Origin of the sequence: Tritonibacter sp. AK171 (assembly GCF_030127025.1) — a bacterium.
GTDB lineage: Bacteria > Pseudomonadota > Alphaproteobacteria > Rhodobacterales > Rhodobacteraceae > Epibacterium > Epibacterium mobile.
In genome coordinates this window covers 1,527,408-1,754,663 of record NZ_CP126134.1, presented here as the reverse complement: position 1 = coordinate 1,754,663, position 227,256 = coordinate 1,527,408, and the positions used below count along the sequence as shown (strand labels likewise).

Below are 227,256 nucleotides of genomic sequence, written 5' to 3'. Positions count from 1 at the left end.
GAGCACGCGGACAATCCGATCGACATTCAGGAATTCATGATCATGCCGGTGGCTGCGGAAAACATCCGCGACGCGGTCCGCATGGGCTCCGAGGTGTTCCACACCCTGAAAAAAGAGCTGTCGGCGGCGGGTCTGTCGACCGGCATCGGCGATGAGGGTGGCTTTGCCCCCAACATTGCCTCCACCCGTGAAGCGCTTGATTTCATTCTGAAGTCCATCGAGAAGGCGGGTTACAAGCCCGGCGAGGAGATCTACCTCGCGCTCGATTGTGCAGCGACTGAGTACTACAAAGACGGCAAATACGTCCTGTCCGGCGAGGGCAAGACCCTGACCTCGGAAGAAAACGCCGCCTATCTGGCCGCTCTGGTCAATGACTACCCGATCATCTCGATCGAAGACGGCATGTCCGAGGATGACTGGGACGGCTGGAAGGCGTTGACCGACCAGATTGGCGATAAGGTGCAGCTGGTGGGCGACGATTTGTTCGTGACCAACCCGGTGCGTCTGGCAGAAGGCATCGAGCGCGGCTGTGCCAACTCCATGCTGGTGAAAGTGAACCAGATCGGCTCGCTCACCGAGACCCTGCAGGCGGTCGATATGGCGCATCGCGCGCGCTATACCAATGTGATGTCGCACCGCTCTGGCGAGACCGAGGATGCCACCATCGCTGACCTCGCCGTGGCAACCAACTGCGGTCAGATCAAAACCGGCTCGCTGGCGCGTTCCGACCGGCTCGCGAAATACAACCAGCTGATCCGTATCGAGGAAACCCTCGGCGAGATCGCGGAATACGCCGGTCGTTCGATCCTCAAGGGCTGATTTTTACGCACTTCTTTGATGGCAGGCGCCCCGGAGCGATCCGGGGCGTTTTGCGTTTGGCGCAGGGGTTGTGCAAGCGAAGGCAGCGCCTTAGTCATAGAGTGATTGGATACAAAATACCCGGATGCGCGCTATGACATTTGCCCCAACCTTGCCGGATGGCATCACCGATCTGCCTGCGGGAAAGCTGGCCTCTGTTGTGACCTATCTGGAGATGAAAGCGCGCCCAACGCCGCGTAAGTGCGCGCCGCAGCCAGAACTGACATTGGCGTTGCATGATGCGCCTTCTGTGGCGTGGTATCGTGGTCTCTACCGTCTTGTGGGCGAGGATTACCTGTGGTTTTCACGCCTGCTTTGGGAAGACGCGGACCTTGCGGCGCATCTGAAATCGGATGCGGTCGAGGTTTGGTCGGTGCAAAAACAGGGCGAGGATCTGGGCCTGTTGGAACTGGAGTGGATGGCGAACGGGGATTGCGAATTGTCGTTCTTTGGCCTGTCCGCAGATCTGATCGGTGGCGGCGTGGGGCGCTGGCTGATGGAACATGCCATTGCGCGTGCATTTTCCCGCGATATCAACCGCTTCTTTGTGCATACCTGTACGCTCGACAGTCCGCAGGCGCTGGGGTTTTATACGCGCTCGGGGTTTGTGCCTTACGGGCGCGCTGTTGAAATTGCGGATGATCCACGGATTTCAGGTCTGATCCCAGAGGCGCGCGCCACGCATATCCCTCTGATCAAGGGGTGAGGTGAGGGGGCGAGGGGCCAGCCCCTCGCGCTCCCCGAGATATTTATAAGAAGCTGAAAAGGCGGCGGCGCTGATCAGAGCGCGCGGCTCATGAGAATGTACCGCTCGCGGGCGCTGAAGCGGGCGCGGGTGTAGAGTTTGATTGCGGGTTCATTGTCGCGATCAACCTCAAGGTGCAGGGCGCGCACGCCCGCCTCTGCAAGGGTGCGGGGCAGGGCGTGAAGCACCTCGGTGGCGATGCCGCGTCCGCGCACGGCGGGGCGAATGAAGAACTCATCAATCATCCCATCGAGGCCGCCAAACTCCACCGACCATGTGAAGGTCACAATGATGTAGCCGATAGGCGCACGCACCGGGCCGATCAGGTAGATTGCGCCATAGGGGATCCCTTCGAGGAGCGGCAGCAGCGCGCCGCGCCGTTGCTCATCCGTGCTGTCGATGCCTTCTTCGGCGTGAAACCCCTGCACCAAGGTGAGCAGTTTTTCCAGATCTTCGGGGCGGGCGAGATGCAGAGAGGCACTCATAGTCGGCCCAGCCGTTCGGTCAGCAGGGCAAAAAAGCCGTCTGCATCGACATCGCCGATGAACAGTGCGTTGGCTGGGCGGTCCGTGACGCCCCACCAGTCGGCAACTGTCATCCCGAGGGTCAGGGGAGAGGTGGTCTCAATCTCGACGTTGATGTGGCGGCCGGAGAACAGCTCTGGTTGGATCAGGTAGGCGATCACACAAGGGTCATGCAGCGGACCACCTTCGGAGCCGTATTTCTCAACGTCAAATCGTTCAAAGAAATCAAGCATATCTGCGGTGAAGTTGCCGACGCGGCTGCCAAGGTCGCGAAAGGCCTGAACCCGTGCCCGCGAGGTCAGCGCCTTGTGAGTGACATCAAGCGGCATCATGGTGATCTTGACGCCCGAGGCGAGGACGTCCCGGGCCGCTTCGGGATCGACGTAGATGTTGAATTCTGCAGCCGGGGTTATATTGCCGACCTCGAAATAAGCGCCTCCCATCAGGACGATTTCCTGAACGCGATCAATGATATCGGGAGCTTTGCGGAACGCCGCGCCAATATTGGTGAGCGGGCCGAGAGGACAGAGGGTCACAGTGCCGGGGGCCTCTGCACGCAGGGTGTCGATGATAAACTCGACGCCGTGCTGGTCCTGCAACGCCATGGTGGGCTCAAACAGATCCGGCCCGTCGAGGCCAGTGCTGCCGTGGACATGTTCGGCCGTGACGAGGGGGCGCTCCAGCGGGGCATCACAGCCAGCGTAAACTTTGACCTCTGGCCGTCCTGCAACTTCGCAGGTGATGCGGGCGTTCTTTTGCGTCAGGGCCAGCGGCACATTTCCGGCGACCGTGGTGATCCCGAGCAGATCAATGTCTTCGGGAGAGCCCAAAGCCAGCAGGATTGCGACCGCATCGTCCTGTCCCGGGTCCGTGTCGATGATAATTTTGCGGGGGGGCATTGGGGGCTCCATCGGGGTAAGTGGGCGGTGACAAACCGGGGTCTGTGCATTGCACGGCTAGGCGTTTTGAGCGCAAGCGCACAACAGATTTTCAAAGCTCCGGCGTCAAAGGCCGGGCGGGCGGGTTAGCTGCGGGCTTTTTCCTCAGCTTTTACGTCGTTCCAAAGCGCGTCCATTTCAGCCAACTCACTGTCCTCTGCGCGCTTGCCGAGGGCGGCAAGTTTGGCTTCTACGCCCTTGAAACGGCGTGTGAATTTGGCGTTGGTGCGGCGCAGGGCGGCTTCGGGTTCAACGCCGAGATGACGGCCCAGATTGGCCATCACGAACAGAAGGTCGCCAAACTCTTCTTCGACTTCATCCTGAGTGAGGCGCTCTTGAGCTTCGACCAACTCGGCAGATTCTTCGGCGATCTTGGCCAGCACGTTGTGGGCGGACGGCCAGTCAAACCCGACCCGCGCGGCCCGTTTTTGCAGCTTGTAGGCCCGCAGCAGGGCGGGCAGCCCCACGGCAACACCATCCAGCGCGCCGGTTTCTGCCTTGGCGGCCCGTTCGGCGGCCTTGATCGTCTCCCAATCCTGCGTTTGCTGGTCGGCGGATTTATCGCGGCTCTCGTCGCCGAACACATGTGGATGGCGCGAGACCATCTTGTTGGACATGGTGGTGACCACGTCCTGAAAGGTGAAATGCCCGGCTTCCTCGGCCATCTGCGCATGAAAGACCGATTGGAACAGAAGATCGCCCAACTCGCCTCTCAACTCGTCCCATTTTTCGCGCTCAATGGCGTCGGCGACCTCATAGGCCTCTTCGATGGTGTAGGGCGCGATACTGGCAAAGCTTTGTTCGATATCCCATGGGCAGCCGGTTTTGGGATCGCGCAGGCGACGCATGATTTCCAAGAGCCGTTCGATTCCTGCATTTTCATCGTGGATCAACCTGTCGTCGCTCATTGCACCTGCCCGGGATTTCGTGTTCTGCTGCATCATCCCGACTATTTGACAGGAGTCCACCCCATGCCGGTCGTGAACCGCATCGCCGATTATGCCGAAGACATGAAGACCTGGCGACGCCATCTTCACCAGATCCCTGAACTGGGATTGGACACCGTAAAGACCGCCGCATATGTGACTGAAATACTGGAAACATTGGGCGTTGACGAGATCCATGGCGGGATCGCGCAAAACGGGATTGTAGCCATCATTAAGGGTCAGGGCGAGGGGCCGACCCTTGGTCTGCGCGCGGATATGGACGCGCTGCCGATCACCGAGGTGCGCGATCTGGACTACAAGTCCCGCGAACCGGGGAAAATGCATGCCTGTGGCCATGACGGGCACACCACGATGCTGCTCGGCGCGGCGAAATACCTGGCTGAAACGCGCAATTTCAAGGGCCGGGTGGCGCTGTTGTTCCAGCCCGCCGAAGAGGTGATCGGCGGCGCGCAGATCATGGTTGAGGAAGGCGTAATGGAGCGCTTTGATATCAAGGAAGTCTACGCGCTGCACAATGCGCCGGGGCTGCCGGTTGGCCATTTTGTCACCACGCCGGGCGCGCTGATGGCGGCGGTGGATGAGTTTACCATCAACATCAAAGGGCTGGGCGGTCATGGCGCAATGCCGCATGAGACCCGTGATCCGGTGATGGCGGCCTGTGGCATGGCGCAAGCGATCCAGACCATCGTCAGCCGCAACCATCATGCGACCGAGGATCTGGTGATTTCCGTCACTCAGATCCACACCGGCACCGTCGACAATGTGATCCCGGAAACCGCCTATATCAACGGCACGGTGCGCACCTTTAATCCGGAGGTGCAGCGCATGGTGATGGCGCGCTTTGACGAGATCGTGAAGGGCTGTGCAGTGGCTTACGGTGTGGACGCAGAGCTTGATTACGCGGTTGGGTATCCCGCCACCATCAACGATGCGGAAAAGGCAGCCTTTGCCACCGATATTGCGCGCGAAATCTCGGGCGATGCCAATGTGCAGGGGGATGCGGGCCGCGAGATGGGGGCGGAGGATTTCTCATATATGCTGCAAGCCCGCCCCGGCGCTTATCTGTTCCTTGGTCAAGGCGACACCGCCGGGCTGCATCACCCGGAATATGATTTCAACGATGAGATTTCTCCGGTCGGGGCGTCGTTCTTTGCCCGTCTGGTGGAGAAAGCACAGCCTTTGGCGTGAAATCGCGATCGGCGGCGGGCTTTCGGATGACAAGCCCGCCTGCATTGGCTAGGACGTGAGCATAACCCGAGAACAGGGAGCAGTCCGACATGGCGCTGGAAGACGCAAAAACACAGGTCGATCAAGCCTTTACCCGCGAGGATCTTAAGGGTCTCAGCTTTGAGAATACCTTTGGCGGGGCAACATCGTTTCTGCGACGGCGCTACAGCAAGGATCTGACCCATGCGGATATCGCGGTCACCGGCATCCCCTTTGATCAGGCGGTGACCAACCGCCCCGGCACCCGGCTTGGGCCGCGTGCGGTGCGTGAGGCATCTGCCCTGCAAAGCCCGGATGCGCCTTATGGGTGGGACATATGTCCTGCAAGCGAACTGGCGATTGTGGATTACGGCGACATGGCATTTGATTATGCCAATGTCCCGGCCTTTCCCGACACGCTGACGGACCATATCCGGGGCATTCTGGCGACAGAGACCGCTTCGGTTGCGATTGGCGGCGATCACTACGTGAGCTTTCCGATCCTCAAGGCCTATGCCGAGAAATACGGGCCGATCTCGCTGTTGCATTTCGATGCCCACAGCGACACCTGGGCCGATGATGATTTCAGCCGCGTCGATCATGGCACCATGTTCTACAAGGCGGTGAAATCCGGCATCATTGATCCGGCGACCTCGGTGCAGGTGGGCATTCGCACCACCAATGAGGACAATCTCGGCGTGCCGACCATCGACGCACCCACCGTGCATGAGATCGGCCCCTTTGAGACCGCGCGCCGCATCCGCGAGGTTCTGGGCGACCGGCCGGTCTATCTGACTTTCGATATCGATTGCCTTGATCCGGCCTATGCGCCGGGCACCGGCACACCGGTCTGGGGCGGTCTGACCACGGCGCAGGCAGAGGCGATCCTGAAGGGCCTGCGCGGCATCAACATTGTGGGCGGCGATATCGTCGAGGTCTCTCCGCCCTTTGACACCACCGGCGCCACCGCGATCGCGGGCGCCCATGTGGCCATGAGTATTATCTGCCTTCTGGGCTGGAGGATGACAGGACGATGAGCGAGTTCAATCAACCCATCAGCGGCAATGATCTGGCACGGTTTTCCGGACCGGGGACGTTTATGCGACTGCCGCAGGCCACCTCGCTGGAGGGGCTGGATGTGGCCATTCTGGGCGTGCCAATGGATATTGGCACATCCTGGCGGTCCGGCACCCGGTTTGGTCCCAAGCAGATCCGCGCCGAGAGCGCGATGATCCGCCCCTATAACATGACCACAGGTGCTGCACCGTTTGAGACCCTCAATATCGCCGATATTGGCGATCTGGCGATCAACACCTTCAACCTTGCGGACTCCTTGCGCATCATTGAGGACAGCTATGATGCGATCCTTGCCTCCGGGGTGATGCCGCTGGCGATGGGGGGAGATCATTCGATCACCCTGCCGATCCTGCGGGCGATTGCGCGCAAACACGGCCCCGTCGCGGTGATCCATGTGGATGCCCACGCAGACGTCAATGACGAGATGTTCGGCGAGAAGGAAACCCATGGCACGGTATTCCGCCGCGCCTATGAGGAGGGCTTGCTGGAGGCCGACAAGGTCTATCAGATCGGTTTGCGGGGCACCGGCTATGGGCCGGATGATTTCAAGGAACCACAGGGCTGGGGCTTTCAGCATTTCCTGGCGTCCGAGCTGTGGAATCGTTCGCTGCACAATATGGGGGCGGAAATTCGCCGCGATATTGGCGCGCGTCCGGTCTATATTTCCTATGATATCGACAGTCTTGATCCGGCCTTTGCGCCGGGCACCGGCACGCCGGAAATCGGCGGGCTGACCACCATGCAAGCGCTGGAGCTGATCCGGGCCTTTAAGGGGCTGAATGTGGTGGGCTGCGATCTGGTGGAAGTGTCGCCGCCCTATGACCCGTCCGGCAATACTGCATTGGTGGCGGCCAACCTGATTTACGAACTGCTCTGCATCCTGCCGGAGCGTGCATCCGAGTAAAGACAAACCCAAGCGGGGGGAAGCTCCCGCCCGTCGCCAGATCAGCAACGCTGATCCGCTCCCGTTGGGCCGGGCGCCGGGCTATCGCCCGGCGATCAGCACCCTAAAGGCGCGGGAGTGTTTGGGGCCGCGGGCTGAAACGGTTTGCCGCTGAGAGGCAGCCATCCTCGATCTTGCGCCACATCGGCACATTCAGCGACATCTGGCACTGCGCCATGAACATGCGCCCATCCACCTGCAGGCAGATGGTTTCGCCCAGCTCAATACGCCCGCCTTGGGTGTCGGTGCAGTAGCAATCAATGGTCTTGCCGCCAGGGCCGGTGACATCGGCCCGCGCAAATGACGCAAAAGCAGCTCCGCCCGCAAGAGCGGTGCAGGCTGCAAACCGGACAAGACCACTGGCATGTTTCATGGCTCTAGCCTATCACAGGTGAAGCCCCGCGCCAAAGCAAGAGGCGCACCCAACAGCGAGACACGCCACGACATGATCCCCGAAGACCGGCTGGAACAGATCCTGCAACGCTATCAGTACCTTGAGGCCGCAATGGCCGATGGGGCAGGCGGCGACATTGCAAAACTCGCCAAGGAATATTCCGACCTGCGCCCGGTTGCAGAGCAAATTAGCGCCTATCGCCAGTTGCTGAGCGATCTGGCCGAGGCTGAGGAAATGCTGGCCGATCCGGATATGAAGGCGCTGGCAGAAGAAGAAATTCCCACCCTGAAGGCGGCGCTGCCAGAGGCGGAACATGCGCTGCAACTGGCGCTCTTGCCCAAGGATGAAGCCGACAGCCGTGCGGCGATCCTGGAGATCCGCCCCGGAACCGGGGGCGATGAGGCGGCGCTGTTTGCCGGTGATCTCTACCGCATGTACAGCCGCTACGCCGAGGCGCAGGGCTGGAAGATCGACGTGATCGAAGAGCAGGTCTCGGAACTGGGCGGCCTCAAGGAACTGGTGGCGCGGATCAATGGCGATGGGGTCTTTGCCCGGCTCAAGTATGAGAGCGGTGTGCACCGTGTCCAGCGCGTACCAGTCACCGAGAGTGGTGGGCGCATTCACACCTCTGCGGCCACGGTGGCGGTGCTGCCCGAGGCCGAGGACGTGGATATCAAGATCGACGCCAATGACCTGCGCATTGATACCATGCGCTCTTCCGGTGCGGGCGGGCAGCACGTGAACACCACCGACTCGGCGGTGCGGATCACGCACCTGCCCACCGGACTGGTGGTGACGAGTTCCGAGAAATCCCAGCACCGCAACCGCGAGATCGCCATGCAGGTGCTGAAAACCCGGCTATATGATCTGGAGCGGCAGCGCATCGACAGCGAACGCTCGGCGGATCGTGCCTCTCAGGTGGGATCGGGGGATCGCTCGGAACGCATCCGAACCTATAATTTCCCACAGGGGCGCATGTCGGATCACCGGATCAACCTCACGCTTTACAAGCTGGAGCAGATCATGGGGGGAGATCTGGATGAGATCATCGATGCGCTGATTTCCGAACATCAGGCGAAACTGCTGGCGGAGATGGGGCAATGACCACCACCGCCGCGCAGGCCATGGTTGCTGCGACCGCACGTCTTCGGGCGGCGGGGGTGGACGATCCGGCGCGCGATGCGCGGGTGCTGTTGGCCCATGCGGCGCGGATCGAGGCAGCACGGGTGACGCTGATTGCACCCGAGGAGCTCTCGCACGAGGTGGCAGAGCGCTACGACCAGCTGATTTCCCTGCGGGCGATCCGGGTGCCGGTGTCGCATCTGATCGGCGAGCGGGATTTCTACGGGCGCCGCTTCAAGGTCTCGGCGGATGTGCTGGATCCGCGCCCCGAAACTGAGACCCTGATCGAAGCTGCCCTCTCAGAACCATTCGAACGTGTGCTGGACCTCGGCGTGGGTTCGGGCTGCATTCTGGTGACGCTTTTGGCGGAACAACAGGGCGCGCTGGGCCTCGGTGTGGACTTGAGCGAGGCTGCCTGCCTGCAGGCCAGCGCCAATGCGGTGTTGCACCGGGTCGAGGCACGGGCAGACATTCGCCAGTCGGATTGGTTCTCTGCCGTCAAAGGTCAGTTTGACCTGATCGTCTCCAACCCGCCCTATATCGCGCTGGACGAGATGGATGATCTCTCGGAAGAGGTGCGCGAACATGAGCCGCAAATGGCGCTGACGGATGGGGCTGATGGGCTAAGCGCTTATCGGCTGATTTGCGCGGGGCTTGGGCGTCATCTGGCGCAAGGGGGCCGTGTGCTGGTTGAGATCGGTCCAACCCAAGGGGCAGCTGTGGCCGAAATGATGCGGGCTGCGGGCCTAGTTGAGGTGACGGTGCTGCCCGATCTCGATGGTCGGGATCGTGTCGTTTTGGGCCGAAATCCGTGACTTTAGGGCCCAATTGCGCTATATTTTGAAGTCTCCATGCAAAAAGAGACAAAAAACCGACGTTCCCCCCTTGTTTGTGACGGAGGAACGTGGTTACTCAAGGTGTCGCTGTTGCAAGAGGACGTCAACGGACCTCTCGGCGACGCCAAGCCCAAAAACGTTCGCAGGCCCATGCGCAGGAAGCGCGGTACGCGGTCTTCGACAATTAGAACCAAGGCTGACGTTAGGCATATGAGATCGTCAAAATCACGTTCGCGTTCGAAGTCGAACCGTAATCGCCCGAATGGGGCCAATGTTGTCAACCGCGTGTTCGACAGCTCTGGACCCGAGGGTAAGGTTCGCGGAACGCCGCAACAAATCATCGATAAATACAACCAGCTGGCGCGCGACGCGCAGCTTGGAAATGACCGTGTGGCAACCGAGAATTTTCAGCAGCACGCGGAACATTACCTGCGTATGCTGAACGAGGCGCAGCGCGAGATCGAAGCCAAGCGCGAAGAGCAGGAACGCCAGAACCGCGAACGCCAAGCTGAGCGTGACCGCGAGCGCGCCGAGCGTCTGGAGCGTCAGGAGCGCGAAGCGGCCGATGTTGCTGCAGGTGATGGGCCACAGCCCGAGATCGCCGACCCGCGCGAGGCAGCGCCTCAGGTGCCGCAGGATGACATCGGTTTGGTGGAGACACCAGAAGGCAAGACTGCCGATCCCGAGGCTGCACCCGCCAAGAAAGCGCCGGCGCGCAAACCACGCAGCCGCAAACCGGCAGCCCCCAAAGATGGAGAGACCGGCGAGGCAAAACCGGAGGCTGAGTCCAAGCCAAAGCGCAGCCGCGCAAAGCCCAAACCAAAGCCGGATGAGCCTCAGGAAGCCGCCGAATAAGGTTGCTTTGCATGAGATGAAAGAAAACCCCGTAGCGTTTGCTGCGGGGTTTTTTACGTTGTTGGTTGTCTTTTTGATCGCTCGGGGAGATCAGGTCTGCGCGAGGCTGCGGGCGAGGGCACAGAACCCCTCAAGGCTGACTTGCTCTGCGCGTTCTGTAGGCGGGATGCCTGCGGCGTTCAGGTGATCCTCGATTTGGGGCGAGACGCCTTTGAGCGAGGCGCGCAGCATCTTGCGGCGCTGGTTGAAGGCGGCAGCCACCACGCGGCTGAGGATGGCCGCATCGGCCGGGAAACGCGGCTCTGGCAGGGCGGTCAGATGCACCACGGCGCTGGACACTTTGGGTGGCGGCGTAAAGGCCCCCGGCGGCAGCGACAGGGCGATCTTCGCCTCCGCGCGCCACTGCGCAAGGATCGCAAGCCGCCCATATGCTTTGGAGCCGGGTTGCGCCACGATACGCTCGGCCACTTCGCGCTGGAACATCAAGGTGAGGCTTTGCCAGAAAGGCGGCCAGTCCTTGGGCGTCAGCCAGCGCACCAGAAGCTCGGTGCCGACGTTATAGGGCAGGTTGGCGGCGACGCGGATCGGGGGCGTCAGATGCGCCAGCGGGTCGATCTCCAGCGCATCGCCATTGATCACCTCCAGGCGGCCCGGATGGGCATTGGCGATCTCTGCTAGCGCGGGCAGGCAGCGCTGGTCTTTTTCAATGGCGAGCACCTTGCGGGCGCCTTCGCTCAGCAAACCCCGGGTGAGGCCGCCGGGGCCGGGGCCGATTTCCAGCACGTCACAGCCGGTCAGGTCTCCGGCCTGACGCGCGATTTTCGCAGTCAGGTTCAGATCCAGAAGGAAGTTCTGGCCCAGTGATTTGCGGGCCGAGAGCTGATGGGTCGCGATGACCTCGCGCAGCGGGGGGAGATTGTCGATGGCGCTCATGATGCGTCTTCATAAGGGGCCGATACCGATCTGGAAAGCGGCTTTTGTTGTCAAACGGAGCACAGGGCAAATGCCCTGCGCACAGGCCTGTTCAGGTGAGGGGCGCAGCCCCTCACACTCCCCGGGATATTTCGGGTTAGAAGAGGCAGGTCAGCCCGCGTGCGTGGCCGCCATGGATTGTGCAAGACGCAGTGCCTCAATGAGGCTTGAAGGGGTAGCGAGGCCTTGGCCTGCGATGTCAAAAGCGGTGCCGTGATCCGGAGAGGTACGGATAAAAGGCAGACCAAGGGTCACATTGACGCCTTTGTCAAAATCCAGCGTCTTGATCGGGATCAGCGCTTGGTCGTGATACATTGCGATCGCTGCGTCATAGCGTTGCCGGGCCGCTGCATGAAACAATGTATCGGCGGGGTGGGGGCCGGTGAGAGCATGGCCTTCGTGTTGCATGTCAGCGATCAGATCCGCGATCCAGTCGAGTTCTTCCTGTCCCATGGCGCCGCCTTCGCCCGCATGGGGGTTCAGGCCCGTGACGGCGATGCGCGGGGATGTGAGGCCAAACTGATCGCGCAGGCCGTTTGCGGTGATGGTAATGACTTGACGCAGGAGGGCGGGTGTGAGGGCCATTGGGACGGCGCTCAGGGGGATATGGATGGTCGCCGGTACCACGCGCAGCTGCGCGCTGGCGAGCATCATCACCACATGATCCACGCCTGCGAGCGCGGCGAGGAACTCGGTATGGCCGGGATAAGAGAAACCCGCCCCATCAATCAGCGCTTTTTTGTGAATCGGAGCGGTACAGACCGCAGAGGCCTGCCCGGAGGTGACCAAGCCAACCGCGGTTTCAATGGACTGGATCACCCCGGCGGCATTCTTAGGATCAGCCCGGCCTTTGGCGGCATCGCCTGCAAATGCGAGCGGAATGACGGGCAGGGCGGTTGCGCAGACATCACGTGCGTCCGCAGGCGCATCTACCTGCTGCCATTGCGTGTGCTCAGGCAGGTGGCGTGGATCACCGATCCAGACAAAAGGACAGTCGGCGCGCAGATGATCCCATGCGGCGACGGCAATTTCCGGTCCGATCCCCGCAGGCTCGCCGCAGGAGAGCGCAATCACCTGCGGCGTTGGTGTCATTGGATCTCGATCCGAGCGTCGGCTTTCAGCTGTTCCACATGGCTTTCGGCAAGATCGTTGAGGCGCTGCTGCACCAATGCGTTTGCCACCGATGCGCGGGCGTTTTCCTGTGCGGCAACCAATTCGCTGGTGCGACCGCAGAGCATGACGAACAGCAGGGTCTGGCCATTGTCGCGGGTGAGGGTTGCCGAGGATTCATTGGCGTCCAGCCGTGCCAGTTCCAGCGCAATATCCTGTGGGATGTCATTAGGCGCTTTGCTGCCACGGAATAGGATGTCCGGGTTTTGATCTTTGTTGATGCCATAAAGATCATCACAGGTGTCGATCTCATTGCGAAGCTCTGTGGCGCGTGCCAGAGCCTCGGCGCTGCGCCCGCCGGGAATGCGATAGGTGGCGTAATCAATCGCCGCAAAGCTGGCGCTGCGCCCGTCGACCTCGCGCAGACCGCGCATGCGGAAAATTGCAATCGCGCCCTGCATGGGCAGAGGTTGGGTAATCTGGCCGGGTTCCAGCCCAAGCACAACCTCTTGCAGCTGTGGCGGCAGTCGGCTGAGCGACATCCACGGCAGACGCCCGCCATTGGCGCTACTGTCGGAGGCGGAGAATTGCGCGGCAGATGCGGTAAAGGCTGCCTCGTTCTTCAGTTCGGAAATCTGAGTGGCAAGTTCCTGAATTTGCGCCGCGTTTTCCTGGGTGAGTGGCAGGATGATTTCCGACAGAAGCACCTGCACACTACCGGTGCCCGCCGTTCCCATGGCGCGGTCAATTTCGGCCTCGGACGGGCGGGCCTGCGCAAGGAAGCGGCCGCGAATGTATTCGCGCCAGCCAAGTCCGGCAGAGGTGAAATCTCGCACGGTTTCCGGGTCCACACCTGCCTGACGCAGGCCAGAAAGGAATTCCTCGAGCGACAGATTGGCACGCTGCGCCAGCTCACGCATGCCTTCGGTGATTTCGTCTTCGCTCAGCGTCAGCCCGACTTCGCGCATGACCTGACGTTTCAGGCGATCCTCGATCAAATCGTTGCGGGCGGTTTCCAGCGGATCACCCTGAACAGAGCCCAGCACTGTGAGGAAACGGGCGCGCTGTTGCAGCTCGTAGGTGGTGATCACATCCTCATTGACGGTGATAACGGGCGAAAACAGCCCCTGCGCCCCGACATCGGCGGCGGGGAGCGTCAATGCAACCGCAAGTGCCAGCCCGCCTGCGCAGGTTGCCTGACGGGTCCAGTTGATCAGGGCCAGCGGAATCTGGCGGAAGTTTACGTATTGCTGCATGATCGCCTGCTTGTTGTATTGCCACTCTTTACGGAAAAGCCGTTGAGCGACAGTGTAAATCCGAAATCTGTTGATGGCTCAACACTTGTCGTCGAGGTATAGCGACGGCTGAGCGATAGGTCGAGGGTCACGCATTCATTGCGATAGGTGAGACCAAGGCCTGCACGGGTCGCGCGCCCATCGGTAATGTCATAGCGCATATTGGCGCTTGCACGCCAAATCTGGTTGAGGTCATAGGCGCCGTCAAACCACAGTTCCGAGGTTTCCTGCACGCGGTTTTCCGCAGGATCGGCCTGCAGCCACAAGTAGCTGCCCGCAAGCGAGACCCGATCGCGCTCCAGATCGCCGCGAAACTCTGCCTTTGTTACCGACCATTCTTCGTCAAATAGGGTGCGCGCCGTGAGGGTCAGATCGTTGCGCAGACCCAGTTGACCGGCCACAAGCACGTTGGAGTTTCGTCCGTCCAATCCCGAAGAAGAGGTAAAGCCTGACTGCGCTTGGTCGCGATGAATCTGGGCGATGGTGCCAGTTGCAAACCAGCCGGTGGTGTCGAAATGCGCGAAATTCACGCCGTAAATCAGGGTATCGCCGTCTTCGCGCACATCGGTTTCCGGGAAACGTGAGAGAGCAAGCAGGTTGCCTTGGTCGTATTCCGAGATATTGCTGGCCTCATTTGGCGTGTCGTCGCCGTTCACATTGGTCCAGCCAAATTGCACGATCGGTTCCAGCACCTGCACCGCACCGGAGGCGGTCTGGCGGGTCATCGGGCGACGCAGGGTCAATGCGGCCTTTGGGGTCACGCGGGTGGCGTCATTGTCAAAGGCTGCATCATCAGAGAGCGCAAAACTGTCGATACCGATGCCTGCAGTCCAGATGGATTCGACGCCCCAAGGCAAAATCCAGCTGCGCAGCCATGTGGCATCGGCGGAGACGCGGCTCATATCGCGTCCGTTGGCATCCGCAAGCGTGGCATCCAGCGAGGACTTTCGCGTGAATTGCGCTGCATTCAGCCGCAGACGTAATTCGCCGCCGACATATTTGGGAAACAGGCGCTGTTCAAATGTACCGGTCAGGATCGTAGAGGGGATGAAATCCTGATTTTCGGCATCGCGCAGAGTTTTGTAATTGTAGATCTTCCCTTCGATCAACTGATCACGCCGGACCCGGTTCAGGGACAATTCGGACCGGATGCGGTCTGTATCCGAGATATCGTAATCCGCGTAATAGGCATCATCCGAGACAGTCTTGAGATCAAATCCCAGTTTGAAATCATACGGGATATCAAAATCACCACGTACCGATAGATAACCCCGGCTGTCATCGGGCTGAATATCGTCGCGGCTGAAAGCACCGGAGATTTCGATATCGCCATTGCGGAAGGCCTGCCTGTAGCGCAGATCAAGCGTGGTGGTTTTTTCAGAGAGATAAGGGGTGATGGTCAGGTCTTTGTGCGGCCCGATAGTCACAAAATACGGCAGCTTCAGTCCAAGCCCAAGCGTTGAGGAACTGGAGAGCGACGGTACAAGGAAACCGTCCGCGCGCTCTAGTGTTGGATCGGGCAGGCGCAGGGCCGGAAAATAGAACACCGGCACATCTTTGATCAGCAGTTGAGCGCCTTCGAAATAGAGTTGACGTTCGGCTTCATCATGGGTGATGCGCTCTGCGCGGATCTGCCATAGGGGCGGGCTTCCGTCCTCGCAGACATGGCAGGAGGTGACGGCGGTTTTGTAGAGCTGAGAATACCGCCCCTCAACGCGGGTCATCTGCAGGGCGGCCAGTTGCACCTGCTGGTCAAATACCATGCGCGCGCCGCGCAAAATCCCATTGCGCAAGCCGCTGTCGAGTTCCGCCGCATTGGCCAGCACCGTGATGGAGCCGCTTTGGTCGATGCGGATCGGTCCTTCCATATTGAGGACACCGGTTTGACGATCATAGGTGATGCGATTGGCTTGCAGGCGAATATCGCCCTGAAACGCTTCGACATTGCCCTCGGCCACGAGCTTGCGGTCGGGGGATACAAAAACCCGATCCGCCACCAGCATCGCCGGGGCTGCGCCGACGGCTTCTGATGCCAGAGCCGAGGTCTGCGCCAGCGCAGGCGCGGCCAAAAGCCCCAGCCACAAAGGTACAACCGTGGACAGCAGCGCTCCTCGCCGCTTTTTTATGAAATCAACCGTCTTCGGCATGCAGGAGCAATCCCATCGTCAATAGTATCGAGGCCACTGGCGGCGCCCACGCGGCCAGCAAAATCGGAATCTGCCCGTTTTCGCCAAGTATCCGCGCGAAATTATGGACAAAGTAAAGTGCAAAACCCAGCAGGACCGACGTCAGCACGGCAATGCCGGTTCCCCCAAGGCGGGTGTGGCGCATGGTAAAGGCCGCGCCCACCAGCACCATCGCCACCAAGAACAAGGGCCGTGCCAGTTCCACCTGAAGCCAGACCTGAAACCGGGTGGTCGAAAACCCCGCCTCAGAGAGCGACTTGATGGTCTGGGGCAGCTCATAGATCGAAATCCCCTCCGCATAGCCAAGAGTGTCGCGAATGCGCTCATTGGTCAGCGTGGTGGGCAGGCGCAATTCGTCATAGCTTTTGGCGCTGCGTTCCGGGTTGACGCCAACGATCAGCTGCCAGACCTTTGCGTCACGCAGTACCCAGTCTTCACCATCAAGCCGGGCCTCAGCCGCAATGGTGCGCCGCGTCGGGCCACCGTCCGGAGTATAGGTCAGGATCGAGACATCATAGAGAAACAGGTTTTCCGCATCCCCGCGATAGTTGGCAGCGTGGATGACCGATTGCCCGTTCTGGCCGCCCTGACGCAACCATAGCCCTTCGCCACTCAGCGACACAGCCGCCGGGCCGCCAGTTTGCCGGTAGCTTTCCGACAGCGAGTCAAAGCGGTTTGTGGTGGCCGCAACAATCGGGTTCAGCGTGCTCACCGCCAGCCCACCGAGGATCAGCGCAACCACTACAGGCGGCAACAAAGCCCGGATGCCAGAACGCCCCAGCGCGCGCGTGACCACGAGTTCGCTGCTGCGCGCCATTCCCACGTAAAGAACAATGGTGGTGAGGATCATGATCAGCGGCAGGAATTCATTCAGGGCTGCGGGGGTGTTGAGAAGCGTCAGCTCCAGCAATTGCCCGAATTGCAGATCCTGCCCATCGAAACGGCGGAACTGCTCGCTCAGGTCAATCAGCATAACAAGGCTCATCAACACAGCGGCAATCACCAAAAACCACTGAAAAAAGCGTTTAGCGTAGTAGAGATCTAGGATCATGTGGCCGTCTCCTGCTTGCGGCGCGGCCTCAAGCGGGCCAGAGCCTGCGGACGTGTCGCCAGATGCAGGAAAATCATGGATATCAGCACACCAATCGCTGCGGGCAGATAGATCAATGGCCACATTTGCGCATTGTCTCTGACCGGTTCAGAGACCACGCCACGCATGCCCTCAATCAGGATCAGCAGCACAAAGGCCACCAGAACCTGCTTCCAGATACCAAAGCGACTAAAGCCACCAAGCAGCAGGGTAGAGACGCCAATCATCACCACCGCAAAGGTCACGGCAGCGCGGGCAAAGCGCAGATGGAGCTCTTCTGCTTGCGCACCGGCGCTGTGGCCCTCGTTTTGTGTGATCTCATCGCGATCCCTGAGCAGATCGAGCGTAGGGATATTGCGCAGCGGCCGCGCGCCCATGGTGCGTGCAGGCGAAAGGTCGCCCAATGGATATGAGAAATCGGCAAAGGCCGTGGTCGACAGCCGATCATTATGCGCCTCTTTGCGCTGTGCAAGACCATCCACGAGGATCAGATGCGCCATGTCGTCTTCGCGGACCAGATAGGCGCGGTCACTGGTGTAGGTGATTTCCACCGATGGATCGCGTTGATCTGTCAGGAATACATTGTTGAGCGTCCCATCGGGATCAATGCTGCCAATAAAGAATGTAATGCCCGCGCTGGGGTGCAAGAAATTACCTGCATTCAACAGCTTGGCGCTGACACTTCGCGAAAGTTCCGCCTCGCGCAGTTGCATCTGGGCCAAGGACGCAGGTAGCAAGAACAGGCTGAGCGCCGACATCATCGCCGCGCTCAACACGCCAAAGGCCATGGCGGGGCGCGCCAATTGCCAGGGGCTAGACCCTGTCGCGCGCAATACCGTCAGTTCGCTCTCTGAATTCAACCGGTTGGTGACCCAGACCGTTGCGGCAAAGGCTGCCAGCGGCAACACCATACGCACAAGGTTCGGCAGGCTCAGCGCGGAGATCTCAAGGAACGCCAACACGCTCTGCCCGTCGCCAATGAGCCAGTCAAACAGGCTCACGGCCCGGTTGATCCAGAACACGGCCACCAGAATCAAGGCAAAAAAGCCAAAGAACAAAAGATATTGCGACAGCACATATCTGTCGTATCGTGACACCCGATCCCCCCATAGATCTTGCGCTCGGACTGTTCGCCGGACCTTAGAGGAATTGTGCGGGGGGGAAAACTGCAATCTTCCCCGGCAGATGCCTGATCGGCAAGGATTGTAATTCGCGCACTGCCTGCTCTGGTATTCAGCATTGCCAACAGCTACCTGTTACGGGACTGTCAGCCAGATGCGTAAGCGGCGACAAGAGCAGATCAACCACAGGAGATTTGAATGAGCGCGCTCACCCCGATCCGTTTTTCCACCTTTGATCCGAAATCGCTGGCCGAGATCGAAGGCCATCTGGCCGTGGTGGTCACGCCCGAAGGCACAATGGATCAGGCTGCCCGCAGCGCCAACCGTCTGAGCAAGGGCGCGGTGGCGCGTCTGATCGCCTCCGATGGTTTTGCCAAGGCCAAAACCGGTCAGGTGATCACGCTGGCATGGCCTGCGGGTCTGGCTGCTGAGGCCTTGCATGTTGTTGTACTGCCCCGTCGCATCACCGCGATCGAGGCGCGCAAGGCAGGCGCAAAACTGGCCGAAGCGCGTGGCAACAAAGCGCTGACGGTGAAGGCGGGGAACATGTCCCGCGCCGCCGATCTGGCTTTGGGGCTGGCGCTGCGCAGCTACAGCTTTGATGCGCATAAATCCGCGGATGCGGAAACGCCCGGTGCCGTGACCATCGGCCACAACAAGCCCGAGGAGATCGAAGCCGCCTTTGCGCCGCTTCTGGCGGTGGCCGAAGGCGTGCATATGACCCGCGATCTGGTCAACGAACCCGCAAATGTGCTCACCACCACCGAATTTGCCGCGCGGCTGGAGGACATGACCTCGCTCGGTCTCGAGGTGGAGGTTCTGGAGGAAGCCGAGCTGGAGAAGCTCGGCATGCGCACGCTCCTGTGTGTCGGCCAAGGGTCTGCCAGCCCCTCCAAGGTTGTTGTGATGAAATGGAACGGCGGCGACAAGGATGCAGCCCCGCTAGCGCTGGTCGGCAAGGGCGTTGTGTTTGACACCGGTGGTATCTCGCTGAAACCGGCGACGGGTATGGAAGACATGACTATGGACATGGGTGGTGCGGGCGTTGTTGCGGGCACCATGCGGGCGCTGGCGCTGCGCAAGGCAAAGGCCAATGTGGTGGGGCTTGTGGGGCTTGTGGAAAACATGCCCTCCGGCACGGCGATCCGTCCCGGTGATGTGGTGAAATCCATGAAGGGCGACACGGTCGAGATCATCAACACCGACGCCGAGGGGCGTTTGGTGCTCTGTGATGTGCTCTGGTATGCGCAGGAGCGGTTCAAACCGGCCGGTGTCATCGATCTGGCCACCCTCACAGGCGCGATCATCATCGGTCTGGGGCATGACAATGCGGGCGTGTTCTCCAATGACGACAAGCTCTGTTCTGCATTCCTCAAGGCCGCTGAGGCCGAAGGCGAAGGCGCGTGGCGGATGCCCTTGGGGCAGGCCTATGACGATCAACTCAAATCCAATGTGGCGGATATGAAAAACGTCGGTGGTCGCCCGGCGGGTTCGATCACGGCGGCGCAATTCCTGCAACGCTTCATTAAGGACGGCACGCCCTGGATTCATTTGGATATCGCCGGTGTGGCCTCAGTGAAATCCAATACAGCCTATGCGCCCAAAGGAGCGACCGGTTGGGGCGTGATGGCGCTGAGCCGTCTGGTACAAGATCAGTTCGAGGCAGAGTAAGACTGCAATGGGGGCCGCCTATTTCTATCACCTGACCCGCAAGCCCTTGCAGGAAACGCTGCCTGTGTTGCTCGACAAGGCGCGGGGCGCGGGCTGGCGTATCGCCGTGCGTGGACGCGACCCCGAGCGGTTGGCGTGGCTGGATGATACGCTTTGGTTGGGCGGAGATGCGACATTCCTGCCGCACGGGCTTGCAGGTGGCCCCCATGATAAACTGCAACCAATCCTGCTGACCACCTCTGCTGACGCACCAAACGATGCCACCTGTGTGATGAGCGTGGATGGGGCGGAGGTGACGCCCGAGGAAGTCTCCACGCTGGAGCGGGTCTGCATATTGTTTGACGGAACCGATCCGGATGCGGTTCAGCAGGCGCGCGGCCAGTGGAAGGCGCTGACGGCGGCAGGCTGTGCGGCGCAATACTGGTCCGAAGAAGGCGGGCGCTGGGAGAAAAAGGCCGAAAGCGGGGCATGAGGGGGCGCTGCCCCTCTTGGCCGAGCGGCCAATTCACCCCGGGATATTTAGCCTTAGAAGAGCGTCAGTTGTGCCATGCAGAAAGGTTTCGGTAACCAGTTTGCGCACTGATAGGATTGCGGAACAGGCTGGGAAGCCGATGGCCGTGTTAGGAGAGGACCTGCTGCACGCACGCGCGCCGTTTGTGTGGCAGGTTCTAGTTTCTTCTAACTCCAAATGTCCCCGCCCGAGGCCCCCGCCGTGAGGCGCGATTTCAACGGGTGAGGATCAGTTCATTGTTGCGAATTTCTATGCCAGAGAAACGCTGAAGATAACCCATGCCCAGCAGGGATTGCTCCAATGCGCCCTCATTGACCCAAGCCGAGACATTTTGATCGCTGATCGGCCCTAATGTGACGCTCTCGAGTGTCACGCGCGCGGTGCGGACTTCGCCATTGGCCGTCATCGCACGCCCCAGATAAACGAGAGACCCCGTGTCGATCCCGAGTTGTTGTGCCGTTTCGGCATTTAAGACCATGTCGCTGGCACCAGTATCGACAAGGAACTCCACCGGCTTATCGTTGATCTTGAGCGTCAGATAATAGTGCCCGTCACGGGCGCGTGGCACTGAGATCTGGCCTTCTTCAGAGAGCACGGCCTGTTGCGGCATGACCGTTGCGCGAATATCGTCCCAGAGGCCGTAGGCGGCAATCACACCGAGGAAAATCAAAACCCAGACCAGCAATTGCTGCGCGGTTTTACCAAGGGTCTGACGGTTTTGCACAAAGACCCATGATCCCACTGCCAGTAGCAGCAGGACCAGATAGATCAGCTGTCCGATATCGTCTGAATTCATCGGTCTTCGTCCTCCATATCAGGGAGGTAGGTGTTCACCGCACCTATGTCTAGCTGGCAAAGCCAAAGGCGCGCAGACCTTCCAGCACGAATTGCACCGAAAGCGCGGCGAGAAGCATGCCCAGCAACCGGGTTGCCACATTGATGCCGACGGGACCCAAGAGGCGCTCCAGCAGGCCCGAAATCGAAAACATCCCCAGCATCAGCGCAATCACCGCCACCACAATGGCCATCACCGAGGCAAAGCCCTCGATGCCCGGATGCTGCCCGGTCAGAAGGATGACCGTGGCGATGGAACCGGGCCCCGCGATCAGTGGGATGGCCATGGGAAAGACCGACGGATCATCCTCGGGGGCGATCTCGTCGCCCTGGTGCTGACGACGCGCGGTGCGGCGCTCAAACAGCATATCGAGCGCGGTGAGGAACAAGAGAATACCGCCTGCGACGCGGAAGGCCGGCATGGAAATCCCGATAAAGCCCAGAACGCTTTCGCCAAACAGCGCAAAGACCGCGAGGATGCCGACCCCTGTGATGGAGGCACGAATGGCGATGGCGCGGCGTTGCTTGCTGGTCATGCCCTGGGTCAACGCCAGAAACACCGGCATCAACCCGATCGGGTCAATGATCACAAAGAGCGTCACAAATGAGGTGATCAGGAACGCGGTGTCGATCATTGCGCCTCGGCGACCTCCAGTTTCTCGAGTGCCTTCATCCACAGTTCCTCCGCGCGGTCCAGCGCGTCCATGCATTCGGCGTGTTTTTTCTGCCAGACCGCCCGGTCACCGGCACGGCTCGACTCGTAGATCTCCGGATCGGCGAGCTTTTCGTCCAGCTTGTCCTGCATCTCGGTCAGCTTCTCGATGCGGGCCTCGGCCTTGCGGACCTCGTTGCGCAGGGCAAGGATCTGATCGCGGCTGGCGCGCTTGGGCTTTGGCTTGGACGCGGCTTTTGCCTCCGCTTTGCGGGCGGGTTTGTCGCGCATCAGCAGCATTTCGCGATAGCTGTCGAGATCGCCGTCATAGGGCGCAACGGTGCCGTCGGACACCAGCCAGAGCCGATCCGCCACCATGCTCAGCAAATGCATATCGTGGCTGACCAGAATGACCGCGCCGCTATAGGCGGTGAGTGCCTCGACCAGCGCCTCGCGGCTTTCGATATCGAGGTGGTTGGTCGGCTCATCGAGGATCAGCATATGGGGCGCATCGAGCGTCGCCAAAAGCAGGCTGAGGCGGGCCTTTTGACCACCGGACAGCCGCCCGACTGCGGTTTCGACCTGCGCGGCCAGCAGGCCAAAGCCCGCCAGACGCGTGCGCCATTTTGCGGGTGCCTCATGGGGACGTAGGCGACGCAGGTGATCGATCGGGGTCTCGTCCACATAAAGCTCGTCCACCTGATGCTGGGCGAAATAGCCAATGCGCAGCTTGGAGGAGCGCACCATCTCGCCCGCCATCAGCGGCAGCCGGTCCGAGAGCAGCTTGGACAGGGTGGATTTGCCCTGACCGTTCTTGCCCAGAAGCGCGATGCGGTCATCTTGGTCGATGCGCAGGTCGAGGCGTCTCAGAATCTCCACGTCGCCATAGCCGGTGACACCGCCCTCGATCTGGATGATCGGTGGTGACATCTCTTCGGGTTCCGGGAAGGTGAACGCCCGCAGCGCGGCCTCTTGCGGGGTCGAGATCGGCTTCATCTTCTCGATCATCTTCAGGCGGGACTGGGCCTGTTTCGCCTTGGAGGCTTTGGCGCGGAAGCGGTCCACGAAGCTTTGCAGATGGGCGCGGCGGGTTTCCTGCTTGCGCGCCTCGGATTGTGCCACGGCGATGCGTGCGGCGCGGGTTTCGGCAAAGGTGTCGTAGGTGCCCTGATAGAGCGTCAGCTTGCGATCCTCCAGATGCAGGATTGCCCCCACCGCCCGGTTCAAAAGCCCGCGGTCGTGAGAGACGATCAGCACCGTATGCGGATAGCGCGCGATATAGCTTTCGAGCCAAAGCGCACCTTCAAGGTCGAGGTAGTTGGTCGGCTCGTCCAGCAGCAGCAGGTCGGGCTGTGCAAAGAGCACCGCAGCAAGCGCCACACGCATCCGCCAGCCGCCGGAAAAATCGGAACAGGGGCGCAGCTGGTCCTGATCGTCAAAGCCAAGCCCCTTGAGGATCGAGGCGGCGCGGGCCTCGGCGGACCATGCGTCAATATCCACAAGCCGCGTCTGGATTTCCGCAATGCGGGTGCCATCGGTTGCTGTGTTGGCCTCGGCCATCAGCGCCGCACGTTCGGTATCGGCTGCCAGCACCGTATCGATCAGGGATGTGTCCGACGAGGGGACTTCTTGTGCCACTCCGCCAATCCGCGCCTGAGAGGGCAGGGTGATGGAACCGGTCTCCAGCGCAAGCTCTCCGCGGATCAGGCGGAACAGGGTGGATTTGCCGGTGCCATTGCGGCCCACGACACCGACCTTGTGACCGGTTGGGATAGTGGCAGAGGCCTCCTCCATAAGGGGGCGGCCTTCGACGGAATAGGTAATGTTATCGATCCTAAGCATGAGGTCTCTCATGTCGAAAGGGACCGGGGCGGTCAATCACTATCCGTCACCAGGCAGTCATGAGTTATGCGCGAGAACAGCGGATTTCTCACATTGGCGAGGATCGCGTCCATGTTACGCTAGACATAATTTGAGGCAGCCTCGGGGTCGTGATGAGTGCGCGGCACTTGGGGCGAGATTGAACCATAGGGGGATTTTATCATGCGCCGATTGATTATTTGCTGTGATGGCACATGGAACACCGCAGATCAGCACACCGGAGGCGTGCCGACACCGACCAATGTGGCGAAGCTGCATTCGCTGGTGGCCCGAACCGGTCATGATGGGATCGAACAGATCGATTACTACCGGCGCGGGGTCGGCACATCCGGCGGACTATTGCGACGCATGCTGGGAGGGGCCATTGGGCTCCGGCTCGAAGATGACATCATGAGTGCTTACAAATTCCTCGCCGAGACCTATGAGCCGGGCGATCAGATCTATCTGTTTGGGTTCAGCCGGGGGGCCTACACGGTACGGAGCCTTGCGGGGATGGTCTCAAAAGTGGGACTTGCTGATTTACGCCCCGCGCATCTGTCGCCTTATGAGGACAGCTGGGAGGTGGTGAAGCGTTTGATGCGGACCTATCAGGCGCGCAAAGCAGGAAACGAGAAGGCAGGGCTTCAGAAGCAGTTTCTGGAAGAGCGCCCGGTGTCCGTCCGGTTCCACAACGAGACAGCAGATATCGGTTTTCGGTTCATCGGCGTTTGGGACACGGTCGGTGCGCTGGGCATTCCGGATGACAAGGGGCTGTTGCGGCTGCTCTTTGGGGATGTGCTCAAACATGAGTTTGGCGACACCACATTGGGCCGCAATGTGGAATGCGCGCGCCATGCGCTGGCCATGGATGAGCGGCGCAAGGATTTTACCCCGACGCTCTGGACAGATTGGGCGCGGGGGCAGGATGTCGAACAGCGTTGGTTTCCCGGGGTTCACGGCGATGTCGGCGGCAGCTACGCCGATAGCGGCCTTGGGGATCTGACGCTGGAATGGATGCTGCAAGAGGCGCAGGCCAATGGACTTGCTCTGCGCGAGATCTCACCGGGGCGTATGAACCCGGATGCGTTCGCGCGGCGGCACAATTCCTATCTGGGCTGGTTTCGTTTGCGTCCCACCCGGCCGCGTGCTGTCCCCGAGGTGTCGGAGGCCGCAGCCGATGTGGCCGATTGGACCAGCCGTACCCGTTTTGATGCCTCGGTGATTGCGCGGCACATGACACCCCCACCGGGAGAAAAGAGTTATTGGCCCACCCATGTGTTGGGCGTCGCCCAAAGTACTAAGACCATCGCGGCGGCGCGCAAGCGTTGGAACACCACTGGGGTATATTTGGAGCGTGGGGCCCGATACCGGATAAAGGCCAAAGGGCAATGGCAGGATGCATCGATCCCTGCCACTGCAGACGGAGCAAATCCGGGGATATATTTGGGCAAGATCGGATACGCGCTGGCGGCGGTTCCCGAATTGCTGCGCAAAGCGATCCGGATGCGCAAGGGATTTGCCAGCGCTGATGTGCCGTTCTCGCGCCGCATTGATGGCGCGCCTTGGTTTGCGCTTATCGGAGCAATCGCCAACGGGCAGGTGACTCAAACCAGCGAGGACGAGGTCTCTGATCACGAATACCACTGCCTTGGTCAGGAAGCAGAGATCGCGCCGAGCCAAAGCGGGTATCTCTATCTCTTTGCCAATGACGCATGGCAAATGTACGGCAACAACGCTGGGGTGCTGCGCGTTGAGGTGACGCGGCTCAGCTAGGGCAGGCATCTGGGAATAGCGCACTTGTATCGGAACCAAGAGCACTGTTTAACATATGCAGGACCCAAGGTATCCGCCGGCAGAGGCCATTGCTGTCACGCGCGGAGAGAACGGATAGGCAGATGCTGCGCGCAGCCCAAACACCCCCAACGCTGATGACACTGATCGTTGGCACCGCACTGTCGGTGCTGTCGCTCAATATGTTCCTGCCCTCGCTGCCCGGCATCGCCAAAGAGTTTCAGGTCGACTACGGGCTCGCCAATCTTTCGGTTGCTGGCTACCTTGCGATCTCTGCGGCGCTTCAGATTGTCATGGGGCCGATGTCGGACCTCTATGGTCGGCGCAAGGTGATGCTGTTGTGTTGTGCGATGTTCGTGCTGGCCTCTGTGGGCTGTGCATTGGCAAGCAACATTTGGGTGTTTCTCGGCTTTCGCCTGCTGCAAGGTGTGATCATCAGCGGGCAGGTGATCTCGCGCGCGGTTATTCGCGATATGTACCCGCCCAGCGAAGCGGCGAGTAAACTCGGCTATATGGGAATGATCATGGCGTTGGCCCCGATGACCGGGCCAATGATCGGAGGCGCGCTTGATATGGCTTTTGGCTGGCGGGCGGGGTTCTGGCTCTATACGGGGCTCGGGCTGTTGGTGCTCTGGCTCACGTGGGGCGATATGGGAGAGACCAATACCAATCGTTCCGCCACGTTCCGGGCGCAGATGCGCCTTTATCCGCATCTCTTTGCCTCGCGCCGTTTCTGGGGCTATTCCGCCTGCGTCGCCTTTTCGATCGGAGGGTTCTACTCCTTTGTTACTGGCGCGCCGATGGTGGCGGCGGCTTGGTTTGATCTCAGCCCGGCAATGGTGGGGCTGGGGATCGGCATCATCACCTGTGGTTTCATGGTGGGGAACTTTGTCACCGGGCAAATGGCTCTGCGGCTTCCCCTCATGACGCTTATTGTGATCGGTCGGGTGATCTCCTGTGTGGGGCCTGCGCTGGGCCTTGGTCTGTTCTGGATTGGGCAGGGGAGTGAGCTGGTCTTTTTCGGCTCTGCCATTTGTGTCGGGCTGGGCAACGGGCTGACCATCGCCAATGCCAGTGCAGGTTTGATGTCCGTACGTCCAGAACTCGCGGGCAGCGCTGCGGGGCTTTCGGGGGCAATGACGGTGGCGCTGGGCGCGGCATTGACCACCGTGACGGGGATCGCGGTACAGCCGGAGACCGCGCCCTATGCCGTGCTGGGGATCATGCTGGGCGCAAGCCTTCTGGCGCTGATCTCGGCGATTTACGTGTTGATCGTCGACCTTCAGGATCCATTGGAAACGGCGCATGGCTGATCCAGCCGCTGCTTTCGCCTCAGCGCTGGGCACAAGCCTCTTCCCATGGGCGGGCTGTCGTGCTACCCGGCGCCAGAATGTTGCGGCGACCGCCATCGCGGCCACCGTGACCTAATCGACCTCAGAATGTCTCAAGGAGATCGCCCGATGGCACTGGAACGCACTTTTTCGATCATCAAGCCCGACGCAACCCGCCGCAACCTGACTGGCGCAATCAACGCCAAGTTCGAAGAAGCAGGCCTGCGCATTGTTGCACAAAAGCGCATCCACATGACCAAAGCACAGGCTGGCAAGTTCTATGAAGTGCACGCCGAGCGTCCCTTCTATGACGAGCTGTGCGAATTCATGTGCTCCGCTCCGGTGGTCGTGCAGGTTCTCGAAGGCGAAGGCGCTATCGCAAAGAACCGCGAAATCATGGGCGCAACCAACCCCGCAGACGCAGCCCCCGGCACCATCCGCGCCGAGTTTGCAGAATCCGTGGGTGAAAACTCTGTGCACGGCTCCGACGCTCCGGAAACCGCAGCTGTAGAAATCGCCTACTTCTTTTCCGGTCTCGAGCTGGTTGGCTAATAGTTTAGCCGTTGAGCAATCGACGGCGAACTTTGTTCAATCATTGAACCGCTGAGTATTTTGGCCGTCACGCTCCACGCGTGGCGGCTTTTTTGTGGGTGAAATATGGTCTGCAATTCAGCCGGGGCGACGTTCCACCACACCGATTTCATTCAGGATCGCATCAAATGCCGAGCGGTCGCTGTCAAAGCTCTGGGCCTTGATCGCATCAAAGCGTTTGCGCAGCGCTTTCTTCTCCTCGCCCTTGCAGTCGTTCCACGGGCGGCCCTGCAACGCCATCACCAACACGTAGTAGCCGATGAAGTGCGGCTTGCCGCCACTTTCGAGTAACTTGCCATAGGCCGCATCGGCGCCAAGGGCGCGCAATTCTTCGGCCGAGTGAATGCCCGCACGGGTGCAGGCGGCCTCAAAAGCGGGGCCGAGGTTCTTAATGGAGGAAACGGGTGTGCTCATGAGGCGACCATACTCTGGCGCTGCGCTGACGTCAGCCCTGAATGGATCGCCTCTGCGTATAAGGCAGGAGCACCAGCGGCTGTGCTGGCAGTGATTCTCGAGTTCATGGTTAATGATTCCAATGTGTTAGCCAGATCATGGTTAACGGGCGTTAGTGTGTGGGCGGCGAAATAATGTTACCTGAAAATTCTGTGATTTTGTGACCCTCGGCGTGGGTAAACCCTATCCCGAAGGCGTGGTCCTATCCTTTGGGGAGGGCCGCAGAAACCGATGGATAGGACGTACGAACATGCAAACTCGATTAGATTTGTACACATCGGAATACAAACACCAAGAGGTTCCAATGTTACATCCCATCATTCTCGCAGGCAGCGTACACCAGTCAAGTGAACGGGCGAGCGGGGTGTGCCCAATGCCTCTGGAAGCCGCGCCCGGCGCACCCAGCCGGTTTGAACGGCTCTTGTCCGCCCTGTCTGGCGACGTCTTCTCAGCGCCGGTTGTTGTCACCACCCAAGACTGCGCGCCGCTGGTCGACCGCCAATCCGCACATCGCGAAGCCCGCTTGATCGTAGAACCCGACACCCACAAGCCCGCCGCAGCCCTCCTGAGTGCGGTTCTCTCCCTGCGTCACATGCCCGGCGCACTCGTGGTCGTAGCTCCGGCCTCTGCCGATTTGGAAGATGCGCGTAAGCTCGATCTGGCGCTCTGCAACGCCATCCCTGCCGCGCAGCGCGGCGAGATTGTGATGCTTGGTCAGCGCACCACACGGGCCTATGCTGGCTATGGCATTATGGAAGTGGTGTCTCAGCCGCATGAGAACGTGCCGGTGGCCGTAAGTCGCGTCTTGGCCTCTGGCCGCCAAACCACGCTTTCACATCTTTTGCAGGGCAATCATCAACTCTGGGGCATGGGGATCTATGTCGCCCGCGTTGACGTGTTGCTGGCGGCGTTCAAGAGCCATGCAAGCCGTCTTTTCCTGCCGGTCAAGAATGCGTTGCAGCGGGCCGAGGCCGTCGATGGAACAAAGATGTTGGATGCGGCAACCTACCGCCGCGTCAAAGCGATCACCTTTGAAAAAGCGGTTGCAGAAAAGATCGATAACGTTTGCGCCATTCAGCTTGATCCGGCTTGGAGCGAAGTACAGCAATGGGAGCAGGATGCAGCGGCCGATCGCGCGATATCTGCTTGGGATCAGGATCTTGCAGAAGAGCTTTCAGGCGCTGCACGTGCCGCTTCCTCTGATCTGCACCCGCATGCTGCCGATATGATGGCAGTCTACGCAAGCCTTGCTCAGGCCACCGAAGACGACGCATTGACAGCGCGCAGCACCGACCACAAATGGGGCCGTCACGAAACCCTCGCGATGGGGCCTGGTTTTACCTTGCAGCGTATGGCCATCGCGCCCGGAGCCGCGTTGGAACTCAGCGCCGGTGCGGGGGGCGCGGAGCATTGGGTTGTCGCGCAGGGATCGGTGTTGGTGACGCTTGGCGATCATGTTCGACTTGTTTGGGAAGGGCAGAGCGCCCGTATCCCCTGTGGTCGCTCGCGCCGCATCGAAAACCCTGGATCGGGCACGCTTGTCTTGATCCAGCTACAAGTTACCCCGCTGACGGGCACCAAGGATCACAGCCCGCTGCACAGCCTTCCCCCCGCCGGAGTTGCCTAACCCCCCCCTCTTGTCCCGCAACCCGGCTTACTGACGTCCCGCGCGCCCACGCGGGGCGTCTTTTTATGGACCTCGCCCTATTTTTGAGAGCCGAGTGAAACCGCATGATATCAGGAGGCTGTGCGCCATAGGACTATGTGCGAGGAGGAAGGGCCCCGCTGATACTGTCACGGTGGGAGGGGGCACGCGAGAAGGTCGCGTCTCAACTCTGGAAGGGACACAGCCGTTGAGAAAGGCAATCGAACTGCCAGTTTGCATCGAAGCGTGATGATATGCTGCTGGGTTGAGCGAAGTCTGAAAACGATCCATCGCGACACGCTGTCTGATATCCAATGCGGTAGGTGCGACAGGGGCGTGCGGAAATCATCCTGCGGGGCGCAAGCAGCGCCACAAGCGAGCAACGGGTCTGCTCAATCCGACGGGTGTGCCGGAGGTCGCCGCATTATTGTGGCCTTCAAAGGTCCGGTGGTGACCAAGTCGCCCAACTCCGGCACCCAAATCTGGTCCGAAGATGCGCTGAGGCCGTCAGTCTAGAACAAACCCGCTTCTTTGGCGGTCATCGCGGCTTGGGTGCGGTTCTTTGCATCGAGTTTACGGCACAGGGTACGCACGTGCAGTTTGATGGTGACTTCCTGCAAATTGAGGTCGCGTGCGATTTCCTTGTTGGATTGACCGCGGCAGAGACCACTTAGAACCTCGACCTCGCGTGGGCTGAGTTGTGCAAGCAGCGGGTGGGCGGGGGCAGAGGCCTCTTCGCGCATCAATTCCACCGGCACGTAGATTTCACCTGCACTCATGAAGCGCACCGCATTCAGCAGCGATTGTGCCCCCATGGTTTTTGGAATGAAGCCAATCGCGCCAGCATCGAGAGCATCCTGCGCAGTGCGTGTTGGGGCGCTGCCCGACAGGATCGCGACGCCGCGTCCGCCGTTGGCCTTAAGCGCGCGCTGCAGACCATCCAACCCGTTCATACCGGGCATGTTGTAGTCCAGAAGCACCAAATCAAACGGACCATTATCTTCGAGCTCTTTCATAGCTCGGGGCAGGTCCGTGGTTGCTGTAATCTGCGCGCCACCCTCTGACGAGAGATAGGCAGAAATGGTGTCGCGCACCATGTCATGATCATCTGCGAGTAGAATACGCATATCGCCGTTTAACCCGTTTTCACTGTTCATCTAAGATCCTAGCGTCGAAAACCTTTATAATCCATCAACTTCTAAGACCTTTCGATCTGCTGTTTACTTAACTTGATTATCTGATACGAAAATTGCGTTCAATTTATGGCAAATACCACTCTTTTGCCATAGGTCTTTCCAAACCATGAAAATCGTAAAAATACAGAAAACGGAACATGAATTCGAAATGCCAGATCTGAAGATTTACCGATCTTATACGAAAGTCTAGGAGACTATACACAGGCGTTCATGCCCGCTGGCGCAGGATGTGTCATGGTCTTGGCGAACCCACTGTGGGGTTGACCGTGTTTTGGAGGTACATCATGAGATCACTGCTGGTTGCCGTGGTGGCGCTGTTTGCAACATTCTGTTCTGCGATCGCATCTGAGGGTGAGGTTGTGCTGACATTGCGAAATGGCGATCAAACCCATGAATTCACGATCGAAGATCTGCGCAATCTCGGTGAGCGCGAGGTGGTGACCGAGACCATCTGGAGCGACGGTGAACAGCGATTTGTCGGCGTCTCACTGGATCGGCTGATGGCCGAAGCAGGTGTGAGTGAAGGTACGCTGGAGGCGGCTGCGGTGAACGATTACGCGGTAGAAATCCCGATGTCGGACGCGCGGCCAGATGGTCCCATCGTCGCTTACATGCGCAATGGCAAGCAGATGTCGCTGCGGGACAAGGGACCTCTCTGGGTGATTTACCCCTATGACAGCGCCTTGGAATTCCGTACCGAGGAAGTCTATTCCCGCAGTATCTGGCAATTGAACAGGATAACGGTGAAGTAATCCGCCTTTTCGGAAGGCCCAAAATTCAGGAGGTATCCGGCCGTTGGTGCGCCCAAAGATACCGAATACGCATCGCTGGATTATTTCTATTGCCGCCGTAGTTCTTATACTACTGGCGGCACAAGCCTTTCGTTTGGGAAAAGATGTGCAAACCCGGATCGAGGCGCTTTCGAGCGCGGCGACCGACAACCTACAATGGACTTTGTCACAGGCTGAGGTTGACTATCTGAAATATCGGTTTGCCGCGATGCAGGTGCGTCAGCGCCAGGATCTTCCTCGCTTGCGGCGCCAGTTCGACATCTACTACAGCCGCATCGCCACATTCCGCGAAAGCTCCTCTTACTCCGGTGTGCGTGCCACGCCCGAGGGGGGAGAGACGTTGGAGCGGCTGCATAAAGGGCTGCTTGAACAGGCGGAGCTGATCGATTCTTCTGACGACACATTGCTGGCGCGATCGGACGAATTGCTGCGGATGATCGTAAGCGAAGGGGACGACGTGCGCGATCTGGCCCTTTTTGGTGTTGTGTTGCAGGCCGAAACCGCCGGGGAAGAGCGGGTCTTGTTGCACGAACTGTTCTCGCGTCTTGCGATCGTTGTTCTTGCTTTGATGGGAACGCTGGCGCTCACCGCCTTGGTCATTTTGCGCTTGTTCCGGCGCGGTCAGCGGTTGTCGATGTTGCAAGCGCAGGAAGCGGCGCGCACCGAGGCAATGGTGACCTCCTCTCTGGATGCAATCCTGATGGCGGATGCCGCAGGCCGGATCACAGCGATCAACGGCGCTGCCGAAGAGATTTTTGGCTATAGCGAAGAGGAGGCGATTGGGCTGAGCTTTGACGCCTTGGTCCTGAACTCGCCCGATAACTCCGGCCCAAACAAACTCGACGATATTTTGCGCGAAAGTGACGGCCGCATAGAGATGACCGCACAGCGTAAGAACGGAGAAATCCTGCCTGTCGAAGTGTCTCTGACCCTCAGCAAATCTAACGGAAATCAGGTGCTTGTGAGCTATGTGCGCGATATTTCGCGTCGCCTGCAAGCCGAAGAAGAACTGCGTCGCGCCCGAGACGATGCGCTCGCCGGCGAGCAGGCCAAGGACCGATTGCTCACCGTGATGAGCCACGAGATGCGCACGCCGCTCACCGGTATTCTCGGATCGCTTGATGTGCTCGAAGATCTGGGACCAACCGCAGATCAACAGCGCTATATGCAGGCGATGCGTGTGTCAGGGGAGTTGCTTTTGCATCACGTCAATGACGTGTTGCAACTGTCGCGCCTTGAGGCCGGAGCCGACCCAGACCCGCCGCATCCCTTTGATCTGGATGAGCTTGTGAGCGGCATAGGAGAAAGCCAGCAAGCGATTGCGCGGCGCAACAATAATGAGCTGACGGTGTTTTGTAGTTTGGGTGGGTCCTCCGGGGTTGAGGGGCGATGCCGCTACGTCCAGCAGGTTTTGCTCAATCTGATCGGAAATGCGTTGAAGTTCACCCATGATGGCGCGGTGTCCGTCGATGTGATGCGCACCGAGGGGGATCTGGTTGAATTCAGTGTTGCAGATACCGGAAAAGGCATCGCCGCTGAGGATCTGGACCGTATCTTCGATGATTTCACCATGCTGGACCCCAGCTATAAACGGGGAAGCGAGGGGACTGGCCTGGGGCTGGCCATTTCTCGCCGGTTGGTCCGGCTGATGGGGGGCGAAATCACCTGCGAAAGCGAGCCGGACGAAGGCAGCCTCTTTACTTTCACCATCCCGCTCCCGCCTGTGACGCTGGATGAGACGGCGCAGGACGTAAAACCCTTGGGTATGCCGACCGGTCGGCGACTTTTGGTGATCGAAGACAATGACATCAACCGATTGTTGCTGGAGAAGATGCTGGGAGATCTGGGGCATGACGTGATCTCAGCCGATGGTGGTGCCGCTGGAATTGAGATGATCCGGGCGGAGCGTTTCGACCTCGTCATTTCCGACATCAGTATGCCCGATGTGGACGGGATGGAGGTCTTGCGCCGTGTTCGAACTGAAGGCTTGGCTGATGACATCGATATCGTCGCCTTGACCGCCCATGCAGCGCGGGACGATCATGAGCGCATTCTGGATGCGGGATTTGCTGAGGTTCTCACCAAGCCCATTGATCGCGCAGCCTTGGCCGAGATGGTGTCGCGTCGCTGCGCAGGCAACGACCAGCCGCCACAGCAGAACACGCCTCAGCAAGATGAGTCGGACATAACCCAATTTGTCGAGGCGGTGGGCACAGAGAAAGCCCGCCATTTCCTTGCAGAATTTCGCAGTGATGTTCAGGCTTTGCGAGATGCGCTGAGCGAAAGCGGCGAACTCACAGAAAGCCACAGGCAGGAGGCCCATCGACTTGCCGGATCGGCAGCTGTGCTTGGGTTTGGAGCATTGCGGGCGTCCATGCTGCAGATTGAGCAAGCCAATACCAATGCCGTACCAGAATTGGCGCATCTTCAAGATGCATGGGGCAGCGCAGAGGAGGTTCTCGCGCGTCACGTAGGCGCGTGATTGCGCGCTGTACCGGACTGTAAGGGATAAGACTTGGCCGGTCACACTGACGGCGGGACACTCTCACTTCAACTGGTGATTTTATACGCCAAGCCTATTCGCCTGAGCCGAAGGAGCGGTCGAAGCGTGAGGCATATCTGCGCCTCGTTTGTTGCAGGTCACTGTCCTGCGCAAAGAGTTATGCTAAACCCAAGCATGTCAGAATCAAAAACGTCCACACCCCGATTACATCGCCAGAATCTCTGGCAGAGCCGGTGACATGATCTAGCTGAGGAATGGGAGCTAACGCCATGAAAAATAACACACAAAAGGCAGCGCGTTTGAGCGTAACGCCTATGATGGATAGTTGCGGTATTAAATTTTACACCACTTAAACAACGCGTTATGTTTAGTGCTTATGTTGAGTTGGGGATTGAACCCTATTTTTGACTGCTGAATGATATCAAGACAGCGCTTTGAGAGGGGCTTCTGAGCGGGTGTAATTAGCTTCGATTGGTTTCTTTCAAGTGTACGTAGTGGCCTTGGCTTCATCGCCCAAATTTATGGGTTAGGAGTGTTGCGACCGGCTCGAGCAGGGACGCATTGATAGAACAACGGGTACGAGCGGCCCATTACCGCCATTCGTCCCAAGCGCTGCGGATGGCCGGGCCCAACCCGAAGTGGAAGTTTAGCGAACCGACACCTTTAGTCTGTCGCGAGTCTACCTCAGATTATCTGACACCGAAGTTTTCAGCGAGGCCGAATCAACATCGCACGAGAGATAACAGATTTGTTTTCTCGCCCCTTGCCAATTGATGCTGTCTGCATCAAAAGTTGGTACGGAGAGTAGACATCAATATTCGGGGCACTGGTTGCGGTCGACAGAACCCCGCCTCAACGTGCTGACTGTTGTTGAGTCTGAAATGCAGCGCTGAACCATTTCTGGCACCACCAAGACCTCACGGACAACCGAAATACTTGCTGAGTTAGAGTGCGTCATTAAAATGCGATCAAGATTCCACCTGATGAATGCAGGACTCTACCCAGAAACACTACCACCTTGTTTCGTGTCCAGCGACGCAAAGCACGCTTTCCACGGACTATCGGGAAAACTTGATGACGCAAAATTCAGTGTAAAGAAGACAAATTACATTCGCTACAGCGGGACGAAACATGATGGAAGTCGCCGCTTCTTTGCCACTCCAAATATTGTTTCCTACTTTCAGACGTCTAGCTTCATTTGGCGGAATTGGCGGAAATTCGAGAACAACTACGCTCTGTCCAAGTATTCCATAGGTGCCCCAAAGATTATGGATGAAGGGGATGAGCGAGCAGTGAAGGTTCCTTCACTGTCAGAGCTTTCCAAGCGCACGTCCGCCAATCTTGGATATGCTCCATTTATTCTTAAGGCCGATATAGCGCAATGCTTTCCAAGCATCTACACCCACTCAATCGCTTGGGCAGCTCATGGCATTAATGAATCAAAGGCAGATACCGAACCCAACTCTACAACCAATAAGTTTAACGCCCTAGATTTTTTTGTCAGAAATTCTCAACGCGGCAATACGCGCGGGGTGTTGGTCGGTCCGGATGGATATAGGTTAATAGCGGAGTTTGTCCTTTCCAAAATTGACAGCGAGCTTGAAGAAATTGTTGGAGACACCATAGTCGGCGCCGTTCGGCACGTTGATGACTACTACATTGGCCTCCGTACCGAGCACGAGGCCCAGTCCGTTTTATCCCATCTCCGCGAAGTCTTGGCTACTTATGAACTCAACCTGAATGATCAGAAAACAAAAATTCACTCTAGCCTTGACCCGATTAATGACCTTTGGGCGCAACGCCTACGAGATCACGTCGAGTTGAGTTGGTTCGGATTGTCTCATGAGAAGATTGAAAGGGCAATTTCTGAAGCGGTGGATTCGGCGAAAAAAATCGGATCGGACAGTCCCATCAAGATACTCATTAGAGCCTTCGACGAATGGCAACTTTACTCATCCAAGTATTGGGATTTTGTAGAGCAGAATCTGTTACGTATCGTGCAAAAGCATCCGCACGCGCTAGACTACGCCTGCCTAATTGTGGCTAAGAGAGCTGCTCTCGGGCTTCAGGTTGATAAAGATGGATGGCTATCGGTTGCGGAGATTGTTGTAGGGCGAAGCTTGGCTCTCAACCATCACCATGAGACGCTATGGCTGGTGTGGCTACTGATTGTTTGCGGCATTCGCATGCCAATGAGTATGGAAGACGAGCTTGCTAAATCGCGAAATGCACATATTCGCGCGCTGGTTGTGCAGGCTCATATTGATGGTGTTATAACTAGAAAGCCAAAGCTGGCGCTTGGCTCTGGGCTGAGTTCAGCAGATGAAAACTGGCTTGTGAACTTGGTGGCTCGCTCTCAAGGTTTTTCAAAAGCCAGGTTTTCCGATTGTTACGCAGAGGAATTTGAGTTCCTTGCCGGTAGAAACATAAACTTAATAGACTTCAATCAACACATTGAGAATGTCCAAGAAGAGGGCAGACGAGCTATTAGCCGTACACGATATGGGTATGACGACGATGAGGATGAGGATGGTCTTTGGTGAGATTAATTTCGCTTGAGGTCGATTTATTGGAAATAATTTATACCCCCTATTGCCGCTATTGCCACCCTTTGGAAGCATTGCAATGGAGGTGATGCATGCTTTACTAAACCTTTGCACCAGCGGGAAGAAGTCTTGAATCTATTAAGAACCCGAGGATGGATGGTGCCAGCACGTATGCCGCGATAATGGAAAATTCCGGTTTCGCGCCAGCATGTCATGAGGTTGGAACTTTGTATGGTCGCCTCGTTTTCATGTAAGGGACTGTCCCTACGTGACCATCTCTGCAGCCAAGTTGATTTTCCGCTTGCTGCGCAGAGCCGCCGTTCGTTCAGGGCGCAGCGAATGACGGCTCCCCGCCCCCTCCTGCTGGAGCATTACCCCATCCTGCATCCAGCCTACATGTCAGCGAAGCGCAGTAAGCGGGCTTTGCAAATTAGGGGCCGCCGGGCACGACTTCCGGCCTGACAAGCCAATAGCGGTCATCGCCTTTCCTGGTCTTCGTGGCATTGTAGCAATTCAGTGATCCGATAATCAGCTGATCGAACTTTGGGGCAGCTACTGATAGACTGGCCCAAAGTTCTTCTTGTTATCTATTCTTCCACCCTAGAGGCCAGATCGTCAAAGCTGGCAAGAAGACCGACTGATCTCAGCTTTTCGACATACTGACTGACCGCATTATAAAACCCGGCTGTGTTCGGATTGCCGAAGAGTTCTCCGCGCAAGTCTCTCCACATAGATTCATTCTCGTGGCGCTCCATACATGTGAAGCGTCCTGACGGGTGATAAGTGGTCTTGATATGATACATATCTTTCTCCTTTTTTCTCGGCCCCTTACCCGGAGCCCTGTGGGCTGCCGGCTAAGTCATCCGAAAGGAGACCGCGGGACTTCGGTTGCTCTTGCACCGAAGCTAGACCGCCGAAACGATCTATGCAGAAGCGAACGCTAGCAAGGTTTGGATGAAGTCGTCAATAGCCCAAAGCGGACATAGTGTTCCTCCACCTAGGGCGGAAACAAGTCATTCGCTGCGGTTGGCGCGAATGGCTCGATTTTCCTTGCTCAGGGCTCAACACTCCAAAGGTCGATACTCCAACAGTATTGGTGACCTGCCCCCGCGAAATCCCTCACCATGATGTAGAGTCTGCCCAACCCTTAAGGAGCAGACGAATGCGGAAGAGCCGTTTTACCGAGGCGCAGATCATCGGGATGATCAAGGAGCAAGAGGCAGGCATACCAACGACGGAGGTGTGCCGCAGGCACGGGCTCAGCCCTGCAACGTTCTACAAGCTGAAGTCCAAGTACGGCGGCATGGAGGTGTCGGAGGCCGCGAGGCTGAAGGCGCTGGAGGACGAGAACGCCAAGCTGAAGCGGTTGCTGGCCGATACGATGCTGGACAATGTGGTTCTGAAGGATCTTCTGGGAAAGAACTGACGACGCTGACCAAGCGGCGAGAGGCAGCGCTCAGGGCGATGCGGGATCACGGCATCTCGCAGCGCCGGGCCTGCCGGCTTGTCGGTGTCGACCCAAAGACAGTCCGGCGCGAACGCCCGCCGGACTGCCCTGAGATCCGCAATGAGATGCAGCAGATCGCCGGAAAGCGGCGCCGGTTCGGCTACCGCCGGATTGGCGTGTTGCTTGAGCGCAAGGGCATGAGAATGAACCACAAAAAACTGTATCGGCTCTACCGGGAAGAAGGGCTGTCAGTGAAGCGGCGGCGCGGCCGCAAGCGGTCCCGTGGAACGCGCTCCCCGATGCCGGAGGCTGCGTATCCCAATGCGCGCTGGTCTCTGGACTTCCTGGCTGACAGCTTCGGGGCATCCCGGAAATTCCGCATCCTGGCAGTGATAGACGATTGCAGCCGCGAAAACCTGTGCCTGATTGCTGACACCAGCATCTCCGGCGCGCGTGTTGCGCGTGAGCTGGATGCGCTGGTGCGGATCTACGGTAAACCCGGATGCATAGTCAGCGACAACGGGACAGAGTTCACGAGCCGGGCCATTCTGAGGTGGGCCGATCAGAACGCAATTCCGTGGCACTATATCGACCCAGGGAAGCCGCAGCAGAACGCCTTTATCGAGTCATTCAACGGCAGCCTGCGCGACGAACTGCTGAACGAGGAGATATTTGACACCCTGGACGACGCCCGCCGGACGCTTGAGCAATTTGAGGGCTCCGCGCCCGGCGCGCTTGCCAAGCCCGAAACCGACGACTACCAAAATCAAACCCGCAGACTCTCGTCATGAACGAGGGACCAGTGGGGGGCAGGTCACGTGGAGGGAGATCGTCCACCGTTGGAGAGTTCTTGTGCTAAGGCAACGACCTCCCGACTGCCGATGTCGCTGCAGTGCCGATTAGCGATGTCGAAATCGTTAAGTATCGTGTTCAGTACCTGGCGTTTTGTTGCCCCCATCTCTCGTTTGTGGTTGTCGAGGTAGACTTGTATCGCGTCAGAGAGTTTCCGCCCTTTCGTTTTGAGCTCATGACCCTGACCATTCTCGATAAGCTCTCTAATGTCTTTGGATCTGGTTTTGATCCATTGCTCGGCATGTCGTTTCTTGTCGAAAGTACGGTTCTCCCGATAGCGCTCTCCCTTTCGTACAATGTCAATTTGTGCCAGATAGGCTTTCGAGCCATCGGCTCTCACACGTTCAACGACTGGCATGCCCCAACATTCCTTCAAAAATCCCCAACCTTGTTAGGAGAACGTGCCAGAACGTGCAAAAATATGCAATAATCGGTCAGTTTGACGGTCAAGGAAATCTCGCGATGACTAAGAAAGATGCAGCAAAAACAAAGATTTGGAACTCTGCACGCCTTTCCGTAGCGCCTATGATGGACTGGACCACGCGCGAGTGCCGGTATTTGCACCGTTTGCTGTCAAAAGAGACGTTACTTTACACTGAAATGGTGACGGCACCGGCTCTGGTCAGAGGGCACGCGCTTCATTTGCTCGACCATGATGTGAGCGAACACCCGGTCGCATTGCAGCTCGGTGGGTCTGATCCGGATGAGCTGGCGGAGGCCGCGAGGCTGGGGGCTGAGGCGGGCTATGATGAGATCAACCTGAACTGCGGTTGCCCGAGTGATCGCGTGCAATCCGGGGCCTTCGGAGCAATCTTGATGCAATCGCCTGAGTTGGTCGCCGATTGCATGGCGGCGATGGCGCAGGCCGTGGACGTCGAGGTCACCGTAAAATGCCGCATCGGCGTTGACGATCAAAACCCGCAGGACGTCCTGCCAGAATTTCTCGAGAAAATCCGCGCCGCGGGCGTTAATCGCGTCACCATTCACGCCCGCAAAGCCTGGCTCAAAGGGTTGTCTCCAAAGGAAAATCGCGACATCCCGCCGCTTGATTATGAGCTTGTTCACCAGATGAAAGCCAGTTTTCCTGACATGCATATCTCGATCAACGGGGGCATTGCGACGCTGGAGGATGCACAGGCACAGCTGGCGCGCGGACTTGATGGCGTGATGATTGGGCGGGCTGCATACCACCAGCCAGCAGACGTCCTTAGCGCTGCAGATCCGCGCATCTTTGGCACTGGTGAGGTCACAGACCCGGTCAGCGTGGTGCAAGACATGCTCCCTTATATCGAGCGCGAGATGCAACAGGGGGCACGGCTTCATCAGATCAGCCGCCACATGCTGGGCCTTTTTGCAGGGCGCCCCGGCGCGCGGCAATGGCGTCGTCATCTCTCCGAAGGTGCAAGCCGCAAAGGGGCCGGGCCTGAGCTGGTTGAGGAGGCGCTCAATCTTGTGATCGCGCGCGCCGCGTAGGGTCTGGGATGCTCGATCATTTCCGGCAATTCGGCTGGCTGCGTTTTCCGATGGATCCGCGCGTCAGATCTTGGGCAGAGCAGGCGCGAGACGCCGCAGCAGATGCAATCTCAGACCCGGCTCACGCTCAATGGCTCGACTGTGAGGGGACGTGGTTCATCGGTGTGGACGCGCTGCCCAATGATCCCGACGGCCGCCTTCCATCAGGCGCGCCGTTGGAGGGACCTGCGGTTGATTTTATCAGCAAACATCTCGGCGCTCTTCCACCGCTGCACCGCGCACAACTATCCGTAATATACCCCGGCTACCCACGTCCCAGACGGGGTGAAAGCGACGCGGCCTTCGGCTATCGCCGAAATCGCGATGCAGCCCATGTGGATGGGATCAAGATGTTCGGTGAGGCCCGCCGCCGACGCGTTGAGGAGCCGCATGCCTGGGTTCTGGGGTTGCCGCTGAACGCGACCAGTCCCGATGCCGCTCCACTGGTGGTCTGGGAAGGAAGCCATGAAATCATGCGCAAGGCCTTTGCCAGCGCATTCAAAGGGGTGCCAGCGCAGGAATGGCACCTTGTTGATGTGACCGACGCCTATACCGCAGCGCGCCGTGAAGTGTTTGAGACTTGTAAACGCGTCACTGTTCATGCCGCACCAGGGGAGGCGTATCTGATGCACAGGCTCTGCCTGCATGGTGTGGCGCCTTGGTCAGATGCGGCGACCGCCCCTGAGGGAGAAGGCCGTATGATTGCCTACTTCCGTCCCGAAATGTCGCAGTGGCAGGCCCATTGGCTCGCGGATCTCTGATCCCTGTCTCTATCCATTTCTGCAGTACTAGCGGAGAGTGCCGCGGCCAAATACTGGACACGGGGCCTCTCTTCTAACACCAAATATCCCCGCCGGAGGCCGTGGGCGTCAGTCCGCTACCTATTGCGCTGCAAACGCGCGGCACGTCCACCCCGACGCGCTTTAGGGGCCGCAGATCGGGTCGGCAATGCGGCCATAATTTCGGAGCGTTCCACATCGCTCATTTTGGACCAACGGGTGATTTCGTCGATGGAGCGCGCGCAGCCGGTACAGAGCCGCGTTTCCGGATGGATCACGCAGAGCTTTACGCAAGGGCTCTCAATTTCCTGTCGCTTCCAGACGTCGTCGGTCATGACTTACCCGCTCTTGATGTGGCGCAACCGGTCCAGCGCCCCTTGCAGGATATACGAAGCCGCCACATGGTCGATCACCTCTGCGCGACGTTTTCGAGACGTATCAGCCTCCAGCAGCGCTCTTTCGGCGGCCACCGTCGACAGCCGTTCGTCCCAAAACCCGATGGGCAGGTCCGTCACACGCGACAGGTTGCGTGCGAAAGCGCGGGTGGACTGACAGCGCGGCCCCTCAGAGCCATCCATATTGCGAGGCAGCCCCAGAATAATGCCGTTGATGTCGCGCCCGGAAATGATCTCCAGCAGGCGATTGCTGTCGAGCGTGAATTTCTTACGCCGAATGGTCTCTAGTGGGGTGGCCACCGCGCCGATCCGGTCAGAGACCGCAACCCCGATGGTTTTTTCGCCAAAATCCAAACCGACAAGGGCTGTCATCTGTGGCAGGGTGGCTGCGAAATCCTCGAATGCGTCATGGATCATTTGTTGGACTCCACCTGCGCCATAGCGGCGTTCAGGATCTCTAGCGCGGCATCATTGTCAGCAAACTGCTGCGTGGCCTCGGTAAATATCTCGCGTGCTTGCGCGTCGCGCCCCAGCACCCCCAAGGCGGAGATCAGCCGCGCCCATTCCGCCGGGGTGCCGCCTTCGCTCGCCAGACGCTCCGCAAGGCCCGAGACCATTCCCTCAATCACCTGCTGGCGTTCATCAGGAGACAAGTTTTGCATTGCTTCAACCTGTTCAGCACTGGGGCCGGGCAGGGGGACTGCGGACCCTCCACCGGGGGCAATCGGCTCATATTCCACCCCGGCGAGACCTGCCATATCCGGGATTTGCGCCTCAATCGCACGGATCCAGGGCGCGCCAGCAGGACCGTCTTTCAGAGTCTCAGCCCAAATGCGATAGCCCCGGTCCGGTCGCCCGTTCTGCCCCATCATCAGGCCAAAGTAATAGCGTGCCCGCCCATCTTCTGGTGTCACGGAAAGCGCCTGCAGCAGCAAATCTTCGCTCTCGGGCGAGACATAGCCGCCTGCGGCCATCACCTGCAGTTCTGCCTGATCAATCAGATCCCGCATGTCGATATCGCCCGACTGCAATTCTATATAGCGGGCCTTGGCCTCATATGCGGCTTTGAAGTTCCCAAGTCGTGCCTCATGCTGGGCAAGCAGCGCCTGACCTTGTGGATCCTCCGGGCGCTGAGCCGTTGCGCTGCGCAACTGCTCCACAAGTTTCAGATAGTTTGGATCTGCCTGTGGCTCAGTTGCGGCAGGCATGCGGGCTTCGGCTTCGGCCTGCGTAGGGCGATTTTCGGCACGTTCTTTTGCCAGTGCCAGACGCTCGGCAAGGCTGTAGTCCCCAAAACCGGGCGCGCCAAGCTGCCAATAAAGCCCGCCGGTCCCAAGCGCGATGACCAGCACCATTGCCACCGCCGCGATCCGGCTGGGGCCATTGTCCTGCTCTTTGCCGGCCTCAGCCGCCTGAACCTGTGCATCGGCGGACAGAATGCGGCGCGAGATTTCGGTGCGCAGCCGTTCCGCATCCCCCGTGCTGACGATGCCTCTGGCCACGTCACGGTCCAGATCTTTGAGTTGCTGGCGATAGACACGCAAATCATAGGCGGCAGCGGGTTCGCTCGTACCATTGCGATTGCGCAGCACCACCATTGCCAGCATTGCCGCAAGCATCAGGGTCACAACACCGGTCAAAATCCAAAAAGCCATCGTCTCTCCGCCGTTTGGTTCCATCTATAGGCGCGAGCGCGCGGAAAAAAGCCCTATTGCTGCGACCCGCTGTCCCGCCCCCGACAGGATGTGCAAGACTGCGGCAAGATGCGAACCGGTAGAGCCGTGGTGCAAACCTGCGCCTCATGTCGCAAACCTGACGAAACGCGACGATTAACGGCGCGGTGCCGCGGGCGATCCCGGTCATATCTTGAGGTCAGACACGAAGCATTGGATTCGCTCATGAAACGCTATTCAGCCTTTGCAGTGGCGCGAGAAGGCCTCCGCTACCACAGCGGATGGGAACGCGCCTGGCGCTCGCCCGAACCCAAACGCCATTACGATGTCATCATCGTTGGCGCAGGTGGCCACGGTCTTGCCACCGCCTATTATCTGGGAAAGAACTTTGGCATCACCAATGTTGCGGTGATCGAAAAGGGCTGGCTCGGTGGCGGCAACACGGGCCGGAACACCACCATTATCCGGTCGAACTACCTGCAGGACCCCTCCGCCGCGATCTATGAAAAAGCGCGCAGCCTTTACGAGGATCTGTCTCAGGACTTCAACTATAACATCATGTTCAGCCCCCGTGGCGTGATCATGCTGGCCCAGACCGAACATGAGGTGCGCGGCTACAAGCGCACCGCCCATGCCAATGCCCTGCAGGGCGTCTCCACCGAGTGGATCGAGCCCGCACGTGTCAAGGAACTGGTGCCGATCATCAACCTCGAAGGTCCGCGCTACCCGGTTCTTGGTGGCCTTTGGCAGGAACGCGGCGGCACCGCCCGTCACGATGCGGTCGCTTGGGGCTATGCGCGGGCGTGCTCCGACATGGGCATGGACATCATCCAGCAATGCGAAGTCACCAATGTGCGCACCGAAAACGGGCGTGTTGTGGGCGTCGACACCACCAAGGGGGCGATCGATTGCGATAAACTCGGCATGGTGGTTGCGGGCAATTGTTCTGTGCTGTCTGAAATGGCGGGCTTCCGTCTTCCGGTGGAATCCGTGGCCTTGCAGGCACTGGTCTCCGAGCCAATCAAACCCTGCATGGATGTGGTGGTGATGGCCAACACCGTGCACGGCTACATGTCGCAATCCGACAAGGGCGAGATGGTGATCGGCGGCGGTACTGACGGCTATAACAACTACACCCAGCGCGGCTCTTTCCATCATATCGAGGAAACCGTGCGCGCGCTGGTCGAGACCTTCCCGATGGTGAGCCGCCTGAAGATGCTGCGCCAATGGGGCGGGATCGTGGATGTGACCGGTGACCGCTCGCCGTTGATTTCCAAAACCCCGGTGCAGAATTGCTTTGTCAACGCAGGCTGGGGAACGGGGGGCTTTAAGGCGATCCCCGGCTCCGGCTGGGCGATGGCAGAGCTGATGGCGACGGGGCATTCGAACCTCGCCGAAGAATTCTCCATGATGCGCTTCAAAGAAGGCAAATTCATCGACGAAAGCGTCGCGGCAGGGGTGGCACACTGATGCAGTGCGTCCGCTCTCAATTCGACACAGGCTCGCCTGCCGCAATGTCAGCAGGGAACTTCTGCGTGGGTTCGGGCGTTAAGCCCCCGAATGCACAGAGACGCAGGAGGCAACCATGTCTGATCAAACGCAACATTCGTCCGGTTCCGGCAACGGCGCACTCGCCTTCATCCTTGGTGGTGTGGTCGTCGCCCTCGCAGTCATTGGCTGGATGGTCCTTGGTGGCGAAAACCCGATGGACGAGCCCGATGTCAGCATCGAGCTGCCCGGTGGCGGCGTCGTCGAAGGCGAAGTCGACGGCAACTAACCAGTTGGGGCACGCCGCCTCTATTGGTGGCGTGTCCCGCATCTGCGACACGCGTTTGCCCCGACGTGTGACCATCGCTGCAGCAACTCGCAATTGCAGTGCTGCGACAGGGGCAGCTCCCCGAACTTATGATCCCGCGACGCTGCCTGCCATCTGCGCAGGGCAGGGCGCTGCTGTAACTCTTTCGACGGAGCACGCACAATGCTGATCCTTGAATGTCCTTATTGTGGCGTACGCGCCGAGGAAACCGAACTCCATGGCGGTGGCGAAGCGCATCTGAAGCGTTTCGGTCCCGGCTCCACGGATGACGAATTCCATGACTATCTGTTCATGAAGGAAAACCCGCGCGGGGTGCACCTGGAACGGTGGCGTCACGTCAACGGCTGCGGCAAGTGGTTCCACGCCGCCCGTTGCACCCAGACGCTCGAGGTCTTCGCCACCTACAGCGCCCAGACCACCGAGCCGCCGCAGGAGGTCAAGGACAAGATCTCCGCCAAACGTCCGGGCTGGACCTGGCGCGAATTCGAAGGTTGATCGCCATGTTTCATCTTTTCCCAAATACCTCCGCCGGAGGCTTCCAGACCTCCTGCCGCGAAAGGGTCGCATCATGAGCACGCGTCTCGCCAAACAGGGTCGTCTCATCGACCGCTCCAAACAGATCGAGTTTTCCTTCAACGGCAAAAAGCTCAAGGGCTATGCCGGGGACACGCTCGCCTCTGCGCTTCTTGCCAATGACCAGATGCTGGTCGGGCGCTCGTTCAAATATCACCGCCCGCGCGGCCTCGTTGCCTCTGGATCTGAGGAGCCGAACGCGCTGGTGGGCCTCGGGTCCGGCGACCGCTTTGAACCGAACCAGCGCGCCACCACCACCGAGCTGTTCTCGGGTCTTGCGGCCCAGTCGCAGAACCATTGGCCGAGCCTCGAATATGACGTGGGCGAGCTGAACTCGAAGTTCTTCTCCCGCTTCCTCACCGCCGGCTTTTACTACAAGATGTTCATCCACCCGCGCCCCTTCTGGAAGCATGTGTATGAGCCCTTCATTCGCCAGTCCGCAGGTCTGGGCAAAGCGCCCGACAAGGAGCTGAAGGACGCCGACACCTACGAGCACTTCTACTATTTCTGCGACGTGCTGGTGATCGGGGGCGGCGTGGCCGGTTTGCAGGCAGCGAAATCTGCCGCAGCAACGGGCGCCAAGGTTTTGGTTCTGGAAGAAAAATCCCATTGGGGTGGTCGCACGCCGGTCGACGGCGGCACCATCGAAGGGCTGGACGCCGAGGCCTGGATCGCCAAGACCGTTGATGAGCTTGAGGCGATGGAGAATGTCACCCTGCGCACGCGCACCATGGGCGCCGGTGTCTATGATCACGGCTATATCCTCGGCTACGAGCGTCTGACGGATCATGCGCCGGGGCAGGGTGGCCCGCGCCACCGCCTGTGGCGCATCCGCGCGACGCAAACCGTGACTGCAACCGGTGCGATTGAACGTCCGCTGTCCTTTGCGGGCAATGATGTACCGGGCGTGATGCTGGCGGCCTCGATGCGCGACTACGTGGTGAACTGGGGCGTGACCCCGGGCCAAAAGGTCGTCGTCGCCACCAACAACGATGACGCTTATCGTACTGCCATCACGCTGCATGAAGCGGGCGTCGAGGTTGTCCGTGTGCTGGACACCCGCGAAAGCGGCGGCGGCGATCTGGCCGACAAGGTCCGCGCGCTTGGCATCCGCGTTGAGTGCGGTCGAGCGATCGCCAAGGTCAAGGACGGCAAGCGCGTCACCAAGGTGGCGATCTGCGCTCAGAACGGCGAAGGCGGTGCCCGCGAGGAAATCGAGGCCGATGCGGTGGCGATGTCCGGCGGCTGGTCGCCGGTGGTGCACCTGTGGTCCCACTGTGGTGGCAAACTGACCTGGGATGACGCCCAGGCGCATTTCCGCCCCGATCCAGAGCGCGCGCCCACTGGTCACGATGGCAAACCTTTTGTGGTGACTGCTGGCTGTGCCTCCGGTCCGCTCACACTCTCTGCCGTGATGGCGGATGCAGCGGCAGCCGGGGCCAAGGCGGCAGAGGCGGCGGGACGTCCGGCACAATCGGTGGCTGAGGTTGCGACCTCTGATCTCACTGAGGCGCCGATGGAAGCGGTGTGGATGATGCCCGCCAAGGCCGACATCAAACTGCGCATGAAAACTTGGCTCGACTACCAGAACGACGTCAAGGTCTCTGACGTGCAGCTGGCTGCGCGCGAGGGCTATGAAAGCGTCGAGCACACCAAGCGCTACACCACGCTGGGCATGGCGACAGATCAAGGGAAACTCTCCAACATCAACGGCTTGGCGATCCTTGCGGATAGCTTGGGCGCAGAGATCCCGAAGGTCGGTACCACCACCTTCCGCCCGCCTTACCACCCGATTTCCATGGGTGCGATTGGCGGTGAGGCTCGTGGCGATATCTTCCAGCCGCTTCGCAAAACGCCGATGTATGACTGGCACGACAGCCACGGCGCCCATTGGGAGCCGGTCGGCCACTGGCGGCGCCCCTATGCCTATGTGCGTTCGGGCGAAACTGTTCACGATGCGGTCAACCGCGAGGTCAAGAACACCCGCGACAACCTCGGCCTCTTGGATGCCTCCACCCTTGGTAAGCTGATCGTCAAAGGACCGGACGCGGGCAAGTTTCTCGACATGCTCTACACCAATATGATGAGCACGCTGAAGCCCGGCAAATGTCGCTACGGTCTGATGTGCTCGGAAAACGGCTTCCTCGTGGATGACGGCGTGGTTGCGCGCATCAATGAGGACACATGGCTCTGCCACACCACCACCGGCGGCGCGGATCGCATCCACGCCCATATGGAGGAATGGCTGCAGACCGAATGGTGGGACTGGAAGGTCTATGTCACCAATGCCACCGAACAGCTGGCGCAGGTCGCCGTGGTCGGCCCCAACGCGCGCAAAGTCTTGGAAAAGCTGAATGCGCAGGCGGGCGGCGGTATGGACCTCTCGAAAGAGGCGCTGGCCTTTATGGAGTGGAAAGACGGCGAGATCGGCGGCTTCAAGGCGCGCGCTTACCGGATCTCCTTCTCGGGCGAATTGTCCTACGAGATCGCGGTCGCGGCCTCTGAGGGGCAGGCCTTCTGGAATGCCCTCATGGAGGCAGGCAAGGAATTTGGCGTCATGCCCTATGGCACCGAATGCTTGCACATCCTGCGCGCCGAAAAGGGCTTTATCATGATCGGCGATGAGACCGATGGGACCGTGATCCCGCAGGACCTTGGTCTGCATTGGGCGCTGTCGAAAAAGAAAGAGGACTACCTTGGCAAACGGGCGCAGACGCGCAGCCACATGGCCGATCCTGACCGCTGGCAGTTGGTGGGTCTGGAGACTGTCGATGGCTCGGTGCTGCCAGATGGGGCTTACGCGGTGGGCAATGGCACCAACGCCAATGGTCAGAAGAACACCATTGGTCGGGTGACCTCCACCTACTACTCCGCCAACCTTGATCGCGGTATCGCGATGGGGCTGGTCAAACATGGCCCCAAACGCATGGGCGAAGTGATCGACTTCCCCGGCCTTGATGGGAAAATCTACCAAGCCAAGATCGTCGACCCGATCTTCTATGATAAAGAAGGGGAAAAGCAGAATGTCTAAGGCTGTAAGCGCCATGAATGGGGCCAGCTTTGCTGGTCTGGCTAAGGTCACGGAAACCGGTCTTGGCGGCATGATCACACTGCGCGGCGATTTCGCCTCTGCCAAGTTCCAGACGGCGGTCAAGGCCGCCACCGGAACGCAGGTGCCTGCAACGCGCAAGATCGCTTTTGGTGATCGCGGTGCGGCGGCGTGGATGTCACCGGATGAGTTGCTCCTGCTGGTAGATTACGACAACGCGGATGCGGTCGTCGCAAAGCTGAGCGAAGATCTCGCCGCAGAGCACCACATGGCGGTGAACGTGTCAGATGCGCGGGCGTGTTTTGCGGTCAGCGGCGATGCCGCCCGCGAGGTAATTGCCAAAGTTGCGCCAGTGGATCTGGAGGCGGGTCAATTTGAGGCAGGAGATTTCCGCCGCACACGTTTTGCCCAGGTCGCCGGTGCTTTCTGGCTGGATGAAGCGGGGGCGTTCCACATCGTCTGCTTCCGCTCCGTTGCGGTCTATATGTACGACCTGCTGTGCACCGCAGCGCACCCGCAATCAAAGGTCGGCATTTACGCCTAAGTTGACGCTTTTGCGCAACAACATAGCAAATCTCTTATGGCGGCCTTCGCAAAGGCCGCCATTGTTTTTAGAAAAACCCAATAGAAGCATTTATTGGAGCCTTTTTATGCTCAAGTTCAAAAGCCGGATCGCATCGGCGTGTTTATCACTCGTATTTACTGCGTCATTCGCGTCTGCGGAGACATGGGTTTGCGAATTTAACGATTCCACGCGTCGTGGAACGATCCCCCAGAAGGTGGTCTTTGAACTGCGCCCCGATGGCAGTGCGTTGGTGATGGACCCTTATCTTGTGCATACAGATCAGGCGCCTAAACTTGCGAAATTCGTAAAGAACACGTCAAGCAAACTGCGTGTGCGTTGGCGCGTCGACGATATGCCGTTCAACGGCGGGCTAGCCTCGGACATGGATTTCTCGCTGGTGCACGACAAAGCACGCAACAAGGCTTTTATCACGTTGAATTTGCCGAGTTTCGACAACAGAGACAGTGGCACCGGAAGTTGTGAAGTCGCGAAGTAACCTCCTCTTCAGGTTGGATGTTCTCGCTGACGGGCTGGCGCAGGATCACTGTGCCGGTCCTGATAGTTGCACGAAATACAGTTCGGATTAAATTATTGAAATATAGGATATTTTCGACCATTGTGGCTGTGCTCTGTCTAGGCACAGGCGCATCGGCGGTACAGTTTGAATGTAAGCTGACAAAAGTTTGGTTTGCTCACCCATATCTGCCGACATCGCTGGTCCTTGAGGCGGATGAGCATTTCTTGAACGTGAAGCTGCGTGACGTTCAGATTAAGAACGTAGCAACCAATGACACGGTGGCGAAGGTAGTATATCGCGGCCAAAATCGGTTGCGCATGGAGTGGCCCACTGCGGATTACAAACGTACAGGGCCAGCAGTATTTCCAAATCGTAATACCTTCCGAAATGAGCCAGAGCTTTTCCGCGCGACCTTGTCCCTCGATCTGCGGAATTTCGAATTTAAGGTTGAGATGGAAGATAAGCGACTGGCGGCTCAGTACGGCCAAGCGATTGGAACCTGTAAAAAGTTGCGCTAACGCAATCGATGCAGGGGGGCTGTGCTAACTTAAGTGCGCTCTTACAACGCGCCCATTGATAAAATTAGTTTGTAGAAAAATGAAACAAAGTTACAAAAGAATACTCCAGATCGCAGCTATATTGGGCCTTTCTCTTTCGCCTCAGGGAGCGCTTGCGTCGACGTTCGATTGCAAGTTGAGTAATATCGGGGTCAAGCACCCCTATCTCGCCGATAGGGTCACTTTTACCGCAGACGCCCGGTTTCAGAACATCACTATAACCAACATCGACATCAAGGATGTAACGACGTCGATTGTGCCCGGTGAACTCGCCAATCGAACAAAAAAACGCGTGCGCATCCGATTTCCGGCCCACAGTTTTGTGATGAACGGGGTGCTCCCCAAACAACCCGGAGCTTATGGTCGTATGAAACCGTCTGAATATCTCTATGAACTCTCAATCTCGCTTTCCGATCAGCGTTACACGATGCGGGTTGTGGATGCGCGATTTGGAATCAGCGATGGGGCGGGGTCAGGGCGTTGTAAGGTAAGCAATTGACTCGGGTTTTCCTGCACTAGCTCTTGACCAAAGCGGTGCTGAGACGCATGTATCCCTCAGGAACGCAACATTAAATGACAGGGGGCCACTATGGCTTTTGAACTTCCCGACCTTCCCTATGCACATGATGCGCTGGCGTCCAAAGGCATGTCCGCCGAGACGCTGGAATACCACCATGACCTGCACCACAAAGCCTATGTCGACAACGGCAACAAGCTGATCGCGGGTACCGAGTGGGAAGGCAAGTCGCTCGAAGACATCATCACCGGCACCTACAACAAAGATGCCGTTGCCCAAAACGGCATCTTCAACAACATCTCGCAGCTCTGGAACCACAACCAGTTCTGGGAAATGATGGGCCCGAACGGCAGCGCGATGCCGACCGAGCTGGAAAAGGCTCTGGTTGAATCCTTCGGCTCCGTCGACAAATTCAAAGAAGAGTTCTCCGCCGCTGGCGCAGGCCAGTTCGGCTCCGGCTGGGCGTGGCTGGTGAAAGACACCGATGGTGGCCTCAAGGTGACCAAGACCGAGAATGGCGTGAACCCGCTGTGCTTCGGTCAGACCGCGCTTCTGGGCTGTGACGTGTGGGAGCACTCCTACTACATCGATTTCCGCAACAAGCGCCCGGCATACCTGTCGAACTTCCTCGACAACCTGGTGAACTGGGAAAACGTCGCCTCCCGTATGTAATTGCGGTTTGAAGACTTACGAAGGGAGGCTCCGCCCGGCTTGGGCGGGGCCTTTTTCTATCTAAGCCCCTCTATTTCAGTTGCTTGGCCCATGTTTTGGCCATGGAGCCTGGAACATTCGAAGGCATTGGGACGTTGAACGACTGAACGGCAATAGAATGGAGGCTCAACATGGCAGAGCGTTTGCGATCCAAGGACGGCCATCAGGAAACCAAGGATATTCTGGGCGAAGAGGGCGAGATCTCTCACGGGGGGCGCAGCGGTGGTCGGCTGGCCCGAGAGATTGCCAGCACAGACGAGAAGAAGCGGGCAATCGAACGTCCAGCCGGGGCAACCCGTGTCACCAAGGCCAATGAACAGGAGGATCAGTCATGAACATTCTGGATCAGGGGACATTCATCCTTGTGACCGATAGTGAAAAGGCGCTGCTTCTGGAAAACATCACGGATGCACAGGACCCGCATTTTGAGGTGCGCAGGAAGGAAGAGCAGGAGAACCCGTCCGACCGCGAACAATCCGCCAACCGTCCGGGGCGGAAGCAGGACACGGGCGTAGGTCAGCGGTCCGCGCTGGACGACACTGACTGGCATGAACTGGCCAAGGAGCGCTTTGCAGATGATATCGCGGATTTGCTCTATGAGCGGGCACACCGCGGCAAGCTTGGTCCGGTGATCATTGTTGCCTCGCCTCAGCTGCTCGGTGATTTGCGCCCCAAATTGCACAAAGAGGTGCAGGACCTGATCCAAGGTGAGATCCCCAAAACACTGACCAATCATCCGATCACAGAGATCGAACGCATCGTGAAGGATGAACTGGCGGCCTGAGGGCAGATCGCCGATCGTCTGGACTGACGTCTCAGTGGACTGTTTCGCCCCCGCAGGAATGTCGGGGGCGAACATGTATCTGGATCAGCTTTGCAGGGCCTTCAGGGCTGCGTCAGGCGTATCGGCCCATTGCAGATGCTCAGCATGATCGGCACCGGCAAAGCCCTCGCTGACCACGTGTTCCACCAAGGCGCGCAGGGGCTCCCAGTAGCCGTCGGTGTTGAGCACGACGATAGGTTTATTGTGCAGCCCCAACTGTCGCCAAGTGATTGCCTCAAAAAGTTCATCGAGTGAGCCCATGCCACCGGGCAGCAAAACCATCGCATCGGCGTTGTAAAGCATGACTTTTTTGCGCTCGTGCATGGTTTCGGTCACCACATAGGTGGTGAGATCGCGTTTGCCGATCTCGCGGTTGACCAGATGTTCTGGGATCACGCCAAAGGTCTCGCCACCCGCGGCTTGCGCTGCCCGCGCCACCGTGCCCATCAAACCCACATCGCCTGCACCGTAAACCAGTCGCAAACCGGCATTCGCCAACCCGGTGCCAAAGTCACGGGCGGCAGCCTCGTAGGCTGGTTTTGCTCCCATACGAGAGCCGCAATAGACGCAGACGGATGTGACAGCCATGGCGCACCTTTTTCATTTTCAACGGGATTTTCGCGATGTTGCGGAAACATCGTGCTTTGACCCCTCATAGCGGTATTGCTAGGTTTGCTCAACCGAGAGCGCGGCAACAGTGCTCCGGGGCAAAGGGATCTAAAGGAAATAGTCGCAAGATGACGAAGACAAGCGGGATAGGCGCGGGGGCCGGGCTGGCCATCGGCACCGTGGCCACGGTGGTGGTCGTTGGGGGCGGGTTCTTTCTCGCGCGGGGGGGTATGCTGGGCGAAGGCGCCAAGGCAATGGTCGAGCGGCAACTGGTGGCTTTGGGCCTTGCTGTGCCGCCTGCGCCCCTGACGTTGCCCGCTGACCCTGCGGTTTCCGATGCGCCTGTGGATGCGGCCTCCGCAGATGGGCTGGTGGACGCCGCGCCTTCGACGGAGCCTGCGTTTGAACTGAAAGCCCCCAAGCTGGAGGTTGCGCGCTTTGAACCCGATGGCTCTGGAATCGTTGCGGCATCAGCGCAGGTCGGGGTTGAGGTGCAGGTGCTGCTGGATGGTGCGGTGTTGGACACGCAGACGGTGCCGGACGCTGGGGAATTTGTATCCTTTGTCACCATCGACTTGAGTGATCAGCCGCGCATGTTGACACTCCTCGCGCGGCACAATGGTCAGGAACTGGCCTCTGAGGATAGTTTCATCCTTGCACCGATGACGGCGCCAGCAGCCCTAGCGGATGAGATCGCCTCACCAGAGGTGGGGACCGACCGCGATGCACCGCCGCCGCCGATTGACGGCCAAGAGGTTGAGACTGCTCAAGCACCGGACCCTGTGCCAGCCCCATCGACCGACACCAGCCCAAGTTTGAGCGACAGCTCTGCATCAGAGCACGTGTCGCAGCCTGAAGAAAACCCGCAAGAGGTCGCGCGCGCTGAAGCCGCTGATGTGGTCTCTGAAGCGACTGCTGTATCAAAAGAGGCTGAAACAGTGACCGCCGAGGATACGTCGACTGTCGCAAGTGCCCCTGAGGAAGAGGTGCTCGCCCCCGCACCAGCCCCCGCGCAGGGGGGTGAAACCATCGCATCGGATGAGCCTGCACTGGGATCGGGTACCGTTGCACAGGCAGATGACGAACAGGTCTCTGCGCCGCACTCTTCTGATGTGGTAGAAACGTCTGACACAGTGCAAGCGGTGCAGGAAACGAATGCCACTGAGACGCAAGCACCAGACATCGCACAATCCGAGTCTGCGGTTGCACTCAACACGCCGCAACCTGCGCCACAGACCGGGGCGACAAATACGCGCCGTGCGCCCCAATCTGACGCATCGGTCGCCGTGCTGCGCGCGGGGCGTGATGGCGTCACTTTGGTGCAACCTGCGCGTCCCACTGTGCCGGAATTGGTAGGCAAGGTCGCATTGGATACCATCAGCTACACAGATGCCGGTGACGTTCAATTGGCCGGGCGGGCCAAGCCTGACGCCATGGTGCGTATCTATCTGGACAACAGCCCCGTCGCCGATCTGGAGACCGCAGCAGACGGGCAGTGGAGCGGCAATCTGACCGCGATTTCACCGGGGATCTACACTTTGCGGCTGGATGAGATTGATCCAACCGACGGCATGGTGCTGAGCCGCCTGGAAACGCCTTTTAAACGTGAGGCCCCAGAGGTCCTGAAGCCAGCACTGGCCGCCGATGCAGAGCCGGGTGCGGCGCGTCCTTCTATCCGGGCGGTGACCGTGCAGAAAGGCGATACGCTCTGGGCGATTTCACAGCAGCGCTACGGCAGCGGGTATCTCTATGTGCGGGTGTTTGAGGCAAACCAATCCGACATCCGCAATCCAGACCTGATCTACCCCGGTCAGATCTTCACTCTGCCCGAGTGAAGGCTTAGATGAATTCATGATGTGGCGCGCTCCCGTCGTGGGGCGCGCTTTCTTGTGCCGGGTCTTGCGCTAGACATGTGCCGGGCCGAATTGACAGAGGAGCTGTAATGCCCCCGATGGATGATCCCAGCGCCGCAGACGAACGTCGTTCCGGCCTGCGCACCCTGCGTAAGGTCTGGCCCTATGTCTGGCCTGCCACAGAACGCTCAGTGAAAATCCGGGTCCTGCTGGCAATCTTGGTGCTGGTCGCTGCCAAGGGGATCGCAGTGGTGACACCGGTGTTTTACAAGGGTGCTGTGGACGCGCTGGCAGGAGAGGGGGTGCCGGTTCTGGCGCTCGGCGCAGTTGGTCTCACGGTCGCCTATGGCATGGCGCGGGTGATGAACACCGGGTTTCAGCAGCTGCGCGATGTGATCTTTGCCCCTGTTACCCAGCGCGCGCTGCGGCGACTGGCGCTCACCACCTTTCGCCACATCCACGCGATGTCCATGCGGTACCACATCACCCGCAAGACCGGTGGGCTGAGCCGTATTATCGAGCGCGGCGTCAAAGGTGTTGAATTCCTGTTGCGTTTTTTGGTGCTCTCGATCGGTCCGCTCTTGCTGGAGCTGACATTGGTCGCGGTGGTGCTCGCATGGTGGTTCGACATTTGGTATCTGGTCGCCGTCGCGGTGACTGTGGTGCTTTATGTGTGGTTTACCTTTGCGGTGACCGAATGGCGGGTGAAGCTGCGCCGCGAAATGAACCGCCAAGACACCGATGCCAATCAAAAAGCCATCGACAGCCTGTTAAATTACGAGACAGTCAAATACTTCGGTACCGAAGACCGCGAAGCCGCACGCTATGACGTCGCCATGAAGGGCTACGCCGAGGCGGCCTTAAAAACGGCCTATTCACTGGGCGCGCTCAATTTCGGGCAGGCGGTGATTATCACCGCCGGGCTGGTCAGCGTGATGGTGATGGCGGCCATTGGCGTCGAGAGCGGCAAGATGACTGTGGGCGATTTTGTCATGGTCAACGCCTATATGATCCAGATCACGGGCCCTCTGGGTTTTCTTGGCACGGTCTATCGCGAAATCCGGCAGAGCCTTGTGGACATGGGCGAGATGTTCGACCTGCTGGAGCAGCCCCCGGATGTGCAGGATGCCCCGGATGCGCGTGACCTCAATGTCAGCGGTGGCCAGATCCGTCTGGAAAATGTCCGTTTCGGCTATGAGGCAGAGCGCGAAATCCTGAAAGGTGTCTCGCTTACCGTCGAGGCCGGGCAGACCGTGGCGATTGTCGGCTCCACCGGGTCTGGCAAATCCACCATCGGGCGGCTTTTGTTCCGCTTTTATGATGTAAGCGCCGGGCAATTGCTGATCGACGGGCAGGATGTGCGCGAGGTCACACAAAAGAGCCTGCATGCCGCCATTGGCGTGGTGCCGCAGGATACTGTGCTCTTTAATGATACCATTCGCTACAACATCGCCTATGGCCGCGACGGAGCAACCGAGGATGATATCGTCGAAGCCGCCCGCGCCGCGCAAATCCACGATTTCATCGCAAGCCTGCCCGAAGGATATGACACTCCGGTCGGTGAACGGGGTCTGAAACTCTCAGGTGGTGAAAAACAGCGGGTGGGCATCGCGCGCAGCCTGCTGAAGAACCCGCCGATCTTGCTCTTGGACGAGGCCACATCCGCCTTGGACACCGACACAGAGCAAGAAATCAAGGGGGCATTGGCGCGCGCCGGGCAGGGGCGGACTGTAATAACCATCGCGCACCGCCTCTCGACCATTGCCGAGGCGGATCGCATTGTGGTGCTGGAGCAGGGCGACGTGGTTGAGACCGGAACCCATGATGCGCTGATCGCGCAGGGCGGCCGCTACGCGCAATTGTGGCAGCGCCAGCAGGCAGATCGGGACGTCGCCTGACCCATCGCTTGGGGTGTGTGGCGGCGCATGTTTGTAAAACCGCCACCAATCGCGGGTACGACAGGAAACGACATGAAAGAGGCCGAGCGGTTTTTTTGACCGACTCGGCCTCTTCATTGATGGGATTCGGGCAAAACCTGAGCGGAGATCATCGCGCAATTGCGCTGCGGGAGATGATTTCCGTCTGGCGATTTTGTTCCCGTAAAAGTTGCGAGTTCTGGATATCGCCCATTTTGGGCGGTGCTTTGCCAGATCCGGTAATTTTGGGTGGCGGGGAAAGGTCCACAGAACTGCGACGCGCGCCAAGTCGCCGGTGTGAAAGGGAAAATCAGGCCGAACATTGCCCGAAATCCCGCAAGACCTCTGACCCTCTGGCGAGGCACCGAGACCCTCACTACCTTCATTCTTGTCACGAGGCGCACCGACGCCGAGCGACATAAACAAACCAAAGAGTGGAGTATAACGATGAAGACTTTTGCCCTGACCGCCGCCGCTATCGCAACTCTGGCCGCAGCACCTGCAATGGCCAGCAACTTTGCCGCCGAGGTCGATGCTGACGGCAGCGGCACCCTGTCTCTCGAAGAGCTTCAGGTGGCTTACCCGGCGCTGACGGCAGAAACCTTCGCGCAGATCGACGTGGACGCAAATGGCGAGGCCGACATGGAAGAGGTTGCCGCCGCGCAAGAAGCAGGCCTGTTGGTCAACAACGGCTGATCCACCCCCCAAGGCGGGACGGCTCAGCAATGCGCCGCCCCGCTGACCGGGCACCCGTCCATGTGACTGGTCTGCGCGTATCTTGTTACGGGCTGCCTGGACAGTCGCACGCCCTGTCGTGATCCGGCCCCTGGCTCATCCACCCCGGACCCGATGACCTACCTTCCCCAAGGCGAGGGCTGACCTCCCAGATTGGGCATTGCGACTGGAAAAGACCTCGCCTCCTAGCGGCGGGGTCTTTTTCATGTCTCATTTGTACCGATGTATGCGTGCGAGTTTGCGGATTGCACCTCCGGGCCTATAGTTCCCTCGCGCGCCTATGCGCTGCAATTTCCTAAAAAGGGCAGGCACAATGAGCGATGATATTTATTTGGTCCCAGCGGCTGAGATTGCTGCGATGGAGGGCTTGGCAAAAACCCATTTTCTCAATCCCGACGCACAGCGCATCAACAAGAGCCTTGGCGATCTTGCGGGGCTCACTGGAATTGGCGTGCATCTGATCGAGGTTGCACCGGGCCATGACACGGCGGAGCATCATGTGCACCACCATGAGGACGAATGCGTCTACGTGCTTGAAGGCACGGCAACCGCGTACATCGGCGACCGCGAATACCAGATCGCTCCGGGTGACTTCATCGGCTACCGCAAAGGCGGGCTTGCACATTCCATTCGCAACACGGGCTCAGAGACGTTTCGATGTCTGGTGATCGGGCAGAGGCTGGCCCATGACGTGGCGGATTATCCCCACAAGGCCAAACGTATCTATCGAAACACTGGTCTGGCGTGGAATTTGGTAGATCACGACGCCATCGCGGAGCCGGTTGCCGGCGCAAAGGCATAAGGCGCAGCTTTGGCTGAAAGAACTCTCACCGCATAAGCGCGAATACACCCATTCCACTAGGGGAACGGAGCGAGCGGATCTTGATTTTGAGTAAATTGGCTCCGGCGGTAGGGATCGAACCTACGACCAATTGATTAACAGTCAACTGCTCTACCGCTGAGCTACGCCGGAGTGTGAGCGTTCGTATAGCGATGCAGTTTAGGGGCGTCCAGCAGAAATTTGAGGGAAAAGGCAAATTTCTCGTCAGACCGAACCGTACCGTCCTTTGTTACGCCGCTGCTGAGCAGCGGTTGGGCGAGGGGGATCGTTCGTATGTATCGAAAATTGGAGGTTTTATGCTGTTTTCGCGTAGCGCCTCCGGCAAAGGCTTAACTGAAAAAAAATGCATTTGCGCGAGAGTGACCCCAATTAATTTGGAGGGACACCATGTTCTTAACGTCTTGGTTCCGGAACATGCCAGTGAAGCGCAAAATCCTGCTTCCCGGGATGGCGGGCTTACTGATGATGATCGGTGTGATCACGACTTTCTGGGCTCAACGCCTGTCTACGGCGCTCTATACCGGCTTTGAAGAGCAGGTATCGCTGACGGAGTCCTACATTGCCGCACCTCTTGCGACGGCGGCGTGGAACTATGATGGCGATCTGGCGAATACCACATTGGCCTCGCTGGCTGAGCGCGAGACATTTGTTTTTGCGCGTGTCGTCAGCAGCGGTGATGTGCTGGCAGAGGCCTTTAAGGGCGATCAGATGCAGGAGGCGTGGACTGATCGCGCGAATGGTCTGCTCGAGTCTGATCAAATGCGGCTCGAGGATGGGGATTTTACCTATTTCAAGACGCCACTGATGTTTGAAGGCGAGGAAGCTGGCAATATGGTCTGGGCGCTGGATACTTCCATCATCGCCAATCAGATCATGCATGCGAACATGGTCGCAGCGGGCCTTGGTTTTGCGATCTTCGCCGCGTTTTCGGTGATTTTTTATATGATTGCGGTTGCGGTGTCGCGTCCGATCCAGGACGTGGTCACGCATATTGATGCCTTGCAACATGGGGACACGACGCGCGACATTCCTGAGGCCAATCGCCGTGATGAGATCGGCGCGCTTGGCAAGGCGCTGGTGGATTTCCGTGACACCACTGCTGAGCAGAAGCGGATGGAAGAAGAAAAGCGCAAACAGGATGCCGTGCAAGAGCATGTGGTGAGCGTTCTGTCCGACGCACTTGGCAAGCTGTCTACTGGCGATCTGACCGTAAACATCAAGGAAGATTTCCCCGCTGATTACGAAAAACTCAGCACGGATTTCAATGCCTTGGTCAATCGTCTGTTCGATACGGTTTCGGCCGTTGTGGATGCAGCCGATAGTATTCAGAACGGCTCGACCGAGATCAGCTCTGCCTCTGACGATCTGGCGCGCCGCACAGAAAGCCAGGCCGCAACTCTGGAGGAGACGGCAGCTGCACTGGATGAGCTGACCGCATCTGTGCGTCAGGCCGCCGAAGGTGCTGGCAGCGTTGCCAACACCATGGAAGAGGCAAAATCCGAAGCGGTCAACAGCGGTACCATCGTCAATAATGCCGTGTCCGCAATGACGGAGATTGAGCAATCCTCCAACCATATTTCGCAGATCATTGGCGTGATCGACGATATCGCGTTCCAGACCAATCTTCTGGCGCTGAATGCGGGTGTTGAGGCTGCACGAGCGGGTGAAGCTGGCCGTGGGTTTGCAGTGGTGGCGTCCGAGGTGCGCGCACTTGCACAACGCTCGTCTGGCGCAGCAATGGAGATCAAAACGCTGATCGGTGACAGTTCCAAACAGGTGGAGCGCGGCGTCGATCTGGTTGGCAAAGCGGGAGAAGCGCTGCACAATATCGTAGAGCGTGTTACGCAAATCTCCGGTTTGATTTCCGACATTGCGCAGGGTGCAAGCGAGCAATCCGCCGGGCTTGGCGATATCAACAGCGGCATGGTTGAACTGGATCAGGTCACGCAGCAAAACGCTGCGATGGTCGAAGAGGCCACCGCTGCGAGCCATATGCTCAAGGCCAACGCGGTGAACCTTGCGGAAATGGTTGCACATTTCAAACTTGGCGCAGGGACACGCAATGTGGCGCCCATCGCACCCGCAGCGGCTGAAGAGCCTCAGACGGTTGCTCCGTCCGCACATGGGGACGATTGGGATTACACGCCCGAACCCAGCAATGTAGCGGTTGCAAGCAGCAAGAGCAGCAGCAATGCCGCCGCTAAATTGTGGGAAGATTTCTGATTAACGTCAGCATTTCTTGAGATCTGTGCGGACGATCCGCAGATCCGATAAAAGATCCCGGCGCTGCGAGGTGCCGGGATTTTCTTTTGAAATGTTCCGAGGCTGCCCTGATACGAAGCCCGGAGCAAAAGCACATCACTTGCAACGTAATTTAGAGATCTTTGAGTGACGCAATCGTTGCATCGCACCAATCCACCGCTGCACTGGCCATGCGATAACCGTAATCCAGTGTTGATATCATAAAGGCGGCGTTTGCCAATTCTCCCGCGGCTTCTTCGGCTTGGCGCTGTCGGATGATTTCTTCGAAAAAGGCGATGCGATCTTGCAGACTGTGGCGGTGGTCTTCCAACATCTTGATTATGACCTCTGGCGCGACGCTTGCGCCAAAAAACATCTTCAGGAGCATCTCATTGCGCACGATGACATCACTGTTTGGGCCCGCGATCCAGTTCTGCAACGCCGCCTGACCACGATCGGTAATCTGATACATTTGCCGCTGGCGTTTGCCTGTAGACGTCGGGGAGGTTGTGTCACGTTCTATCAGCCCCTCGTCTTCAAGAGCACGCAGGATGGGGTAGATCTGGCCGGCGCTTTCATTCCAGAAAAATGACGTACTGCGTGAGATCGCCTGCTTGATGTCATAGCCAGATTTTGGACCCATCATAACAAAACCCAAAACCGCATATGCGGTGCGTTTGCGCCCAATTCTGGCTGCGGCGGACTTAGGCATCTCGTAGAACTCTGTACTCGTCATCGACACAGGGCGGTTGTCGCGCTGTGTATAGGGGATTTTGATATTTGCATGTGTTTTGGCGGTGACGCAAGTTGAGGCGGACAGAGCGAAGCCACATAGCTGCCGAAAGCGTCTTTAAAAAGACATTTAATATCAATGTGGTGTAGCTCGATCTGAAAGTTTGTTCCATCACGCATAGGTGATTATTTGCCAAAGCAGACGTCTGTGCGACACCTTGCTTGTGATGGAACGCGATCTCGGCAGTCGCGCGCCGATCCGGACAGGTGAGGGCGTATGACACTGGAGATCACAGGGATGGTTCTTAGGTGATGTGGTGTCACGAGGGCAAACCCCTCAAATTCACGAGTAAGACCTCAAAGGAGGACATCATGAAACGCATTGCACTGACCACCGCAGCCCTGAGCGCCCTGATCGCAGCCCCCGCCATGGCAGAAGTTGAGCAGGCAGGCGCGCTGACCTTCAAGGAGCTTCAGCAGGAGTATCCTACGCTGACCCAGAAGGAGTTCGAGATGGTTGATGTCAACAAAGACGGCGTGGCCGATATGGAAGAGATCGATCAGGCCGAGCAATCTGACGTGCTGGAACAGGCACCGATGAACGACAAGAGCTGATCGTCTCTGCGCCCGAGGCTTTGATCATCATATCAGCCGTCAATCGGGAATAAAAAAACGCCCCCTCTGAGATTTCAGAGGGGGCGTTTTGTCAGTGCCGGATTACTCAGCGGCCCTAAGGGGAGAGCTTCCTGTCGGGGTGTCGGCATCTTCGGCCGTGTCGTTTGAGGTAGACACATCATCCGTGTCCTTCGCCGCAGGTTCGCCCAGCCAATCGATTTCGGTCGAGGGCAGGCGGCGCGCTTTGCGTTGCAGCTCTGTATCACGCACCACTTGGCTGCCGCTGCCACCGCTTATGCGTGCAATGACACGTCCCATCCACGCCATATAGGTCGAGAGCCACACCCGGATCGCCAGCAGCGACGGTGTGACCACCAGCGTCAGCACAGTCGCGACCCCAAGGCCAAAGACCACGGCAGTTGCCAACTGCTTCCACCACAGCGCGGTTGGGCTGTCGATGGAATAGCCACCGTTGATGAAATCCAGACTGATGCCGAACATCATCGGTGCCAGACCCGCCATCGTGGTGATGGTGGTCAGCAGCACCGGACGGATGCGGGCCTCTGCTGTGCGGATGATGGCTTCGAGCCGTGGCATGTGCTGGCTGAATTCTTGATAGGTATCAATGAGAACGATGTTATTGTTCACAACGATCCCCGCCAGCGCCACGATGCCCGTTCCAGTCATGATGATGGAAAACGGCTGTTGCATAACCATCATGCCGATCAGCACGCCGGTGGTGGACAGAACAACCGCCAACAGCACGAGCACCGAATTGTAAAAGCTGTTGAACTGCGCCAGCAAGATCACAAACATCAGCCCAAGTGCGCCGAGGAAGGCCTTGGCAAGGAAGGCACCGGACTCGGCTTGCTCTTCTTGATCGCCCGTCCATTCCCAATCAATCGAGGCGTCAAATGGCGAGGTTTCCAGCCATTTGGTCAGCTCCGCGATGCGCTCGTTGGCATTGATTGGGGTGATCAGGGTGTCGCCATCTGCAATCGCCTCACGCAGCGCATCAACAGAGCCGGACCCGGTCAGTGTCTTGACCTCGGCTGTTGCACCATTGGGGAGCGTTACTGTGTCGCCAGTCGCACTTGCGCCCTCGGTAAGGGTTTTTACGATTGCAAGAGGCACGGTTTCACCATCGCCGTCCTGCATGGTGATGCTGCTGAGACCCGGCTCAACATCTGCTTTCACATCGAAGTAACGCTGCTGTTCGATGCGCGAAATCTCGGCGAGTTTCGGCACTGGCTTGCGCGTGACAAAGTTCGACAGCGGCACCAGACCTTCTTCGGTGCGCAGTTTGAGCGTATCGAGTGTGGACAGCACACGTTGCTCTTCGGGAAGGCGCAGGCGGATTTCGATTTCTTCGTCCGAACTGTCCACCCGCATGGTGTCGAGCAAGATGCCACGTGTCACCAATTGCACCATCGCGCCGACGGTGGCCACATCGGCGCCATACCGACCCGCCTTTGCCACATCCACGTCGATTTCCCAATCGATGCCGGGCAGGGGTAGGCTGTCTTCGATCAGTGTCAGTCCCGGTGTCTCTTCGAAATGCGTGCGAGCGATATTTGTGGCCGCGCGCAGCGGTTCCCAATCGTCCCCTTTGATGCGCAGGTGCACCGGCTTGCCTGACGCGGGTCCACCTTCGAGCGCTTTGATTTCAACTTTGAAACCGGGAAGCGTGTCGGTGAGTTTGCTCAGCTCTTCGAGCACCGTGTCGCCGTCAAATTCGTCGGCGGTCACTTCGCGCTCAAAGAGGCCACCGAGGATTGGTTCGGTCTTGGTCGGGCGGTCCTCCCATGGGATGATCTCAAACTGCACCTGCCCGATGGTGTCGGGCGGGGTGCTGGCACCAGAAGCATCCGTGTTGAGACCGCCTTCGCCTGCAAAGGAGAACACATTGATTACAGCCGGGTGCTGCATGATCAAATTCTCGGTGGCGCGTACCATCTCGTCTTTTTCATGGAGCGAGATATTGCCGCGTGCCCGCACATAGGCGGTGGCCTGTTCGGGTTCGCTTTCGACAAAGAACTCGACCCCGCGATTGTTGGTCTGGAACAGACCGAACACTGTCATGATGCCAAAGCCCACCACCAAGAGCGTGACCACTGGCATCACAGGGTTGCCGACGATCATCTTGATAAACCAGCCAAACCCGCGCAGGCGGTTGCCTGCGACGACGCCACGCTGGCGGCGCTGCAGTTCTGCTGCGCCAAGGGTGATAGAAGCTGCTACAGCGGACAACAAAAAGATGGCAGCCCCAAGGAGCGCCGCCGGCATACCGGTGGCCCCCGAGATCAGATAGCCCGGGTTGAGCAGTTGCATCGCCCCCACGAACATCCCCCACAGCGCCACCGGCACCAAGGCTGCGCGCACCGCCCAAGGAAGCGTGCGGCGCAAAACGTCGGAGGCATTGCCAAACGTGCGGCTCAACCGACCTGTGACACCGCCCATGACTGGCAGATAGATCAGCGCAACCACGAGCGAGGCCGAAAGAACGAAGATCAGAGTTACCGGCAACATCCCCATGAATTCGCCCGGCACACCCGGCCAGAATAGCATCGGCAAGAAGGCACAGAGCGTTGTCGCGGTGGAGGAAACCACCGGCCAGAACATCCGCTGAGCGGCCTCCACATAGGCGTGCATGGGGCCGGTACCTTCGGCGATGCGTTTGTCGGCGTATTCCACCACCACAATCGCACCATCCACCAGCATCCCCACCGCAAGGATCAGGCCGAACATCACGATGTTGGAGACCGAAATCCCCATCAACGCAAGGAACGCAAAGCACAACAGGAACGACGTTGGGATCGCAAAGCCCACCAGAAGCGCGGCGCGGCTGCCAAGTGCTGCGAGGATCACAATCATCACCAGCGCCACAGCCGTCAGGACAGAGCCTTCAAGCTGGCTGACCATGGATCCCACAACGCGGCTTTGGTCGTTGGATGTGCCAAGGGTAACAGCGGCCTTGAGCTCGGGCGGCCATTTGTCTTGCGCTTCTGCAAGCGTCGCCTTCACCTGATCTACGGTGTCGATCAGGTTGAACCCTTTGCGCTTTACCACCTGAAGCGCCACCGTGTCGCGACCATCAAATCGCGCGGTGCCTTGGCGGTCCTCAAACGTGAAATTGATCTGTGCCAATTCCCCCAGCGTGACGACGCGATCGCCATTGGTTTTGACGGGAAGGCCGTAGATGTCCTCGACGCTGTCAAACGACGATGGGATTTTGACCGAGAAGGTACCTTGATTGCTCTCAACCTCACCGGCGGCAATCAGTTGGTTGTTGTTTTGCACAACATTAATCAGCTCGACCGCAGTGACGTTATAAGATTCCAGACGCAGCGGGTCGATCAGGACTTCGACCATTTCGTCGCGATTGCCTGCAATCCCGGCCTCAAGCACGGAATCCAGCGCCTCAAGGTCATCCTGCAAGTCCTTGGCCAGCCGCGCCATTGTCCGTTCCGGCACCGGGCCGGACATACTCACGATGACAATGGGAAACTCAGAGAAGTTAATCTCGTGGATGGCGTATTTTTCCGCGCCCTCTGGAAACTCCGCCTCGGCGGCATCCATTGCATCGCGCACATCCGCCATGACGGCGGTTTTATCCCAGCCAAAGTCGAATTCCAGCGCCACACCGGCGTAACCTTCGGCAGCGGTGGCAGACATTTTGTCGAGCCCGTCCAGATCGGCAAGCTCGGTTTCCATCACCTTCACAAGCAGCGTCTCGGAGTCCTCGGCCGAGATGCCGGGGAAGGGTACGGAGATGAACAGGGCGGGGATTTCGATATCGGGCTCGCCCTCTTTGGGCAGGCTCACATAGGCAAAGCCTCCCACCAGCAAGGAGATGGCGATAAAGGCGAGGACCATCCTCGCACGATCTGCGGCCCAGTTGACGAGACCGATCATTCACTCATCTCCCGATAGGTAGGGTCAAGGGCGACGCCTTCGGTGACGAAGTCCTGACCCACTGTGATGACATCTGCTTCTTCGGGCAGGCCATCAATCCAGACGCCGGTAGATTCGTCGCGTAGCAATGTGACGGGCACAAAACCTGCGGTTTTATCTTCGCGCACCACGCGCACGCCCAGTTGGCCTTCATTATTCAGTGTCAGCGCCGATTGCGGCAGACGGTGGGCCTTGGTGCCTTCGGCGGCGATCACGATCTCTGCGGTCTGGCCGTCGCGAATGGCCAGATCTGGGTTAGCAACGGTGATTTCCACCTCAAAGGTGCGGGTTGTCTCATCCGCCGATCGGCTGATGAAAGAGACGGTCCCTGCCACCTGTTTCCCGGTCGCCAGCCGCGCGCCCGCTTTGGACCCCAGCGAGACATGGTTGATCGACGTTTCCGGCACGTAGCCCACCAGCTTGATGGTATCGAGTTGAATGACGGTGGCGCAGAGGCTCCCGGCTTGCAACAGGCTGCCAAGTTCGGCGGTGTCTGATTCCAAGATACCATTGAACGGGGCATGAAGCACCAAGCGATCCATTTCCTTTTCCGCAGCATCAACAGCGGCGACAGCGGACTCGATCCCGGCATGGGTCGACGTTAGCCCCCCTTCGGCGGTGGCGATTGCAGCTTGCGCGGTGCGCTCAGCGGCCTTGGCCGATGCAAGACGAGTTTCCGAAGCATAGCCGCCTTCAGAGAGCTTCTGGGCTGCGGTGAGATTGATGCGCGCTTCTTCAAGGACGGCCTTGGCCTCCTCAAGGCGGGCCTCAGCGGCAGGAACATTTGCGCGCGCTTCGGCCAATCGGGCTCGGGCTTCGAGGAGTGAGGCGGGCCGTGTCCCTGGGTCGAGTTCGCAGAGCACATCGCCTTTCTCGACCGATGCGCCTTTGCGCAGGGGCTCAGAGATCACGGTGGAGGCGGTCTCCGCCATGACATTGACCTGTCGCATGGCGCGGGTCTGGCCACGCAAGACCACCGCATTGTCGATGGCGCGCGCTTTGCTGTGCACTGCAACCACTGCCACGTGAACGCCGGTGTCGCCAGCATCGGCCAATTCGGTGCGCGCGTCTGCCTCTGGGGCGGTGTCTTCAAATTCGTTGGTATCTTCGCCGCGGGCGAAAGCCAGCAGGCTGTCGCGCTCCATGACCAAGGCGTAAAGGCCAAGCGTCACGACCAGGGCGGTCAGAAGAGGGATTATGCGCATCGTAAAAATCGACTCCAAAATTGGACACTTTTCTGTGAGGTCTACCGTGTTCCGTCGCGTCACACTGTGAAGAAGGTCACATTCAGCTGTTGCAATAAAGCAGGCAGGGTTGGGATCTGCCACGATGACAGACCTAGGTGTTTTCGCGCGTTAAGAAAATGGTTCTGATTGCTCTTGTCACGCAAAATGACGCGAATCGTCCAAGATTCTGACCCGCTGGCGCAGGTTCAGCCGTGATTCTCGGCATTTTCTGACGGAGTGGACGGGACTTGGCTTGTCCCGCAGCACAGGCTATGTCACATCGACACTAAGACAATCCGTGCCCGTATATGGGTGTGGAGATTTGAGCGACAAGGGCCGTTTCATGAGCGATACCGACAGTTTCATCGATGAGGTCACAGAAGAGGTCCGCCGCGACCGCCTGTTCCTAATGCTAAAGCGTTATGGCTGGATCGGTGCTGTGGCAGTGCTGCTGATCGTCGGTGGTGCGACATGGCGTGAATACAGCCGCGCCAAGGCCGTCAGCGCCGCGCAGGACGTCGGAGACCAGATTTCGGCAGCGCTCACCGCAAATGACGCGGCAGATCGCGCGGCGGCATTGGCGGATATTTCCGCCAGTGAGGTGGGTGCGAAAGCTGTTGTGGATTTTGCGCAAGCGGCTGCATTGGCGGACGCAGGCGAACTCGAGAGAGCGGCGAGCCTGTTGGAAGCCGTGGCACAGCAAAGCGAGCTACCGCAGGTCTACCGTGACATTGCAGCTTTCAAATCTGTGATCCTTCAGGCGGATACCCTGCCTGTCGAGGACCGTAGATTGCGCTTGGAAACGCTCGCTGCAGCAGGCGGCTCACTGCAATTTCTGGCAAGCGAGCAGCTGGCGCTTCTCGATATCGAGGCAGGCGACACGGACGCCGCGCTGGCGCGTCTCAAAGAGATCGCAGCCTCGGCTGGCGTGTCGCGGGACTTGCAAGAGCGCGTCTCTCAAGTGATTGTAGCCCTTGGCGGATCGCCGGAGGCGGAAGCTCAGGAAGGCTGAGGTCTGCGCGACAGCAGATCCGGCGGGACCAGTGATAATGACCCATGAATAATGACAGGGGCAGGGTGATGACGGCAATTCCAGGTGGTTTCGGCCTGCGTGCAAGCGTGATGGCAACGGCGATGGCGGCTCTTCTGTTGGGCTGCACTGAGCCGGAGGAAATCCTGCGCGGTGCACGTGAGGATATCCACGCGGATCGCCGGGGTGGCGTTGTTGAAAATCGCTCGGTTGCGATCTCGCTGCCGCGTGCGGTCACCAACAGCTCGTGGCAACAAAGCCCCGGCCAGCCCACTACACGGACCACCCATGCGGCACTTTCTGTCGCGCCCTCATTGATCTGGTCGACGAATATTGGTGCAGGTGACAGCCGCAAGCAGCGCATCACAGCCGCCCCCGTTGTGGGCGGGGGGCAGATCTACACGCTGGATGCGGCATCCAAGGTTTCTGCGGTTTCCCCTTCGGGCGCGGTCCTGTGGCAGCGCAATATTGAGCCTGCAAGCGACGAAGAGGGCGACGCCACAGGTGGCGGCATCGCTTATGCGGATGGCGTGGTCTATGTGTCTTCGGGCTTTGGTGTTCTGAGTGCGCTTAATGCCAAGACAGGCCAACCCGTATGGCGGCAAGAGCTCGATGCGACAGGCTCCGGCAGCCCGACGATTCGCGACGGACTCCTCTATCTTGTGGCCGGAGACGACACGGCTTGGGTGATCGACACCAAAGATGGCCGGATCGCATGGCAAATGGAAGCGAGCCCCAGCGCGTCCAACATCCTCGGAGCTCCGGCACCCGTTGTGGGATCTGAGATTTCCATCTTTGCCTTTGGCTCTGGTGATTTGATCGGCACGTTCCGCCGCGGGGGCTTCCGCCGCTGGATCGCTTCGGTTGCGGGTGCGCGAACCGGCAGCGCGATTTCGCAGATCAGCGACGTGACGGGCGCGCCCTTTATGGACGGAAATCGTGTTTACGTCGGCAACCATTCGGGCCGCACGGCAGCCTTTGATGTGGCTTCGGGCGAACGTCTGTGGACCGCGTTTGAGGGCACCTTTGGCCCGGTCTGGGCCGCGGGCGGCAGCCTGTTTTTGGTCAACGATCGCAGCCGCCTGATGCGTCTCAACGCCAATGACGGCAGCCCCATCTGGTCGGTAGACCTGCCGGGGTACCTCAAGGATAAGCCGCGCAAGCGGGCAGAGATTGTGGCCCATCACGGTCCCATTCTTGCAGGCGGTCAACTGGTGGTTGCGTCCAACGACGGGCTTTTGCGGTTCTTTGACCCGGTTGATGGTCGTCAAACCCGCACAGTGGAGATCAAGGGCGGTGCCACAACCGAGCCCGTGGTGGCCAATGGCACCCTTTATGTGGTGACGCGAGACGGCAATTTGGCGGCGTTTCGCTAACAGCTACGGATTGCCCCATTGAGGTTTTGCGCTGCGCTTTGCGCATCGCGAGGGGGCGGGGCCGCGCCTTCGGCGCGGCCCCGCCCGGCCCAACGCTTCTTGTGATGCAGCCACAGGCTGCGTTGCAAAGGGGCGGGAGGACCCCGCTGTTTGTCGACCAGATCAAGGCGACAGGGTGGTTCAGGGCGCTGAAGCTGTGAAAAATCACCCGGACAGCCCTCGCGTGTTTTGGTCGCGCCAAATCGCCGGGGCATATTATTTACTGGCGCGTGCGGCAAAGATAGGCTATGCGCGCGGTTCACCAATCACGGAAAGTCCGGATCCATGTCCTTTACGCTCGCCATCGTGGGGCGCCCAAATGTGGGCAAGTCCACTTTGTTCAACCGTCTCGTCGGCAAGAAACTGGCGCTGGTCGATGACCAGCCCGGTGTCACGCGCGACCTGCGCGAGGGTGAGGCGCGGCTGGGTGATCTGCGCTTTACTGTCATCGACAGCGCCGGTCTGGAAGATGCCACCGACAACAGCCTGGAGGGACGCATGCGTCGCCTGACGGAGCGGGCGGTGGAAATGGCGGATGTCTGCCTGTTCATCATTGATGCGCGCGCTGGCGTGACCCCCACGGACGAGATGTTTGCCGAGATCCTGCGCAAAAAATCCGCGCATGTCATTCTCGCGGCCAATAAATCCGAAGGCTCCGCCGCCGATGCGGGGGTGATTGAGGCCTACGGTCTGGGGCTTGGTGAGCCGATCCGCATGTCGGGCGAACACGGCGAAGGCCTGAACGATCTTTATTCCGAACTTCTGCCTGTGTCAGAGAAATTCGAAAAACTCGCTGAAGAGACCGCTCCTGCCACCGACGTGGTGCTGGATGAAGACGAGAATGAGGCGTTCAACGAAGGCGAAGAGATCGCCGCAACACCTGTTCCGACCATGGAAAAACCGCTTCAGGTGGCCGTAGTGGGCCGTCCCAACGCCGGTAAGTCCACGCTGATCAATAAGATCCTTGGCGAAGACCGTCTGCTGACAGGTCCAGAGGCCGGGATCACCCGCGATGCCATCAGTCTCAAGATCGATTGGTCCGGAACACCGATGCGGATCTTTGATACCGCTGGCATGCGCAAAAAAGCCAAGGTGCAGGAAAAGCTGGAAAAGCTCTCGGTCTCTGACGGTCTGCGCGCAGTAAAATTTGCCGAGGTCGTGGTGGTGCTGCTGGATGCAGCCATTCCGTTCGAGCAGCAGGATTTGCGTATCGCGGATCTGGCTGAACGCGAGGGCCGGGCGGTGGTTGTCGCCGTCAACAAATGGGACATTGAGGACGAAAAGCAGGAAAAGCTCAAGGCGCTCAAAGAAGCCTTTGAGCGGCTGCTGCCACAGTTGCGTGGCGCACCTCTGGTCACGGTCTCCGCAAAAACCGGCCGTGGTCTGGACCGATTGCATGCGGCGATTATGAAAGCCCATGATGTCTGGAACCGCCGTGTGCCGACCGCCGCGCTCAACCGCTGGCTTGCGGGTATGCTTGAACAGCACCCGCCGCCGGCACCGCAAGGCAAACGCATCAAACTGCGCTACATGACCCAAGCCAAGACCCGTCCGCCGGGCTTTGTGGTGATGTGCTCGCATCCTGATAAGATGCCTGCGAGCTACAATCGCTACCTTGTGAATGGCTTGCGCGAAGATTTTGATATGCCGGGCACCCCCATTCGCTTGACGCTGCGGGGGCAGGGCGACAAGAACCCCTACAAGGGGAAAAAGAAATCGACCCCATCGCGCCTGCGTAAACACATTGAGGGCCGTAAAAGCTGATCCCAGCTAGCGCGGCCCCACAGACAGGAGACCGCGCCACATGACATGGCCCTTTGTCTTTCAAGACCTCGTGCGGGAGTTCATCACGCTTTTTGTGGTGATCGACCCGGTTGGGACCATTCCTGTATTCTTGTTTGCCACGGCTGCAGTCCCCCAGCGGCTGCATCGCTCATTTGCACTGCGGGCGGTTTTGGTATCGGCGCTGGTCTTGGGGCTGTTTCTGGTCTTGGGGCAGATCATTCTCGAAGGCATCGGGCTGCGCCTTGGTGCGTTTCAGATTGCGGGCGGGATCATCTTGTTCCTCTTTGCGCTCAGCATGATTTTTGGTGAAACCAAAGCCGCAAGCGAGATCAAAGAAGCCGAAAACGAGGATCTCTCTGGCGCTGTGTTTCCACTGGCGATCCCTTCGATTGCCTCACCCGGTGCAATCCTCGCCGTGGTGATCCTGACCGACAATCACTCCACCGGCGTGGTGGAGCAGGCGATGACGGCGGTTGTATTGCTCTTTGTACTGGCGATTACCTTTGTTTTGCTGTTGCTCGCCAGTAAGATACAAAAGCTGATCGGCCAGACTGGTGTCAGCGTGATCAGCCGGGTTATGGGGTTGATCCTCGCCACTGTGGCGGTGGATGCGGTACTGCAAGGGCTGGAGCAAATGGGCGTTCTTGCGCTGTCCACCCCTCCGGTCTGAGGAAACGACCCTGCCGCGCATACAGCGGGTGAGGCGCAGGCGAGCTTTTGCACAGCTGGTATTTATAGCTGTTCAAATACTTGTCATAGGGCGTATGCATATTAACTGATTGAAAGAGAATTTAATCCGATCCCGCCGTCACGCGGGCGTCACAGAGCGTATTTATGGGGTCAGGCATGGATCTGAGAGCCTACACACGCCAGTACACCGAGAAAGACAACCGGCTTGCCGCGTTGAGCTATTTCGGAACATTCGCCGTTTATTTTGCGGCCCTTTATCTGGCGATTTCCTATTCACATCTTTGGTATGTGATGTGGCCTGCGGGCATTGTTTTTGCGTTCAGCGCAGTGCGTCTTTATGTGCTGCAGCATGACACCGGGCACCACTCGCTGTTTGAAACCCGTCGGCAGAATGAATGGGCGGGGCATGGGTTGTCGCCTTTCACATTCGCCCCGTTTGAGGTGATGAAGCAGAACCACAACCTGCATCACGCCAATGTTGGCAACCTTGAACACCGCGAGACGGGTGAAATTCACACTATGACGGTTGGAGAATGGCAGCGCGCCAGTGTCTGGCAGCGGCTGCAATACCGTCTCTATCGCAACCCGTTTGTGCTGGTGCCGCTTGGGGCTGCCTTCACCTATTTTATCCGCTATCGCTGGCCGAAGAACACGCTTGAATTCGGCGTGATGCAGGTGGTTTTACATAACCTCGCCATCATCGCGTGGCTCTACGCGCTCTATGCGATTGCGGGGGGCGAGGGGTTGTTGATTTGGCTCGGGTTTTCCTTCCTTGGCGGGATGATCGGGGTGTTTCTGGTCTATCTGCAGCATAATTTCGAGGACACCTACTGGGACCGCCGCCCGGACCTCAACCCGCGTGTTGCGGCGCTGCAGGGTTCATCGTGTCTGGATTTTGGCTGGTTCTTTGATTTCGCCGTCGCCAATATCACGCTGCATGACATCCACCACTTTAACGCGCGCATCCCCAGCTATCGGCTACGCCAGTGCCATTACAACATGCCTGAGGAGATGGCGCCGCGTCGGATCAAATTCGGCGAAGCGATACGCGCGCTTGGGCTGAAACTCTGGGACGAGGATCAAAAGCGGTTGGTTCCTTTCCCGAGTTGAAGGGCGCGCGCCGCCTCGCAAGAGATGTTGGACATATCGCAAAAACGAGTGCTAACCTCTGAAATTGATATTACTCAGGATGTTGCGAGGAATTACGAACGTATGACCCCAATTGTAAAACTCCCAGGCGTAGGACCTGCACTGGCAAAGGCGATGCAGGATCACGGTATTCGCTCTGTCGAAGATGTGGCTGCGCGATCCGAAGCAGAGTTGACGCAAGTGCCACGGTTGGGCGTTGCCCGCGCGGCGAGCCTCAAGGCGGCAGCGCAGAAGATGGCAAAAGAGGGCGCGGCACCTGCGTCTGCGGCATCCCAACCTGCAGCCTCTCCAAGGCGCCAAACCACAGCCGCGAGAAAGCCACGCACAGCGCGTGCAAAACCCGCACCGGCCAAAGCCGTTGCTGCCGCCAAAGAGGCCGCACAATCCGCCGCCAAAGCCGTCAAAGCAGGTACAAGTGCTGCCGCAGAGGATACGCGTGAAAGCGTGCACAGCGCTGTTGCCGCTGCCGAGGCTGCGCGCCTAGCGGCAGAAGAAAAAGCCGCCAAAGCCGAGGCCAAGGCCGCCAAAGCTGCCAAAAAGGCCAAAGCCTTGATGGCTGAATTTGCAGCCGCCAAGGAGAAAGCCTCCTCTAAAGCCGTAAAAGAGAAGGGCAAGGCGAAAAAGGAAATCGCCAAAGAAAAGGCGAAAGAGGAAAAGATCCTCTCTGAGAAGTCTGACGGTAAAAAGAAAAAGAGCAAAAGCAAAAAGAACAAAAAGAAGAAAGACAAGTGATCGTCTCAGGTTCGGGCCTGATCCACGTGTTCTAAAAAGAAAAACCGGCGCTGTATGAGCGCCGGTTTTCTTGTTTGATGTATGCGTTGCCGCGCGAAGGTCAGGCCAGCGTGCCCTCAGTGGTGAGGGTCGATTTGCCCCCAAGGTAGGGCGCAAGTGCTGCGGGCAGTTTGACCGAGCCATCCGCCTGCTGGCCGTTTTCCAGCACCGCAATGAGACAACGCCCGACCGCAAGGCCAGAGCCATTGAGCGTGTGCAAAAACTCAGGCTTGCCGCCATCGGCGGGTTTGAACCGGGCATTCATGCGGCGAGCTTGGAAATCACCGGTGGTGGAGACCGACGAAATCTCACGGTAAGTGTTCTGGCCGGGTACCCAGGCTTCGATGTCGAATGTGCGGCGCGCGCCAAAGCCCATATCGCCAGTGCAGAGCACCACGGTGCGATAGGGAATGCCGAGTTTCTCAAGGATGCCTTCGGCGCAGCCCAACATGCGCTTTTGCTCGTCATCCGACGTCTCGGGATGCACGATCGACACCATCTCGACCTTCTCGAACTGGTGTTGGCGCAGCATGCCGGAGGTGTCTTTGCCAGCCGACCCGGCTTCCGACCGGAAGCACAGCGTATGGGCGGTATAGCGGATTGGCAGCGTGCTTTCGTCGATGACGTCACCGGCGACCGAATAGGTCAACGGCACCTCGGAGGTCGGCACCAGCCACCAGCCGTTGGTGGTCTGATAGCTGTCGTCACCGAATTTCGGCAGTTTATCTGTGCCGTACATCGCCTCGTCACGCACCAATACGGGCGAATTCACCTCGGTGAGGCCGTTTTCGTCCACATGGGTGTCGACCATGAACTGTGCCAATGCGCGGTGGATGCGGGCGACAGCGCCTTTCAGCACCACAAAGCGCGCGCCAGAGATCTTGGCGGCTGTCTCGAAATCCATCGCCTTGGCGACGCCTGCGATCTCGAAATGCTCCTTGGGTTCAAAGTCGAACGCAGGCACATCGCCCCAGCGCTTCACCTCGACATTGTCGTCCTCGTCTGCGCCCTCGGGCACGTCCTCGGCCGGGCTGTTGGGGATGCGCGCCAGCATATCGGTGAGCTTTGCGTCCAGTTCCTTGGCCTCGGCCTGCATGGTGGTAACTTCGGCCTTTTTGTCGGCGACCTCGGCCCGCAAGCGTTCGAACTCCGCCTCATCGCCTTTGGCCTTTGCGGCGCCGATGGCTTTGGCAGCTTTGTTCTGATCGGCCTGCGCGGTTTCTGCCGCGAGGATCTTGGCGCGACGAGCTTCGTCCAGCTCCAGCACCTGAGAGGACAGGGCAGACTCTCCACGGCGGGCCAGGGCGGCGTCAAATGCGGCCGGGTTCTCGCGGATTGCACGGATGTCATGCATGGGTCTGCTCCTATGATGCAGTTTGAATCAGTGCCGTTAGCTATGCCCGAGCGGGGGGCGAAGGGGAAGGGGGCAGCACCGGCCCACGGTGATCTTGTGGCGGTTGCTGTGGCATAGAAGAGCGAAAAGCGCCCTGTGAGCAGTGAAAGCCTACCTGATCACGTCCGCCCCGCCTTGCAAAGCCCTGTGGCTGCGCATAGGTTCCACGCAAAATCCGGGGCCAAGATGGCCCCCAAAGACAGAAGGAAATACCCTATGGATGGTGGCGCAATCGCCCAGTTTCTCCCGCTGATCCTAATCTTTGCGATCATGTACTTCCTGCTCATTCGTCCGCAGCAGAAAAAGATGAAGCAGCACCAAAACATGGTTGAGGCCCTGCGCCGTGGCGATCAGGTGATCACCCAAGGCGGTGTGATCGGTAAGGTCTCCAAGGTCAAAGAAGACGGCGAGCTTGAAGTAGAGATCGCTGAGGGTGTGAAAGTTCGTGTGGTTAAATCCACCATTGCTCAGGTGCTGAACAAGACCGAGCCCGCATCCTGAGCCTCGCCTCGCACGCTACTGAAAAGGCAGGGTAATGCTGCAAATTGATACCTGGAAGAGGGTGCTCATCTGGCTGGTCTGCGTGGCCGGCCTTTTGGCTGCCCTGCCCAATGCGTTCTACACCCGTGTGGAACAATCCAATGACGCCTGGGCCCAAATTGAGGTTGAGGGCGAAACCCCTGAGCGTCTGACGGTGGCCGAGCAATGGCCCGAGTGGATGCCCTCGGGGCTTGTGAACCTCGGTCTTGACCTGCGCGGTGGCGCGCATCTTCTGGCCGAAGTTCAGGTCAGCGATGTCTACACCGCACGGATGGATGCGCTCTGGCCCGAGGTGCGCAACGTTTTGCGTGATGAGCGCGGCACCATCGGCACGTTTCGCCGCATCCCCGAGGCACCCGCGGATCAGATTCGTCTGCGCCTGTCGGATGCTGCGGGCATGAGCCGCGCCCTTGAACTGGTGCGCGGTCTGGCCAATCCGGTGACCTCGCTCACCGGGGCGGGGGCCACCGACATTACTGTCAGCGGGCAGGGGGATGTGATCACCATTGCGCTCTCGGATGAGGAAAAACTCGCCTCTGACGATCGCACCGTGCGCCAGTCGCTTGAAATCATCCGCCGCCGGATCGACGAGGTTGGCACCCGTGAGCCCACCATCCAGCGTCAGGGCAGCGACCGGATTCTCATTCAGGTGCCGGGGATTGGGTCCGCGGCCGAGCTGAAAGACATTATCGGCACCACCGCGCAACTGACGTTTAATCCGGTGGTGAGCCGTGGCTCTGACGCTGATGCCAGCGCGGGGATCGGCAATAAGGTGATCCCGTCGATTGATGAGCCGGGCACTTACTACACGGTAGAATCCGCGCCTGTGGTCACCGGCGAGGAACTGGTCGACGCGCAGCCTGCCTTTGATCAGAATGGCCAGCCTGCGGTGAACTTCCGCTTTAATACAGCGGGGGCCCGTAAATTTGGCGACTATACGGCCCAAAACATCGGCGCACCCTTTGCCATCGTGCTCGATGACGAGGTGATCTCCGCTCCGGTGATCCGCTCGCATATCCCCGGTGGCTCCGGCATTATCACCGGGAACTTCAGCGTTGAGGACAGTACCCAGCTTGCGGTGCTGCTGCGCGCTGGCGCGCTGCCTGCGGAGTTGCAATTCCTCGAAGAGCGCACCATCGGCCCCGAGCTTGGTCAGGACAGTATCGATGCGGGTAAGGTGGCGACTGTTGTCGCCTTTGCCGCGGTGCTGGTCTTTATGGTGCTGAGTTACGGTCTGTTTGGCTTCTTTGCCAATATCGCGCTGATTTTGAACATCGCGCTGATTTTTGGCGCACTGAGCCTGATTGGCGGCACGCTGACCCTTCCGGGCATCGCCGGTATCGTTCTGACAGTGGGTATGGCAGTGGACGCCAATGTGCTGATCTTTGAACGCATCCGCGAAGAACTAAAAGCAGGGCGGGGTCCGGCGCGTGCGATTGACGAGGGCTATGCCAAGGCGCTCTCGGCGATCGTGGATGCCAATATCACCACCTTCATCACCGCCGTGATCCTCTTCGCAATCGGCTCCGGCCCGGTGCGTGGCTTCGCCATTACCCTTGGCCTCGGCATTCTGACCTCGGTCTTCACCGCGATTTTCGTCACCCGGCTGATCATCGTGATGTGGTTCGAACGTCGCCGTCCCAAAACCATCGAGGTGTAACTGATGCGCTTGAAACTGGTACCCGAAGGAACCTCCTTCGACTTCTTCAGGCTCTGGAAGCTCTGGCTCGGCATCTCTGCCATGATGGTCGTGATCGGCTTTGCCTCCTTTGCGCTGCAGGGGCTGAACTTTGGCATCGACTTCCGGGGTGGCACCACCATCCGCACCGAGGCCACGCAGGATCTTGATATCGGGGTTTACCGCGATGCCATCGCGCCGCTGGAACTGGGCGACATCACCATCACCGAGGTGTTTGATCCGACGTTTGACGAAGATCAGCATGTCGCGATGATCCGCATTGAGGCGCAGGAGGATGGCGAAGCACTGTCCAGTACCGTTATCGCCGATGTGCAAGGCGCGCTGGATGCGGTTGCGCCGGGGATCAAGTTCATTTCGGTCGAAAGCGTCGGCCCGAAGGTTTCGGGCGAATTGGTACAGACGGCGATCATGGCGGTGGCTTTGGCCATCGGCGCGGTGCTCGTCTATATCTGGTTGCGGTTTGAGTGGCAGTTTGCCCTTGGTGCAGTGGCGGCACTTGTGCACGATGTGATCCTGACCATCGGCGTGTTCTCCGAGCTTCAGATCAAGTTCGACCTTGCGATCATCGCGGCCCTTCTGACCATTGTGGGCTATTCGTTGAACGATACCGTGGTGGTGTTTGACCGGGTGCGGGAAAACCTGCGTCGCTACAAGCAAAAGCCACTGGCCGAGGTCCTGAACATCTCGATCAACGAGACACTGAGCCGGACAATGATGACCTCTGTGACAACATTGCTGGCGCTGATCTCGCTCTATGTTCTGGGCGGCGACGTGATCCGCGGGTTTGTCTTTGCGATGATCTGGGGCGTTGTAGTCGGGACCTATTCGTCGATCTTCGTGGCCTCTACCATCTTGCTGTGGCTGGGCGTGAAGCGCGACTGGACCAAGAACAACGACACCACAGGCAATCAGTTCGCCAATATCGACGCCTGATTGGCGCGCTATGACCCTGAGACAGCCGCGGCGTGATGCTGCGGCTGTTTGCATTTCAGCAAGGTTCTATGTGCGGCGATGCGTGCTGGGGGCGCTGCCCCCAGACCCCCGGGATATTTGGGGTTAGAAGAAGCAGGGTTTCATCTTTTTCTAAATGCCTCGGAGCGCGAGGCAGAGCCGCGCTTGTTCAGTTGTTGGTTTCGAAGGTGGTATTGGCGTGATATTCAGAGGGGCGAACATGCTGACAGGAGATCCGCTATGCGCCTCAATGAAGTGGTCTATTCCGATGCCGTACGAATTGATGGATATGGTGCGGGATTCTTTCGTGTCGGTGGTGAGGTCAAGGACGGCGCTATCCTGACCGGGGCGAAGGGGACATCCACGTGGGGTGGGTATACCGATCAGGCGTCTTTGTTGGCGCTGGCTGGAGACGTGGATGTTCTGTTCATCGGCACCGGTGCTGAGATTGCGCATATTCCAAGTGAACTACGTCAGGTGCTGGAAGAGGCGGGATTGGGGGTTGAGGTGATGAACTCTCCCGCTGCCTGCCGTACTTATAATGTGCTTTTGTCCGAAGGCCGGCGTATTGCACTGGCAGCACTGCCGGTTTGATCTGGCGCAAGGCGGTGCGGGGCTATCGCTGCTTTTGCTGAGCCGTGATAAGGCGTTGGGCCAGAAGAGCGACAAATCGGAACAAACATGATTGAGGTCAGGGATCTTGGGGTGAGCCGGGGCGGGATGCCGGTACTGGCAGGGGTGCAATTTGCGCTCTCGCCGGGCGAGGCGCTGGTGTTGCGCGGTCCTAACGGGATTGGCAAGACCACGCTGTTGCGCACGCTCGCGCGCCTGCAGCCGCCGCTCGGTGGTGAAATCCTCGGGGACGTTGATGACATCGTTTATGCGGCCCATGCGGATGGGTTGAAGTTGACGCTGACGGTGGACGAAAACCTCGCCTTCTGGGCGCGGGTGTTTGGGGGCGGCGACCCTGAAGCTGCGATTAGGGCGTTTGATCTGGCCGCGCTGCGGAACCGTCCGGCTGGGGGGCTGTCTGCGGGGCAAAAGCGCCGCCTGTCCTTGGCGCGGCTGATGGTCACGGGGCGGCGGCTCTGGATTTTGGATGAGCCCACCGTCAGTTTGGATGCAGCCTCCGTTCAATTATTTGCCTCGACCATTCGCACCCATCTGAGGGCAGGCGGAGCGGCGATCATGGCGACCCATATCGACCTCGGGATCGAGGGGCGTGTTCTGGACCTTGCCCCATTCAAGGCAAAGCTTCCGGCCTTTGATGCGGATGACACGGGGGGCTTCTTGTGATCGCGCTGCTGGTTCGGGATTTGCGGCTGGCCTTTCGCGCCGGGGGCGGCTTTGGCTTAGGCCTTGCGTTCTTTTTGATCGTGACGGTGATGGTGCCGTTCTCGGTTGGGCCGAACTCCGACACGCTGTCGCTGATTGCGCCGGGGATTCTGTGGCTCGGAGCCTTGTTGGCGTGCCTGTTGTCGCTGGATCGCCTCCTGGCACTGGATTGGGAGGATGGCTCGCTCGATTTGCTGGCCACGGCCCCTTTGCCGCTCGAAGGCGTGTTGAGCGTCAAGGCCCTGGCACATTGGCTGACCACCGGGCTGCCGCTGGTTCTGGCCGCGCCTGTGCTGGGGGTGCTGTTGAACTTGCCTGCTGGCGGATACCTCTGGATCACGCTGTCGCTTTTGATTGGCACCCCGGCACTGTCGGTGGTTGGCACCTTTGGCGCGGCGCTGACCGTGGGGCTGAAACGTGGCGGCTTGCTGTTGTCGCTTCTGGTTATGCCGCTTTATGTGCCGACCTTGATTTTTGGTGCCGAAGTCGCCCGCCGGGGGGCCTCAGGTATGAGCGTGGAAACACCCCTGTTGATGCTGGCTGGGATTACCCTTGGCACCATCGCCCTACTGCCCTTTGCCTCCGCTGCTGTGCTGCGCGTCAATTTGCGCTGATGGCGGTGATTGTGATGACCGGAAACAAGAGCTAGATAGCCACCATGTCGATCTGGGAATATGCCAATCCGAAGAAGTTCCTGCGCACCAGCGAGCGCGTGTTGCCAGCCCTCTGGGTGGCAGCAGGCGCATGTATTGTGGGCGGGTTGATCTGGGGGTTCTTCTTCACGCCGGATGATTACCGGCAGGGCTCTACCGTGAAGATCATCTACCTGCATGTGCCCGCCGCGCTGATGGCGATCAATGCATGGTTCATGATGCTGGTGGCCTCGCTGATCTGGGTGATCCGCCGCCATCACGTGAGCGCGCTGGCCGCCAAGGCCGCCGCGCCCGTGGGGGTGGTGATGACGCTGATTGCGCTGATCACCGGCGCGATCTGGGGGCAACCGATGTGGGGCACGTGGTGGGCGTGGGATCCGCGACTTACCTCGTTCCTCGTGCTGTTCCTGTTCTACCTTGGCTATATCGCGCTGTGGGAGGCGATTGATAATCCCGACACCGCCGCGGATCTGACCTCGATCCTCTGCTTGGTGGGGTCGGTTTTTGCTGTCCTGTCGCGTTATGCGGTCAATTTCTGGAATCAGGGCCTGCATCAGGGGGCATCGCTGTCGCTTGATAAGGAAGAGAATGTCGCGGATGTTTTTGCCTTTCCGCTTTATGCCTGCATGGCCGGGTTCGGCTTGTTGTTTATTGCGCTGGTGCTCTATCGCACCGGCACCGAAATTCGTGCGCGCCGGATGTCTGCACTGATCGCGCGGGAAAGGATGATGGATGCCTGATCTGGGGAAATATGCCGACACCGTGCTGTCCGCTTATGGGGTGTCGCTGCTGCTGTTGCTGGCGCTCTTGGTGACGACCTTGATGCGCGGCGCAAAAGTACGGGCAGACTTGAAACAGGTTGAGGAAAGGATGCGCCGCAATGGCTAAGATCTCGCCGATGATGGCTATTCCTGTCGTGGTGTTTGCGGCGTTTGTGGGCCTCGCCCTCGTGGGGATGGGACGTGAAGACCCCGAAAGCCTGCCCTCGGCGCGCGAAGGCAAAACCGCCCCGCCAGTGGCGCTGAGCGCGTTCCCTGGCAAAGAGAATTTTGACGATGCCACACTGCGCGATGGTGAGGTCAAGCTGGTGAACTATTGGGCCAGCTGGTGCGGCCCTTGCCGCGCCGAACACCCCAGCCTCACGGCGCTCTCGGAAGAGGGCGTTCCGATCTATGGGGTGAACTACAAGGATCAACTGGGCAACGCGCAGAGCTTTCTTGAGGAACTGGGCGACCCTTACGCCGCAGTCGGCCGGGATGAGCAGGGCCGCATGGCGCTGGACTGGGGGCTGTACGGTGTGCCGGAAACCTATGTGATTGACGGCGAGGGCACCATCGTGCTGCGCTTTGCCGGGCCGATCACCAGCCGGGTACTGGAAGAGACCATTCGCCCGGCGATGGAAAAGGCGGCGCAATAGGCGCGGCCTCTCCTTCACAGTTCGAGATCAAGAGTTCACGGTTTCTCGCGCGTCATAAGAGGCGCGCGAATTGCGGATTCCAGGCTGATTGTGTTCGGCCCATTGCGCCAACTGGCCAATGGCGGCGTGCAGGGAGTGGCCGCGCGCGGTCAGGCTGTATTCCACCTGCGGCGGGGACAGGTCCAGAACCTGACGCGCGACCAGCCCGTCGCGTTCCAGATTGCGCAGCGTCACCGACAGCATACGTTGCGAGATCGCATCAATAACCCTTCGCAAGGCATTGAAACGACAGGGGCCTTTGGACAGTTCAAGGATGACCAGAACAGACCATGCATCTCCGATGCGGTCCAGCACATCTCGGATGGCGCAGTCGTGGTCCACAGCGCGGCGACGTCCCATGGCGGTTCCTTTCAGGTAACTATGTGCCCAAAACATGCGTATTCCGGGCGCGGTTCTCTGCACTTAGGTAGTTCTTATCAGTAACTATCAATTTGGAGAGACCAGATGAAGCTCTTTGTTCTAGGCGGCACCGGCATGATTGGCAGTCGGATCGTAACCGAAGCTCTGTCGCGCGGTCACGATGTCACCATTGGCAGCCGCAGCCCCGAGACCTCAGCGCCCCAAGACGGTGTCACCGCCGTGCGGGTGGCGCTCGATGATACCGCCGCGCTTGCGGCGCAGGCCGAGGCCGCGGATGTGACCATCACCGCCGTCAGCCCGCGCAGCACCGGCGATGCGATCGCAGAGTCCAACGCCTATGCGGATGCTTTGATTGCGGCGCTGGGGCAGAACCGCGTCGTGGTCGTGGGCGGAGCCGGATCGCTCAACCTGCCCGACGGCAGCCCGGTGGCGGATGTGGTGCCAGAGGCCTACCGCAGCGAAGCGCAGGGCATGCGCCAGGCCTATGAAAAGATCGCCGCCAGCGATCTGAATTACACGGTGATGGCTCCGGCCGGGCTGATCGAACCCGGAGAACGCACCGGCACGTTCCGCCTTGGTGGCCGTCAGTTCATGACGGACGAAGAGGGCAACAGCCGCATTTCGGCAGAGGATTTTGCCGTGGCCCTGCTGGATGAGGTCGAAACCCCACAGCACAGCCGCCAGATCTTCCACGCGGCCTACTGATGGTCCGTCAGAGCCGGTAGCCGCCTGCGACGGTCAGGATCTCACCGGTGATGAAGCTGGCCTCGTCTGAGGCCAGAAAACGCACCGCCTTTGCGATGTCCTCTGGCGTGCCGGGGCGTCCGAGGGCGGTGTCCTTGACAAACAATTGCGTTAAATCGTCGGAACGGGGCGCTTCGGGGACGTTGATCGCCCCCGGCGCCACCGCGTTGACACGGATGCCCTGCGGGCCGAGTTCTTTTGCCATCGCCTTGGTCCAGAGATTGAGCGCAGCCTTGCTGGCCCCATAGGTCGCAGCCCCGCGCGGTGGCAGATCCGCATTCATCGAGGAAATATTGACGATCGCAGCACCCGCACTCAGATGCGGCAATGCTGCGGTCAACAGTGCTTGGGGGGCGATGGCGTTTAACTCAAACACCTGCCGGTGTGCCTCGGCGTCAAAGCTCTCTATTGGGGTGCTACGAACAAGCCCTGCATTGTTCACAATGACATCAATGCGCCCGAAATGATCCATCGCTCGGGCGACCAGATTTTTGGCACTGCCATCCTGCAATAAATCACAAGAATAAGAGACCACATTGCTCTGGGCCTCAAGATCGTCAGAGGGTTTTGTTTTTTGATAGGAACGCAGAACATTGTGGTCAGCGGCAAATTTTTCGGCAATTGCGCGCCCAATGCCATAGGTGCCACCCGTAATAAGGACCGTTCGTGTCATGAGGTTCTCCTGCGTTGGGATAGACGCAGTGAACCCTCTACCGCTCAGCGATGCAAGCGGCCAACCGTGATGATGCGTCAGGTGCCGAAGCGGCGCTGAAGTTCGGTGTCATGGGGCAACTGCCCGATGACCCCCATATCAACCGTATCATAGGACTGGGTGTCGATTTCACGACGCAGATAGCGGGACTGGAACTCCATCAAGGAGCCATCCGCGATAACCACATCCACATAGGCGTCAAAGATCTTTTTGTTTGCCCAGAGGCTTACAGATTTTATTTCACCACCTTCCCGGTCGCAAAACAGCCGGGTCTCAAAGCAGCCCACGCGCTGGCGCTTCTCATCGCGCGCCAGAGCGGCTGCAAGTTCTAGAACTTCGTCGAAATTTTCCCGGTGCGGGTAATATCTGGTGAAGACAGCGATCATTTTGCGCCTCGCGTTTTGTCGCCTTAACTGACGGCATCCTAATACAATTTTCGTTATTCTTACATTACCAACGTAAAGATAACGGAAAAGGGCGGCATCCTGTGCCGCCCTTTCAACATATCGCAAAGTCTGGATGCGTAGGTCAGCTCTTTGCGAGTTTACGCAGCACGTAATGCAGCACGCCACCGTTCTCGATGTACTCAATCTCGGGTGCGGTATCGATGCGGCACTTGAGGGTGATCGTGGTCTTGGTGCCATCGCCATAGGTGATATCGCAGTCGACCTCTTGCAGCGGTTTGACCGTTTTCAGACCGCGAATATCGACCGTTTCATCGCCCGTGAGTTTGAGCGATTTGCGTGTGTCACCGCCGGTAAACTCGAACGGAATAACGCCCATCCCGACGAGGTTAGAGCGGTGAATACGCTCAAAGCTCTCTGCGATCACAGCCTTAACCCCCAAGAGCGCGGTGCCCTTGGCCGCCCAGTCGCGCGAGGAGCCCGCGCCGTATTGCTCGCCACCAAAGACCACCAGCGGGGTGCCTGCCTCCTGATGCGCCATCGACGCCTCATAGACCGAGGTCTGCGCGCCATCGGGTCCTTTGGTATAGCCGCCTTCGACACCGTCGAGCATCTCGTTCTTGATGCGGATATTGGCGAAAGTGCCGCGCATCATGATCTCGTGGTTGCCGCGACGCGAGCCATAGGAGTTGAACTCACGCGGCTGCACCTGACGGTCCAGCAGGTATTTGCCCGCCGGTGTCGTGGTCGCAAAAGAGCCCGCCGGAGAGATGTGGTCGGTGGTGACCATATCGCCAAGGATCAACAAAGGCTTGGCACCGACGACGTCCTGAATGGTGCCCGGCTCCGTGCCCATGCCCTGAAAATAGGGCGGGTTTTGGATATAGGTCGAGGCGGCGGGCCAGTCGTAGGTTTCGGCCTCGGTGGTCTCCACGCTCTGCCATTTCTCGTCGCCCTTAAACACATCGGCGTATTTGGACTGGAACGCCTCGCGGGTTACGGTGGCCTCGACCAGATCGGCGATCTCTTTCTGTGTGGGCCAGATGTCTTTCAGGTAAACGTCATTGCCGTCCTTGCCCTGTCCCAGCGGATCACGCGCAAGATCGACATTCATGTCACCCGCCAGCGCGTAGGCCACCACAAGCGGTGGCGAGGCGAGGTAGTTGGCGCGCACATCCGGGCTGATGCGACCCTCAAAGTTGCGGTTGCCGGACAGAACCGAGGTGGCGACCAGATCGCCCTCGGCAATCGCCTCGGAGAACTCTTTCTGGATCGGGCCGGAGTTGCCGATACAGGTGGTGCAGCCATAACCCACAAGGTTGAACCCGATCGCATCCAGATGCTTTTGCAGCCCTGCGGCCTCCAGATAGTGAGAGACCACCTGCGAGCCCGGCGCCAGCGAGGTTTTTACCCAAGGTTTGCGGTTCAGGCCCAGTTCATGCGCCTTTTTCGCCACCAGACCGGCCCCGATCATCACATAGGGGTTCGAGGTGTTGGTGCAGGAGGTGATCGAGGCGATCACAACCGAGCCGTCACGCAGCGCGAACTCTTCGCCCTTAACGGGGTGGGACTTGCAGGGATCAATCGGCGCGGTCGGGGCAGGGCCCTCAGATGCCATGTCAACGGCATCCGCCGAGGCATCGACGCCGCGATAATCCGACACCACTTTTTTGAAGGCCCCCGCTGCCGCATCAAGTGCGACATAATCCTGCGGGCGTTTCGGGCCAGAGATCGCAGGCACGATGGTGCCCATGTCGAGGCTCAGCGTGTCGGTATAAATCGGCGCATAGTTTTCATCGCGCCAGAAGCCGTTTTCCTTGGCATAGGCCTCGACCAGCGCGATGCGGTCCTCGTCGCGGCCGGTGTTACGCAGGTAGCGAATGGTCTCATTGTCGATCGGGAAGAAGCCGCAGGTGGCGCCATATTCGGGTGCCATATTGGCAATGGTCGCACGATCCGCCAGCGGCAGATTGTCGAGACCCGAGCCGTAGAATTCCACGAATTTACCCACCACGCCCAGCTCGCGCAGCATTTCAACCACTTTCAGCACAAGGTCGGTGCCGGTGGTGCCTTCGACCATCTCTCCGGTCAGCTCAAAACCAACAACCTCGGGAATCAGCATGGAGATCGGCTGGCCCAGCATGGCGGCCTCGGCCTCAATACCGCCCACGCCCCAGCCAAGCACGGCAGCACCATTGACCATGGTGGTGTGGCTGTCTGTGCCCACCAGAGTATCCGGATACGCCACTTCCTCGCCGTTTTGATCCACATCTGACCACACGGTCTGGGCCAGATATTCAAGGTTCACCTGATGGCAGATGCCGGTGCCGGGTGGCACCACGCGGAAGTTGTTGAACGCGCCTTGGCCCCATTTCAGGAACTGGTAGCGCTCCATGTTGCGCTCATATTCGCGGTCCACGTTCATCTGGAAGGCGCGCGCATTGCCGAATTCGTCAATCATCACCGAGTGGTCGATCACCAGATCAACGGGCACCAAGGGGTTGATTTTATTGGCATCACCGCCGAGGTTTTTGATCCCGTCACGCATCGCGGCCAGATCGACCACCGCGGGCACGCCGGTGAAATCCTGCATCAAAACACGGGCCGGGCGATAGGCGATCTCGCGCGGGTTCTTACCGCCATTTTTCGCCCACTCCCCAAAGGCCTTGATGTCATCGGTGGAGACTGAAAAGCCGCCGTCTTCAAATCGAAGCAGGTTTTCCAGCACCACCTTCAGTGCTGCGGGCAGTTTGGTAAAATCACCATATCCCGCATCTGTTGCTGCCGGGATGGAGTAGTATGAAATGGATTTTCCGTTCACGCTCAGTGTTTTGCGTGTCTTGGCTGTGTCCTGTCCGACGGTGATGGGCATGTTGGCCTCCCTCGTGAGTGCAATTAGGGACTTCGCTGCTGCTTGTCTGCATCATGCAGACATGTCGTTCAATAGTAATGACATGGGTGGATATAGTATTGCATACCTCTGTATACAATAGGGGGGGGGTGGATTTGGTGACACCTCTTTCAAGAATGATTGATTGGCCTTTGAGGCGGTCCGGGCGTACACCCGTAACCCTAACAATCTGATGGGCGACTCATGCGGCTTATTTCGCTTTCCTCTCTGATTTTCTCTGCAATTTGCGCAGTTTCCAGTCCTGTGGCTGCAGAACCGACGCCTGTGGTGGTGGAACTCTTTACCTCGCAGGGTTGTTCCTCGTGCCCGCCTGCGGATGAATTGGTCAAACGCTTGTCCGAACGTGAGGACATTCTGCCCTTGGCGTTTCATGTGGACTACTGGGATTATATCGGCTGGGCCGATATTTTTGCAGACCCGGCCCACACCGACCGTCAGCGCGGTTATGCTCAGATGGGGGGGCGCAACATGATCTACACGCCACAAATGATTGTTATGGGGCGCGAAGATGTTGTTGGGGCCGATGTGATGGAGGTCTCAGAGGTGCTGGGCAGCTATGTGGGTCAGAAGCCCAAGATGCACCTGACGGTCGCGCGCGACTCCGAAACACTGGCAGTGCGCGCGCCAGAACTCCCTGATGGGATGAGCGGGCAGTTTCGGGTACAGTTGGTGCGTTACATGCCGCTCAAGCGGGTCGAGATCAAACGGGGGGAATTGGCAGGTAACACGGTTGATTATGCCAATATCGTAGAGAGCGTGCAGGTCCTTACGGATTGGACCGGAGCCGAGCCACTGGAGCTGTCCGTCGCATTGCCCGGAGATCTGCCAGCCGCGATCTTGGTTCAGGAATGGCCATTTGGCCCGATCCTTGCCGCAGCGCGGGCCGATTAACGCCTGTCGCATTCACGCGACCGGCGCTGCCCGGTTGTTTTCGAATATCCCAAACGCGCGAACTGGTTCGCTCTTTCGCGAAATGCTTTTGGCCGGTTTAGTCCTGATAGTCAGGGTGGGGCGTGTCATGCATGGGTTTCCAGCGCCGATGTAGCCAGAACCACTGCCCCATGTGATCGCGAATGCGCCGTTCCAGATCGTCGCAGACGGCTTGCGTCATGGTGATGGGGTCGGAATGTGCGATTTCCTCGGCCACAACCACATCGAAATCCATCCCGTTCTCGCGACGGATGCCATAAATCGGGATAAAGGCGGCCTTATATTTCAGCGCCAGTTCCGCAGGAACTGTGGAGGTCAGCGCGGGGCGGCCGAAAAATGGCAGATATTGTCCGCCCATCGCGTGCATATCGGCGACAATTGCAATGTTTCCACCCGCTTTCAGATGCCGCACCATCTCGACCATGCCGCGTTTTCCCTGCTCAAACATTGGCTTGCCGGTGGCGGATATCGCTTTGACATAATGGTCGTTGAAATAGGGGTTGGCCATGCGGCGATAGAGCGACCCCATGTTGAAGCCCATCTGCACCAGCTTTGAACGCGCGGCGTCATAATTGCCAAAATGACCGGTGACCAGAACCACCGGACGCCCCTCAGCACGGGCAGTTTCGAGCGCGGCAAGGCCGGGTCCGCTGATATCAGCGGCCTTTGCCCGCGCCCAAAATGGGGCCCCTGCATAAAGCTCGGCCAATGTGCGCCCGACATTGTCCGCGACCTCATGGCAGAGACGATCAACCTCCTGGCTGCTCAGATCGGGGCGGGTGTATTGCAGATTGCGGCGCACCCGTTTGTGAAACCCCACTATTGGTGCAAGTTTGCGCAGGGTCCAGCCCATGGCGGGCACCCGCCAGCGATAGGGGATGAGCTTGAGCGTGCCGATCAGCCCGCGCAACACCACATTACTGGCAAAGTACTTTGCACGCTGGGAAAAAGTCAGCTCTGACTGAGCTACAGGCATGGGGGTTGGTGCTCCTGCTGGCGATATCGCAACGCCGGATCATAGTAGCCTCAGACTGGATGCACAAGAAACCGCAAATGAGAAACCCGCACCTAGAGGGCGCGGGTTTCAGGTAATCCGACCGAGGGAACAGACAGATTACTCTTCTTCTTCGTCCGACTTTAGCTCGATATCGCCGTTGACGACCATCTCGCGCAGCAGGTTGACGATGATGCCAAAGGCGGCCTCGCCATCGGCGCGTTTCACGCGGCCCAGCTGATTTGCTTCTTCGCGCAGGTTGTTGGCCATGCGAGTCGACATGTTTTCCAACAGGAAGGTGACGGAGGCCACATCGTCTTCTTCGGTGGCAAAGGCGATGGCGGTGGTCAATTCCTGCGGTCCCAGCGCGCGTACCAGTTTCGGCACATCCATGGCCTCGACCTTTTGGGCGATGAGCGCGAAGGTGAAGATAGATTTGCGCACGTCGGTTGCAAATTCTTCATCCTCCTCATCGAGTGCGGTCAGCACCTCCTCGCGTTTGGCGGCGGCGGATTGCGTCAGGATCGCACCAACACGTTGGCCGGGCGTTTGCTCAAACGCCACCTGCGGCCGGGCCTCGATTTGAGAGGCCAGCGACAGACCGATGCGATCCACCGTGTCGGGGGTTACGTTGCTGGTCTGGCTGACCGCATAGGTAATGCGGCGCGCAAGGGGGCCGGGTAGGTGCTGTAGCATCTGAGCGGCCTTGGCGGTGTCGATCTTCGACAGCAGCACGGCCGCGACCTCGGTGCTTTCGGCCTTGGCCAGATCGGCGAGTTCCTCCGGAGGCAGCTTGCGCAGCCGCTCCCAAGGATCGCCAAACTGACGCACGCCGGCTTCTTTGCGCAGGCGGCTGTGGGTATGGCGGCTGATCTTACCTTCCATTGCGGTCAACGCGCCGGCGAGACCGTTAGGGAAGGAAAGCCCAATGTTTTCCAACTGTTCTGCAAATTCTGCGGCCACCGCATGCAACGTCTGGCGATCCACCAGACGCATTTTGCCCATCTGCTGCGTCAGTTCGAGCTGCAGATCGTCTGGCAATTCTTCAAGCGGTACGTCTGCGCCTTCGTTGAGAAGAAGGCGCACGACGATTGCGGCTTTGGCTTTGCCGCTCAAACCAGGGAGACCCCCGGAAAGAGCAGGTGCCGGTGCGGCTGGCGCGAAATCGCCAAGCCCCATATCCGGAGATGCCATGGGGAGCGCTAAGGCTGATGATTGTTCCATTCTTGAACCTTGACCCGAAAAGATTCTCTTTCTGTCAGATCACAAGATAGACCGTTAGCCGTAAAGAAAGCCTGAAGCTTAGTAGTTAACGGTGACTCCTGTTTGAATTGCTTGTCTCAGCGAGGTCTCAGCCCATGTTCCCTCGCCCCCGCGGGCCTTGATTTCTTTCCACTGAGCCAGCGCTTGCGCATATTGTCCTGTCTCAACAAAGCCTTGCGCCATATAGCTGCGAGCAAGGATATTGTCGGGGTCCTGCGCAATTGCGCGGGTGTAATATGCCGAAGCAAGGTCACTGCGACCCAATTTGCGATTTGTGAACCCCCAATAGGTCAGGACGCGGCTATCCGTCTGCTCTGGGTGAGCGGCCAGCACCGCCTGTGCGTCCTCAAAGCGGTCGAGATAGGCCAACTCGCGTGCGGTCTCCAGAAGTTGCTGACCGTTCAGGGATGATTCTTCGGGGTTCACACATTTCTTGGCCTCATCGTCCCAGACCCGCTTGCCCCAGCATTTCTTTGTGGTTTCCGAGGGTGTCGGCGGTGTGGTCGTGTCCCCGCCAGCGGCGAACCCAGCGATCGGCATGGAAAAGGGCAGGGCGAGAGCAAGGGCAATAGCAGTAAAGCGCATGAGGACCTCCTGTGGTTTCTATCAATGACTACGTCGAAAACCCGGATGCTGCGCAAAATAAGTGATCACGATGGCGTGAAAACTCAGCGACGATTGTCACGGTGGCATCATGCGCAGTCTGAAAGATCGACAGAAGGAAATTTTTGATCAAATTATAGTGCCGGGAGGGGTGCTGAATGGATTTATCAATAGTGCGGGCGTCACCGCAGGATTTCAGAACTGTTGCGGGCCTTGTTCATGCGTTGCTGCAAGAACTCTCTGGAGGCAAGGCGACACCTATTGGCGAGCTTGAAGAGACCGCACAGGTCGTCCTGAGTAAATACGGGGTTTTCGCGCTTTTGGCATTGTCCGAGGGGCAGCCGCTTGGGGTTGTGGTGCTAAATGAATGCGCGGCGATCTACGCGGGTGGAGAATTTGGCGAGATCACGGAGCTTTATGTACGCCCCGAGGCGCGCTCGCTCGGGGTGGCTGCGCGATTGGTAGAGGCGGCAATCGTGGAGGCAACGCGCCATGGCTGGCACCGGATTGAGGTCGGCGCGCCGCCGCAGCCTGAGTGGGCGCGCACGATGCGGTTCTATTTGCGCAACGGATTTGAAGAGGTCGGCCCGCGCCTGCGCCGCCGTCTGTAAGCCAATGAAAAACCCCGCCGGTGAGGGCGGGGTTTCAGATGCGCACGGGAGGGTGGGGTTATTCGCCAAACACCCGCTTAAAGATCGTGTCGACATGTTTGGTGTGATAGCCCATGTCGAATTTCTCGTTGATGCCGTCCTCGCCCAAGGCTGCAACCACCTCAGCATCGGCCAGCAGCAATTCGCGGAAATCGACGCGATCTTCCCAGACCTTGAGCGCGTTGCGCTGCACCATGGAATAGGCATCCTCGCGGCTGACACCGGCCTGTGTCAGGGCCAGCAGCACACGCTGGGACATCACCAGACCCGGGAATTTGTTCATATTGTCGAGCATGTTTTCCGGGAACACCAGCATCTTGTCGATGACGCCCGCCAAACGGTGCAGCGCGAAATCGAGCGTCACGGTGGCGTCAGGGCCGATGCCGCGCTCCACCGAGGAGTGCGAGATGTCACGCTCGTGCCAGAGCGCCACGTTTTCCATCGCCGGGATCACCGACATGCGCACCAGACGGGCGAGACCGGTGAGGTTTTCGGTGAGAACCGGGTTCTTCTTGTGCGGCATCGCCGAGGACCCCTTTTGGCCCATGGAGAAGAACTCGGCCCCTTCGAGCACCTCAGTCCGCTGCATGTGGCGGATCTCGATCGCGATGTTTTCAATCGAGGATGCAATCACACCGAGGGTGGCAAAGAACATGGCGTGGCGGTCGCGCGGGATCACCTGAGTGGAGATCGGCTCCGGGTTCAGGCCCAGTTGTTCGCAGACGTGTTCTTCGACGCGCGGATCGATATTGGCAAAGGTGCCCACGGCGCCGGAGATCGCACCGGTGGCGATTTCTTCGCGCGCGGCGATCAGGCGTTTCTTGTTGCGGTCCATCTCCGCATAGAAACGCGCAAAGGTCAGACCCATGGTGGTGGGTTCAGCGTGGATGCCGTGACTGCGGCCAACGCGAACGGTGTCTTTGTGTTCCAGCGCGCGTTTCTTGAGCGCGTCCAGGAGCTTGTCCATTCCGACCATCAACAGGTCGGCAGCGCGGGTCAGCTGCACGTTGAAACAGGTATCAAGCACATCCGATGAGGTCATGCCCTGATGCACAAAGCGGGCTTCTTCCGATCCGACATGCTCTGCCAGATGGGTCAGAAAGGCGATGACGTCATGTTTGGTGACGGCTTCGATCTCGTCGATGCGGGCGACGTCAAACTCGACGTCCTTGGCTTTCCAGACCGCTTCCGCGTTTTCGCGCGGGATCACACCGAGGTTCGCCATGGCGTCGCAGGCGTGCGCCTCAATCTCGTACCAGATGCGGAACTTGGTCTCGGGAGACCAGACGGCAACCATATCGGGGCGGGCGTAGCGGGGGATCATAGGCAGCAGCACCTTTCAAAGACGGTGGAAGAGATGGCGCTCTCATAGACGAGCGATGCCCCGGCGGCAAGCGCCGCGCCGCAGCAGCGCCGTGCCGCTTTCCAAAATCCCCGTCAGAGGCGAGGTGTGAGGCCGTCAAAGCAGGCTTTGTTCTCGCAATAGACCGGACAGGTCGCCAGTTGGTCATGGCGGGCCTGAAGATCGCCGCAAGCCCCCTGTGCGAGACACCCTGCGCAGCGCGACACCATCTGCATCAGACGGCGCGCCTCGCCTTCGGGGTCAAGCGCCAGACGCGCGGCCTGATCTATGCCGAGCCGCTGGCTCATTCCATTGACGAGATCGGCGCTGTCACTCAGCTTGCGCATCAGTCCCATGGTGGGCGTCCTCCTGTTGCTGGCTGTGGCAACCCTAATGCGGAACGCGGGCCGCGCCTTGATGTCGATCAAATGGCTGCGGCGTCCATGTCCTGACCTTCCTGAGACATATCGGGGAGCTTTGGCGCATCTTCCAGCCGTGTCTCGACCCGAGAGCTTTGTTCAAGGGTGCGATGCACCGGGCATTTGTCAGCAATCTCCAACAATTTGGCGCGTTGCTCCTGATCCAGATCGCCCTGCAAATGGATCACCCGCATGAACCGGTCGATCTTGGCGGGGCCAGACGGAATCGCGTCCTGCGCATGGACCTTGTCGTGACAGACCTCAACGCTGATCCCGTCCAGCGGCCAGCCCTTGCGCCGTGCATACATCCTCAGCGTCATCGAGGTACAGGCGCCAAGCCCCGCCGCCACAAACCCATAAGGTGACAGCCCGCGATTGGTGCCGCCATAGGCTTCGGGCTCATCTGCCAACACATGATGGTAGGGGCCGTTTTGCACATCCTGCAAGAACCCTTCCGGGTCGGCCTCGGTGACGCGGATGACACCTTCGGGCGCGCCGGGCGGGGGGGCTGGGGGCTTCATATCCACATAGCGCGTGGCCCATGTGGCGATCATGTCTGCGGCATATTCCGCATCGCAAGGATCGGTGATCAGATGGTCGGCATCATCCAGGGTGACAAAGCTCTTGGGGTGACGTGCGGCCTGAAAGATCTCGGCGGCATTGTCGATGCCAACGGTGGCATCGCGCGGCGCATGCATCACCAGCAGTGCAGCCTTGAGGTCTGCCACCGCTTCGCCAAGCTCGGTCTGGCGGATGTCATCGACAAATTCCTTGCCGATCACAAAAGGACGCCCGCCGAGGCTGACCTCTGCCTGTCCGTCGCGATTGATCGCCTCAAGCGCGTCTTCGAAGTGATGCGCCACATGTCCCGGATCAAAGGGCGCGCCCAGCGTCACCACGCTCTTGACCGACGGGATACCTGCGCGTGCCCGCAAGACTGCGGCCCCTCCCAGAGAGTGACCGATCAGCATGTCGGGCGCCATGTTGCGGCTGGCCAGATAGCGCGCCGCCGCGATCAGATCCGCGACATTGGAGGTAAAGCTGGTATTGGCAAACTCGCCCCCGGAATGGCCAAGGCCCGTGAAATCGAACCGCAACACCGCGATCCCCATGGCCGACAGTCGCGCGGCAATCCGCCGGGCGGCGGGGATGTCCTTGGAACAGGTGAAGCAATGGGCAAAAAGGGCGGTGGCCAGTACCGGCCCCTCGGGCAGGTCGAGGCGCGCGGCAAGGTCATGTCCGGCGTGGCCGGTGAAACTGATGCGTTCGGTGGGCATGGGCGAGGCTTTCGGGGCTTGGCTTTTATGGGTCGGCTTTCCTAAGGTGCGCCGACGTCAGGGTTACGGCAAGGCGGCTGTCACAACCGTCACGGGAAGGTGAAGGAGCGTCAAATGAATGTGCATGATGTGTCAGGCCAAGCGATTGCCGGCATTGGGCGGTTTACACCCTTGGATGCGCGCGACCGGGACATGTGGGCGCGTCTCGTGAGGTTTTGCGCAAATGAACCCCGCGCGTTTGAGCGCGACCCGCAGGTTGGCCATGTTACCGCATCTGCCTTCGTGCTGTCGCCGGACTTCACGTCGGTGTTGTTGACCCATCACGCAAAACTCGACCGCTGGCTGCAATTGGGCGGGCATTGCGATGGTATTCAGGACGCCTGTTTCAACGCCACCAAAGAGGCCTACGAGGAAAGCGGGCTGTCCCGTATCCGGCTGCTGGCGCCCGAGGTCTTTGACGTCGATGTGCACGAGATCCCAGCCTCGGCCAAGGAACCGGCGCATCTGCATTATGATGTGCGCTATCTTTTTGTCGCGGAGGCAGGGGAGCCTAAGGCAAGCGAGGAGTCCCATGCGCTGGCTTGGGTGCCATTGCATCAGCTGGCCGGGGAGGCCGAAAGCGTTGCGGTTGTGGCGCGCAAATGGCCGCTCTGGCGGGAGTGGCTGGACCTGTGAACGGCATGTTGAAACTGTGCCGCGCCGGGATCTGGGCGCTGTTGATCCTTGCGATCCTGTCTTTGGCGGGCGGTTTCATGGGCGCGCTGCATCCGCTTGGCGATAGCCTTGCGGTGTTTCGCGTACCCTTTGCCGGGCTTGCGATGATCTGTGCCTTCATCCTGCGCCACGATGCGCGCGCGGCCATGCTCGGCGCGGTGGCGTCCGGTGTGATGCTGGTCAGTTGGCTGGGCCATTCACCCACGGAGACAGAGCTGCGCACACCACAGATCACGCTCTATCAGAAAAACATGCTGTGGCGGAACAACGGCAACGAGAGCCTGGTGGAGGCCATTCGCATCTCAGGCGCGGATGTCGTCACGCTGGAGGAAATCTCTCGCGAAAACATGCCGATCCTTGATGATTTGCGGACTGACTATCCGGTACAGCAGTTCTGCCCGTTTCGCCGGGTCGGAGGTGTCGCGGTGCTGGCGCGCGGTGTCACGGCGACCAACAGGCTCGCCTGCGCAGAGGACCTCGGGCTGGCCGCGATGGAGGTCGAGGGGCCAACGGGGCGATTCTGGGTGGCGGCGCTGCACCTGCCGTGGCCCTGGCCGCATGAGCAGGCAGAGCATGTGGACAGGGTGGTGCAGCGGCTGGAGACCCTCGACGGGCAGGTGATTCTCGCCGGGGATTTCAACGCCGTGGGCTGGTCCACTGCGGTGGCGCAGATCGGTGCGGCAGGCGGCATGGCGCGGGTCGGCCCCTATGCGGCGACATTTGATCTGCCGCCGCTAGATTATCCCATCGGCATTGACCATGTGCTGGCTCCGGGCGGCAAAGGCGAGATCGAGATACAGCCGAAACTCTCCTCTGACCATCACGGGGTTCTGGCCCATCTGCCATGGCCAGACGCGCCGCGGTGAGGCGCAGACCTTAAGCCTGCCCCATGAGCGCGGGATCGAAGGGGTAGGTGGTCAGGTTCTCATACCCATCCTCTGTGATCAGAACCTGATCTTCGAGCTTGATCGAGAAATCGCCGCCAACCTCGCCCACCAAAGCCTCCACACAGAGCACCGTCCCCGGCTCCAGCGGATAGTCAAACGCACCTGCCACTGCCTGATCCGGATAGGCCACCAAGGGCCATTCATCACACAGCCCCACACCATGCATCAGGCAGCCGTATTTCTGCGCCTGATATTTCGCATCCAGCACATGGGTGCCTGCGGTCAGCTCCGGGATCGTTACGCCCGGTTTTAGCATATCCATATTGGTCATAATGTGTTCATGCGCGTGCTGCATCGCATAGATCATGTCCGGGCGTGGCTTTTGATCGCCGATCCACCAACTGCGGGAAATATCGACGCAAATCCCGTAGCTTCCCACCAGATCGGTATCAAAGGAGATGATCTCGTTGCGCTGGGTGATGCGCGGGCCGCATTCCTGAAACCACGGGTTCGTACGTGGCCCCGAAGCCAGCAGCCGCGTCTCGATCCATTCGCCACCCCGGCGGATGTTCTCCGCATGCAAAACCGCCCAGATGTCATCCTCCGAGGTCATGCCATCGCCCACATTGGCGCGGGCAAAATCCTCCATCGCCTTCACGGCGGTTTCGCAGGCATGGGACGCACAGCGCATGGCAAGGATTTCGTCCTTGCCCTTGATTGCGCGGGCCTTTTCGGTGACTTCCTCGCCTTCCATGACCTCGAACCCTTGCGCCTCAAGTGCGCGCAGCCCGTGCAGCATGACCTTGTCCACCGCCAGACGCATATTGCCGCCGCCATGCTCGCCGATCAGCACGCGGATCTCGTTCGAGAGCGCATCGGCGGCCACATCAACCTTGTCACCGCGATCAAAGTAGAACAGATCCGCGCCGGAGCGTTGTTCGCGCACCAAAGGGTTGAACGTCGACAGGAACGGCGAGTTCTTATAGTCCCAGATCACCATGTAGCCATCCGCGCACAGCAGCAGCGCTCGAAACGGGTTATGGGTGTTCCACAGCTGCATATTGGTGCTGTCGGTGGCGTAGCGGATGTTGAGCGGGTCAAACATCAGCAGACCGCCATAGCCGCGCTCCACAATCGCCTGCGTCAGCCGCTGCCAGCGGTAGTGGCGCATGGCTTCCAGATTGGGCAGCTCCAGCCCTGCCGCGGCCCATTCCGAAAACGCCAACTGTGTGGGGCCAATCTCGATCCGGTCATTGTCATTGGGGCTGCCATCGCCCAACACGGACCCACGGCTGGGGTCGATCTTTCGACGATCACGGAAGTGTTCGTTCATCTTCGCCTCCCTGGCTCTTTGGCCTCAGCCTGCCGGGGCTAGCGCGGCGTGGCGTTCCCAAATGCGACCCGGAGCATGTCCGTTTTGGCCGAATTGGCGGGTCTGGCGTGTTTGGAACAATGGCTGCGCCCTGAAACTGTACAGTCGTGCACAGTTTTGACAGCGGTGCTATGGCTGACACATGACAGAGATTCTCCAGACCTCCATTCCCTATAATCCGCTTGCCCCGCGTCCATTGCCCGGTATTCAGCCGCTCAAACCGGAGGATTGGCTGCGCTTTGACGCCGGGTTTGCCGCGCAATTGGCGGAGCGGGAGCGGCTGTTGCGCGATCACCCCGATGCGGTATTGGCGATGGATGCAGGCGCCGCACCAGCCGCGCAAGAGTTGCTCGATCATGTGCTGGCGGTGCGCTATGGCGCAGGCATTGACGCCGACCACGTCACCCGGCCAGATGGTGTGAAGGTTGCGATCAATCGCGCCCAGCCGATGGAGACCCTTGGCCGGATTGCGCAGCAGGATTTCTGTATCCTGGAGAGGCCCGAAGGTGGCGCAGAACATGTGCTGACGGCGGCTGTATTGTGTTTTCCCGCCAGTTGGACATTGGCGGAGAAATTCATGAAACCGCTGCTGGCGATCCATGTGCCAGTCAAAGACTATGATGCGGGGATCGCACGCCGCGTGCAGCGGTTGTTTGACGGGGTGCAGGTGGGGCGGCCGCTCTGGCGGTTCAACGCGCTGTGGTATGCAGACCCAAGCCTGCATCAACCAAGGTTGGAGCGTGATCCGCGCCCAACTTCCACGCTCGAAACCCAAAATTACATGCGCAGCGAACTGCAGTCGATTTACCGTCTGCCAGAGACGCGCGCCGTGGTTTTTTCCATCCATACAACTGTGATGTCGCGTGCGCAGGTTCTGGCACAATGGGGCGCACGCTCTGAGATAGACTAAAAACACCCCGTAACCTGAGGGTGTTACGGGGTGTTTTACATGTTGTGATAGGTGTTTAGTTCACCGCAGCATTGAGCAGAACAGACGATTCCAGAAACATCAGCGCTGCAAGCACAGCCATCATCTGCACGCTAAAGCGCATATCGCCGCCCCGGATCAAATTCACCGCAGCGGCAGTGATTCCGATCGGCAGGGAAAAGATCGCCATGATCGCGGTCAGCACCCATGCGCTTGCGGTGTTGGGGTTGCAATTCTTGAAAGACAGGACGCCGGACACTTTGCGGCAAGCGGCGGAGAGATCGCTTTGCTTTGCCGGGGCACGTCGCTCGATCACGCGGTCACAGGCTACGGTCAGGCTGCCAAAGGTCTCATCAACCGGTGCAAAACGAGCGGCCCCGCGTGGACAAGTCTCTGGCGTTTGCACAACATCCTCGGAAGTATCGCGTGCAGCATAATTGTCAAAGGCGGCAACCGGCTGCGCAATATACTGCACCGCACCAACCGGCGTTGCGCTTTGATCATCAACGGGCAGTTGAATATCACAGGCGATATCCCTTTCAGCCACAGGTTCCGGGGCAAAGGCGGACAAAAAGGCCTCGCGCTCCAGCATAATGCCGGTATCGAGCCATTCGACCGTGGTGGCCTCCAGATCCGCAAGCAACGCCTGCATGGCACGTGCGAGGATCATCTCGGTCAATTCCGCATCCACATGTTCGGGAAAGCGCGGGGTAAAGATCAGATCCAGATGACTGCGGCAGGGGGCACCATCGCTTTGACGCATGGGGTGCGGGCTGCGGCGGTGGCGAATGTCGACGATATAGTGGTCACATTCCAGACGGACGCGATGCGCGCGTTTGGTGTGAAATTGTTCCACCTCGTGACCAAATTCTTCGAGTGTTTGAACCACAAGTACCGAAGCCTTGGACAGTGCCGTCTCGTCACGCTCGCCAAAGCCGAGTTTGCCGCGATAGGCCGAAGCCGACACATTCTGTGTAGTCTGATCGAGCACCGTGAAATCCTCCATCGGTTGTGTTCACCAACAAAGGTAGACTCCGAAAACGTAGAAAATTGGGCGCGTTCGACAGTTAATTTGGCGTAAAATCAGAATCCCATATCGGAGGAGGTGAACGGCGTAAGTTGTTTCAAAACAATGGTTTATTTTGTGGTGTTTTCATGAGGTGCGGGAAATGCGGCAGGAAATTGACGGTTCCTAGCCACATTGATGCCCAAGCCCTTACAATCTGACGACCTTGCTGTTGATTGTTCTTAACGCCCAACAGTGAGCAGTCTCAGCCGTCGATCTGACGTCCCATGATGGCGAGAGACTGTTGGTAAACGGTAGCGGCGTTCCATTGTTTCAGAACTTTGTAGTTGGGTTCGCCTTGTTGGTAGCCTTTGCCGGGTCTCCAGCCCTTTTGACGCAGGAAGTTGGCGGTTGAGGCAAGCGCATCGCCCATATTGTAGAAATCAACCCGCCCGTCACCGTTCCAGTCCTGACCATATTCCAGCGCATTGCCGGGCAGAAACTGCGTATGCCCCAGCTCGCCGTGCTTGGCACCTTTGGTTGCCATGCTGATCGCGCCCTGATCCACCAGTTTCAGGGCGCCAATCGCGTGAGGTTCAAAGAACTTGGAGCGGCGGCAATCATAGGTCAGGGTCACGATGGATGAGACCACCTGACTGTCGCCCATATAGTTGCCAAAGGCGGTTTCCATGCCGTGAATGGCGATGAGCAATCCGGCAGGCACGCCATATTTGCGCTCCAGGGCTGCAAAAAACTCGGCATTGCGGGCCTTATGTTTGCGCCCTTGTGCGACGATGGTTGTGGCCCCGCGCACCTGCATGAATTTTTCCAGACTATAGCGAAAGCTCTTTTGGTTGCGGTCGGCGGCGATGGTGCCAGTGGCATAGCGCGTCTGCGCCAGTGCATTGAGCCCCGCCTGACGCACGCCCGCGCGTTTGGCGGTGCGGGCAAAATCCGCTTTCCACGCTTCAAACCCCGCTGACGTATTGCCGCAGCTGGCCGCAAGACCGGCGATGGGTGTTGCGATGGCGAGGCTGGCGGCAAGGCCAAAGGCCGCGAGACGGGAAGACAGCATAAAAGAACCCTCTGAAAATGACGGATGTCTAAAGCGAACTTACGTGGCAAAGGCGGGGCTTTCACCCTTTATTTGCGGGGAGCTTTGTTTAGAAGGCGGCATCTTGCGCAGCCAGCGCCAGCCCGTCGGCCACAGCCGTCATTGCGCGCTCTGTCTCGATCAATGCTGTGGGGCAGAGATCCTGAAGTGCTGCGCGGACCTCCATCAGCAACGCAGACCCGCCCACCATGACGCAGCGATTTACGTCGCCGGGGGACACGCCGGCCAGACGCAGGGTCTCGGCGGCCTCATCCTGAATGTCCTGCACCATCTGCGCCAGCGACTGTTCGAGTGCGGCGCGGGGCAGGGCGGCGGAAAGCCCTGGCTCGACAATGCGCAGATCGATCTGCGCGGTCTCCTCGGTGGCGCCATTGGCTCGGATCTTCCCGGCCTCGGTCGCAAAGGCCAGATCATGGCCCAGCTCATCCTCAAGCACTTGCAAGAGCCGGTTCAAGCCGCTGGGATCTTCGGCGTTCTGCGCCAGATCGTGGGCCGCGCGGCGGGTGTCGGGCCCATAGAGGAAGGGGATCATCTGCCATGTGGCAAGATCGTTGAAGATCCGGTTGGGCGCCGGCAGGCTGCCCCCGCCAAAGCTGTTACGGATCATCGCGCCACGCCCCAGATGCGGCATCACATGGTCAATGCTGATCTGGCGGTCAAAATCGGTGCCGCCCAGACGCAGGCCATGGCTTGCTAGGATACGCGTGCCGCCGCTGTCGTCCTGCTCAAAGCAGGTGAAATCCGATGTACCACCGCCGATATCCACCACAAGACCTATGCCCGGATGCGGACGGGCGGCACGCAGGGCGGCTTCGGGTTCATACATGAACTGCACATCCTGAAACCCGGCCTTTTGATAACAATGGCGCAGGTCTTCTTCGGCGCGAGCATTGCGGGCCTCGTCCTTGGAGTGAAATTTCACCGGCCGCCCCGAGAGCGCATGGGTGAACTCCAGTCGTGTTGCCGTCTCGGCGCGGGTTTTCACCTCGCGCAGGAAATGCGCGATGACATCGGAGAAATCCATCATCTCACCGCCCAAGCGGCGCTTTTCATAAAGGAGCGAGGTGCCCAGCAGGCTCTTGAGCGCACGCATGAACCGGCCCTCGTCACCCTCAATCAGGGCGCGGGTGGCGCTGCGTCCGATCCGGCGTGTCTTGGTGTCGCTGTCAAAGAATACGGCGGTGGGCAGCGTGGTTTCGCCCGGCTCCAGTTCCACCAGCCACGGACGCCCCGCAACGGCCAGTCCTGCGGCAGAGTTGGAGGTGCCAAAGTCGATCCCCAACGTATGGGGGCGCGTTGTGCTGCTTGGATTTGTCTCAGTCATCTGCCGGGCCTCGCGATGGTCAAGGCGCGCAGACCTACAGCAAGGGCTGGGACGTCTCAACCGTCAATTGATGATTTGACGAAGCACATAGCCCGGCGTGCGATCCGTGGGGCCAGCCCGTAGATCAAAATGAAAAGAGCGCCCCGGTTGGGGGCGCTCTCTCGATCACTATGTCAGCCGGATCAGCAGCTATAGTACATCTGATATTCAACCGGATGCGGGGTGTGTTCGTAGGTTTCCACTTCGTCCATCTTGAGGGCAATATAGCCTTCGATCTGGTCTTTGGTGAACACATCGCCTTGCAGCAGGAAGTCGTGATCCGCCGCGAGGCATTCCAGTGCTTCGCGCAGAGAGCCACAGACGGTCGGGATGCCAGCCAGTTCCTCTGCGGGCAGGTCGTAGAGGTTCTTGTCCATGGCTTCGCCAGGATCGATCTTGTTCTTGATGCCGTCCAGACCGGCCATCAGCAGGGCTGCAAACGCCAGATAGGGGTTCGCCGCCGGATCGGGGAAACGGGCCTCGACGCGCTTGGCCTTCGGGGATTCGGTCCACGGGATCCGCACGCAGCCGGAACGGTTACGGGCGGAGTATGCGCGCAGAACGGGGGCTTCGAAGCCGGGGATCAGACGCTTGTAGGAGTTGGTGGACGGGTTGGTGAAGGCATTGAGGGTTTTGGCGTGCTTCAGGATGCCGCCGATGAACCACAGCGCCTCGTCGGAGAGATCCGCGTATTTGTCACCTGCAAAGAGCGGCTTGCCGTCTTTCCAGATCGACATGTTGACGTGCATGCCGGTGCCGTTGTCGCCTGCGATGGGCTTGGGCATGAAGGTTGCGGATTTGCCGTAGGCGTGGGCCACATTGTGGATCACGTATTTGTATTTCTGCAGCTCGTCGGCCTGTTTGGTCAGGCTGTCAAAGATCAGACCCAACTCGTGCTGGCAGGACGCAACCTCATGGTGGTGCTTGTCCACTTTCATGCCCAGACGCTTCATGGTGGAGAGCATCTCGGAGCGCAGGTCTTGTGCTTCGTCAATCGGGTTTACCGGGAAGTAGCCACCTTTGACGCCCGGACGGTGACCCATGTTGCCGGTTTCATACTCGGCATCAGAGTTCCAGGAGGCGTCGGTTGCATCGACCTCGTAGGAGACTTTGTTGATGGTGTTGGAGAACCGCACATCGTCAAAGAGGAAGAATTCCGCCTCAGGACCCATGTAGGCCACATCACCGATGCCGGAAGACTTGAGGTAAGCTTCGGCTTTTTCGGCAGTGCCGCGCGGGTCGCGCTCATAGGCTTCGCCGGTGTCGGGCTCAACCACGGAGCAGTGAATGCAGATGGTTTTTTCCGCGTAGAAGGGATCCACATAGGCGGACTCGGTGTCCGGGATCAGCTTCATGTCGGAGGCTTCAATGGATTTCCAGCCAGCGATGGAAGAGCCGTCGAACATGAAGCCTTCCTCAAGGAAGTCCTCATCAATCTGATCTGAGATCAGAGTGACGTGCTGCAGTTTGCCACGCGGGTCGGTGAAACGGATGTCGACATATTCTGCCTCTTCATCCTTGATCAGCTTGAGAACTGCGTCTTTGCTCATTTGAAGTTATTCCTCCGTGAGAAACTTGGGTATTTCGGGATGTTCGTATGTGCCTTTCGCCGCAGATCCGGGCGAAAAGCAGATGATCAGAGCGCGTCGGAGCCGGATTCGCCGGTCCGGATGCGGATCGCCTGTTCAATCGGGCTGACAAAGATCTTGCCGTCGCCGATCTTGTCGGTCTTGGCTGCGGCGACGATGGCCTCAATGGCGGCGTCGACCTGATCGTCGTCCAGAACCACCTCGATCTTTACCTTGGGCAGAAAGTCCACGACATATTCCGCGCCACGATAGAGTTCCGTGTGGCCTTTTTGGCGACCAAAGCCCTTTACTTCGATGACAGAGAGACCTTGAACGCCGACGTCCTGCAGCGCTTCTTTCACCTCGTCGAGCTTGAACGGCTTGATGATGGCTTCGATCTTTTTCATGTCCGGGCTCCTCGCAACCTTGTCGAATGTGGTCAGATCATCTTCAAGTGATGGCCACAATGCGTAAGCCGAAGCAGATGCCACCGGAACCAGCAGAATCCGGCGGGTGCGCTTAAAATTTGAGCGGTGCGCTTAAAATATGTGCATATGTGAAACGGAGGGGTGAGATGACCGAATTACTGACCGCAAAACAGATGCGCGCGATTGAACACGCTGCGATTAAGAGCGGTGCAGTGATCGGTCTGGAATTGATGGAGCGCGCCGGGCGCGGGGTGGTTGAGGCCATATGTGATAAATGGCCTGAGTTTTCCGGTGGATCTGTCGCAGGGGGCGCTGCCCCCCGGCCTGCGGCCGTCCCCCGGGATATTTCTGAAAAGCTGAAGCGGGCGATCGTTCTCTGCGGGCCGGGCAACAATGGCGGCGACGGGTTCGTGGTGGCGCGGCTGCTGAAAGAGCGCGGCTGGGCGGTAGAGGTGTTCCTTCATGGTGATGCGGCGAAACTGCCAGCAGATGCCAAGGTGAATTACCAGCGCTGGTGTGAGTTGGGGGCGGTGCGGGATCTGTCGAACTCCTCTTTTGAGAAGCATGTCGGGCAGGCTGCTGATTTGGTGGTGGATGCGCTGTTTGGCACCGGCTTAACGCGGCCGATAGATTTGCCATTGGCTCTGCTGGCAGTGGAGCCGGTGGTCGGGGCAGCTCCCAAGGTTGTGGCGATAGATCTGCCGTCTGGCGTGTGCAGCGACAGCGGTAGGGTTCTAGGGGACAGTGCGGTTGTGGCAGGTTTGACCGTCACGTTTCACGCGCCAAAGCGCGGCCATGTTCTGGCGGACGGGCCAGAGAGATGTGGGGCGCTGATGGTGAAATCGATTGGATTGAATGCGGATGCGCCTCTGGATCAGGCATCGCGCCCGGTGTGGAGGGATGCGCCCGATGCGGGTGTGCTGGCGAAGGGACAGCGGGCGCATAAATTCACCCACGGTCATGCGCTGATCTTATCGGGTGGGGCAGGGCGCACGGGGGCGGCGCGGTTGGCGGCGCGGGGCGCGCTGCGGATTGGCGCGGGGCTGGTCACGCTGGGGGTTCCGCCATCGGCGCAGATGGAGGTTGCGTGCCAGATCACCGCCTTGATGCTGCAACGCGTGAAGGACGCTGGGGCACTGGGGGAGATCCTTTCGGACGATCGTATCACTGCGCTGTGTCTTGGTCCGGGCCTTGGCAAAGAACGCGCGCGTGAGTTGGTTCCAATCGCGCTGCAAAATCATGAACGCGCGGTGGTTCTGGATGCGGACGCGCTCTCGGTGTTTGGAGACGACCCTCAGGCGCTGTTTGATATGCTGCACAAGACGTGCGTGCTGACCCCGCATGGCGGAGAGTTCGCGCGTTTGTTTCCTGATCTTGCGCAGCGATTGGCGCAATCTGCCCTCTGCGGGCCGGCCTATTCCAAGGTCGACGCGACCCGTGAGGCGGCGTGCCGGGCGGGGGCAACGGTTTTGTTCAAAGGTGCGGATACGGTTATCGCGGAGCCTGACGGATCCTGTTCGGTCTCGGCGGCAATCTATGACCGGTCAGCTCCGTGGCTTGCAACGGCTGGGGCGGGGGATGTTCTGGCTGGATTTATCACCGGGCTGTTGGCGCGTGGGGTTGCCCCTCATGAGGCCGCCGCGACGGCTGCGTGGTTGCATGAGGAATGCGCGCGCAGCTTTGGCGCGGGACTGATTGCGGAGGATTTGCCAGAGCAACTGCCGAAGGTGTTCAGCGGTCTCGGGATCTAAGCCTGCGGCTGCAGGGCTGCGTCGAACCCATGCGCTGAGAGCACCTCCATACCGCGTACATAGAGGACAGAAGGTGCCTCCAGCCAGATCTGCACGCAGTCGATCTGATGCATGCCATCATCGGTGATGTATTGATCGTCGATCAAGGCTGCGGCCTGCACATATGCCTCGTGGCGGCCAAAGAGCGCCTCTGCACGCCAGTCCCGCACCAGCACCAACTGCCGGGCGGGCAGCACCAGATCCTGTTCCGGGCGATCCGTTCCTAAGGCCTCGGCGGCAAAGCGTACCATGCGGCTGCGCTCCGTGCGGCGTGTGATGTCGCGGATTGACAGGATACCCTTGTCGCGAGTGATGACATCGTCGCGGCTGCTCAATTGGGCTGCGGCCTTATAACCCTTGCGCGTTAACACCTCTGCCGTCGCCGTAACGCCGCTGAGCGGGCGCAGACCGGAAGGCGTGCCCAGATCAGACCCTCCGAGAGGAGACTGCAATTTGGCATATGACATGGGGAACCTCCGGTCGCGATGCGTCTTTCATCACCTGCGCCATAAATATGGCGAAAGAACGTCGCAGATGAGGTGCATCTTGGCGCGGGTATGGTAAACTCTGCGCGAGTAAACCATGCATGTCGGAACGTCTTGCAAGTCATTCTGCATTGGTATACTGCCGCATACAGCAAGCTTGACGCGGCTCGCCAAGAGTGTTTGCGAACCCGTTTCAGGCTTTTTCTTACACAGAATCGTCGGGACCGTCATGAGCTTGTACACAGACTACCTAAAAGAGATCGAAACGCGTAAGGGCGAAGGGTTGCACCCCAAACCCATTGACGATGGCGCGCTGGTTGCGGAGCTGATTTCGCAGATCAGGGACTCTGGCAACGAGCATCGTGAAGACTCTCTGAAGTTCTTTATCTACAACACCTTGCCCGGCACAACCAGTGCTGCAGGGGTGAAGGCTGCCTTCCTCAAGGAGATCATTCTCGGCGAGGTCGAGGTGGCTGAGATCGCGCCCGAGTTTGCGTTTGAGCTGCTGTCGCACATGAAAGGGGGCCCCTCGGTTGAGGTGCTGCTGGATCTGGCGCTTGGCGATGATGCGGCCATCGCGACGCAGGCGGCGGATGTGCTGAAGACACAAGTCTTCCTTTATGAGGCGGACACCGACCGGCTTGAGGCGGCGTTCAAGGCCGGCAACGCGATCGCGCGTGAGATCCTTGAAAGCTATGCAAAGGCCGAGTTCTTTACCAAGCTTCCCGATGTCGATGAAGAAATCAAGGTCGTGACCTATATCGCGGCCGAAGGCGATATCTCCACCGACCTTCTGTCCCCCGGCAATCAGGCGCATTCGCGCTCGGACCGTGAATTGCACGGCAAATGCATGATCTCTGAGGCGGCGCAAAAGGAAATCGAGGCGCTGAAACTGCAGCACCCCGACAAGCGCGTGATGCTGATCGCGGAAAAAGGCACCATGGGCGTGGGCTCGTCCCGTATGTCCGGCGTGAACAACGTGGCGCTCTGGACCGGCAAACAAGCCAGCCCCTATGTGCCGTTTGTGAACTTTGCGCCCGTGGTTGCGGGCACCAATGGTATCTCGCCGATCTTCCTTACCACCGTGGGCGTGACTGGCGGTATTGGTCTCGACCTCAAGAACTGGGTCAAGAAGGTCGACAGCGACGGCAAGGCGATCCTCAACAATGACGGCAACCCAGTGCTGGAGCAGAAGTATTCGGTTGAAACCGGCACCGTTTTGAAAATCGACACCAAGAACAAGATGCTCTTGGACGAAGACGGCAAAGAACTGGTGGATGTCTCCTCTGCGTTTACTCCGCAGAAGGTCGAATTCATGAAGGCGGGCAGCTCTTATGCCATCGTCTTTGGCAAGAAGCTGCAGACGTTTGCGGCTGAAACCCTCGGCATCGAGGCACCGCTGGTCTTTGCACCGGCCAAAGAAGTCAGCCATGAGGGCCAAGGCCTGACTGCGGTTGAGAAAATCTTTAACCGCAATGCGGTGGGCAGCACGCCCGGCAAGACCCTGCATGCGGGCTCTGACGTGCGCGTGAAGGTCAACATCGTCGGCTCTCAGGACACCACTGGCCTGATGACCTCGCAAGAACTGGAGGCCATGGCGGCCACCGTGATCTCTCCGACCGTCGATGGGGCCTATCAGTCCGGCTGTCACACCGCGTCGGTCTGGGACAAGAAGGCACAGGCCAATATTCCGCGCCTGATGCAGTTCATGAACAACTTTGGCCTGATTACAGCCCGCGACCCCAAGGGCGAATATCACGCGATGACCGATGTGATCCACAAGGTGCTCAACGACATCACCGTGGATGACTGGGACATCATCATCGGCGGCGACAGCCACACCCGTATGTCCAAAGGCGTGGCCTTTGGTGCGGACTCCGGCACCGTGGCGCTGGCGCTGGCAACCGGTGAGGCGACCATGCCGATCCCCGAGTCGGTCAAAGTGACCTTCAAGGGTAAAATGGCCGATCACATGGACTTCCGCGATGTGGTGCACGCCACACAGGCGCAGATGCTGAAACAGCATGGCGACAACGTGTTCCAGGGCCGTATCATCGAGGTCCACATCGGCACGCTGCTGGCGGATCAGGCGTTCACCTTCACCGACTGGACCGCAGAGATGAAGGCCAAGGCGTCGATCTGTATCTCCAATGACGACACCCTGATCGGTTCTCTGGAACTCGCCAAGAGCCGTATCCAGATCATGATCGACAAAGGCATGGAGAATGAGGCCGGCACCTTGCAGGGTCTGATCGACAAGGCCGACAAGCGCATCGCCGAAATCCGCTCTGGCGAGAAACCGGCCCTGTCGCCGGACGATAGCGCCAAGTATTTTGCAGAAGTGGTGGTTGACCTCGATCTGATCGACGAGCCGATGATCGCGGACCCGGATGTCAACAACGAGGACGTCTCCAAGCGCTACACCCATGACACCATCCGTCCGATCTCTTTCTATAAGGCGGAGAAAAAGGTGGATTTGGGCTTTGTGGGCTCCTGCATGGTGCATAAGGGCGACATGAAGATCGTGGCTCAGATGCTCAAGAACCTTGAGAAAGCCAACGGCAAGGTTGAGTTCAAAGCCCCGCTGGTGGTGGCAGCGCCGACCTACAACATCATCGACGAGATGAAAGCCGAGGGCGATTGGGAAATCCTGCAGAAGTATTCGGGCTTTGAGTTCGACGATCTGTTCCCCAAAGCGCAGGCGCGGACCGAGTATGAAAACATCCTCTATCTGGAGCGTCCGGGCTGTAACCTCTGCATGGGCAACCAGGAAAAGGCGGCCAAGGGCGACACCGTTCTGGCCACCTCAACCCGCCTGTTCCAGGGCCGGGTCGTAGAAGACGCCGCGGAAAAGAAAGGCGAGAGCCTTCTGGCCTCGACCCCGGTTGTGGTGCTCTCGGCCATCCTGGGCCGCACACCCACCATCGAGGAATATAAAACCGCTGTGGAGGGCATCGACCTGACCAAATTCGCGCCTCCCGTAGAGAAACCGGCAGGCACGCGCTCAGCGCATTTCTAAGACGCATCCCGCAGCGGTACAGATCTATGCCCCGCTGCACCCCTGTTGGTGCAAAATAAAATAAGAGACGGGCGGCTTCCTCAGTAAGCCGCCCGTTTTGTATTTCGCCACCACCCGAAACCGATCTGCGGTTCAGGCATGGAATTGAGCGAAAATTGTTCGATATGTGAAAGTCTCTGCTGCTATCGTAAAGGGACCGATATGCTGCCGTTAAATGGCGGGATATCGATAGATTCATGAAGTCTAAAGGCATTTCCGCTTAGTTTTTGAGCGAAAGTTAGGTGTGCCGCTCTGTATTGCTGTCTTGGGCGGGTTGATAACGAGGGACCAAGAATGTTGCGTTTGAGAAATCTCAAGCTTGGCTTGAAGCTGCCAATTTTGATCGCCTTGCCAGTGGTGGTAATTGTTCTGGCTTCTGGGGCGCTGCAGCTATCGCAGATGAGTACCACGGTTGATAAGCAGCTTAAGACTGCATACTCCGGTTTTGTATCGGGCCGCAAAAATGCGCTGGAATGGTGGCTTGAGGAGATCAAGGCCGAGGTGACCGCGCTCTCCAGCAGCTATGCCATTCAGGCCGCAACAGCGGATTTCTCACGCGCATGGCAAGAGTTCGAGGGCGACCCGGCCGAGGCCATGCGCAACCTCTATATTTCCGATAACCCCAACCCGTTGGGCAAGAAGGATGAGTTGGTCTCTGCAAAAGATGGCTCCACATGGACCCAATCGCATCAGCGCCATCACGTGGGGCTGCGGTCTCATCTGCGTGCACATGGCTATTACGATTTGTTCCTCTTCGATCTTGAGGGCAACCTGATCTACTCGGTGTTCAAAGAAGATGATTTTGGCCTGAATTTTGAGACTGGAAAATACAAGGACAGCGGGCTGGGTGAGGTTTTTCGCAAAGGGCGCAGCTTGGAGGCTGGTGAGTTCTACATGACCTCGCTTGCGCCATATGCTCCCAGCGCGGGCGCTCAGGCGATGTTCATGTCGACCCCGGTTTTTGAAAATGGCGAGATGTTGGGCGTGTTGGCGGTGCAATTCCCACTGGATGGCATCATGCGCCTTCTGTCTCAGTCAGAGCAACTCGGAGAGACCGGTTTTGTCTATCTGGTGAACGAACAAGGGCTGTCATTGACGGAATCACCTCGGGAAGGTGGGTTTGCCGCCTATGAGCAACTCCCTGCGCGCGAGCAAATCACTACCGCACTGTCTGGTGAGGCGGGCTACTTCGATCCAGCAACCGGTGTGCTTGGCGAAACTGTCATTGCCGCTTCTGATAGCGTGTCCATTCCCAATGGCAGCCAGTGGGGGCTGGTGTTTGAAATTGACCGTTCAGAGGCTATGGCCGTGGTCAACGCAACGACACGTAACGCTTTGATAGAACTGGCTATTACCCTCGCACTGGTGGTCATTGCGTCCTATGTGGCGGCGCGCGGAGTCGTAAAACGGCTGGAGCGTTTGGCAGCCCATGTACAGGATCTTGCGGATCAGAACTACAACGAGGAAATTTCCGGCTGCGATCAAGGGGACGAGGTTGGTTTCATTTCCAAAACGCTTGTTCATCTGCAAGAGCGCTTGCAGGAAGGCGCTGCCGCCAAGGATCGTGAAAAGGTGATCCAAGAAGGCAACGAGATGGTTGTCCGCACCCTGAGCAAGGCACTGATGAACCTCGCCAAAGGCGACTTCCGCAACAAGATCCTCGAGTTCTTTCCGGTTGAACATAAAAAGCTGCGCTACAGCATCAATGACGCGATGACTGAGCTGAGCGATGTGATCGAAGCCGTGCGTGACATCGCTGAAAACATCTCCAAAGGGGCCGTCGAGGTGAGCGCATCGGCAGATGATCTGTCTTCGCGCACAGAAAGTCAGGCCGCGACACTGGAACAGACCGCCGCCGCGCTCGAAGAGGTCACCTCAAGTGTGAAATCTGCCAATGAAAATGTCATGAGCGTCGAATATACAGTACGCGAGGCGCGCGGCATGGCCGAGGGCAGTGGCGCTATCGTGCAAGAGACCATCGATGCAATGAACGGTATTGAGGAGTCTTCGCAAAAAATCAGCCAAATCATTGGCGTGATTGACGATATTTCCTTCCAAACCAACCTCTTGGCGCTCAATGCTGGGGTTGAGGCCGCTCGTGCAGGAGAGGCCGGTCGCGGCTTTGCGGTGGTGGCATCTGAGGTGCGCGGCCTTGCGCAGCGCTCCTCTGAGGCCGCGCTGGAGATCAAGGCCCTGATTGAAACCAGCGGACAGCAGGTTGGGCGCGGTGTGCAGATGGTGGGGAAGACCGGCGACGCCCTCACGCAGATTGTGGATCAGGTGAAACATATTTCGGGTCTGATCGAAGAGATTTCCAAGTCTTCGCAGGAGCAATCCACCGCGCTGACAGAGATCAACATCGGCATGTCTCAGCTGGACCAGGTGACCCAAGCCAACGCGGCCATGGTTGAGGAGAACACAGCCGCCGCGCATACGTTGCGTCAGGACTCGGATCGCTTGGCTGAATTTGTTGGCCGTTTCCGCACCCAGAACCAGTCCGGCGAAGGCGAGGCGCCGCCAGCACTGCCCGCTCCCGCGTCGGCTGCACCTGTCTCAGCGACGGATGCAGGCGGCTGGGATGATGGTGAGATCATCGATGCGCACGCAGAGCCGGGCAGCGCAGCAGAGGACCACGACACCGTGCCCGAGCCCATGCGCGCAAATGATAAATGGACAGACTTCTAGCGCGTGTTGAGCGTTATATTCCGACCTTTCCCATTTGACTTCGTTCCAATGGGAAAGGTCGATTTCGGTCGCGTGGATGCGAAATACGATCGCTTTGAAACGGTGGGCGGTGGAGTGGGGGGGCGTTTTCCAAAGAGAAGCCATTCCGGGGTGGCGTAATTGCCGCAGGTTGAAAATCCAAAAATATCGATGAAGCATAAAAACGCATTCAATACCCGCTGCCCCGGACGAGGAAAATGTCGGAAAAGCGCGACCAGTTATCTCTCGCCTATCGCTCAAGACAAGATACATGTTTCCGATAACTGTCTGAATAGTATGCGTTAAAATGGATAGCACACCATGGCGATGTTGAGCCGTACTTTACCTTCCCTCAAAGAGGGCGCTTCACATCGCCTAAACCTGCGATCTGATCACCGTGAAATCGGGTCGCAGCAAAAGCGACAGGCCTTAGCAGGCTTTTGAAATGCATCGGCATCACAATAAACAACGGTGATGCACGCTGGACGTGCGTTGCGACAAAGGCTAATCTTTGGCGGACCTTATGGGGCACCGGAGTGTTAACAGAACGCTCGAATTTATCGGCCAGAGCGTTTCATGCGCTCGTAAGTGCTGGTTTCAGTCAAACGAGAATTGGACGGGCGGTTCAACGTAGACCATGACAGAAAATAACATCACGCCGCTTACGCCTGCGGTCAAAGATCCTCAGCGCAAAATCGGTAAGGTAGATGAAAGATTCTACATTGTCGGTGTGGGGGCCTCTGCGGGGGGACTTGACGCGATTAAGCAATTGCTCTCGCGGGTTCCGGCAAATTTCCCGCATAGCTTCGTGGTGATCCAGCATCTGTCGCCGGATTATAAATCGCTGATGACTGAAATTCTCGGCCGCGAGACACAGCATAAGGTGGTCGAAGTCGAAGATAATATGCGCGTCGAGCCGCATCATATCTATGTCATCCCGCCGGGCGCCAATATCGTTATTCAGGGCACGGAAGGCGACGTCGATGAGCGTGCCGTGATCCAAGATACCGAAGCATCGATAACCGAGGCAGAGGTGGAGGGGCTTCGATTTTCATTGGTGTCACCGCAACCCAGACCGGCGCTCAACCTGCCTGTCGACATTTTCTTTTTGTCGTTGGCGGAGGCAGTGGGCGAGCGGGCCATCGGGGTGGTTTTGTCGGGTACGGGTTCGGACGGGAGTCGTGGGCTGCGCTCGATCAAGGATCGCGAAGGGCTGGTGATCGCACAGGAACCTGCAACCTGCGGGTTTGACGGCATGCCCCGTCAGGCGATTGGAACGGGGTTGGTGGATCAGGTTCTTCAACCCGATGATATCGTTGAGGAAATCGCAAGGTTCATTGAGCTGCGCAACCACGGTATCTCTGACGTTGACGAGATGTTTGTCGGCGCGCAGGACACCTTTCGGCTGATTTTAGAGACGGTCAGCAAGCAGGCAGAGATCGATTTTGCCCTTTATAAGGAGCCGACCCTCAAGCGACGTATTGCGCGGCGGATGGGGTTTTTGGGCCTCTCGAAAATCCGCGATTATTTGGATTACCTCGGCGAACACCCCGGCGAAGTGGAGCTTCTGTACCGGGAGTTTCTGGTCGGTGTGACAAATTTCTTTCGCGATTTGCATGTCTGGCAGGCTATGGAGACGCGGGTTCTCAAACGCCTGTTTGAGGAAGGCGACACAACTGCACCCCTGCGGGTCTGGTCGGTGGGCTGCTCCACCGGGGAGGAGGCCTATACGCTTGCGATGTCGCTGCAGAAATTCCGGGATGATCACAAAATCGAACGGGACTTTCGCGTCTATGCAACGGACGTCAACGAAAACTCCGTCAACACGGCAAAGCAGGGGATCTATCCGGACCACACGCTTGAGGAAATTCCGCTCAAATATCGTGAAGCGGGTTATGTAACGCATCATCCCGGCACTTTTGCCATCGCGCCCAAAATTCGCGCGCAGATCGTTTTTGCGGTGCATGACATTACCCTTGATCCGCCCTACACGCGCACCGATTTAATCGTTTGCCGTAACCTGTTGATTTACCTCAGCCCTGACGTGCAGGCCAAGGTCATGGTCAACTTCTCCATGTCGCTCAGGATGGACGGGTACCTGCTCTTGGGCGCGGCAGAGACACCGGGCACCGACGGGGTTCGGTTTGATTTCTTCATGGGTAAGGAGCGGATCTATAAAAACAAACGTGTTGCACAGTCGGGGATCGGTCGTGGCAAGCTAACGGCGCAATTACCTGCGCTTGGCATGTTGCCGCGGGCGCGTCGGATGCTGTCGGCGGGGCATACGTTTCAGGATGATCTCAGCTCGCTCTTTCAGTTCTCTCTGGAGGCCAGCCAGACCTCCGTTTGTATCGTCGATCCGACGGCTACATTGCTGAAAACATTCGGGAATATGCAATCTATCCTGCAAATCCCCGAAAGTGGTTTTTCGACCAATATCTTTGAGCTTTGCGATGACAGGTTGCGCAGTTCTGTCGCGCTGGTGATGCGCGGTGCTGAGGATAAAACCACCGCCCAAGCGGCGGACATGCGCCTGATCGAAGAGGATCAAGTGCGCACGGTCTCAATTTCCGGGCGCAAGATCATGTGGGAGGGGCATACCTCTGCCATCGCGCTGTTTATTCGTCAAACGCTACAGAGCCTGCCGAAAACCGATGTGGATATTGATCGCGACCAGCCCAGAGAAGAAACTCGCGCCTATATCCAGCATCTTGAGGGCGAGGTGCGCTCTTTGCAGGAAATGCTGGGGGTGACAGCGCAGGATCTTGGCGCCTCGAACGAGGAACTGCAGACCGCAAACGAAGAGCTGATCGCCGCCAACGAAGAACTGCAGGCCAACAACGAAGAAACCCAGAGCATCAACGAAGAACTGCACACGGTGAATACCGAAAACATCGAGCGGATCGCTGAGTTGGAGCAGGTCAATGCAGATGTCGACAACCTCCTCGAGACAGCGGCGCTTGGGATTTTGCTCTTGGACAATGACATGTGCATCCGCCGGTTCAGTGCCGGGGTGACCCGGTATCTTGATCTCAAGCACAGCGATGTGGGCCGCCCGCTAGAGAGCTTTGCGACCTCGCTCTTGCCAGAGGCGGTGAGCCTTCTGGTGGATGATGCGAGCCTTGCCCGCGATCAGGGTGAAGAGTCAGAACGCGAATTGCGCCGCCGCGATGGTGGGTTTGTGCAAACACGTGTGCGCCGGTTCACCCGCCAGCGCGGCGAGTCTGATGGTGTGGTGATCACTCTGTTGGATATCACCGACAGCAAACTGCTGGAGCAGGAAGCGCGGCGCCAAAGTGAGATCCTCGCCAGCGTGCTCGAGAGCGAAGAGGCGGGCTATTGGGATTGGAATATCCCCGATGAACAACTCTACATAAGTCGCCGTTTTGTCGAGCTTTTGGGCTTTGCAGCCGGGGAGCTGGCCCCCAAGCCAGAAGCATGGTTTGCCCTGATCCATGACGAGGATCGCTCCCGGTTTCACGAGGCTTTTGATGTTCATGTGCGTTCGCGCGGACAGGTACCTTTCTCGGTCGAGGTGCGCTATCTGAGCAAGGATGGCGGGGTGATTTGGGTCAAGAGCCGGGGGCAGGTGACGGATTGGAGCGTTGATCATCGTCCGTTGCGCATGATTGGCGTGCATCAAAACGTCACCGATCTGCGCGAACGCGAGGACGACATTCAAAAGCGGGCCAATGAAATCCGCCGTTTTGCCTTTATATCAGCGCATGATTTGAAACAGCCGCTCAACACGGTCGAGAGCAGCATTGAGGCGTTGTTGGAAGAACTACCCGACACGCTGGACGCCGACGCCCAAGAGCTTGTCGAGTTCCTGACCCAAGGCACGCGCCGCCTGAAGGGGCGGGTGGATGCCATTCTGGATTACGCCCGTTTGCAGGATCGCACCTTGGAGTTTGAGGCATGCGAGCTCACCGGTCTTGCAGAGGCCAGTGTTACCGATCTCAAACACCTCGTGAGCGAAGCGGAAGCAGAGGTGCAGATTGAGCCCTTGCCTGCCGCCCTATGTGCGCCGGAGCTGATTTCACGGGTGTTGCAGAACCTGTTGAGCAATGCGCTCAAATACCGCGATCCGGCGCGCCCCTGTCGCGTAACCATTGCGCCCTTCGCGGCCCAAGATGGCAAGGTAGGCGTGCGTGTGGACGACACCGGTATCGGCATCGCACCAAAAGACCGCGGCAGTGTTTTCGAACTCTTTACCCGTCTGCACGTAGAATCAGAGATCGAAGGCAGCGGCCTTGGTCTGGCGATGTGCGAAAAGATCATTTCCATGCACGGTGGCACGATCGAGGTGACTGACACGGAAACGGGGGGCGCAAGCTTCCGCTTTACCCTCTCTGCAACATGAGCCGGACGGAGCACATGAGCACCTCAAAGCCAAAGATCCTTTTGATCGATGATTGCGACGCGGATCGGTATTTTTTCAAACGCAACCTGCGCAAGGTTGCGCCGGATGCCGAGGTGGTTGAGTTCGTCTATGCCGAGGATGCGCTGCGATATCTGAAAACGCCGGGGCGGGATCCGGTGGATATCGTATTTGTCGACATCAACATGCCCCGGTTGGATGGGTTTCAGTTTGCGGACGCCTATCATGCGCTCTATCCGGAACTGAAGGGACATGCCCGCTTGTTCGTTTGCTCATCCTCCATCAACCCTGCCGACCGGCAGCGCACCGATGACCACCCGGTCATCGATGGATTTTGCGAAAAGCCGGTGACGCGCGGGGTTCTTGGCGAGCTGCTCTGAGATGCGGGGCGCGGGTGGTTTGAAACAAGCGCTGCTCCTCTTATTCGTGTGGGTGTCGAGCGTTTTCGGGGTGCTCCCTGTTCAGGCCCAGCCCCAGTATGACAAAGTTGTGGTGCCCTGGGGCAATGTTCCTCCATTGTCGATGATGGGGGACGACGGGGAGCCTACCGGGTTCGCCATTGAACTTGCACGGCTATTGGCTGAGGAGATTGGCTTCGAGCTGGAGTTCCAGTTCTATGGGCCGATACCGAAAATCGCCGCAGCGCAGGCGACTGGCGAGACTGACATGCTGGTCGGAGTTGGGCACGGCCCGGCGTTTCGCGAGACCAACCTTGCGTCACAGACGATTTCAGAGGTTCAGGTCCGGCTGGCCGTTCCGGTTGAGAACGCCGATGATTTCGATCCCAACAATCTGAGCGGCGTTCGCATAGCGGCGGTGCCGCCGACAATTGCCTCTAATCCCGATCTTTTTCCCGACGCAACCGTGGTCGAGCAACCCGGTTTGGAAGCTGCGTTGGTGACTTTGCTGAGCGGTGAAGTGGATGCTCTGTCTTATCCGGTCAACGTTCTATTTGCCCTGACCCGTGCAACGCGTACCGATGGTCGGATTGCCTATGTCGGTGATCCTTTGGTCAGGATCGACCGTGTGGTCATCGTTCACGAAAGCCGCGCAGAACTGCTGGAGCCGATCAATAAGGCTCTGCAGAAGTTTGAAGAAAACGGGACGCTGGAAGAACTGCGGATCAAGTATCTTATTTCTAACCCAGAGCCCGTCCCAGATGTGCTGACCGTCGGTGTTCATCATGTCCCGCCATTTGTGTCGATCGGGGATGATGGCACGCCCGGCGGTTTTGGGATTGAGGTGCTAGAAGATCTGGTGGATCTGGCGGGGCTGCAAATTCGCTACCAACGCATCACGGACGAGGAATTCGGGCAGGGACCGCGTGAGGGCTCAGTGGATCTGATCCCGATGATGGCAACCAATCCCACCCGTGCGGAACGGATGGATTTCACCTTCCCGGTGCACCGTGTCCCCTTCAACATATTTACTCTGCGGGAGGCATCGCTTGAGCCGCAGGTCTTGGACGATCTGGTCGGGCTGCGTGTTGGCGTCGAAAGCGGCAAGAACGCAGCACAGTTGGCGGAACGCCACGGGGGGCTCGATATTGTCTATGCGGAGGGCAAAGACGGCATCATGAACCTGCTCCTAGAGGGGCAGGCCGATGCGGTGCTGACAACCGGAAGAGCCTTTTGGACCCATCTGCAGGCCGAGGGCCAAGAGGAGAAGTTCCGCAGCAGTACAGAGCCGTTTTATGTCTCTGAATCCGGCCCGGCCCTGCGATTGGGCCTAGGGGAGGTCCGTGAACGGCTGAATGCGGTGATCCCGGCCTATCTGATTTCAGAGGAATATGAGGCCCTCCAGACCAAATGGTTTGGGCGCGCGCCGTTCTGGACGCCAATGCGCCTCAGGCTGGTCGCGGCGGCGGTCTTGGTGCTGTTGCTCACGGCGCTGGGTTTTGGCATCTGGCAAAAACTGCAACGCTCCCGCGCGCAGGAACGCCAGGCTCGGCTGCTGCAACACTCCCGCCAGCTTGAGGTGCTGGTGGATCAGCTGGAGCGTTCGAACCGTGAACTGGACAGCTTTGCCGATATTGCATCGCATGATCTCAAACAGCCGCTGCGGGGTATTCACTGGCAACTGCGCGCCCTGCAAGAGCGCGCAGCCGATGCTCTGCCAGAAGAGGTCAGCCGGATTGAGCAGCTCTGCGCACAGATGGAGGCCACGATCTCTGATCTGCTGGCCTCGGCGCAACATCGGGGCAAGGGCAGCGACCGCGCCGATATTGATACAGGCGTTCTGGTCGATGAAATTTGCACTGACCTTTCGGAACTGATGGAGGCCACCGGCGGCGAAGTGCAGGTGGAAACTTCTATGCCCATGGTGTTTGCAAGCCGCGCCAAGGCAAAGGTTGTGTTTCAAAACCTTATTGCCAATGGCTTGATTTATAATCAGTCCTCCACGCCAGTGGTGAAGGTGGGGTATCTGAGCGAGGGCAGCACCGATTCCAGCGGCCTTTTGCATGTGTTCTACATTCGCGACAACGGCACCGGCATCGCGCCCGAGGATCAGGGGCGCATATTCCTGCCCGGGGTCCGTGGACAGAATACCGGAGAACGCGTGCTGCCCGGCGCAACCGGAAGTGGACTGGGCCTTTCCTTTGCCAAGGAAATCGTAGAGAGTTACGGCCAACTGATCACATTTGAAAGCGTACCCGGACAGGGCACCACATTCTTCTTTTCGCTCCCCAATGCGAAGGGCGAGAGCGCAGGCGATGTGGTCGATCATGCAGGACTGGTGGAAGCAGAATGACCAAGATTCTAATAATCGACGACAGCCCGGAAGACACCGAGATGCTGCGCCGTTTTTGTGAACAACTGCGGTCGAGCTCGATTGAAACGGCGCCCAGCGGCAGCGAAGGAGTGGCGCGGTTCGAGAAATGGCGCGCCGATTGTGTGTTGCTGGACTACCACCTTGCCGACAACAACGGCCTCTCTGTTCTTGCGGCGCTAAAGGCCCGCGATCCCTATGTGCCGGTGATCGTTCTGTCGGGCCGCGGCAGCGAAGAACTGGCGGCGGCTGCGATGAAGGCGGGGGCCACGCGCTATCTCACCAAACGCGGGCTGTCGCTTGATATGCTGCGCACCGCGATCGAGGCTTCGATCCGCTGGATGCAACATGCGGCCATGACCCAGCAGGGCTAAGTCGCGCGCGTTTCAAACCCTATCACAGACCCCGATAAAGACGTCTCATCCACGGCTTGGAGGGGACGTTTTCCTGTTGTGCGCGCCCAATACTGTGACGGATGCGCGCAGCTCTTGAGCCGTGCTGGATCGACATCTTGATTCGACAATGATCACGGAATTTTGCGCGGAGCATTGCACAGAGCGAATAGCAGAGTGTTGAAAAAATCTAATTTCGGGGGTTGAAAAATATGCTCTGAATTCCTTTGGGTTCGCCTGAGTGAGCAGAATAATGCCGCTATTACAGCGTCTTCTGAAATGTGAACTGACCCGTTTACCTACGCTTACTTTCAAGTCCTTTCATCAAAAAACTTACATGGTAGCTCCGATGCTAGTCGGGTCCGGGGATGGAGGATGTCCGGCTGACCTTTGAATTAGGAGACTCAGATCATGAGCACCAAAACCCTTGCGGTGGGCTCCAGCGCCCTTGCGCTGTCAGCCCTCCTTGCCGCTCCCGCAGTTGCGGGCCCCACCTACACATCTGACAATGGTGGCTCCTTCCGTTGGTATGGCCAGCTCAACTTGACCTATCAGGGTTATGACGACGGTCAGGAAGACTACAACCGCCTCGTCGACAACGCCAACTCTGGTTCGCGCGTCGGCTTCTGGCTGGAACAGCCCTTTGGCGAGAACACCCTGAAGTTCCGTTTTGAAACCTCTCTGTCGCTGCGGGGCTCGGATGGTGTGAACCAGAACGGTCAGGGCGACATCACCGACTGGACCCGCAGCGATCTGCGTCACGTCGATCTGCAGTGGCACACCCCGCGCTACGGCACCTTCTCTATCGGTCAAGGTTCCATGGCGGCTGATGGTGCCACTGGTATCGACCTTTCGGGCACTGGTGTTGTGGCAGGTTCCGCCGTGGCGGATGCGGCAGGCGGGTATTTCCTGCGTGACACCGCAGGCAACCTGACCGGTATCGAAATCGGCGACGTCTTCTCGACCTTTGACGGCTCGCGCCGGGGCCGTATCCGCTATGACTCGCCGGAATTCTCGGGCTTCACCGTCTCTGCCTCTTATGGTGAGGACATCCTGACCCGCGATGCCGACACCCAGCAGTACGATATTGCCCTGAACTACATGAACGAAGATCTTGGCGATTTCACTGTGGCCGGTGCGCTGGCTGTCAGCTGGACAGAGAAGGGCGGCTCTGAAGACACCCGCGACACCATCGCCTCTGCTGCCGTTCTGCACGAACCCACAGGTCTGTCGCTGAGCGCTGCAACCGGTGACCGTGATACCGGTGGTGACTACGGCTATGTGAAGCTGGGCTACACCGCAAACCTGATCTCCGTTGGCTCCACCTCCTTCTCCGTCGACTATTATGACGGCTCGGATCTGGTCTCCACCAACGACAGCGCAGAATCCTTTGGCATTGCTGCGGTTCAGAAGTTCGACAAGCAGAACCTTGAGGCCTATATCGCGTATCGCGAGTATTCCTATGACGATGCTTCGGCGACCAACTATCAGGACGGCTCTGCCATCCTCGCTGGTGCGCGCTGGAAGTTCTGATCCAGAGAATATACGGGCGATGCCGGTGCGAGGGGTTTATACCTCGTGACCTACTTGTGCTGGTGTCATCCGCATAATGCTGCGCCCTCCGGTCACTGGCCGGGGGGCGTTTGCATGTCCAATGAGGCAAAACCCGCCATTCAGGGGCGAAAATCGGGTGAAAAGGCCCCTTTGAGGCGCTTCCTGAGCGGATCGAGGCTGATGCCCCTTGCACCGCGACGCGCGGGCCAATAGAAGGCCTCAAATTGTCTGGGGGCGGAGCCTGCGCGCGCGCCCCGAATCTCTATGGGGAATATGATGCAGGTCACTGAAACTCTGAACGAAGGTCTGAAGCGCGGCTACGCGATCACCATTCCGGCAACCGAGCTGGAAGAGAAGGTCAACGCGAAACTGGCCGAGGCGCAACCCGAGATCGAGATGAAGGGCTTCCGCAAGGGCAAGGTTCCGATGCCGCTTTTGAAAAAGCAGTTCGGTCCCCGCCTTATGGGCGAAGTCATGCAGGAAGCTGTCGATGGTGCGATGAACAAGCACTTCGAAGAGTCCGGCGACCGTCCGGCGCTGCAGCCTGACGTCAAAATGACCAACGAAGACTGGAAAGAGGGCGACGACGTCAACGTCGAGATGTCCTACGAAGCACTGCCCGCGATCCCTGAGGTCGACGTGTCCGGTGTTGAGCTGGAAAAACTGGTCGTCAAAGCAGAAGACGCAGCCGTGACCGAGGCGCTGGAAAACCTCGCGTCCTCCGCACAGGAATTCGAAGCCCGCGAAGAGGGTGCCGCATCCGAGGATGGCGATCAGGTTGTGATCGACTTTGTCGGCAAAGTGGACGGCGAAGCGTTCGAAGGCGGTTCCGCCGAGGATTACCCGCTGACGCTGGGCTCCAACTCCTTCATCCCCGGCTTTGAAGAGCAGCTGGTCGGTGTGAAGTCCGGTGAAGAAAAAGACGTCACCGTGACTTTCCCCGAAGAGTATGGTGCAGAGCACCTCGCGGGCAAAGAAGCCGTGTTCTCCTGCACCGTCAAAGAAGTCAAAGCCCCCAAAGCGGCAGAGATCAACGACGAGCTGGCCAAGAAATTCGGCGCTGAAGATCTGGACCAGCTGAAAGGTCAGATTTCCGAGCGTCTCGAAGCAGAATATGCTGGTGCCGCCCGTCAGGTCATGAAGCGTGCCGCCCTTGATGCGCTGGCCGAGCTGGTCTCCTTCGACCTGCCGCCGAGCCTCGTTGAGGCAGAAGCCAAGCAGATCGCACACCAGCTGTGGCACGAGGAAAACCCGGACGTGCAGGGCCACGACCACCCGGAAATCGAGCCGACCGAAGAGCACAACAAGCTGGCCGAGCGCCGCGTGCGTCTTGGTCTGCTGCTGGCCGAGATGGGTCAGAAAGCCGAAGTCGAAGTGACCGACCAGGAAATGACCCAAGCGATCATGCAGCAAGCACGCCAGTATCCGGGTCAGGAACGTCAGTTCTTTGAATTCATTCAGCAAAACGCTCAGATGCAGCAGCAACTGCGCGCGCCGATCTTTGAAGACAAAGTCATCGATCTGGTGTTCGATCAGGCCAAAGTTTCTGAGAAAGAAGTGTCCAAAGAGGACCTGCAGAAAGCTGTTGAGGCGCTGGAAGAAGAGTAACTTCCACACCTTTGAAGTTTTGAAAGGCCGCCTCTCGGGGCGGCCTTTTTATATTGCGATATACGCAACCTAAAATATCTCGCGCGTCAATATTTTGACAGCTCACAGGTGCCCGTGCATTATGGATTTAAGCCAATACGTCTTTGGAAACTGGCGCCATCAATAATGCTGCGCTTGTTTCATCAGAAATACGAAAAACGCCTAAAGGCTATGGTAGAAAGGAAAAATTAACACTCCACTTTTTGGCGATCTGTTTTTGCTTTTCAAAGAAGCGGGGTGTTCATGAGAATGGCGATTGCGGGGAAGAAATTAAATTTTTTCCCTCAAAATATTTCTCATTGTGGGCTTCAACTTTCCTCGCGAAAATTTCATTAGTTTTTGAAATTTGAATTTTCCGAGGTGACTCGGTCCCACAGCGTTGTATTGGGGCGGTTAAATGGTAGCCACTGAGGCGCAGGCGCGCGTCAACTTTTACTTAGGTGTTTGTTTGGCTCTGGTTTGCGCAGCCATGCTGATCCTGAATTTGACGCGCGGCGATTTTATTCTGTCTGGCGCTCTTGGGCTGCTCGTTTTGGTGGTCGTGATCGACCTGTGCGCCTTTGTGAAAAAGAAACGGCTACCAATCTCGATCCCGATGGTCCTGTTCCTCTTGGGCGCCTTGATTGTCCTGTCGGTGTGGCGCGCAGGCGCGGAGGTCGGGTTTTATGCCTTTCCGACCCTTATTGGCGCGTTTCTTGTGCAGCCCGGGCGTTTTGCGGTGTGGTACTCTCTCGGGCTCACGATTGCGGTCGCAGGGACGGTGGCAACTGTGGGCGCAGACGCGCCGATGGCCATACGCCTCGGGCTGGCCTTGCTCTTGTGTCTGACCTTTCTGTGGTTCGCCGCTAAGCGCATTACCGAGGCGCAGGATCAGCTGGAAAACAGCGTGTTTCTCGATCCGCTGACAGGTTGCTTTAATCGTCGCCATCTGGCGCGCGTGTCAGAGACGCAGGATTTACGCAATGCAGCGCTGATCCTCTTTGATCTTGATTACTTCAAAAGCGTCAATGACACCTTCGGCCATCCAACCGGAGATTTTGTGCTGCGGTCGGTCACCGCTTTGGTGCGTCAGCAGTTGAGCGACGGTGATCTGTTTTTCCGCATCGGCGGGGAGGAGTTTCTGGTGCTGCGCCTCAACTCGGAGAAAGGCACCACCCGCGCCTTGGCTGAACAATGCCGCCAAGCGCTGGATACCTCGCGTATTCTTGCCACCCGGCGTGTCACCGCGACCTTCAGCTGTGCGGATTTCGACGGGCGGGCAGAGATGGAACCAGTGCTCGGGCAGGCGGATGTGGCGCTGCTGAAAGCCAAGCGGGCAGGGCGCAACCGCGTCGTTTGACAAAAAGAACCGCCCCGCAAATGCAGGGCGGCCCTGATGATTGCCTCAGTATAGATCAGAGTGCGATTTTGAACCGTGCAAACCCATCCGGCCCGTCGCCAGCGGGGGTGATGGTCACACCGGGCACATTGGCGGCGTACGCGGCCGCTTTGGGTCCCGTATCAAACAGCACTGAGGTTTCTGGCAGCGGTGCAAAGCGCCAGTTGCCATCCGCCTTGGGGCTGATGGTGCCTTGCTCCACGATATAGCGCACGATCACGTCGCGGTTCGTGTCCGGTCCTTCAAAGACGATGGTGTCGCCCATGGCGCCGGGAAAACTGCCACCGCCGCTGGCACGGTAGTTATTGGTGGCAATGATGAACTCTTGAGTGAGATCAATGGGGGCCCCATTGAATTCGAGGTTCACGATCCGGTTGGTGTCCGGGTTGATGACCTCCCCCTTGGGCGCAAACATCGGTGGTTGGCTCAGGTCGATCTGATAGGTCACCCCGTCGATCACATCAAAATTGTAGCTGGGGAACTCGGTGTTCAGCAGCACCTGATCTGCCTTGCCGGGCTCAATCTGATTGAACATCCCCGCGGAGCGTTCGAGCCAGTCCTTGACCTGCTGGCCGGTGACTTTCACCGCGCGCACGGTGTTGGGATAGAGGTAAAGATCGGCAACATTCTTGATCGCCACATCGCCCACGGGGACATCGGTGTAATACTCCGGCCCGCCACGCCCACCAGCCTTGAACGGGGCGGCGGCGGAGAGGATCGGCAGGCCGTCATATTCGGTGCCCTTCAGCATCTGTTCGATATACCAGGTCTGCGCGATAGACACGATCTGCACCGATGGATCATCCGCAACCAGCGCAAAATAACTGTGCAGCGGCGCGTCCGTCTTGCCCACCGCGCGGCGCACATAGGCCAGCGTGGCGTCATGGTCTGCCTGCACCGCGTCAAGCACGCTTTGATCGCTCTCGACTAGTGCGGTGACGCTGCGGTCTTCGTTGCGCTTTGATATGGGGCGCGCCTCGGAGGCATGGCCCACCACACGCCAGCCCTTGCCATCGCGCTCCAGCATCAGGTCGATCAGCCCCATATGGCTGCCCCAATAGCCGCCCATGACGGCGGGGGTGCCGTGGATGGTGCCCTTGTCGGCATCCACACCTGCAAATTCCGCATAGGTGGAGGAGGGGAACACCAGATGGCTGTGTCCGGTCATAATGGCATCAATGCCCTCTACCGCCGCCAGCGGCACCGAGGCGTTTTCCATCCCGTCACTGTGATCGGCCGAGCCGATGCCGGAATGCGACAGCGCAATAATGATATTTGCGCCTTTCTCCTTCATCTCGGGCACATAGGCGCGGGCGCATTCGACGATGTCACGCGCCTGCACGTTGCCTTCCAGATGTTTGCGGTCCCAATTCATCACCTGCGGCGGCACAAATCCAATCAGCCCGATCTTGATTGGGTGAGACTTGCCTGCGCCATCGGTCAGCTCGCGATCAAGGATCACATAGGGCGGCAGCAGCGTCTCATCCTCGCGTGGCGAGGCACCGGTCTTCTTGGCAATATTGGCACAGACCACGGGGAACCCGGCTCCGGCCAGCGATTTCATCAGGAAAGAGATCCCATAGTTGAACTCGTGATTGCCCAAGGTCGAGGCATCAAAGCCCACGGTGTTCATCGCCGTGATGACCGGGTGCTGATCGCCTTCTTTCATGCCGCGCTCATAGGCGATGTAATCGCCCATCGGGTTGCCCTGCAGGAAATCTCCATTGTCCACCAGCAGCGAGTTTGTCGCCTCTGCGCGGATGTCATTGATCAGCGATGCGGTGCGGGCAAGGCCCAGCGTATCCACCGGTTTGTCGCCGTAATAATCATAAGGAAACACATGCACGTGCAGATCAGTGGTTTCCATCAGGCGCAGGTGAACCTGACCCGAGGCAGCGGCGACAGAAAACGGATGCAGTGCGATCAGACCCGCGCTACCTGCCAGAAAGGACCTGCGGTCAATTTGCAAAGACATCTAACTCTCCTGAAATATTCAATATTTTGTGCCCCATCCGGCTGAGTGCCACAGGGGCGATTCTTCAAATGATAGAGCGAGAAGATGACATTTTCGCTGGGAAAAATCGGCGCCTTTGACAGTCAAGGCCAGTGCTCGGTCAGAGGGGGCAAGGTTGAGTAGTATTTATAAAATATTTCCGACTTCCAGAAAGTGAAAACTGAAACACAATGCTCAGACGCTCACAAAACAAAAGATGCGTCCAAGATCTGAGCGGGGACGGTGTAAGTGGAGATAAAAATGAGTAAAAAGTTGTTGGCCGAGTTTGTTGGGACCTTTTGGCTGGTCTTTGGCGGATGTGGCAGTGCCGTCTTGGCTGCAGGAATTGAAAATGTAGGAATCGGTTGGCTGGGGGTCAGTCTGGCCTTTGGTCTCACGGTGCTGACCATGGCCTATGCGGTTGGCGGGATTTCGGGCGGACATTTTAATCCGGCTGTCTCGCTTGGTTTTGTGGTTGCGGGGCGCTTTCCGGCCAAAGACCTGATCCCTTATTGGCTGGTGCAGGTCATCGGCGCCATCGCGGCGGCGGCCACGCTTTATGTTGTCGTGTCTGGCATCAACGGCTTTGAGGGCGTTAGTGGATTTGCCTCAAACGGCTATGGGGCCGCTTCCCCGTTGGGTTACGGGATGATGTCCGCACTGGTCATGGAGATTGTCATGACCGCAGCGTTCCTGATCATCATCCTTGGCGCAACCTCTGCCACTGTGCCCGCAGGCTTTGCGCCGATAGCCATTGGACTGGGCCTGACCCTGATCCATTTGGTGTCGATCCCTGTGACCAACACATCGGTGAACCCTGCGCGCTCCACCGGGGTCGCTCTGTTTGCGGATGGACCCGCGCTGACACAATTGTGGCTGTTCTGGGTGGCACCGCTTGTCGGGGCGGTCATCGGGGCGGTGATCTGGAAGATCCTGTCCACCGACGACTGAGGATCACGCAACATGTCCGCCCTTCCTCCTGAGGAGGGGCGGCATTCACTGCGCAGAGGTTCAGCGCAATCCGGTCTCTTCCAGCATACCGCGGCGCTTGGCCTCGTAGTAATAGCCCCGCGAGTAGTGTTTGACCGCGTTATCCTGACTGCCATCGGAAATCAGCCACGCGCCACGCAGATAACGCACGGCATACTTCAGATTGGTATCTGCATCCAACAGGTCCTGCGGCTCGCCCCGAAACCCCATGGAGCGTGCGGTGGCAGGCAGGATCTGCAGCAGCCCATAATAAGGGCGATTGGTGGCCCAGGGGCGGTGGGTGCTTTCGCGTATGGCAAGGCGGTGCACCAGACTGCGTGGCACCTCGTAATGATCGGCCCAGAAGTTGATCTTTTTCCGCAGCTCCGGTGTCTCATTCGGATAGAGGGGCGGGTTGAATGCACGGCTGACGGACTCGTCAGTGCTTGCACATCCCGCCACGGAGCTGAGGGAAAAGGCCGCCAAGGTCCACAGCAGGTGACGACGGTTCATTGGGCTGTCTCATGGTTGTTTCTCTGGCTCCCAACCTAGCGACGCTGTGCGATGCGGCAAACCTGCAATTTTAGACAAGGCGGAGCTTTGCCTATACGCGTACGATGCGTGCGGCAAACCTAGAGATATATCATTAAATACAGTCGCTTGGCGTGGATTGTTCATCGTCTAGCCAACACCAAAACGACCACGGAACAGACGAAAAACGCCCTGCCGTTTTAATCAATTATCCAATGCAATTGTCGCGGATTTTCGACGATTAGCAAATCATTCAGCTGTGTTAAAATTGTAGGGATGTAAAAGCCGCCCATTAAGGAGTCAGTAACAGAATACATGCCATTTTGATCGTGCATCTGGTGACGGATGGCGCTGACGCTGAGAGGCGGAAGGCAGGTTTAGGACGGGACCACTCGCCCCCGTGTAACGGGATAACCTGAATATAGGACAGATAAAAAATACTGTCCTGCCATTGAATAAGGTGCTCTATGTCCAGCATTCTGACCAATAACGGCGCAATGGTTGCGCTGCAGACCCTGAAGTCCGTCAATGACGACCTCGGCAAAACCCAAACCAGCATCTCCACCGGTAAAGAGGTGGGTACAGCCAAGGATAACTCCGCGGTTTGGGCAATCTCCAAAACCATGGAATCCGACATCGCCGGTTTTGAAGCGATCGAAGAGGGTCTCTCTGTCGGTGAAGCGACCGTTGCGGTTGCCTCTGCCGGTGCTGAGCAGATCGTTGAAAAACTGACCGAGATGAAAGAGCTGATCGTCTCCGCGCAGTCTGAGAACGTTGATCACGCCACCATTCAAACCGACATCGATTCCAAAGTGGAACAGGTTGAGGCGATCATTTCCGCAGCCCAGTTTAACGGTGCAAACCTGCTGGCGACCAATGTGGATGGCAATGGCGCAACTGGCGTTGGTGTTCTCGCCTCGCTGGACCGCGTGGGTGCAGGTGGCGCCGTGTCTGCGGTTGAGATCACCATCGCATCTGTCGATTTTGAGGCCGATCTGGACTTTGGCTCGAGCCTGACGACGATCACTGATACAGCCACGGCGGCGACCGCACTGGATGAGATTGAAGTGCTGATTCAAACCGCGATCACCGGCGCGGCTTCTCTGGGTGCGGATTCGGCCCGTCTGGAAGATCAGTCCGAGTTTGTCAGCAACCTCGTGGACTCCATGACCATGGGCGTGTCGACCATGACCGACACCAACATGGAAGAGGCCTCCGCGCGCCTGTCTGCACTGCAAACCCAGCAAGATCTGGCAACCCAGTCGCTGACCATCGCGAATGAGGCACCAAGCTCGCTGTTGCAGCTCTTCCGTTAAGGTCTCCTGACCTCACGAATACCACCGCCGGCTCCTTTGGGGCCGGCGGTTTTTTGTGTCTCACTCGACGGTTGCGATTTCTTACGGAAAATTTTTTGAAGCTTAGACAGTTATTCAACAGTGTTAAAATTGTAGGAATGACTCGCTGCCGCATTAAGGAATCGTAAGGGCTTTTGTGGCACTTTGATGGTGCATCTGGTGACAGGTGGCGCTGACGCCGTGAGGCGGAAGGCAGGTTTAGGACGGGACCACTCGCCCCCGTGTAACGGGATGACCTGAATATAGGACAGACATAAAAATCACTGTCCTGCCATTGAATAAGGTGCTCTATGTCCAGCATTCTGACCAATAACGGCGCAATGGTTGCGCTGCAGACCCTGAAGTCCGTCAACGACGACCTCAGCAAAACCCAAACCAGCATCTCCACCGGTAAAGAGGTGGGCTCCGCCAAGGACAACTCCGCGGTTTGGGCAATCTCCAAAACCATGGAATCCGACATTGCCGGTTTTGAAGCAATCGAGGAAGGCCTGTCCATCGGCGAAGCAACCGTCGCAGTCGCCTCTGCCGGTGCCGAGCAGATCGTTGAAAAACTGACCGAGATGAAAGAGCTGATCGTCTCCGCGCAGTCTGAAAACGTTGACCACGAGAAGATCCAGACAGATATCACCTCCAAAGTGGAGCAGATTACCTCCATTATCGATGCTGCTCAATTCAACGGTGCAAACTTGTTGAAGGCAACTGTTGACGGTACTGCTACTGGTCTTGGTGTTCTGGCCTCGCTTGATCGTGTTGGCGCAGGTGGTGCCGTGTCTGCGGTTGAGATTTCCGTCGCCTCCGTAGATTTTGAAACCGATCTCGATCTTGGTTCGATGACTCAAATCACCGACTCTGCCTCGGCCGCTTCTGCTCTGGGTGAAATCGAAACCTATCTGCAAACCGCGATCACCGGTGCTGCGTCCCTTGGTGCGGATGCTGCGCGTCTGGAAGATCAGTCCGAGTTTGTTAGCAACCTCGTGGACTCCATGACTTTGGGCGTGTCGACCATGACCGACACCAACATGGAAGAGGCTTCCGCGCGCCTGTCCGCGTTGCAAACCCAGCAAGATCTGGCAACCCAGTCGCTGACCATCGCGAATGAGGCACCAAGCTCGCTGTTGCAGCTCTTCCGTTAAGGTCTCCTGACCTGAGGAATACCACCGCCGGCTCCTTTGGGGCCGGCGGTTCTTGTATGAACAAGTTTACCCAATTGGGCAAAGCGGCTTCGGTCGGGTTAACGACTGCGTTACGTGTTAGCCATATATTAACGTCTTTGTGGATATCGTTAACTTGCATCCAGCCGCACGTTGGGCGGATGGCGCCGGGGGACCACTTCGGCAGTGTCCAGAGCGATACGCTGCGATCTCAGAAACGGGATCTACACCTGTGGGACTGTCCAGTCCCTCGCGATGGAAACCTAACCCATGTCCAGCATACTGACCAATCACGGGGCGCAGATAGCCCTTCGTACTCTGAAGACCATTAACGGCAACCTTACCGATGTGCAAAACTCGATCTCGACCGGTAAGCGGATCGGCTCGGCCAAAGACAATGCCGCCGTCTGGTCAATTGCCAAAACCATGGAATCCGACATCTCCGGCTTTCGCTCGATCAAGGACGGTCTCGCCATGGGCGAAGCCACCGTCGCTGTCGCCTCCGCTGGCGCAGAGCAGATCGTTGAAAAGCTGACAGAGATTAAAGAACTGATCGTATCGGCACAGTCTGAAAACGTCGACCATGCCACCATTCAGACCGATATTGCCTCAAAGGTCGAACAGGTCGAGGCAATCATCGCCGCCGCGCAGTTTAACGGCGCAAACCTCTTGTCTGCGGACGTCGATGGCTCCGGGGCCACGTCGCTGGGCGTGCTTGCCTCGCTGAACCGTGTGGGGTCGGGCGGCACCGTCACCGCAAATGAGATCACGGTGGCTTCGGTGAATTTCGATAACACCCTCGATTTGGCGAGCAGCCTCACTGCGATCACCGACAGCACCTCTGCCGCTACAGCGCTCACGGAAATCGAAGATTTCTTGCAAGTGGCCATCACGGGGGCCGCATCTCTGGGCTCTTCCGCCGCGCGCATAGAGGATCAGTCCGATTTTGTTGGACGATTGATGGATTCCATGGAATTGGGCGTTTCTGCCCTGACGGACACCAATATGGAGGAGGCCTCCGCTCGACTGGCCGCGCTGAAGACACAGCAGGAACTGGCGATACAGTCGCTCACCATTGCCAATCAGGCGCCGAGATTGCTGCTGGAACTGTTCCGCCGCTAAGGCGCGCTTATCCGGGAATGTAAAAAAGGCGACATCCCTCGGATGCCGCCTTTCTCTTTGTTCCAATCGCAAGGGCGAACCCCTGCAGTCAGCCGAAGCTTACTTGGAGTCGTCTTCTTCTGCGGCTGCAACAGGTGCGTCGCCTTCGTCGTCGTCAGAAGCTGCGCCACCGATGTCGTCGAAGAGTTCGGAGATTTCGAACTCTGCTGCGGCTTCTTCTTCAGCGGCCAGTTCCTGAATGGACTTGCCGGAGGCCTGCAGTTCCGCTTCCTCGGGGGAGCGCGCAACGTTCAGCTCGATGGTCACCATGACCTCGGGGTGCAGGTGCACTTCTGCGATGTGCAGACCCAGGGTCTTGATCGGCTCACGGATGATGACCTGCTTGCGGTCCACCGAGAAGCCTTCTTCGGTTGCAACGTCAGCCGCGTCACGGGTGGTGACGGAGCCGTAGAGGTTGCCACCATCGGAGGCGGAGCGAATCACGACGAACTGCTGGCCGTCGAGTTTCTCGCCGAGGGCTTCTGCTTCTTTCTTGGTCTCCAGGTTGCGCGCTTCAAGCTGCGCTTTCTGGGATTCAAAAGCTGCAATGTTGGCGTCAGACGCGGTCTGAGCCTTGCCCTGCGGCAGCAGGTAGTTGCGGGCAAAGCCGGGCTTTACGTCAACGACGTCGCCCATCTGGCCGAGCTTCGCAACACGTTCAAGAAGGATAACTTGCATGGATCAGGTCTCCTTACTTCACGGCGTAGGGCAGCAGGGCGAGGAAGCGGGCGCGCTTGATAGCACGGGCCAGTTCACGCTGCTTCTTTGCCGAAACGGCGGTGATGCGGGAAGGAACAATCTTGCCACGCTCAGAGATGTAGCGCTGCAGCAGACGAGTGTCCTTGTAATCGATTTTGGGCGCGTTCTCACCAGAGAACGGGCACACTTTCCGGCGACGGAAAAATGGTTTGGCTGCCATGGTTTAGCGTCCTTTTCTCAAGCGTTGGATCAACGGCGCTCGCGACGGTTGTCGCGTTCGTCACGTTTCTGCATCTGGACCGAGGGGCCCTCAGCGTGCTCTTCGACCTTGATGGTCAGAACGCGCATCACGTCGTCATGCAGGCGCATCAGGCGTTCCATTTCCTGAACGGCCGACGAAGGTGCGTCGGAGCGCAGGAAGGCATAGTGGCCCTTGCGGTTTTTGTTGATCTTGTAGGCCATGGTTTTCACGCCCCAGTACTCCTGGTCGACCAGCTTACCGCCGTTGTCGGACAGAACAGCACCGAAGTGTTCGATGAGGCCTTCTGCTTGCGAGTTGGACAGGTCCTGACGCGCAATCATGACATGCTCATAGAGTGGCATGCGAACTCCTGTTTGTGTCTGGGCGCATTTCATAGGAGGGGCATATTTGCCTTCCGCTGCCCCACCACGAGAGTCTGCGCGGATCAAAAGATACGGAAGGAGGCCTCCCATTAGACGGCTTTGTGCCAAAGCGCAACCCGCCACAGAAGGTCATGACGCGGGGGGGCGTTTGGCTCGAGGTCTGGCGAAATAGGATAGGGAACCAAGTTTTCCCTCACCCTGCCACACTGCTGCCCCATTCCAGCGCGAGTGAATAGGTTAACAAGTCGTTAACGGCGTCAGGGGCGCCCGCGAGTATAGAGGAAGAAAGCCATGACAGCGATTGATCAGAACGTCATCGACTTTACCCGTGTTGCACCGATTGATCATGTGCCGGGATTTCGCTCTGAGGCGCCCTCGCAAGTGACCCTACGCCCCGGCGGATCCGTGTCTGCTATGTTGCTGCGCCTGCTCGGTGGTTGCATGGTGATGGCCTCGACCGGGCTCTGGTTGATGCCAGACTCCGGTGCGGATCCGCAAATGGCGTTGATCCGCATTGGCGTGTCGGTGTTTTTGCTGTTTGTCGGCCTGTGCTTGCTGTTGCAGCGGGAAATGAAGCTGCCGCCGGAATTTCATTTTGACGCGCAGCGCAATGAGTTGCGCATCGAAGAGATCCGCAGCGACGGGCGTTCGGTTGTGCTGATGCGCCGCAGCTATGCCTCGCTTGGTGCAGCGCGTTTCAGCGGTAAGACGCTGCAAATCCTCGAAGGCGATGGCAGCGTTCTGATTGAACTGCCGCTCGAAGGTCGCACCACACGCAAGCTGTTGTTGTCTCAGCTGAAACCGCATCTGCGCATCATGAGCTGATTTGCCGCGAACGCGGCGCTCCGGCACCGAGGTCAAGACCCCACGTTATCTGACATTCGCGTGAGAACCCGCCGACCCGAGAGGATTTGGCGGGTCAACTGCGTTAGGTCAGCTTATATCAGACCCACCCGGCGCATAGCCGGGTGTTCATTTCCCAACACTCGATGTTGGGTTTTGCGGACTAGCTGACGCCAACCGCATGGCCGACATTATGACCATCGAACCACCACTCTGGAGCCCAGACACATGAAAAAGATCCTGCTTGCTGCTGCGCTGATCGGCACCGCCGCGACTTCCGCTTTTGCTGCACCTGAAAAATACACGCTCGACTCGAGCCACAGCCAGATCCTGTTCAGCTACAACCACCTCGGCTATTCCACCACTTGGGGCATGTTCTCCGGCTTTGAGGGCGAGATCATGTTTGATCAGGAAGATCCGGCGAACTCTTCCGTTTCCGTTTCCATGCCCGTGAAATCCATGTTCACCGGCTGGGAAGCACGCTTCAACCACTTTATGTCCGATGATTTCTTCGGTGCTGCGGATGACGAAATGGTCTCCTTCACCTCCACTGGCATCGAAGTGACCGGCGAAGACACCGCAAAAATCACGGGCGATCTGACCCTCAATGGCGTGACCAAATCCGTGGTTCTCGACGCCAAACTGAACAAAGCAGGCGAGCACCCGATGGCGAAAAAGCCATGGGCGGGTTTTGATGCCACCACCACTTTGGTGCGTTCCGAGTACGAATTGGGCCAGTTCGCGCCCTTCGTCGGCGATGAGGTCGAAGTGAAGATCTCTGTCGAGGCAACCAAAGCCGAATAAACCAAAGACACCGAACAGGTGCCTTTTGGCCACCGGTCCCGATGGGATCGGTGGTTTTTTGTATCCCGGTCAATGCCTTCATTGACCTTTGCGTCCCCGCGTGCCCCCTGTGGCGCGTGTCCTTTGTAGACTGTGTCTCATGCGCCGGTATTTTGACCATTTGATCCTCTGTCTTGGCTGCCTCATCATGGTGGGACCGGTTTTGGTGCTGATCGGACAGGTGCTGTCTGATCCTGACCTGAGCCGACAGATCCGGGCCATGTTCAGCGCCGACCGGACCCTCGGCTATCACATCGACCTTTGGCAGATGCTCGGGAATTCGCTGGTGTTGGCGCTCGGGGTGGCGGCTCTTGCTTGTGTGCTGTCCTTGCTGGCGGCGTTTGCACTGGTGTTTTTTCCGCTGCCGGGACGAGAGTGGCTCTTTGGGGTGATCCTGATGGCGATGTTCTTTCCCATCGAGACGCGCATCCTGCCCAGCTTTGCGGTGGTGCATCAGCTGGGGCTGTCAAATACCCATGCAGGGATGATCCTGCCGGTGGTCGCAAGCGGTTTTGGCGTATTGGTGTTCCGCCAATTCCTGAAACAAATCCCCAAAGAACTGATCGAGGCTGCGCGACTGGATGGCGCGCGCCCGCTGCGCTGTCTTTGGGATATTCTGCTGCCCATGTCCGCGCCTATGGTGGCGGCGCTGTTTTTGATCTTCTTTGTGCTGGGCTGGAACCAATATGTCTGGCCGCTGATGTTGTCGACCACTCGTCAGGACATGGTGACCGTGGTCAGCGGCGTGACCCGCGCCGGGGCAGGCAGCACAGAGGGTCAGATCTTGGCGCTCTTGGCCCTCGTACCGCCGGGGCTGGTGATGGTGATCAGTCAGCGGTGGCTGATGCGCGGGCTGACCTCGGGCATTCACTAGGAAATGGGCATTAGGCAGCGGTGGCCGCCCGTGTGCCGTAAGGTGGTCGTTAAATTCTGAATTAGATCGTCAAAATTTCGAGGGTTTGCGTTAAGCCAGCGTTAGCTCGTCCAGCGGATCGTGACTTCACTTAGAAATCACAGCCATCCGTTCAGGAGCCATTTGATGTATAAAGCCACCTATTTTGCTGCCGCGCTTTCGCTGGCTCTGTTTCAGAGCCCGGCGGTTGCCACTGCTGACGAGATCACCATCCTCGCCGGAGACTTGCCGCCCATGTTCAATGCGGATGGCAGCGGGCGCGAAGCCGAGATTATTTCCACCGTGATGGAGCGTTGCGGCCATACTGTCTCCTTTGAGATCCAGCCCTTCACCCGCCACTGGAAAACCTATGCCAGTGGCACCGGTGATGCGGTGGCCACCGTGCCCGTGGGGATGCCGCTCGGCGGCCATCAGAGCGACGTCTACATCCAGTACCAAAACGGTGTGTCTTTCCTGACGGATGCGGGCAACACTTATGGCGATCTGGCCGCGCTCGCGGGCCATTCTGTAATCGCCTTTATGGGCGCCTCAGACATTCTGCCGGGGTTGAAGGACGCAGCTTCAAGCTTCAAGAGCTACAAGGAAGTGGCGGATCAGATCGGTCAGAGCCGTATGATCTTTGGCAAACGCGTCGATGCGGTGGTGGGTGATGGCATGATTTTCGCCGAATATAATCGCCAGCTGCGCGAACAATCCGGAGATCTGATGTTTGACCCCAATCAGGGTGTGACCTTTCAGGCGATCTTTGAGCCCTCAAGCTATGGGATGAACTTCCGCGACGCGCAATTGGCAGAGGATTTCAATCGCTGCTTTGCGGAGGCCGACGCCGAAGGGGCCATTGAGGCGATCAACAGCGCATGGGCGGAGCGTTACCGCGAAACCCTCGGAACACAGTATCTCGGCCACTAATTCGCAAGATACGATCTGCAAAAGCCGCCGCGCAAACCATCAAGGTTCGCGCGGCGGTCTTGTGTGAGCGTGGGCCTATTGGGCGCGGCGGGCGACCAGATCGACGGTGATATTGACGCCGAAGGCCAGCGTTGCTTCGTCCTGCGTGCCCGTGCCGACGTTGAAATCGAGCCGGTTCACCTCGGTGCGTCCGCTCATGGTGGCAGTGTCACCCTCAAGGTCGAGCGTGAAGGGCAGGGTGGTCGGCACCGTCTGATCCCGGATGGTGAGCGTGCCGCGCGCCTCATATTGGCTGTCTTCAATCTGTACGATCTCGGCTGCAAATGTGGCGCTTGGATAGGTCTCTGCATCAAAGTAATCCGGGCCCATCGCCTGATCTGTTACCGATCCAAGCGTCAGCGACGGGATGGCAATGGTGACCTCAACCTCACCGGCTGGGCCGGGGGCTGCGGGTTCTTCAAAGGCGATCTTGGCGTTCCAGTCGGCAAAACTGCCGCTCACCGTGCTGCCCATCTGCACCACTTCGATGCCGAGGTTGCCGCTTTCAACGCTCCAGCCGGAGCCTTCGACGGTTTCGCGCAGGGCAGGAGCGGCAGTCGTGCCTTTATCGGACGCGCTGAAATAGAGCGCGCTGCTGCCCGCAAGCACCCCGGCCCAAACCAGCAGAGCAGATAGGAACGGCAGGGCAGAATGCGTCTGTGCGGGCGGTTGTGGCAGCGCGCGGCGGCCGGGCAGCATCCGCAGCAACGTGCTGTCTTTGTCCAGAACATGGTGTTTCAGGGCTCCCGCCACATGGGCAAGGATCGCCGCACCCAACAGGAGCATGGCGTAGAAATGGATGGTGCTGAACAGCTTAGACACCAGTTCGGATTTTGGCACCATCGGCAGGTCTTGCCCAAACGGCCACCAGATCGGAGCAAAGCCATCGGTGGCTGCGTGATGTATCCAGCCCGAGAACGGCACAATCACCATCGCACCATAGAGGACCCAATGCGCAGTTTCCGCAGCCCAGGCTTCCAGTTTGCGATTGGGGTGCAAAAGCCCCGGCTTTTCCTGCGTGATTGCCCAGAGGATGCGCAAAAGCGCGGTGAAAAACACCGCAACACCAAGAGTTTTGTGAAGCGAAAACAAAAGCGTGGCGCGCGCGATCACCGCTTGAGAGCCATCAAAGCCGCTGCTTTGGATCTGCTCTGCCAGCTCAGTGGCGAAATAGCCCAGAGGAAAGGCGCTCAGGATCAGGAGCGCGGTCAACCAATGAAAGGTCTTGGTGATGGAGCCGTAGCTCTGATCTGTGTTCTGGCGAGACATGGAGGATCGGTCCTTGATGTAAGGTCTGGCGGGTTTTCCCCAAGGTAGTGACGCGCAGGCGGGGCGCAAGAACGCACTGTCTTCGCTCATGCACAGTTGATCTGCACCTGTGCTGTCATCGCGCGGGTTTCGGCATATTTCATTGACGTGAAATGCTTGTGTGCCTTCCCTTGGGTCGCTAAACCAGCCCGAAAGACAGTTTTATGAATGAGGACAGCCATGTCGATCGCTTTCGTTTTTCCCGGCCAAGGGGCCCAGACCATCGGAATGGGCAAGGCGCTGGCCGATGCCTACCCGGCGGCCAAAGCGGTCTTTGACGAGGTGGACGCAGCCCTCGGCGAGAGCCTGAGCAGCCTGATCTGGGAGGGCGATATCGAGACCCTGACCCTGACGCAAAACGCCCAGCCTGCCTTGATGGCGACCTCCATGGCCGCGATGCGCGCGCTGGAGGCCGAAGGCATTTCGATTGAAAAGGCCGCCTTTGTAGCCGGTCATTCCTTGGGCGAATATTCGGCGCTGGCCGCCTCCGGCGCGCTCAGCCTAGCCGACACGGCGCGCCTGTTGCGTACCCGGGGGCAGGCGATGCAAAGCGCCGTGCCGGTCGGTGTTGGCGCAATGGCAGCGCTTTTGGGGCTGGACTTTGAAACGGTGAAAGCCGTCGCCGTCGAGGCCGCCGCCGAGGGCGAGGTTGTGCAGGCCGCCAATGACAATGATCCCACGCAGGTGGTGGTCTCCGGCCACAAGGCCGCGGTGGAGCGTGCCGCCGAGATCGCCAAGGAGAAAGGCGCCAAACGCGCGGTGATGCTGCCGGTCTCCGCCCCCTTCCACTGCGCCTTGATGCAGCCCGCCGCCGATGTGATGGCCGAGGCACTTGCAGGCGTGGAGATCAAGGCGCCTGCGGTGCCGCTGATCGCCAATGTGCGCGCCGATGCGGTCACAGACCCAGACACCATCCGCGCCCTTTTGGTGGAGCAGGTCACAGGGTCCGTGCGCTGGCGCGAGAGCGTGCAGGCGATGGCCGCGAAGGGCGTCACAGAGTTCTGGGAAATCGGCGCGGGCAAGGCGCTTTCGGGCATGATCCGCAAGATCGACCGCGCCCTGGTCTCCAAACAGGTCGGCACCGACGCCGACGTCAAGGCCGTGAGCGGCGCATAATCCATAAGGAAGAGACAGACATGTTTGATCTGACAGGTAAGAACGCGCTGATCACAGGCGCATCCGGTGGCATCGGTGGCGACATTGCGCGCGCTCTCCACGCAGCGGGGGCGACTGTTGCGCTGTCCGGCACCCGGCCCGACCCGCTGCACGCGTTGGCCGAGGAGCTTGGCGAACGGGCGCATGTGGTAACCTGCAACCTCTCCGACGCCGAGGCCGTTGAGGCGCTGCCCAAGCAAGCCGCCGAAGTCATGGGCTCCGTTGATATCCTGATCAACAACGCCGGCATCACCAAGGACAACCTCTTCATGCGGATGAAGGACGAGGAATGGCAGAGTGTTCTGGACGTGAACCTCACCTCCACCATGCGCCTATGCCGGGGCGTGCTGCGCGGCATGATGAAGGCGCGCTGGGGCCGCATCGTCAATATCTCCTCCATCGTCGGCGCTACGGGTAACCCCGGTCAGGGCAACTATGCCGCCTCCAAGGCCGGTATGATCGGCATGTCCAAATCGCTGGCCTATGAGGTCGCAAACCGCGGCATCACCGTGAACGCGGTTGCGCCCGGTTTCATTGCCACCGCGATGACCGACAAGCTCAACGACACCCAAAAAGACACGATCCTCAGCCAGATTCCGGCAGGCCGTATGGGGGATTCGAAAGAGATCGCCGCCGCCGTGCTTTATCTGGCGTCGCAAGAGGCCGCTTATGTGACCGGCACCACGCTGCATGTGAACGGTGGCATGGCGATGCTCTGATCGCTGCCCGGTCGTATTCGTCAAAGCCGCGTTGGAAACAACGCGGCTTTTTTCGTGTTTTCAAGCGTTTGCATGACGTAACGGCAGCTGTAAAACCGCAGTGAACCTGTCGCGCTGCGGCGCTGTTTCTGCTCTTTGGGGCAGGGGACGCGCGCCCGAAAATGCGGCACCTGCAAAGGCGCTTAAGATATTGGAAATCATTTGCGTCGGCTTGTGTCTGTGCTATAGGCCCCCCATCTTACGTGTTGGCAGGCGTCTCGCTGTGCCACCGCGCCCCTGTTTCCGAACGGGGACCCCACCGCCCGCTTGGGCAACAACCAACCTTCCCGAGTGGGCAAGGGCAGAACCGGGCGAGAGCCCTGTAAAAAACGAGGAATAGACATGAGCGACGTCGCAGATCGCGTGAAAAAGATCGTTGTAGAGCACCTGGGTGTGGAAGAAGACAAGGTGACCGAGAGCGCCTCCTTCATCGACGACCTCGGCGCAGACAGCCTCGACACCGTTGAGCTGGTCATGGCGTTCGAAGAAGAGTTCGGCATCGAGATCCCGGACGACGCGGCCGAGACCATCCAAACCTTCGGCGACGCAGTGAAGTTCATCTCCGAAGCGTCCTAATCGGACCCTTCCAAGAGACCTCACGATTTCGTGATTGAAGAGGCGGCGCTTTCCTGATGGAAAGCGCCGCTTTCTGTTTGGTGCCGCGCGCCTCGGGCGCTCTCAGCACGCGGGCCACGTTTCGAAATGTGCCAACATCGTGCTACACTCATAATCATTATGAAACAGATCGGAGATGACGGCGCATGATGATTTATCCCACGATGGAACTTCTGGACGGGCGCTGCGTGACGCTCGACAAAGGCAATTTGGACGCGCCCATGATCTGGCATGTGGATCCGGTGGAGACCGCGAAGGGCTTTGCCGAGGCGGGCGCAGAGTGGATGCATCTGACCGATTTTAATGCGCTGCAGGGCGACGACAGCAATCAGGCTTTGGTCGAGGATCTCATTCGAACGGCGGGGCTGCCAATCCAGCTTGGCGGAGGCATCCGCTCACGCGAACAGGCGGAATACTGGATCGAGAAGGGCGTCGGACGCGTGGTGATTGGCACCATGGCAGCCTATGATCCTGCTGCGGTGGCGGAGCTCGCGAAATATTATCCGGATCAGATCTTGCTCGCGGTGGATGTCTGGCAGGGGCAGGTGATGACCGAGGGCTGGCGCAAAGCGGGGGCATGGACGCCCGAAGCCTTTGTCAAAGCGTTTGGCAACGCGCCGTTTGCGGGCATTCTGGTGACCGACATCGACAGCGATATGAGCGATCTGGACGCACAATTGGGGCTGATTTCCGCATTGGCGAGCGAAGCCCATTCACCGGTGATTGCCAGCGGTGTGGTGCGCAGCGCCGATGATATATCGCGTTTGAAATACCTGCCCAATATCGCAGGTGCCTTGGTGGGGCGGGCTTTGTTCAACAAGACAATCACGCTGGAAGAGGCGCTGGCGACGGCCCAGCCGGACCCGGAACCTGTGGCAGAGTTTCTCTGATCTCTCGGTACCCCCTCTGTGCGGTGCCGAAATCCCTCTCTAAAATATCACAGGCCGCAGGCAAGTTATTCGCCTACGGCCTGTTTTCTTGAGAGAGCGCCATATGGGAACCCGGGATCGTTGCTTCGTCCTAGGATCACTGTCGCGCATTCGTGTTACCAAAGCCTTACGGGCTGTGGAAAGTTGAGCGAGATTTAACGCAAATGTGCCGGAATGGCCCTGACGCCTTCCCGCCCTTGCGCCCTTTGGTCATTCCAAGCTATTTGGGTGGGCAAATTGCCTGAAGTGCTAAGGAGAGCAAGGAATGCGTCGAGTAGTAGTTACCGGACTGGGCCTGGTGACCCCCCTGGCATCCGGGGTTGAGGAAACCTGGGCACGTCTTCTGGACGGACAGTCCGGCGCGGGCCCCATCACCCTGTTTGATGCAGAGGCCAGCGGCGTGACAACCACCTATGCCTGCGAGGTTCCCCGCGGCGATGGCAGCAATGGCACCTTCAACCCCGACGATTGGGTGGTGAAGAAAGATCAGAAGAAGATCGATGACTTCATTCTCTATGGCATTGCCGCCGCAGAGATGGCCGTTAAGGACGCAGGCTGGACGCCTGAAGCGGAAGAAGATCGTCTGCGCACCGGCGTGATGATCGGCTCCGGTATCGGCGGGCTCAGCTCCATTGCCGACACGGCCGTGATGATTAAGGAAAAAGGCCCGCGTCGCGTGTCTCCTTTCTTTATCCCGGGCGCGCTGATCAACCTGATCTCCGGCCAGGTCTCCATCCGCCACGGCTTTAAAGGGCCGAACCATTCGGTCGTGACCGCCTGTTCCACCGGTGCGCATGCCATTGGCGATGCCTCCCGCCTGATCAAATCCGGTGATGCGGATGTGATGATCGCAGGCGGTGCCGAGGCGGCGATCTGCGAGATCGGCATCGCGGGCTTCAACGCCTGCAAGGCGCTGTCGACCAAATATGCCGATGATCCCACCAAGGCCTCGCGCCCCTATGATGCGGACCGTGACGGCTTTGTCATGGGCGAGGGCGCCGGCATCGTGGTGCTGGAGGAATACGAACACGCCAAGGCCCGCGGTGCCAAGATCTATGGCGAGGTTCTGGGCTATGGTCTGTCGGGTGATGCCTACCACATCACCGCCCCCTCCGAGGACGGCGAGGGCGGCGAGCGCTCGATGCGGGCAGCCCTGGCCAATGCGGGGCTGAGCGCGGCGGACATCGACTATATCAACGCGCATGGCACCTCCACCATGGCGGATACCATCGAACTGGGCGCGGTCGAGCGTCTGCTGGGCGATCACGCGCAGAACGCCACCATGTCCTCGACCAAATCCGCCACCGGCCACCTCCTGGGCGCGGCGGGCGCGATCGAGGCGATCTTCTCCATCCTCGCGATCCGCGATCAGGTGGCGCCGCCGACCATCAACCTCGACACCCCCGCGGTGGAGACCCCGGTCGATCTGGCCCCCAATGCAAAACGCGAACGCGAGATCAACGTGGCGCTGTCGAACTCCTTCGGCTTTGGCGGCACCAATGCCTCGGTGATCTTCGGGAAAGTGAGCGACTGATATGTGGCGCAGTCTGGCCTCGAACATGCTGACGATCCTGATCGTCGGCCTGTTCCTCTTCGCGGGTGTGATCCTGTGGGGCAAGAACGAGTATACCTCTGAGGGTCCCCTGACGGAGGCAATCTGCTTTCAGGTTCCCGGTGGCACCAATATGGCGCGGGTCTCGCGCCGGCTTGAGGATGATGGCGTTGTCTCCAGCGGCACCATCTTTCGCATCGGGGTGAAATACTCGGAAAAAGCGCAGCATCTCAAAGCGGGCAGCTATCTGGTTGAGCCCGGTGCCTCGATGGAAGGCATCGTCGATCAGATCACCCGTGGCGGTGCCTCGACCTGCGGCACGGAGATCGTGTACCGCGTCGGCGTGACCCGCGTGTTGGCTGAGGTGCGCGAGCTGGACCCCGCAACCAACGCGTTTGTGGAACGCGCGGAATTTGTGCCCGGCGTGGATGAAACCCCTGCGGTCTATACGGAGAAAAAATCCGAGGCCGACACGCGCTATCGCATCGCACTCGCCGAAGGTGTGACCAGCTGGCAGGTTGTCGAATCTCTGAAAGCCATGGACATCCTCGAAGGAGAGCCCGGCAGTCGCCCCGCCGAAGGCAGCCTCGCGCCGGATAGCTACGAGATACGCCCCGGCACCTCGCGCGAGGCGATCCTTGCGGAAATGAAAGCGCGTCAGGACAAACGTATCAAAGACGCATGGGAGGCGCGCAGCCCGGATGCGGCCGTCGAAACCCCCGAAGAGATGCTGATCCTCGCCTCGATCATCGAGAAAGAAACCGGCGTAGCTGCGGAACGCGGTGTGGTGGCCTCGGTCTTCACCAACCGCCTGAAGCGTGGCATGCGCCTGCAAACTGACCCCACGGTGATCTATGGCGTCACTAAGGGCGAAGGTGTGCTGGGCCGTGGTCTGCGCCAAAGTGAGCTGCGCGGTGTCACGCCTTGGAATACCTATGTGATCGAAGGTCTGCCGCCGACACCAATCGCCAACCCGGGCCTTGAGAGCCTTGTGGCGGCGGTGAACCCGGATCAGACCGATTATGTGTTCTTTGTGGCTGATGGCACCGGCGGGCATGCGTTTGCTGAAACGCTCGAAGAGCATAATCGCAACGTGGCCAAGTGGCGCGAAATCGAAGCGCAGCGCAACAACAACTAACGACATGAGGGGGGCGCTGCCCCCCTCGTGCTTTGCAGGGCAAAGCCCTCACCCCCCGGGATATTTCTTGTTAGAAGAAGTTAGGGGGCGTGACATTCAACCTCTTCTAACCCGCAAATATCCCGGAGCGCGAGGCAGAGCCTCGCATCAGCCGTTGCGCCCCTAGCGGGCGGTGGTTTGAGGTGATGTTCATTTACGTCTTGTAAAACCATTCTCGGCAGCTGGAAAACGTGGGGGCAAGGATCGCAGGACCTGGACGGGTCAATGATCCTAGCCTCCCGTTTCTCCAATCGGATCGTTTTGAGACGAGGCCGTTTTCCCATGACAGCACAGACCCCCGAAGAGCTGATCGAGATCAGCTCTGATCTCTTGCGCTCTTTGCACGACAGCCTGCGGCGTGCGCGCCGAATTAGCGAGGATTACCTCGCCCAGTTCGAGGCAGAACAGGACATCAACCCCGACACCGCGCAGCTCAAGCCGCAGATTGCCAAGCTCGATGGCCTGATCCGTGACATCCAGAAAGTGGAGAAAACCCTTGTCGACCGCAAAGACGCCCCTGGTGCCGCCCGCATGGTGGCTTTCGACCTCTGTGCCGCCCGCGATGAGATCGAGCGCCGCTTGGCTGGCCTCTGTGCCGCGCTTCATGACGCAGATCTGGTTGGAGGAGATGGATGACCACACTCTGGCAGCAATGCCCTATGTGTTCGACCTCTGGGCGTTGCCGCATCAATGCGCCCCTCCGGGCGATTGGCGCGCCTGGGTGATCCTGGGCGGGCGCGGCGCGGGCAAGACCCGCGCCGGTGCCGAATGGGTGCGATCCGAGGTGGAGGGGGCAGAGCCTTTTGGCATCGGTCGCGCGCGTCGCATGGCGCTGGTGGGCGAGACCTACGATCAGGTGCGCGACGTTATGATCCAAGGCGACAGCGGCATCCTTGCCTGCTCGCCGCCGGACCGCCGCCCGGAGTGGCGCGCGGGCGAACGCAGGCTGGTCTGGCCCAATGGAGCCACCGCGCAGGCGTTTTCCGCCTCCGACCCCGAGGCGTTGCGCGGGCCGCAGTTTGACGCCGCCTGGGTGGACGAGCTGGCGAAATGGCGACGCGCGCAGGATGCCTGGGACATGCTGCAATTCGCCCTGCGTCTGGGTGCCGCGCCGCGCGTTTGTGTCACCACGACCCCGCGCAATGTGCCGCTGCTGAAACAGCTGCTGGAGAGCCCCTCGACCGTCACTACCCATGCGCCCACCGAGGCCAACCGCGCCAACCTCGCGGCCGGTTTCTTGACGGAAGTCCGGGCCCGCTACGGTGGATCGCGACTGGCGCGGCAAGAGCTGGACGGCGTGATGCTGGCGGATGTGGATGGCGCACTCTGGACCTCTGGCATGCTGGAGCAGCTCCAGCGTCGCGACAGACCGCCCCTCGATCGGATTGTGGTGGCGGTGGACCCGTCGGTGAGTGCGCATAAGGGCTCGGATGCCTGCGGTATCATTGTCGCCGGGGCACAGACACAGGGGCCGATTTCCGAGTGGCGCGCCTATGTGCTGGCCGATCACACGGTGCAGGGACTGGGGCCAACCGGCTGGGCGCGCGCCGCGATTGCCGCGCGGGATGCCTACCGGGCTGAGCGGCTGGTGGCCGAGGTCAATCAGGGCGGCGCCTTGGTGGGCACCGTGTTACGGCAGGTTGATCCCTTGGTGCCCTTTACGCCGGTCCACGCCAGTAAAGGCAAGGTGGCACGCGCCGAACCCGTGGCGGCGCTCTATGAGCAGGGACGCGTGCATCATGCACCGGGCCTGCAAGAGCTGGAGGAGCAGATGTGCCTGATGACGGCGCAGGGCTATCGCGGCGATGGCTCTCCCGACCGCGTGGATGCGCTGGTCTGGGCGCTGCATGCGCTGATTATCGGCCCGGCAGAGCAGCATCGCTGCCCCAAGATCCGTCGTCTCTAGGGCACGAGCTATCCCAAATTAAACCGGTGAAACGCCCGCCTCGCGCGGGCGTTTTGCTTTTCTATCAGATGGTTGGCGCAGGGTGTTGCGCCCCCGGCGTGCGCCCTGCTGGCGGGATGTTCAAACCCCTGTGGCAGATTGTTTTCCAACACGACGGGCATCGGCCCAAGGCGAAACCGGAACGGCAAAGGAGTGCACCATGGTCTTTGACCTGCTGCGACGCAAGACGGGGCGATTGGATCAGACGGTGGCTGCGGCCCCGTCGCAAAAGGCCAGCGCTGCGGCGCGGGTGCTGCCCATGGGCAATGGCACGCAGGCCGCCTGGGGGCCACGTGACACTGTCTCTCTGACCCGAGCGGGGTTTCTGGGCAACCCGGTTGGCCACCGCGCGGTGAAACTCATCGCCGAGGCCGCCGCCGCGCTGCCATTGGTGCTGCAGAGCACGGATGCGCGTTATGACAGCCACCCGCTGCTCTCGCTGCTGTCGCGCCCCAATGCGGCGCAGGCGCGGGCAGAGATGCTGGAGGCGCTCTATGCCAACCTGCTCCTGTCGGGCAATGCCTATATCGAGGCGGTCGCCTCTGATGAGGGCTGGCCGGTGGAACTGCACATCCTGCGCTCGGATCGCATGCGGGTGGTGCCGGGCGGCGATGGCTGGCCGGTGGGCTATGACTATGCGGTGGGCGGCAAGACACATCGCTTTGCGATAGATCCCGCGCGCCCTGCGATCTGCCACCTCAAGAGCTTTCATCCGTTGGACGATCACTATGGTCTGGCGCCGCTTCAGGCCGCCGCCACCGCGGTTGAGGTGCATGGCGCCGCCGCGCGCTGGTCAAAATCCCTGCTGGACAATGCCGCGCAACCCTCTGGCGCGTTGGTCTGGACCGGATCGGACGGGCTGGGGCAGATGGGCGACGACCAGTTCCGCCGCCTCTCCGAGGAGATCGAGGCCAATTTTCAGGGCGCGCGCAATGCCGGACGGCCCATGGTGTTGGAGGGTGGTCTGGACTGGAAGCAAATGGGCTTCAGCCCCTCCGATATGGAATTCCACCGCACCAAGGACAGCGCCGCGCGCGAGATTGCGCAGGCCTTTGGGGTGCCGCCGATGCTCCTCGGCATTCCGGGCGATGCCACCTATGCCAACTACCAAGAGGCCAACCGCGCGTTCTATCGCCTGGCGGTGTTGCCCTTGGCGATGCGGGTGGCGGCGAAACTCTCCGACTGGCTGATGCGGTTTGGCACCGAGGTCCTGGAGCTGAAACCGGATCTCGATCAGGTGCAGGCCCTCAGTACCGAACGCGAGGCGCAGTGGCGGCGCGTCACACAGGCGGATTTCCTGACGGAGGCTGAGAAGCGCCAGATGCTGGGCCTGCCGCCGCGCAGCGTGGAGGGGCCGGATGACTGACGACCCGTTGCCCCCCTTTGACTGCGCCCCAAGCCAGCGACTGAGTGCCCATGAACGCGTGAGCGAAATCCGTCAGGAGGCGCTCAATCGGCGACTGGATCGGATGGAACGGATGATGGAGCGGCTGGAAAAACGGCTCTGGATCACCGTCTACGGCGTTGCTGCCGTGATCCTTGCGCAGGCCTTTCAGGGCTTTTTGTCGGTGCAGTTGCCCTGAGCGATAATCAAGACATTTCAGAAAGGTAGAGCGTGATGCTGACAGATCATGAGCCCCGGCTCGAGACCAAATTCGCCCGCTTTGGCGAGGCGCTGTCCCTGACTGCGGACGAGGTGATCGAAGGCTATGCGAGCCTCTTTGGTGCCCCCGATCAGGGCAAGGATATCGTCACCCGTGGCGCCTATGCGGCATCATTGGCGGCGCATCAGGCGCGCGGCAGCAAGGTCAAGATGCTCTGGCAGCATGACCCGAGCCACCCCATCGGCGTTTGGGACGAGATCCTTGAGGACGACACCGGCCTGCGCGTCAAAGGGCGCATCCTCACAGAGACCCAGAAAGGCGCAGAGGCCGCCGCCCTGGTGCGCGCCGGGGCCATCGAGGGGCTGTCGATCGGCTATCGCACCGTCAAGGCGACCCGCGACAAGGAAGGCCACCGGCGGCTGGAGGAACTGCAGCTCTGGGAGGTGTCGCTGGTGACCTTCCCGATGTTGCCCTCGGCCCGGCTGTCGCGGCTTGCCCGGCGCGAGGCGGAGGCGGCGAAATCCGACGCCTCCGATGCGGGCCTGCGCGCCCTCGCTGACGCCCTGCGCGCGGCCACCAGACCCTAACCCCCGAAAGAGGACCAGAGATGACAGATCATCCATTCACGGGCCACGCGCCCGAGGATGCGGCGACCCCGCCGCAGAATGTGGCCACGGAAGTGAAACAGGCCGTTTCGCAATTCGTGCAGCATTTCAAGGGGTTCCAAGACGACGTGACCGAGAAACTCAAACAGACGGAAGAGCGTATGACCATGTTGGATCGTAAAACCCAAACCGCGGCCCGGCCGCATCTGGCGGCGGCGGAGGTAGATGGCGCGCCGCATCAAAAGGCCATGCAAGCCTATCTGCGCCATGGCGACGAGGAGGGCTTTCGCGGCCTTGACCTTGAGGGCAAGGCCATGTCCACGGCGGTGAATTCCGATGGCGGTTTCCTTGTCGACCCGCAGACCTCGGATGTGGTGAAATCGGTGCTGCAATCCACCGCCTCGATCCGTGCGGTAGCCTCGGTGGTCAATGTGGAGGCGACGTCTTTTGACGTGCTGATCGACCATTCCGATGTCGGCGCGGGCTGGGCCACCGAGACCGGCTCGGTCACGGAAACCGGCACGCCGTCGATTGATCGCATCGTGATCCCGCTGCATGAGCTTTCGGCGCTGCCCAAGGCGTCGCAACGACTGCTGGATGACAGCGCCTTTGACATCGAGGGCTGGCTTGCGAGCCGGATCGCCGACAAATTCGCCCGCGCTGAGGCGCAGAGCTTTATCTCTGGCGATGGGATCGACAAGCCCACCGGCATCCTGACCCATCCCACGGTGGACAATGACAGCTGGAGCTGGGGCAATATCGGCTATGTCGCCACCGGCAGCGACGGCGATATCGGCTCGGCGGATGCGATCATCGACCTGGTCTATGCGCTGGACGCGCGCTACCGCGCCGGGGCGAGTTTTGTGATGAACTCCAAAACCGCCGGCCTGATCCGCAAGCTGAAGGACGCCGATGGCCGCTTCCTGTGGTCCGATGGTCTTGCGGCGGGCGAGCCTGCGCGGCTGATGGGCTATTCGGTGCTGGTGGCCGAGGACATGCCGGATGTGGCCTCTGACAGCCTGTCGATTGCCTTTGGCGACTTTGGCGCAGGCTACACCATTGCCGAACGTCCGGACCTGCGCGTCCTGCGCGACCCGTTTTCCGCCAAGCCGCATGTGCTGTTCTACGCCACCAAGCGGGTGGGCGGCGACGTGAGTGATTTTGCCGCGATCAAGCTGATGAAATTCGGGCTGAGCTAAGCGCTTAGACCCGGATGACGGGGCCGGCAGCCCGGCTCCGTCGGCGGGTGCGCGCCTCATGGGTTTGTCGTCCAGCTGCTCCCTCCGTCCGAGCGGCAGACCCGGTGCGCACCCGTCCAATGGACGGCGCGGCAGAGACCGCGTGAGGGAGACAGATTTTCAGCGGAGAGAGCCGATGATTTTGCACGAACTGACCCCGCTGCCCGACAGCATTTTGCCGCTCGCGGCCTTCAAGGCGCATCTGCGTCTGGGCACCGGCTTTGGCGAGGAGGCCTTGCAGGACGCGGTGCTTCTGGCCTTCTTGCGCGCCAGCCTCGCGGCGATCGAGGCGCGCACCAACAAGGCGCTGTTGACACGCAACTACGAGTGGCGGCTCAATGCCTGGCCCGGCGTGGTGGAGCTGCCGGTGGCGCCGGTCTCGACCGTTTCGCAGGTGGCGCTGGTGGATCAGACCGGCGCGGAGACGGAGGTGCCTGAGGCGGCCTATGCGCTGGCGCCCGACGCCCATGCTCCGCGCCTGACGCCGCGTGCGGCAGTCTGGCCAATGATGCCCTCGGGGGGCGGCGCGGTGATCCGCTTCACCGCCGGGATGGCCGCCACATGGGATGCGCTTCCGGCTGATCTCGCGCAGGCGGTGATGCTGCTGGCGGCGCATTATTACGAGTATCGCGATGACACCTCGCTGCATGCGGGCTGCATGCCCTTTGGCGTGGCGAGCCTGTTGGACCGGCACCGGATGCCACGCCTGAGCCTGCCCCGGAGCGGGGTGCACTCATGAGCGCGCCGCGACTGAACCGCCCATTGCGTCTGGAAGACCCGCAAGCGACCAGCGATGGCGCCGGGGGATTTGACATCACCTGGGTTGAGCTGGGCCAGCACTGGGCCGAGGTTGACGCGCTGACGGGCCGCGAGAGTGGCCGACGCGGCACCTCCGTCTCGCTGCAACGCTATCGGATCACCCTGCGGGCCGCCCCTGTGGGATCTCCAGCGCGCCCCAAACCGGACCAGCGGTTTCGCGAAGGCAGCCGCATCTACAAGATCGACGCCGTGGCAGAGCGCGACATGGACGGGCGTTACCTCATTTGTTTCGCAACAGAGGAGCTGGCCACATGACCTATGCGCTGTCTCACAGCCTGCAAACCGCCGTCTACCAGCACCTGATCGGCGATGCCGCGTTGGCGGCAGAGGTCGGCACGGCGATCTACGACATGCTGCCTGCGGGCACGTTGCCGGGGATCTATGTGACCCTCGGCGCTGAGAGCGTGCGGGATCGGTCCGATGTCACAGGCGGCGGCGCGCTGCATCGCTTTACCGTGACCGTGGTGGCCAATGCAGCCGGGTTCAGCGCCGCCAAACGAGCAGCGGCGGTGATCTCTGACGCTCTGGTGGATGCGCCGCTGACCCTGACGCGCGGGCACCTGGTGGGGCTGTGGTTCGACCGCGCCAACGCCAAACGGCTGAGCAACGGGGATCGCTCCATCGCGCTGCGGTTTTCCGCACGTCTCGAAGACTCCTGACTGAAATTCAACGCATTAGCAGAAGGACCTCACCCATGAGTGCTCAAAACGGCAAGGATCTCCTGATCAAGGTGGATATGACCGGCACTGGCAGTTTCACCACCATCGCAGGCCTGCGCGCCACCCGTATCAGCTTCAACGCCGAGAGCGTCGATGTGACCAGTCTCGACAGTGCGGGCGGCTGGCGCGAGCTGTTGGGCGGTGCGGGCGTGCGCTCGGCAAACCTCTCGGGCTCGGGCGTGTTTCGCGATGCCGACACTGACGAACGCGCGCGGCAGCTGTTCTTTGATGGCGAGACCCCGGCGTTTCAGGTGGTGATCCCGGATTTCGGCACCGTCGAGGGGCCGTTCCAAGTCACAGCGCTGGAGTACGCGGGCAGCCACAATGGCGAGGCCACCTATGAGCTGTCGCTGGCCTCTGCCGGTGCGCTGACCTTTACGGCGGCCTAAGCCATGGCGAACCCCTATGCAGGCGAAGTGACACTGGTGCTCAACGGTCAGCCGCACATGCTGAAGCTGACACTGGGCGCGCTGGCGGAACTGGAGGCGGAACTGGGCGAGGGCGACTTGATCTCCCTGGTGCAACGCTTTGAAACGGGACGGTTTTCCTCGCGAGACATGCTGGCGCTTCTGACGGCGGGGCTGCGTGGTGGCGGGTCTGAGATCAGCCGCGAAGATCTGGCGCAGGCCGAGATCGAGGGCGGCGTGATGCAGGCCACCAAGGTCGCGGCCCAATTGCTGGCGCTGAGTTTCGCGCTGCCTGCGGGGGATGCATGAGCCGTGCGGCAATGCTGGACTGGCCCGCCCTGATGCGGGCCGGGATGCTGGGGCTGCGGCTGACCCCGCGCGAGTTCTGGCAGCTGACCCCGGCAGAGCTGCGGCTGATGCTGAACCTTGATGCCAGCACACCACCCATGGACCGCGACCGCCTGAGCCATCTGATGACGCAGTTCCCGGATCAGACCAACGACGTGAACCAACCGGAGTAACCCATGGCAAACACGACAGATTCCGACTTTGAATCCCAGGCGGGGCCGCTGGAGGACAGCCTTGGCGATGCTGCCGGGATGGCGGCGCAGTTCACCGCCGAGATGGACCGGGTGCGCGCGGCCTTTGCCGCGACCCAAGCCGATGCGGCGGATTTTGAAACCGGCCTCAGCCGGGGGTTGCGGCGCGCGATGAAGGATCTGGTGGTGGATGGCGACAGTCTGAGCGATGCGCTGGAAAGCCTCGCCAAGACGATGATCAACACCACCTTCAACTCCGCCATGCGCCCGGTCACCAATCACCTCGGCGGGTTGGTGAGCGACGGGATCGGCGCGCTGGTCGGTGGCATCCTGCCCTTTGCCGATGGTGCGGCCTTCAGTCAGGGCAAGGTCACGCCTTTTGCGCGTGGTGGCGTGGTGTCTTCGCCCACGCATTTCCCGATGCGCGGCGGGCTTGGGCTGATGGGCGAAGCGGGTCCGGAGGCGATCCTGCCGCTGGCGCGCGGCCATGACGGCAGCCTTGGGGTGAAGACGCAAGGCGGCGGCAAATCTCCGACCGTGGTGATGAATGTCACCACCCCCGATGTGGCCGGGTTTCAGCGCTCGCGTGGGCAAATCGCCGCCCAGATGAGCCGCATGCTCGCACGCGGAAACCGCAATAGGTAAGGAGGGTAAGTCCATGATTTTTCACGAAGTTCGTTTCCCGGAGACGCTCTCCTTTGGCTCTGTTGGCGGGCCGGAGCGGCGCACGGATGTGGTGACGCTGGCCAATGGCCATGAGGAGCGCAACACCCCATGGGCGCATGCGCGGCGGCGTTATGATGCGGGGCTTGGCCTGCGCGGTCTTGAGGATATTGCCGCGTTGATTGCGTTCTTTGAGGCCCGTCAGGGCCAGCTTCATGGGTTTCGCTGGAAGGACTGGACCGACTATGCGTCATCGCTGCCGGGTCAGGATGTGACGTTCGAGGATCAGCTGATCGCTTTGGGTGATGGCGACACCAACAGGTTCCAGCTGGCCAAGCGCTACCGCTCCGGCCCGCATGAATACCTGCGTCCGATCAGCAAACCCGTGGCGGGCACTGTGCGCCTTGGGATCGACAATGAGGCGCTGGTGGAGGGTGTGGATTATGATCTCGACCTGACCACGGGCGTTGTGACGCTGGCTTATGTGCCGGAAATCGGACGTGAAATCCGCGCCGGGTTTGAGTTCGACGTGCCGGTCCGCTTTGACACGGATCGTATCCAGACCTCGGTGGCGTCATTTCAGGCGGGCGAGGCCCCGAATGTGCCAGTGGTGGAGGTGCGGGTGTGATGGATCGCGAAGGCTTAAACACGCATCTCAAATCCGGGGCCACCACGGTGTGCCGCGCCTGGGCCGTGAGCCGTGCGGATGGCGTAACGCTGGGGTTCACCGATCATGACCGGGATCTGAGCTTTGACGGCGTGACATTCCGCGCCGGAACCGGCCTCACGGCGCGCAGCCTGATGCAGAGCACCGGGCTTGCGGTCGACAACAGCGAAGCACTCGGCGCACTCAGCTCCGATGCGGTGCGCGAGGCGGATATTGAATCCGGGCGCTATGACGGGGCCGAGGTGCGGGCGTGGCTGGTGAACTGGGCCGACACCAGCCAGCGGGCCTTGCAGTTTCGCGGCTCTCTGGGCGAGATCCGTCGTGCAGGCGGCGCGTTTGAGGCGGAGTTGCGTGGTTTGACCGAAGGGTTGAACCAGCCGCTTGGGCGGGTGTTTCAGACGCCCTGTAGCGCGGTTCTCGGGGATGCGGCGTGTCAATTCGACCTCAACACTGCGGGTTATGTCACTGAGGTGTCAGTGGAAAACATCGACGAGGGGCAGCATTTCATATGGGGGGCGCTTGATGGGTTTGCGCCAGAGTGGTTCACCGGTGGGCGGCTCACCGTGTTGAGTGGCGCAGGCGCGGGCCTGTGGGCTCCGATCCGGTCGGACAGCATGAGCGAGCGTCGTGAAATCACCCTCTGGCAGCCGATCCGCGCCGATGTTCAGCCGGGCGACATGGTGCGGCTGACCGCAGGCTGTGACAAGCGGATGAGCACCTGTCGGTTGAAGTTCGACAATCTGGTGAACTATCAGGGCTTTCCCGACATCCCCGGCGAGGACTGGATGGTGGCGGTGCCCAAGCGCAATGGCCAGAACACCGGCGGCAGCCGCCGATGAGCCGAGACATCAACACAGAGGCGTTATGGGTGGCGCGGCAATGGCTGGGCACGCCCTATCGGCATCAGGGGGCCACGCGGGGTGCGGGCTGCGATTGTCTCGGGCTGATCCGGGGCATTTGGCGCAGCCTCTATGGCAGCGAACCCGAACCCGTGCCGCCCTATACCCGCGACTGGGCCGAACGCGGCACCGAAGAACGCCTGTGGCGGGCGGCGCTGCGGCATATGCGGCCCGTTCAGCATGCCGCGCCGGGGCAGGTGATCCTGTTTCGCATGCACGGGGGCGCGGTGGCCAAACACCTTGGCCTGCAAAGCGATGATACGCATTTCATCCATGCCTACAGCGGTCATGGCGTGGTCGAGAGCGCGCTGACGCCCGCATGGCAGCGGCGCATCGTGGCGCGCTTTGCCTTTCCCGCAGAGTGAGCGTGCGGGCCGCGGCCCGGGCTTTCTCCACCCCAACGATCCCTGAGGAGGACATATCATGGCGACATTGGTACTGGCAGCGGCAGGGTCTGCCGTGGGCGGGGCGATCGGCGGCTCTGTGGCGGGGCTGTCGACGGCGATCATTGGCCGCGCGGTCGGCGCAAGCCTTGGCCGCGTCATTGACGAGCGCCTCTTGGGCAGTGGCAGTGCTGCGGTGGAAACCGGCAAAGTCGACCGCTTCCGCATCACCACCGGCAGCGATGGTGAGCCGATGGCGCAGGTCTTTGGGCGTATGCGGTTGGGCGGGCAGGTGATCTGGGCGACGGAGTTTGTCGAGACCGCAACCACCACATCCTCGGGCGGCAAGGGCTCTGCGCCCAAACGCACCACCACCAGCTATTCCTACAGTCTGTCGATGGCGGTGGCGATCTGTGCGGGCGAGATCACGCGGGTGTCGCGGGTCTGGGCGGATGGTGAGGAGGTGGCGCTGCGCGACCTCAATATGACCGTCTACCGGGGCAGCAAGGACCAGCTGCCCGACCCCCTGATGGAGGCGGTGGAGGGCGCGGGTCAGGTGCCGGCCTATCGCGGCACTGCCTATGTGGTGTTTGAAAACCTCGATCTGGAGCGGTTCGGCAACCGGGTACCGCAGTTCTCATTCGAGGTGCTGCGCGCGGAGCAACTCTCGGGCGAGACCTACGAACAGGATCTGGCGCAGATCGTGCCCGGCGTGGCGCTGATCCCCGGCACGGGCGAATACAGTCTGGCCAGCCAGCCGGTCTATATGCAGCACGGGCCCGGCGCGCAGAAAGCCGCCAATATCAACCAGATCTCCGGGGACACCGATCTGGTGGCCTCGGTCGATGCGCTGTCCGAGGAGCTGCCGCAGGCCGAGGCGGTGTCCATGGTGGTGTGCTGGTTTGGCGATGATCTGCGCTGTGGTGACTGCACCCTTGCGCCCAAGGTGGAACAGAAACTGGCGGATGGCTCGATGCCGTGGCAGGTGGCGGGGCTCAACCGGGCCAGCGCGGACGAGGTCATCAAGGACGCGGGCGCAGCCGTTTATGGCGGCACCCCGGCGGATCAGGCGGTGGTGCAGGGCATCCAGCACCTGAACGCCCAAGGCAAGCGGGTGATGTTTTACCCCTTCATCCTGATGGAGCAGCAGGCGGGCAATGATTTGCCCGATCCCTACAGCAACGCCGAGGGCCAACCGGTGTTGCCTTGGCGGGGGCGGATCACGCTCTCGACCGCGCCGGGTCTGGCGGGTAGCCCGGATGGCACTGCGCTCGCGGATACGGAGGTCGCAGGCTTTCTCGGCACGGCCTCGGCCAGCGATTTCACCATCTCGAACGGGCAGGTGAGCTATCACGGCCCCGATGAATGGAGCTTTCGCCGATTTATCCTGCATTACGCAGCACTTTGTGCGGCGGCGGGCGGCGTCGAGGCGTTCTGTATCGGCTCGGAACTGCGCGGGCTGACGCAGATCCGGGGGGCGAGCGGCTTTCCTTTTGTTGAAGGTTTGAAGGATCTGGTGACCGAGGTGCGCACGCTCTTGGGAGCGGAGGTCAAACTGGGCTATGCGGCGGATTGGTCGGAGTATTTCGGCTATCAGACGCCGGAGGGCGACCATCTGTTTCACCTCGATCCGCTGTGGTCCGACCCGCAGATCGACTTCATTGGCATCGACAATTACATGCCACTCAGCGACTGGCGCGAAGGCGAGGATCATCTCGACGCGCAGGAGTGGCCCGCGATCTATGATCTCGACTACCTTCAGGCCAATATCGAGGGCGGTGAGGGCTATGACTGGTATTATCATTCTCCCGAGGCCGAGGCGGCGCAGATCCGCACGCCGATCACGGATGGTGCCTATGATGAGCCGTGGATCTATCGCAACAAGGACATCCGCAGCTGGTGGTCGCTGCCGCATCATGATCGGATTGGGGGCGTGCGGTCCGAGACTGCCACCGATTGGGTGCCGCAATCCAAACCGATCTGGTTCACGGAACTGGGCTGTGCGGCCATCGACAAGGGCACCAATGAGCCGAACAAATTCCTTGATCCGAAAAGCTCTGAATCGCAATTGCCGCGTGCCTCCAATGGCTTGCGCGACGATCTGATTCAGCAGCAATATCTGCGCGCACAGCTGACATACTGGCAGGAGGCGGCGCATAACCCGACCTCCAGCAGCTATGGCGGCGCGATGGTGGACCTGAGCCACGCCTATGTCTGGGCTTGGGACGCGCGGCCCTTTCCGGCCTTTCCCAACCGGGTGGAGGTCTGGGACGATGGCGAGAATTACGCGCGCGGGCATTGGCTCAACGGGCGCGCGGGGCAGCGTACGCTGGCCTCTGTGGTGACGGAGATCTGCCGGGAGGCAGGTGTGACGGAGATCGACGCCAGCCAACTCTGGGGGATTGTTCGCGGCTATGCGGTCTATGACGTGGCGGAGGCGCGCAGTGCCTTGCAGCCCCTGATGCTGCGCCACGGGTTTGACGCGATCGAGCGTGACGGCACGCTGATCTTCCGTCTGCGCGATGGGCTGAACGCATTGGATCTTGAACCGGATGCGCTGGCGGTGCTGCCAGAGATGGACGGCGATCAGGAACAAAGCCGCATGCCCGAGGCAGAGCTGATGGGCCGGGTGCGGCTGCGCTTTGTCGAATGGGGCGGCAGCCACGATACCGTGGCCGAGGAAGCGGTGCTGCCGGATGAGGCCACCCATGCGGTGAGCCAGAACGACCTGCCCATGGCCTTGACCCGTGCCGAGGGGCGGCAGGTGGTGCAGCGCTGGCTGGCGGAGGCGCGGATTTCGCGCGACACCGCACGCTTTGCCCTGCCGCCCTCGCGGGCGCTGGAGGTTGCGGCGGGCGATGTGGTGCGCCTGCCGGGGCAGGACGGCGAGGGCGCGGCGCGCTACCGGGTGGACCGGGTGGAGCAGGCCGAGGCGCAGATCCTCGAGGCGGTGCGCATCGAACCCGTGGTCTACCAGCCGCTGGCCACGCCGGAGGATCTGCCGCGCAACGATGCCTTTGCCGCGCCCACGCCGGTGCTGCCGCTGTTTCTCGATCTGCCCTTGATGCGCGGGGATGAGGTGCCGCATGCACCGCATGTCTGTGCCACGGCGCAGGACTGGCCGGGTGCGGTTGCGCTCTATGCTGCGGATCTGGGCGGGGACTTCATGCTCGAAGAATTGCTGCCCGCCCGTGCCACGGTTGGGGTGACCACAACGGACCTGTTGGCCGGGCCGGTGGGGCGCTGGGATCGCGGCGCGGATCTGGAGGTGGAGCTGATCGCGGGCACGCTGGAGAGCCGGGAGGCTCTGTCGGTGCTGGGGGGCGCGAACCGGCTGGTGATCGGCGACGGCAGCCCGGAGAACTGGGAGGTCATCCAGTTCACAGACGCCGAGTTGATCGCACCGAACCGCTACCTGATCCGGGACCGTCTGCGCGGGCAATACGGCAGTGATGGTGTGATGCCGGACCTCTGGCCTGCGGGGTCTTTTGTGGTGCTGATGGATGCAGCGGTTGAACAGCTGGATCTGGCGCTGTCGGATCGGCGGATGTCGCGTGACTACCGCTTTGGCCCGGCGCGGCGCGCCTATGATGATCCGTCCTATGTGGCGCTCTCGGCGGCCTTTGACGGCAATGGTTTGCGTCCCTTTGCGCCGGTGCATCTGCGCACCTCGCATGCGTTGGGGGCGGATATGGCGTTTCACTGGATCAGGCGCACCCGTATCGAGGGCGACAGCTGGGATCTGGAGGAGGTGCCGCTGGGCGAAGAGGCCGAGGTCTACCGCGTGCAGGTGCGCGCGGGCAGCACGGTGCTGCGCGATCTGCGCGTCACCACGCCTCACTGGACCTATAGCGCGGCAGATCAGGCCAGCGATGGCGCAAGTGCAGGCGATGTGGTGCAGGTGGCGCAGGTCTCGGCGCGCTACGGGGCGGGGCCGGTGGCGGAATGGGTGCTGGCGTGAGGCCCGCTATTCTGCGGCCCATCCTGTGGGAGGACATCCGCAGCCTTGCCCGTGCATTGCTGGCGCATCCCGCGTCGCGACGGGCGGCCCTGTGCCGGGTGATCCTGCAGGGTGCCAGCCGGGCGCGCCACCAAACAGAGGCCACCGGGCGCTGTCATCCGCGCTGGGGCGATGGATCACTGGACCGGGCGGCGCGCTGTTTTCCTTTGGCGGATGAGCCGTTTCCCGGCGATCCCGACTATGCGCGCTGTCTGCAGATGGTGCTTGCGGCCGTGGCAGGTGGGCATAAAAAAACACCCCGGCGCGAGCAGCAACCGGGGTGTTCATCGTATTGATCAGTGCCGGGGCGGCAATGCGCGCGCCCCGAAACCAGCCCTTAGGCCAGTTGCAGATCGGATGCGGATTCGCGACCGTCACGACCGGACTGGATCTCGAAGGTCACCGCCTGGCCATCGGCCAGACCGGTCAGACCGGAGCGTTCCACTGCGGAGATGTGCACGAACACGTCGTTGGAGCGGCCTTCAACCGCGATGAAGCCGTAACCTTTGGTGGAGTTGAACCACTTCACGGTGCCATTAGCCATTTTCAAAGTTCCTTTTGGTCTTTGTCGCCCGCAACGTGCGGCGACCCGGCAGCTTAACGTCGAAAGCGGTCGGGTAGACGAAACTTCGAAAGTATAAGGTTGCAGTCCTCTTTTGACCGGAAATTGGATTCTTGACAAGTGGGTATCTCGGGCATTCACGCAGGGTTTGCGGGAAATTGCCGTAAGTAAACAAGGGTTTTTGCCTCATTGTTACATTTCTCGTGATGATGGGGGGCATCACGGGATTGCGCTTGGCAATTGACGTCATAGATCGATAGGTTAGGAACCCAAGGTGCCGGAATAAGCCGGTATCTCGCCCGGAGCTTGCGCGGAGCGACCGCGCCAGAAGGACCAAGCCGATGTTGGACACGCATAAGGCCGTCAGGCAGATCGACCCCGTGTGGGGCCGGATTACCGAGGAAGCCGAGACCGCAGTCGCCGAACAACCCCTGATGGGAGGGCTAATTCACGCCTGTATTTTGCACCACAAAGCGCTTGATAAGGCGTTGAGCTATCGGATTGCGGCCAAGCTCTGTTCCAATGAGATGTCGATGGTGATCCTGCGCGAGATCGTCGATGGTGCTTATGAGGCGGAACCGGCCTTGGTTGAGGCGGCGCGTGCGGACCTGATGGCGGTCTATGAGCGCGACCCGGCCTGCCACCGGCTGTTGCAACCGATCCTCTATTTTAAAGGCTATCAGGCGGTGCAGGCCTACCGTGTCGGCCATTGGCTCTGGCAGCAGGGCGACTGGGATCTGGCCTATTTCTTCCAGATGCGGATTTCCGAGATCTTTGGTGTCGACATTCACCCGGCGGCAAAGATTGGCAAGGGCATCATGATCGACCACGCCCATTCCATCGTCATTGGCGAGACAGCGGTGGTGGGCGACAATGTCTCCATGCTGCATTCCGTCACGCTGGGCGGCACCGGTAAGGAAGAAGAGGACCGCCACCCCAAGATCGAGGACGGCGTGCTGATCGGCGCCGGGGCCAAGGTGTTGGGCAATATCCGCATCGGTCATTGTTCCCGGATTGCGGCGGGGTCTGTGGTGCTGCAAGAGGTGCCGCCTTGCAAGACCGTCGCCGGGGTGCCGGCCAAGATTGTGGGCGAGGCAGGTTGCGATCAGCCCTCGGTCAGCATGAACCAAGTGTTGGGCGGGAAATAATCTTACCCTTCTGTTAGTGCGGATGTAATTGTTATTAAATGGAAAAAGGGCACCCATTGGTGCCCTTTTGCAGTTTTGGTAGAGCCTGAGGCTTAGAGCATCGTCCAGCAAACTTGCAACGAGGGCGATGCTCTATCCACATGTTCGGCGCGCAATGTGATCCGAAAACCGGTTCCCACTTTTCGGATTGCGCTTTAGGCCAGCATCACCATCGGGTTTTCCAGATTGTCGACGATTGCCTTCAAGAGGTCGGCACCAAGTGCGCCGTCGATGACGCGGTGATCCACCGACATGGTGACGCTCATCACGGTGGCGACGGTGAGTTCGCCATCTGCGCCCACCACGGGTTTCTTGACGCCGGAGCCGACGGCCAGAATGCCTGCATGCGGTGGGTTCACGATGGCGTCGAAATTGTCGATGCCGAACATGCCGAGGTTGGAGATCGCAAAGGAGCCGCCCTGATATTCATGCGGCGCAAGCTTGCGGTCGCGGGCGCGGGAGGCGAGGTCTTTCATCTCTGCCGACAGCGCCGAGAGCGACTTCATATCGGAATCCTGCAGAACCGGTGTGAACAGACCGCCCTCGATGGCGACCGCAACGGCCACATCGGAGGCTTTCATCTTGAGGACGCGATCTCCGGCCCAGACCGCATTGGCATCGGGCACCGATTGCAACGCCAGCGCCACGGCCTTGATGATGAAGTCATTGACGGAGAGTTTGACGCCCCGCGGCTCCAGCTGCTTGTTGAGCTGGGAGCGGAATTTCAGCAGCGCATCGAGCTGGATGTCGCGGCGCAGGTAGAAATGCGGGATGGTCTGCTTGGCCTCGGTGAGACGCGCGGCAATGGTCTTGCGCATCCCGTCGAGTTTGACTTCCTCGAAGGTGCGACCCTCGTACATCTTGGCGACCGCATCGGCGGAGGGGCCAGCAGGCGCGGCGGCAGCAGCCGGAGCGGCGGCGGGCGCGGCCTTGGCCTCTGCCTTCGGGGCGGCGGTGGCGTTTTCCACATCGACCTTGATGATGCGTCCACGGGGGCCGGAGCCTTTGATCGACCCAAGGTCGAGCCCCTTGTCGGCGGCGATGCGACGCGCCAGGGGCGAGGCAAAGATGCGCGAGCCATCCGCCGCAGCGGGTGCCGCCGGGGCAGGGGTTGCGCTTGCGGCGGCGGGGGCAGCGGTTGCGTCGGAGCCCCCTGCGGAGGCCGCCTCCTGAGCCGCGTCAGCGGCGGGGGCCGCTTCCGGTGTTGCCGCTGATGTGTCGATATCATCAGCGCTTTCACCATCCTCCAGCAGGACCGCGATGGGGGTGTTGACCTTTACCCCCTCAGAGCCTTCGGCGATCAGGATCTTGCCGACGACACCTTCGTCCACGGCCTCGAATTCCATCGTGGCCTTGTCGGTCTCGATCTCGGCAATCAGGTCGCCGGAGGAGACGGTGTCGCCCTCCTTGACCAGCCATTTCGCCAGCGTGCCTTCCTCCATGGTGGGAGAGAGGGCGGGCATGAGAATTTCAGTGGGCATCCTTGCTCTCCTTAGCGGTAGGTTACTTGCTTCACGGCTTCGATCACCTCTTCAGTGGTGATCAGCGCGTGTTTTTCAAGGTTGGCGGCATAGGGCATTGGCACGTCCTTGCCGGTGCAGGTGATGACGGGCGCGTCGAGATAGTCGAACGCCTGTTGCATCACCTCAGAGGCAATATAAGAGCCGACAGAGCCCTGCGGCCAGCCTTCCTCGACGGTGACCAGACGGTTGGTCTTCATCACCGATTTGATGACGGTGGGCAGGTCCATCGGGCGCAGGGTGCGCAGGTCGATGACCTCGGCGTTGATGCCGTCTTCGGCCAGCTTATCAGCAGCTTGCAGGGCGTAGGTCATGCCGATGCCAAAGGACACGATGGTGACATCGTCGCCCTTGCGCCAGATCTTCGCCTTGCCGAAGGGCACGGTGTAATCGTCGAGCTTCGGCACATCGAACGACTTGCCGTAGAGGATCTCGTTTTCGAGGAAGATCACCGGGTTCGGGTCGCGGATCGCCGATTTCAGCAGGCCCTTGGCGTCGGCGGCAGAGTAGGGCATCGCCACCTTGAGGCCGGGAATCTGCATGTACCACGCAGCGTAGTCCTGGCTGTGCTGGGCGCCCACACGCGCCGCTGCACCGTTGGGGCCACGGAACACCATCGGTGCGCCCATCTGACCGCCGGACATATAGAGCGTCTTGGCCGCTGAGTTGATGATATGGTCAATCGCCTGCATGGCGAAGTTGAAGGTCATGAATTCTACGATGGGGCGCAGGCCCCCAAAGGCCGCGCCGGTGGCGATCCCGGCAAATCCATGCTCGGTGATCGGGGTGTCGATCACGCGTTTGGCGCCGAACTCATCCAGCAAGCCCTGGGTGATCTTGTAAGCGCCTTCATATTCGGCGACTTCCTCGCCCATGACAAAGACGTCTTCATTGCCCCGCATCTCTTCGGCCATGGCGTCGCGTAGGGCTTCGCGGACAGTCTGGCTGACCACCTCGGTGCCGTCGGGATAATCGGGGCTGTCATCCACCTCGGGTGCGGCCGGGGCAGCGGCAGCAGCGACGGTCGGCGCGGGCTCCGCAGGAGCCTCGGCGGCTGGCGCTTCTCCGCCCGCCGCAGGTGCGGATGCGACAGCATCCTCCACGCTTTCGCCCTCTTCCACGAGGATCGCGATGGGGGTGTTCACCTTCACGCCCTCGCTGCCTTCGTCGATGAGGATCTTGCCGACGATGCCTTCGTCGACAGCCTCGAATTCCATGGTGGCTTTATCGGTTTCGATCTCGGCAAGAATATCGCCAGAGTTCACGGTATCGCCTTCCTTGACCAGCCATTTGGCCAGCGTGCCTTCCTCCATGGTCGGCGACAGGGCGGGCATCAGAATTTCAGTTGCCATAGTCTTGGTCTCTCCCTCAGGCGCTTTTCTGCGGAATGTCGTCGGCGTAAATATCGGTCCAAAGCTCCTCAAGCGCGGGCTCGGGGCTTTCTTTGGCGAAATCGGCGGATTTATTGACGATATCCTTGATTTCCTTGTCAATCGCCTTGAGGTCTTCTTCGGTGGCGTGCTTGCCGGTCAGCAGCATTTCGCGGACCTGCTCGATGGGGTCACGCTCTTCGCGCATTTTCTGCACTTCTTCGCGGGTCCGGTATTTTGCAGGGTCCGACATGGAGTGGCCGCGATAGCGGTAGGTTTTGACCTCGAGGATATAGGGGCCTTTGCCTGCGCGGCAGTGGGCGACGGCGCGCTCACCGGCTTCTTTGACCGCCAGCACGTTCATGCCGTCGACTTCTTCGCCCGCGATGCCATAGGCCTCGCCGCGTTTCCACAGCGCCGGGGATTTGGTCGAGCGCTGCACTGAGGTGCCCATGGCGTATTGGTTGTTCTCGATCACAAAGACCACCGGCAGATCCCAGAGCTGGGCCATGTTGTAGGTCTCATAGACCTGACCCTGGTTCGCCGCGCCATCGCCGAAATAGGTGAAGGTCACGCGGTCATTGCCTTTGTATTTGTCGGAAAACGCAAGGCCCGCACCCAGCGGCACCTGCGCGCCGACGATACCATGGCCGCCATAGAAATGCTTCTCCTTGGAGAACATATGCATGGAGCCGCCCTTACCTTTGGAATAGCCGCCCTCGCGGCCCGTCAACTCGGCCATCACACCGCCTGCGTCCATACCGCAGGCCAGCATGTGGCCGTGGTCGCGATAAGAGGTGACGCGCTTGTCGCCCTCTTCGGCTGCGGCTTCAAGGCCGACCACAACCGCTTCCTGACCGATGTAGAGGTGGCAGAAGCCGCCAATCAGCCCCATGCCGTAGAGCTGACCTGCCTTTTCCTCGAATCGCCGGATCAACAGCATCTCGCGGTAGTATTTGGTCAGTTCTTCGGCGGAAACATTTGATTTTTGAGCGCTTTTTCTTGCGGCCATAACGGCTTGCTCCCCCTAAAGCTAAGGTAGTTTAACACTAAACTATCTCATAAAGCATTTTGTTCCTGCATGCGAGGAATAATGTGGATACGCTCCAGATCTGGCTTTATTTCGCTGGAAATATTGCCAAAATCAGATCCTGCAACGGCAGCTGCAAACACCTGCACAAGCGCTGTGGCGCAGATGAACGGATGGGTGGTTTATCTCCCGGTAGCGTGACCGGTTGAACAGGCAAAATCAAGCCTGAGTTGTGGGGACGTGCCGCCCTGTTCAAACAGTCAAATCGCAGCCGTCGTGGCGCAATGATCGGGCGTGGAGAAACGCGGCGCTCGTAGCCCACACAGAAATCAGCGGGGTACGTCAGACCATGGGTAGATGCCAAGGTGGCGATCAGTCGACGATAATCTCATCCGCGCGCGCCATACCCAACATGGAGCGCGCCTGTTCGTCCAGCAGATCGAGATCAAGATAATCGTCCGAGAGGCGGCGGGTGAGGTTCTCCATCCGCGCGATTTCAAGCTCCAGCCGCTCCAGATCCTTAGTCAGACCGTCGGCTTCGGCTTGTAGCTCCACCCGGCGGAACAGGCCAAAATCGCCTTGCACAGCGGCAAAGGTGAAATAAGCGCTCAGCAGGAACGCCGCAGCAAAGAACAGCAGAGTGCCCAAAGAGGGCGAGGATTTTCGCGTCACGTTGAAGGGCCTGTAAATAATGCTCGGGCGCGCCGGTTTGTCCGACGTCTGAGAGGGTTATGGCACAAGCACAGATGCCTGTGAATTCCCAAAAGAGTTAATTCCCAAAGGTGTCGCAATCACGGGACAGTTGGGTGAGCCGCTTGTCGTTTTGGCGGGTAACATGCGAGGCGAGAATGCCTCTGGCGGTCCAAAGTGACGCAGTTTGGCGCTGGAGCGCGCGTTTCTTTAGCGAACGATACGTTTAAGTCTCAACCGAACGATCTCCACCAGTTCCGGTTGCATGAATTCATAGGTGTCCGGAATGTCGAGGCAGACAATCCGCTTGCCCTTGAGGTGAGATCCCATGTGACGCTTGAGCCGGGAAAGCTGGGACTTTTCCATCACCGCAATCGTGTCGGCCCACAGCAAGTGATCGCGACTGACGCGTTCGTCTGAATCGGCACTTAGTCCCGCAAAATCAGTTGGCTGACCGAGTTGTTCTGCCGCAATGGTCGCAGCAGTTGGACTTCTTTTTCGGCCCTTGCCGCAGATAAACAGTAGATTTCCCATCGATGAGACATCACCCCAACATGTTTCAATATTCAAGCATAACATGTGTTTCGTGTCTGCACGTTCGAGCGTTGCCGGGGTGTTCTATGCGTGACGATGGAGCGACGTGGCAGGTTTTATGACATGGGTCCGTGCCGGTTTGGGATGCAACGCCAACCTGTTAGAAGGGTTTGCAACAAAGATACCCGGCGCAGAGGATGCGCCGGGATGTATAAGGAGATGCCTTGTGGATCAGGCCGCGCGGGCGGGAGCTGCGGAGCTGGTGCTTGCCTGCCCACCGGTAAAGCTCTGCAGAAGGTCGGTGAGACGGGTGGCTTGGGTGCGCATCTCTTGGCTTGCGCCATAGGTTTCCTGCACCATCGCGGCGTTTTCCTGTGTGACCTTGTCCAGTTGCGCCACTCCGATGTTGATCTCTTTGATGCCAGCGGCCTGCTCGCCAGAGGAGGCTGCGATGGCGGAAACCATGCCGGAGACATTGGTGACGCTTTCGACAATCTGGGCCAGGGTTTCAGCAGTGGCTTGCACGAGGCGTTCTCCCTCATCCACTTGATTGGAGCTATCCTGAACCAACTGTTTGATTTCGCTTGCAGATTGCGCGGCCTTTAGGGCGAGGCCACGCACCTCGGAGGCGACCACGGCAAAGCCGCGACCCGCTTCGCCTGCGCGGGCGGCTTCCACGCCTGCGTTGAGGGCCAGCAGGCTGGTCTGGAACGCGATGTCGTCAATCGAGGTGATGATCTGGGTGATCCGGGCGGAATATTCCGCGATGGAGGCCATGGCCTGACGGGCCTGTTCCATCACCTCGCCACCTTGTTCCGCGCGGCGGCGGCCTTCGTCGACCTCGCGGTCCGCAGCCTGTGCCTGCTCGGCGCTGGATTGAACCGAGGCAGACATTTCCTCCAGCGCGGCGGCGCTTTCTTCGAGGGTCGCGGCCTGCGTTTCGGCGCGTTGCGACATCTGATCCGACATCCGCTCCATTTCTCGGGCGTTTTGAGCCACCACAGAGGAGCTTTGATTGAGCTGTGCGACGAGATCCGAGAGCGATACGGAAAGCGCGTTAAAGTCATCGCAAAGCGCGGTGTAGCTGGGCCCGAGATCCGCCCAGTGACCGGCCGGGATGGTCTGGTCAAGTTCGCCGTTCTTGAGGCCGCTCATGGCCGCGCCCAAGACGTTAAACAGCTCCACCCGGCGGGCGTTTTCCTTGGCGTTTTGGCGTTCAAGCGCGTCGGCGTCGGCCAGTTGGCTGCGCAGACCCTGCAGGTTGCGCGCAATCACGCCCATCTCATCGCCGCGCTCGGTGCCTGTGATCTCGGCATCATAGTCCTTTTGTGCAAGTGCTGCGATCGTCTGGGCCGCGTCGGTCACGGGCTGGCTGAGCTTGCGGCCAAAGGCAAAGGCGACGGCCACCGCGATCAATGTGGCGGCTGCACTCGCGATGATCTGCAGCAGCTGGCTAAAGCTGATCAGCGCATCGACCTCGTCGCGGACATCTATGCTTGTTTGGGCGAGCTTGTCCTGCAGGTTGTCGACCACATCGCGGACCGCGCCGGTGGCGGGAAACACCTGATCAAAGACCAGACTGAGCTGCGCCTCGCCTTCGGCGGCTTCGACCTTGAGCAGGGTGGCTTCGATCTGATCGAGCTGCGCCGAGGTGGCAATCAACGCATCATATGCGGCCTTGTCACGGGCGGCTACAACTGGGGTGGATTTGAAATTGGCATCGGCCTTGGCGAGTTCGTCACGGATTTCCTGAATGTTACCCCGCAGATCGTTCAGGCCTTCGGGCACGCCGACGGTGTAGGACAGCAGATCGCCAATCCCTTGTTCGATGTCTTCCTTGATGGCGTCGAGGCTTTTGCTCTGAGTGCTGACAGCGCGATAATGGTAGGTGGCGCTGGCCATGCGCTGATTGGTGAACCACGAAATAGTCGCGGTGATCAGGATCATGGCAATAAATATGCTGGCAAAAAAGAAAACTTGCTTGCGTAGAGAAAAGTTGCTCATACCGGTAGTCCATCATTCCATATGAGCAAAATTGCCCATAACTTGCCGAAACCTTACCGCCGCGACCGTTAAAACATCGTTGGCAGAGGCGGGCAGTGTTTGGATGAACCGTCAGGGATGGCGAAATAGTAGTTTCAATTTTTCCGAGTTCACCCGCCGCACATGACGCGCGGCAAGTGAACAGTTTTCAGGATGCGTGGAGTGCCGAGTTTTACGCTTGCAGCGCTGCGACGCCGGGCAGGACTTTGCCCTCCATCCATTCAAGGAAAGCGCCCCCCGCGGTGGAGATATAGCTGAAGTCTTCTGCCACACCGGCCTGATTGAGCGCGGCCACCGTATCACCGCCTCCTGCGACAGAGATCAATGTGCCTGCCTTGGTACAGTCTGCGGCCTTTTGCGCGGCTGTATTGGTGGCAATATCAAAAGGCGCGATCTCAAAGGCGCCAAGCGGGCCGTTCCAGATCAGGGTCTTGCTGTCGGCAAAGACGGTGGCGATGGCCGCAACCGACGCCGGGCCTGCATCAAGGATCATCGCATCCGCAGGGCAGGCATCGGCAGGGACGGTTTCATTCTCGGCACCTGCCTTGAATTCACGCGCTACCACAACGTCAGAGGGGAGCAAAATGGTGCAGCCCGCCGCTTCGGCGCGGTCCATGATATCCTTGGCAGTGCCGGTCATGTCATGCTCGCAGAGCGATTTGCCCACGTCGATGCCTTGGGCCGCAAGAAACGTGTTGGCCATGCCGCCGCCGATCACCAGCGTGTCGACCTTGGCCACGAGATTGCCCAGCAGATCCAGTTTCGTCGACACTTTTGCACCACCTACAACCGCCGTTACGGGGCGCTCGGGTGTGGCAAGCGAACCTTCGAGCGCCTTGAGTTCGGCCGCCATCAGACGCCCCGCACAAGAGGGCAGCAGACGCGCCAGCGCCTCGGTCGAGGCATGGGCGCGGTGGGCGGCGGAGAACGCATCATTGCAGTAAATATCGCCGAGCTTCGCCATCTCGTCTGCGAGATCTGCGTCGTTCTTTTCTTCGCCCGCGTGAAAGCGGGTGTTTTCGAGCAGCAGGATCTGGCCCGGTTGTAGCGCCGCAATAGCGCCCTCGGCCGCAGGGCCACGGCAATCCGCGACAAACATCACCGGGGCACCAAAGGCGGCCTCCAGCGCGGGAACGAGCGGTTGCAGCGACATCTCTGGCACCACCTGACCCTTGGGGCGGCCAAAATGGGCCAAGAGTACGGGCGTTGCACCCTTGGCCAGGAGGTCAGAGATGGTCGGCACCAGACGGCGGATGCGGGTGTCATCGGTGACCTTGCCGTCTTCCATCGGGACGTTGATGTCCACGCGGGTCAGAACGGTTTTGCCTTCAAGCTCCATGTCGTCGAGTGTCTTCCAGCCCATGTCCGGCTCCTCTTTGGTAACGGGCGCACCTGCGCGCAGGGGGCAGGTACAGAAAAGTCAAAGTCTTGCGCCTGTGTCCTGTGTTTCCGGGCCTCAGTCAATGGTCTGACCAAAGGGCGCGGGCAATCCTTGATCCGGCGCGGCATCCGCCCAAAAGGCGCTTTGATCTTCACACTCCTGTCAGGTTCCTGCCGACGTCTGCGCTTGCGCGCATTGTTCCCTTGGCAAGCGCGAGCATGGACTTTAGGTATTCCGGCAATACGAATGTGACAGGAGGGCCTCATGGCCGAGATCAAGGATCCCGAAAACACCATCATCGTCGAGCTGAAGGACGGCAATGTCGTCATCGAACTGCTGCCCGATGTGGCGCCGATGCATTGTGACCGGATGAAAGAACTGGCGCGTGAAGGCCAGTATGACAACGTGGCGTTTCACCGCGTGATCGACGGCTTCATGGCGCAGACTGGCGATGTGCAGCACGGCGACATGGAAGACGGGTTCAACCTGAACCGCGCAGGCACCGGTGGTTCTGACAAAAAAGACCTGCCGGCGGAATTCTCTGGCCTGCCGCATGACCGTGGCACGCTGGGCGCGGCGCGCTCGTCGAACCCGAACTCTGCCAACTCGCAGTTCTTTATCAACTTCAAGGACAACCACTTCCTCAACCGTCAGTACACCGTCTATGGCCGTGTCATTGAGGGCATGGAGCATGTGGATGCGATCACCCGTGGCGAACCGCCTGCGAACCCGGACCGGATGATCTCCGTCAAGGTGGCAGCCGATGCTTAAGCACCTGAGCGCACTGGCCCTGCTGGCCGCGTCGCCTGCTTTTGCCACCGGTCTGGAAATCCAGGTCGAGGGGGAGGCCAATGGCTCCATCGTGATCGACCTGTTGGAAGATGTGGCTCCCAAACATGTGGAGCAGATCACCGCGCTGGCCAATGAGGGTCAGTATGACGGTGTGGTCTTTCACCGGGTGATCAATGGTTTCATGGCGCAGACGGGCGACGTTGAAAACGGCCGTTTGGGCTCTGACATGCGCTATGCGGGCACGGGTGGGTCTGACCGCCCCAATCTGCCTGCGGAGTTCTCAGATGTGCCGTTTGATCGCGGCGTTGTGGGCATGGCGCGCTCGCAAGATCCCGACAGCGCCAATTCGCAGTTCTTCATCATGTTTGACGAGGGTCACTTCCTGAACGGTCAATATACCGTTGTGGGCCGTGTCACCGAAGGCATGGATGTGGTGGATCAGATCAAACGCGGCCATCCGCGGTCCGGTGCCATCACCGGCAAGCCCGATGTGATGACCAAGGTCACCGTCACCGAGTAAGGTGCTGGCGACAAAGGAATACCAAAGCCCCGCAGTGTGATGCTGCGGGGCTTTGTGTTTGGGGCGTTTTGTTTGATCTGGGGCGCTCAGAGGGGAGGGGCGTGCTCCCGTGTCCGCCGGGTCCCCGGCTGACGCCGGGCACGGCAGCGGCCTTTGGGCCGGGCGCCGCGCTGCCGCGCGGCGGGGGCAGGTGGAATCTGCCGTGGCCTACGCGAGCTTCAGGCCGCGTTGCAGATCCTCAAGAGCAGAGCGCTGCGCAGAGGTGAGCTCGCCTTTGCCGTATTTTGCAATATCCTGCACGATCTCAACCAAAGCGTTGAAATCGCGCTGACCACTCAGCTTATATAGCTTGCGTGACAGGCGTGGCACCGCTTGAGCTGCATCGCCGCATTGGGTCATGATCCAGCGCCCGAGGACCACCAGTTCTTCGCCGTCCTTATGGCTGACATGAAAGCCATCGCGCAGCCCCCGCACCAAAGCATCGCGCTGCTCGGCGGTGGGGTAGTCATCAAGTTCGAGAAAGCTCACACCGATGGCGGCAATGGCAACCTTTGGGTCCTCGATTTGCTCTACGGGATGCACATTGACCTGCCGTCGAAAGCCAAAGCGGCGGGCGGCAGCGCGCACATCCGCCGCCATATCGAGTAGATCACTGGTCATATGGGCGGCGTTGCGCGCGCGGTGAAGCCAGAACCATGCTCCGGCCAGAAGGGCGAGAGCGCCGAGAATAAAGGGCATGTTCAAAATCCGGGACTGAGAAACGTTGAGCGGAAACTAACCGGGGAGAGCTGCGCCACCAAAGAGATTTTTCAGGGCCGAGGCAGGGAATATGTCAGATCGTTTCAGCTTTGCTTCACATAGGCACAGGCCGTGCGAGCAAAATCACCCCAATGCGCGTGATGTTCCATACCAAGCTGAACCCATTCTTTCATGGGGCGGCCCTTGCCAGATGGGTCAAACAGTTTGGCACCTTCCAGCGATATGGCGTCTCGGTGGTGCGGAGGAGGGAGCTTAAAAACCATTGCGTCTTGGAACAGGCAGACGAATGCCTTGTTGTTGATTTTATAGCATTTCTTTCCAAACATCTGAGAGCGAACAGCATTGTCTATCGCGTCGCCTATCTTGTGAAACTCTGTTTCTGCGTCACTCATTGTAAGCCTCCGTTGAGATACACTCGCACAGAAAATCAGCTGTGTGCGCGGCTGATCTTACAAACGGATCAAATTACAAAAAACCAAAAGGCGCCGGAGAAATCCGACGCCTTTGGAAAACTGTCGCTGAAGGACGATAGCGCCCTCGCAAAAGGGAGTTAGCCCTGTGCGGTTGCCGGAGCGGCTGCGGCCGGTGCAGCCTGTGCTTTGGCGGCTTTGCCGGGGCTGAGCGGGTCGTCCTGACGCTGCACGGAACCTTCAAAATGGGCACCGGATTCGATCGCGATGGTCTTGTGGATGATGTCACCCTCGACCCGTGCAGTGGAGGTCAGGCGCACCTTCAGACCACGGACGCGGCCCACGATGCGACCGTTGATGACCACGTCATCGGCGGTGATTTCACCTTTGATGGTGGCGCTTTCGCCAATGGTCAGCAGGTGTGCGCGGATGTCACCCTCGACCGTGCCTTCGACCTGAATGTCACCGGTGGTTTTTACGTTGCCGGTGATGTGCAGATCGGAGCTCAGCAGCGATGCGGGCGGCTTTGCCTTGGGCGCGGCGGGCTTGCTGTAGTCGCTTGCGCCGGTGGATGCGCTGCTCGAAGTGGGCGCCGGGCTGGAGGCCGGGGTTGCCGTTGTCGTGTCGGCTTGTTTCGGGCCGGGCTCGTTGATTTTGCTCTTAGAAAACATTTCTCGCAGCCTTGATATAGATCATGGGGTTTACGGGTTTGCCATTGACCCTGACCTCGTAATGGAGGTGGGTCCCGGTGGACCGTCCGGTAGTACCCATATCAGCAATGTGATCCCCGCGCGAGACCCTTTGGCCGACTTTGACGCGGAGGTTGGAATTATGGGCATATCTGGTTTCGATGCCAAAGGCATGCTGAATTTTGACGAGTTTGCCATAGCCCGAGGACCAGCCCGCATGGGTGACCACACCGTCAGCGGTGGCAAAGATATCGGTGCCGGTGCCGCCAGCGAAATCCGACCCTTTATGGAGCCTGCGGCCGCCAGTTTTGGGGTCGCGGCGGTAGCCAAAGCCCGAGGTCTGGCGCACTTGGCCAAGGTTCACGGGCACGGAAAAGGGCGCTTGTGCTGCGGCAATACGATAGAGATTGAGCTGGCTCATCTGGTTGAGCAGCGCATTGGCGCGCGTCTCGTCGGGGCTCGGCTCCTCGCCACGGGTGGAGAGCGACAAGGGCTCCAGGGGGCCGCCTTCGCCGTTATAGCCACGGCGCACCTGTTCCAGAATGCGATCCGGGGGCAGGCCGGCAGAGGAGAACATCTTGTTCAGCGGCTCCACCGAAATGGCCATTGCTTCTTCAAGTTGGCGAAAGATCTGATCGTTGCGCTGCGCAGTGAGCGCCAATTCCAGTTCCAGATCATCCCGTTGAGCCAGCGCAGACTGGGCGTCCGCTTCGATCTGGTCGCGCTCTGCGGCCGTCTCTGAGAGCGCGGTGGTGAGGAAGTCCAGCTGCTCGGGGGCGGTGGCGGCCAGCACCTGTTCCGGGCTGTCCGGTGCTGTCTGTTCACGCAGGTCCCGCACCGAGCGTTTCAGGGCTTCGCGCTCGCTGATCGTTTCTCGCAGGTTGGTCTGGATGATGTCGATGCCGGTTTCCAGTTCCCGGCGACGGGTCTCAGAGGCCAAGAGCTCAGACTGCATGGTGGAGATCTGCGCCAGCGCGGAGTTGAAACGATCCTGCGCCGCCAGCGCTTCTTCGGCGCGGCGGTCACGTTCCGTAGAGAGTGCGTTCAGGCGTTCCTGATAGACCTGCTGGTCACGTCGTGCTTGGTCGCGGAAATTGCCAGAGCCGATGCTGTCCATCAGGACGATGGCGGTGGCGACAATGGCCCATGAGACAAAAACGGTAAGCCCGGCGACGGCGACGATCTGGGTTTCGGAGCTTAACCGTATAAAGCGCGTATCACTGTCGGATTTCAGAAAAACCCTGCGCTCGGGGAACCGGCGCTCCAGAAATGCATGAATCCTTAAATAAATTCCGCCTCGCAAGACCCGATATCCTCATTCCATCCCTTTGTGGCCCTGTCCTCCTGCCTCCGGGAGTTTTGCGACACGACCAGCCTTGGCAAGATGAAATAGCCAGACTGTGGCCATTCAGCAACCCTGTTCCGCCCCGGTGACCAATCTGTCGCGCAATTCCTTGGCCTTGGGCAGAAAACTGCCGATATGGGGCGGTTTACCTCTGATTTTCGCGCATTGCGGTCATGTCGTGCGCAGGATTCGTCTTTAGCGGGCGTAGGCTGGGGCCTCACCATCCGCGAGCGGCCAATAGAAATCCGGTGGCAGGCCGGCGTCGGCGCGTTTTTCCTCGTTGAAGGGCGGTTTGAGCGCGCCGTGGAAATATTTCTGCACCAATGCGTGGAACTCGGCCTTTGGGTCGAGGTTGTCGCGCCCGCAGAGAAAATTGAACCATTTGGCGCCATAAGCCACATGGCCGACCTCTTCGGCATAGATCACTTCAAGCGCATCTAGCGCCTGTTGCACGCCTGCTTTGCGAAAAAGCGCAATCATGCCGGGGGTCACATCCAGCCCGCGCGCTTCCAGTACCATCGGCACCACGGCAAGGCGGCCCATCAGATCATCGACAGTGTCCTCGGCGGCGCGCCACATGCCCGCATGGGCGGGCAGGGCGCCATAGTGGCTGCCAAGGCTTTCAAGGCAATCGCACATCAGGTTGAAATGCTTGGATTCTTCATCAGCGGATTTGACCCAATCATCGTAAAAGCCAAGCGGCATCGCGACATGGGTAAAGCGCGCGATAATGTCCCAATGCAGATCGACGGCGTTGAGTTCGATATGGGCCACCGCATGCAGCAGCGCGATGCGACCCTGCGGCGAGCCGGGTTTACGTTTTGGCACATCGCGGGGGTGCAGCAGCTCTGGCTCAGCTGGGCGGGCAGGGTGCAGCGGCGGCGTGGCGCTGCCGATGGCAATTTCGGGGGCATCCCCTGCGCGGGATGCACGCCAGGCGGCTGCGTGTTTATGCGACAGGGCGGTCTTGGCGCGCCCATCGGCACAATTGAGCACGTCGGTGGCCATCTGGGCGAGGGTGAGGGAGCTTTGGGTCATGGTCCTGTCCGATTGGCGTCCTGAGTCTTTTGGGGTGTGCGGTGTATGCGGTCAGGCGGGCAGATGGATCAAGGTGCTCCAGAGCGAAATATCAGGTTTGCGGGCGGGAGGTTTTGCGCTTTGCTGAGCAAATCGCCGGAGGGCGCGGCCCCGCCCGGCCCAACGCTTTTGGGGGTGGCTCTGCCGCACCTCAAAAAGGGGCGGGAGCTGCCCGGTCTTTGTTGGCGTTGATCAGAGGGTCTTTACCGCCTCAAGGACCTCTTCGACGTGGCCGGGCACTTTGACTTTGCGCCAGATGCGGGCGATTTTTCCGTCGCGGTCGATGAGAAACGTCGAGCGCTCAATGCCCATGCTCTTGCGGCCATACATGTTCTTTTCCACCCAGACGCCGTAGTCTTCGCACATGCTGCTGTCGGAATCTGACAAAAGCGGTACGGTAAGCCCATGTTTTGCGACGAATTTATCGTGTTTTGCGACGGTGTCGCGGGAAATGCCAAACACTGCGGCCCCTGCATCGGCAAAGGCCTGCAGATGTTCGGAAAATCCGATGGATTCCTTGGTGCAACCCGGCGTATCATCGCGGGGATAGAAAAACAGAACAACGACCTGACCCTTCAGGTCCGAAAGGGCAACTTCACCACCGCCGTCGCGTGGCAGGGTGAACGCGGGGGCAAGGTCAGAGGGTTCGAGCATGTTTTGGGTCTCCTCAAGGGTTCGCGCAAGAAATCTTGCAGTTGCGAACCATACATAGATCATGTCGGGCGAAGGAAAACCACAGATCGTCTCATCGCCGCAGGATGACCTGTCAGAGGCGGCAGAAGATGCGCGGCCTGACGTATCCTCCGAGACTGACACCTCCGAGACCAAAACCACAGACGCGCCGCCCGCCGATTCAGGAACCGATCCCGCACCTGATCCAGAACTTGCCGCCAAACCCCGGCGCTGGCGGCGGCGCATGTGGAAGAGCGGTGTCTGGCTGGTGGCGCTTCTGGCCCTATTCGCGGCCGCAGCGATGGTGCTTTTGGACAAGAGACTGGATGCGCCGCAATGGCTGCGCGCCGAGGCGGAGCGGCGGATTGAGCGGCATCTGGGTGGGTTGCAGATCGAGTTTGGCGAGATCGAACTGGTGGTGCACAGTGGCTGGCGGCCGCGGCTCTCGCTGCGTGATGTGACGCTGTTTTACCCCGATGGCAGCCCGGCGGTGCATCTGGAGGATGCGCAGGCGGCGCTTGCCATGCGCCCGCTCCTGCGCGGTCAGCTGCGACCCAAACTGATTTCGCTCTCGGGGTTGTTTGCAACGCTTGAGACCGGGCGTGACGGGGCGGTGGCGCTCAGTTTTTCAGATGGGGCAACGCCCTTGCGGCAGGCCCGCAACCTGCCGCAACTGATTGACACATGGGATCGCCAGTTGGAACTGCCGATCCTGTCAGCGGTGACGCGGGTCGAGACCCAATCGGTGACGCTGAACTACATTGACCGCCGTATTGACCGTGCGTGGACGCTCGATGGCGGTGCGGTGTTGCTGTCGCGTGAGGGCGATAGCGTCAATATTGATGCTGGGTTTTCGGTCTTGAGCGGGCGCGAATATGCCAGCACGGTGGATGCCAATTACCGGTCGGATATTGGCGACACGGCAGCGGAGTTCGCGGTGGTGGTCGATCAGGTGCCCAGCGTCGATATCGCCAGTCAGAGCCCGGCGTTCGGGTGGCTGGATGTGCTGCGCGCGCCGATTTCAGGTGCCCTGCGCGGGGCCGTGGACAGCGACGGCAAACTTCTGCCGCTGACGGCAAGTTTGGAGATCGGCACGGGCGTGATCCAGCCAAACGATCAACTGAAGCCGGTGCCGCTGCAATCGGCGCAGAGCTTTTTCACCTTTGATCCGGCGCGCCAAGAGCTGGCGTTTAGCCGTCTTTCGGTGGAGAGCGGCTGGGTCAGTGGTCAGATGGAGGGGCGCGCAGAGCTGGTGGGGGTGCGCGATGGCAGGCTGACGCAATTGGTCGGGCAGTTGAGTTTCTCTGATCTCAAGGTCAACCCGCTGCGCCTTTATCCCGATCCTTTGGCGTTTTCCGGGGTGCAGGCAGATTTCCTGATGGAATTGCAGCCCTTCCGGTTGCGCCTTGGTGAGGCGCTGGTGCAGCAGGGAGACACCGATCTGCTGCTGCGGGGCGAGGTTCGGGCCGGTGCCAAAGGTTGGAGCTACGATCTGCAAGGGTCTGCCGATCAACTGGATGTGGCGATGGTCAAGGAAATGTGGCCCCCGTCTGCGCCGCCAAAGCCAAGAGCCTGGTTTTCAGAGAACGTGCTGGCGGGTGACATTCGCGACGCCCAATTTGCGCTGCGTGGTCGCGATGCGGAAAAACCCTTTGTAGCGGTGGATCTCGGGTTTGAAAACGGCACCGTCAGGTTCAATAAATTCTATCCGCTCCTCGAAGGGGCCGCAGGACAACTGAGCATCTATGGCAAGCGGCTGGTTGTGACCGCCACCGAGGGCGGAGTGACTGCGAGGCAGGGCGGGCGGATGGATCTGGCGGGGACGTCATTCATTATCCCGGATACTTCGCTGAAAGGCGACAACAGTCTTGGGATTTTGCGGGCCGAGTTGAAAGGCTCAGCATTGGCGGCCCTGTCGCTCCTTAACCGTGAACCGCTGACCATCTTGAGCAACGTCGGCCTGCCGGTCGGGCTGGGCAGCGGTGAAGTGGAGCTGAGCGCAACCGCCTCGATGCCATTGAAGAAAAAGCTCGATGTGGCGGAGGTGGACTATCACTACGCAGGCCAGCTGCGGCGGGTGGCGAGTGACGTGCTGGTGCCCGGATATCCGATTGCCGCCGATGCGCTGTCGATCTCTGGCGACAATTCTCATGTGACCGTCTCGGGGCCCGGCACCTTTGCCGGGGTGCCTATTCGGGCCAAATGGCGTCAGGGCATCCGGCCCGGCAACCCGCCGGATGGCACCATTGAGGGTCATATCGAGCTGTCGCCACGCACCATGAAGGCGCTCAATATCGGGTTGCCAGACGGGATGGTCAGTGGCAGCGGGCGCGCGATCCTAAAGGCGGTCTTGCCGCCCGGTGAGCCGGTGCAACTTTCGGTGAATAGCGATCTCAAAGGGGTTGGTCTGCGACTGGCAGAGCTTGGCTGGAGTAAATCCGAAGGCAGCGCGGGCAGGTTGTCCTTTAATACGGTGCTGCAAAAGACGCCTACGATTGAAAATCTGGTGCTCGAGGCCACAGGGCTGCGCGCCGCGGGGCGGGTCACGGTCAAACCTGACGGCGGTCTGGATCAGGCGCAGTTTTCCTCGGTGTCCCTCGGGGGCTGGTTGCAGGGTCCGGTCACGCTGAGGGGACGGGGCAACGCGACGCCCTCGCTCTCGATGACGGGGGGCTGGATTGATCTGGAACGCGCGCCGTTCAGCAGCCGGGATGAGGGGCGCTCGGCGGGTGGTGGCGGCAGTAACACGCCCATTTCATTGGCGATTGATCGGCTGCAGGTGACACAAGAGTTGTCGCTGTCGCGGTTTCAGGGGCGCTTTGACACGCTTGGGGGCTTCAATGGCTCCTTTACTGGCAATCTCAACACGCTGACCCCGGTCGAAGGGGTGGTGGTGCCACAGGCCGGGGGGCTGGCCATGCGGCTGCGCTCTGCGGATGCGGGCGGCGTATTTCGCGCCGCCGAAGTGATGCGCGATGGCTATGGCGGCAGTTTCGAGATGACCATGGTGCCAGCGGTGCAACCGGGCGAATACAACGGTCAGTTGCGGGTGAATAACATCCGGGTCAAAAACACGCCGACGATTGCGGCTCTGATCAACTCGCTCAGCCTTGTGGGGCTGTTTGACGAACTGTCCGGCCAAGGCATTCTGTTCACCTCAATGGAAGCCGATTTCCGGCTTGGGTCGCGGTATCTGACATTGGTCAATTCCTCGGCGGTGGGGCCGTCGATTGGCCTGTCGATGGATGGGGTCTATGATCTCACCACCAGTCAGATGAACATGCGCGGGGTGCTCTCGCCGATCTATCTGGTCAATGCGATCGGCAGCGTGCTGACCCGCAAGGGCGAGGGGCTGTTTGGGTTCTCCTTTACCGTAAAAGGCAAGGCGGCCGATCCGGTGGTTTCCGTCAATCCGCTGTCGGGCATTGCGCCGGGATTCTTACGTGAGATTTTTCGCGGTGAGGCCCCGAGGGCTCCGGGGGCAACGCCACCTGCGAAAGAAGAGCGCCGCAAAACCGCAGAAGAACTGCGAGAAGAGCGGGCGCGGCGGCGCGATGCGCGCTAGGCTGAACCCTTGTAGGGGCCAAGCATGCAGACGCGGTGCGATGGCCCATGGACTTTTGCGCAGGCGCGCAGTATCGCGCGAGCCATGAAACTGAGCGATTTTGATTTCGACCTGCCCGAGGATCTGATTGCGACACGGCCCGCCGTGCCGCGCTCTTCGGCGCGTTTGCTGGTGGCAGAACAGGATCGGATCACCGATGCCCGCGTCACCGATCTGCTGCAATGGCTGAAGGCTGGTGACCGGCTGGTGCTGAACGACACGCGCGTGATCCCCGCGCGGCTGAGCGGGCAGCGGCATCGCACCTCTGCCCAAGGCCCGGTGTCCGCCCGTATTGAGGTGACACTGCTGGAGCCGCAGGCCGACGGCTGCTGGAGCGGTCTTTTGAAGCCGCTCAAGAAAATCAAGATCGGGGAAACCGTGCGTTTCTCGGATGCGCTCTCGGCAGAGCTGGTTGATGTGGTCGAGGGCCAAGGGCGGCTGCGCTTTAATCTGGCGGGCGATGATTTCGACGCCGCATTGGCCGAGGCGGGCGCGATGCCGCTGCCGCCTTATATCGCCGCCAAACGTCCCGCAGATGAGCAGGACAAGACCGATTATCAAACTGTCTGGGCGCGCAGTTCTGGCGCGGTGGCGGCTCCGACGGCGAGCCTGCATTTTGATGAGCCTCTGTTGGCAGCGCTTGCGGCCAAAGGGGTGGAGTTTACCTATGTGACGCTGCATGTGGGCGCGGGAACCTTTCTGCCGGTCAAGGTCGAAGATGTGACCAGCCACAAAATGCACGCCGAATGGGGGCAGGTGACAGCCAAGGCCGCAGCCGAGATCGCCGCCACCAAAGCCGCTGGCAAGCGGGTGATCCCTGTGGGCACCACGGCGCTGCGGTTGATTGAAAGTGCAGCGCGAGACAGCGGCGCGATTGCGCCTTGGGAAGGTGAGACGGATATCTTTATCTATCCGGGGTTCACCTTTCGGGTGGCCGATGCGCTGATGACCAACTTCCACTTGCCCAAATCCACCCTGATGATGCTGGTTTCGGCCTTGATGGGACAGGAACGGATGCGCTCTGTTTACGCCCATGCGGTAACCGAACGCTATCGGTTCTTCTCTTACGGTGACGCGTCGCTGCTGATTCCCTGACACGGGCGGAGTATGCATTTCTCCCCTTGTCCGCTAGGCTTGGCCGGGCAGGGGGTTGACCCATGCTCCGACTGTGCGAAAGGTCGCCGCAAGACCACCCCGAGTCGGTATTGCCGGGTCAGGGTGACGATAAACAGACCATGACTGGAACCTTGCGGCGCGCGTGGGCGTTTGCGTTTGCATTCTGCCCCACTCCTTATTCGGCGTGGGCCGGGGTTTTTACGACAATACCGTGCGGCATAAGGCCCGCGGACTCCTGACTCTGACCGAAGGAGAAGAGACGAGATGCTGCAAGTTCTGTCGAGCGCCTGGGCGCTCCTCTTGGGGATTGGCCTTTTGATGCTGGGCAACGGCCTGCAGGGGACGCTCTTGGGCGTGCGCGGTGGCATTGAGGGCTATTCAACCCTGACAATGTCACTGGTGATGTCCACCTATTTTGTCGGTCTGCTGTTGGGGTCATGGGTGGCGCCGGGAATGATCCGGCGTGTGGGCCATGTGCGGGTCTTTGCGGCACTGGCCTCATTGATTTCGGCGGTGATGGTGATCTATCCGGCACTGCCGAACCCGTTTGTCTGGATGCTGGGCCGTCTGATCGTCGGTTTCTGTTTCTCGGGGGTGTATGTGACGGCGGAGAGCTGGCTCAACAACGCGGCTGACAATGAAAACCGCGGTAAAGCGCTGTCGCTCTATATGATCGTGATGACGCTGGGGCTGGTGGCCGCACAGGGCTTTATCCTGATCGGTGATCCGGCGGGGTATCTGCCCTTCGTGATTGCCTCTATCGCTGTTTCGATCTCTTTTGCGCCGATTTTGCTGTCGATTTCACCAACCCCTGCCTTTGACACCGCCAAGCGGATGACCCTGCGCGAACTGATGCAGGCGTCCCCTCTGGGCTGTGTGGGGATGTTCCTGATCGGCGGCGTGTTCTCGGCGCAGTTTGGTATGTCGGCGGTTTACGCCACCGAGGCTGGGCTGAAACTACATCAGGTCTCGCTCTTTGCCGCGAGCTTTTATGTCGGTGCCTTGTTCATGCAGTTTCCGCTCGGATTCTTGTCGGACCGGATGGATCGGCGTGTGCTGATCATGTTTGTCGCCGGGATTGCCGGGGTGACCTCGGTGATGGCGATGATGCTGAGCGGTTCTTTCATATTGCTGCTGATTGCCGCCTTTACCATCGGCGGGCTGATCAATCCGCTCTACTCGCTGCTTCTGGCACATACCAATGACTTCCTCGATCATGACGACATGGCCTCGGCCTCGGGCGGTTTGATCTTCATCAACGGGCTGGGGGCCTGTAGCGGTCCGGTGATCATCGGTTGGCTGATGTCAGACGATATCTTTGGCCCCAACGGCTTCTTCCTGTTTATGGCCGTGCTCTTGGGGGTGTTGGTCGCCTACGCCGGATATCGCGCAACGCAGCGGTCGACCATTCCCGTCGAAGAGACCGGCGTTATGCCTGCCATGAGCCCCTCTGTGACCTCGGTCGCGGTTGAAGTGGCGCAGGAATATGCCATCGAGACGGAACTCGAAGAGCAAGAAAACGCCGCTGCCACAGGCTGATAGCGCCAACACGCTGAAAAATTGGCCATCTCTTCACAAAAGTGACGGAGGTGGCCTTTTTTGTAACTTAACGTCACTTGTACTCGACCCGTGAATCAGGCTCATCATGGGGTGTCACGATAGTTTTACAGCCGGTGGAGAAAGACCAATGGCAGCCCCTGAAGAGATACTGGAATTCTGGCTCGATGAGGTCGGAGAAGAAGGCTGGTATCGCCAAGATGATGCGCTGGACGCAGAGATCCGAAAGCGGTTTGAACAGGCATGGCGCAATGCCTGCGAGGGGAGCTACTCGCTGTGGCTGACCTATCCCAGTGGCACATTGGCCTATATCATTCTACTGGACCAGTTCCCGCGCAATATGTTCCGTGGTGAAGCAAAGGCCTTCGCATCCGACCATATTGCGCTTGCGGTGGCCAAGGCGGCTGTGGATCGCAAATGGGATCTGAAAATCGATGAACCAGCACGGCAGTTCTTCTATCTGCCGATGATGCATTCCGAGAGCCTGTGCGATCAGGAGCGCTGCGTGCGTCTGATTCACGAGCGGCTCGACAAGACCGGCGCGCAGAACTTGCTGCACGCCCGGGCGCATCGCGAGGTGATCCGCCTGTTTGGCCGCTTTCCCTATCGCAACGAGGCGCTGCACCGCCACAGCACCGCGCCGGAACTGGATTACGTCAGCGCCGGTGGTTATGGCTCCACGGTGCGGGAGTTGCAGGCCATCGCCTGAACCTGATTGATCCCGAAGCATTCTAAAGCCCCGCCGATCCATCCGGCGGGGCTTTTGCGTTTGCATGGGCGAGAAGCTGCCATGCCGTGAGAGAGCAGCGAATAGATTGCCCGAACTCCGCAAGCCTGTGTAATTCTCTGCCAGAGGTGAGAGGTGGACGAGCGATGAAATTGCACGGGATGATAGTCGCGGGAGCCGTGGCTCTGGCCTCAGCGGCGATGTCGGATGAGCCAGATTGGGCAAGGCTCATGGCGGAGGCAGAATGGGACTGGCGGCCGGGCGATCTGATTTTTCGAAATGGTTTGAATGACGCGGATGATGTGCTCAAACATGCCTCAGACGCACCATGGGCGACGGTCGGGATATTGCGTGCCTCCAGTGGCGGGCCGCGGGTGGTCTATGTCGATGAGACGAAGGGCGTGACAGAGGTCATGCTCTACCGCTTTGTCGAAGAACTAACACCAGAGGACTATGCGGTCTATCGTATTGAAAGCCTGTCCAGCACGCTTGCGGATGGCCAGCAATTACAGGGACCGCTGGCCCGTTATGCGCTGAATGTGGCGTTTGGTGCGCCCTTTGATGCTCAGTTTCAGCTCGGCAATGACGCCTATTACAGCGCAGAACTGATTTACGAGGCCGCGATGTCAGCCGGGGTGAAACTGGCAGAGCCTGTCACGCTTGCCAGTCTTGCTGCTGCTGACACTGAACTGGGAGTAAGGGTGTTGACAGCCGCGCATGCGTCGCAGGACTGTGCAAGCGCGCAATGCGGGTCTTTGGTTGCGGCGCAGAAGATCGTCACGGTGAATGCGCTGCTCCGCTCGGATGCGCTGACGCAGGTTTTTCCTGAATAGGCGGTCCCATTGCTTGGCTGTGCGAAGTCGGTTTTTTGGTTGAACCCGCAGTGTTGCTTGTTAGGGTCGCATGATGTGACGCCGCAGTCTGAGGCCGGGCAGGCATCTGCTCTGCTTCGACAGTTGCGGCATCGAGGAAATTAGTTTAACGGTAAACTAGTTTTGGATCTTTGTTCATGAGGGAACACAATGGCCGCAGCATCCTATGACGTGATCGTAATCGGCGCAGGCCCCGGTGGCTATGTCGCCGCAATCCGGGCCGCGCAGCTCGGTCTGAAGACCTGCGTGGTCGAGCGCGAACACCTGGGCGGCATCTGCCTGAACTGGGGCTGTATCCCCACCAAGGCGCTGTTGCGGTCGTCAGAGGTGTTCCACCTGATGGAGCGGGCCAAGGATTTTGGCCTCAAGGCCGAGAACATCGGCTACGATCTGAACGCGGTGGTGAAACGCTCGCGCGGTGTGGCCAAGCAACTCTCGGCGGGCGTCAAAGGTCTGCTGAAAAAGCACAAGATCGACGTCGTCATGGGCGCGGCAACAATTCCTGCCAAAGGCAAGGTCTCGGTCAAGACCGACAAGGGCACCGAAGAGCTGACCGGCAAGAACATCATCGTCGCCACCGGCGCGCGGGCGCGCGAATTGCCGGGGCTGGAGGCCGATGGCGATCTGGTCTGGACCTATAAGCACGCACTCGACCCCAAACGCATGCCGAAAAAGCTGCTGGTCATCGGTTCCGGCGCGATCGGTATCGAATTTGCCAGCTTCTACAACACCTTGGGGTCGGATACGACCGTGGTTGAGGTGATGGATCGCGTCTTGCCGGTTGAGGACGAGGAAATCTCGAAATTCGCCAAGAAAGCGTTCGAGAAACAAGGCATGAAGATCATGCAAAAGGCGATGGTCAAACAGCTTGATCGTGCCTCTGGCAAGGTCACCGCTCATATCGAGGTGGGCGGCAAGGTTGAGAAACACGAGTTTGACACGGTGATTTCTGCGGTCGGCATCGTCGGCAATACCGAGGGCCTCGGGCTGGAGGAACTGGGCGTCAAGATTGACCGCACTCATGTGATTACCGATGAATACTGCCGCACTGGTATCGATGGCGTCTATGCCATTGGCGATATCGCCGGTGCGCCGTGGCTGGCGCATAAGGCCTCTCATGAAGGTGTGATGGTGGCCGAGCTGATCGCCGGCAAACACGCCCATCCGGTGAAACCCGAGAGCATTGCGGGCTGTACCTATTGTCACCCGCAGGTGGCCTCGGTCGGCTATACCGAAGCCAAGGCCAAGGAGCTGGGCTACAAGGTCAAAGTGGGCCGTTTCCCCTTTATCGGCAACGGCAAGGCGATTGCCTTGGGGGAGGCTGAGGGCATGGTGAAGACTGTGTTCGACGAGAAAACCGGCGAGCTCTTGGGCGCGCATATGGTGGGTGCTGAAGTCACCGAGCTGATCCAGGGCTACGTGGTCGGGCGTCAGCTGGAAACCACCGAAGAAGACCTGATGAACACCGTCTTCCCGCATCCGACCCTGTCGGAAATGATGCATGAAAGCGTGCTGGATGCGTTTGACCGGGTGATCCACATCTGATTTCACCAGCATTGGTTTATGAAAGGCCGGGTCTCATGCCCGGCCTTTTTTATGCGTTTTGTGTGGGTACAAAATAGCTGCCCTGTTGTCTGGCGTCCCGGCGGGCACAGGCATAGGGTGGCGGCTCATTTTCAGCGGGCGAGGGCGACGGGATGCAGCAGGGGCGTGGGACAAATTGGGTCATGGTGCTGCTGATCTGGGCTGCGGGCCTGGGCGCTGCAGCGCAATACGGCAAGATCGCCGTGACCTTTGACCGGTTGCCCCAGCTTTACCCGAATGTCGGGGCTGCCATTGGCTGGGCCGTTTCTTCGGTCGGGGTGCTGGGGATCGTCTTTGGCGTGGTGGCGGGGCTGTTTGTGTCGGCGTTCGGCTATCGGCGTACACTGGTCTGCGCGCTTTTGCTTGGATCGCTGATGTCGGCGCTTCAGACGCTGCATCTGCCCTTTGGTCCGTTTCTGCTGACGCGGGTGGTCGAGGGAATCTCGCATCTGGGCGTGGTGGTGGCCGCGCCGACGCTGTTGGCGATCCTGGCACACGGCCCCGCGCGCGGATTGGCGCTGACGATCTGGAGCACCTTTTTTGGTGTGGCCTTTGCGATCCTGAGCTGGGCCGGGCTGCCGCTGGTCGATGCCTATGGCGTGCTGGCGCTGTTTGGCGTGCATGCGGCGATCATGGCGGTGCTTGCGGTGATCCTGCATCTGGCGCTGCGCGATGTGCCAGTGCCCGCGCGCACGCGCTATCCGGACCTCAGCGCCTTGCCCGCGCTGCACCTCAACATCTATCGCTCGCCCTATAAAACCGCACCTGCGGCGGGGTGGCTGTTTTACACCTGCTGTTTTGTGGCGGTGCTGACGGTGCTGCCGCCCTTTATCGACGAGAGCATCCGCCTGCATGTGATGGGCGCCATGCCGCTGGTCTCCATTGCGGTGTCGATGACAATCGGCGCACTACTGCTGCGGCAGATACCCGGCGTGGCCGTGGTGCAGATGGGATTTCTGATCGGTGCCGCGGCGATGCTGTGGCTTTGGGCCATGCCGGGGCATTGGCTGGCCTGTATGGCGCTGGCAGCGGGGTTCGGGCTGGTGCAGGGCGCAAGCTTTGCCGCCGTGCCGCAGCTCAATGACATCGCCGCCGCGCAATCCGAAGCCAATGGCGCCATGGCGCAGGCCGGCAATCTGGGCAATGCCATCGGCACGCCGCTGTTTGTCGCGGTGATTGCATTTGGCGGCTATGGCGCGTTGATGCTGACGGTGGCGCTGCTGCTTTTCTGTGGCGCGGTGGTGCATCAAAGCCTCGCTTCTCAGCGCCGCCGCTGGGCCGCTGACAGTTTCTGACAGCACAGCGCGCACCGTTCCCTGTCTGTTCCGCATTTTCTCTTGGAGACTCGGGGCAGCTCACCTATGTGTATTGCAAAGTTTGGGGGCGATATGGCTGAGTTGAAGAATATCGAGGTGCGCGGCGCGCGCGAGCACAATCTCAAGAACATCGACGTGGACATACCGCGCGATGAACTGGTGGTGATTACCGGCCTGTCGGGATCGGGCAAATCGAGCCTTGCGTTTGACACCATCTATGCCGAGGGGCAGCGCCGCTACGTTGAATCCCTCAGCGCCTATGCGCGCCAGTTCCTCGATATGATGGAAAAGCCGGATGTGGATCATATCTCGGGTCTGAGCCCTGCGATCTCCATCGAGCAGAAGACCACGTCGAAAAACCCGCGCTCCACCGTCGGCACCGTCACCGAGATTTACGACTATCTGCGACTGCTGTTTGCCCGCGCGGGCACGCCCTACAGCCCCGCCACCGGCCAGCCCATCGAGGCGCAGCAGGTGCAGGACATGGTCGACCGGATCATGACGCTGGAGGAGGGCACGCGCGGCTATCTGCTGGCGCCTATCGTGCGGGATCGGAAGGGCGAGTACAAAAAAGAGATGCTGGAGCTTAGGAAGCAGGGGTTCCAGCGCGTCAAGGTGGACGGGGAGTTCCACGACCTTGATACGCCGCCCACTCTCGACAAGAAATTCCGCCATGACATCGACGTAGTGGTGGACCGTCTGGTGGTCAAAGAAGGCATCGAGACCCGGCTGGCGGACAGCTTGCGCACCGCGTTGGATCTGGCCGACGGGATCGCCATTCTGGAGACCGCCCCGCGTGAGGGCGACCCGGAGCGGATCACATTCAGTGAGAATTTCGCCTGTCCGGTCAGTGGTTTCACCATCCCCGAGATCGAGCCACGTCTGTTCTCCTTTAACGCGCCCTTTGGGGCCTGTCCCCATTGTGACGGTCTGGGCGTGGAGCTGTTCTTTGACGAGCGCCTCGTGGTGCCGGATCAGAGCCTCAAGGTTTATGACGGGGCGCTGGCGCCCTGGCGCAAGGGCAAATCGCCCTATTTCCTGCAGACCATCGAGGCGATCGCCAACCACTATGAGTTCGACAAGAACACGCCGTGGAAGGATCTGCCCGCGCATGTGAAACAGGTATTCCTGCATGGCTCCGGCGATGAGGAAATCGCCTTTCGCTATGACGAGGGGGGGCGTGTCTACAATGTGACCCGCGTCTTTGAGGGTGTGATACCCAATATGGAACGCCGCTATCGCGAGACGGATTCCAACTGGGTGCGCGAGGAGTTCGAGCGCTACCAGAACAACCGTGATTGCGGCCATTGTGGCGGCTATCGTCTGCGCGAAGAGGCGCTGGCAGTGAAGATCGGCCCGGCCAAGGGCCCCGCCGAGCATCGTCTGCATGTGGGGCAGGTGGTGGAGAAATCCATCCGCGAGGCGCTGGCGTGGATTGAGGAGGTGCCGAGCCACCTCACGGCGCAGAAACAAGAGATCGCCCGCGCCATCGTCAAGGAAATCCGCGAGCGTCTCGGGTTCCTCAACAATGTCGGGCTGGAGTATCTGACACTTTCGCGCAACGCGGGTACGCTGTCGGGCGGGGAGAGCCAGCGCATTCGTCTGGCGAGCCAGATCGGCTCTGGTCTGACGGGGGTGCTCTATGTGCTGGATGAGCCCTCAATCGGTCTGCACCAGCGCGACAATGACCGGCTGATCACCACGCTCAAGAACCTGCGCGATCAGGGTAATACGGTGATCGTGGTGGAACATGACGAGGATATGATCCGTCAGGCCGATTACGTCTTTGACATCGGCCCCGGTGCCGGGGTGCATGGCGGTCAGGTCGTCAGCCACGGCACGCCCGCCGCAATCGAGGGCGATGCGGGCTCGGTGACCGGGCAGTATCTGGCCGGAACGCGTGAAATTGCGGTGCCCGCCACCCGGCGCAAGGGCAACAAGAAGAAGATCAAAGTGGTCAAGGCCACCGGCAACAACCTGAAAAACGTCACCGCCGAATTCCCGCTGGGGAAATTTGTCTGCGTCACTGGCGTGTCGGGCGGCGGCAAGTCCACGCTGACCATTGAAACGCTGTTCAAGACTGCCTCCATGCGCCTTAACGGTGCGCGCCAGACGCCTGCGCCTTGCGAGACCATCAAGGGGCTGGAGCATCTGGACAAGGTGATCGACATCGACCAGCGCCCCATCGGGCGTACGCCGCGCTCGAACCCTGCGACCTATACCGGGGCCTTCACGCCGATCCGTGACTGGTTTGCCGGTCTGCCCGAAGCCAAGGCGCGCGGGTATAAACCGGGGCGGTTCTCCTTTAATGTGAAGGGCGGGCGCTGCGAGGCCTGTCAGGGGGACGGGGTGCTGAAGGTCGAGATGCATTTCCTGCCCGACGTCTATGTCACCTGTGAGACCTGTCAGGGTGCGCGCTACAACCGTGAAACACTTGAGATCAAGTTCAAGGGCAAGAGCATTGCCGATGTGCTGGATATGACGGTGGAAGACGCGCAGGAGTTCTTTGCCGCCGTGCCCTCGATCCGCGACAAGATGGACGCGCTGATGCGGGTGGGTCTTGGCTATATCAAGGTGGGTCAGCAGGCCACGACGCTCTCGGGCGGTGAGGCGCAGCGGGTGAAGCTGTCCAAGGAGCTGGCGAAGCGTTCAACCGGTCGGACGCTTTATATTCTGGATGAGCCGACCACGGGTCTGCATTTCGAGGATGTGCGCAAACTGTTGGAAGTGCTGCATGAACTGGTGGAGCAGGGCAACTCCGTGGTGGTGATCGAACATAACCTCGACGTCATCAAGACCGCCGACTGGCTGATCGATATTGGTCCCGAAGGCGGTGATGGCGGCGGTGAGATCGTGGCATCGGGCACCCCGGAGCAAGTTGCTGAGGAGCCGCGCAGCCATACGGGGCATTATCTTAAACCGATGCTGGCGGCCAAAGCGCGCAAGAAAGTCGCGGCCGAGTAAGGGCCAAAGGGCGAGGGGCGCTGCCCCTCGCGCTCCCCGGGATATTTGGCGTTAGAAGAGGGACGGGACGCGAGAGATTTATCCCGCATCTCTTGAATAGCTGTGATCCGCACCTCAATTAAGTAAAGCGTTTTAACATTGAGGGTATTGTCATGGGAGTGCGAGCGATCTCTGCACGGGGCTTGGGTCTTGCTGCTGTCATTCTTGCTGCTGGAACTGCAGCGCGGGCGGAGGTGACCGAGTTTGAATTCACGGATTTTGACAGGATTGTTCTTTCGGAGGCGATTGAGCTTACGGTGAACACCGGTGCGGAGGCCTATGCTGTGCGCGGTGAGGCCGGGGGGCTATCCGGGACGGCGCGCCTGCAGGTGAAGCAGGAAGGGGACACGCTGAAGATTGAGCGTACTGAGCGCTGGTCTCCGATGATGGGGCTATTGGATGGGCAACTGCGGGTCTATGTCGATCTGCCCGAGCTGAAGGAATTGACCGTGGACTCGGCGGCGCTGGCGCGCGTGTCGGGCAAGGCCGCGCAGACGGTGGTGTTTAACGTGGACAGCGGCGGCCAGCTTGAGGTGTCGCAACTGGACAGTGAGTTGGTGCGCGTTCACGCGAGCTCTGGTGGGGATCTGGAGATCTCTGGTCGCTGCAGCACATTGGAGGTGACCGCAAGCAGCGGTGCGGATGTGGATCTGGAGGATCTGCGCTGTCAAGACGTGCACGTTGTGGCCTCTAGCGGGGCGGATGTGGATGTCACCGCCACCACCCGCCTGCAGGGCGATGCCAGTAGCGGGGGTGATATTTCTGTCGAGGGGCAGCCGGCACAGCGTGAGGTGCGCAGTTCCAGCGGCGGCAATATCAGCTTTGACGACTGAACTGTGCCTCTGAAGGTGATGCAGGGGTGCTGAGCAGCAGCGGCAGCATGAACATCGCCAGAGAGACGGTGTTCATCACCACATTGAACCCGGCACCAGAGAGTATGGAGCCAAGGCTGTCGGGGAGATACCATGCCAAAAGTGCCGGGATCAGAACCCGCCGCGCGAGGGTTGGGTTTTGCAAAAAGAGCCTTGTGGTGACCTGCCAGATCAGCACGCCCAACCCGCACAGCAGCCCACCGGAAATCGCCATCATCAACTGCGCGACCTCGTGATCCATGTCTTGTGTGCGATCCAGTGGCAAGAGCGCGAGATCGACGAATATCAGCCCCGCGGGCTTGAGCAGGCTATGCGGGGCCAGCATGAGCATGAGGCCAAAGAGCACTGTGCCCGCAGAGGTCAGGCGCAGTAGTTGCGCGGCGCGTTTAGGTGACATCGCTATTTCCCTTTTGATGCGTCATCGCGCATAGCATTCTGGGAATGAGGGAGGTGTTTCAATTACCTCTGAGGTAACTGTATGCCCATTAGGGGAGAACACCGAGGTGAGCATGGGTGGTTTTGGAACGCAGTTGAAGGACTGGCGACAGCTGCGCCGGATGAGCCAGCTGGATCTGGCGCTTACGGCGGAAGTTTCGGCGCGACATGTGTCGTTTCTGGAAACCGGACGAGCGCAGCCCAGCCGCGAGATGGTTCTGCGCCTTAGCCGGGAATTGCAGTTGCCGCAGGCCGAGGTCAACGCTCTGTTGGCGGCGGCGGGCTTTGCGCCCATCTATGGTGCGCGGGATCTGGGCGATGCGCAGATGGCCCCAGTGCGGGCGGCGGTGGAGTGGATGCTGGAGCGCCACGCGCCTTATCCGGCAATCGCGCTGGATCGTCATTGGCGGTTGCAGCAGGTAAACGCACCGGCACAGAGGCTTTTATCGCCTGTGGGATTGGACGTCGGTGACAGTCTGTTGGACGCGATGCTTCTGAACGACCGGCTGCGCGAAAATATCGTCAACCTTGAGGAGGTGGAGCGGCTGATCTTGCAGCGGTTGCGCAGTGAGCTTGTGCATTTTGGCCGAGACAGCGTGATTGAGGATCATGTGGCGCGGCTGAAATCCCGTGTTTCGACGGACGCGGTGCTTTCGATGCAGCCGCTGCCCGCGATGATCCCGACCCGCTATCGGATTGCGGGGCAGGTGCTGTCGTTTTTCTCGGCGATGTCGCAGTTCGGCACGGTCGAGGATATCGCCCTGTCGGAACTGCGGATCGAGTGCATGTTTCCGGCGGATGAGGCCACGCGGGTGGCGCTCATCCAGTTGGGTGCGCCTTAGCCGCGACCGCGCTTTTCAAACCGGGGCAGCATGGCGGAGAAATCCTTGCCCTTGCCATCCTCGTTGTCGACGAACTGGGTATAGAGCGCTTCGGCCAGTTGCCCCATCGGCGTGTCGGCATCGGCGCTGCCTGCGGCCTGTTGCGACAGGCGCAGGTCCTTCAGCATCAGATCGGCGGCAAACCCCGGCTGATAGCCATTGTCCGCAGGAGACTGCGGGCCGACGCCGGGGGCCGGGCAATAGGCGTTCATCGACCAGCTGTAACCCGATGAGGTTGAGACCACGTCGAACATTTTCTGCCGGTCGAGGCCCAGTTTGTCGGCCAGCGCAAACGCCTCGCAGGTGGCAATCATGGTGACGCCGAGGATCATGTTGTTACAGATCTTGGCGGCCTGACCGGCCCCGGCATCGCCGCAATGCACGGCCTTTTGGCCCATGATATCAAAGAGTGGCGCAGCCTTGGCGAAGGCTTCGGCAGAGCCACCCGCCATAAAGGTCAATGTCCCGCCAGCAGCACCACCGATGCCGCCGGAGACCGGCGCATCAACCGCGAGCAGACCAGATGCCGCCGCCTGATCTGCCACGGCGCGCGAGCTGTCCACATCCACGGTGGAGCAATCCACAAAGGCCGCGCCCGCACCCATGGCAGGGATAATCTCGGAGGCCACATGGCGCAGGATGTCGCCATTGGGCAGCATGGTGATGACCACATCCGCGCCTGTTGCGGCCGCGGCAGCACTTTCGGCCATGGCAACGCCTTCGATCGCAACATCTGCCATATCAAAGCCGGTCACGTCATGGCCTGCCTTGGCGAGGTTCGCCGCCATCGGGCCGCCCATGTTGCCAAGTCCGATAAATCCGATTTTCATGTGTTTAGTCCTCTTCAAAACTCAGAGCATTCGGCCCTAGCGGCTGGAGCATCTGGCTCACGGCCACTGCTGGCACTGTGCCATCGGTGTATTGCCACTTGGGCGATTTGTCCTTGTCGATGATCAGCGCCCGTACCCCTTCGAGGAGGTCGCCTTTCTCCATCGCACGATAGGTGAAACGATACTCCAGATCCAAGGCGCTGCGCATGGTTATGGTGGAGGACCGCAGGCGGTGGATCATTTCCACCGTCGTCGCCACCGAGAGCGGCGAGCCGCGCAACAGCACCTTGAGGCACTCTGCGGCAAATGCGTCATCGCGCGTCTTGAGCGTGGTCAGAATATCGGCTGAGGTCTCGCCCGCAAACGTCGCGTCGATGTCGTCCTGCATGGCTTTCAGCGAGCTTTCGGGTGCTTGCTGTGCGGCGGCCTCAAGGACGGCGACATCGCCCGTTTCCGCAAGGGCTGAGATCAGCGAAGGCCAGCGATCTTCGGGGATGTAGTAATCCGCAAAGCCCGCATAGACCGCATCGCCCGCCGTCATCCGATAGCCGGTGGTGCCGAGGTATTCGCCCAGTCGTCCCGGTGCCAGCGACAGCAAAAGCGAGCCACCCACGTCAGGCACAAGGCCAATGCCGCATTCCGGCATCGAGAGTTTGGAGCTGTCGCCAACGATACGGTGGGTGCCGTGACAGCCGATGCCGACGCCGCCCCCCATGGTAAAGCCCTGAAGGAAGCTCACCACCGGTTTGGGATACTCAAAGATTCGCGCATTCATGCGGTATTCGTCCCGCCAGAACCTGCGGCCATAGTCGAAATCGCCCTTGGTGCCGGTCTCATAGAGTTCGGCAATATCGCCGCCTGCGCAGAATGCTTTGTCACCGGCCGCGTCAAACACCACCAACGCCACGGTGTCGTCCTTGGCCCAGTCCTTGAGCGCGGCGTCAATCGCAAGGCACATGTCATATGACAGCGCATTCAGGGCTTTTTCGCGGGTCAGAGTGATCCGCCCCGCGCGGCCTTCGATACGGATGTGGATGTCGCTCATCGCGCCTGTCCTCCCCTGAAAATCTTAGTGGTTTTCCGCCAGCATATGACGGGCGACGATCACGCGCATGATCTCATTGGTGCCCTCAAGGATCTGGTGCACGCGCAGGTCGCGGACCAGTTTTTCGATGCCGTAGTCCGCGAGATAGCCATAGCCACCGTGCAATTGCAGACATTGATCCACCACTTTGGAGCCCGTCTCGGTGACGAATTTCTTGGCCATGGCGCAGAATTTTGACGCGTCTGGTGCGCCCTGATCGAGCTTCCATGCCGCCTGACGCAGGAAGGTGCGCGCGGCCTGAAGTTCGATCTCCATATCCGCGAGGCGAAATTGCAGCCCCTGGAACTGGTCGATGGATTTCCCAAACGCCTTGCGCTCGGACATATATTGCAACGTGGCGCTGAGGCCGGCTTGTGCGGCACCAAGTGAGCAAGCCGCGATATTCAGGCGCCCGCCATCCAGACCCTTCATGGCGTATTTGAAACCATGGCCCTCTTCACCCACAAGATTGCCTGCAGGAACGCGGCAGTCGTCGAACTGGACCTGTGCGGTGGGCTGGCTCTTCCAGCCCATCTTGTCCTCAAGCCCGCCAAAGGACAGACCCGGCGTGCCATCCTCGACATAGACGGTGGAGATGCCCTTGGGGCCATCTTCGCCCGTGCGCACCATGCAGACATAGGCATCGGAATAACCTCCGCCGGAGATGAACGCCTTGGTGCCATTCAGCACATAGCCCTCGTTATCGCGGGCGGCGCGGGTCTTGAGCGAGGCCGCATCGGAACCGGACCCCGGCTCTGTGAGGCAATAGCTCAGCACCGTATTGAGGCTCATCACGTCGGGCATGACGCGCGCCTTCAGCTCGTCGCTGGCGAACATATCCAGCATCTTGGCGCACATGTTGTGGATCGACAGAAACGCCGCCACCGACGGGCAGGCCATCGACAGCGCTTCAAACACCAAGGTTGCATCAAGGCGCGACAGGCCAGAACCGCCGGTCTCTTCGCTCACATAAAGGGAGCCAAAGCCCAATTCGCCGACCTTGGGCCACAGATCCTTTGGGATGGTGCCCTCAGATTCCCACTGGCGGGCAAACGGCGCGATGTTTTCCTGCCCAAAGCCATAAGCCATATCGAAAATTGCCGTCTGCTCTTCTGTCATTGCGAAGTCCATGGGCTCTCCTCCCCGTTTCATGTGCGGCCGCAGTGCGGGCCACAAGAATTGAACAACTGTTTATTTATTACGCGGCTCGGGGCAGCACTTCAATATGCGGAACTGCAAGATGATCCTGCATGGTTGCGGCAATCCGCGCAAATTACAGGGGATCGGTCACAATTTTTCCACGAATTCACACGGGATTTGAGGGAAATTTTAAGACCTCTGCGCCACTACTTTGGACCAAACGCACTACTGTTTCAGCAGGGAGCAGGTGCAAATTCACAGTCTGAGAAGGAGCGTGATCCTCGTGTCGCAGCCCAATCAAACCAGCAAACTCGCCGTGATGCAGAATGCAAAACCGCAGTTTCCAGAGTTCGAAAAATTTGCCGAGTCCATCAAGTCGCAGGAACGCGCGAAATTCGCCTATGAGATGAAGCACGGGCTGCGCAACAATCGCGCAAAGGACGAAAAACCAAAGGAAACCGCGCAAAAACTCCTGAAAAAGGCGCGGGCGCTGATCCTGAAGCATGAGAACAAGCAGGCAGAAACGGTACTGCGGCAGGCCATCTCGCTGGAGCCGAAAGACGCCAGCATGCATGCGCTATTGGGTGAGGTTCTGATGAAGGACAACGTCCGGCTGATGGACGCGCTGTCGTGCCTGATGCAAGCGGTGAAGCTGGAGCCGACATTTGGCGGCCATTACGCCTTGATCGGAACGCTTTTGATGCGGTTGCAGAAATTCGAGGAAGCGATCGACTATTTTGAAATCGCGGTGAAGTTTGACCCTAAAAACTACATCGCGCTTTCTCGCATGATGCACATCAAGGCGCATCGCGCGCGTTGGGATGGTTTTGAAAAGATCCCGACCTACCTCAAGCAATTCAATAATACGCGCGTTTTGTCGGATCCCTTTGCATTCCTGTCCCTGTGCGATGACGGGGAATTCCAGAAACAGCGCTCCATCTCGCAGGTGCGGGCAAAGCTGACCAACCCGGTCAAAGCGCCGATTTATACCGGTGGTCGCCCTGCAGGGAAGAAACTGCGGATCGGGTATTTTTCCAACGACTATTACAACCACGCGACCATGCATCTGATGGGTGGTTTGTTGGAGAACCACGACCGCGACAGGTTTGAGCTGTATCTTTATGACTACGGCTCCAAAATGCGCGACCACGAACACAACCGCGCCCGTCAGAGCGCAGACGTGTTCCATGATATTCGCCATATGACCACAGCGCAGATTGTGGATCTGGCGACCCGTGACGGTCTGGATATCGCGGTTGATCTGAAAGGCTTCACCGAGGGTGGGCGGCTCGACATGTTCAACAGTCGCGTGGCGCCAGTGCAGGTGGCCTATCTGGGTTATCCCGGCACCTCGGGCCTGAAATCAATGGATTATATGGTGGCGGACCGGGTCACGATCCCGTCCCATTTGCGTAAGCATTACACCGAAAACATCCTTTATATGCCGCACTGTTATCAGCCCAACGATGAGAGCCGCTACATTGCGCAGATGTATGACAGCCGTGAGAGCCATAACCTGCCGGAAGAGAGCTTTGTGTTCTCCACCTTCAACAACCCCTATAAGGTGACCCCGCGCGAATTCGACATCTGGATGAACCTCCTCAAGGAGGTGCCGGACAGCGTGCTTTGGTATTATGTCTCCAATGCGGATATCATCGACAGGCTACGCAAGGAGGCAGAGGCGCGCGGCGTTGATGGTGCGCGGATCATTCCGACCGGACGGATGCAGCCAGAGTATCACCTTGCACGCTTGAAACATGCGGATCTGTTTCTGGATACCTTCAACGTCAACGCCCACACCACTGCAAGCGATGCGCTTTGGGCGGGCCTGCCGCTGGTCACCAAAACCGGTGAGCAATTTGCGGCGCGGGTTGCAGGCAGCATTCTGACAGCCGCCGGGCTAGAGGATCTGGTGACCACGACCGAGAAGAAATATCACGATGTGGCGCTGCGGATCGCGCAGGATCCGGACTATTTGGCGGATATCCGCATGCGTCTGGCCGCGTCTCACAGCAACTCACCTCTGTTTGATACCCAAGGCTATACCCGCGACTTTGAAAGGCTGATGGAGCGGGCGTTCCAGAACTATCTGGATGGCAATGCACCGCGCAGCATGGGGATTTCCGCAGCCTGAGTTCAGGCGCTGTCGTCAATAAAAAAAAGCCGCGTCTCATAAAGAGGCGCGGCTGTCAGTCGCTTCAGCAATACGCTCGCTCAGAGCAGGCGAACCTGCGTGCCGATTTTCACCATCGGATAAAGCTTCTCGACGTGTTGATTATAAAGCCCGATGCACCCGGAGGAGCTTTGACGGCCGATTTTGCGGGTGTCATGGGTGCCATGCACAAGGTAGGCGGGCCAATCCAGATAGAGCGCGCGGGTTCCAAGCGGGTTGTTGGGCACACCCCCTTCGATGCGCTGCGGCAATGTGGGATCGCGCTCGCGCATATTGGCGGTGGGCGTCCAGCTGGGGTTTTCCCGCTTGCGCACGATCTTGGAATAGCCGCGACGGGTCAGCTCTTCGCTCATCGGCACTGAGGACGGGAACAGAATATATGTTTCGCCATCGCCCCCCCAATAATGCAATGCGCGGCTTTCGATATCCGCCAGCAGACAGCCAACGCCCAGCGTTTCAAAGTGATCCTGCCAGCGCTGTTGCTGGAAGGAGGACACGTTCCGCTTCACGGGAACCTGGTCATGAATCGCCTCGACGGTGGTGGGAAACGCGTCGGTGGACTGTGCGCGCAGCAAGCTCGGGGTTGCCAGTGTCGCTGCGGCGCCTGTCATCAACGCGCGACGTGAAAGGGTAAAACGGGATTTGGTGAAGTCGGACATTGGCCCATCCTCATTCGGTTTAATTGCTCGATCTCTTTGCGAGACCATATGAGAGCGGGCGTGCCAACGCCAGTGGCCTGCCGCCAGACCTCGGGTGACATTTGCGTGAGCCGCGTGAGAGCAGCGAAACTGGCAAGAAACAACCGAAGTACAAAACGAGAAAGGCCGCCCGACGATGCCGGGCGGCCTGAACTAAATCCGTGAGTGGTGATTAGTCCATGGCTTTGAAGTTGAACTCGCCGCCTTCTTTGATGCCGGAGAACCAGCGCTGGGTGACGGTCTTGGTGCGGGTGTAGAACCGGAAGGCATCGGGGCCATACTGGTTCAGGTCACCAAAGGCCGATTTCTTCCAGCCGCCGAAGGTGTGGTAGCTGAGCGGCACCGGGATCGGGAAGTTGATGCCGACCATGCCCACGTTGACGCGGTTGGCAAAGTCACGCGCGGTGTCACCATCTGCGGTGTAGATCGCGGTGCCGTTGCCGTAAGCGTTGTCCTTCACGAGGTTCAGCGCGTCCTCGTAGTTGTCCATGCGAACAGTCGACAGAACCGGGCCAAAGACTTCTTCTTTGTAGATGTCCATCTCGGCGGTGACGTTGTCAAACAGGGTCGGGCCAACGAAGTAACCGTTCTCATAGCCCTGAAGCGTCAGGCCACGGCCATCGGTCAGCAGCTTAGCGCCTTGCTCGACACCGCTGTCGATCAGACCTTCGATGCGGGCTTTTGCCTGCGCGGTGATCACGGGACCGTAGTCGATGTCCTCACCGGCGGTGTAGGGGCCGACCTTGAGCTTCTCGATGCGGGGCAGCAGACGCTCGATGAGACCATCGGCGGTTTCTTTGCCGACCGGAACCGCAACGGAGATCGCCATGCAGCGTTCGCCTGCTGCGCCAAATCCGGCACCGACCAGCGCATCTGCCGCCTTGTCGAGATCCGCATCGGGCATGATCAGCATGTGGTTCTTAGCACCGCCAAAGCACTGTGCACGCTTGCCGTTGGTCGCGGCGCGGCCATAGATGTACTGTGCAATCGGGGTGGAGCCGACAAAGCCGACGGCCTGAATGGTCTCATTGTCGAGGATCGCGTCCACTGCTTCTTTGTCGCCGTTCACAACCTGCAGCACACCATCGGGCAGACCGGCTTCTTTCAGAAGCTCCGCCAGATAGAGCGAGGTGGAGGGCACGCGCTCGGAAGGTTTCAGGATCATGGCGTTGCCGCAAGACAGGGCAGGGGCCATTTTCCACAGCGGGATCATTGCCGGGAAGTTGAAGGGCGTGATGCCCGCAACAACACCCAGAGGCTGACGCATGGAATAAAGGTCGATGCCCGGTCCGCCGCTGTCGGTGAATTCCCCTTTCAGGAGGCTCGGCGTGCCCATGCAGACCTCAACCACCTCAAGGCCGCGCTGCACGTCGCCGCGTGCGTCGGGTAGGGTCTTGCCGTGTTCACGGGCAACCAGTTCTGCGAGCGTGTCCATGTGCTCGTTTATCAGCTGGCCGAACTTCATCATCACGCGGGCGCGCTTTTGCGGGTTGGTGGCGGCCCAGCCGACCTGTGCCTCGGCAGCTTTGGCGATCACCGCATCCATTTCGGCTTTGGTTGCGAGCGGCACCTTGGCCTGCACTTCACCGGTGGCGGGGTTCAGAACATCAGCAAAACGGCCGGAGGTTCCGGCAACTTTCTCGCCATTCACGTAGTGGGTCAGTTCCTGCATGTGCAGTCCTCCTCTGATCTCGAGTCCCGCGTATCCTAGGATTGCAAAAACGAACGTAAAAGAGGAAAGGCTTCAAATAGGTTTTGCATTAACGCAAATGGTTAATATAGGTTTACCTAGAGCGGAATGCGCAAAAGACTGGAGGATCCCGTCAGATGGAACCCCAATGGGACGATATGAAGGTGTTTTTGGCGGTTGCGCGAGAGAGCAGCCTCTCTGGTGCGGGGCGGGTCCTGAAGATGGACCCGGCCACGGTAGGCCGCCGGGTGGCGCGCTTTGAGGCGGCCCTGAAAACATCGCTCTTTGTAAAATCGCCGCAGGGCTATGCGCTGAGCGCCGCCGGAGACAGGCTCTTGGGCCATGCCGAAGCGGCAGAGCTTGCGATGCGCGCCGGCGAAGAGGCGCTCACGGGTCCCAGTGATACATTGTCAGGGCAGATCCGCATCGGCGCGCCGGATGGTTGCGCAAATTACATCCTGCCGCAGGTCTGCGCGGCGATCTCCAATGACAATCCGGATCTGGACATTCAGGTGGTGGCCTTGCCACGGGTCATCAACCTGTCACGGCGCGAGGCCGATATGGCAGTGACCGTCAGCGCGCCCACCGCTGGCAAGCTGTTGGTGCAGAAGATCACCGACTATCATCTGCATCTGGCCGCATCGCGCTACTATCTGCGCGACCACCATCCAATTGAAAAACTGGAACATCTGCGGGATCACCGGATGATCGGTTACATCCCCGACATGATCTTCGATCGCGAGTTGGATTACCTCAATGACCTTGGGGTGGAGCGGGTCTCGCTGGCGTCGAACTCCGTTTCGGTGCAGATCAAGATGCTGGCCGAGGGGAGTGCTGTCGGTGTGGTGCATGATTTTTCCCTGCCCAGCCACCGCTCCTTGCGTAAGGTTTTGAAGGATGAATTCAGCCTCACGCGCAGTTTTTACCTCGTGCGTCATCAGGGCGATCAGCGCAGCGACCGGTTCAACCGCTTTGCGGATGCACTGTCATCTGGCATTCGCGCAGAGGTTGAAAGATTGGAGAGCTTGACTTGATGCGATCTTGCAGCAAACCTTGAGAGAGTGAAAGAAAATTTCAAGGGTGCGCAAAATGCTCGTAAAGTCGATTCTGAAGTCCAAGGAAATCTCCGAGGTTGTCACGATCAGACCTGACGCCACAATGGAGGCGGCGGCGCAACTTCTGTCGGAGCATGGCATCGGTACGGTTGTGGTTTCAGCGGATAACTCAACACCGCTGGGCATTCTGTCGGAACGGGACATCGTCCGCAAACTGGCCAAGGTTGGCTCGGTCTGTCTCGGTCACAAGGTCGAAGACTATATGACCCGTGACGTAGTGACCTGCACCCAAGACAGCGTCGCAGAAGAGGCCTTGGCCACGATGACCGAAGGCCGGTTTCGTCACATGCCTGTTGTGGAGGACGGTGCGCTGGTCGGGATCATCTCATTGGGCGATGTGGTCAAGGCGCAGCTCAACGAGGTGGCGATGGAGAAAACTGCGCTCGAAGGCATGATCATGGGTCACTGACCTGCGGGACTGGGGCGTTGCGCTGCGGCGAATGTGTGATCATTGAAGATTCAGTATTCTCACGCACTTGCATTGCGCGGCGCAACATGATTGCGTGCCCAAAAATGTGACGCAGGCAGGAGGGGCCCATGCGCATTGGCTTGTATCCCGGAACCTTTGACCCAATCACGCTGGGGCATATCGATATCATCCGCCGGGCGGCCATGCTGGTGGACCGGCTGGTGATCGGCGTGGCGATCAACCGCGACAAGGGGCCGTTGTTCGATCTCGAAGAACGCGTTGCCATGATCGAGGCGGAATGTGCCAAGCTCACCGAGCAGACCGGCACCGAGATTATCGCCCATCCGTTCGAGAACCTGCTAATTGACTGTGCCCGCGATGTGGGCGCGCAGGTGATCGTGCGCGGGCTGCGCGCGGTGGCGGATTTTGAGTATGAATTCCAGATGGTCGGTATGAACCGCGCCTTGGATGACAGTATCGAGACGGTGTTCCTGATGGCCGAAGCACGGCATCAGGCCATCGCGAGCAAACTGGTGAAAGAGATTGCGCGTCTGGATGGCGACGTCAGCAAATTTGTCACCCCGCTGGTGCGCGACAGGCTGATGGAACGACTAGGCGGTCGCTGACATCACGCAAAGTTCTGAAAATAAATATACCCGGCCTGCTAAGCGGTGCCGGGTTATTTGTTTGCGGCTTTAGCGCCAGAAGGCCAGCCACTCGATCAGTTCAAACAGTTTCTTGCTGAGAAACAGCACATGCCCGGTGCCAAAAAAGATCACATCCACCGCCAATGCGGTGAGCAGGAACAAGCCAAAGGCGACGGCAATGGTATTGGTCATGAGAACTGCTCAATAAAACACGCCCGGTCAGCTATGCCTGACCGGGCGCAAAATCTCAAGCCTCACGAGGAAGCGGGGGGTTAGTTCAGACGACCCATGGCGGTGGCAACATCAGCCATCCGCACAGAGAAACCCCACTCGTTGTCATACCACGCCAGCACGCGCACCATGCGACCGTCAACCACGCGGGTCTGATCGGGCGCAAAAATCGAGCTTTCTTCGGTGTGGTTGAAATCGGTCGACACCAGCGGCGCGGGCTCATAGCCCAGAACGCGCGACATGTGACCCTTGGAGGCCTCTTTCACCGCTGCGTTCACCTCTTCGGCGCTCACGTCGCGACCGGCGCGGAAGGTCAGATCCACGGCAGAGACATTCGGTGTCGGAACGCGGATTGCGGAGCCATCCAGACGGCCCTTGAGGTTGGGCAGCACTTCGCCCAGGGCTTTGGCGGCACCGGTGGAGGTCGGGATCATTGACATGGCGGCGGCGCGGGCGCGGTAGAGATCATCGTGACGCCGATCCAGCGTCGGCTGATCGCCGGTATAGGCGTGGATCGTGGTCATGATGCCATGTTCGATGCCAAAAGCCTCATCCAGCACTTTGGCCAGCGGTGCGAGACAGTTGGTCGTGCAGGACCCGTTGGAGACCATCTTGTCGGTCACCAGCAGATCCTCGTCATTGACGCCGTAAACCACGGTGCGGTCGACGTTCTTGCCCGGTGCGGACAGCAGCACCTTGCCAGCGCCGCGCTCCAGATGCTTTTTCGCCTTCAGACCGTCGTTGAACTTGCCGGTGCATTCCAGCACCACGTCGCAGCCTTCCCAGTCCAGCGTATCCATGTCGTAGGTGGAATAGACCTGCATGTCACCACGACCGAGGTTCAGGCGTCCTTCGCTGAAATCGACCTGACCGGGAAAGCGGCCATGCACGCTGTCATATTTGATGAGATGCGCGGCGGTCTCGATCGGGCCGGTGGCATTGACCTTGATCACCTCAATATCGTTGCGAAAGCTGCCGGCGATATGGGCGAGGGTGCAGCGGCCGATACGTCCGAAGCCGTTGATTCCAACTTTGATGGTCATCTCTGTCGTCTCCACGAAAAGGCTGTCTTAGGGGCAGCCTATAGCGGGCATTAACCTCGGGAAAAAGAAGAAATTAGAGTAAACACAGACTGTTAGCGCAAAACCTTGATGGTTGCGTTAACACTCACACGCGCGTTTGCGGTAACTGTGCATGGCCATCTCAGTGCAGATGCTGCGCCGCCGCATGCTTGAATGATTCCCCACCCGCAGGCTACACATGCGTGAATGAATGCCAATGTGCAAAGAGGTGAGTTATGAGCGGTCTTCTGGCCTTGTTGGACGATGTAGCGGGAATTGCCAAAGTCGCCGCCGCCTCGGTGGATGATGTGGCGACGCAATCGATGAAGGCAGGCTCCAAGGCGGCCGGGATCGTGATCGACGATGCCGCTGTCACGCCAAAATATGTGACTGGTTTTCAGCCCGCACGAGAGTTGCCGATGATCTGGCGCATCGCGCGCGGCTCCTTCATCAACAAACTGGTGTTCCTGCTGCCCGTTGCACTCTTGATGTCGCAGTTCGCCCCTTGGCTGATCCCGCCCTTGCTGATCCTCGGTGGTTGTTACCTGTGTTTTGAGGGTGCCGAAAAGATCGTGCATGTATTGATGCCCCATGACGATCAGTCGGGCGGGCCAGATGGCAGCCATGCTGTGGGCGATCCAACCCAGCTTGAGGAACAAAAGGTCAAGGGCGCGATCAAGACCGATTTCATCCTCTCGGCCGAGATCATGACAATTTCGCTGTCGACGATCGAGAGCGACGTGCTGTGGATACAGGCGGCGACGCTGGCCGTGGTGGGCATCATGATCACCATCGTGGTCTATGGCGTGGTGGCCATCATCGTAAAGATGGACGATGTCGGCCTCTGGCTCACGGAGGTCGGTCGCACCAGCGGCACCCGCGCGCTTGGACGCGGCATTGTCGCCTTCATGCCGTGGTTCCTGAAAATGCTGACCGTGGTTGGAACTGCCGCCATGCTCTGGGTTGGGGGCTCGATCATTGTGCATTCCGCGCATCAGATGGGATGGCACTGGCCCGAGGAGACCATCTACGCCTTCGCCAAGCGCATCGCCCAAGGCGACGGTCTGGTGGAATGGCTGGTCAAAGCGGTGATTGACGGCATCTTGGGTTTTGTCGTGGGGCTGATCCTGATCCCCATCGCCACCAAGCTGATCGCACCGCTCTTTGGCGCAAAAGCTGCGCATTAAACCAAACCTAAAACGATGAAAGGGCGCCCCAGATCGGAGCGCCCTTTCATCTTCTAACTCAAAATATCCCGGGGGAGACCCGAAAGGGTCGGGGGCAGCGCCCCCAAACCCCATGTGCCATTTAGCCCAACAGCTCTTTAACCTTGGCAACGGTGCCCTCGGCGGTGATGCCGAACTTTTCAAACAGCTCGCCCGCCGGGGCAGAGGCGCCAAAGCCCTGCATGCCGACAAAGCCCGCTTTTTTCTCCTGACCTCGTTCACCCAGCAGCAGACGATCCCAGCCGCCATCGCGCACGGCGGCCTCGATGGCCACGCGCACCGGACCTGCGGGCAGAACCTTGCGGCGGTAGCTCTCGTCCTGTGCGTGGAACAGCTCCATACACGGCACAGAGACAACACGGGTGCCGATGCCCTGACCTTCGAGGATGTCTTTTGCGGCCATCGCGGTGGAGACCTCGGAGCCGGATGCCATCAGGATCACCTGACGCTTGCTCTCGGCCTCGGCCAGCACATAGGCGCCTTTCTCGGTGAGGTTCGACAGCTTGTGCTCGGTGCGCACGGTGGGCAGTCCCTGACGGGTCAGGGCGATCACCGACGGGGTCTCTTTCGAGGTCAGCGCGATTTCCCAGGCTTCTGCGGTTTCCACTGCGTCCGCTGGGCGGAACGTATAGGTGTTCGGGGTTGCGCGGCAGATTGCCAGATGCTCCACCGGCTGGTGGGTCGGGCCATCTTCACCCACACCGATCGAGTCATGGGTCATGACAAACACGGTGGGGATCTTCGACAGCGCGGCCAGACGCATCGCGGGGCGCGCATAATCGGTAAAGCAGAAGAAGGTGCCGCCATAGGGACGGATGCCACCATGCAGCGCCATACCGTTCATTGCCGCTGCCATACCGTGCTCGCGAATGCCCCAGTAGACATAGCGGCCCTTGCGGTTGTCGGTGTCAAACACGCCCAGATCGCCGGTCTTGGTGTTGTTGGACCCGGTGAGGTCCGCAGAGCCACCAATGGTTTCCGGCATGATCGGGTTGATGACTTCCAGCGCCATTTCCGACGCCTTGCGGGTGGCGACCTTGGGCTGGGACTCGGAAATCTGTTTTTTCAGCGCCTTGATGGTGGCGGAGAGCTTTTTCGGGGCCTCCAGCGCAAAGGCGCGGTTGAACCGGTCCTGCTTTTGCGATGAGAGCTCTGCAAAACGGCCTTCCCATTCGGCCCGCGCCGCTGCGCCGCGTTTGCCGATCTCTTCCCACTGGGATTTGATTTCGGCGGGAACATCATAGGCACCGCCGGTCCAGCCATAGGCGTCTTTGGCAGCTTTCAGCTGATCGGCGTCGGTCAATGCACCGTGACCTTTAGAGGTATCCTGCGCCGCGTGACCCAGAGCGATATGGGTTTTGCAGGCGATCATCGACGGTTTCTTGGTCTTCTTCGCGGCCTCAATGGCGGCGTCGATCTCGGCCGGGTTGTGGCCGTCGATTTCCTGCACATGCCAGCCAGACGCCTTGAAACGCTGTACCTGATTGGTGCGGTCAGAGAGATCGACGGTGCCGTCGATGGTGATGTTGTTGTTGTCCCAGAACACCACCAGTTTGCCCAGTTGGTGCCGTCCGGCAAGGCCGATGGCCTCTTGGCTGATGCCCTCCATCAGGCAGCCATCGCCCGCGATCACGTAAGTGTAGTGATCGACGACCTTTTTGCCGTAGTGGGCGCGCAGGCTTTCTTCGGCCATGGCAAAACCCACGGCATTGGAAATCCCCTGACCCAGCGGGCCGGTGGTGACTTCTACCGCATCGAGCAGGAAGTTTTCCGGGTGGCCCGCCGTCAGCGCGCCGGACTGGCGGAAGTTCTTGATCTGATCCAGCGTCACCTGCGCATCGCCCATGAGATACAACAGCGAATAGATCAGCATGGAGCCGTGGCCCGCCGACAGGATGAAGCGATCACGGTCGGCCCATTTGGGGGCAGTGATGTCGAACTTCATGTGCTTTTCAAACAGCACGGTCGCAACATCAGCCATGCCAATCGGCATGCCGGAATGGCCGGAGTTTGCACCCGCAACCGCATCCAGCGTGAGAGCACGGATAGCGGCGGCTTTGTTCCAATGATCGGGGTTTTCAGAGCGCAGGGCTGTCAGATCCACTGAACTGTTCCTCTTTGGGTTCGCAGGGGTTTGCCGCTGGATAGCAGTCTTAAAGCAAAGATCAAGCTTTCCGGGCTTGTTTTGCAGGGTTTCGCAGGAAGCTGCCCGTAACTAGACTGCGCAAGTGCTTGAAAGCAATGGGGGGGTGTTTTACCCCATCATACGATAAGCTGAGCGAAGCTGATTGCTGCCGGGTTGATTCGTGTCCGTTTACCGTGTGCCGGAACCGATGACCCAACAGGACGCATCGCGAAACGGCGAAAGATCGGCTCAGGGCGTGCTGGACGGAAACAGGCTCCGTTCGCAGTTCTGAGGAGACGAGGTGAAGAGGAACGCATGGAGCAGTTAGAAGAATTACAGGGCCGCATCCAGACCGCGCTGCACCGTATATATGGCGGCGTCGCAGCGTTGGAGCAAAAGCATGCCAACAGACCAGTGCCGACGCTGGAAGAGTTGGACATGCAAAAGCATGCGGAGCTCTTGGCGGATCTCGATGATGAGAAAATGGCCAATGCGCAGCTCGAAGAACGGCTGAAACTGCTGCATGGTCGGCTGGAAGACATGGAAAAGAAGGTTGCCGCCGTGGACGGTGCCAACGATCTGATTGCCATGCAGGCCGAGCTTGAGCTGCTGCGCAACGAGGCCGGAAATTCGGTCGAGGCTGAGGCGCTCAAGGCCGAAGTGACCCGTCTGAAACAAGATCTGGAAGCTGCGCGCAATCAGGCCGCAAGTGAGCGTGAAAAGCTCGAGGATGACCTGAGCGAAGCCACGGCCCAGAATGAACAATTGCAAGCTCAGCTTGCCGCACAACCTGCTGCGGAGGGCGGGGCTGAGGCCGGTGATACAGCTGAGCTGGAAACCCTGCGCCGCGAAGTGGAAGAGCTGCGCGCCCGCGCTGAGGCTGCCGAGGCAGCGCCTGCCACAGCCGAGCTGGCCGATGAGGGTGTCAGCGAAGAACTGGACCTGCGCCTGAGCGAATTGGACGGGGAGTTGCAGACCCTGCGTGCCAGCAACGATCAACTGCGTCAATCCAATGCGGCGCTGCGTGCGGCAAATGCCGAAGGGGTCGCGGACCCTGCGCTGATAAACTCTGGCCTCGAAGCCGAGGTGGAGGGTCTGAAAGCCGCTCGTGCCACCGATCAGGCCGAGGTCAACGCGGTGCTGGCACGCCTTGAGCCGCTTCTTGCCACTGCCCCCAATCTGCCAGAAGGAGAAGAAGCCTGATGCCGGAAGTGACAATTCACATCGGAGGCCGCGATTTTGTGGTGTCCTGTCAGGAAGGCGAACAGAGCTTTCTGGAGATGGCGGCAGGGATGCTCGACGATGAGGCGCAGGTGCTGTCGGACCAGATCGGGCGTATGCCCGAGGCGCGCATGCTCTTGATGGCTGGCCTCATGCTTGCGGATAAAACCGCTGCGGTCGAGGATCGGATCAAGGAAGTCGAAGCCAAGATCGCAGAAAAAGACGCCCTTATCGCAGAGCGTGAGGCCGAGCTTGAAGAGCTGCGCAATGCGCCGCCACCGCCTGCCGAACAGGTTGAGGTTCCCGTGGTGCCGCCGCAGGTTGCCGAAACATTGGCGGAGCTGGCAGCACGTGCCGAGGCGCTGGCCGGTGAAATCGAAGAGAAAGCCGCACCCGACGATGATGACGACGAGGAAGAGGGGGAGACTGGCGTGAAGGATGACGCACTTGCCTCCGACCCGATCAGCGAAGACGAAGTTTCCGAGCAAGTCTGATCTGAAGAAAGATCGCTGCCCGCGATAAAAAGCCCGCTACACCGAGAGGTTAGCGGGCTTTTTTGTTCTGCGTGGGCAATAGATCAGGCGTTGGCTTCGCGGATCTTGTCTGCGGCATCCTTGTCAAAGCTGATGCCGTTTTGCTCAAACATACCGTCGAGTTCGCCAGATAGGGTCATCTCGGTGATGATGTCGCAGCCACCGACAAACTCACCCTTGATGTAGAGTTGCGGGATGGTCGGCCAGTCGGAATACTCCTTGATGCCCTGACGGATGTCCTCATCCGCAAGCACGTTGACGTCGGTGTAATCGACGCCGATGTAGTTGAGCACGCCCGCCACGCGCGAGGAAAACCCGCACTGCGGCATTTCCTTGGTGCCTTTCATATAAAGCACAACATCATTGGCTTTGACGGTTTCATCGATGCGGGTCTTCGCGTCGGTCATGGTATTGGTCCTTTCGGTCTGGCCCCCGGTTCATAGAGCCGCGGAAAACTGTGGTTTTGGGTCCGAGCAACGAGGCTGCAGCGCTCGGTATCATTGCGGTTTTAGATCAGCGTAGCTGAATATCTGTTGCCGATCTAACGCCATGGTTTTGTAAAGAAATCTCCGGTATGACGGCGCTGCGCGCGCTCCAACATATCCTGCATGCGCTCTTCTTTTTCATGCAGCATCTCTTGTTCCTCGGGCGTCAACGGCGGCATCCGGCGCTGTCTGAGCTTCTCGCGAATATGGAGAATATCTGAGAAGAGGACGACCGCGACAAAGATCGCAATTGCGCCGCCTATGATCCAGATTGCCTCCATACCGGATACTACTCCGGCGCTTTGGTGGTCAGGGCGAGGGCATGGAGCTCACCGCTGGGGCCATCCATCTTGCCCTTGAGCGCAGCATAAACGGCGCGCTGCTGCTGCACGCGGTTCTTGCCGCGAAAGCTCTCGTCGATGACCATGGCGGACATGTGAACGCCATCACTGCCGCCCACCTCGATTTGCGCATCCGGGAAGGTCTCGCGCAGGAGGGCTTCGATTTCATGGGCCTGCATTGGCATGGGGCGCATCCTTGCTGTGGTGTTCTTTTGCCAAAATGTAGGGCTGCAATGCGAGGGACGCAAGCAACTCTACCGTGATTGTAAGGTCTGTTTTGTCGCGACCGATGTGAAACGGGACGGGGGGCGCTCCCGCCTGCTTATGGACTGGCCCCAAGGGGGCCCGCCCAACACAGTTGGGCCCGGCACCGCGCGGGCACGGTGCCGGGCCCAAGGCCGCCAAGGGGGCTTAGCAACAGCTAAGGCACCTGGGGGCGCGGGAGTTTCCCCGCTCTTTTACTTCAGGCGACGGCTTCGGCAAAGCTTGTGCGGAAGATCTGGCTCAGCTCTTCGAGCGTGGCCTCGGAGCCGCCGACTTTGACCGTGTCACCGGTGAACTTCCCAACCGTTTCCAACGGCACAGCTGCCTGGCCCGCAGCAATCATCAGTGCCTCGGCCTGATCAAAATTGCAGGCCACGAGGTAGCGCGCCTGATCTTCACCAAAGAGGGTCGGGGTGTCGCTTGCGTCGATCTGCACGCCAACACCGGCAGCCTCGGCCATTTCAAACGCAGCCAATACAAGTCCGCCATCACTGATGTCGGTGCAGGCCTTGATGAAATCGCGGTTGTTGCGGATGAATTCGCCGTTGCGTTTTTCGGCTTCCAAATCCACCGCAGGCGCATCGCCATCTTCGCGGTTGAAGACCTCGTGCAGGAGCGCCGACTGGCCGAGGTGACCGGTGGTTTCGCCCACCAGCAGCAGCACGTGACCGTCGCGGGCCTCGCCAAGGATCGGCTCTTCACCCGCCGCAACCAGACCCACCGCACCGATGGTGGGGGTGGGCAGGATCGCTTGACCGTCAGTCTCATTATAAAGAGAGACGTTGCCCGAAACGATCGGCATATCCAGCGCCGATACGGCCTCGCCGATGCCTTTGAGTGCGCCAACAAACTGGCCCATGATCTCGGGCTTTTCGGGGTTGCCGAAATTGAGGTTATCGGTGGTCGCCAGCGGCTTGGCCCCGACGGCGCAGAGGTTGCGATAAGCTTCGGCCACGGCCTGCTTGCCGCCCTCGATCGGGTTCGCCTTGACGTAGCGCGGGGTCACATCAGAGGTGAACGCCAGTTTCTTGTCGGTGCCATGCACGCGGACCATGCCGCCACCCAGACCCGGACGACGCGCGGTGTCGCCCATCACGGTGGTGTCATATTGCTCATAGACCCACTGTTTGCCGGCATAGTTGGGGCTGGAGATCAGCGCCTTCAGGCCATCGATGGGATCAATGGTCGGCACATCCGCATCCGTAAGCGCTTCGGGGGCCTCGACCTCAATCCATGGACGGTCGTATTCTGGCGCGGAGGAGGAGAGTTTCGACAGCGGCAGGTCCGCTTTGACCTCGCCGTTGTGCATAATGAGAAAGCGGTCTTCGGCAATGGTTTCGCCCACGATGGCAAAATCGAGGTCCCATTTCTCAAACACTGCTTTGGCTTCGGCCTCAAGTTCAGGCTTCAGCACCATCAGCATGCGCTCTTGCGATTCCGACAGCATCATCTCGTAGGCGGTCATATCGGCTTCGCGCTGCGGGACCTTTTCCAGATCCAGTCGCACGCCAAGGCCGCCCTTGTCGCCCATTTCCACGGCGGAGCAGGTCAGACCCGCCGCGCCCATGTCCTGAATGGAGATCACGGCACCGGTCTGCATCAGCTCCAGCGTCGCTTCCATCAGGCGTTTCTCGGTGAAAGGGTCGCCGACCTGAACAGTGGGGCGCTTTTCCTCGATGGTGTCGTCAAACTCTGCCGACGCCATGGTCGCACCACCAACCCCGTCGCGGCCGGTCTTGGCGCCGAGGTACACAACCGGCATACCCACACCGGAGGCGGCGGAATAGAAGATCATGTCGGTCTTCACGAGGCCCGCCGCAAAGGCGTTCACCAGACAGTTGCCGTTGTAGGCGGGGTGAAAGCGCACTTCGCCGCCCACGCAAGGCACACCAAAACAGTTGCCGTAGCCGCCGACGCCCTCGACCACGCCGTTCACCAGTTGACGGGTCTTGTGATGCGCAGGCTCACCAAAGGACAGCGAGTTCATCGAGGCGATCGGCCGCGCGCCCATGGTGAAGACATCACGCAAAATGCCGCCAACACCGGTGGCGGCACCTTGGTAAGGTTCGATGTAGGAGGGGTGGTTGTGGCTTTCCATCTTGAAGACGACCGCGTCGCCATCACCGATGTCCACGATACCGGCGTTTTCGCCGGGGCCACAGATCACCTGCGGGCCGGACGTCGGCAGGGTACGCAGCCATTTCTTCGATGATTTATAGGAACAATGCTCGTTCCACATGGCGGAGAAAATGCCGAGCTCGGTGAAGGTCGGCTCGCGGCCAATGATCTCAAGGATCAGATCGTACTCATCGGGTTTCAGTCCGTGGTTTTCGATCACTTCAGGCGTAATGGCTGGTTCCTGCATGGCGCTAGATGGCCCCCCGGGTCGCTTCATGTTGTCGGCCTTTTAGAGCAACGCCCGCGGCGGGGGAAGGGGGCATCATCGACGTGCAGAAAATGCCCGTTCCTTGGGCAAATCTTGCGCCGCTTGCCTGAACATAGGGCATCGCGCCTGTGTCGTTCTGCAATTCCTGCGAGGTTGGCGTTTTTGTCTGGCGCGGACAGTGCGCGCACGACAAACAAGGACAAAAGCCACGCAGTCGTCACATGCTCTGGTCAAACAGGCGGCAGACAAAGGGCCAAAAAAAAGGCCGAGCACTAAGCTCGGCCGTAGTCCAACAGGGAGGTATGAAGTGCGGCGCTTGCCGCGTCTCCATGAGGGTCATTTAGGGTGCCTGCTGCGCTGCCGCAAGTGTTTTGAAACACATGTTAACTCAAGCCTGCCATGCACTATATGCATAGCTTTTGCGCGCCACGCATATAATGCAGCTGAGAGTTATATTTTGCCCAGTTCTTTCATGTGCTTACGGTGGGCGATGATCTCGTTCTGTACAAAATCACGGAAGGCGGAAACCCGCTGCGAATGACGCAACTCTTCTGGGTAGGCGAGATAGACGGGCACGCCATTGGTATCCTCATTGGGCAGGACCTGCACCAGATCGGGGAAATCCTCTGTCACATAGTCTGGCAGCACCCCGATCCCGAGATCCTGCAACACCCCCTGCAACACGCCGAAGTAGTTGTTCACCGTGAGCATGGATTTTGGGTTATGCGTCATCAGCTTTTGCACCATGACCGCAGCAGACCCGACTTGCGCGGATCGCAGGCTCTGACAGATCAGGCGGTGGTCGCAGATTTCCTCGATGGTTTCCGGCCAGCCGAATTTATCAATATAGCCGCGCGACGCATAAAGGCGCATCTGAACGGTCATCAGCCGCTTGCGGATCAGGTCGGCCTGGCTTGGCTCTTTCATACGGATCGCGACATCGGCCTCACGCATCGGCAGGTCGAGCACCCGTTCCTCCAGCATCAGATCGATCTTGAGGTTGGGGTATTGTTCATAGAGCTTGATCAGCCGTGGCGCGAGCCACAATGTGCCAAAGCCCGTGGTGGTGGTCACGCGCAATTCGCCAAACACGCCTTCTTCGCTGTCGCGAATCCGTGCGGAGGCGGTTTCCAAACGTTTTGCCATCGTTTTGGTGGCGTCAAACAGCAGTTCACCCTGCTCGGTCAGAATCAACCCGCGGGCGTGTCTGTGAAAGAGAGTTGCGTTCAAACTCTCCTCAAGGCCCCGAATTTGCCGAGAAACGGCAGATTGGGACAGATTTAGCCGGTCGCCCGCATGGGTCAGACTGCCTGCGTCCGCAACCGCGTGAAAGATCCTGAGCTTGTCCCAATCCATTGTTTTTACTCTTTCTGCCTCTTTGCCTCAAACTACATGATGATGAGGCTAAGTTTCAAACCTTACCGGAGTCTGACACCGAAACTTTAAACAATCTGATATACAGGTCAGTACTTATGACCTATTATCTGGTCAAAATGCTAGCAAGTCATGGTTGAGGAGGACCGGATGAGCACGCAAAAGATCTCGCTCAATGACCGTTACGATCTGGAAAAGACACCAATTTTGCTAAACGGGACTCAGGCGCTGGTGCGTTTGATGCTGATGCAAAAGGCCCGTGATGTGGCTGCGGGGCTGAACACGGCTGGTTTGGTCACCGGGTATCGCGGCTCGCCGCTTGGTGCGGTTGATATGCAAATGAAGCGCGCAGAGAAGCTGCTGACGCAATCTGACGTGACGTTTCAATACGGTCTGAACGAGGATCTCGCCGTCACCGCGCTCTGGGGGGCGCAGCAGGCGGAAATCCGCGGTGAGGGCAAATACGACGGCGTCTTTGGTCTGTGGTACGGCAAGGGGCCGGGGGTGGACCGCTCTGGCGATGCGCTGCGCCATGCCAATATGGCGGGGTCTTCGAAACACGGTGGCGTGCTGGTTGCCATGGGCGACGATCACACCGGTGAAAGCTCCACCGTGCTGCATCAATCCGAATGGTCCTTGCTGGATTGCTACCTGCCGATTGTCAGCCCCGCAGGCGTACAGGAAATTCTGGATTACGGCATCTATGGTTATGCTTTGTCACGGTTTTCCGGCCTATGGGTTGGCCTCAAGACGATGAAGGATACGATTGAGGTCACGTCCGTGGTGGATGGCGATCCGAACCGGATTGCGCTGAAGACACCGGACATCGATCTGCCCGCCGATGGTTTGAACATCCGCCTTGACGATGACCGCTTTCGTCAGGAAGACCGCATTATCGATCATAAACGGTTCGCGGCTGAGGCCTTCAGCCACGCCAATAAGATGGACAAACGGGTCTGGGGTAAACCCGGTGCCAAGATTGGTTTCGTCGCCGCCGGTAAGAACTGGTTGGATCTGGTTCATGCGCTAAGCCTTTTGAATATCGATGAAAACATGGCCGAGCGTCTGGGCATCACCACGTATAAAGTGGGCCAGACATGGCCGATGGATATGAAAGGCTTTAACGCTTGGGCTGAGGGGCTGGACCTGATCGTGGTGGTCGAGGAAAAGCGCAAGCTGATTGAGATCCAGATCAAGGAAGCGATCTTTGACGACCGGCGCGGGCGTCGGGTTTATGGCTGGTACAAGGGCGGTGCGGGCACCATGCACCGCGAGGAACTGTTTCCAACAAAATACGCGCTCGACCCGATCATGATTGCGGAAAAACTGGGCAATATCCTGATCGAAGAAGGCCGCGACGCCGAGGCGATCCGCGCGGGTCTGGCGCAGCTCGATGATGCGAGACGGGCTGACAATGCCGAGGAAATCGCTGCGCGTCTGCCGTATTTCTGTTCCGGCTGCCCGCATAACTCCTCCACCAAATTGCCGGATGGCGCGCGCGCTTACGCGGGCATCGGCTGTCACTTTATGGTGCAGTGGATGGACCGCGAGACGGTCGGCTTTACCCATATGGGCGGTGAGGGTGCCAACTGGATCGGTGAGGCACCGTTTTCCAAAAGACGCCATGTTTTTCAAAACCTTGGCGATGGAACTTACAACCACTCTGGGGTGATGGCGATCCGCGCAGCACTCGCCGAGGGCACCAATATCACTTATAAGATCCTCTATAATGATGCGGTGGCGATGACCGGTGGCCAGCAGGCCGAAGGGGGGCTCACGGCGCATCAGATCGCGCATGAATTGACCGCGATGGGGGTGAAGACCATCGCCGTGGTCTATGACGAAAAAGAAGACGTGGACGCCAAGCTGTTCCCAAGCGGCATGCGGATGCATGAACGAGCAGACCTGATGAAGGTTCAGCGTGAGTTCGAGGATGTGGAGGGGGTTTCGGCCATTATCTACATCCAGACCTGCGCCGCAGAAAAACGCCGCCGCCGCAAAAAGGGCCTGTTCCCGAACCCGGATCAACGGGTGTTCATCAACTCTGACGTCTGCGAAGGCTGCGGCGATTGCGGCGTGCAATCCAACTGCGTCTCCATCGTGCCGAAAGAGACCGAACTGGGCCGCAAACGGGCGATTGATCAATCCAGCTGCAACAAGGATTTCTCTTGCGTCAACGGGTTTTGCCCGTCGTTCCTCAGTATTGAGGGCGCTAGGATCAAGAAGAGCGCAACCGCCAGTCTGGAGCTGCCGGATCTGCCCGAGCCGCAATTGCCCGCGATCGACGGCACCCATAACGTGGTGATCACCGGCGTTGGCGGCACCGGCGTTGTGACCATCGGCGCGGTACTGGCGCAGGCGGCGCAGATTGACGGTAAGGGCGCGGGCATGATGGAAATGGCGGGCCTCGCTCAGAAGGGTGGCGCGGTGCATATCCATTGCCGCCTTGCCAATCGTCCCGAAGACATCAGCGCCATCCGCGTGGCCACCGGCGAGGCGCATGCGCTGATCGGCGGTGATCTGGTGGTGAGCGCGGGGGCGAAAACCCTTGGCCTGACCTCCACCGGGCGCACGGGCGCGGTTGTGAACAGCCATGAAATCATCACCGGGGAATTCACCCGAAATACGGATTTCTCCTTACCAAGCGATAGGTTGCAGGTCGCCCTTCAGGCGCGATTGCGGGACCGGGTGGACCTGTTTGACGCGTCGGAACTGGCGCGTGTCAGCATGGGAGATTCGATTTTCTCCAACATGATGGTCTTTGGCGCGGCGTGGCAGCGGGGTCTGATCCCGGTGAGCTTTGATGCGATCAAACAGGCCATTGCGCTGAACGGTGCGGCGGTTGAGAAAAACCTGCGTGCCTTTGATATTGGTCGCTGGGCGGTGCTCTATCCGGAGGATGCTGAACGCCTCTTGACGCCCAGCGTGGTGCAGCTGCCAAAATCGCTTGATGATAAGATCGCCTATCGCCGCGCACGCTTGGTGGAATATCAAGGAAAGCGGCTGGTGAAACGCTACGACAAGCTGCTGAGCAGCATCTCTGATGTGCGACTAAAGGAAGCTGTCGCAAAGGGTTATCACAAACTCCTGACCTATAAGGACGAGTATGAGGTTGCGCGACTTTTGCTGAGTAGTCGGGAAAAAGCCGAAGCGGAGTTTGAGGGCGATTTGAAGATTTCCTACAATCTCGCACCGCCTATCTTGGGTGGCAAGGATGCCAATGGTCGCCCCAAGAAGCGCAAATTTGGCCCAAGCACGGAGCGGCTGTTCCGTATCCTCGCCAAGCTTAAATCCCTGCGCGGTACGCCGCTTGATCTCTTTGGCTACACAGCCGAGCGCAAGATGGAGCGCGCACTCATCAAGCAATATGAGGCCGACATGAAAGCGTGGCTGCCCAAAGCAGAGAGCGTCGATAGGGATGCGCTTGTGGCCTTGGCGGAGCTGCCGCTGCAGATCCGCGGCTTTGGCCCTGTCAAGCGAAAGAGCGAACAGCAAGCCGCCAAACGGCGCGAGGAATTGCTGATCGCGCTCAAACAGGGGCCAGATGCGCTGAAATCAGCCGCTGAATAAGGCAGGATGCGCCACTCAGGTTTTGAGTGGATGTCATGAATGTGTTACCAAGGCTGGGCTAAATGCGCGCCCAGCCTTAGGTAGGCCGAGGCCTGTCATTCAGGCATAATATTCTTGTCTTTACGGAGATCACAAAGACATGCTTGAGCGTCGCCATATCGCGCGCGATATTTCCTATTCCCACTCCGCCGAGACGCGGCCGGGTCGGATCATGATCCGCCTGATGGAAAACACCACCGGTCGTTTGCGGCTGATAAAGCGCGCCAAGGGCTATGATTCCGAGGTGGCCTCGGGGCGCAGTTTTTGGGACGTGATCGTCGAACGCTACGGTCTCAGCCTTGATGTGGTGGGTGGCAGTCTCGACAATATCCCGCGCGACAAGGCGGTGATCCTGATCGCAAACCATCCCTACGGTATCCTTGATGGGCTGATGATGGGGCATATCCTGTCGCGCACGCGGGGGGATTTTCGCATTCTGGCGCATCAGGTGTTTCGCAAGGCTGAGGATCTGAACAAGGTGATCCTGCCGATCGATTTTTCTGAAACCAAAGAGGCGATGAAGGTCAATCTGCAAACACGCAAGGATGCGCTCGATTACTTGGGGCAGGGTGGCGCGATTGGGATCTTTCCGGGCGGCACAGTCTCTACGGCGTCCAAACCCTTTGCCCATCCGATGGATCCGGGTTGGCGCGGCTTTACCGCGCGGATGGTGGCCAAATCCGATGCGGTTGTGGTGCCATTGTATTTTGACGGCCATACCTCGCGGCTGTTTCAGATTGCCTCGCATCTGCATTACACGCTGCGTATGGGGCTTCTGATCAAGGAGTTTCGAAAGCGCGTTGGCACCCCGGTCCGGGTGGTGGTCGGCGACCCGATTGGCCGTGATGTGCTGGACCCGCTGGCCAAGGACTCCAAAGCAATGATGGATTTCCTGCGCAAAGCCACGTATGAGCTGTCTCCAACACCGCTCAAATCCTATGACTACGGGTTCGAGTTCGAAGAAAAACACCGGGCCTGAACGGGTCCGCACACCCAAAGGCAGTGTGACATGGCAGTTGGTATTTTTGATTCCGGTCTTGGTGGTCTCACGGTTCTGGATGCGGCGCAAAAGCGCCTGCCGGATGTGGATTTCCTCTACTATGGCGACAACAGCCACGCGCCTTATGGGGTGCGCGATGCCGAAGATATCTATCAGCTGACCCACAAGGCCGTGCACGACATGTGGAATCGCGGCTGCAATCTGGTGATCCTTGCCTGCAACACCGCCTCGGCGGCGGCCCTGCGGCGGATGCAGGAGGCGGGCGTGCCCGAGGGTAAGCGGGTGCTTGGCGTGTTTGTGCCCTTGATCGAGGCGCTGACCGAACGCCAGTGGGGCGACAATTCGCCCCCGCGTGAGGTGGCCGTGAAACATGTAGCGCTGTTTGCAACCCCCGCCACCGTGGCAAGCCGCGCGTTCCAGCGCGAGCTGGCGTTCCGCGCCATTGGCGTCGACGTCGAAGCGCAGGCCTGCGGCGGCGTTGTTGACGCCATTGAAGAGGGCGACATGATCCTGGCTGAGGCGCTGGTCAAAAGCCACGTCGACGCGCTGTTGCGCAAGATGCCCCGTCCCGAGGCGGCGATTCTGGGCTGCACCCATTATCCGCTGATGGAGGACATCTTTCAAAAGGCGCTGGGGCCGGATGTGCAGGTGTTCAGCCAGGGCCGTCTGGTGGCTGACAGCCTCGCGCATTATCTTGAGCGTCGTCCCGATATGATCGGCGGCGGTGCCGCAGGCTATCTGACCACCGGTAATGCCGGGCGTGTCAGCAGCCGCGCGACGCAGTTCTTGCGACGAGAAATCACTTTTGACGCGGCCTGAGGGGTTATACCCTCACGTCCAACCTGATTTCCTGTCTGCGACTGACGCAGGCCCTACTGACACATGAACAATTCGAGGTCTCGACATGACCCATAACGTGGCAATCCTTGGTGCGTCCGGCTACACCGGCGCAGAACTGATCCGGCTGATTTCTCAGCACCCAAACATCACCATCAAAGCCCTCGCCGCCGAGCGCAAGGCGGGCATGGAGATGGCAGATGTGTTCCCGCATCTGCGTCATCTTTCGTTGCCAACCCTTTGCAAAATCGAGGAAATCGACTTTTCGCAGATCGATCTGTGTTTCTGCGCGCTGCCGCACAAGACCAGCCAGGAGGTGATCGCCAAACTGCCCGGTGATCTGAAAATCGTTGATCTTTCGGCGGATTTCCGGCTGCGCGACCCTGACGCCTATCAAAAATGGTACGGCAACCCGCATGCGGCGCTGGAGCAGCAAAAAGAGGCGGTCTATGGCCTCACCGAATTCTACCGTGACGAGATCAGATCGGCGCGGCTGGTGGCGGGTACAGGTTGCAACGCCGCAACCGGGCAGTTCGCCCTGCGGCCGCTGATCGCGGCGGGCGTCATTGATCTGGATGAGATCATTCTGGATATGAAATGCGCGGTCTCCGGCGCCGGGCGTGCGCTCAAGGAAAACCTGCTGCACGCGGAACTGAGCGAGGGCTACAACGCCTATGCCATCGGCGGCACCCACCGGCATCAGGGCGAGTTCGATCAGGAATTCTCTCTGCTGGCGGGGCGTCCCGTGCAGGTTCAGTTCACACCGCATCTGCTGCCCGTGAACCGGGGAATCTTGGCGACCACCTATGTCAAGGGCGATGCGCAAAAGATCTATGAGACCTTTGCGAAGGCCTATGCCGATGAGCCCTTTGTCGAGCTGCTGCCCTTTGGTGAGGCCCCCTCGACCCATCACGTGCGCGGCTCCAACTTCGTTCATATTGGGGTGACGGGGGATCGCATCGACGGGCGGGCGATTGTCATCGTGGCGCTTGATAACCTGACAAAAGGTAGCAGCGGTCAGGCCTTGCAGAATGCGAACCTGATGTTAGGTGAAGAGGAAACAGCCGGGCTGATGATGGCACCGCTGTTCCCTTGAACAAGAGGTCCAGATGAAGTCCCTGAAGAAGCAGCGGCGAATCCAGATCATAGCGCTTGCAACCGTGGCCCTGATCGGGTCCACGGCGCTCATCGGATATGCGATGCGCGATGGCATCAACTACTTCCGCTCGCCCAGTCAGGTGATGGAGACGCCGCCCGAACCGACCGAGACCTTCCGCATCGGTGGTTTGGTCGAAGAAGGCAGCCTGCAACGCGGTCAAGGCGAGGCGGTGCTGTTTTCCGTGACCGATGGCGGGGCCAGCGTGCCGGTGACCTTTACCGGGGTGCTGCCGGATCTGTTTGAGGAAAATCAGGGCATGGTGGGCACCGGGCGTTATGTCAACGGTGTCTTTGAAGCCTCTGAAATCCTTGCAAAACATGATGAGACCTACATGCCCAAGGAAGTCGTGGATGCCCTAAAGGAACAGGGTGTCTATCGCGAGGACGAGAGCTGATTTTCTCTCGGCATGTCTCTGGTTTTATAACGCGCCCGGCGGTCTTCGCACGGGCGCGTTGCGTATCTGGCGCACGCCGCCCGCACCTGATCTCAAGGTCCGAACGCTAGTCTTCCTGCCAGTTCCCGATTGGAGGATCTTGCATGGATGTCGCAAAAATCGCCCGAGAGATTGTCGCCCGTGAAGGTGGCTATGTGGATGACCCCGATGATCCCGGCGGGGCGACCAAACATGGGGTCACCATTCACACGCTGCGCCAGCTTGGCCTCGATCTGACCGGTGACGGCGCGGTGGATCGGCGTGACGTCAAGGCGCTGGATCGCGCGCAGGCCGAAGAAATTTTCCTGCGCGAATACTTCCGCCGCCCACGTCTGCATCTGCTGCCAGAGCCGCTTCAGGCCAGCGTCTTTGACATGCATGTCAACGCGGGCGCTAACGCCGTGCGCATCCTGCAAGAGCTTTTGTGCGAGATGGGCTATGACCTGCGGGTTGATGGCGCCATGGGGCCGCAGACGGCCAAGGCGGCGCAGGCCGCGGGGCAGGTCAATATGGAGGCACTGGTCAATGCCTATGGGATTGCGCGCCGGAACTACTACTTCGAACTTGCGGATCGCCGCCCGCGCAGCCGCAAATATGCCCGCACCCGCGCAGGCGGCAAGGGCGGCTGGATTCGTCGTGCCGAGGAATTCATCGCGCCGCGCTATCACATGACCCCGGCAGAGTTTCAGTCCCGCACAGCGCATTGGTCGTGAAGGAGGTTCCATGTTTTCATCACTTTGGGAGATGCTCTTTGGCAATCGGCGCAATGTGATCCGCGAGACCGCAGAGGTCTTTCGCGAAAACAGCGAACAGGCGGCGGTGCGGGCGCATGACCTGCAAGGCGCAGCACTGGCGCAGTTCGCAGCCGAATTTGCAGGGCAGAAAAGCGGCTTTGATCGCTTCATGGATGGGGTCAACCGTCTGCCGCGTCCGATGCTGGCGCTGGGGACGCTGGGGCTGATGGTTGCGGCGATGGTGGACCCGCTGTGGTTTGCAGCCCGCATGCAGGGTGTTGCGCTAGTGCCCGAACCCCTGTGGTGGCTCCTGGGGATCGTGGTGTCGTTTTACTTTGGCGCGCGCAGTCAGGCCAAGACACAGGCCTTTCAGGAGGGCATTGCACGCAGTCTTGCGCGGGTGCCGCAGGCGGTCGAGAATATCGAGCAGCTGAAAAAAGTCTCGCAATCCTCTGATAACAAAATAGAAAATGAAAGTGCTGATAATCCGGCGCTCGTGGAATGGCATCAAAATCGCGGCGCATGAAGCCCACCCCCTGCGGCGCGGGGACGCGGGCGAATGTGATTGGCGATGATCTTTGAGACGGATATAGAAGCAAGTATGATTACAGAGCTCGGTCACTTCGCCCTCATCCTAGCCTTCATGATCGCCATCGTTCAGATGGTCGTGCCCCTAATTGGCGCGCACAACCGCTGGCCCGGATGGATGGCCGTCGCAGAACCCGCCGCACAGGCGCAGTTTCTGTTCACCGCCTTTTCCTTTGGCGCGTTGATGTGGGCTTTTGTGACCTCGGATTTCTCGGTGCGGCTTGTGGCGCTCAACAGCCATTCCGCCAAACCCATGCTCTACAAGATTTCCGGCACATGGGGGAATCACGAGGGCTCCATGTTGCTGTGGGTGCTGATCGTGAGCCTCTTTGGCGCCACGGCCTCGGTGTTTGGTGGTGGCTTGCCGCCGACACTGAAGGCCCGCGTGCTAAGTGTGCAGGCGGCGATTGGCGTGGCGTTTTTCGGCTTTATCCTGTTTACATCCAACCCGTTCCTGCGGCTGGTAAATCCGCCTTTTGACGGGCAGGATCTGAACCCGCTGCTGCAAGATCCGGGCCTCGCCTTCCATCCACCATTTCTATACCTCGGCTATGTGGGCCTCTCGATGGCGTTTTCCTTCGCGGTCGCGGCCCTGATTGAGGGGCGTGTCGATGCGGCATGGGGGCGCTGGGTGCGGCCTTGGACCTTGGCGGCGTGGATCTTCCTGACCATCGGCATCGCGCTGGGATCGTGGTGGGCCTATTATGAGCTCGGCTGGGGGGGCTTCTGGTTCTGGGATCCGGTCGAGAACGCTTCCTTCATGCCGTGGCTTCTGGCGGCGGCTCTGCTGCATTCGGCCATCGTGGTGGAAAAGCGCGAGAGCCTGAAGAGCTGGACGATCCTCTTGGCGATCCTCGCCTTTGGGTTCTCGCTCATCGGGACATTTATCGTCCGCTCTGGATTGCTGACCTCGGTGCATGCCTTCGCCAATGATCCGGAGCGCGGCGTGGTGATCCTTGCGATCCTTGCTGTTTTCACCGGCGGCGCGCTCTTGCTCTTTGCACTGCGCGCTCAGGCGATGGAGGCCAAAGGTGTCTTCTCCATGGTGAGCCGCGAAAGCGCGCTGGTGGCCAATAACCTGTTGCTGGCGGTGAGCTGCTTTGTGGTCTTTGTTGGCACGCTTTGGCCAGTGGTGGCCGAAATGGCGTTTGACCGCAAACTTTCCGTTGGTGCGCCGTTCTTTGATGCGGCTTTCCCACCCTTCATGGTGGCGCTTGGGGTGCTGTTGCCGATTGGTGCGATGCTGCCGTGGAAACGGGGCAAAGGGGCCAAGACGCTCTGGACCCTGCGCTACGGGATTGCGCTGGCGCTGGCGGTTGCCGGGCTGGCGTGGACGATGCAAACCGAAAAGAGCCTGCTTGGCCCGGTTGGCGCGATGCTTGGTGCGTGGATCGTCAGCGGAGCGGCAACGGATCTGTTGCAGCGGGCAGGGCGCTCTGACCGCCTGTCGCGTCTGATGCGTCTGCCGCGCGCGGATTGGGGTAAGGCCGTCGCCCATGCGGGGCTTGGTGTGACCATCTTTGCCATCGCGGGACTCACGGCATGGCAGACCGAGGACATCCGTGTCGCCAACCTGAATGAGCCCTTCCGTGTTGGCTCTTACGATATGGTGCTGACCTCGGTCGAAGAGGGGCGCGGCCCCAACTATTTCACCACTATGGGCGTGGTTGAGGTATCGCGGAACGGCAGCAAGGTGGCCACTCTGCGGCCTGAAAAGCGGGTATACCCAGTGGCGCAGATGCCCACCACCGAGGCGGCGATTGATTACCGGTTCACCCGTGATCTTTATGTGGTGTTGGGCGATGCGCAGGACAGCGGCGGCTTCACCATGCGCACCTATATCAAACCCTTTGCCAACTGGATCTGGGGGGGCTGTCTCCTGATGGCGCTTGGCGGATTGCTAAGCCTCTCAGATCGCCGGTTCCGCGTCGCCGCCGGTGTACGCAAAGCCCCCGCGCGGGGAGTGCCCGCCGAATGATACGTTTCATCAAGGCAAGTCTTGCAATTCTGCTCCTTAGCCTGTCGCCTGTTTATGCGGTGCAGCCGGATGAGGTGCTGGACGATCCGGTGCTGGAAGAGCGCGCACGCACCCTCTCGGAAGGGCTGCGCTGTCTGGTGTGTCGCAATGAAAGCATCGATGAATCCAACGCCGATCTGGCCCGCGACCTGCGCCTGTTGGTGCGCGAGCGTCTGGTGGCGGGAGACAGCGATGAAGAGGCCGTAGACTTCATCGTGGATCGCTACGGCGAATATGTGCTGTTGAAACCGACCGTGCGCGGGGCCAACTGGATTCTCTGGGCGGCGGGACCGGTGATGCTGGTGCTGGCGCTGCTGATCGCACTTTTGTATCTGCGCAAACGCGCCACGGCGGCGGGCGGGGCAGAGTCCAAAGGCCTGACAGAGGAAGAAGAGGCGCGCCTCAAGGAAATCCTCAAGGACTGACATCTGTTAGCGAGACGCGGGCGGATTGCCTCGATCTACACATTTTGCTAAAGAGAGCTTGGTCCGCAGTTCACCAAGGCTCCGCCACGCGCTAAACCTGCGTTACACATCATGTCATTGGACTCCTGATCGGGGTGCCTTTGGACAAGGGCGGACATCCGTATGGCCTGAGCCATGCCCGGCATCCTGAGATATATGGAGGACATGATGTCCAAGGATGTGATCCGCCTGACCATTTCTGATGTGTCAGATTTTGCCAAACAGCTGCGCAATGCCCTCACCGAGGCACCAGGCCATGTGGAGATGCTGAACCATGTGGCCCGCGCCGCGGGGTATCGCAATTTCCAGCACCTGCGCAGTCAGAACCCGCCCACGCCAGAGATTGACCACAAGCGCATCGCGCGGGCGGCGCGCTATTTCGACAGTCGTGGACGTTGGGAAAGCTGGCCGACAAAACGCGGGGTGCGCGAGCTGTGCCTCTGGGTGATCTGGGCGCGACTGCCGGCCCGGGAACGCTGGAGCGAGCGGCAAATCTCGGCGCTGATTGACGAGCACTGCAGCTTTCACGATGCGGCTCAGATCCGGCGCAGCCTGATCGAGATGCAGCTTTTGACCCGCAATCGCGATGGGTCGGACTATGCGCGGGTGGAAACACCGATGGATGCACATGGCGCGGCGCTGCTGTCCTTGCTCGCAGAGCGGCAGAAAACGCAAGAAAAGCCACAGATTGCCTGACGCGGCGTTTGTCTTTTCGCAGGCGGATGCTTAGGTCAACATGCGCATAACTCGAACAGGGATATTTCACGCATGGACTACCGCGACATTCAGTATTCGCTTGCAGACGGGTTGGCGACCGTGACCTTGAACCGCCCGCAGAGCATGAATGCGCTCACCAGCCAGATGCGGGCGGAGATCACCCATGCGATGAAAGCGGCCGCAGCCGAGGCGCGTGCGGTGGTCCTGACCGGGGCGGGCAATGCGTTTTGCACCGGTCAGGATCTTAAAGATGCATCCTCCAGCGGCAACCAAATCGATCTGGAGCGCACCCTGCGCGATGAATATACCCCCATGCTGGAGGCGATCTACAACTGTCCGGTGCCAACGATTTCTGCGGTAAACGGACCCGCCGCTGGTGCAGGCGCCAATCTGGCACTGGCTGCGGATGTGGTGATCGCCAATGAGAGTGCCTATTTCCTGCAGGCCTTTGCCAAGATCGGGCTGATGCCGGATGCAGGTGGGACGTGGTTCATGCCGCGCCAGATGGGACTGGCCAAGGCGATGGGGGCGGCACTGTTTGCGGATAAGATCTCGGCCCGTCAGGCCAGCGACTGGGGCATGATCTGGGAATCGGTGCCTGATGCGGAGTTTGCGGCGCATTGGCGCGCGCGGGCATCCTATCTGGCCAGCGGGCCGTCAAAGGCCTTTGGCGCAATCAAGCAAGCACTGCGCCAATCCACCAACAACAGCCTGCCTGATCAATTGTCACTGGAGGCGCATTTGCAGGGCGAATTGGGCCGCAGTCGGGATTTTATGGAAGGCGTCACCGCCTTTGTGGACAAGCGCAAACCGGATTTTGAGGGGCGCTGAGCCACCTTTTATGACACAACGAAAAATTATGACACAACGAAAAAGCCGCCCCGATTGAGGGCGGCTTTTGTTTTGAAATCAGGCGTGTGGATCAAGCCGGAACCAAGCGAACATTGGATGCCAAATCAAAGCCTTCAGCCGCGTTTTCGAGGTAGGCAACAACCTCGCCATTCACGGTCACTTCGATATCGGATGTCCCGTCGGAATTAACGACACGGGTATAGTCCAAATCCGGTGCTCTGCCGGAAAATTCATAATACACAACCTCGTCTTCCACGTCGAAGTCACGAATGATGGCAGCCTCTCCGGCGTCCATCCAATCGCCAAGCCGATACTCGTCCACGCCGCTACCGCCTGTGAGGATGTCACCCGCACCGCCGATCAGCGTATCGTCGCCATCGCCGCCGGTCAGGACGTCGCTCTCGCCATCGTCTTCAATCGCGAGGCCAAGTTGGCTTGGTGCGCCGCCCTCAAGGAACATTTGACGCAATGTAATCGAGGAGGAGCTTGCTGGGTCGATCAGCATATCCCCACCATTCAACAGATCATTACCAGCACCGCCATCAAGCGTATCGGCTCCGGTGCCGCCATAGAGACCGTCAGAACCATAGCCACCGCTGAGGCTATCGTTGCCTTCGTCGCCGGTGAGGAGATCCTGACCGAGACTACCGTTCATGGTGTCGTTGCCTTCGCCCCCGCGCAGCACATCAATGCCGCCGCCGCCGGTCATCCGGTCATCGCCTGATCCACCTTCGAGAATATCGGCATCCGCGCCACCAGAGATGAAGTCATCGCCAGCGCCGCCATAGAGATCGTCGGTTCCTTCGCCGCCGTACAGGTCATCATCCCCGTTCTCGCCGTGGAGCGCGTCCGCCCCTTCTTCGCCGTTGATGGTGTCATTGCCATCACCACCAAAGCTGCGGTCATCCCCTTCACCGAGCGAAATAAGATCCCGCCCTTCGGTGCCGTCAAGTGGTTCGCCTTCTGAGGTCCCGTTCAAGATGTTATCGGGGGTGTTATCCTCGTTGAGGTCATCCCCATCATCATCCAGCGCGATGAACGCGCCCACAACGGCAAGCGTGCCGATCATTGCAAGCATCAACATTGGTTTACTCCACTGGCCTATTCGCAAATCCGGCCGGTTCAAGAAAAATCAGTGCCCAGATCCACCGCGTAGCTGCGGCATGGCTGGCAAATTCATGAATTGTTTACGGCAAAACTCTGATGCGCGGACAATTTTATGCTTCATTTAAGAAAACGAAAAGTTTCCAAACTGACAACAATCGCTTCGAATTGATAATTCGGAATGTGTGAATGTGTTTGTTTTCAGTACTTTAACGAATTGCGCCGCCCGAAGAGATCGGGCGGCGCGGCGTACAGATTACCAAATGTAATCAGCGGTTTTCGATATCGACGTAATCGCGCTGTGTCTCACCGAGATACAATTGGCGCGGACGGCCGATTTTGTTCTGCGGATCACCGATCATTTCTTTCCACTGGGAGATCCAGCCGACGGTGCGCGACAGCGCAAAGATCGGGGTGAACATGGAGGTCGGGAAGCCCATCGCCTCAAGGATGATGCCCGAGTAGAAGTCCACGTTCGGGAACAGTTTCTTCTCGATGAAGTAAGGATCGTTGAGCGCGGTTTGCTCCAGTTCCTTGGCAACCTGCAGGAGCGGGTTGTCCTCCACACCCAGAAGCTCCAGCACCTCGTCGGCGGATTGCTTCAGCACCTTGGCGCGCGGGTCGGTGTTTTTGTAGACACGGTGACCGAAGCCCATCAGGCGGAACGGATCGTTCTTGTCCTTGGCGCGCGCGATAAACTCAGGGATGCGATCAACCGAGCCGATTTCCTTGAGCATCTCAAGGCAGGCTTGGTTGGCACCACCATGTGCGGGACCCCAAAGGCAGGCGATGCCAGCGGCGATACAGGCGAACGGGTTGGCACCCGAGGAGGACGCCAGACGCACGGTCGAGGTTGAAGCGTTCTGTTCGTGGTCCGCATGCAGGGTAAAGATGCGGTCCATCGCACGGCTCAGGATCGGGTCGACATTGTAGTCTTCTGCCGGAACCGAGAAACACATGTGCAGGAAGTTCGCGGCATAATCCAGATCATTGCGCGGATACACAAACGGCTGGCCGATGGAGTATTTATAGGCCATCGCCGCGATGGTCGGCAGTTTCGCGATCAGACGAATGGCCGCCACTTCGCGTTGCCACGGATCGGCGATATCGGTGGAATCGTGGTAGAAGGCAGACATGGCACCAACAACACCCACGAGGGTTGCCATCGGGTGTGCGTCACGGCGGAAACCACGGAAGAAGTTGTGCATCTGCTCGTGGACCATGGTGTGACGGGTCACACGGGTCTCAAAATCCTCAAGCTGGGTCGCGGTCGGTAGCTCACCGTAGAGCAGCAGATAGCAGACCTCTAGGTAATGGGATTTACCCGCCAATTGGTCGATGGGGTAGCCACGATGCAGCAGGATGCCTTCGTCACCGTCGATATAGGTGATGGTGCTGTCACAGCTCGCGGTCGAGGTGAAACCCGGATCGTAGGTGAAAACTCCGGCCTGCGCGTAGAGTTTGCGGATGTCCAGAACATCAGGCCCTGCAGACGGCGAGAAGATGGGAAGATCGTAAGTCTCACCATTCAGGCTGAGCTGGGCAGTTTTCTGTGTATCGGTCATAGATGTCCCTTCCTGTTACAGGCGCAGAGAGGGCGGGTGGCCCGTCCCGCGCAGCGGGGCGCCCGCGTCATTGGCGACGCAGGCGCAGTCCTATACGAACGGGCTTACCCAGACCTTAACGACAGATCTTTTGCGGGCGCTTAGCCTGTTACGTCCTTGAGCCGGGCCAGTGTTTCCTCGCGGCCCAAGCAAATCATCATATCGAAGACCGAAGGCGTTACCGCGCGGCCTGCAAGCACGGCCCGAAGGGGGCCAGCCAATTTGCCAAACTTCGTGTCTTTGGCCGCGGCAAATTCATTCAGGGCGGCCTCTAGTTCGTCTCGCGACCAGCTAGCATTTTGCAGATGCGGCGTCAATTCGCCCAGTATACCAAGGGATACTGAATCGAGTGCTTTTTCTGCCTTTGCATCGCGATCCAATGGACGTGAAGTAAGCACAAAATGGGCTT

209 protein-coding genes, 1 tRNA gene and 1 pseudogene (2 of these 211 running past the window's edge) are annotated in these 227,256 nt (G+C 59.4%); 131 read left to right on the top strand and 80 right to left on the bottom strand.

All coding sequences use genetic code 11. The features are described 5' to 3' along the window. Together eno and QNI81_RS08300 are read left to right on the top strand one after the other, a co-directional pair. On the top strand, positions 1–819 hold the 3' portion of the coding sequence (gene eno, locus QNI81_RS08305) for a phosphopyruvate hydratase (RefSeq protein WP_283966209.1). Its footprint begins 459 nt before the window's first position; 819 of the gene's 1,278 nt are visible here — the last part of the coding sequence; the start codon falls outside the window, past its left edge; its stop codon occupies positions 817–819. 133 nt (positions 820–952) lie between these two features. After that, entirely contained in the window at positions 953–1,564 is a 612-nt protein-coding gene (locus tag QNI81_RS08300) for a GNAT family N-acetyltransferase (RefSeq protein WP_283966208.1), read from the top strand. Positions 1,565–1,638: 74 nt separating this feature from the next. Here the strand turns inward: QNI81_RS08300 and QNI81_RS08295 are convergent, their stop codons facing one another. From QNI81_RS08295 to mazG, 3 genes are all read right to left on the bottom strand, one after another. Further along, positions 1,639–2,088: a GNAT family N-acetyltransferase gene (locus QNI81_RS08295; RefSeq protein ID WP_005637449.1), complete on the bottom strand. Its 450-nt coding sequence runs from the start codon at positions 2,086–2,088 to the stop codon at positions 1,639–1,641. Next, positions 2,085–3,026 (bottom strand): nucleoside hydrolase, encoded by a 942-nt coding sequence (locus tag QNI81_RS08290; protein WP_283966207.1) that lies wholly within the window; start codon positions 3,024–3,026, stop codon positions 2,085–2,087. The genes QNI81_RS08295 and QNI81_RS08290 overlap by 4 nt, the downstream gene beginning before the upstream one ends. 125 nt (positions 3,027–3,151) lie before the next feature. Continuing rightward, a complete protein-coding gene (mazG, locus tag QNI81_RS08285) occupies positions 3,152–3,973 on the bottom strand; it encodes a nucleoside triphosphate pyrophosphohydrolase (RefSeq protein WP_283966206.1) in 822 nt (273 codons plus the stop codon). A 63-nt stretch (positions 3,974–4,036) separates the two neighbouring features. Here mazG and QNI81_RS08280 point away from each other — a divergent pair, with 63 nt between their 5' ends. The 3 genes from QNI81_RS08280 (at position 4,037) to speB (QNI81_RS08270) (ending at position 7,199) form a co-directional block, all read left to right on the top strand. Continuing rightward, the gene (locus tag QNI81_RS08280; RefSeq protein WP_168577048.1) at positions 4,037–5,200 is read left to right on the top strand and encodes a M20 aminoacylase family protein; all 1,164 of its coding nucleotides are present in this window, start codon (positions 4,037–4,039) and stop codon (positions 5,198–5,200) included. An 89-nt stretch (positions 5,201–5,289) separates the two neighbouring features. Next, the gene (speB, locus tag QNI81_RS08275; RefSeq protein WP_283966205.1) at positions 5,290–6,255 is read left to right on the top strand and encodes an agmatinase; all 966 of its coding nucleotides are present in this window, start codon (positions 5,290–5,292) and stop codon (positions 6,253–6,255) included. Further along, on the top strand, positions 6,252–7,199 hold the full coding sequence (speB, locus tag QNI81_RS08270; RefSeq protein ID WP_009179121.1) for an agmatinase: 948 nt from the start codon (positions 6,252–6,254) through the stop codon (positions 7,197–7,199). The genes speB (QNI81_RS08275) and speB (QNI81_RS08270) overlap by 4 nt, the downstream gene beginning before the upstream one ends. 103 nt (positions 7,200–7,302) lie before the next feature. On the opposite strand, the gene QNI81_RS08265 is transcribed toward speB (QNI81_RS08270), so the two are convergent. Continuing rightward, positions 7,303–7,611: a hypothetical protein gene (locus QNI81_RS08265; RefSeq protein ID WP_283966204.1), complete on the bottom strand. Its 309-nt coding sequence runs from the start codon at positions 7,609–7,611 to the stop codon at positions 7,303–7,305. Between the two features lie 72 nt (positions 7,612–7,683). On the opposite strand from QNI81_RS08265, the gene prfA reads away from it, so the two are divergent. The 3 genes from prfA (at position 7,684) to QNI81_RS08250 (ending at position 10,445) form a co-directional block, all read left to right on the top strand. Beyond that, entirely contained in the window at positions 7,684–8,736 is a 1,053-nt protein-coding gene (prfA, locus tag QNI81_RS08260; protein ID WP_065326619.1) for a peptide chain release factor 1, read from the top strand. After that, complete coding sequence (gene prmC / locus QNI81_RS08255) at positions 8,733–9,569, top strand: peptide chain release factor N(5)-glutamine methyltransferase (RefSeq protein WP_283966203.1); 837 nt, start codon at positions 8,733–8,735, stop codon at positions 9,567–9,569. Before prfA ends, prmC begins: the two co-directional genes overlap by 4 nt. Before the next feature lie 231 nt (positions 9,570–9,800). Further along, complete coding sequence (locus tag QNI81_RS08250; protein ID WP_283966202.1) at positions 9,801–10,445, top strand: DUF4167 domain-containing protein; 645 nt, start codon at positions 9,801–9,803, stop codon at positions 10,443–10,445. A gap of 90 nt (positions 10,446–10,535) precedes the next feature. Here the strand turns inward: QNI81_RS08250 and rsmA are convergent, their stop codons facing one another. The 6 genes from rsmA to lptF form a co-directional block, all read right to left on the bottom strand. Then, positions 10,536–11,378: a 16S rRNA (adenine(1518)-N(6)/adenine(1519)-N(6))-dimethyltransferase RsmA gene (gene rsmA, locus QNI81_RS08245; RefSeq protein WP_065330016.1), complete on the bottom strand. Its 843-nt coding sequence runs from the start codon at positions 11,376–11,378 to the stop codon at positions 10,536–10,538. 150 nt (positions 11,379–11,528) lie between these two features. Next, entirely contained in the window at positions 11,529–12,509 is a 981-nt protein-coding gene (pdxA, locus tag QNI81_RS08240; RefSeq protein WP_283966201.1) for a 4-hydroxythreonine-4-phosphate dehydrogenase PdxA, read from the bottom strand. Then, positions 12,506–13,783, bottom strand: a complete 1,278-nt coding sequence (locus tag QNI81_RS08235; RefSeq protein WP_283966200.1) for a peptidylprolyl isomerase — start codon at positions 13,781–13,783, stop codon at positions 12,506–12,508. The genes pdxA and QNI81_RS08235 overlap by 4 nt, the downstream gene beginning before the upstream one ends. Beyond that, positions 13,768–15,969: an LPS-assembly protein LptD gene (locus QNI81_RS08230; protein WP_283966199.1), complete on the bottom strand. Its 2,202-nt coding sequence runs from the start codon at positions 15,967–15,969 to the stop codon at positions 13,768–13,770. Before QNI81_RS08230 ends, QNI81_RS08235 begins: the two co-directional genes overlap by 16 nt. Continuing rightward, on the bottom strand, positions 15,953–17,059 hold the full coding sequence (gene lptG / locus QNI81_RS08225) for an LPS export ABC transporter permease LptG (RefSeq protein WP_009179244.1): 1,107 nt from the start codon (positions 17,057–17,059) through the stop codon (positions 15,953–15,955). Before lptG ends, QNI81_RS08230 begins: the two co-directional genes overlap by 17 nt. Then, positions 17,056–18,195, bottom strand: coding sequence for an LPS export ABC transporter permease LptF (gene lptF / locus QNI81_RS08220; RefSeq protein ID WP_065330012.1), 1,140 nt, complete (start codon positions 18,193–18,195; stop codon positions 17,056–17,058). The genes lptG and lptF overlap by 4 nt, the downstream gene beginning before the upstream one ends. 222 nt (positions 18,196–18,417) lie before the next feature. Here lptF and QNI81_RS08215 point away from each other — a divergent pair, with 222 nt between their 5' ends. After that, positions 18,418–19,890 (top strand): leucyl aminopeptidase, encoded by a 1,473-nt coding sequence (locus QNI81_RS08215; RefSeq protein ID WP_283966198.1) that lies wholly within the window; start codon positions 18,418–18,420, stop codon positions 19,888–19,890. A 7-nt stretch (positions 19,891–19,897) separates the two neighbouring features. Next, positions 19,898–20,362: a DNA polymerase III subunit chi gene (locus QNI81_RS08210; protein WP_283966197.1), complete on the top strand. Its 465-nt coding sequence runs from the start codon at positions 19,898–19,900 to the stop codon at positions 20,360–20,362. Between the two features lie 253 nt (positions 20,363–20,615). Here QNI81_RS08210 and QNI81_RS08205 read toward each other — a convergent pair whose 3' ends face one another. The 3 genes from QNI81_RS08205 to QNI81_RS08195 are packed head-to-tail and all read right to left on the bottom strand — an operon-like array spanning position 20,616 to position 23,729. Then, on the bottom strand, positions 20,616–21,197 hold the full coding sequence (locus QNI81_RS08205) for a retropepsin-like aspartic protease family protein (protein ID WP_283966196.1): 582 nt from the start codon (positions 21,195–21,197) through the stop codon (positions 20,616–20,618). 49 nt (positions 21,198–21,246) lie between these two features. Beyond that, positions 21,247–21,870 (bottom strand): MarC family protein, encoded by a 624-nt coding sequence (locus QNI81_RS08200; RefSeq protein WP_005613274.1) that lies wholly within the window; start codon positions 21,868–21,870, stop codon positions 21,247–21,249. Next, complete coding sequence (locus tag QNI81_RS08195; RefSeq protein ID WP_283966195.1) at positions 21,867–23,729, bottom strand: ABC-F family ATP-binding cassette domain-containing protein; 1,863 nt, start codon at positions 23,727–23,729, stop codon at positions 21,867–21,869. The genes QNI81_RS08200 and QNI81_RS08195 overlap by 4 nt, the downstream gene beginning before the upstream one ends. Before the next feature lie 201 nt (positions 23,730–23,930). Between QNI81_RS08195 and QNI81_RS08190 the strand changes: the two genes are divergently transcribed. The 3 genes from QNI81_RS08190 (at position 23,931) to ndk (ending at position 27,421) form a co-directional block, all read left to right on the top strand. Next, complete coding sequence (locus tag QNI81_RS08190; protein WP_283966194.1) at positions 23,931–25,520, top strand: T6SS phospholipase effector Tle1-like catalytic domain-containing protein; 1,590 nt, start codon at positions 23,931–23,933, stop codon at positions 25,518–25,520. A 122-nt stretch (positions 25,521–25,642) separates the two neighbouring features. Next, the gene (locus QNI81_RS08185) at positions 25,643–26,851 is read left to right on the top strand and encodes a multidrug effflux MFS transporter (protein WP_283966193.1); all 1,209 of its coding nucleotides are present in this window, start codon (positions 25,643–25,645) and stop codon (positions 26,849–26,851) included. A gap of 147 nt (positions 26,852–26,998) precedes the next feature. Further along, positions 26,999–27,421, top strand: coding sequence for a nucleoside-diphosphate kinase (ndk, locus tag QNI81_RS08180; protein ID WP_005616290.1), 423 nt, complete (start codon positions 26,999–27,001; stop codon positions 27,419–27,421). 117 nt (positions 27,422–27,538) lie between these two features. On the opposite strand, the gene QNI81_RS08175 is transcribed toward ndk, so the two are convergent. Continuing rightward, entirely contained in the window at positions 27,539–27,874 is a 336-nt protein-coding gene (locus tag QNI81_RS08175; protein WP_009179065.1) for a TfoX/Sxy family protein, read from the bottom strand. Between the two features lie 412 nt (positions 27,875–28,286). On the opposite strand from QNI81_RS08175, the gene QNI81_RS08170 reads away from it, so the two are divergent. Further along, positions 28,287–29,540 (top strand): glycosyltransferase family protein, encoded by a 1,254-nt coding sequence (locus QNI81_RS08170; protein WP_283966192.1) that lies wholly within the window; start codon positions 28,287–28,289, stop codon positions 29,538–29,540. 530 nt (positions 29,541–30,070) lie between these two features. Here QNI81_RS08170 and QNI81_RS08165 read toward each other — a convergent pair. Then, positions 30,071–30,685, bottom strand: a complete 615-nt coding sequence (locus QNI81_RS08165; protein ID WP_005616283.1) for a response regulator — start codon at positions 30,683–30,685, stop codon at positions 30,071–30,073. A gap of 353 nt (positions 30,686–31,038) precedes the next feature. Here QNI81_RS08165 and QNI81_RS08160 point away from each other — a divergent pair, with 353 nt between their 5' ends. The 3 genes from QNI81_RS08160 (at position 31,039) to QNI81_RS08150 (ending at position 36,591) form a co-directional block, all read left to right on the top strand. After that, complete coding sequence (locus QNI81_RS08160; protein ID WP_283966191.1) at positions 31,039–31,506, top strand: putative pterin-binding protein; 468 nt, start codon at positions 31,039–31,041, stop codon at positions 31,504–31,506. A gap of 145 nt (positions 31,507–31,651) precedes the next feature. Then, entirely contained in the window at positions 31,652–34,027 is a 2,376-nt protein-coding gene (locus QNI81_RS08155; RefSeq protein WP_283966190.1) for a hybrid sensor histidine kinase/response regulator, read from the top strand. A gap of 1,004 nt (positions 34,028–35,031) precedes the next feature. Continuing rightward, positions 35,032–36,591, top strand: a complete 1,560-nt coding sequence (locus QNI81_RS08150; RefSeq protein ID WP_283966189.1) for an RNA-directed DNA polymerase — start codon at positions 35,032–35,034, stop codon at positions 36,589–36,591. Positions 36,592–37,181: 590 nt separating this feature from the next. Here QNI81_RS08150 and QNI81_RS08145 read toward each other — a convergent pair. Continuing rightward, on the bottom strand, positions 37,182–37,397 hold the full coding sequence (locus QNI81_RS08145; RefSeq protein WP_283966188.1) for a hypothetical protein: 216 nt from the start codon (positions 37,395–37,397) through the stop codon (positions 37,182–37,184). Positions 37,398–37,756: 359 nt separating this feature from the next. Between QNI81_RS08145 and QNI81_RS08140 the strand changes: the two genes are divergently transcribed. Beyond that, positions 37,757–38,832, top strand: a protein-coding gene (locus QNI81_RS08140) for an IS3 family transposase (RefSeq protein ID WP_283966187.1) whose coding sequence is annotated in 2 segments (ribosomal slippage) — positions 37,757–38,006 and positions 38,006–38,832 — 1,077 coding nt in all. Because the reading frame shifts where the segments join, the coding sequence is not laid out codon by codon here. A gap of 23 nt (positions 38,833–38,855) precedes the next feature. On the opposite strand, the gene QNI81_RS08135 is transcribed toward QNI81_RS08140, so the two are convergent. After that, positions 38,856–39,251 (bottom strand): hypothetical protein, encoded by a 396-nt coding sequence (locus QNI81_RS08135; protein WP_283966186.1) that lies wholly within the window; start codon positions 39,249–39,251, stop codon positions 38,856–38,858. Between the two features lie 104 nt (positions 39,252–39,355). On the opposite strand from QNI81_RS08135, the gene dusA reads away from it, so the two are divergent. Then, positions 39,356–40,366 (top strand): tRNA dihydrouridine(20/20a) synthase DusA, encoded by a 1,011-nt coding sequence (gene dusA, locus QNI81_RS08130; RefSeq protein WP_283966185.1) that lies wholly within the window; start codon positions 39,356–39,358, stop codon positions 40,364–40,366. Positions 40,367–40,374: 8 nt separating this feature from the next. Further along, entirely contained in the window at positions 40,375–41,166 is a 792-nt protein-coding gene (locus QNI81_RS08125; protein WP_283966184.1) for a hypothetical protein, read from the top strand. Positions 41,167–41,282: 116 nt separating this feature from the next. On the opposite strand, the gene QNI81_RS08120 is transcribed toward QNI81_RS08125, so the two are convergent. From QNI81_RS08120 to ccmI, 3 genes are read right to left on the bottom strand one after another with little or no spacing between them, the layout of a single operon-like run. Next, a complete protein-coding gene (locus QNI81_RS08120) occupies positions 41,283–41,519 on the bottom strand; it encodes a DUF1289 domain-containing protein (RefSeq protein ID WP_283966183.1) in 237 nt (78 codons plus the stop codon). A gap of 3 nt (positions 41,520–41,522) precedes the next feature. Then, entirely contained in the window at positions 41,523–41,996 is a 474-nt protein-coding gene (gene ruvX, locus QNI81_RS08115; RefSeq protein ID WP_009178932.1) for a Holliday junction resolvase RuvX, read from the bottom strand. Further along, a complete protein-coding gene (gene ccmI / locus QNI81_RS08110) occupies positions 41,993–43,234 on the bottom strand; it encodes a c-type cytochrome biogenesis protein CcmI (protein WP_283966182.1) in 1,242 nt (413 codons plus the stop codon). The genes ruvX and ccmI overlap by 4 nt, the downstream gene beginning before the upstream one ends. A 243-nt stretch (positions 43,235–43,477) precedes the next feature. On the opposite strand from ccmI, the gene QNI81_RS08105 reads away from it, so the two are divergent. The 11 genes from QNI81_RS08105 to QNI81_RS08055 all read left to right on the top strand — a co-directional run bounded on the left by QNI81_RS08105 (position 43,478) and on the right by QNI81_RS08055 (position 52,341). Continuing rightward, positions 43,478–44,722: a sarcosine oxidase subunit beta family protein gene (locus QNI81_RS08105; RefSeq protein ID WP_005616263.1), complete on the top strand. Its 1,245-nt coding sequence runs from the start codon at positions 43,478–43,480 to the stop codon at positions 44,720–44,722. Positions 44,723–44,837: 115 nt separating this feature from the next. Continuing rightward, complete coding sequence (locus tag QNI81_RS08100) at positions 44,838–45,029, top strand: hypothetical protein (protein WP_005616261.1); 192 nt, start codon at positions 44,838–44,840, stop codon at positions 45,027–45,029. 201 nt (positions 45,030–45,230) lie between these two features. Then, positions 45,231–45,563, top strand: coding sequence for a sarcosine oxidase subunit delta (locus tag QNI81_RS08095; RefSeq protein ID WP_283966181.1), 333 nt, complete (start codon positions 45,231–45,233; stop codon positions 45,561–45,563). Positions 45,564–45,636: 73 nt separating this feature from the next. Beyond that, positions 45,637–48,672, top strand: coding sequence for a sarcosine oxidase subunit alpha family protein (locus tag QNI81_RS08090; protein ID WP_283966180.1), 3,036 nt, complete (start codon positions 45,637–45,639; stop codon positions 48,670–48,672). After that, positions 48,665–49,234, top strand: a complete 570-nt coding sequence (locus tag QNI81_RS08085; RefSeq protein WP_283966179.1) for a sarcosine oxidase subunit gamma — start codon at positions 48,665–48,667, stop codon at positions 49,232–49,234. Before QNI81_RS08090 ends, QNI81_RS08085 begins: the two co-directional genes overlap by 8 nt. Before the next feature lie 106 nt (positions 49,235–49,340). After that, positions 49,341–49,751, top strand: a complete 411-nt coding sequence (locus QNI81_RS08080) for a hypothetical protein (protein ID WP_046002312.1) — start codon at positions 49,341–49,343, stop codon at positions 49,749–49,751. Positions 49,752–49,768: 17 nt separating this feature from the next. After that, complete coding sequence (locus QNI81_RS08075; protein ID WP_283966178.1) at positions 49,769–50,290, top strand: hypothetical protein; 522 nt, start codon at positions 49,769–49,771, stop codon at positions 50,288–50,290. 79 nt (positions 50,291–50,369) lie between these two features. Continuing rightward, positions 50,370–50,828: a hypothetical protein gene (locus tag QNI81_RS08070; protein ID WP_283966177.1), complete on the top strand. Its 459-nt coding sequence runs from the start codon at positions 50,370–50,372 to the stop codon at positions 50,826–50,828. 90 nt (positions 50,829–50,918) lie between these two features. Further along, entirely contained in the window at positions 50,919–51,518 is a 600-nt protein-coding gene (locus tag QNI81_RS08065; protein WP_005620166.1) for a superoxide dismutase, read from the top strand. Between the two features lie 170 nt (positions 51,519–51,688). Beyond that, positions 51,689–51,892, top strand: a complete 204-nt coding sequence (locus tag QNI81_RS08060) for a hypothetical protein (RefSeq protein WP_005620167.1) — start codon at positions 51,689–51,691, stop codon at positions 51,890–51,892. Then, positions 51,889–52,341, top strand: a complete 453-nt coding sequence (locus tag QNI81_RS08055) for a host attachment family protein (RefSeq protein ID WP_005620169.1) — start codon at positions 51,889–51,891, stop codon at positions 52,339–52,341. The genes QNI81_RS08060 and QNI81_RS08055 overlap by 4 nt, the downstream gene beginning before the upstream one ends. Before the next feature lie 84 nt (positions 52,342–52,425). Here the strand turns inward: QNI81_RS08055 and QNI81_RS08050 are convergent, their stop codons facing one another. After that, positions 52,426–52,968 carry an LOG family protein gene (locus QNI81_RS08050; RefSeq protein ID WP_005620172.1) on the bottom strand — a complete coding sequence of 181 codons (543 nt, stop codon included), beginning with the start codon at positions 52,966–52,968 and terminating at the stop codon, positions 52,426–52,428. 149 nt (positions 52,969–53,117) lie between these two features. Between QNI81_RS08050 and QNI81_RS08045 the strand changes: the two genes are divergently transcribed. From QNI81_RS08045 to QNI81_RS08030, 4 genes are all read left to right on the top strand, one after another. Further along, positions 53,118–54,824 (top strand): LysM peptidoglycan-binding domain-containing protein, encoded by a 1,707-nt coding sequence (locus tag QNI81_RS08045; RefSeq protein WP_283966176.1) that lies wholly within the window; start codon positions 53,118–53,120, stop codon positions 54,822–54,824. Positions 54,825–54,931: 107 nt separating this feature from the next. Continuing rightward, positions 54,932–56,740, top strand: a complete 1,809-nt coding sequence (locus tag QNI81_RS08040) for an ABCB family ABC transporter ATP-binding protein/permease (protein WP_283966175.1) — start codon at positions 54,932–54,934, stop codon at positions 56,738–56,740. A 465-nt stretch (positions 56,741–57,205) separates the two neighbouring features. Further along, positions 57,206–57,454, top strand: a complete 249-nt coding sequence (locus tag QNI81_RS08035; protein ID WP_005620181.1) for an EF-hand domain-containing protein — start codon at positions 57,206–57,208, stop codon at positions 57,452–57,454. 352 nt (positions 57,455–57,806) lie between these two features. After that, positions 57,807–58,295, top strand: a complete 489-nt coding sequence (locus QNI81_RS08030) for a cupin domain-containing protein (protein WP_283966174.1) — start codon at positions 57,807–57,809, stop codon at positions 58,293–58,295. A gap of 96 nt (positions 58,296–58,391) precedes the next feature. Here the strand turns inward: QNI81_RS08030 and QNI81_RS08025 are convergent. Next, positions 58,392–58,466, bottom strand: a tRNA-Asn gene (locus tag QNI81_RS08025). A 255-nt stretch (positions 58,467–58,721) separates the two neighbouring features. Here QNI81_RS08025 and QNI81_RS08020 point away from each other — a divergent pair. Further along, complete coding sequence (locus tag QNI81_RS08020) at positions 58,722–60,557, top strand: methyl-accepting chemotaxis protein (protein ID WP_283966173.1); 1,836 nt, start codon at positions 58,722–58,724, stop codon at positions 60,555–60,557. Between the two features lie 151 nt (positions 60,558–60,708). Here QNI81_RS08020 and QNI81_RS08015 read toward each other — a convergent pair whose 3' ends face one another. Beyond that, the gene (locus QNI81_RS08015; protein WP_283966172.1) at positions 60,709–61,287 is read right to left on the bottom strand and encodes a PadR family transcriptional regulator; all 579 of its coding nucleotides are present in this window, start codon (positions 61,285–61,287) and stop codon (positions 60,709–60,711) included. Positions 61,288–61,679: 392 nt separating this feature from the next. Here QNI81_RS08015 and QNI81_RS08010 point away from each other — a divergent pair, with 392 nt between their 5' ends. Next, entirely contained in the window at positions 61,680–61,922 is a 243-nt protein-coding gene (locus tag QNI81_RS08010; protein ID WP_005620190.1) for a hypothetical protein, read from the top strand. Positions 61,923–62,024: 102 nt separating this feature from the next. Here the strand turns inward: QNI81_RS08010 and QNI81_RS08005 are convergent, their stop codons facing one another. Both QNI81_RS08005 and QNI81_RS08000 read right to left on the bottom strand, forming a co-directional pair. Further along, positions 62,025–65,837 (bottom strand): efflux RND transporter permease subunit, encoded by a 3,813-nt coding sequence (locus QNI81_RS08005; protein ID WP_283966171.1) that lies wholly within the window; start codon positions 65,835–65,837, stop codon positions 62,025–62,027. Further along, positions 65,834–67,081 (bottom strand): efflux RND transporter periplasmic adaptor subunit, encoded by a 1,248-nt coding sequence (locus QNI81_RS08000; RefSeq protein WP_168576576.1) that lies wholly within the window; start codon positions 67,079–67,081, stop codon positions 65,834–65,836. The genes QNI81_RS08005 and QNI81_RS08000 overlap by 4 nt, the downstream gene beginning before the upstream one ends. 364 nt (positions 67,082–67,445) lie before the next feature. Here QNI81_RS08000 and QNI81_RS07995 point away from each other — a divergent pair, with 364 nt between their 5' ends. The 6 genes from QNI81_RS07995 (at position 67,446) to QNI81_RS07970 (ending at position 73,903) form a co-directional block, all read left to right on the top strand. After that, complete coding sequence (locus QNI81_RS07995; protein WP_283966170.1) at positions 67,446–68,114, top strand: tetratricopeptide repeat protein; 669 nt, start codon at positions 67,446–67,448, stop codon at positions 68,112–68,114. 68 nt (positions 68,115–68,182) lie between these two features. Next, positions 68,183–69,508: a PQQ-like beta-propeller repeat protein gene (locus QNI81_RS07990; protein ID WP_283966169.1), complete on the top strand. Its 1,326-nt coding sequence runs from the start codon at positions 68,183–68,185 to the stop codon at positions 69,506–69,508. A gap of 324 nt (positions 69,509–69,832) precedes the next feature. After that, complete coding sequence (gene der, locus QNI81_RS07985) at positions 69,833–71,311, top strand: ribosome biogenesis GTPase Der (RefSeq protein ID WP_005651488.1); 1,479 nt, start codon at positions 69,833–69,835, stop codon at positions 71,309–71,311. Between the two features lie 40 nt (positions 71,312–71,351). Further along, positions 71,352–72,002, top strand: coding sequence for a MarC family protein (locus QNI81_RS07980; protein WP_005651485.1), 651 nt, complete (start codon positions 71,352–71,354; stop codon positions 72,000–72,002). A gap of 176 nt (positions 72,003–72,178) precedes the next feature. Beyond that, positions 72,179–73,132 carry a fatty acid desaturase gene (locus tag QNI81_RS07975; protein WP_283966168.1) on the top strand — a complete coding sequence of 318 codons (954 nt, stop codon included), beginning with the start codon at positions 72,179–72,181 and terminating at the stop codon, positions 73,130–73,132. 102 nt (positions 73,133–73,234) lie between these two features. Continuing rightward, entirely contained in the window at positions 73,235–73,903 is a 669-nt protein-coding gene (locus tag QNI81_RS07970; RefSeq protein ID WP_283966167.1) for a helix-hairpin-helix domain-containing protein, read from the top strand. A 100-nt stretch (positions 73,904–74,003) separates the two neighbouring features. Here QNI81_RS07970 and serS read toward each other — a convergent pair whose 3' ends face one another. After that, positions 74,004–75,296: a serine--tRNA ligase gene (gene serS, locus QNI81_RS07965; protein WP_283966166.1), complete on the bottom strand. Its 1,293-nt coding sequence runs from the start codon at positions 75,294–75,296 to the stop codon at positions 74,004–74,006. Positions 75,297–75,551: 255 nt separating this feature from the next. Between serS and yajC the strand changes: the two genes are divergently transcribed. From yajC to QNI81_RS07920, 9 genes are all read left to right on the top strand, one after another. Further along, on the top strand, positions 75,552–75,836 hold the full coding sequence (gene yajC, locus QNI81_RS07960) for a preprotein translocase subunit YajC (RefSeq protein ID WP_005651476.1): 285 nt from the start codon (positions 75,552–75,554) through the stop codon (positions 75,834–75,836). Positions 75,837–75,870: 34 nt separating this feature from the next. Continuing rightward, positions 75,871–77,535, top strand: a complete 1,665-nt coding sequence (gene secD / locus QNI81_RS07955) for a protein translocase subunit SecD (protein WP_110363509.1) — start codon at positions 75,871–75,873, stop codon at positions 77,533–77,535. A gap of 3 nt (positions 77,536–77,538) precedes the next feature. Then, positions 77,539–78,507, top strand: a complete 969-nt coding sequence (gene secF / locus QNI81_RS07950; RefSeq protein ID WP_005651473.1) for a protein translocase subunit SecF — start codon at positions 77,539–77,541, stop codon at positions 78,505–78,507. 258 nt (positions 78,508–78,765) lie between these two features. Continuing rightward, entirely contained in the window at positions 78,766–79,119 is a 354-nt protein-coding gene (locus tag QNI81_RS07945; protein ID WP_283966165.1) for an Mth938-like domain-containing protein, read from the top strand. Positions 79,120–79,206: 87 nt separating this feature from the next. Continuing rightward, positions 79,207–79,821: a heme ABC exporter ATP-binding protein CcmA gene (gene ccmA, locus QNI81_RS07940; RefSeq protein WP_283966164.1), complete on the top strand. Its 615-nt coding sequence runs from the start codon at positions 79,207–79,209 to the stop codon at positions 79,819–79,821. Beyond that, positions 79,818–80,474, top strand: coding sequence for a heme exporter protein CcmB (gene ccmB, locus QNI81_RS07935; protein WP_065330316.1), 657 nt, complete (start codon positions 79,818–79,820; stop codon positions 80,472–80,474). The genes ccmA and ccmB overlap by 4 nt, the downstream gene beginning before the upstream one ends. A 44-nt stretch (positions 80,475–80,518) precedes the next feature. Next, entirely contained in the window at positions 80,519–81,253 is a 735-nt protein-coding gene (locus QNI81_RS07930) for a heme ABC transporter permease (RefSeq protein WP_009179230.1), read from the top strand. After that, positions 81,246–81,401 (top strand): heme exporter protein CcmD, encoded by a 156-nt coding sequence (gene ccmD / locus QNI81_RS07925; protein ID WP_283966163.1) that lies wholly within the window; start codon positions 81,246–81,248, stop codon positions 81,399–81,401. Before QNI81_RS07930 ends, ccmD begins: the two co-directional genes overlap by 8 nt. After that, the gene (locus QNI81_RS07920) at positions 81,394–81,930 is read left to right on the top strand and encodes a DsbE family thiol:disulfide interchange protein (RefSeq protein WP_283966162.1); all 537 of its coding nucleotides are present in this window, start codon (positions 81,394–81,396) and stop codon (positions 81,928–81,930) included. Before ccmD ends, QNI81_RS07920 begins: the two co-directional genes overlap by 8 nt. 27 nt (positions 81,931–81,957) lie before the next feature. Here QNI81_RS07920 and QNI81_RS07915 read toward each other — a convergent pair whose 3' ends face one another. Next, positions 81,958–82,329, bottom strand: coding sequence for a winged helix-turn-helix transcriptional regulator (locus QNI81_RS07915; protein WP_283966161.1), 372 nt, complete (start codon positions 82,327–82,329; stop codon positions 81,958–81,960). Between the two features lie 105 nt (positions 82,330–82,434). Here QNI81_RS07915 and QNI81_RS07910 point away from each other — a divergent pair, with 105 nt between their 5' ends. After that, on the top strand, positions 82,435–83,055 hold the full coding sequence (locus tag QNI81_RS07910) for an NAD(P)-dependent oxidoreductase (RefSeq protein ID WP_283966160.1): 621 nt from the start codon (positions 82,435–82,437) through the stop codon (positions 83,053–83,055). Between the two features lie 7 nt (positions 83,056–83,062). Here QNI81_RS07910 and QNI81_RS07905 read toward each other — a convergent pair whose 3' ends face one another. The 3 genes from QNI81_RS07905 to acnA form a co-directional block, all read right to left on the bottom strand. Continuing rightward, positions 83,063–83,767, bottom strand: coding sequence for an SDR family NAD(P)-dependent oxidoreductase (locus QNI81_RS07905; protein WP_168576568.1), 705 nt, complete (start codon positions 83,765–83,767; stop codon positions 83,063–83,065). Positions 83,768–83,844: 77 nt separating this feature from the next. After that, positions 83,845–84,192: an antibiotic biosynthesis monooxygenase gene (locus tag QNI81_RS07900; protein WP_283966159.1), complete on the bottom strand. Its 348-nt coding sequence runs from the start codon at positions 84,190–84,192 to the stop codon at positions 83,845–83,847. A 142-nt stretch (positions 84,193–84,334) separates the two neighbouring features. Continuing rightward, positions 84,335–87,082, bottom strand: coding sequence for an aconitate hydratase AcnA (gene acnA, locus QNI81_RS07895; RefSeq protein WP_283966158.1), 2,748 nt, complete (start codon positions 87,080–87,082; stop codon positions 84,335–84,337). Positions 87,083–87,304: 222 nt separating this feature from the next. Here acnA and QNI81_RS07890 point away from each other — a divergent pair, with 222 nt between their 5' ends. Next, positions 87,305–88,012: a DUF1223 domain-containing protein gene (locus QNI81_RS07890; RefSeq protein WP_283966157.1), complete on the top strand. Its 708-nt coding sequence runs from the start codon at positions 87,305–87,307 to the stop codon at positions 88,010–88,012. Positions 88,013–88,109: 97 nt separating this feature from the next. Here the strand turns inward: QNI81_RS07890 and QNI81_RS07885 are convergent, their stop codons facing one another. The 3 genes from QNI81_RS07885 to QNI81_RS07875 form a co-directional block, all read right to left on the bottom strand. Then, a complete protein-coding gene (locus QNI81_RS07885; protein WP_005626487.1) occupies positions 88,110–89,027 on the bottom strand; it encodes a lysophospholipid acyltransferase family protein in 918 nt (305 codons plus the stop codon). 138 nt (positions 89,028–89,165) lie between these two features. After that, positions 89,166–90,269 carry a flagellar motor switch protein FliG gene (locus tag QNI81_RS07880; RefSeq protein ID WP_065334170.1) on the bottom strand — a complete coding sequence of 368 codons (1,104 nt, stop codon included), beginning with the start codon at positions 90,267–90,269 and terminating at the stop codon, positions 89,166–89,168. Between the two features lie 78 nt (positions 90,270–90,347). After that, the gene (locus tag QNI81_RS07875; protein WP_283966156.1) at positions 90,348–90,893 is read right to left on the bottom strand and encodes a tetratricopeptide repeat protein; all 546 of its coding nucleotides are present in this window, start codon (positions 90,891–90,893) and stop codon (positions 90,348–90,350) included. A 176-nt stretch (positions 90,894–91,069) separates the two neighbouring features. Here QNI81_RS07875 and QNI81_RS07870 point away from each other — a divergent pair, with 176 nt between their 5' ends. Beyond that, positions 91,070–91,522: a GNAT family N-acetyltransferase gene (locus QNI81_RS07870; RefSeq protein WP_283966155.1), complete on the top strand. Its 453-nt coding sequence runs from the start codon at positions 91,070–91,072 to the stop codon at positions 91,520–91,522. Positions 91,523–91,580: 58 nt separating this feature from the next. Here QNI81_RS07870 and purB read toward each other — a convergent pair whose 3' ends face one another. From purB to QNI81_RS07855, 3 genes are all read right to left on the bottom strand, one after another. After that, on the bottom strand, positions 91,581–92,885 hold the full coding sequence (gene purB, locus QNI81_RS07865) for an adenylosuccinate lyase (RefSeq protein WP_005626479.1): 1,305 nt from the start codon (positions 92,883–92,885) through the stop codon (positions 91,581–91,583). Between the two features lie 113 nt (positions 92,886–92,998). After that, on the bottom strand, positions 92,999–93,259 hold the full coding sequence (locus QNI81_RS07860; protein ID WP_283966154.1) for a DUF6455 family protein: 261 nt from the start codon (positions 93,257–93,259) through the stop codon (positions 92,999–93,001). Between the two features lie 68 nt (positions 93,260–93,327). Continuing rightward, on the bottom strand, positions 93,328–94,599 hold the full coding sequence (locus QNI81_RS07855) for a bifunctional alpha/beta hydrolase/OsmC family protein (RefSeq protein WP_283966153.1): 1,272 nt from the start codon (positions 94,597–94,599) through the stop codon (positions 93,328–93,330). Between the two features lie 114 nt (positions 94,600–94,713). On the opposite strand from QNI81_RS07855, the gene QNI81_RS07850 reads away from it, so the two are divergent. Together QNI81_RS07850 and QNI81_RS07845 are read left to right on the top strand one after the other, a co-directional pair. After that, positions 94,714–95,274: an NUDIX hydrolase gene (locus tag QNI81_RS07850; RefSeq protein WP_283966152.1), complete on the top strand. Its 561-nt coding sequence runs from the start codon at positions 94,714–94,716 to the stop codon at positions 95,272–95,274. A 5-nt stretch (positions 95,275–95,279) separates the two neighbouring features. Further along, positions 95,280–96,179, top strand: a complete 900-nt coding sequence (locus tag QNI81_RS07845) for an endonuclease/exonuclease/phosphatase family protein (RefSeq protein ID WP_283966151.1) — start codon at positions 95,280–95,282, stop codon at positions 96,177–96,179. 10 nt (positions 96,180–96,189) lie between these two features. Here the strand turns inward: QNI81_RS07845 and dddP are convergent, their stop codons facing one another. After that, a complete protein-coding gene (gene dddP, locus QNI81_RS07840) occupies positions 96,190–97,533 on the bottom strand; it encodes a dimethylsulfonioproprionate lyase DddP (protein WP_283966150.1) in 1,344 nt (447 codons plus the stop codon). A gap of 181 nt (positions 97,534–97,714) precedes the next feature. Between dddP and QNI81_RS07835 the strand changes: the two genes are divergently transcribed. Beyond that, on the top strand, positions 97,715–98,482 hold the full coding sequence (locus tag QNI81_RS07835; protein WP_283966149.1) for a heme-dependent oxidative N-demethylase family protein: 768 nt from the start codon (positions 97,715–97,717) through the stop codon (positions 98,480–98,482). Positions 98,483–98,537: 55 nt separating this feature from the next. Here the strand turns inward: QNI81_RS07835 and QNI81_RS07830 are convergent, their stop codons facing one another. From QNI81_RS07830 to QNI81_RS07810, 5 genes are all read right to left on the bottom strand, one after another. Next, positions 98,538–99,491, bottom strand: a complete 954-nt coding sequence (locus QNI81_RS07830; protein ID WP_283966148.1) for a hypothetical protein — start codon at positions 99,489–99,491, stop codon at positions 98,538–98,540. A 280-nt stretch (positions 99,492–99,771) separates the two neighbouring features. After that, positions 99,772–100,581 carry a lytic murein transglycosylase gene (locus QNI81_RS07825; RefSeq protein ID WP_005667845.1) on the bottom strand — a complete coding sequence of 270 codons (810 nt, stop codon included), beginning with the start codon at positions 100,579–100,581 and terminating at the stop codon, positions 99,772–99,774. An 88-nt stretch (positions 100,582–100,669) separates the two neighbouring features. Further along, positions 100,670–101,944 (bottom strand): Hsp70 family protein, encoded by a 1,275-nt coding sequence (locus tag QNI81_RS07820; protein WP_283966147.1) that lies wholly within the window; start codon positions 101,942–101,944, stop codon positions 100,670–100,672. 182 nt (positions 101,945–102,126) lie between these two features. Continuing rightward, positions 102,127–103,533 (bottom strand): type I glutamate--ammonia ligase, encoded by a 1,407-nt coding sequence (gene glnA / locus QNI81_RS07815; protein WP_005635258.1) that lies wholly within the window; start codon positions 103,531–103,533, stop codon positions 102,127–102,129. 86 nt (positions 103,534–103,619) lie between these two features. Continuing rightward, positions 103,620–103,958 carry a P-II family nitrogen regulator gene (locus tag QNI81_RS07810; protein ID WP_005635254.1) on the bottom strand — a complete coding sequence of 113 codons (339 nt, stop codon included), beginning with the start codon at positions 103,956–103,958 and terminating at the stop codon, positions 103,620–103,622. 167 nt (positions 103,959–104,125) lie between these two features. Here QNI81_RS07810 and QNI81_RS07805 point away from each other — a divergent pair, with 167 nt between their 5' ends. After that, positions 104,126–105,730 (top strand): NAD(P)H-hydrate dehydratase, encoded by a 1,605-nt coding sequence (locus QNI81_RS07805; RefSeq protein WP_283966146.1) that lies wholly within the window; start codon positions 104,126–104,128, stop codon positions 105,728–105,730. On the opposite strand, the gene QNI81_RS07800 is transcribed toward QNI81_RS07805, so the two are convergent. Then, the gene (locus tag QNI81_RS07800; protein ID WP_283966145.1) at positions 105,727–106,236 is read right to left on the bottom strand and encodes a Hint domain-containing protein; all 510 of its coding nucleotides are present in this window, start codon (positions 106,234–106,236) and stop codon (positions 105,727–105,729) included. The two genes, QNI81_RS07805 and QNI81_RS07800, sit on opposite strands and share 4 nt — an antisense overlap. A gap of 247 nt (positions 106,237–106,483) precedes the next feature. Between QNI81_RS07800 and QNI81_RS07795 the strand changes: the two genes are divergently transcribed. The 9 genes from QNI81_RS07795 to QNI81_RS07755 all read left to right on the top strand — a co-directional run bounded on the left by QNI81_RS07795 (position 106,484) and on the right by QNI81_RS07755 (position 124,097). Next, the gene (locus QNI81_RS07795; RefSeq protein WP_283966144.1) at positions 106,484–109,273 is read left to right on the top strand and encodes a bifunctional aconitate hydratase 2/2-methylisocitrate dehydratase; all 2,790 of its coding nucleotides are present in this window, start codon (positions 106,484–106,486) and stop codon (positions 109,271–109,273) included. Between the two features lie 333 nt (positions 109,274–109,606). Continuing rightward, the gene (locus tag QNI81_RS07790; protein ID WP_283966143.1) at positions 109,607–111,997 is read left to right on the top strand and encodes a methyl-accepting chemotaxis protein; all 2,391 of its coding nucleotides are present in this window, start codon (positions 109,607–109,609) and stop codon (positions 111,995–111,997) included. A gap of 655 nt (positions 111,998–112,652) precedes the next feature. Further along, positions 112,653–116,378 (top strand): chemotaxis protein CheB, encoded by a 3,726-nt coding sequence (locus QNI81_RS07785; protein ID WP_283966142.1) that lies wholly within the window; start codon positions 112,653–112,655, stop codon positions 116,376–116,378. A gap of 14 nt (positions 116,379–116,392) precedes the next feature. Beyond that, complete coding sequence (locus tag QNI81_RS07780; protein ID WP_005608684.1) at positions 116,393–116,776, top strand: response regulator; 384 nt, start codon at positions 116,393–116,395, stop codon at positions 116,774–116,776. Positions 116,777–116,846: 70 nt separating this feature from the next. Further along, a complete protein-coding gene (locus QNI81_RS07775; RefSeq protein WP_283966141.1) occupies positions 116,847–119,147 on the top strand; it encodes a transporter substrate-binding domain-containing protein in 2,301 nt (766 codons plus the stop codon). Further along, positions 119,144–119,539, top strand: coding sequence for a response regulator (locus QNI81_RS07770; protein ID WP_005608680.1), 396 nt, complete (start codon positions 119,144–119,146; stop codon positions 119,537–119,539). Before QNI81_RS07775 ends, QNI81_RS07770 begins: the two co-directional genes overlap by 4 nt. A gap of 429 nt (positions 119,540–119,968) precedes the next feature. Continuing rightward, a complete protein-coding gene (locus QNI81_RS07765; RefSeq protein WP_009178801.1) occupies positions 119,969–121,090 on the top strand; it encodes a porin in 1,122 nt (373 codons plus the stop codon). A 297-nt stretch (positions 121,091–121,387) separates the two neighbouring features. Next, on the top strand, positions 121,388–122,719 hold the full coding sequence (tig, locus tag QNI81_RS07760) for a trigger factor (protein ID WP_216013915.1): 1,332 nt from the start codon (positions 121,388–121,390) through the stop codon (positions 122,717–122,719). Positions 122,720–123,227: 508 nt separating this feature from the next. Next, the gene (locus tag QNI81_RS07755; protein WP_283966140.1) at positions 123,228–124,097 is read left to right on the top strand and encodes a GGDEF domain-containing protein; all 870 of its coding nucleotides are present in this window, start codon (positions 123,228–123,230) and stop codon (positions 124,095–124,097) included. Positions 124,098–124,152: 55 nt separating this feature from the next. On the opposite strand, the gene QNI81_RS07750 is transcribed toward QNI81_RS07755, so the two are convergent. Further along, the gene (locus QNI81_RS07750; protein WP_283966139.1) at positions 124,153–126,111 is read right to left on the bottom strand and encodes a bifunctional 2',3'-cyclic-nucleotide 2'-phosphodiesterase/3'-nucleotidase; all 1,959 of its coding nucleotides are present in this window, start codon (positions 126,109–126,111) and stop codon (positions 124,153–124,155) included. Positions 126,112–126,390: 279 nt separating this feature from the next. Here QNI81_RS07750 and aqpZ point away from each other — a divergent pair, with 279 nt between their 5' ends. After that, the gene (aqpZ, locus tag QNI81_RS07745; protein WP_283966138.1) at positions 126,391–127,080 is read left to right on the top strand and encodes an aquaporin Z; all 690 of its coding nucleotides are present in this window, start codon (positions 126,391–126,393) and stop codon (positions 127,078–127,080) included. 60 nt (positions 127,081–127,140) lie between these two features. Here the strand turns inward: aqpZ and QNI81_RS07740 are convergent, their stop codons facing one another. Beyond that, positions 127,141–127,611, bottom strand: coding sequence for a lytic transglycosylase domain-containing protein (locus QNI81_RS07740; protein ID WP_009178727.1), 471 nt, complete (start codon positions 127,609–127,611; stop codon positions 127,141–127,143). Between the two features lie 485 nt (positions 127,612–128,096). Here QNI81_RS07740 and QNI81_RS07735 point away from each other — a divergent pair, with 485 nt between their 5' ends. The 3 genes from QNI81_RS07735 (at position 128,097) to QNI81_RS07725 (ending at position 131,257) form a co-directional block, all read left to right on the top strand. Next, positions 128,097–128,945, top strand: a complete 849-nt coding sequence (locus tag QNI81_RS07735) for a flagellin N-terminal helical domain-containing protein (RefSeq protein WP_165810539.1) — start codon at positions 128,097–128,099, stop codon at positions 128,943–128,945. Between the two features lie 329 nt (positions 128,946–129,274). After that, positions 129,275–130,117, top strand: coding sequence for a flagellin N-terminal helical domain-containing protein (locus QNI81_RS07730; RefSeq protein ID WP_009179062.1), 843 nt, complete (start codon positions 129,275–129,277; stop codon positions 130,115–130,117). A gap of 288 nt (positions 130,118–130,405) precedes the next feature. Next, positions 130,406–131,257: a flagellin N-terminal helical domain-containing protein gene (locus QNI81_RS07725; RefSeq protein WP_005608656.1), complete on the top strand. Its 852-nt coding sequence runs from the start codon at positions 130,406–130,408 to the stop codon at positions 131,255–131,257. A 99-nt stretch (positions 131,258–131,356) separates the two neighbouring features. Here QNI81_RS07725 and rplI read toward each other — a convergent pair whose 3' ends face one another. The 3 genes from rplI to rpsF are packed head-to-tail and all read right to left on the bottom strand — an operon-like array spanning position 131,357 to position 132,598. Beyond that, positions 131,357–131,974, bottom strand: coding sequence for a 50S ribosomal protein L9 (gene rplI, locus QNI81_RS07720; protein ID WP_065325841.1), 618 nt, complete (start codon positions 131,972–131,974; stop codon positions 131,357–131,359). Between the two features lie 13 nt (positions 131,975–131,987). Next, positions 131,988–132,215, bottom strand: coding sequence for a 30S ribosomal protein S18 (gene rpsR, locus QNI81_RS07715; protein ID WP_005608650.1), 228 nt, complete (start codon positions 132,213–132,215; stop codon positions 131,988–131,990). Between the two features lie 29 nt (positions 132,216–132,244). Continuing rightward, the gene (gene rpsF, locus QNI81_RS07710; RefSeq protein WP_005608637.1) at positions 132,245–132,598 is read right to left on the bottom strand and encodes a 30S ribosomal protein S6; all 354 of its coding nucleotides are present in this window, start codon (positions 132,596–132,598) and stop codon (positions 132,245–132,247) included. A 312-nt stretch (positions 132,599–132,910) separates the two neighbouring features. Between rpsF and QNI81_RS07705 the strand changes: the two genes are divergently transcribed. From QNI81_RS07705 to QNI81_RS07690, 4 genes are all read left to right on the top strand, one after another. Continuing rightward, complete coding sequence (locus QNI81_RS07705) at positions 132,911–133,444, top strand: hypothetical protein (protein WP_005608631.1); 534 nt, start codon at positions 132,911–132,913, stop codon at positions 133,442–133,444. A gap of 246 nt (positions 133,445–133,690) precedes the next feature. Further along, positions 133,691–134,266 (top strand): YceI family protein, encoded by a 576-nt coding sequence (locus QNI81_RS07700; RefSeq protein ID WP_009178817.1) that lies wholly within the window; start codon positions 133,691–133,693, stop codon positions 134,264–134,266. A gap of 139 nt (positions 134,267–134,405) precedes the next feature. Beyond that, entirely contained in the window at positions 134,406–135,179 is a 774-nt protein-coding gene (locus tag QNI81_RS07695) for a carbohydrate ABC transporter permease (RefSeq protein ID WP_283966137.1), read from the top strand. A 165-nt stretch (positions 135,180–135,344) separates the two neighbouring features. Then, on the top strand, positions 135,345–136,127 hold the full coding sequence (locus tag QNI81_RS07690) for a transporter substrate-binding domain-containing protein (protein ID WP_065325838.1): 783 nt from the start codon (positions 135,345–135,347) through the stop codon (positions 136,125–136,127). Positions 136,128–136,202: 75 nt separating this feature from the next. Here the strand turns inward: QNI81_RS07690 and QNI81_RS07685 are convergent, their stop codons facing one another. Continuing rightward, positions 136,203–137,435 (bottom strand): cytochrome b/b6 domain-containing protein, encoded by a 1,233-nt coding sequence (locus tag QNI81_RS07685; protein WP_283966136.1) that lies wholly within the window; start codon positions 137,433–137,435, stop codon positions 136,203–136,205. Positions 137,436–137,654: 219 nt separating this feature from the next. Between QNI81_RS07685 and fabD the strand changes: the two genes are divergently transcribed. From fabD to QNI81_RS07565, 24 genes are all read left to right on the top strand, one after another. Continuing rightward, the gene (gene fabD / locus QNI81_RS07680; protein ID WP_283966135.1) at positions 137,655–138,590 is read left to right on the top strand and encodes an ACP S-malonyltransferase; all 936 of its coding nucleotides are present in this window, start codon (positions 137,655–137,657) and stop codon (positions 138,588–138,590) included. A 20-nt stretch (positions 138,591–138,610) separates the two neighbouring features. After that, entirely contained in the window at positions 138,611–139,348 is a 738-nt protein-coding gene (gene fabG / locus QNI81_RS07675; protein WP_283966134.1) for a 3-oxoacyl-[acyl-carrier-protein] reductase, read from the top strand. A 381-nt stretch (positions 139,349–139,729) separates the two neighbouring features. Further along, entirely contained in the window at positions 139,730–139,963 is a 234-nt protein-coding gene (locus QNI81_RS07670) for an acyl carrier protein (protein WP_005645147.1), read from the top strand. 185 nt (positions 139,964–140,148) lie between these two features. After that, positions 140,149–140,892 (top strand): 1-(5-phosphoribosyl)-5-[(5-phosphoribosylamino)methylideneamino]imidazole-4-carboxamide isomerase, encoded by a 744-nt coding sequence (locus QNI81_RS07665; RefSeq protein ID WP_283966133.1) that lies wholly within the window; start codon positions 140,149–140,151, stop codon positions 140,890–140,892. A 304-nt stretch (positions 140,893–141,196) separates the two neighbouring features. Next, positions 141,197–142,465 (top strand): beta-ketoacyl-ACP synthase II, encoded by a 1,269-nt coding sequence (gene fabF / locus QNI81_RS07660; RefSeq protein ID WP_283966132.1) that lies wholly within the window; start codon positions 141,197–141,199, stop codon positions 142,463–142,465. Position 142,466: 1 nt separating this feature from the next. Next, positions 142,467–143,621, top strand: a complete 1,155-nt coding sequence (mltG, locus tag QNI81_RS07655) for an endolytic transglycosylase MltG (protein WP_283966131.1) — start codon at positions 142,467–142,469, stop codon at positions 143,619–143,621. Positions 143,622–143,942: 321 nt separating this feature from the next. Further along, on the top strand, positions 143,943–144,296 hold the full coding sequence (locus tag QNI81_RS07650) for a ubiquitin family protein (RefSeq protein ID WP_283966130.1): 354 nt from the start codon (positions 143,943–143,945) through the stop codon (positions 144,294–144,296). Then, complete coding sequence (locus tag QNI81_RS07645; protein WP_283966129.1) at positions 144,289–145,566, top strand: DNA-packaging protein; 1,278 nt, start codon at positions 144,289–144,291, stop codon at positions 145,564–145,566. The genes QNI81_RS07650 and QNI81_RS07645 overlap by 8 nt, the downstream gene beginning before the upstream one ends. A 199-nt stretch (positions 145,567–145,765) precedes the next feature. Further along, entirely contained in the window at positions 145,766–146,971 is a 1,206-nt protein-coding gene (locus QNI81_RS07640) for a phage portal protein (protein WP_283966128.1), read from the top strand. Beyond that, positions 146,964–147,188: a GTA head formation protein, RCAP_rcc01685 family gene (locus QNI81_RS07635; protein ID WP_239319763.1), complete on the top strand. Its 225-nt coding sequence runs from the start codon at positions 146,964–146,966 to the stop codon at positions 147,186–147,188. Before QNI81_RS07640 ends, QNI81_RS07635 begins: the two co-directional genes overlap by 8 nt. A gap of 35 nt (positions 147,189–147,223) precedes the next feature. Further along, positions 147,224–147,796, top strand: a complete 573-nt coding sequence (locus QNI81_RS07630) for an HK97 family phage prohead protease (RefSeq protein ID WP_283966127.1) — start codon at positions 147,224–147,226, stop codon at positions 147,794–147,796. 20 nt (positions 147,797–147,816) lie between these two features. Continuing rightward, positions 147,817–149,013, top strand: coding sequence for a phage major capsid protein (locus QNI81_RS07625; protein ID WP_283966126.1), 1,197 nt, complete (start codon positions 147,817–147,819; stop codon positions 149,011–149,013). A gap of 175 nt (positions 149,014–149,188) precedes the next feature. Then, a complete protein-coding gene (locus QNI81_RS07620; protein ID WP_283966125.1) occupies positions 149,189–149,791 on the top strand; it encodes a head-tail connector protein in 603 nt (200 codons plus the stop codon). Then, positions 149,788–150,126: a head-tail adaptor protein gene (locus tag QNI81_RS07615; protein ID WP_046002126.1), complete on the top strand. Its 339-nt coding sequence runs from the start codon at positions 149,788–149,790 to the stop codon at positions 150,124–150,126. Before QNI81_RS07620 ends, QNI81_RS07615 begins: the two co-directional genes overlap by 4 nt. Beyond that, entirely contained in the window at positions 150,123–150,530 is a 408-nt protein-coding gene (locus QNI81_RS07610) for a DUF3168 domain-containing protein (RefSeq protein ID WP_283966124.1), read from the top strand. The genes QNI81_RS07615 and QNI81_RS07610 overlap by 4 nt, the downstream gene beginning before the upstream one ends. Before the next feature lie 35 nt (positions 150,531–150,565). Beyond that, entirely contained in the window at positions 150,566–150,979 is a 414-nt protein-coding gene (locus QNI81_RS07605) for a phage major tail protein, TP901-1 family (protein WP_011538405.1), read from the top strand. Positions 150,980–150,982: 3 nt separating this feature from the next. Then, positions 150,983–151,306, top strand: coding sequence for a gene transfer agent family protein (locus tag QNI81_RS07600; RefSeq protein ID WP_283966123.1), 324 nt, complete (start codon positions 150,983–150,985; stop codon positions 151,304–151,306). Beyond that, entirely contained in the window at positions 151,303–151,518 is a 216-nt protein-coding gene (locus tag QNI81_RS07595; protein WP_046002129.1) for a rcc01693 family protein, read from the top strand. The genes QNI81_RS07600 and QNI81_RS07595 overlap by 4 nt, the downstream gene beginning before the upstream one ends. Positions 151,519–151,521: 3 nt before the next feature. Next, a complete protein-coding gene (locus tag QNI81_RS07590) occupies positions 151,522–152,181 on the top strand; it encodes an RcGTA-type gene transfer agent tail tape measure protein (protein ID WP_283966122.1) in 660 nt (219 codons plus the stop codon). Positions 152,182–152,194: 13 nt separating this feature from the next. After that, positions 152,195–152,827: a phage distal tail protein, Rcc01695 family gene (locus QNI81_RS07585; protein WP_283966121.1), complete on the top strand. Its 633-nt coding sequence runs from the start codon at positions 152,195–152,197 to the stop codon at positions 152,825–152,827. After that, complete coding sequence (locus tag QNI81_RS07580) at positions 152,827–153,705, top strand: phage/gene transfer agent baseplate hub protein (protein WP_283966120.1); 879 nt, start codon at positions 152,827–152,829, stop codon at positions 153,703–153,705. The genes QNI81_RS07585 and QNI81_RS07580 overlap by 1 nt, the downstream gene beginning before the upstream one ends. Continuing rightward, a complete protein-coding gene (locus QNI81_RS07575; RefSeq protein ID WP_283966119.1) occupies positions 153,702–154,130 on the top strand; it encodes an NlpC/P60 family protein in 429 nt (142 codons plus the stop codon). The genes QNI81_RS07580 and QNI81_RS07575 overlap by 4 nt, the downstream gene beginning before the upstream one ends. A 58-nt stretch (positions 154,131–154,188) precedes the next feature. Further along, positions 154,189–158,109: a baseplate multidomain protein megatron gene (locus QNI81_RS07570; RefSeq protein WP_283966118.1), complete on the top strand. Its 3,921-nt coding sequence runs from the start codon at positions 154,189–154,191 to the stop codon at positions 158,107–158,109. Beyond that, the gene (locus QNI81_RS07565) at positions 158,106–158,444 is read left to right on the top strand and encodes a DUF7742 family protein (protein ID WP_283966117.1); all 339 of its coding nucleotides are present in this window, start codon (positions 158,106–158,108) and stop codon (positions 158,442–158,444) included. Before QNI81_RS07570 ends, QNI81_RS07565 begins: the two co-directional genes overlap by 4 nt. Before the next feature lie 41 nt (positions 158,445–158,485). Here QNI81_RS07565 and QNI81_RS07560 read toward each other — a convergent pair whose 3' ends face one another. Next, entirely contained in the window at positions 158,486–158,692 is a 207-nt protein-coding gene (locus QNI81_RS07560) for a cold-shock protein (protein ID WP_009178753.1), read from the bottom strand. Positions 158,693–159,051: 359 nt separating this feature from the next. On the opposite strand from QNI81_RS07560, the gene cysE reads away from it, so the two are divergent. Then, on the top strand, positions 159,052–159,858 hold the full coding sequence (gene cysE, locus QNI81_RS07555) for a serine O-acetyltransferase (protein WP_005633353.1): 807 nt from the start codon (positions 159,052–159,054) through the stop codon (positions 159,856–159,858). Positions 159,859–160,052: 194 nt separating this feature from the next. On the opposite strand, the gene QNI81_RS07550 is transcribed toward cysE, so the two are convergent. From QNI81_RS07550 to QNI81_RS07520, 7 genes are all read right to left on the bottom strand, one after another. Beyond that, positions 160,053–161,378: a pyruvate dehydrogenase complex dihydrolipoamide acetyltransferase gene (locus QNI81_RS07550; RefSeq protein ID WP_283966116.1), complete on the bottom strand. Its 1,326-nt coding sequence runs from the start codon at positions 161,376–161,378 to the stop codon at positions 160,053–160,055. Between the two features lie 11 nt (positions 161,379–161,389). Beyond that, on the bottom strand, positions 161,390–162,769 hold the full coding sequence (locus QNI81_RS07545) for a pyruvate dehydrogenase complex E1 component subunit beta (protein WP_283966115.1): 1,380 nt from the start codon (positions 162,767–162,769) through the stop codon (positions 161,390–161,392). Between the two features lie 16 nt (positions 162,770–162,785). Continuing rightward, entirely contained in the window at positions 162,786–163,799 is a 1,014-nt protein-coding gene (gene pdhA, locus QNI81_RS07540) for a pyruvate dehydrogenase (acetyl-transferring) E1 component subunit alpha (RefSeq protein ID WP_005654260.1), read from the bottom strand. A 390-nt stretch (positions 163,800–164,189) separates the two neighbouring features. Further along, positions 164,190–164,489, bottom strand: coding sequence for an FtsB family cell division protein (locus tag QNI81_RS07535; protein ID WP_005654258.1), 300 nt, complete (start codon positions 164,487–164,489; stop codon positions 164,190–164,192). 228 nt (positions 164,490–164,717) lie between these two features. Further along, positions 164,718–165,041 carry a low molecular weight protein tyrosine phosphatase family protein gene (locus tag QNI81_RS07530; RefSeq protein ID WP_283966114.1) on the bottom strand — a complete coding sequence of 108 codons (324 nt, stop codon included), beginning with the start codon at positions 165,039–165,041 and terminating at the stop codon, positions 164,718–164,720. A gap of 231 nt (positions 165,042–165,272) precedes the next feature. Further along, positions 165,273–167,045: a methyl-accepting chemotaxis protein gene (locus QNI81_RS07525; protein ID WP_283966113.1), complete on the bottom strand. Its 1,773-nt coding sequence runs from the start codon at positions 167,043–167,045 to the stop codon at positions 165,273–165,275. A 211-nt stretch (positions 167,046–167,256) separates the two neighbouring features. Next, positions 167,257–168,447, bottom strand: a complete 1,191-nt coding sequence (locus QNI81_RS07520; RefSeq protein ID WP_283966112.1) for a phosphoglycerate kinase — start codon at positions 168,445–168,447, stop codon at positions 167,257–167,259. A 282-nt stretch (positions 168,448–168,729) separates the two neighbouring features. Between QNI81_RS07520 and QNI81_RS07515 the strand changes: the two genes are divergently transcribed. Then, entirely contained in the window at positions 168,730–169,236 is a 507-nt protein-coding gene (locus QNI81_RS07515) for a peptidylprolyl isomerase (protein ID WP_005634594.1), read from the top strand. Continuing rightward, complete coding sequence (locus QNI81_RS07510) at positions 169,229–169,777, top strand: peptidylprolyl isomerase (RefSeq protein WP_009179325.1); 549 nt, start codon at positions 169,229–169,231, stop codon at positions 169,775–169,777. Before QNI81_RS07515 ends, QNI81_RS07510 begins: the two co-directional genes overlap by 8 nt. 207 nt (positions 169,778–169,984) lie before the next feature. Here the strand turns inward: QNI81_RS07510 and QNI81_RS07505 are convergent, their stop codons facing one another. The 6 genes from QNI81_RS07505 to QNI81_RS07480 form a co-directional block, all read right to left on the bottom strand. Beyond that, the gene (locus tag QNI81_RS07505) at positions 169,985–170,515 is read right to left on the bottom strand and encodes a tellurite resistance TerB family protein (RefSeq protein WP_165810564.1); all 531 of its coding nucleotides are present in this window, start codon (positions 170,513–170,515) and stop codon (positions 169,985–169,987) included. Between the two features lie 104 nt (positions 170,516–170,619). Continuing rightward, complete coding sequence (locus tag QNI81_RS07500) at positions 170,620–170,928, bottom strand: hypothetical protein (RefSeq protein ID WP_283966111.1); 309 nt, start codon at positions 170,926–170,928, stop codon at positions 170,620–170,622. Positions 170,929–171,086: 158 nt separating this feature from the next. Then, positions 171,087–171,617: a bactofilin family protein gene (locus QNI81_RS07495; RefSeq protein ID WP_005645679.1), complete on the bottom strand. Its 531-nt coding sequence runs from the start codon at positions 171,615–171,617 to the stop codon at positions 171,087–171,089. Beyond that, positions 171,607–172,938: a M23 family metallopeptidase gene (locus QNI81_RS07490; protein ID WP_009178696.1), complete on the bottom strand. Its 1,332-nt coding sequence runs from the start codon at positions 172,936–172,938 to the stop codon at positions 171,607–171,609. Before QNI81_RS07490 ends, QNI81_RS07495 begins: the two co-directional genes overlap by 11 nt. A 237-nt stretch (positions 172,939–173,175) precedes the next feature. Beyond that, positions 173,176–174,018 (bottom strand): ferritin-like domain-containing protein, encoded by an 843-nt coding sequence (locus QNI81_RS07485; RefSeq protein WP_283966110.1) that lies wholly within the window; start codon positions 174,016–174,018, stop codon positions 173,176–173,178. 231 nt (positions 174,019–174,249) lie between these two features. Beyond that, entirely contained in the window at positions 174,250–174,711 is a 462-nt protein-coding gene (locus QNI81_RS07480; RefSeq protein WP_283966109.1) for a peroxiredoxin, read from the bottom strand. A gap of 61 nt (positions 174,712–174,772) precedes the next feature. On the opposite strand from QNI81_RS07480, the gene QNI81_RS07475 reads away from it, so the two are divergent. The 9 genes from QNI81_RS07475 (at position 174,773) to QNI81_RS07435 (ending at position 189,341) form a co-directional block, all read left to right on the top strand. Next, entirely contained in the window at positions 174,773–178,294 is a 3,522-nt protein-coding gene (locus tag QNI81_RS07475) for a YhdP family protein (protein ID WP_283966108.1), read from the top strand. Positions 178,295–178,378: 84 nt separating this feature from the next. After that, positions 178,379–179,428 (top strand): tRNA preQ1(34) S-adenosylmethionine ribosyltransferase-isomerase QueA, encoded by a 1,050-nt coding sequence (gene queA, locus QNI81_RS07470; protein WP_283967876.1) that lies wholly within the window; start codon positions 178,379–178,381, stop codon positions 179,426–179,428. A 285-nt stretch (positions 179,429–179,713) separates the two neighbouring features. After that, on the top strand, positions 179,714–180,988 hold the full coding sequence (locus tag QNI81_RS07465; RefSeq protein WP_009178830.1) for an MFS transporter: 1,275 nt from the start codon (positions 179,714–179,716) through the stop codon (positions 180,986–180,988). A 148-nt stretch (positions 180,989–181,136) separates the two neighbouring features. Next, on the top strand, positions 181,137–181,715 hold the full coding sequence (locus tag QNI81_RS07460; protein ID WP_005658662.1) for a DUF924 family protein: 579 nt from the start codon (positions 181,137–181,139) through the stop codon (positions 181,713–181,715). Between the two features lie 164 nt (positions 181,716–181,879). Continuing rightward, positions 181,880–182,566, top strand: coding sequence for a YiiX/YebB-like N1pC/P60 family cysteine hydrolase (locus tag QNI81_RS07455; RefSeq protein WP_283966107.1), 687 nt, complete (start codon positions 181,880–181,882; stop codon positions 182,564–182,566). Between the two features lie 189 nt (positions 182,567–182,755). Beyond that, complete coding sequence (gene lpdA / locus QNI81_RS07450; RefSeq protein WP_065321686.1) at positions 182,756–184,150, top strand: dihydrolipoyl dehydrogenase; 1,395 nt, start codon at positions 182,756–182,758, stop codon at positions 184,148–184,150. Between the two features lie 152 nt (positions 184,151–184,302). Then, positions 184,303–185,484, top strand: coding sequence for an MFS transporter (locus tag QNI81_RS07445; protein ID WP_283966106.1), 1,182 nt, complete (start codon positions 184,303–184,305; stop codon positions 185,482–185,484). A gap of 93 nt (positions 185,485–185,577) precedes the next feature. After that, positions 185,578–188,469, top strand: coding sequence for an excinuclease ABC subunit UvrA (uvrA, locus tag QNI81_RS07440; RefSeq protein WP_283966105.1), 2,892 nt, complete (start codon positions 185,578–185,580; stop codon positions 188,467–188,469). A gap of 152 nt (positions 188,470–188,621) precedes the next feature. Beyond that, on the top strand, positions 188,622–189,341 hold the full coding sequence (locus tag QNI81_RS07435; protein WP_283966104.1) for a GIN domain-containing protein: 720 nt from the start codon (positions 188,622–188,624) through the stop codon (positions 189,339–189,341). On the opposite strand, the gene QNI81_RS07430 is transcribed toward QNI81_RS07435, so the two are convergent. Further along, entirely contained in the window at positions 189,325–189,777 is a 453-nt protein-coding gene (locus tag QNI81_RS07430; protein WP_283966103.1) for an excinuclease ABC subunit A, read from the bottom strand. The two genes, QNI81_RS07435 and QNI81_RS07430, sit on opposite strands and share 17 nt — an antisense overlap. A gap of 112 nt (positions 189,778–189,889) precedes the next feature. Between QNI81_RS07430 and QNI81_RS07425 the strand changes: the two genes are divergently transcribed. Further along, positions 189,890–190,657 (top strand): helix-turn-helix domain-containing protein, encoded by a 768-nt coding sequence (locus QNI81_RS07425; protein ID WP_283967875.1) that lies wholly within the window; start codon positions 189,890–189,892, stop codon positions 190,655–190,657. Here the strand turns inward: QNI81_RS07425 and mmsB are convergent. From mmsB to QNI81_RS07410, 3 genes are read right to left on the bottom strand one after another with little or no spacing between them, the layout of a single operon-like run. After that, positions 190,654–191,526, bottom strand: a complete 873-nt coding sequence (gene mmsB, locus QNI81_RS07420; protein ID WP_283966102.1) for a 3-hydroxyisobutyrate dehydrogenase — start codon at positions 191,524–191,526, stop codon at positions 190,654–190,656. The genes QNI81_RS07425 and mmsB overlap by 4 nt on opposite strands. Positions 191,527–191,530: 4 nt before the next feature. Next, positions 191,531–192,571 (bottom strand): enoyl-CoA hydratase/isomerase family protein, encoded by a 1,041-nt coding sequence (locus QNI81_RS07415; RefSeq protein ID WP_283966101.1) that lies wholly within the window; start codon positions 192,569–192,571, stop codon positions 191,531–191,533. Between the two features lie 24 nt (positions 192,572–192,595). Then, positions 192,596–193,741: an acyl-CoA dehydrogenase family protein gene (locus QNI81_RS07410; protein WP_283967842.1), complete on the bottom strand. Its 1,146-nt coding sequence runs from the start codon at positions 193,739–193,741 to the stop codon at positions 192,596–192,598. A 292-nt stretch (positions 193,742–194,033) separates the two neighbouring features. Here QNI81_RS07410 and QNI81_RS07405 point away from each other — a divergent pair, with 292 nt between their 5' ends. Further along, positions 194,034–195,884: an O-linked N-acetylglucosamine transferase, SPINDLY family protein gene (locus tag QNI81_RS07405; RefSeq protein ID WP_283967841.1), complete on the top strand. Its 1,851-nt coding sequence runs from the start codon at positions 194,034–194,036 to the stop codon at positions 195,882–195,884. Positions 195,885–195,964: 80 nt separating this feature from the next. On the opposite strand, the gene QNI81_RS07400 is transcribed toward QNI81_RS07405, so the two are convergent. Further along, positions 195,965–196,582: a L,D-transpeptidase gene (locus QNI81_RS07400; protein ID WP_065334109.1), complete on the bottom strand. Its 618-nt coding sequence runs from the start codon at positions 196,580–196,582 to the stop codon at positions 195,965–195,967. Positions 196,583–196,793: 211 nt separating this feature from the next. Next, positions 196,794–198,293, bottom strand: a complete 1,500-nt coding sequence (locus QNI81_RS07395; protein ID WP_005635352.1) for a CoA-acylating methylmalonate-semialdehyde dehydrogenase — start codon at positions 198,291–198,293, stop codon at positions 196,794–196,796. Between the two features lie 155 nt (positions 198,294–198,448). On the opposite strand from QNI81_RS07395, the gene QNI81_RS07390 reads away from it, so the two are divergent. The 3 genes from QNI81_RS07390 to coaD all read left to right on the top strand — a co-directional run bounded on the left by QNI81_RS07390 (position 198,449) and on the right by coaD (position 200,461). Next, entirely contained in the window at positions 198,449–199,345 is an 897-nt protein-coding gene (locus QNI81_RS07390; RefSeq protein WP_283967840.1) for a LysR family transcriptional regulator, read from the top strand. Between the two features lie 55 nt (positions 199,346–199,400). Next, on the top strand, positions 199,401–199,835 hold the full coding sequence (locus QNI81_RS07385; protein WP_009178988.1) for a CBS domain-containing protein: 435 nt from the start codon (positions 199,401–199,403) through the stop codon (positions 199,833–199,835). Between the two features lie 128 nt (positions 199,836–199,963). Further along, positions 199,964–200,461 carry a pantetheine-phosphate adenylyltransferase gene (coaD, locus tag QNI81_RS07380; RefSeq protein WP_005635360.1) on the top strand — a complete coding sequence of 166 codons (498 nt, stop codon included), beginning with the start codon at positions 199,964–199,966 and terminating at the stop codon, positions 200,459–200,461. 69 nt (positions 200,462–200,530) lie between these two features. Here coaD and QNI81_RS07375 read toward each other — a convergent pair whose 3' ends face one another. Beyond that, the gene (locus QNI81_RS07375; protein WP_005635363.1) at positions 200,531–200,674 is read right to left on the bottom strand and encodes a hypothetical protein; all 144 of its coding nucleotides are present in this window, start codon (positions 200,672–200,674) and stop codon (positions 200,531–200,533) included. 80 nt (positions 200,675–200,754) lie between these two features. Then, on the bottom strand, positions 200,755–201,756 hold the full coding sequence (gap, locus tag QNI81_RS07370; RefSeq protein WP_283967839.1) for a type I glyceraldehyde-3-phosphate dehydrogenase: 1,002 nt from the start codon (positions 201,754–201,756) through the stop codon (positions 200,755–200,757). 254 nt (positions 201,757–202,010) lie between these two features. Here gap and QNI81_RS07365 point away from each other — a divergent pair, with 254 nt between their 5' ends. Then, the gene (locus QNI81_RS07365) at positions 202,011–202,961 is read left to right on the top strand and encodes a DUF808 domain-containing protein (RefSeq protein ID WP_283967838.1); all 951 of its coding nucleotides are present in this window, start codon (positions 202,011–202,013) and stop codon (positions 202,959–202,961) included. A 121-nt stretch (positions 202,962–203,082) separates the two neighbouring features. On the opposite strand, the gene tkt is transcribed toward QNI81_RS07365, so the two are convergent. Next, positions 203,083–205,104, bottom strand: coding sequence for a transketolase (tkt, locus tag QNI81_RS07360; protein WP_065323975.1), 2,022 nt, complete (start codon positions 205,102–205,104; stop codon positions 203,083–203,085). Between the two features lie 336 nt (positions 205,105–205,440). On the opposite strand from tkt, the gene QNI81_RS07355 reads away from it, so the two are divergent. Beyond that, the gene (locus QNI81_RS07355) at positions 205,441–206,328 is read left to right on the top strand and encodes a coiled-coil domain-containing protein (protein WP_168593353.1); all 888 of its coding nucleotides are present in this window, start codon (positions 205,441–205,443) and stop codon (positions 206,326–206,328) included. Continuing rightward, positions 206,328–206,738 (top strand): annotated as a pseudogene (locus QNI81_RS07350) (cell division protein ZapA); the annotation flags it as partial. The gene QNI81_RS07355 and the pseudogene QNI81_RS07350, both read left to right, overlap by 1 nt. 185 nt (positions 206,739–206,923) lie before the next feature. On the opposite strand, the gene grxD reads toward QNI81_RS07350, so the two are convergent. From grxD to QNI81_RS07325, 5 genes are all read right to left on the bottom strand, one after another. Continuing rightward, positions 206,924–207,286: a Grx4 family monothiol glutaredoxin gene (gene grxD / locus QNI81_RS07345; RefSeq protein WP_065321698.1), complete on the bottom strand. Its 363-nt coding sequence runs from the start codon at positions 207,284–207,286 to the stop codon at positions 206,924–206,926. 134 nt (positions 207,287–207,420) lie between these two features. Continuing rightward, on the bottom strand, positions 207,421–207,645 hold the full coding sequence (locus QNI81_RS07340) for a hypothetical protein (RefSeq protein ID WP_065331026.1): 225 nt from the start codon (positions 207,643–207,645) through the stop codon (positions 207,421–207,423). An 8-nt stretch (positions 207,646–207,653) separates the two neighbouring features. Continuing rightward, a complete protein-coding gene (locus QNI81_RS07335) occupies positions 207,654–207,890 on the bottom strand; it encodes a BolA/IbaG family iron-sulfur metabolism protein (RefSeq protein WP_005612075.1) in 237 nt (78 codons plus the stop codon). 278 nt (positions 207,891–208,168) lie between these two features. After that, positions 208,169–210,334 carry a phosphoribosylformylglycinamidine synthase subunit PurL gene (purL, locus tag QNI81_RS07330; RefSeq protein WP_283967836.1) on the bottom strand — a complete coding sequence of 722 codons (2,166 nt, stop codon included), beginning with the start codon at positions 210,332–210,334 and terminating at the stop codon, positions 208,169–208,171. Positions 210,335–210,805: 471 nt separating this feature from the next. Next, positions 210,806–211,711 (bottom strand): LysR family transcriptional regulator, encoded by a 906-nt coding sequence (locus tag QNI81_RS07325; RefSeq protein ID WP_005612069.1) that lies wholly within the window; start codon positions 211,709–211,711, stop codon positions 210,806–210,808. A 168-nt stretch (positions 211,712–211,879) separates the two neighbouring features. Between QNI81_RS07325 and QNI81_RS07320 the strand changes: the two genes are divergently transcribed. The 11 genes from QNI81_RS07320 to QNI81_RS07270 all read left to right on the top strand — a co-directional run bounded on the left by QNI81_RS07320 (position 211,880) and on the right by QNI81_RS07270 (position 224,118). Continuing rightward, positions 211,880–215,299 (top strand): indolepyruvate ferredoxin oxidoreductase family protein, encoded by a 3,420-nt coding sequence (locus tag QNI81_RS07320; RefSeq protein ID WP_283967835.1) that lies wholly within the window; start codon positions 211,880–211,882, stop codon positions 215,297–215,299. Between the two features lie 139 nt (positions 215,300–215,438). Continuing rightward, positions 215,439–216,317, top strand: coding sequence for a lysophospholipid acyltransferase family protein (locus QNI81_RS07315; RefSeq protein ID WP_283967834.1), 879 nt, complete (start codon positions 215,439–215,441; stop codon positions 216,315–216,317). Between the two features lie 30 nt (positions 216,318–216,347). Continuing rightward, positions 216,348–217,157 (top strand): glutamate racemase, encoded by an 810-nt coding sequence (locus QNI81_RS07310; RefSeq protein ID WP_283967833.1) that lies wholly within the window; start codon positions 216,348–216,350, stop codon positions 217,155–217,157. Positions 217,158–217,242: 85 nt separating this feature from the next. Continuing rightward, complete coding sequence (gene argC / locus QNI81_RS07305; RefSeq protein WP_114963588.1) at positions 217,243–218,271, top strand: N-acetyl-gamma-glutamyl-phosphate reductase; 1,029 nt, start codon at positions 217,243–217,245, stop codon at positions 218,269–218,271. A gap of 13 nt (positions 218,272–218,284) precedes the next feature. Then, entirely contained in the window at positions 218,285–218,728 is a 444-nt protein-coding gene (gene ccmE, locus QNI81_RS07300; RefSeq protein ID WP_114963589.1) for a cytochrome c maturation protein CcmE, read from the top strand. A gap of 143 nt (positions 218,729–218,871) precedes the next feature. Further along, positions 218,872–219,480, top strand: a complete 609-nt coding sequence (locus QNI81_RS07295; protein WP_283967832.1) for a holin-associated N-acetylmuramidase — start codon at positions 218,872–218,874, stop codon at positions 219,478–219,480. A 10-nt stretch (positions 219,481–219,490) separates the two neighbouring features. After that, the gene (locus QNI81_RS07290; protein ID WP_283967831.1) at positions 219,491–220,027 is read left to right on the top strand and encodes a holin family protein; all 537 of its coding nucleotides are present in this window, start codon (positions 219,491–219,493) and stop codon (positions 220,025–220,027) included. A gap of 75 nt (positions 220,028–220,102) precedes the next feature. Further along, complete coding sequence (locus QNI81_RS07285; protein WP_009178976.1) at positions 220,103–222,067, top strand: heme lyase CcmF/NrfE family subunit; 1,965 nt, start codon at positions 220,103–220,105, stop codon at positions 222,065–222,067. Continuing rightward, positions 222,064–222,531, top strand: coding sequence for a cytochrome c-type biogenesis protein (locus QNI81_RS07280; protein ID WP_283967830.1), 468 nt, complete (start codon positions 222,064–222,066; stop codon positions 222,529–222,531). Before QNI81_RS07285 ends, QNI81_RS07280 begins: the two co-directional genes overlap by 4 nt. 174 nt (positions 222,532–222,705) lie before the next feature. Further along, a complete protein-coding gene (locus QNI81_RS07275) occupies positions 222,706–223,266 on the top strand; it encodes a DUF2087 domain-containing protein (protein WP_283967829.1) in 561 nt (186 codons plus the stop codon). A 72-nt stretch (positions 223,267–223,338) separates the two neighbouring features. Continuing rightward, entirely contained in the window at positions 223,339–224,118 is a 780-nt protein-coding gene (locus QNI81_RS07270) for an enoyl-CoA hydratase-related protein (RefSeq protein ID WP_126137067.1), read from the top strand. A gap of 91 nt (positions 224,119–224,209) precedes the next feature. On the opposite strand, the gene QNI81_RS07265 is transcribed toward QNI81_RS07270, so the two are convergent. The 3 genes from QNI81_RS07265 to gltX all read right to left on the bottom strand — a co-directional run. Next, positions 224,210–225,223 (bottom strand): calcium-binding protein, encoded by a 1,014-nt coding sequence (locus tag QNI81_RS07265; protein ID WP_283967828.1) that lies wholly within the window; start codon positions 225,221–225,223, stop codon positions 224,210–224,212. A 289-nt stretch (positions 225,224–225,512) separates the two neighbouring features. Further along, positions 225,513–226,808 carry a citrate synthase gene (gene gltA, locus QNI81_RS07260; RefSeq protein ID WP_065323989.1) on the bottom strand — a complete coding sequence of 432 codons (1,296 nt, stop codon included), beginning with the start codon at positions 226,806–226,808 and terminating at the stop codon, positions 225,513–225,515. Positions 226,809–226,948: 140 nt separating this feature from the next. Continuing rightward, positions 226,949–227,256, bottom strand: the 3' portion of a protein-coding gene (gltX, locus tag QNI81_RS07255) for a glutamate--tRNA ligase (protein WP_283967827.1). It continues 1,093 nt past the right edge of the window; 308 of the gene's 1,401 nt are visible here — the last part of the coding sequence; the start codon falls outside the window, past its right edge; it ends in the stop codon at positions 226,949–226,951.

Excerpts from the sequence above, each read along its gene's own strand:
- acnA (WP_283966158.1), bottom strand. The coding sequence starts at position 87,082 with ATGCCCATCACCGTCGGACAGGACACAGCCAAGACACGCAAAACACTG.
- QNI81_RS07915 (WP_283966161.1), bottom strand. The coding sequence starts at position 82,329 with ATGGGACGTCGCCGCGCTGTGGACCACGACTGCGCCATCCGAGATGTG.
- lpdA (WP_065321686.1), top strand. The coding sequence starts at position 182,756 with ATGGCCGCAGCATCCTATGACGTGATCGTAATCGGCGCAGGCCCCGGT.
- mltG (WP_283966131.1), top strand. The coding sequence starts at position 142,467 with ATGTGGCGCAGTCTGGCCTCGAACATGCTGACGATCCTGATCGTCGGC.
- QNI81_RS07390 (WP_283967840.1), top strand. The coding sequence starts at position 198,449 with ATGGAACCCCAATGGGACGATATGAAGGTGTTTTTGGCGGTTGCGCGA.
- QNI81_RS08170 (WP_283966192.1), top strand. The coding sequence starts at position 28,287 with ATGCCTCTGGAAGCCGCGCCCGGCGCACCCAGCCGGTTTGAACGGCTC.
- gap (WP_283967839.1), bottom strand. The coding sequence starts at position 201,756 with ATGACCATCAAAGTTGGAATCAACGGCTTCGGACGTATCGGCCGCTGC.
- QNI81_RS07285 (WP_009178976.1), top strand. The coding sequence starts at position 220,103 with ATGATTACAGAGCTCGGTCACTTCGCCCTCATCCTAGCCTTCATGATC.
- QNI81_RS07475 (WP_283966108.1), top strand. The coding sequence starts at position 174,773 with ATGTCGGGCGAAGGAAAACCACAGATCGTCTCATCGCCGCAGGATGAC.
- QNI81_RS07515 (WP_005634594.1), top strand. The coding sequence starts at position 168,730 with ATGGCCGAGATCAAGGATCCCGAAAACACCATCATCGTCGAGCTGAAG.
- QNI81_RS07905 (WP_168576568.1), bottom strand. The coding sequence starts at position 83,767 with ATGACACGAACGGTCCTTATTACGGGTGGCACCTATGGCATTGGGCGC.
- QNI81_RS07290 (WP_283967831.1), top strand. The coding sequence starts at position 219,491 with ATGTTTTCATCACTTTGGGAGATGCTCTTTGGCAATCGGCGCAATGTG.
- QNI81_RS08020 (WP_283966173.1), top strand. The coding sequence starts at position 58,722 with ATGTTCTTAACGTCTTGGTTCCGGAACATGCCAGTGAAGCGCAAAATC.
- argC (WP_114963588.1), top strand. The coding sequence starts at position 217,243 with ATGACCCATAACGTGGCAATCCTTGGTGCGTCCGGCTACACCGGCGCA.
- QNI81_RS07510 (WP_009179325.1), top strand. The coding sequence starts at position 169,229 with ATGCTTAAGCACCTGAGCGCACTGGCCCTGCTGGCCGCGTCGCCTGCT.
- QNI81_RS07930 (WP_009179230.1), top strand. The coding sequence starts at position 80,519 with ATGTCGATCTGGGAATATGCCAATCCGAAGAAGTTCCTGCGCACCAGC.
- QNI81_RS08070 (WP_283966177.1), top strand. The coding sequence starts at position 50,370 with ATGAAACAAAGTTACAAAAGAATACTCCAGATCGCAGCTATATTGGGC.
- QNI81_RS08060 (WP_005620167.1), top strand. The coding sequence starts at position 51,689 with ATGGCAGAGCGTTTGCGATCCAAGGACGGCCATCAGGAAACCAAGGAT.
- QNI81_RS07870 (WP_283966155.1), top strand. The coding sequence starts at position 91,070 with ATGGATTTATCAATAGTGCGGGCGTCACCGCAGGATTTCAGAACTGTT.
- yajC (WP_005651476.1), top strand. The coding sequence starts at position 75,552 with ATGGATGGTGGCGCAATCGCCCAGTTTCTCCCGCTGATCCTAATCTTT.
- QNI81_RS08085 (WP_283966179.1), top strand. The coding sequence starts at position 48,665 with ATGTCTAAGGCTGTAAGCGCCATGAATGGGGCCAGCTTTGCTGGTCTG.
- secF (WP_005651473.1), top strand. The coding sequence starts at position 77,539 with ATGCGCTTGAAACTGGTACCCGAAGGAACCTCCTTCGACTTCTTCAGG.
- QNI81_RS07410 (WP_283967842.1), bottom strand. The coding sequence starts at position 193,741 with ATGGACTTCGCAATGACAGAAGAGCAGACGGCAATTTTCGATATGGCT.
- prmC (WP_283966203.1), top strand. The coding sequence starts at position 8,733 with ATGACCACCACCGCCGCGCAGGCCATGGTTGCTGCGACCGCACGTCTT.
- QNI81_RS07590 (WP_283966122.1), top strand. The coding sequence starts at position 151,522 with ATGGCAAACACGACAGATTCCGACTTTGAATCCCAGGCGGGGCCGCTG.
- QNI81_RS07335 (WP_005612075.1), bottom strand. The coding sequence starts at position 207,890 with ATGCCAATGCAGGCCCATGAAATCGAAGCCCTCCTGCGCGAGACCTTC.
- QNI81_RS07850 (WP_283966152.1), top strand. The coding sequence starts at position 94,714 with ATGAATGTGCATGATGTGTCAGGCCAAGCGATTGCCGGCATTGGGCGG.
- QNI81_RS07685 (WP_283966136.1), bottom strand. The coding sequence starts at position 137,435 with ATGTCTCGCCAGAACACAGATCAGAGCTACGGCTCCATCACCAAGACC.
- QNI81_RS07270 (WP_126137067.1), top strand. The coding sequence starts at position 223,339 with ATGGACTACCGCGACATTCAGTATTCGCTTGCAGACGGGTTGGCGACC.
- QNI81_RS08065 (WP_005620166.1), top strand. The coding sequence starts at position 50,919 with ATGGCTTTTGAACTTCCCGACCTTCCCTATGCACATGATGCGCTGGCG.
- QNI81_RS08210 (WP_283966197.1), top strand. The coding sequence starts at position 19,898 with ATGGGGGCCGCCTATTTCTATCACCTGACCCGCAAGCCCTTGCAGGAA.
- queA (WP_283967876.1), top strand. The coding sequence starts at position 178,379 with ATGAAACTGAGCGATTTTGATTTCGACCTGCCCGAGGATCTGATTGCG.
- QNI81_RS08195 (WP_283966195.1), bottom strand. The coding sequence starts at position 23,729 with ATGCTTAGGATCGATAACATTACCTATTCCGTCGAAGGCCGCCCCCTT.
- QNI81_RS07880 (WP_065334170.1), bottom strand. The coding sequence starts at position 90,269 with ATGGAACAATCATCAGCCTTAGCGCTCCCCATGGCATCTCCGGATATG.
- QNI81_RS07315 (WP_283967834.1), top strand. The coding sequence starts at position 215,439 with ATGCTTGAGCGTCGCCATATCGCGCGCGATATTTCCTATTCCCACTCC.
- QNI81_RS07365 (WP_283967838.1), top strand. The coding sequence starts at position 202,011 with ATGAGCGGTCTTCTGGCCTTGTTGGACGATGTAGCGGGAATTGCCAAA.
- QNI81_RS07635 (WP_239319763.1), top strand. The coding sequence starts at position 146,964 with ATGACTGACGACCCGTTGCCCCCCTTTGACTGCGCCCCAAGCCAGCGA.
- serS (WP_283966166.1), bottom strand. The coding sequence starts at position 75,296 with ATGCATGACATCCGTGCAATCCGCGAGAACCCGGCCGCATTTGACGCC.
- secD (WP_110363509.1), top strand. The coding sequence starts at position 75,871 with ATGCTGCAAATTGATACCTGGAAGAGGGTGCTCATCTGGCTGGTCTGC.
- QNI81_RS07730 (WP_009179062.1), top strand. The coding sequence starts at position 129,275 with ATGTCCAGCATTCTGACCAATAACGGCGCAATGGTTGCGCTGCAGACC.
- QNI81_RS07920 (WP_283966162.1), top strand. The coding sequence starts at position 81,394 with ATGGCTAAGATCTCGCCGATGATGGCTATTCCTGTCGTGGTGTTTGCG.
- der (WP_005651488.1), top strand. The coding sequence starts at position 69,833 with ATGTCCTTTACGCTCGCCATCGTGGGGCGCCCAAATGTGGGCAAGTCC.
- QNI81_RS07900 (WP_283966159.1), bottom strand. The coding sequence starts at position 84,192 with ATGATCGCTGTCTTCACCAGATATTACCCGCACCGGGAAAATTTCGAC.
- QNI81_RS08095 (WP_283966181.1), top strand. The coding sequence starts at position 45,231 with ATGCTGATCCTTGAATGTCCTTATTGTGGCGTACGCGCCGAGGAAACC.
- QNI81_RS08100 (WP_005616261.1), top strand. The coding sequence starts at position 44,838 with ATGTCTGATCAAACGCAACATTCGTCCGGTTCCGGCAACGGCGCACTC.
- QNI81_RS07415 (WP_283966101.1), bottom strand. The coding sequence starts at position 192,571 with ATGAGCGACATCCACATCCGTATCGAAGGCCGCGCGGGGCGGATCACT.
- QNI81_RS08200 (WP_005613274.1), bottom strand. The coding sequence starts at position 21,870 with ATGATCGACACCGCGTTCCTGATCACCTCATTTGTGACGCTCTTTGTG.
- aqpZ (WP_283966138.1), top strand. The coding sequence starts at position 126,391 with ATGAGTAAAAAGTTGTTGGCCGAGTTTGTTGGGACCTTTTGGCTGGTC.
- QNI81_RS08185 (WP_283966193.1), top strand. The coding sequence starts at position 25,643 with ATGCTGCGCGCAGCCCAAACACCCCCAACGCTGATGACACTGATCGTT.
- ruvX (WP_009178932.1), bottom strand. The coding sequence starts at position 41,996 with ATGATCCATGACGCATTCGAGGATTTCGCAGCCACCCTGCCACAGATG.
- rpsR (WP_005608650.1), bottom strand. The coding sequence starts at position 132,215 with ATGGCAGCCAAACCATTTTTCCGTCGCCGGAAAGTGTGCCCGTTCTCT.
- QNI81_RS07455 (WP_283966107.1), top strand. The coding sequence starts at position 181,880 with ATGAAATTGCACGGGATGATAGTCGCGGGAGCCGTGGCTCTGGCCTCA.
- QNI81_RS07890 (WP_283966157.1), top strand. The coding sequence starts at position 87,305 with ATGCGGCTTATTTCGCTTTCCTCTCTGATTTTCTCTGCAATTTGCGCA.
- QNI81_RS07460 (WP_005658662.1), top strand. The coding sequence starts at position 181,137 with ATGGCAGCCCCTGAAGAGATACTGGAATTCTGGCTCGATGAGGTCGGA.
- QNI81_RS07600 (WP_283966123.1), top strand. The coding sequence starts at position 150,983 with ATGGCGAACCCCTATGCAGGCGAAGTGACACTGGTGCTCAACGGTCAG.
- QNI81_RS07575 (WP_283966119.1), top strand. The coding sequence starts at position 153,702 with ATGAGCCGAGACATCAACACAGAGGCGTTATGGGTGGCGCGGCAATGG.
- QNI81_RS08050 (WP_005620172.1), bottom strand. The coding sequence starts at position 52,968 with ATGGCTGTCACATCCGTCTGCGTCTATTGCGGCTCTCGTATGGGAGCA.
- QNI81_RS07995 (WP_283966170.1), top strand. The coding sequence starts at position 67,446 with ATGAGCGATACCGACAGTTTCATCGATGAGGTCACAGAAGAGGTCCGC.
- mmsB (WP_283966102.1), bottom strand. The coding sequence starts at position 191,526 with ATGAAAATCGGATTTATCGGACTTGGCAACATGGGCGGCCCGATGGCG.
- QNI81_RS07630 (WP_283966127.1), top strand. The coding sequence starts at position 147,224 with ATGCTGACAGATCATGAGCCCCGGCTCGAGACCAAATTCGCCCGCTTT.
- QNI81_RS07570 (WP_283966118.1), top strand. The coding sequence starts at position 154,189 with ATGGCGACATTGGTACTGGCAGCGGCAGGGTCTGCCGTGGGCGGGGCG.
- gltA (WP_065323989.1), bottom strand. The coding sequence starts at position 226,808 with ATGACCGATACACAGAAAACTGCCCAGCTCAGCCTGAATGGTGAGACT.
- QNI81_RS07750 (WP_283966139.1), bottom strand. The coding sequence starts at position 126,111 with ATGTCTTTGCAAATTGACCGCAGGTCCTTTCTGGCAGGTAGCGCGGGT.
- tig (WP_216013915.1), top strand. The coding sequence starts at position 121,388 with ATGCAGGTCACTGAAACTCTGAACGAAGGTCTGAAGCGCGGCTACGCG.
- QNI81_RS07805 (WP_283966146.1), top strand. The coding sequence starts at position 104,126 with ATGACCGAATTACTGACCGCAAAACAGATGCGCGCGATTGAACACGCT.
- QNI81_RS07340 (WP_065331026.1), bottom strand. The coding sequence starts at position 207,645 with ATGGAGGCAATCTGGATCATAGGCGGCGCAATTGCGATCTTTGTCGCG.
- QNI81_RS07320 (WP_283967835.1), top strand. The coding sequence starts at position 211,880 with ATGAGCACGCAAAAGATCTCGCTCAATGACCGTTACGATCTGGAAAAG.
- QNI81_RS08165 (WP_005616283.1), bottom strand. The coding sequence starts at position 30,685 with ATGCGTATTCTACTCGCAGATGATCATGACATGGTGCGCGACACCATT.
- QNI81_RS07740 (WP_009178727.1), bottom strand. The coding sequence starts at position 127,611 with ATGAACCGTCGTCACCTGCTGTGGACCTTGGCGGCCTTTTCCCTCAGC.
- ndk (WP_005616290.1), top strand. The coding sequence starts at position 26,999 with ATGGCACTGGAACGCACTTTTTCGATCATCAAGCCCGACGCAACCCGC.
- ccmA (WP_283966164.1), top strand. The coding sequence starts at position 79,207 with ATGATTGAGGTCAGGGATCTTGGGGTGAGCCGGGGCGGGATGCCGGTA.
- speB (WP_283966205.1), top strand. The coding sequence starts at position 5,290 with ATGGCGCTGGAAGACGCAAAAACACAGGTCGATCAAGCCTTTACCCGC.
- QNI81_RS07545 (WP_283966115.1), bottom strand. The coding sequence starts at position 162,769 with ATGGCAACTGAAATTCTGATGCCCGCCCTGTCGCCGACCATGGAGGAA.
- cysE (WP_005633353.1), top strand. The coding sequence starts at position 159,052 with ATGTTGGACACGCATAAGGCCGTCAGGCAGATCGACCCCGTGTGGGGC.
- QNI81_RS07495 (WP_005645679.1), bottom strand. The coding sequence starts at position 171,617 with ATGTTTTCTAAGAGCAAAATCAACGAGCCCGGCCCGAAACAAGCCGAC.
- pdhA (WP_005654260.1), bottom strand. The coding sequence starts at position 163,799 with ATGGCCGCAAGAAAAAGCGCTCAAAAATCAAATGTTTCCGCCGAAGAA.
- purL (WP_283967836.1), bottom strand. The coding sequence starts at position 210,334 with ATGCAGGAACCAGCCATTACGCCTGAAGTGATCGAAAACCACGGACTG.
- QNI81_RS07640 (WP_283966128.1), top strand. The coding sequence starts at position 145,766 with ATGGTCTTTGACCTGCTGCGACGCAAGACGGGGCGATTGGATCAGACG.
- QNI81_RS07860 (WP_283966154.1), bottom strand. The coding sequence starts at position 93,259 with ATGGGACTGATGCGCAAGCTGAGTGACAGCGCCGATCTCGTCAATGGA.
- QNI81_RS08040 (WP_283966175.1), top strand. The coding sequence starts at position 54,932 with ATGCCCCCGATGGATGATCCCAGCGCCGCAGACGAACGTCGTTCCGGC.
- QNI81_RS07595 (WP_046002129.1), top strand. The coding sequence starts at position 151,303 with ATGAGCCGTGCGGCAATGCTGGACTGGCCCGCCCTGATGCGGGCCGGG.
- QNI81_RS07480 (WP_283966109.1), bottom strand. The coding sequence starts at position 174,711 with ATGCTCGAACCCTCTGACCTTGCCCCCGCGTTCACCCTGCCACGCGAC.
- QNI81_RS07800 (WP_283966145.1), bottom strand. The coding sequence starts at position 106,236 with ATGTCATATGCCAAATTGCAGTCTCCTCTCGGAGGGTCTGATCTGGGC.
- QNI81_RS08120 (WP_283966183.1), bottom strand. The coding sequence starts at position 41,519 with ATGACCGACGACGTCTGGAAGCGACAGGAAATTGAGAGCCCTTGCGTA.
- QNI81_RS07790 (WP_283966143.1), top strand. The coding sequence starts at position 109,607 with ATGTTGCGTTTGAGAAATCTCAAGCTTGGCTTGAAGCTGCCAATTTTG.
- QNI81_RS08105 (WP_005616263.1), top strand. The coding sequence starts at position 43,478 with ATGAAACGCTATTCAGCCTTTGCAGTGGCGCGAGAAGGCCTCCGCTAC.
- QNI81_RS07770 (WP_005608680.1), top strand. The coding sequence starts at position 119,144 with ATGACCAAGATTCTAATAATCGACGACAGCCCGGAAGACACCGAGATG.
- fabG (WP_283966134.1), top strand. The coding sequence starts at position 138,611 with ATGTTTGATCTGACAGGTAAGAACGCGCTGATCACAGGCGCATCCGGT.
- prfA (WP_065326619.1), top strand. The coding sequence starts at position 7,684 with ATGATCCCCGAAGACCGGCTGGAACAGATCCTGCAACGCTATCAGTAC.
- fabD (WP_283966135.1), top strand. The coding sequence starts at position 137,655 with ATGTCGATCGCTTTCGTTTTTCCCGGCCAAGGGGCCCAGACCATCGGA.
- QNI81_RS07735 (WP_165810539.1), top strand. The coding sequence starts at position 128,097 with ATGTCCAGCATTCTGACCAATAACGGCGCAATGGTTGCGCTGCAGACC.
- QNI81_RS08150 (WP_283966189.1), top strand. The coding sequence starts at position 35,032 with ATGAATGCAGGACTCTACCCAGAAACACTACCACCTTGTTTCGTGTCC.
- QNI81_RS07530 (WP_283966114.1), bottom strand. The coding sequence starts at position 165,041 with ATGGGAAATCTACTGTTTATCTGCGGCAAGGGCCGAAAAAGAAGTCCA.
- QNI81_RS07945 (WP_283966165.1), top strand. The coding sequence starts at position 78,766 with ATGCGCCTCAATGAAGTGGTCTATTCCGATGCCGTACGAATTGATGGA.
- QNI81_RS07385 (WP_009178988.1), top strand. The coding sequence starts at position 199,401 with ATGCTCGTAAAGTCGATTCTGAAGTCCAAGGAAATCTCCGAGGTTGTC.
- QNI81_RS08145 (WP_283966188.1), bottom strand. The coding sequence starts at position 37,397 with ATGTATCATATCAAGACCACTTATCACCCGTCAGGACGCTTCACATGT.
- QNI81_RS07580 (WP_283966120.1), top strand. The coding sequence starts at position 152,827 with ATGGATCGCGAAGGCTTAAACACGCATCTCAAATCCGGGGCCACCACG.
- fabF (WP_283966132.1), top strand. The coding sequence starts at position 141,197 with ATGCGTCGAGTAGTAGTTACCGGACTGGGCCTGGTGACCCCCCTGGCA.
- dddP (WP_283966150.1), bottom strand. The coding sequence starts at position 97,533 with ATGAACGAACACTTCCGTGATCGTCGAAAGATCGACCCCAGCCGTGGG.
- dusA (WP_283966185.1), top strand. The coding sequence starts at position 39,356 with ATGACTAAGAAAGATGCAGCAAAAACAAAGATTTGGAACTCTGCACGC.
- QNI81_RS08190 (WP_283966194.1), top strand. The coding sequence starts at position 23,931 with ATGCGCCGATTGATTATTTGCTGTGATGGCACATGGAACACCGCAGAT.
- QNI81_RS07500 (WP_283966111.1), bottom strand. The coding sequence starts at position 170,928 with ATGAGTGACGCAGAAACAGAGTTTCACAAGATAGGCGACGCGATAGAC.
- grxD (WP_065321698.1), bottom strand. The coding sequence starts at position 207,286 with ATGACCGACGCGAAGACCCGCATCGATGAAACCGTCAAAGCCAATGAT.
- QNI81_RS07990 (WP_283966169.1), top strand. The coding sequence starts at position 68,183 with ATGACGGCAATTCCAGGTGGTTTCGGCCTGCGTGCAAGCGTGATGGCA.
- QNI81_RS07645 (WP_283966129.1), top strand. The coding sequence starts at position 144,289 with ATGGATGACCACACTCTGGCAGCAATGCCCTATGTGTTCGACCTCTGG.
- QNI81_RS07465 (WP_009178830.1), top strand. The coding sequence starts at position 179,714 with ATGCTGCAAGTTCTGTCGAGCGCCTGGGCGCTCCTCTTGGGGATTGGC.
- QNI81_RS07825 (WP_005667845.1), bottom strand. The coding sequence starts at position 100,581 with ATGCTGTCTTCCCGTCTCGCGGCCTTTGGCCTTGCCGCCAGCCTCGCC.
- QNI81_RS07980 (WP_005651485.1), top strand. The coding sequence starts at position 71,352 with ATGACATGGCCCTTTGTCTTTCAAGACCTCGTGCGGGAGTTCATCACG.
- QNI81_RS07295 (WP_283967832.1), top strand. The coding sequence starts at position 218,872 with ATGGATGTCGCAAAAATCGCCCGAGAGATTGTCGCCCGTGAAGGTGGC.
- QNI81_RS07560 (WP_009178753.1), bottom strand. The coding sequence starts at position 158,692 with ATGGCTAATGGCACCGTGAAGTGGTTCAACTCCACCAAAGGTTACGGC.
- QNI81_RS07435 (WP_283966104.1), top strand. The coding sequence starts at position 188,622 with ATGGGAGTGCGAGCGATCTCTGCACGGGGCTTGGGTCTTGCTGCTGTC.
- QNI81_RS07395 (WP_005635352.1), bottom strand. The coding sequence starts at position 198,293 with ATGCAGGAACTGACCCACTACGTGAATGGCGAGAAAGTTGCCGGAACC.
- QNI81_RS07610 (WP_283966124.1), top strand. The coding sequence starts at position 150,123 with ATGACCTATGCGCTGTCTCACAGCCTGCAAACCGCCGTCTACCAGCAC.
- QNI81_RS08300 (WP_283966208.1), top strand. The coding sequence starts at position 953 with ATGACATTTGCCCCAACCTTGCCGGATGGCATCACCGATCTGCCTGCG.
- QNI81_RS07445 (WP_283966106.1), top strand. The coding sequence starts at position 184,303 with ATGCAGCAGGGGCGTGGGACAAATTGGGTCATGGTGCTGCTGATCTGG.
- QNI81_RS08280 (WP_168577048.1), top strand. The coding sequence starts at position 4,037 with ATGCCGGTCGTGAACCGCATCGCCGATTATGCCGAAGACATGAAGACC.
- rplI (WP_065325841.1), bottom strand. The coding sequence starts at position 131,974 with ATGCAAGTTATCCTTCTTGAACGTGTTGCGAAGCTCGGCCAGATGGGC.
- QNI81_RS07695 (WP_283966137.1), top strand. The coding sequence starts at position 134,406 with ATGCGCCGGTATTTTGACCATTTGATCCTCTGTCTTGGCTGCCTCATC.
- QNI81_RS08030 (WP_283966174.1), top strand. The coding sequence starts at position 57,807 with ATGAGCGATGATATTTATTTGGTCCCAGCGGCTGAGATTGCTGCGATG.
- QNI81_RS07620 (WP_283966125.1), top strand. The coding sequence starts at position 149,189 with ATGATTTTGCACGAACTGACCCCGCTGCCCGACAGCATTTTGCCGCTC.
- QNI81_RS08290 (WP_283966207.1), bottom strand. The coding sequence starts at position 3,026 with ATGCCCCCCCGCAAAATTATCATCGACACGGACCCGGGACAGGACGAT.
- QNI81_RS07355 (WP_168593353.1), top strand. The coding sequence starts at position 205,441 with ATGGAGCAGTTAGAAGAATTACAGGGCCGCATCCAGACCGCGCTGCAC.
- QNI81_RS08125 (WP_283966184.1), top strand. The coding sequence starts at position 40,375 with ATGCTCGATCATTTCCGGCAATTCGGCTGGCTGCGTTTTCCGATGGAT.
- QNI81_RS08075 (WP_283966178.1), top strand. The coding sequence starts at position 49,769 with ATGTTCTCGCTGACGGGCTGGCGCAGGATCACTGTGCCGGTCCTGATA.
- QNI81_RS07525 (WP_283966113.1), bottom strand. The coding sequence starts at position 167,045 with ATGAGCAACTTTTCTCTACGCAAGCAAGTTTTCTTTTTTGCCAGCATA.
- QNI81_RS07780 (WP_005608684.1), top strand. The coding sequence starts at position 116,393 with ATGAGCACCTCAAAGCCAAAGATCCTTTTGATCGATGATTGCGACGCG.
- ccmD (WP_283966163.1), top strand. The coding sequence starts at position 81,246 with ATGCCTGATCTGGGGAAATATGCCGACACCGTGCTGTCCGCTTATGGG.
- QNI81_RS08265 (WP_283966204.1), bottom strand. The coding sequence starts at position 7,611 with ATGAAACATGCCAGTGGTCTTGTCCGGTTTGCAGCCTGCACCGCTCTT.
- QNI81_RS08295 (WP_005637449.1), bottom strand. The coding sequence starts at position 2,088 with ATGAGTGCCTCTCTGCATCTCGCCCGCCCCGAAGATCTGGAAAAACTG.
- QNI81_RS08230 (WP_283966199.1), bottom strand. The coding sequence starts at position 15,969 with ATGCCGAAGACGGTTGATTTCATAAAAAAGCGGCGAGGAGCGCTGCTG.
- QNI81_RS07810 (WP_005635254.1), bottom strand. The coding sequence starts at position 103,958 with ATGAAAAAGATCGAAGCCATCATCAAGCCGTTCAAGCTCGACGAGGTG.
- QNI81_RS08235 (WP_283966200.1), bottom strand. The coding sequence starts at position 13,783 with ATGCAGCAATACGTAAACTTCCGCCAGATTCCGCTGGCCCTGATCAAC.
- QNI81_RS07690 (WP_065325838.1), top strand. The coding sequence starts at position 135,345 with ATGTATAAAGCCACCTATTTTGCTGCCGCGCTTTCGCTGGCTCTGTTT.
- QNI81_RS07310 (WP_283967833.1), top strand. The coding sequence starts at position 216,348 with ATGGCAGTTGGTATTTTTGATTCCGGTCTTGGTGGTCTCACGGTTCTG.
- QNI81_RS07795 (WP_283966144.1), top strand. The coding sequence starts at position 106,484 with ATGAGCTTGTACACAGACTACCTAAAAGAGATCGAAACGCGTAAGGGC.
- QNI81_RS08160 (WP_283966191.1), top strand. The coding sequence starts at position 31,039 with ATGAGATCACTGCTGGTTGCCGTGGTGGCGCTGTTTGCAACATTCTGT.
- QNI81_RS08000 (WP_168576576.1), bottom strand. The coding sequence starts at position 67,081 with ATGCGCATAATCCCTCTTCTGACCGCCCTGGTCGTGACGCTTGGCCTT.
- uvrA (WP_283966105.1), top strand. The coding sequence starts at position 185,578 with ATGGCTGAGTTGAAGAATATCGAGGTGCGCGGCGCGCGCGAGCACAAT.
- pdxA (WP_283966201.1), bottom strand. The coding sequence starts at position 12,509 with ATGACACCAACGCCGCAGGTGATTGCGCTCTCCTGCGGCGAGCCTGCG.
- QNI81_RS08090 (WP_283966180.1), top strand. The coding sequence starts at position 45,637 with ATGAGCACGCGTCTCGCCAAACAGGGTCGTCTCATCGACCGCTCCAAA.
- QNI81_RS07970 (WP_283966167.1), top strand. The coding sequence starts at position 73,235 with ATGACCCCAATTGTAAAACTCCCAGGCGTAGGACCTGCACTGGCAAAG.
- QNI81_RS07265 (WP_283967828.1), bottom strand. The coding sequence starts at position 225,223 with ATGTTGATGCTTGCAATGATCGGCACGCTTGCCGTTGTGGGCGCGTTC.
- QNI81_RS07430 (WP_283966103.1), bottom strand. The coding sequence starts at position 189,777 with ATGTCACCTAAACGCGCCGCGCAACTACTGCGCCTGACCTCTGCGGGC.
- lptG (WP_009179244.1), bottom strand. The coding sequence starts at position 17,059 with ATGATCCTAGATCTCTACTACGCTAAACGCTTTTTTCAGTGGTTTTTG.
- QNI81_RS07835 (WP_283966149.1), top strand. The coding sequence starts at position 97,715 with ATGACAGAGATTCTCCAGACCTCCATTCCCTATAATCCGCTTGCCCCG.
- QNI81_RS08135 (WP_283966186.1), bottom strand. The coding sequence starts at position 39,251 with ATGCCAGTCGTTGAACGTGTGAGAGCCGATGGCTCGAAAGCCTATCTG.
- QNI81_RS07855 (WP_283966153.1), bottom strand. The coding sequence starts at position 94,599 with ATGCCCACCGAACGCATCAGTTTCACCGGCCACGCCGGACATGACCTT.
- rpsF (WP_005608637.1), bottom strand. The coding sequence starts at position 132,598 with ATGCCACTCTATGAGCATGTCATGATTGCGCGTCAGGACCTGTCCAAC.
- QNI81_RS08010 (WP_005620190.1), top strand. The coding sequence starts at position 61,680 with ATGAAACGCATTGCACTGACCACCGCAGCCCTGAGCGCCCTGATCGCA.
- purB (WP_005626479.1), bottom strand. The coding sequence starts at position 92,885 with ATGATCCCCCGCTACGCCCGCCCCGATATGGTTGCCGTCTGGTCTCCC.
- mazG (WP_283966206.1), bottom strand. The coding sequence starts at position 3,973 with ATGAGCGACGACAGGTTGATCCACGATGAAAATGCAGGAATCGAACGG.
- ccmI (WP_283966182.1), bottom strand. The coding sequence starts at position 43,234 with ATGGCTTTTTGGATTTTGACCGGTGTTGTGACCCTGATGCTTGCGGCA.
- QNI81_RS07885 (WP_005626487.1), bottom strand. The coding sequence starts at position 89,027 with ATGCCTGTAGCTCAGTCAGAGCTGACTTTTTCCCAGCGTGCAAAGTAC.
- ccmE (WP_114963589.1), top strand. The coding sequence starts at position 218,285 with ATGAAGTCCCTGAAGAAGCAGCGGCGAATCCAGATCATAGCGCTTGCA.
- speB (WP_009179121.1), top strand. The coding sequence starts at position 6,252 with ATGAGCGAGTTCAATCAACCCATCAGCGGCAATGATCTGGCACGGTTT.
- QNI81_RS07705 (WP_005608631.1), top strand. The coding sequence starts at position 132,911 with ATGACAGCGATTGATCAGAACGTCATCGACTTTACCCGTGTTGCACCG.
- QNI81_RS08205 (WP_283966196.1), bottom strand. The coding sequence starts at position 21,197 with ATGAATTCAGACGATATCGGACAGCTGATCTATCTGGTCCTGCTGCTA.
- QNI81_RS07875 (WP_283966156.1), bottom strand. The coding sequence starts at position 90,893 with ATGCGCTTTACTGCTATTGCCCTTGCTCTCGCCCTGCCCTTTTCCATG.
- QNI81_RS08215 (WP_283966198.1), top strand. The coding sequence starts at position 18,418 with ATGAGCGCGCTCACCCCGATCCGTTTTTCCACCTTTGATCCGAAATCG.
- QNI81_RS08175 (WP_009179065.1), bottom strand. The coding sequence starts at position 27,874 with ATGAGCACACCCGTTTCCTCCATTAAGAACCTCGGCCCCGCTTTTGAG.
- QNI81_RS07665 (WP_283966133.1), top strand. The coding sequence starts at position 140,149 with ATGATGATTTATCCCACGATGGAACTTCTGGACGGGCGCTGCGTGACG.
- QNI81_RS07585 (WP_283966121.1), top strand. The coding sequence starts at position 152,195 with ATGATTTTTCACGAAGTTCGTTTCCCGGAGACGCTCTCCTTTGGCTCT.
- QNI81_RS07765 (WP_009178801.1), top strand. The coding sequence starts at position 119,969 with ATGAGCACCAAAACCCTTGCGGTGGGCTCCAGCGCCCTTGCGCTGTCA.
- QNI81_RS07425 (WP_283967875.1), top strand. The coding sequence starts at position 189,890 with ATGGGTGGTTTTGGAACGCAGTTGAAGGACTGGCGACAGCTGCGCCGG.
- QNI81_RS07280 (WP_283967830.1), top strand. The coding sequence starts at position 222,064 with ATGATACGTTTCATCAAGGCAAGTCTTGCAATTCTGCTCCTTAGCCTG.
- QNI81_RS08250 (WP_283966202.1), top strand. The coding sequence starts at position 9,801 with ATGAGATCGTCAAAATCACGTTCGCGTTCGAAGTCGAACCGTAATCGC.
- QNI81_RS07550 (WP_283966116.1), bottom strand. The coding sequence starts at position 161,378 with ATGCCCACTGAAATTCTCATGCCCGCCCTCTCTCCCACCATGGAGGAA.
- QNI81_RS07670 (WP_005645147.1), top strand. The coding sequence starts at position 139,730 with ATGAGCGACGTCGCAGATCGCGTGAAAAAGATCGTTGTAGAGCACCTG.
- glnA (WP_005635258.1), bottom strand. The coding sequence starts at position 103,533 with ATGAGCAAAGACGCAGTTCTCAAGCTGATCAAGGATGAAGAGGCAGAA.
- QNI81_RS07605 (WP_011538405.1), top strand. The coding sequence starts at position 150,566 with ATGAGTGCTCAAAACGGCAAGGATCTCCTGATCAAGGTGGATATGACC.
- QNI81_RS07485 (WP_283966110.1), bottom strand. The coding sequence starts at position 174,018 with ATGACCCAAAGCTCCCTCACCCTCGCCCAGATGGCCACCGACGTGCTC.
- QNI81_RS07520 (WP_283966112.1), bottom strand. The coding sequence starts at position 168,447 with ATGGGCTGGAAGACACTCGACGACATGGAGCTTGAAGGCAAAACCGTT.
- QNI81_RS08055 (WP_005620169.1), top strand. The coding sequence starts at position 51,889 with ATGAACATTCTGGATCAGGGGACATTCATCCTTGTGACCGATAGTGAA.
- QNI81_RS08045 (WP_283966176.1), top strand. The coding sequence starts at position 53,118 with ATGACGAAGACAAGCGGGATAGGCGCGGGGGCCGGGCTGGCCATCGGC.
- QNI81_RS07755 (WP_283966140.1), top strand. The coding sequence starts at position 123,228 with ATGCTGATCCTGAATTTGACGCGCGGCGATTTTATTCTGTCTGGCGCT.
- QNI81_RS07650 (WP_283966130.1), top strand. The coding sequence starts at position 143,943 with ATGACAGCACAGACCCCCGAAGAGCTGATCGAGATCAGCTCTGATCTC.
- QNI81_RS07275 (WP_283967829.1), top strand. The coding sequence starts at position 222,706 with ATGCCCGGCATCCTGAGATATATGGAGGACATGATGTCCAAGGATGTG.
- QNI81_RS07785 (WP_283966142.1), top strand. The coding sequence starts at position 112,653 with ATGACAGAAAATAACATCACGCCGCTTACGCCTGCGGTCAAAGATCCT.
- QNI81_RS07725 (WP_005608656.1), top strand. The coding sequence starts at position 130,406 with ATGTCCAGCATACTGACCAATCACGGGGCGCAGATAGCCCTTCGTACT.
- rsmA (WP_065330016.1), bottom strand. The coding sequence starts at position 11,378 with ATGAGCGCCATCGACAATCTCCCCCCGCTGCGCGAGGTCATCGCGACC.
- QNI81_RS07375 (WP_005635363.1), bottom strand. The coding sequence starts at position 200,674 with ATGACCAATACCATTGCCGTCGCCTTTGGCTTGTTCCTGCTCACCGCA.
- QNI81_RS08015 (WP_283966172.1), bottom strand. The coding sequence starts at position 61,287 with ATGCCTAAGTCCGCCGCAGCCAGAATTGGGCGCAAACGCACCGCATAT.
- QNI81_RS07615 (WP_046002126.1), top strand. The coding sequence starts at position 149,788 with ATGAGCGCGCCGCGACTGAACCGCCCATTGCGTCTGGAAGACCCGCAA.
- QNI81_RS07910 (WP_283966160.1), top strand. The coding sequence starts at position 82,435 with ATGAAGCTCTTTGTTCTAGGCGGCACCGGCATGATTGGCAGTCGGATC.
- QNI81_RS07505 (WP_165810564.1), bottom strand. The coding sequence starts at position 170,515 with ATGCCCTTTATTCTCGGCGCTCTCGCCCTTCTGGCCGGAGCATGGTTC.
- QNI81_RS07325 (WP_005612069.1), bottom strand. The coding sequence starts at position 211,711 with ATGGATTGGGACAAGCTCAGGATCTTTCACGCGGTTGCGGACGCAGGC.
- QNI81_RS07820 (WP_283966147.1), bottom strand. The coding sequence starts at position 101,944 with ATGACTGAGACAAATCCAAGCAGCACAACGCGCCCCCATACGTTGGGG.
- QNI81_RS08005 (WP_283966171.1), bottom strand. The coding sequence starts at position 65,837 with ATGATCGGTCTCGTCAACTGGGCCGCAGATCGTGCGAGGATGGTCCTC.
- QNI81_RS07975 (WP_283966168.1), top strand. The coding sequence starts at position 72,179 with ATGGATCTGAGAGCCTACACACGCCAGTACACCGAGAAAGACAACCGG.
- QNI81_RS08080 (WP_046002312.1), top strand. The coding sequence starts at position 49,341 with ATGCTCAAGTTCAAAAGCCGGATCGCATCGGCGTGTTTATCACTCGTA.
- QNI81_RS07400 (WP_065334109.1), bottom strand. The coding sequence starts at position 196,582 with ATGTCCGACTTCACCAAATCCCGTTTTACCCTTTCACGTCGCGCGTTG.
- QNI81_RS08035 (WP_005620181.1), top strand. The coding sequence starts at position 57,206 with ATGAAGACTTTTGCCCTGACCGCCGCCGCTATCGCAACTCTGGCCGCA.
- coaD (WP_005635360.1), top strand. The coding sequence starts at position 199,964 with ATGCGCATTGGCTTGTATCCCGGAACCTTTGACCCAATCACGCTGGGG.
- QNI81_RS07700 (WP_009178817.1), top strand. The coding sequence starts at position 133,691 with ATGAAAAAGATCCTGCTTGCTGCTGCGCTGATCGGCACCGCCGCGACT.
- QNI81_RS07845 (WP_283966151.1), top strand. The coding sequence starts at position 95,280 with ATGTTGAAACTGTGCCGCGCCGGGATCTGGGCGCTGTTGATCCTTGCG.
- QNI81_RS07625 (WP_283966126.1), top strand. The coding sequence starts at position 147,817 with ATGACAGATCATCCATTCACGGGCCACGCGCCCGAGGATGCGGCGACC.